The sequence below is a fragment of the Massilia sp. UYP32 genome, assembly GCF_050434365.1.
In the GTDB taxonomy this organism is placed as follows: Bacteria; Pseudomonadota; Gammaproteobacteria; order Burkholderiales; family Burkholderiaceae_D; genus Telluria; species Telluria timonae.
Genome location: NZ_JBNDIK010000001.1, coordinates 1 through 227464 on the forward strand (window position 1 = coordinate 1; position 227464 = coordinate 227464).

201 protein-coding genes, 1 tRNA gene, 1 other RNA gene, 2 pseudogenes and 2 riboswitches (1 of these 207 cut by a window edge) are annotated in these 227464 nt (G+C 66.1%); of the genes and pseudogenes, 132 read left to right on the plus strand and 73 right to left on the minus strand.

Going from position 1 to position 227464, the window contains the following annotated elements:
* Positions 1-46: 46 nt before the first annotated feature.
* From ABIB42_RS00005 to ABIB42_RS00055, 11 genes are all read right to left on the minus strand, one after another.
* Positions 47-286: a PH domain-containing protein gene (locus ABIB42_RS00005; RefSeq protein ID WP_429247695.1), complete on the minus strand. Its 240-nt coding sequence runs from the start codon at positions 284-286 to the stop codon at positions 47-49.
* A gap of 44 nt (positions 287-330) precedes the next feature.
* Complete coding sequence (locus ABIB42_RS00010; RefSeq protein WP_005668900.1) at positions 331-1089, minus strand: GntR family transcriptional regulator; 759 nt, start codon at positions 1087-1089, stop codon at positions 331-333.
* 51 nt (positions 1090-1140) lie between these two features.
* The gene (locus ABIB42_RS00015; protein ID WP_005668902.1) at positions 1141-1500 is read right to left on the minus strand and encodes a DUF2752 domain-containing protein; all 360 of its coding nucleotides are present in this window, start codon (positions 1498-1500) and stop codon (positions 1141-1143) included.
* Positions 1497-1664, minus strand: coding sequence for a hypothetical protein (locus ABIB42_RS00020; RefSeq protein ID WP_005668903.1), 168 nt, complete (start codon positions 1662-1664; stop codon positions 1497-1499). The genes ABIB42_RS00015 and ABIB42_RS00020 overlap by 4 nt, the downstream gene beginning before the upstream one ends.
* Before the next feature lie 108 nt (positions 1665-1772).
* A complete protein-coding gene (locus ABIB42_RS00025; RefSeq protein WP_005668904.1) occupies positions 1773-2846 on the minus strand; it encodes a flavodoxin family protein in 1074 nt (357 codons plus the stop codon).
* A 183-nt stretch (positions 2847-3029) separates the two neighbouring features.
* The gene (locus ABIB42_RS00030; RefSeq protein ID WP_005668906.1) at positions 3030-4301 is read right to left on the minus strand and encodes a tetratricopeptide repeat protein; all 1272 of its coding nucleotides are present in this window, start codon (positions 4299-4301) and stop codon (positions 3030-3032) included.
* Between the two features lie 181 nt (positions 4302-4482).
* Positions 4483-6027 carry a beta-N-acetylhexosaminidase gene (gene nagZ / locus ABIB42_RS00035; protein WP_219863021.1) on the minus strand — a complete coding sequence of 515 codons (1545 nt, stop codon included), beginning with the start codon at positions 6025-6027 and terminating at the stop codon, positions 4483-4485.
* A 10-nt stretch (positions 6028-6037) separates the two neighbouring features.
* Positions 6038-7048 (minus strand): SIS domain-containing protein, encoded by a 1011-nt coding sequence (locus ABIB42_RS00040; RefSeq protein WP_219865177.1) that lies wholly within the window; start codon positions 7046-7048, stop codon positions 6038-6040.
* Between the two features lie 41 nt (positions 7049-7089).
* Positions 7090-8187: an N-acetylglucosamine-6-phosphate deacetylase gene (gene nagA / locus ABIB42_RS00045; RefSeq protein ID WP_184234720.1), complete on the minus strand. Its 1098-nt coding sequence runs from the start codon at positions 8185-8187 to the stop codon at positions 7090-7092.
* Complete coding sequence (locus ABIB42_RS00050; protein WP_219863023.1) at positions 8184-9062, minus strand: BadF/BadG/BcrA/BcrD ATPase family protein; 879 nt, start codon at positions 9060-9062, stop codon at positions 8184-8186. The genes nagA and ABIB42_RS00050 overlap by 4 nt, the downstream gene beginning before the upstream one ends.
* 315 nt (positions 9063-9377) lie before the next feature.
* Positions 9378-10727, minus strand: a complete 1350-nt coding sequence (locus ABIB42_RS00055) for a GIN domain-containing protein (protein ID WP_219863025.1) — start codon at positions 10725-10727, stop codon at positions 9378-9380.
* Between the two features lie 209 nt (positions 10728-10936).
* Between ABIB42_RS00055 and ABIB42_RS00060 the strand changes: the two genes are divergently transcribed.
* Genes ABIB42_RS00060 through ABIB42_RS00080 form a run of 5 tightly spaced genes read left to right on the plus strand, consistent with a single transcriptional unit; the run spans position 10937 to position 14573 of the window.
* Positions 10937-11434, plus strand: coding sequence for a hypothetical protein (locus ABIB42_RS00060; protein ID WP_219863027.1), 498 nt, complete (start codon positions 10937-10939; stop codon positions 11432-11434).
* A gap of 30 nt (positions 11435-11464) precedes the next feature.
* Positions 11465-13093, plus strand: coding sequence for an AAA family ATPase (locus ABIB42_RS00065; RefSeq protein ID WP_219863028.1), 1629 nt, complete (start codon positions 11465-11467; stop codon positions 13091-13093).
* A 1-nt stretch (position 13094) separates the two neighbouring features.
* Positions 13095-13793, plus strand: coding sequence for a general secretion pathway protein GspB (locus ABIB42_RS00070; protein ID WP_219863030.1), 699 nt, complete (start codon positions 13095-13097; stop codon positions 13791-13793).
* Positions 13780-14358: a molybdopterin-guanine dinucleotide biosynthesis protein B gene (gene mobB, locus ABIB42_RS00075; RefSeq protein ID WP_005668923.1), complete on the plus strand. Its 579-nt coding sequence runs from the start codon at positions 13780-13782 to the stop codon at positions 14356-14358. Before ABIB42_RS00070 ends, mobB begins: the two co-directional genes overlap by 14 nt.
* 23 nt (positions 14359-14381) lie before the next feature.
* Complete coding sequence (locus tag ABIB42_RS00080; protein WP_005668925.1) at positions 14382-14573, plus strand: YjfB family protein; 192 nt, start codon at positions 14382-14384, stop codon at positions 14571-14573.
* A 136-nt stretch (positions 14574-14709) separates the two neighbouring features.
* Here ABIB42_RS00080 and ABIB42_RS00085 read toward each other — a convergent pair whose 3' ends face one another.
* The 3 genes from ABIB42_RS00085 to fumC form a co-directional block, all read right to left on the minus strand.
* Positions 14710-14994 (minus strand): DUF883 family protein, encoded by a 285-nt coding sequence (locus ABIB42_RS00085; protein WP_005668927.1) that lies wholly within the window; start codon positions 14992-14994, stop codon positions 14710-14712.
* Between the two features lie 143 nt (positions 14995-15137).
* The gene (locus ABIB42_RS00090; protein ID WP_005668930.1) at positions 15138-15350 is read right to left on the minus strand and encodes an RNA-binding S4 domain-containing protein; all 213 of its coding nucleotides are present in this window, start codon (positions 15348-15350) and stop codon (positions 15138-15140) included.
* Between the two features lie 118 nt (positions 15351-15468).
* On the minus strand, positions 15469-16863 hold the full coding sequence (gene fumC, locus ABIB42_RS00095; protein ID WP_005668932.1) for a class II fumarate hydratase: 1395 nt from the start codon (positions 16861-16863) through the stop codon (positions 15469-15471).
* 89 nt (positions 16864-16952) lie between these two features.
* Here fumC and ABIB42_RS00100 point away from each other — a divergent pair, with 89 nt between their 5' ends.
* The gene (locus ABIB42_RS00100; protein WP_219863033.1) at positions 16953-18053 is read left to right on the plus strand and encodes a hypothetical protein; all 1101 of its coding nucleotides are present in this window, start codon (positions 16953-16955) and stop codon (positions 18051-18053) included.
* 346 nt (positions 18054-18399) lie between these two features.
* On the opposite strand, the gene ABIB42_RS00105 is transcribed toward ABIB42_RS00100, so the two are convergent.
* Positions 18400-18681: a flagellar protein FliT gene (locus tag ABIB42_RS00105; protein WP_005668938.1), complete on the minus strand. Its 282-nt coding sequence runs from the start codon at positions 18679-18681 to the stop codon at positions 18400-18402.
* 167 nt (positions 18682-18848) lie between these two features.
* Between ABIB42_RS00105 and ABIB42_RS00110 the strand changes: the two genes are divergently transcribed.
* Positions 18849-19478: a class I SAM-dependent methyltransferase gene (locus ABIB42_RS00110; RefSeq protein ID WP_184234700.1), complete on the plus strand. Its 630-nt coding sequence runs from the start codon at positions 18849-18851 to the stop codon at positions 19476-19478.
* Between the two features lie 72 nt (positions 19479-19550).
* Positions 19551-19727, plus strand: coding sequence for a CsbD family protein (locus tag ABIB42_RS00115; protein ID WP_005668942.1), 177 nt, complete (start codon positions 19551-19553; stop codon positions 19725-19727).
* A gap of 103 nt (positions 19728-19830) precedes the next feature.
* Here the strand turns inward: ABIB42_RS00115 and ABIB42_RS00120 are convergent, their stop codons facing one another.
* The gene (locus tag ABIB42_RS00120; RefSeq protein ID WP_219863034.1) at positions 19831-20928 is read right to left on the minus strand and encodes an AI-2E family transporter; all 1098 of its coding nucleotides are present in this window, start codon (positions 20926-20928) and stop codon (positions 19831-19833) included.
* 183 nt (positions 20929-21111) lie between these two features.
* On the opposite strand from ABIB42_RS00120, the gene ABIB42_RS00125 reads away from it, so the two are divergent.
* Entirely contained in the window at positions 21112-21318 is a 207-nt protein-coding gene (locus tag ABIB42_RS00125; protein WP_005668944.1) for a CsbD family protein, read from the plus strand.
* 78 nt (positions 21319-21396) lie between these two features.
* On the opposite strand, the gene ABIB42_RS00130 is transcribed toward ABIB42_RS00125, so the two are convergent.
* Positions 21397-23616, minus strand: a complete 2220-nt coding sequence (locus ABIB42_RS00130) for a S9 family peptidase (RefSeq protein WP_429247696.1) — start codon at positions 23614-23616, stop codon at positions 21397-21399.
* An 86-nt stretch (positions 23617-23702) separates the two neighbouring features.
* The gene (locus tag ABIB42_RS00135) at positions 23703-25115 is read right to left on the minus strand and encodes an MATE family efflux transporter (protein WP_071359990.1); all 1413 of its coding nucleotides are present in this window, start codon (positions 25113-25115) and stop codon (positions 23703-23705) included.
* Positions 25116-25289: 174 nt separating this feature from the next.
* On the opposite strand from ABIB42_RS00135, the gene tssF reads away from it, so the two are divergent.
* The 3 genes from tssF (at position 25290) to ABIB42_RS00150 (ending at position 28859) form a co-directional block, all read left to right on the plus strand.
* Positions 25290-27125 carry a type VI secretion system baseplate subunit TssF gene (gene tssF, locus ABIB42_RS00140; protein WP_273161467.1) on the plus strand — a complete coding sequence of 612 codons (1836 nt, stop codon included), beginning with the start codon at positions 25290-25292 and terminating at the stop codon, positions 27123-27125.
* Positions 27122-28111 (plus strand): type VI secretion system baseplate subunit TssG, encoded by a 990-nt coding sequence (tssG, locus tag ABIB42_RS00145; RefSeq protein ID WP_229409859.1) that lies wholly within the window; start codon positions 27122-27124, stop codon positions 28109-28111. Before tssF ends, tssG begins: the two co-directional genes overlap by 4 nt.
* 118 nt (positions 28112-28229) lie before the next feature.
* A complete protein-coding gene (locus ABIB42_RS00150; RefSeq protein ID WP_005668953.1) occupies positions 28230-28859 on the plus strand; it encodes a type 1 glutamine amidotransferase domain-containing protein in 630 nt (209 codons plus the stop codon).
* Between the two features lie 21 nt (positions 28860-28880).
* On the opposite strand, the gene ABIB42_RS00155 is transcribed toward ABIB42_RS00150, so the two are convergent.
* The gene (locus ABIB42_RS00155; protein WP_005668955.1) at positions 28881-29438 is read right to left on the minus strand and encodes a manganese efflux pump MntP family protein; all 558 of its coding nucleotides are present in this window, start codon (positions 29436-29438) and stop codon (positions 28881-28883) included.
* A 3-nt stretch (positions 29439-29441) separates the two neighbouring features.
* Positions 29442-29610, minus strand: a riboswitch (yybP-ykoY riboswitch).
* Positions 29611-29765: 155 nt separating this feature from the next.
* Between ABIB42_RS00155 and ABIB42_RS00160 the strand changes: the two genes are divergently transcribed.
* Both ABIB42_RS00160 and ABIB42_RS00165 read left to right on the plus strand, forming a co-directional pair.
* Positions 29766-30317 (plus strand): hypothetical protein, encoded by a 552-nt coding sequence (locus ABIB42_RS00160; RefSeq protein WP_005668957.1) that lies wholly within the window; start codon positions 29766-29768, stop codon positions 30315-30317.
* 194 nt (positions 30318-30511) lie between these two features.
* A pseudogene (locus tag ABIB42_RS00165) lies at positions 30512-31482 on the plus strand (integrase core domain-containing protein).
* 122 nt (positions 31483-31604) lie between these two features.
* Here the strand turns inward: ABIB42_RS00165 and ABIB42_RS00170 are convergent.
* A complete protein-coding gene (locus ABIB42_RS00170) occupies positions 31605-33752 on the minus strand; it encodes a peptidase domain-containing ABC transporter (RefSeq protein WP_307729061.1) in 2148 nt (715 codons plus the stop codon).
* Positions 33753-33828: 76 nt separating this feature from the next.
* Complete coding sequence (locus ABIB42_RS00175; protein ID WP_429247697.1) at positions 33829-35160, minus strand: HlyD family secretion protein; 1332 nt, start codon at positions 35158-35160, stop codon at positions 33829-33831.
* A 512-nt stretch (positions 35161-35672) separates the two neighbouring features.
* On the opposite strand from ABIB42_RS00175, the gene ABIB42_RS00180 reads away from it, so the two are divergent.
* Both ABIB42_RS00180 and ABIB42_RS00185 read left to right on the plus strand, forming a co-directional pair.
* The gene (locus ABIB42_RS00180) at positions 35673-35816 is read left to right on the plus strand and encodes a hypothetical protein (RefSeq protein WP_157225642.1); all 144 of its coding nucleotides are present in this window, start codon (positions 35673-35675) and stop codon (positions 35814-35816) included.
* 179 nt (positions 35817-35995) lie between these two features.
* Positions 35996-36187, plus strand: a complete 192-nt coding sequence (locus tag ABIB42_RS00185; RefSeq protein ID WP_157225643.1) for a hypothetical protein — start codon at positions 35996-35998, stop codon at positions 36185-36187.
* An 845-nt stretch (positions 36188-37032) separates the two neighbouring features.
* Here the strand turns inward: ABIB42_RS00185 and ssrA are convergent.
* Positions 37033-37391: a transfer-messenger RNA gene (gene ssrA, locus ABIB42_RS00190) on the minus strand.
* A 150-nt stretch (positions 37392-37541) separates the two neighbouring features.
* Between ssrA and ABIB42_RS00195 the strand changes: the two genes are divergently transcribed.
* On the plus strand, positions 37542-38399 hold the full coding sequence (locus ABIB42_RS00195; protein ID WP_429247698.1) for a class I SAM-dependent methyltransferase: 858 nt from the start codon (positions 37542-37544) through the stop codon (positions 38397-38399).
* Between the two features lie 42 nt (positions 38400-38441).
* Here ABIB42_RS00195 and ABIB42_RS00200 read toward each other — a convergent pair whose 3' ends face one another.
* The 4 genes from ABIB42_RS00200 to ompA all read right to left on the minus strand — a co-directional run bounded on the left by ABIB42_RS00200 (position 38442) and on the right by ompA (position 41437).
* Positions 38442-39059: a glycine zipper 2TM domain-containing protein gene (locus ABIB42_RS00200; protein WP_005668969.1), complete on the minus strand. Its 618-nt coding sequence runs from the start codon at positions 39057-39059 to the stop codon at positions 38442-38444.
* A gap of 162 nt (positions 39060-39221) precedes the next feature.
* Positions 39222-39929: an HAD family hydrolase gene (locus tag ABIB42_RS00205; RefSeq protein WP_429247699.1), complete on the minus strand. Its 708-nt coding sequence runs from the start codon at positions 39927-39929 to the stop codon at positions 39222-39224.
* A 5-nt stretch (positions 39930-39934) separates the two neighbouring features.
* Complete coding sequence (gene ubiG, locus ABIB42_RS00210; RefSeq protein WP_184234680.1) at positions 39935-40639, minus strand: bifunctional 2-polyprenyl-6-hydroxyphenol methylase/3-demethylubiquinol 3-O-methyltransferase UbiG; 705 nt, start codon at positions 40637-40639, stop codon at positions 39935-39937.
* Positions 40640-40729: 90 nt separating this feature from the next.
* On the minus strand, positions 40730-41437 hold the full coding sequence (ompA, locus tag ABIB42_RS00215) for an outer membrane protein OmpA (RefSeq protein ID WP_005668975.1): 708 nt from the start codon (positions 41435-41437) through the stop codon (positions 40730-40732).
* A gap of 385 nt (positions 41438-41822) precedes the next feature.
* Here ompA and gyrA point away from each other — a divergent pair, with 385 nt between their 5' ends.
* The 16 genes from gyrA (at position 41823) to cysM (ending at position 59363) form a co-directional block, all read left to right on the plus strand.
* On the plus strand, positions 41823-44438 hold the full coding sequence (gyrA, locus tag ABIB42_RS00220) for a DNA gyrase subunit A (RefSeq protein ID WP_429247700.1): 2616 nt from the start codon (positions 41823-41825) through the stop codon (positions 44436-44438).
* A gap of 91 nt (positions 44439-44529) precedes the next feature.
* Complete coding sequence (locus ABIB42_RS00225) at positions 44530-45081, plus strand: DUF2059 domain-containing protein (RefSeq protein ID WP_273036815.1); 552 nt, start codon at positions 44530-44532, stop codon at positions 45079-45081.
* Positions 45082-45098: 17 nt separating this feature from the next.
* Complete coding sequence (gene serC / locus ABIB42_RS00230) at positions 45099-46184, plus strand: 3-phosphoserine/phosphohydroxythreonine transaminase (RefSeq protein WP_429247701.1); 1086 nt, start codon at positions 45099-45101, stop codon at positions 46182-46184.
* Positions 46185-46259: 75 nt separating this feature from the next.
* Complete coding sequence (gene pheA / locus ABIB42_RS00235; protein WP_005668982.1) at positions 46260-47330, plus strand: prephenate dehydratase; 1071 nt, start codon at positions 46260-46262, stop codon at positions 47328-47330.
* An 18-nt stretch (positions 47331-47348) separates the two neighbouring features.
* Positions 47349-48467 (plus strand): histidinol-phosphate transaminase, encoded by a 1119-nt coding sequence (hisC, locus tag ABIB42_RS00240; protein WP_429247702.1) that lies wholly within the window; start codon positions 47349-47351, stop codon positions 48465-48467.
* Positions 48468-49376 carry a prephenate dehydrogenase gene (locus ABIB42_RS00245; RefSeq protein ID WP_005668987.1) on the plus strand — a complete coding sequence of 303 codons (909 nt, stop codon included), beginning with the start codon at positions 48468-48470 and terminating at the stop codon, positions 49374-49376.
* On the plus strand, positions 49373-50704 hold the full coding sequence (gene aroA / locus ABIB42_RS00250; RefSeq protein WP_005668989.1) for a 3-phosphoshikimate 1-carboxyvinyltransferase: 1332 nt from the start codon (positions 49373-49375) through the stop codon (positions 50702-50704). The genes ABIB42_RS00245 and aroA overlap by 4 nt, the downstream gene beginning before the upstream one ends.
* Before the next feature lie 18 nt (positions 50705-50722).
* Entirely contained in the window at positions 50723-51385 is a 663-nt protein-coding gene (cmk, locus tag ABIB42_RS00255) for a (d)CMP kinase (protein ID WP_005668991.1), read from the plus strand.
* A gap of 335 nt (positions 51386-51720) precedes the next feature.
* Positions 51721-53424, plus strand: a complete 1704-nt coding sequence (gene rpsA, locus ABIB42_RS00260; RefSeq protein WP_081589962.1) for a 30S ribosomal protein S1 — start codon at positions 51721-51723, stop codon at positions 53422-53424.
* 24 nt (positions 53425-53448) lie between these two features.
* Positions 53449-53754, plus strand: a complete 306-nt coding sequence (locus tag ABIB42_RS00265; protein WP_005668997.1) for an integration host factor subunit beta — start codon at positions 53449-53451, stop codon at positions 53752-53754.
* A gap of 155 nt (positions 53755-53909) precedes the next feature.
* Positions 53910-54227 (plus strand): LapA family protein, encoded by a 318-nt coding sequence (locus ABIB42_RS00270; RefSeq protein ID WP_071359980.1) that lies wholly within the window; start codon positions 53910-53912, stop codon positions 54225-54227.
* Positions 54228-54248: 21 nt separating this feature from the next.
* The gene (gene lapB, locus ABIB42_RS00275) at positions 54249-55424 is read left to right on the plus strand and encodes a lipopolysaccharide assembly protein LapB (protein WP_005669000.1); all 1176 of its coding nucleotides are present in this window, start codon (positions 54249-54251) and stop codon (positions 55422-55424) included.
* 5 nt (positions 55425-55429) lie between these two features.
* Entirely contained in the window at positions 55430-56407 is a 978-nt protein-coding gene (gene rfaE1, locus ABIB42_RS00280) for a D-glycero-beta-D-manno-heptose-7-phosphate kinase (RefSeq protein ID WP_429247703.1), read from the plus strand.
* A gap of 109 nt (positions 56408-56516) precedes the next feature.
* On the plus strand, positions 56517-56858 hold the full coding sequence (locus ABIB42_RS00285) for a ComEA family DNA-binding protein (RefSeq protein ID WP_005669003.1): 342 nt from the start codon (positions 56517-56519) through the stop codon (positions 56856-56858).
* Between the two features lie 99 nt (positions 56859-56957).
* Positions 56958-58331 (plus strand): M20/M25/M40 family metallo-hydrolase, encoded by a 1374-nt coding sequence (locus ABIB42_RS00290; protein WP_429247704.1) that lies wholly within the window; start codon positions 56958-56960, stop codon positions 58329-58331.
* A 129-nt stretch (positions 58332-58460) separates the two neighbouring features.
* Positions 58461-59363 (plus strand): cysteine synthase CysM, encoded by a 903-nt coding sequence (gene cysM / locus ABIB42_RS00295; RefSeq protein WP_005669006.1) that lies wholly within the window; start codon positions 58461-58463, stop codon positions 59361-59363.
* 232 nt (positions 59364-59595) lie between these two features.
* On the opposite strand, the gene ABIB42_RS00300 is transcribed toward cysM, so the two are convergent.
* The 5 genes from ABIB42_RS00300 to ABIB42_RS00320 all read right to left on the minus strand — a co-directional run bounded on the left by ABIB42_RS00300 (position 59596) and on the right by ABIB42_RS00320 (position 65411).
* The gene (locus tag ABIB42_RS00300; RefSeq protein ID WP_005669009.1) at positions 59596-59934 is read right to left on the minus strand and encodes a hypothetical protein; all 339 of its coding nucleotides are present in this window, start codon (positions 59932-59934) and stop codon (positions 59596-59598) included.
* A gap of 452 nt (positions 59935-60386) precedes the next feature.
* The gene (gene mltB / locus ABIB42_RS00305) at positions 60387-61472 is read right to left on the minus strand and encodes a lytic murein transglycosylase B (protein WP_219863049.1); all 1086 of its coding nucleotides are present in this window, start codon (positions 61470-61472) and stop codon (positions 60387-60389) included.
* Entirely contained in the window at positions 61469-63463 is a 1995-nt protein-coding gene (locus ABIB42_RS00310) for a transglutaminase TgpA family protein (RefSeq protein WP_429247705.1), read from the minus strand. Before ABIB42_RS00310 ends, mltB begins: the two co-directional genes overlap by 4 nt.
* Entirely contained in the window at positions 63460-64491 is a 1032-nt protein-coding gene (locus tag ABIB42_RS00315; RefSeq protein ID WP_184234650.1) for a DUF58 domain-containing protein, read from the minus strand. The genes ABIB42_RS00310 and ABIB42_RS00315 overlap by 4 nt, the downstream gene beginning before the upstream one ends.
* Complete coding sequence (locus ABIB42_RS00320; protein WP_005669016.1) at positions 64491-65411, minus strand: AAA family ATPase; 921 nt, start codon at positions 65409-65411, stop codon at positions 64491-64493. The genes ABIB42_RS00315 and ABIB42_RS00320 overlap by 1 nt, the downstream gene beginning before the upstream one ends.
* Positions 65412-65612: 201 nt before the next feature.
* On the opposite strand from ABIB42_RS00320, the gene ABIB42_RS00325 reads away from it, so the two are divergent.
* From ABIB42_RS00325 to ylqF, 4 genes are all read left to right on the plus strand, one after another.
* A complete protein-coding gene (locus ABIB42_RS00325) occupies positions 65613-66545 on the plus strand; it encodes a histone deacetylase family protein (protein WP_005669018.1) in 933 nt (310 codons plus the stop codon).
* An 88-nt stretch (positions 66546-66633) separates the two neighbouring features.
* Entirely contained in the window at positions 66634-67506 is an 873-nt protein-coding gene (locus ABIB42_RS00330) for a hypothetical protein (protein WP_429247706.1), read from the plus strand.
* Positions 67507-67515: 9 nt separating this feature from the next.
* A complete protein-coding gene (locus tag ABIB42_RS00335; protein WP_005669021.1) occupies positions 67516-68703 on the plus strand; it encodes a hypothetical protein in 1188 nt (395 codons plus the stop codon).
* 285 nt (positions 68704-68988) lie between these two features.
* Positions 68989-69936 (plus strand): ribosome biogenesis GTPase YlqF, encoded by a 948-nt coding sequence (gene ylqF, locus ABIB42_RS00340; RefSeq protein ID WP_081589963.1) that lies wholly within the window; start codon positions 68989-68991, stop codon positions 69934-69936.
* Here ylqF and ABIB42_RS00345 read toward each other — a convergent pair whose 3' ends face one another.
* The gene (locus ABIB42_RS00345) at positions 69937-70752 is read right to left on the minus strand and encodes a DODA-type extradiol aromatic ring-opening family dioxygenase (protein ID WP_005669027.1); all 816 of its coding nucleotides are present in this window, start codon (positions 70750-70752) and stop codon (positions 69937-69939) included. It lies immediately after the preceding gene.
* Between the two features lie 88 nt (positions 70753-70840).
* Positions 70841-71094: riboswitch (cobalamin riboswitch) on the plus strand.
* Positions 71095-71162: 68 nt separating this feature from the next.
* Between ABIB42_RS00345 and ABIB42_RS00350 the strand changes: the two genes are divergently transcribed.
* From ABIB42_RS00350 to ABIB42_RS00365, 4 genes are all read left to right on the plus strand, one after another.
* Complete coding sequence (locus ABIB42_RS00350) at positions 71163-73124, plus strand: TonB-dependent receptor (protein WP_040777489.1); 1962 nt, start codon at positions 71163-71165, stop codon at positions 73122-73124.
* Positions 73125-73128: 4 nt separating this feature from the next.
* Positions 73129-74004 (plus strand): cobalamin-binding protein, encoded by an 876-nt coding sequence (locus tag ABIB42_RS00355; RefSeq protein WP_184234633.1) that lies wholly within the window; start codon positions 73129-73131, stop codon positions 74002-74004.
* 152 nt (positions 74005-74156) lie between these two features.
* Positions 74157-74819: a thiol:disulfide interchange protein DsbA/DsbL gene (locus ABIB42_RS00360; RefSeq protein WP_005669033.1), complete on the plus strand. Its 663-nt coding sequence runs from the start codon at positions 74157-74159 to the stop codon at positions 74817-74819.
* A complete protein-coding gene (locus ABIB42_RS00365; RefSeq protein WP_071359967.1) occupies positions 74816-75160 on the plus strand; it encodes a hypothetical protein in 345 nt (114 codons plus the stop codon). Before ABIB42_RS00360 ends, ABIB42_RS00365 begins: the two co-directional genes overlap by 4 nt.
* Before the next feature lie 61 nt (positions 75161-75221).
* On the opposite strand, the gene ABIB42_RS00370 is transcribed toward ABIB42_RS00365, so the two are convergent.
* Both ABIB42_RS00370 and ABIB42_RS00375 read right to left on the minus strand, forming a co-directional pair.
* Positions 75222-76433: an MFS transporter gene (locus ABIB42_RS00370; protein ID WP_005669039.1), complete on the minus strand. Its 1212-nt coding sequence runs from the start codon at positions 76431-76433 to the stop codon at positions 75222-75224.
* Entirely contained in the window at positions 76430-77731 is a 1302-nt protein-coding gene (locus ABIB42_RS00375; RefSeq protein WP_273028516.1) for an ATP-binding protein, read from the minus strand. The genes ABIB42_RS00370 and ABIB42_RS00375 overlap by 4 nt, the downstream gene beginning before the upstream one ends.
* Before the next feature lie 505 nt (positions 77732-78236).
* On the opposite strand from ABIB42_RS00375, the gene ABIB42_RS00380 reads away from it, so the two are divergent.
* Together ABIB42_RS00380 and ABIB42_RS00385 are read left to right on the plus strand one after the other, a co-directional pair.
* A complete protein-coding gene (locus tag ABIB42_RS00380; protein WP_005669042.1) occupies positions 78237-79070 on the plus strand; it encodes a MipA/OmpV family protein in 834 nt (277 codons plus the stop codon).
* Positions 79070-79765, plus strand: coding sequence for a hypothetical protein (locus ABIB42_RS00385; RefSeq protein ID WP_005669043.1), 696 nt, complete (start codon positions 79070-79072; stop codon positions 79763-79765). The genes ABIB42_RS00380 and ABIB42_RS00385 overlap by 1 nt, the downstream gene beginning before the upstream one ends.
* A 52-nt stretch (positions 79766-79817) precedes the next feature.
* Here ABIB42_RS00385 and ABIB42_RS00390 read toward each other — a convergent pair whose 3' ends face one another.
* Positions 79818-80504, minus strand: coding sequence for a response regulator transcription factor (locus tag ABIB42_RS00390; protein WP_005669045.1), 687 nt, complete (start codon positions 80502-80504; stop codon positions 79818-79820).
* 229 nt (positions 80505-80733) lie between these two features.
* Between ABIB42_RS00390 and ABIB42_RS00395 the strand changes: the two genes are divergently transcribed.
* The 3 genes from ABIB42_RS00395 to frc (ABIB42_RS00405) all read left to right on the plus strand — a co-directional run bounded on the left by ABIB42_RS00395 (position 80734) and on the right by frc (ABIB42_RS00405) (position 85227).
* A complete protein-coding gene (locus ABIB42_RS00395) occupies positions 80734-81717 on the plus strand; it encodes a phosphatidylserine decarboxylase family protein (protein ID WP_005669046.1) in 984 nt (327 codons plus the stop codon).
* A 672-nt stretch (positions 81718-82389) separates the two neighbouring features.
* Entirely contained in the window at positions 82390-83712 is a 1323-nt protein-coding gene (gene oxlT / locus ABIB42_RS00400; protein WP_005669048.1) for an oxalate/formate MFS antiporter, read from the plus strand.
* 267 nt (positions 83713-83979) lie between these two features.
* A complete protein-coding gene (gene frc, locus ABIB42_RS00405; RefSeq protein WP_005669050.1) occupies positions 83980-85227 on the plus strand; it encodes a formyl-CoA transferase in 1248 nt (415 codons plus the stop codon).
* Here frc (ABIB42_RS00405) and ABIB42_RS00410 read toward each other — a convergent pair.
* Complete coding sequence (locus ABIB42_RS00410; RefSeq protein ID WP_005669051.1) at positions 85224-86147, minus strand: LysR family transcriptional regulator; 924 nt, start codon at positions 86145-86147, stop codon at positions 85224-85226. The two genes, frc (ABIB42_RS00405) and ABIB42_RS00410, sit on opposite strands and share 4 nt — an antisense overlap.
* Positions 86148-86268: 121 nt before the next feature.
* Between ABIB42_RS00410 and gcl the strand changes: the two are divergent.
* The 4 genes and pseudogenes from gcl (at position 86269) to ABIB42_RS00430 (ending at position 90713) form a co-directional block, all read left to right on the plus strand.
* A pseudogene (gcl, locus tag ABIB42_RS00415) lies at positions 86269-88011 on the plus strand (glyoxylate carboligase).
* Between the two features lie 33 nt (positions 88012-88044).
* A complete protein-coding gene (gene hyi / locus ABIB42_RS00420; protein WP_184234621.1) occupies positions 88045-88830 on the plus strand; it encodes a hydroxypyruvate isomerase in 786 nt (261 codons plus the stop codon).
* Between the two features lie 31 nt (positions 88831-88861).
* Positions 88862-89749, plus strand: coding sequence for a 2-hydroxy-3-oxopropionate reductase (locus ABIB42_RS00425; protein WP_005669056.1), 888 nt, complete (start codon positions 88862-88864; stop codon positions 89747-89749).
* 31 nt (positions 89750-89780) lie between these two features.
* Positions 89781-90713, plus strand: a complete 933-nt coding sequence (locus ABIB42_RS00430) for a histone deacetylase family protein (RefSeq protein WP_005669057.1) — start codon at positions 89781-89783, stop codon at positions 90711-90713.
* Between the two features lie 30 nt (positions 90714-90743).
* Here ABIB42_RS00430 and ABIB42_RS00435 read toward each other — a convergent pair whose 3' ends face one another.
* Both ABIB42_RS00435 and ABIB42_RS00440 read right to left on the minus strand, forming a co-directional pair.
* Positions 90744-90899 (minus strand): hypothetical protein, encoded by a 156-nt coding sequence (locus ABIB42_RS00435; protein ID WP_005669059.1) that lies wholly within the window; start codon positions 90897-90899, stop codon positions 90744-90746.
* Between the two features lie 190 nt (positions 90900-91089).
* Positions 91090-92016 carry a LysR family transcriptional regulator gene (locus ABIB42_RS00440; protein WP_005669061.1) on the minus strand — a complete coding sequence of 309 codons (927 nt, stop codon included), beginning with the start codon at positions 92014-92016 and terminating at the stop codon, positions 91090-91092.
* 83 nt (positions 92017-92099) lie between these two features.
* On the opposite strand from ABIB42_RS00440, the gene ABIB42_RS00445 reads away from it, so the two are divergent.
* The 3 genes from ABIB42_RS00445 to ABIB42_RS00455 all read left to right on the plus strand — a co-directional run bounded on the left by ABIB42_RS00445 (position 92100) and on the right by ABIB42_RS00455 (position 94374).
* On the plus strand, positions 92100-92459 hold the full coding sequence (locus tag ABIB42_RS00445; RefSeq protein ID WP_005669062.1) for a hypothetical protein: 360 nt from the start codon (positions 92100-92102) through the stop codon (positions 92457-92459).
* Positions 92460-92569: 110 nt separating this feature from the next.
* Positions 92570-93337, plus strand: a complete 768-nt coding sequence (locus ABIB42_RS00450) for a fumarylacetoacetate hydrolase family protein (RefSeq protein ID WP_005669064.1) — start codon at positions 92570-92572, stop codon at positions 93335-93337.
* A gap of 17 nt (positions 93338-93354) precedes the next feature.
* Positions 93355-94374, plus strand: a complete 1020-nt coding sequence (locus tag ABIB42_RS00455) for a 2-dehydropantoate 2-reductase (protein WP_219863088.1) — start codon at positions 93355-93357, stop codon at positions 94372-94374.
* A gap of 133 nt (positions 94375-94507) precedes the next feature.
* On the opposite strand, the gene ABIB42_RS00460 is transcribed toward ABIB42_RS00455, so the two are convergent.
* Positions 94508-95116, minus strand: a complete 609-nt coding sequence (locus ABIB42_RS00460) for a Crp/Fnr family transcriptional regulator (protein ID WP_005669066.1) — start codon at positions 95114-95116, stop codon at positions 94508-94510.
* 142 nt (positions 95117-95258) lie between these two features.
* Between ABIB42_RS00460 and oxc the strand changes: the two genes are divergently transcribed.
* The 3 genes from oxc to ABIB42_RS00475 all read left to right on the plus strand — a co-directional run bounded on the left by oxc (position 95259) and on the right by ABIB42_RS00475 (position 98815).
* Positions 95259-96965, plus strand: a complete 1707-nt coding sequence (oxc, locus tag ABIB42_RS00465; protein ID WP_429247707.1) for an oxalyl-CoA decarboxylase — start codon at positions 95259-95261, stop codon at positions 96963-96965.
* Positions 96966-97050: 85 nt separating this feature from the next.
* Entirely contained in the window at positions 97051-98301 is a 1251-nt protein-coding gene (gene frc / locus ABIB42_RS00470) for a formyl-CoA transferase (protein WP_005669069.1), read from the plus strand.
* A gap of 85 nt (positions 98302-98386) precedes the next feature.
* Positions 98387-98815 carry a PAS domain-containing protein gene (locus tag ABIB42_RS00475; RefSeq protein ID WP_005669070.1) on the plus strand — a complete coding sequence of 143 codons (429 nt, stop codon included), beginning with the start codon at positions 98387-98389 and terminating at the stop codon, positions 98813-98815.
* A 99-nt stretch (positions 98816-98914) separates the two neighbouring features.
* On the opposite strand, the gene ABIB42_RS00480 is transcribed toward ABIB42_RS00475, so the two are convergent.
* From ABIB42_RS00480 to ABIB42_RS00500, 5 genes are read right to left on the minus strand one after another with little or no spacing between them, the layout of a single operon-like run.
* Positions 98915-99169, minus strand: a complete 255-nt coding sequence (locus ABIB42_RS00480) for a formate dehydrogenase subunit delta (RefSeq protein ID WP_219863092.1) — start codon at positions 99167-99169, stop codon at positions 98915-98917.
* Complete coding sequence (gene fdhD / locus ABIB42_RS00485; RefSeq protein WP_429247708.1) at positions 99166-100023, minus strand: formate dehydrogenase accessory sulfurtransferase FdhD; 858 nt, start codon at positions 100021-100023, stop codon at positions 99166-99168. The genes ABIB42_RS00480 and fdhD overlap by 4 nt, the downstream gene beginning before the upstream one ends.
* Positions 100020-102869 (minus strand): formate dehydrogenase subunit alpha, encoded by a 2850-nt coding sequence (gene fdhF, locus ABIB42_RS00490; protein ID WP_184234603.1) that lies wholly within the window; start codon positions 102867-102869, stop codon positions 100020-100022. The genes fdhD and fdhF overlap by 4 nt, the downstream gene beginning before the upstream one ends.
* 23 nt (positions 102870-102892) lie before the next feature.
* Positions 102893-104452, minus strand: a complete 1560-nt coding sequence (locus ABIB42_RS00495) for a formate dehydrogenase beta subunit (protein ID WP_429247709.1) — start codon at positions 104450-104452, stop codon at positions 102893-102895.
* Positions 104449-104955: a formate dehydrogenase subunit gamma gene (locus ABIB42_RS00500; protein ID WP_083415565.1), complete on the minus strand. Its 507-nt coding sequence runs from the start codon at positions 104953-104955 to the stop codon at positions 104449-104451. The genes ABIB42_RS00495 and ABIB42_RS00500 overlap by 4 nt, the downstream gene beginning before the upstream one ends.
* A gap of 117 nt (positions 104956-105072) precedes the next feature.
* Between ABIB42_RS00500 and ABIB42_RS00505 the strand changes: the two genes are divergently transcribed.
* Positions 105073-106137 carry a substrate-binding domain-containing protein gene (locus tag ABIB42_RS00505; protein ID WP_005669084.1) on the plus strand — a complete coding sequence of 355 codons (1065 nt, stop codon included), beginning with the start codon at positions 105073-105075 and terminating at the stop codon, positions 106135-106137.
* Here ABIB42_RS00505 and ABIB42_RS00510 read toward each other — a convergent pair.
* The 7 genes from ABIB42_RS00510 to ABIB42_RS00540 are packed head-to-tail and all read right to left on the minus strand — an operon-like array spanning position 106134 to position 113424.
* Positions 106134-106730 carry a flavodoxin gene (locus ABIB42_RS00510; RefSeq protein WP_429247710.1) on the minus strand — a complete coding sequence of 199 codons (597 nt, stop codon included), beginning with the start codon at positions 106728-106730 and terminating at the stop codon, positions 106134-106136. The two genes, ABIB42_RS00505 and ABIB42_RS00510, sit on opposite strands and share 4 nt — an antisense overlap.
* 10 nt (positions 106731-106740) lie before the next feature.
* Positions 106741-108933, minus strand: coding sequence for an aldehyde oxidoreductase molybdenum-binding subunit PaoC (gene paoC, locus ABIB42_RS00515; protein ID WP_429247711.1), 2193 nt, complete (start codon positions 108931-108933; stop codon positions 106741-106743).
* Positions 108930-109889 (minus strand): FAD binding domain-containing protein, encoded by a 960-nt coding sequence (locus ABIB42_RS00520; protein ID WP_219863104.1) that lies wholly within the window; start codon positions 109887-109889, stop codon positions 108930-108932. Before ABIB42_RS00520 ends, paoC begins: the two co-directional genes overlap by 4 nt.
* Positions 109886-110515: an aldehyde dehydrogenase iron-sulfur subunit PaoA gene (paoA, locus tag ABIB42_RS00525; protein ID WP_005669092.1), complete on the minus strand. Its 630-nt coding sequence runs from the start codon at positions 110513-110515 to the stop codon at positions 109886-109888. The genes ABIB42_RS00520 and paoA overlap by 4 nt, the downstream gene beginning before the upstream one ends.
* A gap of 36 nt (positions 110516-110551) precedes the next feature.
* Complete coding sequence (locus tag ABIB42_RS00530; protein ID WP_051205148.1) at positions 110552-111709, minus strand: aldo/keto reductase; 1158 nt, start codon at positions 111707-111709, stop codon at positions 110552-110554.
* 47 nt (positions 111710-111756) lie between these two features.
* Positions 111757-112569, minus strand: a complete 813-nt coding sequence (locus ABIB42_RS00535) for a (R)-mandelonitrile lyase (protein WP_005669095.1) — start codon at positions 112567-112569, stop codon at positions 111757-111759.
* A gap of 3 nt (positions 112570-112572) precedes the next feature.
* On the minus strand, positions 112573-113424 hold the full coding sequence (locus ABIB42_RS00540; protein ID WP_005669097.1) for an aldo/keto reductase: 852 nt from the start codon (positions 113422-113424) through the stop codon (positions 112573-112575).
* A 166-nt stretch (positions 113425-113590) separates the two neighbouring features.
* Here ABIB42_RS00540 and ABIB42_RS00545 point away from each other — a divergent pair, with 166 nt between their 5' ends.
* Positions 113591-114502 carry a LysR family transcriptional regulator gene (locus ABIB42_RS00545; RefSeq protein WP_219863106.1) on the plus strand — a complete coding sequence of 304 codons (912 nt, stop codon included), beginning with the start codon at positions 113591-113593 and terminating at the stop codon, positions 114500-114502.
* A gap of 323 nt (positions 114503-114825) precedes the next feature.
* Here the strand turns inward: ABIB42_RS00545 and ABIB42_RS00550 are convergent, their stop codons facing one another.
* Positions 114826-115404, minus strand: a complete 579-nt coding sequence (locus ABIB42_RS00550; RefSeq protein ID WP_071363618.1) for a superoxide dismutase — start codon at positions 115402-115404, stop codon at positions 114826-114828.
* Positions 115405-115520: 116 nt separating this feature from the next.
* On the minus strand, positions 115521-116882 hold the full coding sequence (gene xseA / locus ABIB42_RS00555; protein WP_429247712.1) for an exodeoxyribonuclease VII large subunit: 1362 nt from the start codon (positions 116880-116882) through the stop codon (positions 115521-115523).
* Between the two features lie 1053 nt (positions 116883-117935).
* Here xseA and ABIB42_RS00560 point away from each other — a divergent pair.
* From ABIB42_RS00560 to ABIB42_RS00620, 13 genes are all read left to right on the plus strand, one after another.
* On the plus strand, positions 117936-118544 hold the full coding sequence (locus ABIB42_RS00560; RefSeq protein ID WP_184234583.1) for a MotA/TolQ/ExbB proton channel family protein: 609 nt from the start codon (positions 117936-117938) through the stop codon (positions 118542-118544).
* The gene (locus tag ABIB42_RS00565; RefSeq protein ID WP_040777085.1) at positions 118544-118981 is read left to right on the plus strand and encodes an ExbD/TolR family protein; all 438 of its coding nucleotides are present in this window, start codon (positions 118544-118546) and stop codon (positions 118979-118981) included. Before ABIB42_RS00560 ends, ABIB42_RS00565 begins: the two co-directional genes overlap by 1 nt.
* Before the next feature lie 40 nt (positions 118982-119021).
* Positions 119022-120047: a tetraacyldisaccharide 4'-kinase gene (gene lpxK / locus ABIB42_RS00570; protein ID WP_184234580.1), complete on the plus strand. Its 1026-nt coding sequence runs from the start codon at positions 119022-119024 to the stop codon at positions 120045-120047.
* The gene (locus ABIB42_RS00575; RefSeq protein WP_005669111.1) at positions 120028-120198 is read left to right on the plus strand and encodes a Trm112 family protein; all 171 of its coding nucleotides are present in this window, start codon (positions 120028-120030) and stop codon (positions 120196-120198) included. The genes lpxK and ABIB42_RS00575 overlap by 20 nt, the downstream gene beginning before the upstream one ends.
* Positions 120199-120208: 10 nt before the next feature.
* Complete coding sequence (gene kdsB, locus ABIB42_RS00580; RefSeq protein WP_219863110.1) at positions 120209-120961, plus strand: 3-deoxy-manno-octulosonate cytidylyltransferase; 753 nt, start codon at positions 120209-120211, stop codon at positions 120959-120961.
* Positions 120962-121145: 184 nt separating this feature from the next.
* Positions 121146-121802, plus strand: coding sequence for an adenylate kinase (adk, locus tag ABIB42_RS00585; RefSeq protein ID WP_005669115.1), 657 nt, complete (start codon positions 121146-121148; stop codon positions 121800-121802).
* Positions 121803-122051: 249 nt separating this feature from the next.
* The gene (locus tag ABIB42_RS00590) at positions 122052-122567 is read left to right on the plus strand and encodes a hypothetical protein (RefSeq protein ID WP_005669117.1); all 516 of its coding nucleotides are present in this window, start codon (positions 122052-122054) and stop codon (positions 122565-122567) included.
* 110 nt (positions 122568-122677) lie between these two features.
* Complete coding sequence (locus ABIB42_RS00595; RefSeq protein ID WP_005669119.1) at positions 122678-123436, plus strand: 3-hydroxyacyl-CoA dehydrogenase; 759 nt, start codon at positions 122678-122680, stop codon at positions 123434-123436.
* Positions 123437-123488: 52 nt separating this feature from the next.
* The gene (ggt, locus tag ABIB42_RS00600; RefSeq protein ID WP_184234577.1) at positions 123489-125345 is read left to right on the plus strand and encodes a gamma-glutamyltransferase; all 1857 of its coding nucleotides are present in this window, start codon (positions 123489-123491) and stop codon (positions 125343-125345) included.
* A 176-nt stretch (positions 125346-125521) separates the two neighbouring features.
* A complete protein-coding gene (locus tag ABIB42_RS00605; protein WP_229520372.1) occupies positions 125522-129805 on the plus strand; it encodes a hybrid sensor histidine kinase/response regulator in 4284 nt (1427 codons plus the stop codon).
* Positions 129806-129867: 62 nt separating this feature from the next.
* Entirely contained in the window at positions 129868-130572 is a 705-nt protein-coding gene (locus tag ABIB42_RS00610) for a response regulator (RefSeq protein ID WP_005669126.1), read from the plus strand.
* A 111-nt stretch (positions 130573-130683) separates the two neighbouring features.
* Positions 130684-132312: an AMP-binding protein gene (locus ABIB42_RS00615; RefSeq protein ID WP_229520373.1), complete on the plus strand. Its 1629-nt coding sequence runs from the start codon at positions 130684-130686 to the stop codon at positions 132310-132312.
* Between the two features lie 8 nt (positions 132313-132320).
* Positions 132321-132848 carry a MarR family winged helix-turn-helix transcriptional regulator gene (locus ABIB42_RS00620; protein WP_005669130.1) on the plus strand — a complete coding sequence of 176 codons (528 nt, stop codon included), beginning with the start codon at positions 132321-132323 and terminating at the stop codon, positions 132846-132848.
* A gap of 6 nt (positions 132849-132854) precedes the next feature.
* On the opposite strand, the gene ABIB42_RS00625 is transcribed toward ABIB42_RS00620, so the two are convergent.
* Positions 132855-133121, minus strand: coding sequence for a hypothetical protein (locus ABIB42_RS00625; protein WP_219863112.1), 267 nt, complete (start codon positions 133119-133121; stop codon positions 132855-132857).
* 408 nt (positions 133122-133529) lie between these two features.
* On the opposite strand from ABIB42_RS00625, the gene ABIB42_RS00630 reads away from it, so the two are divergent.
* Genes ABIB42_RS00630 through ABIB42_RS00645 form a run of 4 tightly spaced genes read left to right on the plus strand, consistent with a single transcriptional unit; the run spans position 133530 to position 139823 of the window.
* Positions 133530-136274 carry a type VI secretion system Vgr family protein gene (locus tag ABIB42_RS00630; protein ID WP_219863113.1) on the plus strand — a complete coding sequence of 915 codons (2745 nt, stop codon included), beginning with the start codon at positions 133530-133532 and terminating at the stop codon, positions 136272-136274.
* Between the two features lie 20 nt (positions 136275-136294).
* On the plus strand, positions 136295-138055 hold the full coding sequence (locus ABIB42_RS00635) for an esterase/lipase family protein (RefSeq protein ID WP_219863115.1): 1761 nt from the start codon (positions 136295-136297) through the stop codon (positions 138053-138055).
* Positions 138056-138065: 10 nt separating this feature from the next.
* Positions 138066-139553, plus strand: coding sequence for a T6SS immunity protein Tli4 family protein (locus ABIB42_RS00640; protein ID WP_005669139.1), 1488 nt, complete (start codon positions 138066-138068; stop codon positions 139551-139553).
* 3 nt (positions 139554-139556) lie between these two features.
* Entirely contained in the window at positions 139557-139823 is a 267-nt protein-coding gene (locus tag ABIB42_RS00645) for a PAAR domain-containing protein (protein ID WP_081589964.1), read from the plus strand.
* A gap of 68 nt (positions 139824-139891) precedes the next feature.
* Here the strand turns inward: ABIB42_RS00645 and ABIB42_RS00650 are convergent.
* Positions 139892-139966: transfer RNA gene (locus tag ABIB42_RS00650), tRNA-Arg, on the minus strand.
* 228 nt (positions 139967-140194) lie between these two features.
* On the opposite strand from ABIB42_RS00650, the gene ABIB42_RS00655 reads away from it, so the two are divergent.
* From ABIB42_RS00655 to ABIB42_RS00725, 15 genes are all read left to right on the plus strand, one after another.
* Positions 140195-142117 (plus strand): ATP-binding cassette domain-containing protein, encoded by a 1923-nt coding sequence (locus tag ABIB42_RS00655; protein WP_005669140.1) that lies wholly within the window; start codon positions 140195-140197, stop codon positions 142115-142117.
* 37 nt (positions 142118-142154) lie between these two features.
* The gene (locus tag ABIB42_RS00660) at positions 142155-142880 is read left to right on the plus strand and encodes a CAAX prenyl protease-related protein (RefSeq protein ID WP_005669142.1); all 726 of its coding nucleotides are present in this window, start codon (positions 142155-142157) and stop codon (positions 142878-142880) included.
* Positions 142881-142991: 111 nt separating this feature from the next.
* Positions 142992-144140, plus strand: coding sequence for an XrtB/PEP-CTERM-associated polysaccharide biosynthesis outer membrane protein EpsL (gene epsL, locus ABIB42_RS00665; protein ID WP_229409861.1), 1149 nt, complete (start codon positions 142992-142994; stop codon positions 144138-144140).
* Positions 144141-144158: 18 nt separating this feature from the next.
* Positions 144159-145541 (plus strand): undecaprenyl-phosphate glucose phosphotransferase, encoded by a 1383-nt coding sequence (locus ABIB42_RS00670; protein ID WP_005669148.1) that lies wholly within the window; start codon positions 144159-144161, stop codon positions 145539-145541.
* Positions 145542-145834: 293 nt separating this feature from the next.
* Complete coding sequence (fcl, locus tag ABIB42_RS00675; RefSeq protein WP_219863117.1) at positions 145835-146887, plus strand: GDP-L-fucose synthase; 1053 nt, start codon at positions 145835-145837, stop codon at positions 146885-146887.
* Positions 146888-146989: 102 nt separating this feature from the next.
* Positions 146990-148009, plus strand: coding sequence for an EpsD family peptidyl-prolyl cis-trans isomerase (locus ABIB42_RS00680; RefSeq protein ID WP_229520374.1), 1020 nt, complete (start codon positions 146990-146992; stop codon positions 148007-148009).
* 42 nt (positions 148010-148051) lie between these two features.
* Entirely contained in the window at positions 148052-148840 is a 789-nt protein-coding gene (gene epsE / locus ABIB42_RS00685; RefSeq protein ID WP_005669154.1) for a polysaccharide export protein EpsE, read from the plus strand.
* A 66-nt stretch (positions 148841-148906) separates the two neighbouring features.
* Positions 148907-150325, plus strand: coding sequence for a chain length determinant protein EpsF (epsF, locus tag ABIB42_RS00690; protein WP_313632419.1), 1419 nt, complete (start codon positions 148907-148909; stop codon positions 150323-150325).
* Positions 150326-150354: 29 nt separating this feature from the next.
* Positions 150355-151224 (plus strand): chain length determinant protein tyrosine kinase EpsG, encoded by an 870-nt coding sequence (epsG, locus tag ABIB42_RS00695; protein WP_219863123.1) that lies wholly within the window; start codon positions 150355-150357, stop codon positions 151222-151224.
* Position 151225: 1 nt separating this feature from the next.
* Positions 151226-152242, plus strand: a complete 1017-nt coding sequence (gene xrtB / locus ABIB42_RS00700) for an exosortase B (protein WP_219863124.1) — start codon at positions 151226-151228, stop codon at positions 152240-152242.
* Positions 152239-152979 carry an exosortase-associated protein EpsI, B-type gene (gene epsI, locus ABIB42_RS00705; RefSeq protein WP_005669163.1) on the plus strand — a complete coding sequence of 247 codons (741 nt, stop codon included), beginning with the start codon at positions 152239-152241 and terminating at the stop codon, positions 152977-152979. Before xrtB ends, epsI begins: the two co-directional genes overlap by 4 nt.
* Before the next feature lie 18 nt (positions 152980-152997).
* A complete protein-coding gene (locus tag ABIB42_RS00710) occupies positions 152998-154545 on the plus strand; it encodes an O-antigen ligase family protein (protein WP_219863126.1) in 1548 nt (515 codons plus the stop codon).
* On the plus strand, positions 154431-156068 hold the full coding sequence (locus ABIB42_RS00715; protein ID WP_229409863.1) for an oligosaccharide flippase family protein: 1638 nt from the start codon (positions 154431-154433) through the stop codon (positions 156066-156068). Before ABIB42_RS00710 ends, ABIB42_RS00715 begins: the two co-directional genes overlap by 115 nt.
* A gap of 263 nt (positions 156069-156331) precedes the next feature.
* Positions 156332-157612, plus strand: coding sequence for a glycosyltransferase family 4 protein (locus tag ABIB42_RS00720; RefSeq protein ID WP_184234542.1), 1281 nt, complete (start codon positions 156332-156334; stop codon positions 157610-157612).
* A complete protein-coding gene (locus ABIB42_RS00725) occupies positions 157548-158384 on the plus strand; it encodes a glycosyltransferase family 2 protein (protein WP_219863128.1) in 837 nt (278 codons plus the stop codon). The genes ABIB42_RS00720 and ABIB42_RS00725 overlap by 65 nt, the downstream gene beginning before the upstream one ends.
* Before the next feature lie 479 nt (positions 158385-158863).
* On the opposite strand, the gene ABIB42_RS00730 is transcribed toward ABIB42_RS00725, so the two are convergent.
* On the minus strand, positions 158864-159064 hold the full coding sequence (locus tag ABIB42_RS00730) for a hypothetical protein (RefSeq protein WP_429247758.1): 201 nt from the start codon (positions 159062-159064) through the stop codon (positions 158864-158866).
* On the opposite strand from ABIB42_RS00730, the gene ABIB42_RS00735 reads away from it, so the two are divergent.
* Positions 158973-160907: a heparinase II/III domain-containing protein gene (locus ABIB42_RS00735; protein ID WP_429247713.1), complete on the plus strand. Its 1935-nt coding sequence runs from the start codon at positions 158973-158975 to the stop codon at positions 160905-160907. The genes ABIB42_RS00730 and ABIB42_RS00735 overlap by 92 nt on opposite strands.
* Before the next feature lie 77 nt (positions 160908-160984).
* On the plus strand, positions 160985-161842 hold the full coding sequence (locus ABIB42_RS00740) for a beta-1,6-N-acetylglucosaminyltransferase (RefSeq protein ID WP_005669173.1): 858 nt from the start codon (positions 160985-160987) through the stop codon (positions 161840-161842).
* Positions 161843-161851: 9 nt separating this feature from the next.
* Here ABIB42_RS00740 and ABIB42_RS00745 read toward each other — a convergent pair whose 3' ends face one another.
* A complete protein-coding gene (locus ABIB42_RS00745; protein ID WP_184234530.1) occupies positions 161852-162280 on the minus strand; it encodes a VOC family protein in 429 nt (142 codons plus the stop codon).
* A 158-nt stretch (positions 162281-162438) separates the two neighbouring features.
* Here ABIB42_RS00745 and ABIB42_RS00750 point away from each other — a divergent pair, with 158 nt between their 5' ends.
* From ABIB42_RS00750 to ABIB42_RS00805, 12 genes are all read left to right on the plus strand, one after another.
* Complete coding sequence (locus tag ABIB42_RS00750; protein ID WP_005669177.1) at positions 162439-162951, plus strand: MgtC/SapB family protein; 513 nt, start codon at positions 162439-162441, stop codon at positions 162949-162951.
* A gap of 81 nt (positions 162952-163032) precedes the next feature.
* Entirely contained in the window at positions 163033-164253 is a 1221-nt protein-coding gene (locus ABIB42_RS00755; RefSeq protein WP_005669180.1) for a glycosyltransferase, read from the plus strand.
* Complete coding sequence (locus ABIB42_RS00760; protein WP_005669183.1) at positions 164253-165536, plus strand: phenylacetate--CoA ligase family protein; 1284 nt, start codon at positions 164253-164255, stop codon at positions 165534-165536. The genes ABIB42_RS00755 and ABIB42_RS00760 overlap by 1 nt, the downstream gene beginning before the upstream one ends.
* A gap of 110 nt (positions 165537-165646) precedes the next feature.
* On the plus strand, positions 165647-166744 hold the full coding sequence (locus ABIB42_RS00765; protein WP_429247714.1) for a glycosyltransferase family 4 protein: 1098 nt from the start codon (positions 165647-165649) through the stop codon (positions 166742-166744).
* Positions 166745-166775: 31 nt separating this feature from the next.
* Positions 166776-168782: a heparinase II/III family protein gene (locus ABIB42_RS00770; RefSeq protein ID WP_005669189.1), complete on the plus strand. Its 2007-nt coding sequence runs from the start codon at positions 166776-166778 to the stop codon at positions 168780-168782.
* Positions 168783-168870: 88 nt separating this feature from the next.
* A complete protein-coding gene (locus ABIB42_RS00775; RefSeq protein WP_229409864.1) occupies positions 168871-169569 on the plus strand; it encodes a WecB/TagA/CpsF family glycosyltransferase in 699 nt (232 codons plus the stop codon).
* 103 nt (positions 169570-169672) lie between these two features.
* Positions 169673-170671, plus strand: a complete 999-nt coding sequence (gene galE, locus ABIB42_RS00780) for a UDP-glucose 4-epimerase GalE (protein ID WP_429247715.1) — start codon at positions 169673-169675, stop codon at positions 170669-170671.
* 16 nt (positions 170672-170687) lie between these two features.
* Positions 170688-171860 carry a sugar phosphate nucleotidyltransferase gene (locus tag ABIB42_RS00785; protein WP_071363589.1) on the plus strand — a complete coding sequence of 391 codons (1173 nt, stop codon included), beginning with the start codon at positions 170688-170690 and terminating at the stop codon, positions 171858-171860.
* Positions 171857-173275 carry a mannose-1-phosphate guanylyltransferase/mannose-6-phosphate isomerase gene (locus ABIB42_RS00790; RefSeq protein WP_005669198.1) on the plus strand — a complete coding sequence of 473 codons (1419 nt, stop codon included), beginning with the start codon at positions 171857-171859 and terminating at the stop codon, positions 173273-173275. The genes ABIB42_RS00785 and ABIB42_RS00790 overlap by 4 nt, the downstream gene beginning before the upstream one ends.
* 53 nt (positions 173276-173328) lie before the next feature.
* Positions 173329-174042 (plus strand): PEP_CTERM-anchored TLD domain-containing protein, encoded by a 714-nt coding sequence (locus ABIB42_RS00795; RefSeq protein ID WP_005669199.1) that lies wholly within the window; start codon positions 173329-173331, stop codon positions 174040-174042.
* A gap of 185 nt (positions 174043-174227) precedes the next feature.
* A complete protein-coding gene (locus ABIB42_RS00800) occupies positions 174228-177209 on the plus strand; it encodes an ExeM/NucH family extracellular endonuclease (RefSeq protein ID WP_429247716.1) in 2982 nt (993 codons plus the stop codon).
* Positions 177210-177220: 11 nt separating this feature from the next.
* Positions 177221-177811, plus strand: coding sequence for an NF038129 family PEP-CTERM protein (locus tag ABIB42_RS00805; protein WP_005669203.1), 591 nt, complete (start codon positions 177221-177223; stop codon positions 177809-177811).
* 16 nt (positions 177812-177827) lie between these two features.
* On the opposite strand, the gene ABIB42_RS00810 is transcribed toward ABIB42_RS00805, so the two are convergent.
* Positions 177828-178175, minus strand: a complete 348-nt coding sequence (locus ABIB42_RS00810; RefSeq protein ID WP_429247717.1) for a hypothetical protein — start codon at positions 178173-178175, stop codon at positions 177828-177830.
* Between the two features lie 304 nt (positions 178176-178479).
* On the opposite strand from ABIB42_RS00810, the gene ABIB42_RS00815 reads away from it, so the two are divergent.
* Positions 178480-178893 carry a hypothetical protein gene (locus ABIB42_RS00815; protein WP_429247718.1) on the plus strand — a complete coding sequence of 138 codons (414 nt, stop codon included), beginning with the start codon at positions 178480-178482 and terminating at the stop codon, positions 178891-178893.
* 84 nt (positions 178894-178977) lie between these two features.
* Here ABIB42_RS00815 and ABIB42_RS00820 read toward each other — a convergent pair whose 3' ends face one another.
* Together ABIB42_RS00820 and ABIB42_RS00825 are read right to left on the minus strand one after the other, a co-directional pair.
* The gene (locus ABIB42_RS00820; RefSeq protein WP_429247719.1) at positions 178978-182124 is read right to left on the minus strand and encodes a S8 family peptidase; all 3147 of its coding nucleotides are present in this window, start codon (positions 182122-182124) and stop codon (positions 178978-178980) included.
* A gap of 51 nt (positions 182125-182175) precedes the next feature.
* Complete coding sequence (locus tag ABIB42_RS00825; protein ID WP_005669212.1) at positions 182176-182916, minus strand: NF038120 family PEP-CTERM protein; 741 nt, start codon at positions 182914-182916, stop codon at positions 182176-182178.
* Positions 182917-183311: 395 nt separating this feature from the next.
* Between ABIB42_RS00825 and gspG the strand changes: the two genes are divergently transcribed.
* The 11 genes from gspG to ABIB42_RS00880 are packed head-to-tail and all read left to right on the plus strand — an operon-like array spanning position 183312 to position 192692.
* Positions 183312-183755, plus strand: coding sequence for a type II secretion system major pseudopilin GspG (gene gspG / locus ABIB42_RS00830; protein WP_219863144.1), 444 nt, complete (start codon positions 183312-183314; stop codon positions 183753-183755).
* A 52-nt stretch (positions 183756-183807) separates the two neighbouring features.
* Positions 183808-184995 (plus strand): type II secretion system F family protein, encoded by a 1188-nt coding sequence (locus ABIB42_RS00835; RefSeq protein ID WP_005669215.1) that lies wholly within the window; start codon positions 183808-183810, stop codon positions 184993-184995.
* Positions 184992-186677 (plus strand): GspE/PulE family protein, encoded by a 1686-nt coding sequence (locus ABIB42_RS00840; protein WP_005669217.1) that lies wholly within the window; start codon positions 184992-184994, stop codon positions 186675-186677. The genes ABIB42_RS00835 and ABIB42_RS00840 overlap by 4 nt, the downstream gene beginning before the upstream one ends.
* Positions 186670-187485, plus strand: coding sequence for a hypothetical protein (locus ABIB42_RS00845; RefSeq protein ID WP_040777114.1), 816 nt, complete (start codon positions 186670-186672; stop codon positions 187483-187485). The genes ABIB42_RS00840 and ABIB42_RS00845 overlap by 8 nt, the downstream gene beginning before the upstream one ends.
* On the plus strand, positions 187482-188027 hold the full coding sequence (locus ABIB42_RS00850; protein ID WP_005669222.1) for a PilN domain-containing protein: 546 nt from the start codon (positions 187482-187484) through the stop codon (positions 188025-188027). Before ABIB42_RS00845 ends, ABIB42_RS00850 begins: the two co-directional genes overlap by 4 nt.
* Positions 188024-188584, plus strand: a complete 561-nt coding sequence (locus ABIB42_RS00855; protein WP_005669224.1) for a hypothetical protein — start codon at positions 188024-188026, stop codon at positions 188582-188584. Before ABIB42_RS00850 ends, ABIB42_RS00855 begins: the two co-directional genes overlap by 4 nt.
* The gene (locus ABIB42_RS00860) at positions 188581-189117 is read left to right on the plus strand and encodes a hypothetical protein (RefSeq protein ID WP_005669226.1); all 537 of its coding nucleotides are present in this window, start codon (positions 188581-188583) and stop codon (positions 189115-189117) included. Before ABIB42_RS00855 ends, ABIB42_RS00860 begins: the two co-directional genes overlap by 4 nt.
* On the plus strand, positions 189117-191144 hold the full coding sequence (locus tag ABIB42_RS00865; protein ID WP_184234495.1) for a secretin N-terminal domain-containing protein: 2028 nt from the start codon (positions 189117-189119) through the stop codon (positions 191142-191144). The genes ABIB42_RS00860 and ABIB42_RS00865 overlap by 1 nt, the downstream gene beginning before the upstream one ends.
* Positions 191141-191629: a type II secretion system protein gene (locus ABIB42_RS00870; RefSeq protein ID WP_005669230.1), complete on the plus strand. Its 489-nt coding sequence runs from the start codon at positions 191141-191143 to the stop codon at positions 191627-191629. Before ABIB42_RS00865 ends, ABIB42_RS00870 begins: the two co-directional genes overlap by 4 nt.
* Before the next feature lie 5 nt (positions 191630-191634).
* Positions 191635-192009 carry a type II secretion system protein gene (locus ABIB42_RS00875; protein ID WP_143054623.1) on the plus strand — a complete coding sequence of 125 codons (375 nt, stop codon included), beginning with the start codon at positions 191635-191637 and terminating at the stop codon, positions 192007-192009.
* A complete protein-coding gene (locus tag ABIB42_RS00880; protein ID WP_429247720.1) occupies positions 192009-192692 on the plus strand; it encodes a type II secretion system protein in 684 nt (227 codons plus the stop codon). The genes ABIB42_RS00875 and ABIB42_RS00880 overlap by 1 nt, the downstream gene beginning before the upstream one ends.
* 6 nt (positions 192693-192698) lie before the next feature.
* Here the strand turns inward: ABIB42_RS00880 and ABIB42_RS00885 are convergent, their stop codons facing one another.
* From ABIB42_RS00885 to ABIB42_RS00895, 3 genes are all read right to left on the minus strand, one after another.
* A complete protein-coding gene (locus ABIB42_RS00885) occupies positions 192699-193331 on the minus strand; it encodes a response regulator (RefSeq protein ID WP_071363573.1) in 633 nt (210 codons plus the stop codon).
* On the minus strand, positions 193328-194560 hold the full coding sequence (locus tag ABIB42_RS00890; protein ID WP_051205145.1) for a sensor histidine kinase: 1233 nt from the start codon (positions 194558-194560) through the stop codon (positions 193328-193330). The genes ABIB42_RS00885 and ABIB42_RS00890 overlap by 4 nt, the downstream gene beginning before the upstream one ends.
* A gap of 100 nt (positions 194561-194660) precedes the next feature.
* Positions 194661-195236, minus strand: coding sequence for a porin family protein (locus ABIB42_RS00895; protein WP_005669239.1), 576 nt, complete (start codon positions 195234-195236; stop codon positions 194661-194663).
* Positions 195237-195493: 257 nt separating this feature from the next.
* Here ABIB42_RS00895 and ABIB42_RS00900 point away from each other — a divergent pair, with 257 nt between their 5' ends.
* Both ABIB42_RS00900 and ABIB42_RS00905 read left to right on the plus strand, forming a co-directional pair.
* Positions 195494-197554, plus strand: coding sequence for a protein-disulfide reductase DsbD family protein (locus tag ABIB42_RS00900; protein WP_429247721.1), 2061 nt, complete (start codon positions 195494-195496; stop codon positions 197552-197554).
* Positions 197555-197577: 23 nt separating this feature from the next.
* Positions 197578-198210, plus strand: coding sequence for a redoxin domain-containing protein (locus ABIB42_RS00905; protein WP_273035637.1), 633 nt, complete (start codon positions 197578-197580; stop codon positions 198208-198210).
* On the opposite strand, the gene murJ is transcribed toward ABIB42_RS00905, so the two are convergent.
* Positions 198211-199767 carry a murein biosynthesis integral membrane protein MurJ gene (gene murJ, locus ABIB42_RS00910; protein ID WP_429247722.1) on the minus strand — a complete coding sequence of 519 codons (1557 nt, stop codon included), beginning with the start codon at positions 199765-199767 and terminating at the stop codon, positions 198211-198213.
* A gap of 259 nt (positions 199768-200026) precedes the next feature.
* On the opposite strand from murJ, the gene rpsT reads away from it, so the two are divergent.
* Positions 200027-200293 carry a 30S ribosomal protein S20 gene (gene rpsT, locus ABIB42_RS00915; protein ID WP_005669248.1) on the plus strand — a complete coding sequence of 89 codons (267 nt, stop codon included), beginning with the start codon at positions 200027-200029 and terminating at the stop codon, positions 200291-200293.
* Between the two features lie 388 nt (positions 200294-200681).
* Entirely contained in the window at positions 200682-202913 is a 2232-nt protein-coding gene (locus ABIB42_RS00920) for an NADP-dependent isocitrate dehydrogenase (protein WP_005669250.1), read from the plus strand.
* 51 nt (positions 202914-202964) lie between these two features.
* On the opposite strand, the gene ABIB42_RS00925 is transcribed toward ABIB42_RS00920, so the two are convergent.
* Positions 202965-203510, minus strand: a complete 546-nt coding sequence (locus ABIB42_RS00925; RefSeq protein WP_005669252.1) for a pseudouridine synthase — start codon at positions 203508-203510, stop codon at positions 202965-202967.
* 128 nt (positions 203511-203638) lie between these two features.
* Between ABIB42_RS00925 and icd the strand changes: the two genes are divergently transcribed.
* Both icd and ABIB42_RS00935 read left to right on the plus strand, forming a co-directional pair.
* Entirely contained in the window at positions 203639-204892 is a 1254-nt protein-coding gene (gene icd, locus ABIB42_RS00930; RefSeq protein WP_429247723.1) for an NADP-dependent isocitrate dehydrogenase, read from the plus strand.
* Positions 204893-204921: 29 nt separating this feature from the next.
* Positions 204922-205230: a hypothetical protein gene (locus ABIB42_RS00935; protein WP_005669256.1), complete on the plus strand. Its 309-nt coding sequence runs from the start codon at positions 204922-204924 to the stop codon at positions 205228-205230.
* Positions 205231-205282: 52 nt separating this feature from the next.
* Here the strand turns inward: ABIB42_RS00935 and cspE are convergent, their stop codons facing one another.
* On the minus strand, positions 205283-205486 hold the full coding sequence (gene cspE, locus ABIB42_RS00940; RefSeq protein ID WP_005669258.1) for a transcription antiterminator/RNA stability regulator CspE: 204 nt from the start codon (positions 205484-205486) through the stop codon (positions 205283-205285).
* A 318-nt stretch (positions 205487-205804) separates the two neighbouring features.
* On the opposite strand from cspE, the gene clpS reads away from it, so the two are divergent.
* The 3 genes from clpS to ABIB42_RS00955 all read left to right on the plus strand — a co-directional run bounded on the left by clpS (position 205805) and on the right by ABIB42_RS00955 (position 210253).
* The gene (gene clpS / locus ABIB42_RS00945) at positions 205805-206107 is read left to right on the plus strand and encodes an ATP-dependent Clp protease adapter ClpS (protein ID WP_005669260.1); all 303 of its coding nucleotides are present in this window, start codon (positions 205805-205807) and stop codon (positions 206105-206107) included.
* Positions 206104-208404 (plus strand): ATP-dependent Clp protease ATP-binding subunit ClpA, encoded by a 2301-nt coding sequence (clpA, locus tag ABIB42_RS00950; RefSeq protein WP_071363564.1) that lies wholly within the window; start codon positions 206104-206106, stop codon positions 208402-208404. The genes clpS and clpA overlap by 4 nt, the downstream gene beginning before the upstream one ends.
* Positions 208405-208657: 253 nt before the next feature.
* Positions 208658-210253, plus strand: a complete 1596-nt coding sequence (locus ABIB42_RS00955; protein WP_429247724.1) for a methyl-accepting chemotaxis protein — start codon at positions 208658-208660, stop codon at positions 210251-210253.
* 7 nt (positions 210254-210260) lie between these two features.
* Here the strand turns inward: ABIB42_RS00955 and ABIB42_RS00960 are convergent, their stop codons facing one another.
* The 3 genes from ABIB42_RS00960 to prpR all read right to left on the minus strand — a co-directional run bounded on the left by ABIB42_RS00960 (position 210261) and on the right by prpR (position 214579).
* Positions 210261-211442 carry a trans-sulfuration enzyme family protein gene (locus ABIB42_RS00960; RefSeq protein ID WP_184234456.1) on the minus strand — a complete coding sequence of 394 codons (1182 nt, stop codon included), beginning with the start codon at positions 211440-211442 and terminating at the stop codon, positions 210261-210263.
* Positions 211439-212818: a pyridoxal-phosphate dependent enzyme gene (locus ABIB42_RS00965; RefSeq protein ID WP_429247725.1), complete on the minus strand. Its 1380-nt coding sequence runs from the start codon at positions 212816-212818 to the stop codon at positions 211439-211441. Before ABIB42_RS00965 ends, ABIB42_RS00960 begins: the two co-directional genes overlap by 4 nt.
* Before the next feature lie 156 nt (positions 212819-212974).
* On the minus strand, positions 212975-214579 hold the full coding sequence (gene prpR, locus ABIB42_RS00970; protein ID WP_313631779.1) for a propionate catabolism operon regulatory protein PrpR: 1605 nt from the start codon (positions 214577-214579) through the stop codon (positions 212975-212977).
* Positions 214580-214743: 164 nt separating this feature from the next.
* On the opposite strand from prpR, the gene ABIB42_RS00975 reads away from it, so the two are divergent.
* Positions 214744-215052: a DUF485 domain-containing protein gene (locus tag ABIB42_RS00975; protein WP_005669270.1), complete on the plus strand. Its 309-nt coding sequence runs from the start codon at positions 214744-214746 to the stop codon at positions 215050-215052.
* The gene (locus ABIB42_RS00980; RefSeq protein ID WP_157225678.1) at positions 215052-216710 is read left to right on the plus strand and encodes a cation acetate symporter; all 1659 of its coding nucleotides are present in this window, start codon (positions 215052-215054) and stop codon (positions 216708-216710) included. Before ABIB42_RS00975 ends, ABIB42_RS00980 begins: the two co-directional genes overlap by 1 nt.
* 49 nt (positions 216711-216759) lie before the next feature.
* On the opposite strand, the gene ABIB42_RS00985 is transcribed toward ABIB42_RS00980, so the two are convergent.
* From ABIB42_RS00985 to ABIB42_RS00995, 3 genes are all read right to left on the minus strand, one after another.
* Positions 216760-217086 (minus strand): antibiotic biosynthesis monooxygenase family protein, encoded by a 327-nt coding sequence (locus tag ABIB42_RS00985; protein ID WP_429247726.1) that lies wholly within the window; start codon positions 217084-217086, stop codon positions 216760-216762.
* 20 nt (positions 217087-217106) lie between these two features.
* Positions 217107-218105: a zinc-dependent alcohol dehydrogenase family protein gene (locus tag ABIB42_RS00990; protein ID WP_429247727.1), complete on the minus strand. Its 999-nt coding sequence runs from the start codon at positions 218103-218105 to the stop codon at positions 217107-217109.
* A 62-nt stretch (positions 218106-218167) separates the two neighbouring features.
* A complete protein-coding gene (locus ABIB42_RS00995; protein WP_005669274.1) occupies positions 218168-218470 on the minus strand; it encodes an ArsR/SmtB family transcription factor in 303 nt (100 codons plus the stop codon).
* A 268-nt stretch (positions 218471-218738) separates the two neighbouring features.
* Between ABIB42_RS00995 and prpB the strand changes: the two genes are divergently transcribed.
* The 5 genes from prpB to ABIB42_RS01020 all read left to right on the plus strand — a co-directional run bounded on the left by prpB (position 218739) and on the right by ABIB42_RS01020 (position 227384).
* On the plus strand, positions 218739-219629 hold the full coding sequence (gene prpB, locus ABIB42_RS01000; RefSeq protein WP_312484613.1) for a methylisocitrate lyase: 891 nt from the start codon (positions 218739-218741) through the stop codon (positions 219627-219629).
* 12 nt (positions 219630-219641) lie between these two features.
* Entirely contained in the window at positions 219642-220802 is a 1161-nt protein-coding gene (gene prpC, locus ABIB42_RS01005) for a bifunctional 2-methylcitrate synthase/citrate synthase (RefSeq protein WP_184234438.1), read from the plus strand.
* Positions 220803-220813: 11 nt separating this feature from the next.
* Entirely contained in the window at positions 220814-223420 is a 2607-nt protein-coding gene (gene acnD / locus ABIB42_RS01010; protein ID WP_429247728.1) for a Fe/S-dependent 2-methylisocitrate dehydratase AcnD, read from the plus strand.
* Between the two features lie 14 nt (positions 223421-223434).
* Entirely contained in the window at positions 223435-224625 is a 1191-nt protein-coding gene (gene prpF, locus ABIB42_RS01015) for a 2-methylaconitate cis-trans isomerase PrpF (protein WP_429247729.1), read from the plus strand.
* A 143-nt stretch (positions 224626-224768) separates the two neighbouring features.
* Positions 224769-227384 (plus strand): sensor domain-containing protein, encoded by a 2616-nt coding sequence (locus ABIB42_RS01020; RefSeq protein WP_273028678.1) that lies wholly within the window; start codon positions 224769-224771, stop codon positions 227382-227384.
* A gap of 65 nt (positions 227385-227449) precedes the next feature.
* Here the strand turns inward: ABIB42_RS01020 and xth are convergent, their stop codons facing one another.
* Positions 227450-227464: the 3' end of an exodeoxyribonuclease III gene (gene xth, locus ABIB42_RS01025; protein ID WP_429247730.1), read on the minus strand. It continues 753 nt past the right edge of the window; 15 of the gene's 768 nt are visible here — the last part of the coding sequence; its start codon lies off the right edge, out of view; the stop codon is at positions 227450-227452.

Consider the following 227464-nt stretch of genomic DNA (forward strand, 5'->3'; position numbering starts at 1 on the left):
GCCAACCAGTTCGCCATCATGTTCGGCGAACGCTTCACGAACGCAATTACCTAACTACGAATTCTGGCCCCGCACACAGAATTTCTGACAGGTCCCCGTCGACGTGGATCAGGGCGAGATTGGTGAAGCAGTACTCGTCCTTCTTGCTCTTGATCAGGAAGAAGATCTGCTCACCGTCCTCGGTGAACAGGTAGTCGTCGGCATCGACCTTGCTGTAGTCTGCCGGTCCGACGATGACACCGATGTCGCTCAGCCCCAGTGCTTCCGCCGCCATTCTCTTGAACATGATCGTCCTCGCGTGGTGAAAACGACCAGATTACCACTAGTTCATCAGGCTGCGGTCAGCTCGGCAACAAAGTCATACGTATCTCCGCGAAAATACGAGCGGCAGAACTCCACCGCGCGCCCGTCGCGCAGGAAGCCCAGGCGCTCGACGCACAGGCCGGCGTCGCCCTCGCGCGCATCGAGCAGGCGCGCCTGTTCGACCCCCAGCAGCAGGGCGGACAGGCGCTGTAGCGCGCGCACCGGGCGGTTGCCGGTGGCCTCGAGCGCTTCGTACATCGAGTCGCCCACCGCGTCGAGCGAGGGCAGGGCGAAGGCGGCAATGGTCGCGTATTCCAGGCACATCGGCGCATCGTCGGCATAGCGCAGGCGGTTGAAGCGGTACACCGGCGTGCCCGGTGAGAGCCGCAGGCGCAGCGCTTCCTCGGGCGTGACCAGGCCTTCCGAACGCTTGAGCCAGCTGCTCCGCGGCACCCGTCCGCGCGCCCGCATGTCTTCCGAGAACGAACTCAGCTTGGCAAAATTCTTTTCGATGCGCATGTTGAGAAAATTGCCGGAGCCGGCGCGCCGCACCAGCAAGCCGTCGTCGACCAGGCTGTCGATCGCCTTGCGCACCGTGATGCGCGAGATCCCCAGTTCCAGCGCCAGCTGGCGCTCGGCGGGCAGGGCGCTCGACGGTCCATAGACGCCGTTGTCGATCGCCTGGCGCAGCGCGCGCTGCAGTTGCTGGTAGAGCGGCAGCTTGCCGGCGCCGGTGGCGAGACTGGCCTTGGCGGCGTCGTGCATCAGTTGGACGAGGGGATTCATTCGGCGGGCATGAAGATGGGACCGCCCATCATACCGCAGGCCGCCCGGCGATCAAGGCAAGGGGTGCACGATGTTCACCAGGATGGACAGCCCAACGAACCAGGCCGCGGCCAGGATTTCATGGCGCCGCGTTGCCAGGCGCACCCCGGTCACGGCCCAGGCGATCAAGGCGCAGGCGACCAGCGGCGTCAGGAAATTCGCCGCGAGCGCCGCGCCCAATTCGCCATGCACGAGCTGGTGCATTCCCTCGGTCATTCCGCTGAAGGCATTCTTGATGCCGAGATGGCGTTCGAGGGGGCCGGGCGACAGGCCGAGCAGGGCTTCGGCGCGTACCAGCGGATTGGCCGGCAGCCAGGCCAGGGCGGCGCTCGCCAGCAGCAGGCCCAGGCGCCCGCCGACCGTCCCGATCATGCGATACGCGGCTTGCGGACGATGAGGTAGATCGGTACCGCGACGATGCAGATCAGAAAGGAAAACAGGCCCCAGCCGATACCGCTCATGCCACGCGCCTTTGCATCCTTGCCGATCAGTACGCCGATGATCGCTGCGATGATGAGTCCGCCAACTGCTTCCATCTGAGGATCCCCTGTAGGTTGTTTCCACAATTCTACTGAGAATCACGTGTGTAAAACTCGCCAATAGTCACGGCATCGGCCGGGGCGCCGCGCGGCTCCCGGGCGCCATCATTTCGGGCGCGGATTCTTCAATGGCTGGCTGACCACGGCAACCCGTCCCGCGCGCACCTCGCGCACGGCGGTGGCCACCGCGCGCGCCACGTTGCGCGTCTCTTCCTGCACCGCGACGTCCTTGTCGAGCGTCTCGTGGCTGTCGGCATACGATTCGTAATAGCCGATGTAGCGGTCGAGCTGGCCGAAGCTGCCCGAGTTGATCAGCCCCATCCACTCGAGCCAATCCGACAGCGAGCGCCGCGTGCCCTCGACGCCGGCCACGTCGCCGTGCACCAGCAGGCCAAAGGCGCGGCCGGCCAGGTGTTTCGGATAATCCCAGCCGTCGCGCTCGATCTGCTTGGCCTCCTCGGCCTTCTTTCCGTGGGTGGAGGAGGGGTCGGGATTGCCGCCGTCGGCGCACACCAGGCGGTCGATCATCAGTTTCAGTACCGCCGGGGTCTGGTACCAGTAGACCGGGGTGACGATGATGACGCCATGGGCCAGCACCCAGCGCTCATAGATCTCGTTCATCCAGTCGTTCACCTGGCGCTCGCCGTGGTTCGGGTAGCAGCTGCACGGCCAGTGGCACAGCGGCATCGCGGTCGAGACGCAGCCCTTGCAGGGGTGGATGTGGCGGTCGTAGTCCGAATTGAGCAGGCTGAGGTCGAGCACGTCGGCCTCGAAGCCTTCGTTGATGAGGACCTCTTTCGCCATCTGCGTCAGGCGCCAGCTTTTCGACATCTCGCCGGGACAGGTGCCGTCGTTGCGGGCCGAGGCGTTGATGAGCAGGACGCGGTTGCGCGAGTCGGGATTCTTCTGGTGCCGCTCGGCGCCGATCAGGCGGTCGCGCGCCTCCTTCCACTCGACCGACAGGTCGTAGCCGGGATCATGGAATCCGGGTCCGGCCTTGACCGTGTGCGGGGCCTTGCGGCCGTTCTGGTACGCATCCCAGGCCACGTCCTCGATCGCCGCCAGCTCGCGGTCGAGCGCTTCGTAGCCAGGGTCCTGGAACGCCCTGCGAAAGCGCAGGTGGAATTCGTCGCGTCCCAGCTTGGCGGGCGCCTGGCCCTTGCGTACCGTCGTCGTCATGCTGCCTCCGATGCAAATAAGGCAATTATCGGACGGGCTCGGGCGGCCTTAATGTACGGGCGCGCACCTTGGGCCGGTAAAACCGCCGGCCGGCAGCGGGACAGGATGACCCGCGCATACGAAAAAAGCGGGCCGGGCAGCGAGCCCGGCCCGCTTTCGCGGGTGCAACGTGAAGCGCAGCGATTACTTCTGGTTCAGGTGAACGATCCAGTATTTCGCCAGGTCGCCCGCGCCGCCGCCGCCCTTGACGGTTTCGAAGGTCTGGATGGCTTCGGCTTTCTTGCCGGCCAGCGCCTGCGCCATGCCCAGGCGCAGCTTGGCTTCTTCAGGGTTCTTCAGGCCGCCCTTGGCGATGCCTTGCTGGATGAAACCGACACCCTTGTCGCCCTGGTCCATGGTGGCGTAAGCCCAGCCCAGGTTGACCAGGCCGGCGCCGGTCTTGGCCTTGGCGGCCGAGGCTTCGCCGGCGGCGATGCTCTTGGCGTCGTCGGCCGCGCCCTTGGTCGCCTTGTCGCGCAGGGCGGCGTGGGCCTTGGCGTTCGAGCCCTGGCCCAGCACGCCGGCGGCGTAGCCGGCGTCCATGGCTTTCTTGGCTTCGCTCGGGAAGCCGTCGCGCAGCGCCAGTTCGGCCAGGTCGACGTATTCTTCCGGCGCCATCTTCTTGACGGTGGCCGCTTCCAAGCGGTACACGTTGATCATATTGGTCTGCGCATCGAAGCCGGACTTGCGCGCCACGCCGCGGTTCAGGACGTCGGTCCAGAAGTCGTCGTTCGGGTAGTGGGCGACCAGTTTTTCCAGTGCGGTCAGGTAGCCCGCGTCGTCCTTGACCTTGTTGGCCGACGAGGCCAGCAGGCGCAGGTCTTCCTCGCTCGGCTTCTGGCCGGCTTTCTCGGTCGCTTCGATCGCCGGCAGCAGGGCCGCCTTGGCGCTGGCGAAGTCGCCGCCCAGGTAATGGGCGCGGATCAGGGAAGGCGTGACTTTTTCAGGGGTCGCGCTTTCTTTCTGATAGCGCTTGAACCACTCGATCGCCTTCGTGTAGTCCTTGGCGTTGTAGTGCATATTGCCCAGGGCCAGGATGAAGTCGGCCTGTTCCTGGCCTTGCAGGCGGCCGGAATTGATCACGGCTTCGAGCGCCGGCATGGCGATGGCGTTGTTGTTGGTCGCCGAGCCCAGCGACAGCTTCATGCGGTTGACGACGTAGTCTTCGTACGGGGTGCGGTTCGGGAAGGCTTCGGCCTGCTGCACGCGGTTCTGCACTTCGGCGTAATTCTTTGCGTCCATCAGCGGCTTGATCGCGGCCGGGTCGAGCAGCTTGAACAGCTCTGGACGGACGGTGTCCTTCGGCGCTTCGGCGGCAGGCTTCTCTTGCGCGTGGACGGCGGTGGTCAGGGCCGGGGCCGAGAGGCCGACGGCGGCCAGCATCAGGCAGAGGCGGGCAAGACGGAGTTGGGACATTGTGTATCCTTCTATCTAGACAAAAATTCGACGAAACGCGCTTTCGCTACGCTTTTTCTGCACGCATTTTTACAACTATAGCAAAAATGCCAATCTCGGACAAAACGTGCATTGTCCCATAAATCAGCCATTTTCTGGCCGGCCAATTGTGCCGCAGAGCTTGCGCGCGCGCCCAGCGTCGTTACATCGCGTTACCTCGTCGTTGGCGCCGCCGCTGTCGCTGCGGTCGTCGCCGTCTTGTCATCCGCGCGAAACCCGGCACCGGGCAGATCCCCGGCGCGTCGATCTCGCCGCCCAGCCAGGCCACGGCCGCCTCCAGGGCGGGCGGGGCGAAGCCATAGCTCATCAGGGCCGGGGCCGGGAAGTCCAGCGCCTGGTAAGGATTCCACAGGGCCAGGTGCAGGTCGGGGCGCCAGCCGGCGCGCGCGTTCGGGCCATAGCGGCGGCGCGAGGTCGAGGCCAGGATCGTGAAGCGCCCGTCCTGCGGCAGCGCCGACCAGTCGAAGCGTTCGCTGTCGGCGAAGGTGACGAGTTCGACGTCGTACAGGGTCCCCAGCGCCTCGGCGATGCGGGCCGCCGGCACGCCGGCTTCCGAGATACCATCGCTGACCACATCGGCGCGCGCGACCAGGCGCACGCGGCTGCCGCGCGCGGGCCGTTGCGGCTGGCCGAGTGCGGTCAGGCCGGCGCGCCAGGCGCGCGCCATCAGCGCGCGGTCGTCCTGCTCGCGGGCGTAACTTGCCGGGCCAGCCGGGTGCGTGGCCGCCAGCTTCGCCAGGCGCGCCAGTTTCGCCTCGACCTCAGGCAGCGGCAGCAGGCCGTCGCGGATCGCCTGGGCGATCGCGTGTACGGTCTCCACCTGCGTCTCGCGCGTGCCGATCGCCATCACCATGTCGGCGCCCGCCACCAGCGCGTTGACGGCAGCCTCGCCGGCGCCGTAGCGGTGGGCGATCGCATGCATGTCCATGCCGTCGGTGATGATCACGCCGCCGTAGCCGAATTCCTCGCGCAGCACGCCGGTGAGGATCGCGCGCGACATCGTGGCCGGATTGACCGGGTCCAGGGCGGGGTAGACGATGTGGGCCGTCATCATAGCGGGAGCATGTGGAGCGGCCAGGCGAAACGGCGCGAACTCGAAGCGTTCCAGTTCCGCGCGCGGTTTGTCCACGCGCGGCAGGTCGCGGTGCGAATCGACGTGGGTGTCGCCGTGGCCGGGGAAGTGCTTGACGCAGCAGGCCACGCCTTCGCTCTCGCTGCCTTCCATCCAGGCCAGGGCAATGCGCGTGGCCTGCTCTGGATCGGCGCCGAACGAGCGCTCGGCGATGACGGGGTTGTGCGGGTTGTTGTTCAAGTCCAGCACCGGCGCGAAGTTCCAGTTGAAACCCAGCGCGCGCACCGCGCGCGCCACCGCCGCGCCGACCTCGCGCGCCAGGTGCGGATCGTTGGCGGCGCCCAGCGCCATCGCGCTCGGCGGCGCCGGCACCCAGGTCGAGCGCACCACGGCGCCGCCTTCCTGGTCGAGGGCGACCAGGGCGCGCGGACCCATGGCGTCGACCAGGGCGCCGGTGAAGCGGGTCAGTTGAAAGGCGTCCACCATGTTCTGGCGGAACAGGCACACGCCGCCGATCTTGTGGCTGCGCAGGAAGGCGTCGGTGTCGGCATCGAGCTCGGTGCCGAACAGGCGCACCATCATCAATTGGCCGGCGAGGTCGAGATAATCAGTCATGGCGAGGGCGTCAGTTGGTCTTGGTGACCTTGCTCAGGTGGCGCGGCTGGTCCGGATTCATGCCGCGCGCGGCGGCCAGCTTCGCCGCCATCGTATAAAAGGCCTGCACCGCCGCGATCGGGTCGAGGTCGGGGATGGCGGCGGTGGGCAGGGTCAGGTCGCGGCTGGCGACGTCGGCGGGCGCGGCCAGCAGCACGCGCGCGCCGCGCCCGCGCATCTCGTCGGCCAGGGCCACCAGGCCGGCCTGGGTCGGGCCGCGGGTGGCGTAGACCAGCAGCGGATAGCCTTCCTCGATCAGGGCCATCGGGCCGTGCTTGATCTCGGCGCCCGAGAACGCCTCGGCCTGCAGCGCCGAGGTTTCCTTGAACTTGAGCGAGGATTCGAGGGCCAGCGGGAAGCTGATGCCGCGGCCCACCACCATGATGTTGCGGGCCGGCGCCAGCACCTCGATCGCGGCCGACCAGTCCACTTCGGTGGCGGCGCGCAGCGCCTCGGGCAGGGCGTCGATGCCGTCCTTGAGCTCCTTGCTGTCCTGCCAGTCGGCGACCAGGCGCGCGCCGGCCACCAGGCTGGCGATGAAGCTCTTGGTCGCGGCCACGCTTTTTTCCGGGCCGGCATGCAGCGGCATGGTCCATTCGGCGGCGTCGGCGAGCGGCGACGCGGGGTCGTTGACCAGGGCCACGGTGGTGGCGCCGCCGTCGCGGAAGTAACGGATCGGCTCGACCACGTCCGGGCTCTGGCCCGATTGCGAGATCGCCACCGCCAGCGTGTCGCGCGCGACGATCGGCGATTTGTACAGGGTGATGAGCGACATCGGCAGCGAGGTCACCAGGCGGCCCATGCGCGCCATGATCAGGTAGGCCAGGTAGCTGGACGCGTGGTCCGAACTGCCGCGCGCCACCGTCACCGCGCTGTGCAGCTGCGTGGCGCGCAGCTTCGCCCCCAGCTCCGCGTAGCGCTCCACGTCCTGGGTCAGCTGGTGGGCGATGCAGTCGGCGGCCGACAAGGCCTCCTGCAGCATGAGCGACGGGGGTTGGGCGACTGCGGAAGCGGCGGCGGTGGTCACAGGACTTCTCCTTCGATATGGACGGCTTTGATGTTCAGGTCGCGGTCGAGGACCACGAAGTCGGCATGGCAGCCCGGCGCCAGGCGGCCGCGCAGGGTTTCGCCGAGGTAGTCGGCGGCGTTGAGGGAGACGCGGCGGCTGGCGTCTTCGATCGACAGCCCGATCTTGACCAGGTTGCGCAGCGCCTGGTCCATGGTGAGCGTGCTGCCGGCCAGGGTGCCATCGGCCAGGCGCACGCCGCCCATGCATTTATGGACCACCTGGCGGCCCAGCATGTATTCGCCGTCGGGCATGCCGGCGGCGGCGGTCGAATCGGTCACGCAGAACAGCTTGGGGATGCAGCGCAGCGCGGTCCTGATCGCGCCCGGATGCACGTGCAGCAGGTCGGGGATGATCTCGGCGTACTCGGCATGCGCCAGCGCGGCGCCGACCATGCCGGGATCGCGGTGGTGCAGGCCGGGCATGGCGTTGAACAGGTGGGTGAAGCCCGCCGCGCCGTGTGCGAGGGCGGCCACGCCCACCTCGTAGTCGCCGTTGGTGTGGCCGACCTGGACCCGGATGCCGGCGTCGGCCAGTTGCCGGACGAGGTCCATGTGGCCGTCGATCTCGGGCGCCACCGTGATCAGCTTCATCGGCGCCTGGGCGTCGAAGCGCTTCACTTCATCGAGGCTGGCTTCGCGCGCGAACGGCGGCTGGGCGCCCAGCTTGCCCGAATTGATGTAGGGGCCTTCCAGGTGCACGCCCAGGATGCGCGCTTCTCCCTTGCCGCGCGCGGCGCAGGCGCGGCCGATGGCCGAGAGGGCGCGGTCGATGTCCTCGATCGGCGCGGTCATGGTGGTGGCCAGCAGGCTGGTGGTGCCGTGCTTCGCGTGCAGCGCCGCGATCACGTGCGGGGCGTCGCCGCCTTCCATCATGTCGCGTCCGGCGCCGCCGTGCACGTGCACGTCGATGAAGCCGGGCAGGATGTAGTCGTCGCCGTTGGCGTCCGGGTCGGCCTGGCTGCCGTCGATGGCGTCGACGTGCGCGCCGTAGCGCAGGGTGCCGTGGATCCAGCCGTCTGGAGTGAGGATATTGCCTTTGATGGTAGCGCTCATGCCTGGGAGTCCTTCAGGTGCAGTTCGATCATGCGCAGCGCGCCCAGGGCCGAATCGCCATGGGGCGGACTGCAGCGCGCCAGCATCTCGGCCGGCAGGTACAGGCGCAGGGTGTCTCCCAGGCCCCCGCACAGCGACAGCGGCAGGTCGCCCGAAGGATCGAGCGCATGCGCCATCCTGGCCACTTCGCGGCCTGCCTGCTCCAGAATGGCGCCGGCGACCGGGTCGAGCGCGCCATGGGTCACCACGAAGCGCGCCAGGCTCGCGTAATCGGTCTGGGTGGCCTTGCCGAGCCAGACCTGGATCGCGTCGCGCCCGCCGCCGCAGGCGGCAATGACGTCGCGCGCCAGCGCGCCGCCTTCGGCGCGGCCGTCGAGCACCTGCTGGACGTGGGCGATCGCGCGCAGGCCCATCCAGGCGCCGCCGGCTTCATCGCCGGAAGGAAAGCCCCAGCCGCCGACCTCGACCCGCGCGCCGTCCGCCCGCAGCGCTTCGCCCACGCTGCCGGTGCCGATCGCGACGATGGCGCCGGGGCGGCCTCCATGGGCGCCCATCAGGGTCGAGAAAGCGTCGGTGTCGAGCGTCAGCGCGGCATAGCCCGGATTGGCGGCGCGAAAAGCGGCCGCCCATTCCTTGTTGTGCACGCCCGCCAGGCCCAGGCCGATGGCGCACGACTGGCGCGGAATCGCGTCGATGCCGATCGCGGCAAAGGCCTTGGCGGTGGCATCGTCGACCGCGCGCCAGGCATTGTCGATGCCGTGGACAAGACCGGAAGCGCCACTGCGGCCGGTGGCCAGTTCGGCGCCGTCGCGCCCCGCCAGGCGCACGCGGGTATTGGTGCCGCCGCCGTCGACGCCGATGAGATAGTCGATCATGTGGTAGGTGGGAGAAATAGGGTCAGGGCACTATAGGCAGGCCCTATCTGGATGTCAACAGGTATTTAACTGGTATTCTCCTCTGCAGACCAAAATCCGGGACTGGCTTACGCTCATGCTGCCGAGCAGTCTGGCGACGGAAGTGAAAATTGGTATCGTTATTGGTATTGTCCGGGCGTCGGCGTGGACGGCGGAACCGCGGGAGTGGTCGCGGGCGGGGAAAGGATGGTGGAAGAAAGGATCGCCGAGACCATACCGCAGGTCCCGGCGCAAGGTCGAAACGGCGCGCCGCGGCCGGCGGCCGCGGTGTGTGGCCTACTGCGGCGCGTGGCTGCTGCCGCGCCGGTCGACGACCAGCAGCTGGCCGCTGGCGCCCGCCGGCGCGCCGCCCGCGCGTTCGGCCACCTGGACCCGCGCCGTGCCGGGGCCGCTGACCGCGATGTCGGCGCGGCCGGCCCTGAGGCGATTTCCGTCCAGGCCGCCGGAGCCGCTCAGGCGCGCATGGACCATCTCGACCTGGCCGCTGATCCGGGCGTCGCCCGGACCGCCCGAGGTCAGGAGCAGGCGCTTGCCCTGGATCTCCGACGTCAGGCCGCCCGAGCCGCGCAGTTCGGCCTCCAGCGTGTCCGAGACCCGGGCCAGTTCGATGCCGCCCGGGCCGCGCGCCTTGAGCGTGGCTTTCCCGACCGCGAGGCCGCCGGCGTCGATATTGCCCGAGCCCGACAGCTGCGCCTTGAACTCGCCCACCGTGCCGGCCAGCCGGGCGTCGCCCGGACCGTGCAGGCGCAGGGTGGCCGCCTGCGCCCGCAGGCCGAGCGCGGTCAGGTTGCCCGAGCCGCCGATCTCGGCGTCGAGCTGGGCGATGGCGCCGCCCAGGCAGACGTCGCCGGGACCGCTCTGCGATGTGCTGGCGCGGCCGGCGGCCAGGTCGCAGGCGTCGAACGAGCCCGAGCCGGTCACTTCGGCGCGCACCTCGCCGCTGGCGCCGCGCAGCACCATGTCGCCAGGGCCGGACAGGCGCGCTTCCAGGCGCGCCAGGCGCAGGCCGTCCGCCTCGAGGTCGCCCGAGCCGCTGATGTTGGCGTGCAGGGAGCCGTCGATATTGGCCAGCCGCACGTCGCCCGGACCGGACATCGTCAGCGCCACATTGCTGGCCCGCAGCCGCTGCAGCTGGGCGTCGCCGCTGCCGCTCACGGTCAGCGCCAGGTCGCGCACCGCGCCGGAGACTTCCAGGTCGCCCGGGCCATTGAGGTCGAGCGCGAAACGCTCGCCGCTCACCTGGCCCAGCGTGGTGTCGCCGCTGCCCGACATGGACAGGCTTTTCAAGGCCGGCGCGCCGATGTGGATGACGACGGTCTCGCGCCGCGCGCCGAAGCCGAAGCGGAACGTCCTGCTCTCTTTGGGGCGCACCACCAGGGTGTCGCCGCGCACGAAGGTCTCGATCTCGTCCAGCTGCTGGCGTTCGCCGCGCAGGCTCAGGCCGGCCCGGCCCTGGGTGTCGATGGCGACGTCGTACGGGCCGCTCAACTCGATGGCGCTGAAGGCCGCGACGCTGCGCTGTTCGGAGACCGCCCTGGCTGGTGTATCGGCCTGGCTGTTGTCGATCGATAGGAAGGCGGCGCCGAGGGCGGCGGCCAGCAGGGTGGTCTTCTGTACGAGGTGCATATTGTTCCTGGCCAGGAGTCGATGGGAGCCTGAACGATACGCCGGCGGCGCATGCGGCGCATGCGGGGCATGAGGAAACCGACGGAACGGTGGATTCGGGGGCCCGGCTGCGCCTGCATGCGACGAACCGTGCGCCGTTTGCGACAATCCGCGGCACCCGCCACGGCGTGCGATGTCATAATGTCGAGATCGTCGAAAAAAGGATGTCCATGATTCGCCACCCAGGGCTGCAGGGCAAGACCCGCTCCATGCTGCGCGCCTTGCCGCTGCTGGCAGGGCTCGCTTGCTCCGGCGCCATGGCGGCGCCGTCGACCTTCGGCCCGGTGATCGGCAGCGCGCTGCTGTGCCGCAGCCAGCTGGACAACGCCTACTTCCACGCTTACCTGACCCAGGCCTTCGGCCCGGCCTACAAGCGCGAGGGCGGGGCTTGGTGGTTCAAGACCGAGGCTTCGCTGTGGGGCGCCCAGGTGAGCGAGGTGATGGTCAGCGACGATACCAGCAACCTGGTGTTCGTGGCCGCCGTCGTCGACAGCACGCCCGAGGAGCTCGAGAAATCGGTGCGCGCCGGCGCCGGCGTCGCCTTCAAGCCGGTGGACGCCTCGCGCTACCCTTTGCGCAAGTCCAACCCGGGCAGCACGATCGCCTACGCCAGGGACAAAAGCAAAATATACTGCGCGAAGTTCAAGCCGCAGCCTCCGGGCCGCTAGCCACGCACGCAATATCGTACGGTCCAACGCATGTACAACCATTATTTCCAGCTGAAGCACGCCCCGTTCTCGATCGCGCCCGACCCGCGCTACCTGTTCATGAGCGAGCGGCACCGCGAGGCGCTGGCCCACCTGCTGTACGGCATCGGCAGCGGCGGCGGCTTCGTCCTGCTGACCGGCGAGATCGGCGCCGGCAAGACCACCGTGTGCCGCTGCTTCATCGAGCAGGTTCCCGATAACTGCCGCCTGGCCTATATCTTCAATCCGCGCCTGAACGCCGAAGAGCTGTTGCAGACGATTTGCGACGAGCTGCACATCGCGCTGCCGTCCGGGGTGAGCGGCGTCAAATCCTATGTCGATGCGATCAACCGCTACCTGCTCGAATCGCATGCCCAGGGCTTGAACAATGTGCTCGTGATCGATGAGGCCCAGAACCTGTCGAGCGAGGTGCTCGAGCAGTTGCGCCTGTTGACCAATCTCGAGACCAGCGAGCGCAAGCTGCTGCAGATCATCCTGATCGGCCAGCCCGAGCTGCGCACCATGCTGGCGCGCCCGGAGCTGGAGCAGCTGGCGCAGCGCGTGATCGCGCGCTACCACCTGGGGCCGCTGTCCGAGCAGGAAACCGGGGCCTATATCGCGCACCGGCTGGCGGTGTCCGGGGCGGCCGGGATGCCGTTCCCACCAGGGCTGACGCCTGTGGTGCACCGCCTGACGCATGGCGTGCCGCGCCGGATCAACCTGCTGTGCGACCGCGCGCTGCTGGGCGCCTATGTCGAAAACAGCCCGCACGTCACGCGCGCCATTTTGCTCAAGTCGGCCGAGGAAGTGTTTGCCGGTGAGCCGGCGTCACGCAAGCCGCTGCGCTGGCCACTGCTGGCGGGCGGGGCGCTGGCCGGGGTGGCGATCAGCGCCGCCGCCTGGCAGATGCTGCCGCATCAGCAGCAGGCGCAGCCGGCCAGCGCACAGGCGGCGCCGGCCGTCGTGACACAGGTGGCGGCCAGGCCGTCGCCGGCGTCGATCCAGGCCGCGTCCGTGGCGGGCGCCGATTTTGCGGCCGGCAAGAGCGAGAACGATGCGCTGCGCGCGCTGGCGGCCCTGTGGGGGCCGTCGTTCGCCGGCATTGCCGGATCCAGTCCGAAGGCGACCTGCGAGGCGGCCCAGCGCGCCAACCTGCGCTGTCACCAGGGCCGCGGCGGCCTGTACGAACTGCGCCTGCTGGACCGTCCGGCCGTGGTCACCCTGCACGACGGCCCGCGCACCGGGTATGCGGTGCTGGTTGGGATGGACCAGGACAGCGTGCTGCTCGCGGTGGACGGGCGCCGCCAGCGGGTTACCATTCCCGCCTTCGTCGCGCGCTTCGGCGGCGAGTTCACGACCTTCTGGCGCATGCCGGGCGCGTTTCGCGACGTCGTGGGGCAGGGCGACCGTGGCCCCGACGTCGACTGGATCGCCCAGCGCCTGGCCGGCCTGAACAAGACGACCGCGCCGGCGCTCGACCAGCCTCTGGCGGCGCGTACCCAGGAATGGCTGCGCGCCTTCCAGGCGGGCCAGGACCTGAAGGCGGACGGCGTGGCCGGGCCGCGCACCTATATGCGCCTCAACCAGCTGTCCGGCGTGGCCGAGCCGCGCCTGGTGGCCGGTCCGGTGACGGGAAACTGATATGTCGTACATCCTCGAAGCACTCAAGAAGGCCCAGGCCGAACGCCAGCTGGGCAACGCCCCGACCATCCATGCGCCGCCGCCGATGTACGCGGCCCCGGATCGCGCCCGGGACGGGAACCGGCGCCATCTCATCATCGGCCTCGGCCTGGGCGTGCTGGTGGCGGCGGCCGCCTTGCTGTGGGTGCGTCACACGGGCGAACAGCCGGTGCGGCTGGCGGCGGCGCCGGTGTCTGCGCCGGCCTCCGCACCTGCGCCTGCTCCCGCTCCCGCTCCCGCGGCGGCTGCCGCGCCGCCTGCCGCGCCGGCGCCGGCGCCGCGCGAAGCCGCGCCGGTGGCCGCAAAGCCGGCGCCGGCCAGGGCAGCCGAGCCGGCGCCGCCGCCGGTGCGGGTGGCCGAGGCGCCGCTTTCCGAAACGCCGGCCGCTTTGGCGCCGGCGCCCGTGGCGGCGGCCCAGCCGGCCGGCGAGGATAACCTGCGCACCCTGCAGCAATTGCCCGAGTCGGTCAGGCGCGAGATCCCGCAGGTGAGCTTCGGCGGCTATATCTATTCGCCGACGCCGGGCGAGAGCTTGCTGCTGGTCGATAAGACGCTGCGCCGCGAAGGCGAGGAAGTGGCGCCCGGCCTGGTGCTCGAGCGCCTGATGCCGAAGGCGGCGGTGATGAACTACCGGGGAACCCGCTACCGTGTCGCGTACTGAAGCGCCGCGGTCGGCGCAGGGGCTGGGTCCGGTCCTGGGCGTGGTGGGCTGGTCGGGCAGCGGCAAGACCACCTTGCTGGAAGGGCTGGTCGCGCGCCTGGCGCAGGACGGCTTGCGGGTCAATATCGTCAAGCACAGCCACCATGACATCGAACTCGAGCCGCCGCGCAAGGACAGCGCGCGCCTGCGCCTGGCCGGGGCGGCCGAGGTGATGATCGCCTCGCCTTACCGCATTGCCATCATGCGCGAGCTGCGGGCGGAGCCGGAGCCGGGACTTGTAGAGTTGCTGGCGCGGCTGTCGCCGGCCGACCTGACCCTGGTCGAAGGGTATAAATGGGAATCGTTGCCCAAGCTCGAGGTGCATCGCCCGAGCCTGGGCAAGCCGCCGCTGTTCCAGGACGATGTCACGATCCTGGCCGTGCTCTCGGACGCGGCGCGGCCGGCGGACGCGCGCGCCGGACTCGCCTGGCTCGACTTGAACGACCTGGGGCGGGTGGTGGACTGGGTTTGCGGATGGTTAAAGATGCAGCCTCAAGTTCTGGTCGATGAGGCCGTTAAAGACTGACAAGTCTTTTTCTGGAGAGGTGTATGGACGTCACGAACATTGCCAAGCTTGCAACCAGCATGGCCGAAACCGGTATCCGTCAGGAAGTGGGCGTGTCCATGCTCAAGAAATCCATGGACATCCAGGCGGCGTCGGCCGCCCAGTTGCTCGACGCGCTGCCACAGCCGCAAAACCTGCCGCCCCACCTGGGCAATACGATCAATACGAAAGCTTGAACCCAGGGCTTGAACGACCCGGGATCGTCGCTGCATCCGGCGCGAACTCGAGCGCGAAAGCCGGGTCGAAGATCACATGGGATTGTGTCTTGCCTTTTGAAACCCGGCCTCGATGCCGGGTTTTTGCTGTCGTCGATCAGTGGAAGGCGCGCAGGATGCGTTCTTCGCCCGACCTGTCGTTGTAACGGTCATTGGCGGCGCGGGTGGCGGCCATCATGCGCTCCAGTTGCGCATCCTCGAAGCGGGACAGTTCTTCATTGGCCGCTTCCAGGGCGAGCGACAGCTTGGCGCGCGCGTTCTGGTACAGGGCGCTGGAATAGTGATCGGTATTCTTGAGCAGTTCTTCCGCGTTTTCGATCACGAGACGCAGGTCGCCAATCAATTGCTCCTGCGTTTGTGCGCTGTGTTCCGGGGTTTCCATCGCCTTCACCTCTAAGCCGTATGAGTGACGTCTTAAAATATAAACAAGGAAGCCCCGCTCTGTTTGTTAGTGCGCAAACATAAGGCCGCCGTTCCGGCGCCCCATTTCTTGCACTATCAGCCCGGCTCGCGGGCGCCAACAGCTTACTGCACGGTGATGCGCAGGTCGCCGACCGAGACGGTCTGGCCACTGCGAATTTTCGCCGTTTTGCGGAGTTCCTGTCGTCCATCGACCGACACCACGCCGCTGGCGACCATGTTCTTGCCGGCGCCGCCGCTGTCGACCAGGCCGACCAGCTTCAGCAGCTGGTTGACCTCGACGAATTCTGATGTCAAATCGAAAACTATTTTTTGCATTCTATCCTCGGGTTGGTGAAGGCGGCGTACGATTGATGAGGCCGCCTATTTGAAGCGCATGTAGCAGCGTCCGGTGGCGCCGTGCCGGCACCCGGTACACGCCGTCTCGCCGTCCGGCTTACACCGGATCCGGATGCGTCATGTCGATCGGCACGATCCACTGGTCGAACTGCTGTTCGTCGACGAAGCCGCTCTGCAGGGCGGCCTGGCGCAAGGTCAGGCCGTCCGTCGATGCCTTCTTGGCGATCTGCGCGGCGCGATCATACCCGATGTGCGGCGCCAGCGCAGTCACCAGCATCAGCGATTTTTCCATCAGCTCGCCGATGCGGGCGCGGTTCGGCTCGATGCCCTGGGCGCAATGCGTGTCGAAGGAGCGCATGCCGTCGGCCAGCAGGCGCGCGCTTTGCAGGAAGTTGTGGACGATCATGGGCTTGAACACATTGAGCTCGAAATTGCCTTGGGAGCCGCCGACCGTGATGGCGACGTCGTTGCCGAACACCTGGCAGCACAGCATGGTGAGCGCCTCGCATTGGGTCGGATTGACCTTGCCCGGCATGATCGAGCTGCCCGGCTCGTTCTCGGGGATGGTGATCTCGCCCAGGCCCGAGCGGGGGCCGGACGCCATCCAGCGCACGTCGTTGGCGATCTTCATGAGGGCGGTGGCCAGGGTCTTGAAGGCGCCGTGGGCGGCGACCATGGCGTCGTGGGCGGCCAGGGCCATGAACTTGTTCGGCGCGGTCTTGAACGACAGGCCGGTGCGCGAGCCGAGCTCGGCTGCGATGCGCGGGGCGAACTCGGGGTGGGCATTCAGGCCGGTGCCCACGGCGGTGCCGCCGGCGGCCAGCAGCAGCAGGCCGGGCAGGGCGGACTTGAGCTGCTGCTCGGCATAGTCGAGCTGGGCCACGTAGCCGGAGAATTCCTGGCCCAGGGTCAGCGGCGTCGCATCCTGCAGGTGGGTGCGCCCGATCTTGACGATCGGCTCGAAGTCGCGCGATTTGCGCAGCAGGGTGCCGCGCAGCTGGGCCAGTGCGGGCAATACCTCCTTGGCCAGGGCCCAGGCGGCGGCCACGTGCATGGCGGTCGGGAAGATGTCGTTCGACGACTGGCCCATGTTGACGTGGTCGTTCGGGTGCAGCAGGCGGCCTTCGCCGCGCGCGCCGCCCAGCAGCTCGGAGCCGCGGTTGGCCAGCACTTCGTTCATGTTCATATTGCTCTGCGTGCCCGAGCCCGTCTGCCACACGGCGAGCGGGAATTCGGCCGGATGGCGGCCCTCGAGCACTTCATCGGCAGCCCGGATGATGGCGTCGGCCTTGTCGCTGGAAAGCTTGCCGAGCGAGCGGTTGACCGCCGCCGCCGCGCGCTTGACCTGGGCCAGCGCCGCGACCAGCTCGGGCGCCATGCGCTCGGTGGAGATGTGGAAATGGTGGAGCGAGCGCTGGGTCTGCGCACCCCAAAGACGATCGGCGGGCACGTCGATCGGGCCAAAGCTGTCCTTCTCAATCCTGTTTTCCATAGACATTCCTGTTGTACGAGGGGGCTGGGATTAAAGAGTTTATCGCAATGTCCGTTAATTACGCTTGGGCTTCACTCTCGGTATTTCTAATGGCTAGCCGCCTCCCCTTGATCATCACTTGCGCGCTACTCTCTGGCGCTGCCGGCGCAGCCGAACTGGGCGAAGCGCGGGTCGCGTCGTATATCGGCCAGCAGCTCGTGGCCGACATCGAACTGACCATGCTCAACGCCCCGGCGACGCCGGTGCAGGTGCGCCTGGCCCACCCGAACGTCTACCGCGGCGCCAATATCGGCATGCCGCACGTGCTGTCGACACTCAACATGACTGTGACGCAGCGCGATGGCCGCCAGTTCCTGCACGTGACGTCGCTGGCCCCGGTTGAGTCAAACCGCCTGCATCTGTACCTGGAATTGGCCGATGGCGTTCAGCGCGACGTGCGCCTGGTGACCTTGTCGATGACGCCGAATCCGAATCCGCCGCCGCCGGCGGCGGTCAGGATGCCGGCGCCGGTCGTGGCCGATACGCCGGCGCCCGCGCCAGTCGTGGCCAGGCCGCCGCCACGGCCGCGCCCGGCGCCAACGCCCAAGCCGGTCGTCGCGAAGATCGAGGCGGCGCCAACGCAGGAGCCCAAGCCCGCCCCCGAACCGGAACCGAAACAGGAAGCCCGGCCAGTGCCGGCAGCGGCGCCGAGGCCGGCTCCCAAGGCGCTGCCCTTGCCACTGGCTGCCCCGGCCGCGCCGGCCGCCTGCGCGCCCGCGCCCGACGTCGACCGTTCGACCGTGTGCGCCGCGCTGGACTACAAGAACGCGCAATTGCGCGAACAGATCGGCCAGCTGGAAGACAAGGTGAGGGTATTGCAGGTGGCGCTTGGCGCCAGTCCGGCGGACGTCAGCAGGGCGCGGCCGCTTGATCCGAACAAGCCGCATCCGGCGCGGCGGCGCCCGGCGCCCGAACCGGAGGCGTCGACGCCCTGGGGCTGGATCGCCGGCGGCGTTGGCGTCGTGCTGGCGCTGGCCGGCGCCGCGATGCTGATAGTGCGCCGTCGCAAGCGGGCAGGGCAGATCCAGCCCATGCCTGGCGTGCCCCTGATGACCCGTCTGCGCCAGCGTTTCGCGCGCAAGAAAGCGGGCCAGCAGCCGGTCGAGCCGAAGCTGGACGAGACTGAACAGGAAATGTCTACACAACTTTGATTTTGCGTTATACTGGACTTGTGATCGACGAGGTCACAGACGGCACAGGGTCTGCGCAGCCACCACCGATAGCGTGGCGCGACAACAGACGACCGTTGATGAAACGCCTGTGACCGGAAGCAGTCCACTTGCCTGCAGCGGCGGTGGACGCCGGGAGCAACCGGCAAGAGGCGACGCCAGCAGATAGCTGGGGTTCGCCCTCCACCCGATTCGCGGCCGAGCCACTGGCTCGGCGGCAGCCAAGGCGCCCGATGGGCGCCTTGTCATTTGTGCTTCGACCATCCCCGCTTTGTTCCGGCAACAAAAAAGGCACCCGCAGGTGCCTTGGTTCAGGATTCGCCAGGAATCAGTGCGCCTGCAGCGCGCGGTCCAGCTGGCCATCGAATGGCTCGGTCACGTCGCGAATCGCGCGGTCGTTGGCCATCAGCTGCTTGAGCAGGTCGATCTTGCGCAGGCGCTGGGCGCCTTCCAGGGCCGGCATGCCGGCGGCGGCGCTGCGCGCTTCGACCTTGGCTTCCACGTTCAGGTTGGCAAACTCGTTCCAGTCACCGGCCTTGGCGGCTTCCGACATCTGACGGGTCAGGCCAGCCAGGTTTTCGTACATCGCGAGGACTTCGTTTGCGTTCATGTTGCCACCAAAACAATGAAACTCCGGCCGGATTGCCGGTTGTCTGACTCTATTACGGCAGGGATTGTGGGAACTTTAGGGTAACTTCGAAAAATTTTTGAACTTTTTTTCTGACGTGGCGAGCATGTCCGGCGAAGCCGTTCGCCGCCGGCTGGCATACTGTCGCCATGGATCACGATAACAATCACGACGACATCGCCCGCCGCACGCTGGCGCATTACGAGCGCAATGCCGATGCCTTCTTTGCCGGCACGATCGACCACGACGTCAGCCAGAACATCGCCGCCCTGCTGGAAGCGATCGAGGCCCCAAGCCCGTACACCATCCTCGACCTGGGCTGCGGCCCGGGGCGTGACTTGAAAGCCTTCAGCACGCTCGGCCACCGCGCCATCGGCGTCGACGGCAGTGAGCGTTTCGTCGCCATGGCGCGCGACTACAGCGGCTGCGAGGTCTGGCATCAAGACTTCCTGCACCTTGATTTGCCTCAAGCGACCTTTGATGGCATTTTCGCCAACGCCGTGCTGTTCCATGTGCCCAGCGCTGCCCTGCCGCAGGTGCTCGCGCATCTGCACGCCGCGCTCAAGCCGGGCGGGGTGCTGTTCAGTTCGAATCCGCGCGGCGACAACCAGGAAGGCTGGAACGGCCCGCGCTATGGCAGTTATTACGACTACGCCACCTGGGAACGCTACCTGCGCGCGGCCGGTTTCACGGCGCTGCATCACTATTACCGTCCGCCCGGCTTGCCGCGCGAGCAGCAGCCCTGGCTGGCCAGCGTGTGGCGCAAGCCTGTTTGTTAGGCGTCGAACAGAACCGCTTGGCAGTTATCCTTACCATCAAGGCTCATCCACGTAACAGGCAAGGAGACTGCAATGAACAAGGATCAAGTCAAAGGCAAGGCGAAGGAAGTTGGCGGCAAGGTGCAGCAGAAAGTCGGCGAAGCCGTCGGCAGCCGCCAGCAGCAGAGCGAAGGCCTGTCGAACCAGGCCGAGGGCAAGGTCCAGAAGAAAGTTGGCGACATGAAGGAAATCGCCAAAGGCAACCGCTGATCTGCCTTCCGCCCCACAAACAAAGCCGCGCAATCGCGCGGCTTTGTTTGTGCGCCGACAATCTCTGGAATGCCGCGGCACGGCACTCCAGAAACGAGGCGAGTCAACTCGACCCAACCCCCTTCGCCGGTCTGTCCCCCAGCACGTCTTCTATATAGAGCATCTTGACCAGCACCGACAGCACGGCCGCCAGCGGCGTCGCCAGCGCCACGCCGGCAAAGCCGAACAGGGTGCCGAAGATCAGCTGCATCACGATCACCAGCGCGGGCGGCAATTCGATCGCCTTGGCTTCGATCATCGGCTGCAACACATAACCCTCGAGCATATTGATCGCTGCGAACAACAGCAGCGCATACATGGCCATTTCCGGACTGATCGACAGCGCCAGCAGCACCGCCGGGACGCCGGCCATGATCGGGCCGAGGTAGGGGATGAAGTCGAGCAGGCCGGCGATGACGCCGAGGATCAGCGCCAGCGGCACGCCCAGCAGGGAGAGGCCGATCGCGGTGGTGGTGCCGACGATCAGCATCGAGACCGCCTTGCCGACCAGCCAGCTGGCCAGCGAATCGCCCATCTCGTCGATGACTTCGCGCGCGCGGCCGCGCTTGTGTTGCGGGATCAGGCGGATGAAGCCGCCGGTGTAGACGCCCGGCGTGGCGGCAAAATAGATGCCGACGAAAATGATGATGACGACATTGCCGAGGGCGCCCAGGATGCCTGTGAAGAACAGGCCGGCGTTCGGCACCATCGAACTCATCTGCTTGACGATGTCTTCCGGCGGCGGCAGTTCGTCGACGACGCGCTTGATCAGCGGATGCTGCTCGACTTCGCCCTGCAGGCGCTCGATCGCGGCCGGGATTTCCTTCGCCAGCTGGGTCGACTGTTCGGAAATCTGCGGCGCCATGGCCCAGCCACCCAGACCGATGATGGCGCTGAGCAGCAGCACGACGATGCCGAGCGCGAGCTTGCGCCGCATGTGGAAGCGCCGATGCATGATCTCGCTCAATTTGTAGAGCAGGATGGCGAACAGGATGCAGGCGAACACCAGCAACAGCGCATCGGCTGCCAGCACGACGGCGGCCAGGCCGAGGATGAACAGCACGGCGATGCCATTGACAAGGGTCACGCGGCGCGCCAGGCGGCGTTGGCCCTGTGGGGCTTCCTGGGTGGCGGGGACGGCTTCGGTATTGTTGTTATTCATGGAGGATTCTCTTCTTGAGCGGCGCGCCGCGTTGCAAGAAAAGATTAGCATTTAAGCTATGAAAATGTCGCGCGGCTGGGGTTGATTGACTGTGTGCGTGCGCTAACAGATGAGCAGGCGCGAAAGGACTATTCTGTATCCATCGCATGGCCATTCAGGCATGCACTACTCAAGGAGAACACCATGAACAAGGACCAAGTCGAAGGCAAACTGAAAGACATCGGCGGCAAGATTCAGGAAGGCGCCGGCAAAGTGGTGGGCAGCACCGAACAGCAGGCCAAGGGCCTGGCGAACCAGGCCGAGGGCAAGACCCAGGAAGCCTACGGCGACGCGAAAGAAGTCGTGAAGGATGCCGTGGACCAGACGAACCGCCCAGCGCCACGTCCATAAGCCACACCGCGCTGTAAAGGCGCAATGAAAAACGGCCGCGTCGATCGACGCGGCCGTTTTTGTTTCAAGAAGTCGAACTCAGTTCGGCTGCGTGCCGCCCAGCTGCTTCTTGAAGTAGGACTCGATCAGCCCATACACGTGGCGCTGGTTGGTGCGGCCCGACATGCCGTGCTTGGCGCCCGGATAGGTCATCAGGTCGAACTGCACATTGCGCTTCACGAGTTCGTCGATCAGCAGGGTGGTGTTCGAGAACAGCACATTGTCGTCGGCCATGCCGTGGATCAGCAGCAGGTGCGACTTCATGCCGTCCAGGTGGGCGAACACGCCGCTGCGCTTGTAGGCTTCCGGGTCGCCCTTCGGCGTGCCGCCGACGTAGCGCTCGGTATAGTGGGTGTCGTACAGCGCCCAGTCGGTCACCGGCGCCACCGACACGCCCATCGCGATCTTGTCCGACGCTGCGGACAGCAGGCGCAGGGTCATGAAGCCGCCGTAGCTCCAGCCGAACACGCCCACCCGTTTCGGATCGACGAAGCTCTGCTTGGCCAGCCAGTCGATGCCGGCCACCTGGTCTTCGACTTCGTGCTTGCCCAGGTTGTTGTGCAGCACGTCGGTGAACTGGCGCTCGCGGCGGCCCGAGCCGCGGTTGTCGAGGCGGAAGACCACGAAGCCCTGCTGCGCCATGTACTGGTCAAAATAATTGCCCCAGGCACGGGTCACGCGTTGCGAGTGCGGGCCGCCATAGGTGAACAGGAACACCGGATAGCGCTTATTGGCATCGAAACCGTCCGGCTTGATGATCGAGTAGTGCAGGGTCTGGCCATCGACCGCCTTCAGGGTGCCGTATTCGGTCGGCAAGTGCGCATCGAGGTGGCGCGTGTACGGATGGTTGGCGTTGAGTTCGTTCTTCTCGATCCACTCGACCATGCTGCCGTCGGCGCGGCGGATCGACACCTGCGGCGGGGTGTTCGGGTTCGAATAGGTATCGACGAACAGCTTGCCGTTGCCGGCGAACGAAGCCTCGTGCCAGCCGTCGCCCTGGGTGATGCGGGTCGGCTTGTCGGCGCCGCGGCCATCCAGCGACAGCGCATAGGTCTGCTTGTCGATCACGGCGTCGCGGTTCGACGAGACATAGATCTTGCCGGCGCCTTCATCGACGGCCAGGATATTGTCCACGCCCCAGTCGCCGCGCGAGATCGGATGCAGCAGCTTGCCGTTCAGGTCGTACAAATACAGGTGCTTGCGGCCGCTGCGCTCGGACGCCCAGACGAAGGCCTGGCGGTTCTTGAGGAAGCGCAGGTCGTTATGGACTTCGACCCAGGTAGGGGAGGTTTCCGAGAACAGCGGACGCTGGGCCAGGGTGGCGACGTCGACCGCCACCAGGTCGAGGCGTTTCTGGTCGCGCGTCTGGCGCTGGTAGACGAGGGTCTTGGCGTCGGCGCTGAAGTCGGCGCGCACCAGGTAGATGTCCTTGTCCTGGCCGAGGTCGATCTTGCGCTGTTCACCCGTGGCCGGATTGACGACCATCAGCTCGATCGCCACGTTCGGATCGCCCGCGGCCGGGTAGTGCTGGTCGATCACCTCGGTGCGGTCGGCGAAGATCTCGAAGCGGCGCACCACCGGCACCGGCGCCTCGTCGTAGCGACGGTAGGCGATGTGCGAATCGTCCGGCGCCCAGTAGTAGCCGGTGTGCTGGTCCATCTCTTCCTGGGCGATGAATTCCGCTTCGCCATTGTGCACGGTGCCCTTGCCATCGGTGGTCAGCTGACGCTCGGCGCCGGTGGTCAGATCGATCACCACCAGGTTCTGGTTGCGCACGAAGGACACGTAGCGGCCGCGCGGCGAGATCTTCGGATCGATGACGTTGCCCGAGGCGACCTTGCGCGCGGCTTCCGGTTTGGCGGCATCGACGAGATACAAGTCGCCGCCGATCGGCACCAGCAGCCGCTTGCCGTCGGGCGACCAGTAATAGTTGAGGATGCCCGACAGGCCGGCGGTACGCGCGCGTTCACGGCGCGCTTTTTCTTCGAGCGACAATTCCTCGTTCGGCACCAGTTGCTTGGAGTCGACCAGGCGCTGCGTGGCCTTGCTCCTGGTGTTGTATTCCCACAGGTCGAGACGGTACTGGTCATCGGCGCGCGGGCGCAGGAAGGTCACGCGTTCGCCGTCGGGCGACACGCGCAGGTTGCGCACGCTGGCGCCGGCCAGCGAGGATTCACCGTAGATGCGGTCCAGCGTCAGTTTTTCGGCCATGGCGGGCGTGGCCGCGAGGGCGGCCAGGAGAAGGAGGAGAGGGCGCATGATGTCTCTTGAAGAATATTAATTTACAGCAATCGCGAGACGATACCAGAGTCGGCGGGGCGGCGCTGTAATAACTTGTCCTCTGATTAATGTGCTGTGGCGCGATGCCCACCCTCGCGGATGCGCTGGCGCGCCAGCTTTTCGAACTGCCAGGTCAGCAATACGGCCGCCACCGTCAGCGCCACGACCAGCCCGATCCAGAAGCCGGTGGCTTCCATCGGCGCATCCGGCGACCATGGGAACCAGGCCGGCGCCAGGCCGAGGATGCAGCCGAGCGGCAGCGACAGGCCCCAGAACGACAGCAGCTGGATCACCATCGGCGGGCGCGTCACCTGGTAGCCGCGGATGGCCGAGGCGGTGGCGACCTGGGTCGAGTCCGACAGCTGGAACAGGGCCGCGAACAGCAGCAGGTTGGCGGTCACCTGCTGCACCGCCGGATCGGAGGTATACATGGCCGCGATCTCCCAGCGGAACAGGGCGATGCCGAGCGCCGCCACCACGCCGAAGCTGACCGAGACGCCGACGCCGACCCAGCCGACGAAGCGCGCGCGCACCGGGTCGCCTTCGCCCATCGCCTGGCCGACGCGGGTGAGCATGCCGATCGCGAAGCTGAGCGGCACCATGAACACCAGCGAAGCGAAATTGAGCGCGATCTGGTGCGAGGACACCTGCACCACGCCATAGCGCGCAACCAGCAGGCTGATCAGGCCGAAGGCGCTGACTTCGGCAAAATAGGTGATGCCGATCGGCAGGCCGAGGCGCAACTGGGCGCCAATCTCGCGGGTATCCGGCCCTTCGTAGCGGTCGAAGGGGTAGGTCAGGCGGTAGGCCGGCGCGCGCGTGATCCACCACAGCATGGCGCCCAGCATCAGCCACAGCGCGCTGGCGGTGGAGATTGCGCAGCCGATCGCGCCCAGTTGCGGGAAGCCGAACTTGCCATATACCAGCACCCAGGCGACGATGGTGTTGAAGACGAGACCGAGGATGGCGATCCACATGATCGGCTTGGTCTGGTTGATGCTGGTGGTATAGCCGTACAGCGCGCGATACACGCCGAAGGCCGGCATGCCGACGCTGATCACGTGCAGGAACAGAGAGGCGCGGTCGGCCACGTGGGCGTCCATGCCGATGTGGTCGAACAGCAGCGTGCACAGGTTGGCGAACAGGCAGCCGACCAGGCCGACCAGCAAGCCCTTCCACATGGCCTGGCGCACCGAATGCGGCACCCGGTCGTGGCGCGCGGCGCCGATCTCGTGCGCGACCACGGTATTGATCGCCATCATGGTGCCCATGACGGTTACCAGCACGATCGACCACACCGCCGTGCCCAGCGACACCGCCGCCAGCTCGTCGGCGCTGACGTGGCCGGTGAGGGCGACGTCGACCACACCCATGCCGACCGTCGCCAGCTGGCCGACCAGCACCGGCCACGACAGGCGCCACAGGGTGGCGATCTCGGTGCGGACGGGCGTTTCGGTGGCGGCGGTGGTGGCGGTCATGATGCGGTGATAGGTCGATGGACCCGTGATTTTACTGACTTATTGTCAAGGCCGGTATTGCCAGCCGCGATCCGCTTATCGCAACGAGTTTTATCCCGGCGTTAATGTTGCGCCGTCGCAAGACAACTTGCCGCGATCTGCACCACCGTAGAGCGACAGCCCCAGGAGGTCTTCATGGAAGAACTGTTGCCGTATTTCGAGCGCGAACTGGTCTACCTGAATACCGTCGGGCGCGAGCTCGCCCACCAGTATCCGCGGCTGGCGGCCGAGCTGGGACTGGGGCCGGAGGGCAGCGAAGACCCGCATATCCGGCGCCTGATCCAGGCCTGCGCGCTGCTCAATGCGCGCACCGCGAAAAAGCTCGACGACGACTATCCGGAACTGACCGAAGCCCTGCTGGGAAGCCTGTATCCGCACTTCCTGCATGGCTTGCCGAGCTGTTCGATCGCGCACGTGGACGGTGGCGATCCGCAGGCCCGGGCCGGCAAGATCGAGCACGTGCAGGCGGTGCCGCGCGGCACCGAGATGAGTTCGCTGAGGGCGCGCGGCGCGCCCTGCGTGTTTCGTACCACGGCCGAGCTGGCGCTGGCGCCGGTGAAGGTGGCGCGCGCCTGGTTCGAGCCGGTGGCCCACGTCCCGCCGCGCATCCGGCTGCCGCCGCGCGCGGGCGCGCGCATCGGCATCGCCTTCGACAGCGCGCTGCCGGCGCGCATGCTGCATGGCCGCGGCCTGCCGCATGTGCGCCTGTACGTCGACGGCGACGGCCTGCTGTCGGCGGCGCTGATCGACGCCCTGGGCATGAACGTGGTCGAGACCTGGGTCGAGGCCGAAGGCGTGGAAGGCTGGCGCCGCCTCGACGGCGCGGCGCTGCACCTGGGCGGCCTGGAGCTAGAGGAGGCGCTGGTGCCGCAACAGGACCATGCCCATCCCGCCTACCGGTTGCTGACCGAATACTTCGCCTTCCCCGACAAATTTCACTTCCTGGACGTCGACCTGGCCCGGCTGGCGCCGCTGCTGCCGGCCGGCACGCGCCGCTTCACCCTGCATTTCCTGCTCTCCGGCATGCACGCCGAATCCAGCCCGGCGCGCATCCTGCGCGCGCTGTCGGCCGCCAACCTGCTCACCGGCTGCGTGCCGGTGGTGAACCTGTTCCGCCAGGCGGCGGCGCCGGTGCGCATCACGCACCGTTCGGCGATGTACGACGTGGCGCCGAGCCGGCACGAGGAGGGCGTCGAGGTCTACAGCATCGACGCGGTGCACGTGCTCAGGACCGAGGACGGCAAGACCGCCAGCGTCGCGTACCGTCCCTATTACGGCTTGCGCCATGGCGAAGGGGACGAGCATGGCCAGCGCTATTGGTTCGCGCGCCGCGACGATCGCGGCGACAGCCGCCACCGCATGAAGATCGCCTTCACCGGCGACGACTTTTCGCTGCTGGGCGAGGACGCCAGCGTGGCCTCGATCGACCTGACCTGCAGCAACGGCGCGGCGGCCTGCGGCGTCGGGGTTGGCGCGCCGGGCGGCGACCTGGCCAGCGAGACCGCGACGAGCGGCCTGCCGATCCGCCTGCTGCGCAAGCCCTCCGCGCCGCTGCGTTTCGGCAACCGCGATGGCACCCACTGGCGCCTGGTGACCCAGCTGGCGCTGAACCACCGCTCGCTGGCCGACCTGGACGCCTTCCGCGAGACGCTGGCCTTGTACGACCTGCCGCGCTCTGGCGCCTCGCAGCGCCAGATCGCCGGCGTCAGCGCGATGGCGTCGACCCCGGCCACCGCCTGGCTGCGCAACCGCTACGGCGCGAGCCTGGTGCACGGCATCGAGGTGCGCATGACGGTGGACGAAGAGGCCTTCGCCGGCAGCAGCCTGTTCGTGTTCGCGCAGGTCGTGAGCCGCTTCCTGGGCCTGTATGTGCACCTGAACAGCTTTACCCGGCTGGTGCTGGTGTCGGGGCAGAGCGACAAGGAGTTGTTGCGATGCGAGCCCCGCAACGGCAGCCTGGCGCTGGTGTGAACGCTGTCAGGCGGACGAGCGCCATCGCCGACCTGCTGCGCCAGCCGCAACGCTACGAATTCTTCCAGGCGGTGCGGCTGCTGGTGTGCTGGCTGGCGCACCAGGGCATCGCGCCCGAGCATGCGCTCGGCGGCCTGATCCGCTTTCGCAACAGCCTGGGACTGGGCTTCCCTGCCAGCGAGATCGAGACCATCGTGCCCACCACCGAGGGCGTGCCGGCGGTGAGCGTCACGCCCACGCTGATGGGGTTGCTGGGCGTGATGGGGACCTTGCCGCTGCATTACACCGAGCGCTTCGCCGCCTGGGAGCTCGCAGTGCGCGACGAGGGGCCGCGCGCCTTCCTCGACTTGCTGTCGAGCCGCCAGGTGGCGCTGTTCTACCGCGCCTGGTGCAAGTACCGGGTGCGCCATCCGATGGAGCCCGATGTCGACCGCTTCCTGCCGCTGCTGCTGGCGCTGGCCGGCGTGCCGGCGCGCGAGGACGGCATGTCCGGCGTGGAAGCGGCCAGCCTGGCCTGGTTCGCGGCGCCGCTGCGCAGCCGGGTAGTCAGCGCGGAGTCGATCGCGGGCGTATTGCGCGCCTATTTCCGGGTGCCGGTGCGGGTCGAGCAATTTACCGGACGTTGGGACGTGCTCGAGCCGGCGCAGCGCACGCGGCTCGCATGCGGCAATTGCGTGCTGGGGGAGGGCGCCACCGCGGGAGCGCGCCTGTTGCGGCCCGAGCTGGGCATCCGCATCCGCCTTGGGCCGCTGGATGCGCACGCCTTCGAGCGCTTCCTGCCCGGCGCCGAAGGCGCGCGGGCGCTGGCCGCCTTGCTGGACCGCTTCGCGATCGAGGTGCCGTTTCGCGAGCTGCAGGTGGTGCTGCGGCGCGAGGACGTCGACGGCGCCTGCCTGGATGGCTCGGTGCGCCTGGGGCTGGACGGTTTCCTGTGTACCCGGACCGGGCGGCGCGACCGCGACGATGTGTGTTATCTGCTTGATTGAATCGGGATGACGAACCCGGCCGACTGAGCAATTGAATGCCGGCAGGCATGCGCGCGCCGCAGGCGCGATGGTAGACCTACAATCGATGCGAATGAACCGCATTGAACAAGGAGGCCATATGCAACAAGCAGAAAACATGCAGCCGGCGGATCACGTCGAGCCGGCCGCCACCCAATCCCTGCAAGGCAGGAGCGTCGCGGTGCTGATGACCGATGGCGTCGAGCAGGTCGAATACACGGAGCCGCGCCGCTTCCTCGAGGAGCAGGGCGTGAAGGTGATCCTGGTCTCGCCGAAGAAGGCCGGCGAGGAGATCCAAGGTTTCAACCACCTGACGCCGGACCAGAAATTCAAGGTCGAACTGAGCGTGCAGGACGCCAGGCCGGGCGACTACGACCTGCTGCTGTTGCCGGGCGGCGTCGCCAACCCGGACAACCTGCGCCTGAGCGCGGAGTCCATCGCCTTCATCAAGGCCTTCGGCGACGAGGACAAGCCGATCGCCGCGATCTGCCACGGCCCGTGGCCGCTGATCGACGCCGGCGTGGCCGAGTCGAAGCACCTGACCAGCTGGCCGACCCTGCAGCACGACCTGCGCAACGCCGGCGCCGAATGGACCGATGAAGAAGTCGTCGTCGACGGCAAGCTGATCACCAGCCGCAAGCCGGACGACATCCCGGCTTTCAACGAGGCGATCCAGAAGCAGCTGATGGTGCTGCAGCAGGCGGGGAGCGACCCGGGGCCGACGTCCTGATCTTTCCTTGCCGCGGCGGCGTCACTGCAGGTGTTCGTACAGCGTGACGCTGCCTACCGCGATCAATACCAGGCCGCCGAAGATCTCGGCGCGCTTGCCCACCACGGCGCCGATACGGCGGCCGATCAACAATCCCAGCGTCACCATCGTCAGGGTCGCCAGGCCGATCGCCAGCGCCGGCCACAGGATGCCGGTGTCGGCGAAGGCCAGGCTGACGCCGACCACCATCGCATCGATGCTGGTGGCGAAGCCGGTCAGGGCCAGCAGCCAGAAGGGGCGGGCGGGATCGTCCGCTTCCGTGTCAGGTTCGCCGCAGCCTTCGACGATCATGCGAATACCCAGGCCGCCGAGCAGGACGAAGGCGATCCAGTGGTCCCAGCTTTCGACGTAGGACGCGGCAATGCTGCCCATGGCCCAGCCGACCAGCGGCGTCACACCCTCGATGATTCCGAACAGCAGGCCGACCTTCAGCGCATCCTTGAACAGGACGTGGGCGCGTCGGGAACCCATGGCGATCGCGACGGCGAAGGCGTCGGTGGACATGGCGAGGGCGAGGATGATGATTGCAGCGAGAGTCATGACAGCTTTCCGATCGGGCACGACACAAGGCATGTCGCGCGGCCCGATCGTCGCGTGAACATGCCAATGGTCTTGCCAACCAGAAGGCTTCCGCACCATGACGTGCTGACGTCAAGTATGTTGATGCGGGAACTTCCGTTGCGGAAGTAGGCTACTCCCCAAGGGCGGGGGCATGGTAACGCAAGAATGGCTTGAAGACAAGAAACACACTGGCCGGGGCTTCGCGGTGCCCGGCTTAATTCATATCAGACAGACGGCGTAGATCTTGAACTCGCCCGTATTTTGTCGGTCTTCCAGTCAGTATGAACTGGCTGAAAGGAACCCATCGTGCGAGACACCGACGCGCCGTCGCTTTCCCCATTGAGGCGGGCCGAGATCGAGCGTCTGTTGCCGATCGCGCCGGAATGGATCCTGGTCGAGCGGGTTGTCGAATGCCGGCCGCCCGACTATATCCGCACCTGCCGCCGGATCGAAGCCGGCGACGCTTTCGTGGCCGCGCATGTGCCGGGCGGTGCGCAGGCCTTGCGCGAGTCCTTGCTGATCGAGTTCGCGCAGCAGTCGGCCTACCTGCTCGCGCTGTTGTCGCGCACGGAGCACGATGGCGCATCGCAGCCGCGCCCGCCAGCACGCTGCAGCGCCCAGTTCCTGGCGTCCGCCAGCGTCGGCGAGTTGCTGGTGGCGGAAGTGATGCTGGACGATATGGCCGACGGCGTCGTGCTGCATGACGCGATCCTGACTTGCGACGAGCGGATCGTTTGCAGGGTGAGGATGTTTGCGGCGCCGGATCCGTCGGTGAAGCATCGCGTGAAGTCTCCTGCGTCGCGTGTAACTGCGAGGGAAGGAAGGGCGCGCAGGCGCGACATTCCTGGTGCGGACTGACCCGCCAGTGACGGCGCTCGAAATGAAAAAGCCGCTGACGAATGGCAGTGGCAAGCAGGCTTTAGCTGTTTAGTTTCGTGCGATCATACTTCTCGTCTTGGCTGGCATTTGTTGCGTGCAAAGGCTATGCTGGACGACTTGATTGCTGAGTTCAGCAGTCCCGGCATTCAATCGCACCAGGAGCAGTTCGCAGCATGAGTTTACGCATCCAGCCGCAAGCCTGCACCACGCCGAAAATCCGGCAGGAAGTCAAGGATTCGGTCTGTCTGATCGGCAGGCCGCAAAGGTCGTTGGCGTCTCGCGAGCCACTGCTGCGAAGTGGCTCAAGAGGGACGATGTGCAGGACCGGTCGTACTGTGCCCGCATGCTCCATACGACCTTAAGCGCATCCCAAGAAGCCATCGTCCTGGCACTGCGCCAGTCGCTTTATCCTTCCCAAGATGATCTGTTGTTTGTTATGCAACAATACATTAATCTAGATGTCTCTCGGTCAGGCGTCGCTCGTCAAGCGCGAGGCATGTCGTGTCTCGAAGACGTGATCGCAAATGCCGAAGGCGAAATCACCACGCCAAGAAGACCTTCAAGGACTACGGACCAGGCTTCATTCACATCGAGATCAAGTACTTGCCTCAGATGCCAGGCAAGACCTCGCGTCGCTACGTGTTTGTCGCCATCGACCGCACCATGCGCCGGGTCTTCATGCACATCTATGGCGACATGACCGACAAGAGCAGCGTCGATTTTCTGCGCCGTTTGAAGCTGGCCTCGCCCATCAAGATTAGCAAGATCCTGGCTGACAAGGGCTCGCAATTTATTGACCGTTTCGCCACCAAGATAAAAAGCCTAGCGGCCAGCACTCGGTGACATGGCTTGCGCCGAAATACCTGCCGAGCATCGTCTAGCACCGCCGCGGCACCCCACAAACGAACGGCATGGTCGAGCGCTTCAACGGTCGTATCAACGAACTGCTGCAGCAGACTCGCTTCGACAGCAGGGCCGATCTGCAAGCTACATTGATGAACTACTTGAAGCTGTAAAATCACCACCATTCCGCAGCGTGCACTCGACGCAAAACTCCCATCTTTGCAATCAAGGAGTGTGACAGCAGAAACTGCCGGAATTATTCATTAAGCGCGTTTATGATCAAACGGGACTCGACACGTAACTTCTCAGCGTCCTCGATTAGGAACGCAGTCCTTTGCGCTCGTGAGGAAGGTAAGATCGAGCACGCGATCAATGCAATAACTATTTATATGCGGAGCCGGTGAGCCGAGTTGCGACCAGTCATTATGCGGCCTGCTTATCCTCATGAGTCAGGTTACTAACATCTTGGACTATCTGCCCGTTTTGCAGCACAATTACACGCTCTGCCATTTGGATTGTTTCTGGACGATGAGCAACGATGATTCGGGTAAGCGGGATTGTCTGGATTGCCCGGTTCACGGCCTGCTCATTCCATACGTCCAAATGGCTGGTTGCCTCGTCCATAAATAAAATTTTCGGGTTCTTGTACAATGCGCGTGCGAGTAGAATACGCTGCTTTTGTCCACCCGATAGGCCAGTACCGATATCGCCAATTAACGTATTGAAGTTCATTGGCATGGCCGCGATTTCGGGCGCGATTGCGGCTAGTCCCGCACATTCGTAGACGCGCTGTATGTCGATCACTGGATCAAAGAAACTAATGTTTTCGGAGATCGAGCCGGCGAATAAAGTGTCATCCTGCATTACCGTGCCCAGCAAATTACGGTAATTTGTCAGGCCGAGCGAACCCAATGGCACGCCGCCGACGAGAATTTCGCCACTCGTTGGCGTGAGTAACCCGAGCAATAATTTCATCAGTGTCGTCTTGCCGCAGCCTGATGGCCCAGTGATCGCAATGCATTGCCCAGCGGGGATGCTGAGGTTAAGTTCGCGGATGATATCGGATTCACTGTCGGAGTAGCGAAAACTCAGGTTATTTATTTCGATCGACGGAGTAATATGATTTGCATCAATTTCAGCTGCATGATCATCCTGTTCCACCTCAGCCAGCGTGATGTCCGCCACACGCTCGCCATGCAGACGCATCATCCGCAATTCAAACAGTTTGTCGATTAAGCTAGCCATACGCTGGCTGAACTGGTCTTTGTAGCTGAGGAAGGCAAACACCATCCCAATCGAGAAGTCGTTGCTGAGTACGGCGAGCGCTGCAAGCCAGATTACGATTACGCGCTCCCCGTTGAACAACAAGGTATTAGCTGTCTGGTATGAGACCGAAAGTTTGGCGACACGCAATTGGGCGTTGAATTCGTCGGTTAGCGAGTTCAGCCAACCTGAACGACGCTCTTCGCTGCGTCCGAACAAGCGAATACTCTGTATGCCGCGCACGGTTTCCATGAAATGGCTCTGCTGTTTCGCGGCGTGAATGATCACCTCGGAACTCGCATCTCGGAGGGGGCGGAAGATCGCGCAGCGCAACAGCGTATACAGCAGCACGGCCACGCAGGCGACTGCGGCCAGAGCGCTACTATACAGAAGCATCATTACCAAGGTGCCCAGAGCCAAGACGCCGTCAATAACCCCCTCGACGAATTGGGTTGTTAGACTGGTCTGGATCCGCTGGATTGAGCCGAAGCGCGAAACGATGTCTCCGGTATGGCGCTTTTCGAAGTATGGCAACGGCAACTTCAGGAGGTGGACAAAGGTATTGCCTAACCATTGCAGGTTCAGGCTGGTGGAGAGTACTGTGGTTACCCAAGAACGGACGGCACCGATCGCAGTTTGCAGAAGTACCAGTAATAAGAAGCCACAGCCCAGCACCGTGACCAAGTCACGGTCTGACGCCAATAGGGCTTCATCCACCATCCACTGCATATAGAAAGGTGCAATCAGAGCACAAACTTGCAGGGCCAGTCCGAGCGCGAGTAGCTGAAACAGTCCACGACGCAGGCCGACCACATGCCCAATCAGCGAGAACAGTGAGAATTGCTGACGTTCCTCCTTAGGCCGGAACTGCGCGGTCGGTGTAATCTCAAGCGCGATGCCGGTAAAATGCTTGGAGACGTCCTCCAGTTCCATGCTTCTTTCGCCGACAGCCGGATCATGCAGGACGGCATACTTCGCGGAGATAGACTTAAGCACGACAAAGTGGTTCAGATCCCAGTGCAGAATGCAGGGCAACTTTAACTCTGGCAAATGTTGGAGATCTAGCTTGAGCGGGCGCGTCTGCAATGACAGCCCTCTTGCCATCGCCATCAGACCCTTCAGATTTACTCCCTTCATCGACACCGAGAAGAGGCGGCGCATGCTCGGAATATCGATTCGGTGGCCCCAATAATTTGCGACCATTGCCATGCACGCCAAGCCGCATTCAGCTCCTTCAGTCTGTAGCAGGACGGGTAGCCGCCGGCGGTTCCAGAAAGCTAACTCGGTAAGAACAGGAAATTGCATCATTCACCTGCGATCAGGATAAGCCGGCAGTACGAATATGGCCACTGCTAGCACGATGTTGGTAGTGAACAGTATTCGCTTACAAGCGGCCGGAGATACTAAATAGCGGTTCGAGCACCCATTCATAAAGCTTGCGGCGCTCAAGCATGACGCTGGCGTCGACGAGCATGCCAGAGCGTAGGGGGATCTGTGCGCCGTAGGCGCGGACGGTCTGCTGGTCGAGCTCGAGCCGAATGCGGTAGACCGGCTCCGCCTGGACTGCCCCGGGCATTGCTGCCGCTGAAGTGGGCAACTCCTCGGGACGCACAGAGGTTGTTACCACCTCGCGCACGCGCGCAGGATGCTGGCCGAACTTTTGGTATGGGAAAGCCTGATACCGCACCAGGGCGCTCATTCCCGGCTTGATGAAGCCGACCGCCCGAGATGGCACGTACATTTCCGCTTCAAGCTTGTTCCCTTCTGGCAGGATCGATGCTAGAGAGGTGGCAGCGCCGACGGTTTGGCCAAGATTTGCCGCAATTGCCGTTATTGTGCCGTTCTGACGTGCCCGAACCGGCACTTCGCGCCGCGCTTCATTCTCGGCCAGGTCTTGATCCAGCATTGATACATTTCGACGTAAGGCGTTCTCGTCGCGCAGTGCTTGAAGTGCAATGTCCTGCTCCTCTGCCTGGGTACTAGCCAATTCGCGCTGAATCGTGGATCGAATGCGCTCGATCTCAAGCTGGCGTTGCCGCTGATCGAGCAACTCGGCTTCCCGTTCCTGCAGTTGCGCTGCTGAAATGTAGTTTGTAGCTTTTAATTGTACGAAGCGTGCGAAATTTTGCTCTGACAAGGTAACGCGCTGCTTTTGCATAAAGGCCTGTCTGTCGAGGCCTTTGATTTCACCGCGTAGATCAAACGCACGTTGTCTCAAGGCCGAGCGTCGATACTTGAACTGCGTTCGGGCTTGCAGGAGCTCGGTATGAAAATTGTCGCGGCGGCGCGCCAGCAATTCGGAAATCAGGTCTTCCGTAGAGCGTAGATTGGAGGTGCTGCGTTCACTGGAAACGACGAATAGGATCTCACCTTCGCGCACGAGCTGTCCGTCCTTAACATGAACCTCCTTGATGACGCCGGCTTGGCTGGAAAAAACGCGCGTTACTCCGGCAGTCGGCATTAGCATCCCCTGAATCGGCACCTTACGGATAGTTTCAAACGTGGCGAAAAATATAATGAGCAGCAGCGTCAGGGTCACGAACACGCTGGTGAGGATTATATGACTGATGTGACGGGTTAGGATTACTCTGCCGCACGCGTGAACTGTTACATGTTCAATGGCTTGTTGGCGAAATAATGACTTACGTATGGGATCGGATGACTGCGTAGCCTGTGTTTTTCCTTTTTCATCCGTGGGGAGAACGGTATTGTGCAAAGTAGCTCCTCTCAAGATGCTTCTGGGAAATCCATCAGCAAACTTATTGTATGGAGGAGGGGAATATAGGAATGTATCGGCGTCATCAACAACTGTAGACGCATATCAACAATGTGTGCAGTCACGAGGAAAAGCATACAGATTTATCAATAAAGAAAATATAACGATCTCGTGCCGACGTCATATTCGGGAAGAATGCTTCACGAGGCAGAAGAGGCGCATGTATTGCGCTTACTTAGTAAAGCGGCAACAAAACGAGCTGAAGTCAAAGAAGAGATGTAGATATAGAAATATTTTCTGAAATTTGCTCTTAAGCAAAAAAACTTCTCTTTCGTAAATATTCTGTTGACAGTCACATTTACGTTTTGCAATACTGTCTCTGCCGTCTAAGCTGTTCATAGTAATGTCACATGTACTTATTTTTACTCCAGAGTTTCGGATGCTGATGAGTGCCGACTTACATGAATATGTGTTTCTAACGGCCGTCCTATTAAATTTTAAAGGAAAATATCATGCAAGAAATGAATGTGTTTGAGATTGATGAGGTCAGTGGCGGCCTTCTTATGATTCCTTTGTGGGCTTTTTATGCTGCTGGCGGAACTGCAGGGGTTGCGGCCGGCTGGCAGTTTGGTCGTGCACTTTTCTGTGATCAATGAGTCGATAAATTACGCCACGACTTAGATGGAGAGGGAAATGAAAAAAGAGCTTCCATTTGGTGCAATGGCTGGCCCAGCACTCTTTTTCTTGGCCGTCTACTCGGGTTGGGTATTGGGTAGATTTTACTTCTGTGGCATCGCAATTTAACCGTTTCAATCATTAATTAGGAGGTGGTGTAATGATCGCTATTGATTCGACTAATAAGGGCAGTGTTGCACTGCTAACCGAAGCTGAGATAGATCAAGTTGGCGGCGCGGTTGGCCCCCTCGTCGCCTATGCTCTTTGGACGGCTGGTGGAGCAGTTGTTGGCTTCGCAGGCGCTGCAATCGTTCATTACTTTGGTAACGGTAATCATTCGCACGCGAAATAAGATTTGCCCCCCTTCCCGAAGGGCATTGGGGGGCTTTTTTATATGTTAATTTCCTGCAGATAAAAATATTAATTTTTCGGTCCGAACTATCATCAGTTCTTGATAAAAACCTTCACACGTGCCTTAGAAGCTCTGGAGCTGATAGTCCACTTAGAGATCGTAAACATGTTTATGCGGGGCAGTTATTGACTAAATAGGTGATGATATTGCCGATAGGTTTCCCTGTCTTCCTTTTGCCGGTGATCTTGGTGAGAAGTGCGATCGCGGCTGTGTCGGATCTAACTGGCCTCTCCTTCAGTATGAGAGCTACGAAAGTACTGGCAAGAATCTCTCGATATAAATGGATAGCGATCTAAATCAGTTCAGCCTTGGCGTGTTCGCCCGATAGGCGTGCCGCCGGCGTACTGTCCCGTACTACTTGAATCGCCGACTTCTTCGCCTAAAGCGAATGGCCTGATTCGCATGGCAACTCGGCTCACGTCGGTCGCCCGAATTCATCAAGCTGATCCCGGCGATCAGATCGAGTCTCTTGCTCTGTCGCTAGATCGCTTCTTTATGTAGCAAAGTGGCCCTACAAGCGGGTGGAAGGTATCTTGGCTGAGGGCGATCAACTAAATTGCGTCGGTAGTATTATTTCTGCTCTGTGAACTGAGCAGTTCACTGTGGCTTAACGAAAACGACGGCGCGGGCACGTTCGATCAGAATTTCAAAAGGTACAATATTCCGCAGCGACTATAGTATGAAAGTTGACGAAGAGTGATGTGATATTCGGCTCGAACCCGCGACCGAAACTGTCGCCAGAAAAGGAAAAGCCGCTGACGAATCAGCGGCTTTTGGAAAGAGGTTGGTGGAGGCGGCGGGAATCGAACCCGCGTCCGCAAGCACTCTACAGACAGTTCTACATACTTAGCACTATCATTTGATTTGACCTGCACAACGGGGATGTGCACCCTTTGTACAAGCGAGTTACCTTAAATTTCGGAAGCAACCAAGTAACCCGGTTGATTCCTAGCCTCTGTAAATGACTCTACCAGTCTTGCGACTCACCCCAGAGGCGAGGTGTTGTAGAGCTAGCAGCAATTAAGCTGCTTGTGCGTACGAGTTATCGTTTGCAGTTATTGATTTCTGGATGTATTTACGAGGTAACCAGTCCTCGGTATGCCCTGCGCTGCTTTGCAACCCACGTCGAAACCAGGTCGCCCCCAACGTCAAGAACCTCTATTGTACTCCAAGCGCCGAGGATGTACAGCGCCGTTCCTTAGCGCCTGCTTAAAGTCTGTCACCATAAAAAACCTACAATGCATAGCTTAATTGCAATATGCTAAAGGGATTCGAGATGCTGACGAGGTTCGACATGACGTGTATCGTTTGTGGCAACACCAAGGTGGCTGGCCTGGCCGGATGGCATGCGACCTGCCCGGCTTGCAACTATGAAAGCGCCGCCCTGAGCGTCGTCATCAATGCGCACACCGGCCCTGCCGTGGACGAAGTCGAGCGTGAGGCCGGCCTCAAGGCGCTGCGCCTCGAAAACTTCCGCACCATCGTCGCCTGGGCCCGGCAGCACGTCAGCGTCAGCCGGCCGCGCCTGCTCGACGTAGGCAGCGCCCATGGTTGGTTCCTCGAGACGGCGCGCGAACAGTTCGACGTGCTGGGCGTGGAGCCGGATGCGGTGGTCGGCGCCCGCGCCGCCGCGCGCGGCTTGCCGGTACGCTCCGGCTACTTTCCGGATGTGCTCAAGGACGGCGAACGCTTCGACGTCATCGTGTTCAACGACGTGATCGAACACATTCCCGACATCCGCAGCGCGCTGGCCGCCTGCCACGCGCGCCTGCACGACGGCGGCATCCTGATTCTCAACCTGCCCAATAGCCGCGGCTTCTTCTACCGGCTGTCGAAGCTGATCGCGCGCCTGGGCTGGTGCGGGCCGTTTGAGCGCCTGTGGCAGAAAGACCTGCCGTCGCCGCACGTTCACTACTTCAATCCGCGCAACCTGCAGCAACTGGTCGCGGGGCAGGGCTTCGAACTGGCCGAGGCGGCCGAGCTGCCGGCGCTGCGCGCCAAGGGCTTATTGGAGCGCCTGCGTTGCGCCGGCAATGTGCCGACCGTATCGCTCTACCTGCAATACGTCGCGATCATGTGCGCGATTCCCGTCTTGCGCATGTTCCCGAGCGACATCATCGTCGGCGTGTTCAAAAAAAAGGCCGCAGACTGAAGGTCCGCGGCCAAGGGAGAGAGAGAGTAAGTTAGCGCTTGCTTAGCGGCCGTTGCGGTTGGCGATTTCGTTGCCGATGATGCCGCCGCCGATCACGCCGGCGACAGTCGCCAGCTTCTTGCCGTTGCCGCCGCCGATTTGGTTGCCGATCAGGCCACCGATCACGGCGCCGGTGCCGATGCCGACATAGTTCGGCTGCTGGGCCGGAGCCGGGGCCGGCTGCGAGTAGCGCGGTTCTTCATAGCGCGCCGGCTGCGGCGCGGCGTGCACCACCCGGGTCTTCTCGACCACTTTCACCACCGGCTTTTCCTTGACGATCACGGTCGGCTGCGGTTGCGGTTGGACTGCCGGCTGGGCATACGCCACCTGCTGGGCCGGGACCATCGCGGGCACCATTGCCGGGACCATCTGCTGGCCGGCCGCCGCCACCGGCGCCATCTGGCCAGGCTGGGCGGCATAGCCGTTCACCGGCGCCTGCATGCCCGCCTGCGGCATGGCGTACGGCGAGGCGGCTGCCAGCGGCAGGCTTGGCTCGGGCGCGCTGTTCGAGGTAGGCAGCAGACCGGTGATCGCGGCGGCGCCGGTCAGGCTCACGATGATGACCGACGCGGCGGCAGCGGCCATCAGTGGGTGAATGCGGTTGGTGGTCGTATTTTCCATGATCTGCTCCATAAGGTATGGCGTGTTCGTATGGACGTAGATTACTGGCGAGCCGGACCGAGAGATAGACATGCCCCTGTATCAATCGTAAATAGATGTAAGCACAGGGCAGAAATGAAAAACGGCGCCGCGAAGGGCGCCGTAACGGACGGATGTCAAAGATCAGGCCGCGTGCTCGGCCTGTCGCGCCGCTGCGGAGACTTGCCCCAGCAGCGCCAGCAGCTCGGCCGGCGTGTCGAGCAGGTAGTCCGCGCCCCAGGTCGATGGTTCGATCGCGCCGCAATAGCCCCAGGCGCAGGCGACGGTGACCATGCCGGCCGCGCGCCCGGCCTCGATGTCGCGCAGGTCGTCGCCCACGTACCAGCACTGTTCTGGTGCAAGGCCGAGCCGGCGCGCGCCTTCCAGCAGCGGGGCGGGGTGGGGTTTGGCGAAACCCGTGGTGTCGCCCGAGACGATGCAGCCGGCGTGCGCCAGCGCGATCTGCGGCACCAGCGGATCGGTGAAGCGCGACGGCTTGTTGGTGACGATGCCCCAGGCCATGCCGGCATCCGAAATGCCGTCCAGCAGCTCGGGAATGCCGTCGAACAGCGTCGTATGCAGCGACATCGCCGACTGGTAGCGCTCGAACCAGGCCAGGCGCAATTCCTCGTAGCCGTCGTCGCCCGGCGCCAGGCCGAAGGCGGCGCCGATCATGCCGCGCGCGCCGGCCGAGGCGGTCGGACGCAGCGCCTCGTACGGGGTCGGGTCCAGGCCACGTTCGGTGCGCAGCCAGTTGACGGCCGCGGCGAGGTCGGGCGCCGTGTCGGCCAGCGTGCCGTCGAGGTCGAACAGGATGGCACGCGGTGCCGGCATCACGGTGGGAAAGGTCATGTCGTTCAGAGCGGTTTGCTGCACGCCACCATGTAGTTCACATCGGTGTCGTTGTTCAGCGAGTAGATCTTGGTCAGCGGGTTGTAGGTCAGGCCCTTCAGGCCGTCGACCTGCAGGCCGGCCTGGCGTACGAACTGCGCCAGCTCGGCCGGCGTGATGAACTTGCCGTAGTCGTGGGTGCCGCGCGGCAGCATGCGCAGCACGTACTCGGCGCCGATCACGGCGAACAGGTAAGACTTGGGGTTGCGGTTCAGGGTCGAGAAGAACACGTGGCCGCCCGGTTTCACCAGCTTGGCGGCGGCGCGCACGATCGAGGCCGGGTCAGGCACGTGCTCCAGCATTTCCATGCAGGTGACGACGTCGAACTGGCCGGCTTCCTGCTCGGCCATCTCTTCGGCCGCGATGTGCTTGTAGCGCACCTCGACGCCCGATTCCAGGCTGTGCAGATCGGCCACCTTGAGCGCCTTCTTGGACAGGTCGATGCCCGTCACCTTCGCGCCCTTGCGCGCCATCGATTCGGACAGCACGCCGCCGCCGCAACCGATGTCGATCACGTTCTTGCCGCTAAGTGGCGCGCGCGCATTGATCCACTCGAGGCGCAAGGGATTGATTTCGTGCAGCGGTCGGAATTCCGAGGTCGGGTCCCACCAGCGGTGGGCCAGTTCGCTGAACTTCTGGATTTCTAATGGGTCTGCGTTTGTCGTCGTCATGGCTCGAATAATAGCGGATTTGATGCGGGGGAACGGCTTACCAATGAAAAAACCCCGCCGCAGCGGGGTTTCGATGACGCTTGGCCTGGATTACTTGTTGACGGTACGGGTACCGACGACTTCGATTTCCACGCGACGGTTCTGGGCGCGGCCTTCAGCGGTCTTGTTGTCCGCTTTCGGCTGGCTTTCGCCCTTGCCTTCGGTGTAGATGCGGGTTTCTTCGATGCCTTTGCCTTTCAGGTAGGCCTTGACGGCTTCGGCGCGGCGGATCGACAGCTTCTGGTTGTAGGCATCGGTGCCGATCGAGTCGGTGTGGCCGACGGCGATGATGACTTCCAGGTTCATGTCGCCCAGCTTGGCGCTCAGCTCATCCAGCGAAGCCTTGCCGGCTGGCTTCAGGATCGCCTTGTCGAAGTCGAAGAAGGCGTCGGCCGAGTAGCTGACTTTTTCCGAGGTCGGCACTGGCGCGGCCACGACTGGCGCGGGCGCTGGCGCAGGTGCCGGCGCTGCCGGTGGCGGCGGCGCGACGCACTTGCCGTTTTCGAGTTTCTCTGGCTCGACGCACAGTGGCGCATCGCAGCCCGGAACCGCGTCGGCCGGGGTCCAGTAGCCGGTGCGCCAGCACAGGCCGAAAGGATTGCGCGCGATCACGCCGCGGGAGTCCTGCACGTAGGCGCTGTACGGGGTGCGAGCCTGGATGTCGGTGGTCAGCGGTGCGTAGGGTGGGGCGCTTTGGGCGGAGGCGACGCCCGCAATCGCGGCCGACGCTGCGAGCAGAACAGTGATCAGTTTCTTCATATTCTTTTCCTTTCGGTTAATTCCGTAGCGATTCAGACAGGCTCCATGTGGTCATAAGATTAACACGGCGGCCGCTCCGTCTGTTTCGTATTATGAAACAAGCAATTGACTTCCTGTCCATTTTGCCACATGCACCAAAATCGCACGACTGCACCCAAATCAAACATCAAGCATTAATTGCTTGACGTTGTTTTGCCGCAACATTTCCACAAGCGTACCCGGCCGGGGACGACAATGCTGGAAATTTCGTGGTCATTCCATCGGTCGACCCTTGATTTCTGGCATCCATAGTGGGCCGGTCGGAATTGAGCAACTGCTATCTGTCGCATGGTAGAATCGTCCGTTGCAACTTATAACCATCGCCTGAAAGCAGTCGACCCGCCCAATGGATCAATTCGCAAAAGAAACAGTCCCGATTTCCCTCGAAGAAGAGATGCGCAAGAGCTACCTAGATTACGCCATGAGCGTGATCGTGGGCCGTGCGCTGCCGGACGTACGCGACGGCCTGAAGCCGGTGCACCGCCGTGTGCTCTACGCGATGCACGAGATGAACAACGTGTGGAACCGTCCCTACCTCAAGTGCGCGCGCGTCGTCGGCGACACGATGGGTAAATTCCACCCGCACGGCGACTCGTCGATCTACGACACCCTGGTCCGCATGGCCCAGGACTTCTCGCTGCGCTACACCCTGGTCGACGGCCAGGGCAACTTCGGCTCGATCGACGGCGACAGCGCTGCGGCGATGCGTTACACCGAATGCCGCCTCGACCGCATCTCGGGCGAGATCCTGGCCGACATCGACAAGGACACCGTCGACTTCCAGCCGAACTACGACGGCAAGGAGAAGGAACCGACGGTCTTGCCGACCCGCATTCCGAACCTGCTGATCAACGGTTCGTCCGGCATCGCGGTCGGCATGGCGACCAATATTCCGCCGCACAACCTGTCCGAAGTCATCAACGGCGCGATGCACGTACTGCGCAATCCGGACTGCACCATCGACGAGCTGATCGAGCTGATTCCGGCGCCGGACTTCCCGACCGCCGGCATCATCTACGGCGTCTCGGGCGTGCGCGACGGTTACCGCACCGGCCGTGGCCGCGTGGTGATGCGCGCCAAGACTCACTTCGAGGAAGTGGGCCGCGACGGCAACCGCACCGCGATCATCATCGACGAGCTGCCGTATCAGGTAAATAAAAAATCGCTGCTCGAGCGCATCGCCGAGAACGTGCGCGACAAGAAGCTCGAAGGCATTTCCGACATCCGCGACGAGTCCGACAAATCGGGCATGCGCGTGGTGATCGAACTCAAGCGCGGCGAAGTGCCTGAAGTCGTGCTGAACAATCTGTACAAGCAGACCCAGCTGCAAGACACCTTCGGCATGAATATGGTGGCGCTGGTCAATGGCCAGCCGAAGCTGCTGAACCTCAAGCAGATGCTCGAGTGCTTCCTGTCGCACCGCCGCGAAGTGGTCACCCGCCGCACCGTGTTCGAGCTGCGCAAGGCGCGCGACCGCGGCCACATGCTCGAAGGCCTGGCCGTCGCGCTGGCGAACATCGACGACTTCATCGCCATCATCAAGGCCGCGCCGACCCCGCCGGTCGCCAAGGTCGAGCTGATGGACCGCGCCTGGGATTCGTCCCTGGTGCGCGAGATGCTCAATCGTACCGAACTGGGCGAGTCGGGCGGCATCGCGGCCTTCCGTCCCGAGCACCTGCCGAAGCACTACGGCATGCAGCAGAACGGCCTGTACAAGCTGTCGGACGAGCAGGCGCAAGAGATCCTGCAGATGCGCCTCCAGCGCCTGACCGGCCTGGAACAGGACAAGATCGTCAACGAGTACAAGGAAGTGATGGCCCACATCGCCGACCTGCTCGACATCCTGGCCAAGCCGGAGCGCGTCACCACGATCATCGTCGACGAGATGACCGCCATCAAGGCCGAGTACGCCGACAATGGCAAGGACACCCGCCGTTCGACCATCGAGCACAACGCCAGCGACCTCGAGACCGAAGACCTGATCACCCCGCAGGACATGGTGGTGACCCTGTCGCACGCCGGCTACATGAAGGCGCAGCCGATCTCCGAATACCGCGCCCAGAAGCGCGGCGGCCGCGGCAAGCAGGCGACGGCGACCAAGGACGAAGACTGGATCGACCAGCTGTTCATCGCCAATACCCACGACTACATGCTGTGCTTCAGCAACCGTGGCCGCATGTACTGGCTCAAGGTGTGGGAAGTGCCGCAAGGCTCGCGCAATTCGCGCGGCAAGCCGATCGTCAATATGTTCCCGCTGCAGGACAACGAAAAGATCACCGTCGTGCTGCCGCTGCAGGGCGAGAACCGCACCTTCCCCGAAGATCACTACGTCTTCATGTCGACCTCGCTGGGCACCGTCAAGAAGACGCCGCTGCGCGACTTCAGCAATCCACGCAAGGCCGGCATCATCGCGGTCGACCTCGATGAAGGCGACGTGCTGGTCGGCGCCGCGCTCACCGACGGCAAGCACGACGTGATGCTGTTCTCCGACGGCGGCAAGGCCGTGCGCTTCGACGAGAACGACGTGCGTCCGATGGGCCGCACCGCGCGCGGCGTGCGCGGCATGAACCTCGAGGAAGGCCAGCAGGTCATCGCGCTGCTGGTGGCCGAGAGCGAAGAGCAGACCGTCCTCACCGCCACCGAGAACGGCTTCGGCAAGCGTACCCCGATCACGGAGTACACCCGCCACGGCCGCGGCACCAAGGGCATGATCGCGATCCAGACCAGCGAACGTAACGGCAAAGTGGTGGCCGCGACCCTGGTCGAGCCAAGCGACGAGATCATGCTGATCACGACCGGCGGGGTGCTGATCCGCACTCGCGTGTCCGAGATCCGCGAGATGGGCCGCGCGACCCAGGGCGTGACCCTGATCGCGGTCGAGGATGGCACCAAGCTGTCCGGCCTGCAGCGCATCGTCGAGACCGACCTCGAAGAAGTCGAGCTCGAACCGGCGCCGGAGTAATGGCGTCCCGGGGCAAGCGTTGCGCATCGGTATGCGTGCGCTTGCCCCCTTCGTTCAATGCAATGGGCGCCCGCGCCCGCCTGGAAAGCCAATGAAAAAAATCCTTCTCGCCGTGACCTGCGCCGCCGCCTTTGCCGGCGCTCCTTCGTTTGCCTTTGCGCAAAGCGCCGCCCCGAGCGAGCAGGAGCGCGCCGCCGTCAAGGAATTGATGGACGCGATGGACGTGCGCAAGATGATGGCCGCCTCGTTCACCGAGATGGAAAAGGCGCTGCCGCAGATGATGCGCGCCCAGGTCACGGCGGTGATCAATGCCGATCCAAGCGCTAGCGACGAGAAGAAGAAGGCCGCGCTGGAGAAAGTCGAACAGGTCTTGCCGGGCGCCGCCGATGCGGTCAACCGCATGTTCCGCGATCCGGCGCTGATCGACGAGATGATGGCCGAGATCGGGCCGCTGTACGCCCGCCACTACTCGGTGGCCGAGCTGAAACAGCTGAGCGCCTTCTACCGCACCCCGCTGGGCCAGAAGATGCTGGCCCTGTCGCCGCGCCTGGCCGCCGAGAGCATGGCGATCGGCCAGAAGATCGTCGCGCCGCGCCTGAACGGCCTGATGCTGGAAGTGATGCAGAACGCCCAGGCCAAATAAATCGTAGAAAGGACCGCATGACCCACGTCTTCAATTTCTCGGCCGGCCCCGCCGTCCTTCCGAAAGAAGTGCTGCAGCAGGCAGCGAGCGAGATGCTCGACTGGCATGGCAGCGGCATGTCGGTGATGGAGATGAGCCATCGCGGTCCAGAATTTTCCAGCATCCACCGCCAGGCGCTCGACGACCTGCGCGAGCTGCTGGACGTGCCGGCCAACTATAAAATCCTGTTCCAGCAGGGCGGGGGACTGGGGCAGAACGCCATCGTTCCCCTCAACCTGGCCGGCCGCCGCCAGGACCCGGTGATCGACTTCGTCCACACCGGTTCGTGGTCGGGCAAGTCGATCAAGGAAGCGGCGCGCTATGCGCGCGTGAACGTCGCGGCGTCCAGCGAGGCCGAGGGTTTTGCCCGCGTGCCGGCGCGCGATGCCTGGAAACTGTCGAAGGATGCGGCCTACCTGCACATCTGCACCAACGAGACCATCGACGGCGTCGAATACCCTGACGCGCCGGAGATCGATCCCAGTGTGCCGATCGTGGCCGACATGTCTTCGCATATCCTGTCGCGCAAGGTCGACATCTCCAAGTATGGCGTGATCTTCGCCGGCGCCCAGAAGAATATCGGCCCGGCCGGCCTGACCCTGGTGATCGTGCGCGAAGACCTGCTCGACTACGCGTCGCCGCAGTGCCCGTCGGCCTTCAACTGGAAGACCTGCGCCGAACACGATTCGCTGTACAACACGCCGCCGACCTACTCGATCTATATCGCGGGGCTGGTGTTCGCCTGGCTCAAGGCCAATGGTGGCGTGGCGGCGATGGAGGCGCGCAATATCGAGAAGGCGCGTCTGTTGTACGAGGCGCTCGACCGCGACGATTTCTACGCCAACCGCGTGGCGCCGGAATTCCGTTCGCGCATGAACGTGCCGTTCTACCTGCGCGACGAAGCGCTGAACCAATCATTCCTGGCCGGCGCACAAGCGCGCGGCCTGCTGCAACTGAAGGGCCACAAGTCCGTCGGCGGCATGCGGGCATCGATCTACAACGCGATGCCGATCGAGGGCGTACAGGCCCTCGTCGATTACTTGAACGAGTTCGCCGGTCGTTGAGACCCGCCCCGGCATGCCGGGGCTTTCAGGCGTGCAGCACCGGTCAGGCGAACCAATCGACCATACAGCATAACGATGACAGACAAACTCAAACCCCTGCGCGAACGCATCGATGCGATCGACGCGCAAATCCTCTCGCTGCTCAGCGAGCGCGGCAAGGTCGCGCAAGAGGTCGGCCACGTCAAGGCCGAAACCAACGCCCCGGTGTTCCGTCCCGAGCGCGAAGCCCAGGTGCTGCGCGGCGTCGCCGACCGCAATCCCGGTCCGCTCAAGGACAAGGACGTGCAGACCATCTTCCGCGAGATCATGTCGTCCTGCCGCGCGCTCGAGAAGCGCGTGACGGTCGCCTACCTCGGTCCGAGCGGCACCTTCAGCGAGCAGGCCGTGTTCCAGCAGTTCGGCACCGCCATCGAGACGCTGCCGTGCGTGTCGATCGACGAGGTGTTCCGCGCCACCGAGGCCGGCACCGCCGACTTCGGCGTGGTCCCGGTCGAGAATTCGTCGGAAGGCGCGATCAACCGTTCGCTCGACCTGCTCCTGGGGACCACCACCATCATCAGCGGCGAGGTGTCGATCGCCGTGCACCACAGCCTGATGACGAAGACCGGTTCGATGGACGGCGTCAAGGTCGTCTGCGCGCATTCGCAGGCGCTGGCCCAGTGCCAGGTCTGGCTCAACCTGCACCATCCGCACATCGAGCGCCGCGCCGTGGCCTCGAACGCCGAGGCGGCGGTGCTGGCGAGCCAGGATCCGACGGTGGCCGCGATCGCCAGCGAGATGGCGGGCGAGCAGTATCAGCTGGGCGTGGTGCAGGCCCACATCCAGGACGACCCGCACAACCGCACCCGCTTCGTGGTGATCGGCCAGCTGCAGACCGGGCCGTCGGGCAAGGACCGCACCGGCATCGTGCTGGCCGTGCCGAACAAGGCCGGCGCCGTCTACAACCTGCTGGCGCCGCTCGAAAAGCATGGCGTGTCGATGACCCGTTTCGAATCGCGCCCGGCGCGCATCGGCACCTGGGAGTATTACTTCTACGTCGACATCGAGGGTCATGTGCACGACGCCGCGGTCGCGCGCGCGCTCGAGGAACTCAAGGACAACGCCGCCTTCTTCAAGGTGCTCGGGTCCTACCCGCAAAGCCTTTAACAATCAGAGAGAAATCCCATGTCGAAATTTGGTCCTGCGCAGTTCGGTCCCGATTATGTCCGCGCCATCGCCCCTTACCAGGCCGGCAAACCCATCGCCGAAGTCGCCCGCGAGTTCGGCCTCGACGAAGCGACCATCGTCAAGCTGGCTTCCAACGAGAACCCGTTCGGCCTGCCGGAATCGAGCCGCGCCGCGATGCTCGAAGCCGCCGCCGACCTGGGCCGCTACCCGGACGCCAACGGCTTCGATCTGAAAACCGCGCTGTCGCAGCGCTACGACGTGCCGCTCGAGTGGATCACCCTCGGCAACGGCAGCAACGACATCCTGGAGATCGCCGCCCATGCCTTCGTGCAGAAGGGTGAAGCGGTCGTGTATTCCCAGTACTCGTTCGCCGTGTACGCGCTGGCCACGCAGGGCGTGGGCGGACGCGCCATCGTGGTTCCGAGCGTGAACTACGGCCACGACCTGGATGCGATGGCCGCCGCGATCGACGCGGACACGCGCCTGGTCTACGTCGCCAACCCGAACAATCCGACCGGCACCTTCATCCCGGCCGAGCAGGTCGAAGCCTTCCTGCAGAAGGTCCCAAGCAACGTGATCGTGGTGCTGGACGAAGCGTATAACGAATACCTGGCGCCGCAGCACCAGTTCGAGTCGAGCGCCTGGGTGCGCAAGTATCCGAACCTGATCGTCTCGCGCACCTTCTCCAAGGCCTACGGCCTGGCCGGCCTGCGCGTGGGCTTCGCCATCGCCCAGCCGGAAGTGACGGACCTGATGAACCGCATCCGCCAGCCGTTCAACGTCAACTCGCTGGCGCAGGCCGCCGCGGTCGCCGCGCTGAACGACAAGGTCTTCCTGGAAAAGGGTGCGAAGAACAACGCCGAAGGCTACCGGCAGATGGTCGCCGCCTTCGAAGAGCTGAAGCTCGAGTATGTGCCGTCGTTCGGCAACTTCGTGCTGGTGAAGGTCGGCGACGACGAAGGCGCCGGCGCGCGCGTGAACCTGGCGCTCCTGAAGCAGGGCGTGATCGTGCGTCCGGTCGGCGCCTACGGCCTGCCGCAGTGGCTGCGCATCTCGATCGGCCTGCCGGAAGAGAATGCCGCCTTCATCGAAGCCCTCAAGAAATCCCTCAGCTGAATGCTCGCTAAAGTCGTTATCGTCGGCGTCGGCCTGATCGGCGGCTCGTTCGCGCTGGCGCTCAAGCGCGCCGGACAGGTGGGCGAGGTGGTCGGCATCGGCCGTCACCCGGAAGCGCTGGCGCGTGCGCTGGAACTGGGCATCGTCGACCGCGTATGCGACGACCATGCCGATGCGCTGCGCGGCGCCGACCTGGTGCTGCTGGCCGCGCCGGTGGCGCAAACGGGTCCTATCCTGGCGGCGCTGCTGCCGCACCTCGGGCCGCAGACGGTCGTGACCGACGCCGGCAGCACGAAGTGCGACGTGGTCGCGGCCGCGCGCGCGGTGCTGGGGGATCGCGTGCGCCAGTTCGTGCCGGGCCACCCGATCGCGGGCAGCGAGTCGAACGGTCCCGACGCCGCGCTCGCCGGACTCTATCAAGGCAAGAAGTGCGTGCTGACGCCGCTGCCGGAGAACGCTGAGCAGGACGTCGAAAAAGTCGCTGGCGCCTGGCGCGCCTGCGGCGCCGTGATCCATACGCTCAGCCCGGAAGACCATGACCGCGTGTTCGCCGCCGTCAGCCATCTGCCGCACCTGCTGGCCTATGCGCTGGTGGACGACATCGCCGCCAAGCCGCATGCGGATTTGCTGTTCCAGTACGCCGCCAGCGGTTTCCGCGACTTCACGCGCATCGCCGGATCGTCGCCCGAGATGTGGCGCGACATCAGCCTGGCCAACCGCGCCGCGCTGCTTACCGAGCTGGATGCATATCTGGCACAATTGACGTCGATGCGGGCCATGCTCGCGGCCGCGGACGGCGTCGGCTTGCAAGGAATCTACGCGACCGCCCAGCGCGCCCGCCGCGAATGGCAAGAGGCCATCGAAGCCGGCGCGCTGGAACGGCGTTCGCCCAATCAGGAAAACACATGACGCAGCAAAAACACTACCCGCAGCATATCGACCTCGAGCCCGTGCTTCATGCGCAGGGAACGGTGCGGCTGCCGGGTTCGAAGTCCATCTCGAACCGCACGCTGCTGCTGGCGGCGCTATCCGAGGGCACGACCACGATCCACGACCTGCTGGCTTCGGACGACACCATGGTGATGCTGGGCGCGCTGCGCTCGCTCGGCATCCAGTGGGATGAAGTCGACGAGCGTACCGTGGTCGTGCACGGCAATGGCGGCGAGCTGCCGAACCATGAAGCCGACCTGTTCATGGGCAATGCCGGCACCGCGATCCGTCCGCTGACGGCCGCCCTGGCCGTGATCGGCGGCGACTACACGCTGCATGGCGTGTCGCGCATGCACGAGCGTCCGATCGGCGACCTGGTCGACGCGCTGAACGAGGTCGGCGCCCAGATCGAGTACACGGGAGAGCAGGGCTTTCCGCCGCTGCGCATCCGCCGCGGCCGCGTCAACCCGCAGCGCATCGCCGTGCGCGGCAATGTGTCGAGCCAGTTCCTGACCGCGCTCCTGATGGCGGCGCCACTGATGGCCAAGACCCATCCGGTGGCGATCGACGTCGTCGGCGAGCTGATCTCGAAGCCGTATATCGAGATCACCCTGAACCTGATGCGCCGCTTCGGCGTCGAGGTCGAGCAGAACGGCTGGGCCTCGTTCACCGTGCATCCCGGCCAGCGCTACCAGAGTCCCGGCACGATCCACGTCGAGGGCGACGCGTCGTCGGCATCCTATTTCCTGGCGGCCGGCGCGATCGCCGGCGGCCCGGTGCGGGTGGAGGGTGTGGGCGAACAGAGCATCCAGGGCGATGTGCGCTTCGCCGACGCGCTCGAGAGGATGGGCGCCATCGTCACCCGTGGCGACAACTGGATCGAAGCGCGCTCGAACGGCGTGCTGAAAGCCATCGACGCCGACTTCAATCACATTCCGGACGCGGCGATGACGATCGCGGTGGCGGCGCTGTATGCCGACGGCCCGAGCACCCTGCGCAATATCGCCAGCTGGCGCGTGAAGGAAACCGACCGCCTGGCCGCCATGGCCACCGAGCTGCGCAAGGTCGGCGCCGAGGTGGAGGAGGGGCCGGACTACATCCGCATCACCCCGCCGGAAGAGCTGAAGCCGGCCACGATCGACACCTACGACGACCACCGCATGGCGATGTGCTTCTCGCTCGCTTCGCTGGATGGCAAGGCGCGCCGCGGCAACGCGATGCGCATCAACGATCCGAAGTGCGTCGCCAAGACCTTCCCCGATTATTTCGAAGCGTTCGCGGGCATCGCGCGCGACGAGCTGTTCTAACCGATTGCCAGGATCCGCATGCCGAATTCGAACGTTCCAGTCATCACCATCGACGGCCCCACCGCATCCGGCAAGGGGACGGTCGCCAGCCGGGTCGCCGAGCGCCTCAGCTTCCACCTGCTCGATTCGGGCGCCCTGTACCGCCTGACGGCGCTGCAGGCGCTGCGGCGCGAGGTCGAGCTGCGCGACGAGCACGCGATCGCCAAGCTGGCCGAGCACCTGCCGGCGCGCTTCCAGGGAGAGCATATCTACCTGGCGCAAGAGGAAGTGACGCACGCGATCCGGGCCGAGGAGGTGGGCAATATGGCGTCGAAGATCGCGGCGCTGCCGACCGTGCGCCAGGCGCTGTTCGGGCTGCAACTGGGCTTTCGCCAGACGCCGGGCCTGGTGGCCGACGGGCGCGATATGGGGACCGTGATCTTCCCGACCGCCAAGCTGAAGGTGTTCTTGACCGCAAGTGTTGAGGCCCGTGCGCAACGCCGGTATAAGCAATTGATTGACAAAGGGTTTTCTGCTAATATGAACGACCTCCTGGCAGATTTGCAGGCAAGAGACGAGCGCGACACCAATCGCGCGGTCGCTCCCCTGGCCCCGGCAAGCGATGCGCATCTGCTGGACACGTCCGAAATGGGCGTGGATCAGGCAGTGGACCAGGTCTTGGCTTGGTACGCGCAAAAGTAATCAAGAAGAGTTTTTTAAAGACTTTGAATGGCGTTTCGATGCTTTCGGCGTAAGCTGTTGGCGTCAAAACGTCATTCCCGCGCAGGCGGGAATCACAGTTCGATGCATACCGTTGGCTCGAGTCATCGCCGTGGTAGGCAAGCAAACTTTGGTCCCCGCCTTCGCGGGGACGACGGTCTTTGGGCTGGTGGCGCCGTTCAGCGGTGTCGTCGGCGGAAGGCCGCCGTCCTTTGGTGTCTGCAACGCGCTTTTATGTTGCAGGCGTGTTTTAACCCTAACCCAGTTCAGTCCGCATATTGCCGGCCTGCTGGCTAACATGAAATAACACTCCTTTTATGTCTACTGCAACCCAAGATACCGGTATGGAAAGCTTCGCAGCCCTCTTCGAGGAATCGCTGTCGCGTCAAGACATGCGTTCGGGCGAAGTCATTTCGGCTGAAGTCGTGCGCCTGGATCACAACTTCGTGATCGTCAACGCCGGCCTGAAGTCGGAAGCGTTCATCCCAGTTGAAGAATTCAAGAACGACCAGGGCGAACTGGAAGTTCAGATCGGCGATTTCGTTTCCGTGGCTATCGAGTCGCTGGAAAACGGCTTCGGCGACACCATCCTGTCGCGCGACAAGGCCAAGCGCCTGGCATCGTGGCTGGCACTGGAAAAAGCGATGGAATCGGGCGAAATCGTCACCGGTACCGTCAACGGTAAAGTCAAAGGCGGCCTGACCGTCCTGACCAACGGCATCCGCGCCTTCCTGCCGGGTTCGCTGGTTGACACCCGTCCAGTCAAGGACACCACCCCATTCGAAGGCAAGACCCTCGAATTCAAGGTCATCAAGCTGGACCGCAAGCGTAACAACGTCGTGCTGTCGCGTCGCGCCGTCATCGAAGCATCGATGGGCGAAGAGCGCGCGAAGCTGATGGAAACCCTGAAAGAAGGCACCGTGGTTACCGGCGTCGTCAAGAACATCACCGACTACGGTGCGTTCGTCGACCTGGGCGGCATCGACGGCCTGCTGCACATCACCGACCTGGCATGGCGTCGCGTGCGTCACCCGTCGGAAGTTCTGTCGGTTGGCCAAGAGATCACCGCTAAGGTCCTCAAGTACGATCAAGAGAAGAACCGCGTTTCGCTGGGCGTCAAGCAACTGGGCGACGATCCATGGACCGGTCTGTCGCGTCGTTACCCACAAGGCACCCGCCTGTTCGGTAAAGTCACCAACCTGACCGACTACGGCGCGTTCGTCGAAGTGGAACAAGGCATCGAAGGCCTGGTCCACGTGTCGGAAATGGACTGGACCAACAAGAACGTGGCTCCAAACAAGGTTGTCCAGCTGGGCGACGAAGTGGAAGTCATGGTCCTGGAAATCGACGAAGAGCGTCGCCGTATCTCGCTGGGCATGAAGCAGTGCAAGGCGAACCCATGGGACGACTTCGGCATGACCCACAAGAAGGGCGACAAGGTCAAGGGTTCGATCAAGTCGATCACCGACTTCGGCGTCTTCATCGGCCTGCCAGGCAACATCGATGGCCTGGTCCACCTGTCGGACCTGTCGTGGACCGAAGCCGGCGAAGAAGCCGTGCGTCGCTTCAAGAAGGGTGACGAGCTGGAAGCCGTCGTCCTGGCAATCGACGTCGAGCGCGAGCGTGTTTCGCTGGGCGTGAAGCAGCTGGAAGGCGACCCGTTCAACACCTACTCGTCGCTGAACGACAAGGGTTCGCTGGTCACCGGCACCGTGAAATCGGTTGAGCCAAAAGGCGCCGTGATCTCGCTGAGCGATGAAGTCGAAGGCTACCTGCGCGCTTCGGAAATCTCGCGTGACCGCGTGGAAGACGCCGGCACCCACCTGAAAGTGGGCGACAAGGTCGAAGCCCTGGTCATCAACATCGATCGCAAGGCTCGCAGCATCCAGCTGTCGATCAAGGCGAAAGACAGCGCCGACACCCAGGAAGCGATGAGCAAACTGGCGAACGACAACAGCGCAGCTTCGGGCACCACTAGCCTGGGCGCACTGCTGAAGGCCAAGTTCGACAATAAGAACTAATCAGGAATTTCCTGAGGAGCTGCGATGACCAAATCCGAGCTGATCAACCGTCTGGCTGAGCGTTATTCCCAGCTGGTGGCGAAGGATGCGGAATTCGCTGTCAAGACCATCCTCGATGCGATGACCAACGCCCTGGCGACCGGGCAGCGCATCGAGATCCGTGGTTTCGGCAGCTTTTCGCTGAACAGCCGTCCCCCGCGCATCGGACGCAATCCGAAGTCCGGCGACAAGGTGATGGTGCCCGAAAAACGGGTGCCGCACTTCAAGCCGGGCAAGCAGTTGCGCGAGCGGGTGGATGCGATGGTCGGGCAACCGATCATCAACGATTGAGTCGCCCTGCAGTCCCGAAAAACGGCATCCGCGAGGATGCCGTTTTTTTTCGCCGGTCTGCGATTGGCTTCCAGCCCACGCCCGGTGTCATTTTGAAATATCATGGCGAATATGCGACACTTCGCCCTCACACCATTCTCCAGCGGAACCTGCTGATGAAATTCGTCTCGACCATCGTCGGAATCGTCCTGTTCATCCTCTTCTTCGGCTTCGCCCTGAAGAACACCCAGGAAGTCGACCTGCATTTCTTCCTGCAATATGAATTGCGCGGCCCGCTGGTGCTGATGCTGCTGGCCTTCTTCGTGGCCGGCGCCGCCTTCGGCATCCTGGCGCTGGCTCCGACCGTGTTCCGCCAGCGCCGCGAGAAATGGCTGAACAAGATCACCATCCAGTCCCTGCAAAGCGCCGCCGGCACCGGTAACGCAGCGCCGACGCCGGACAGCGTGACTCCGCCCCCTGCACCGCGGCCCTGAACAATAACAACACTAGAATCCATGGAATTTGAACTCTGGATGCTGCTTGGCATCCCATTCTTTTTTGGCCTCGGCTGGCTTGCCGCCCGGGTCGACATCAACGAACTGGTCTCCGAATCGCGTACCTTGCCACGCGGCTACTTCAAGGGCCTCAACCACCTGCTGAACGACCAGCCCGACAAAGCCATCGATTCCTTCATCGAGATCGTCAAGCTCGACCCCGAATCGGCCGACATGCACTTTGCCCTCGGCAACCTGTTCCGCCGCCGCGGCGAGACCGAGCGCGCGATCCGGGTGCACCAGAACCTGCTGGCGCGGCCCGACCTGCCGGCTGAGGACAAGGCGCACGCCCAGTACGAGCTCGGCATCGACTACCTGAAGGCCGGCCTGCTGGACCGCGCCGAGGAAACCTTCAACCAGCTGGTCGACACCTCGTATGCGGTCAAGGCGCGCCGCTCGCTGCTCGAGATCTACCAGCGCGAGAAGGAATGGAAGCGCGCCATCGCCGCCGCCGAAGGCCTGCAGGATTCGGGCGCCGGATCGCGCCAGAAGGAAATCGCCCAGTTCTATTGCGAACTGGCCCAGGACGCGCTGGTGCACACGGCGCCGAGCGACGCCATGCAATTGCTCGACAAGGCACTGGAAGCCGACCGCCACAGCGTGCGCGCCACCATCCTGCGCGGCGACGCGCTGCTGGCCCAGGGCGACGTCGAAGAGGCGCTCAAGACCTGGCGCCGCGTCGAGCAGCAGAGCGTGCCGCACGTGGCCCTGGTGGCTGCCCGCCTGATGGATGGCTACCGCAAGGTGGGCCGCCCGCAGGAAGGCGTCAACCTGCTCAAATCGTATTTGGCCGAGGCCTCGTCGATCGACCTGATCGAAGTCGTGTTCAAGGCCGTCATCGAGCTCGATGGCGTGCAGGCCGCCAAGGAACTAGTGGTCGAAGAGCTGCGCCGCAATCCGACCCTGCTGGGGCTGGATAAACTGCTGGAAGCGCGCCTGATGGATGCGCCGGCGAATATCTGGGAAGAGCTGTCGATGGTCAAGAACCTGGTGCAGCGCTATACCCAGAAGCTGGCGCGCTACCAGTGCAGCCACTGCGGCTTCAAGGCGCGCCAGTTCTACTGGCATTGCCCGGGGTGCAACCGCTGGGATTCCTACCCGCCGCGCCGCACCGAAGAACTGAACGTCATGAATTGAGCACCATGAACAAGCCGACCCCGAGCCGCCTGCTGGCGGCCGACGATTTCCGCCAGCAGGCGGCCCCGCAACTGTCTTCCGTGCGCCTGCTGGTGGTGGGCGACGTCATGCTCGACCGCTACTGGTTCGGCGACGTCTCGCGCATCTCGCCCGAGGCCCCGGTGCCGGTGGTGCGCATCGAGAAGCGCGAAGAGCGCCTGGGCGGCGCCGCCAACGTGGCGCGCAACGCCGCCGCGCTCGGCGCCCACACGGGCCTGCTGGGCGTGGCCGGCGCCGACGAGGCGGGCGACCAGATGGAACAATTGCTGCAGGATGGCGGCATCCACAGCTACCTGAAGCGCGACGAGGCGATCTCGACCATCATCAAGCTGCGCGTGATCGGCCGCCAGCAACAGATGGTGCGCATCGACTTCGAGGATGCGCCGACCGAGAACGTCCTGCGCGACAAGCTCACCCAATTCAAGGCGCTGCTGCCCGACTACGACGTGATCGTCCTGTCCGACTACAACAAGGGCTCCCTGGTCAACGTGGCCGAGATGATCGCGCTGGCGCGCGCCGCCGGCAAGATCGTACTGGTCGATCCGAAGGGCGACGATTTCACGCCGTACCGGGGCGCGAGCATCCTGACCCCGAACCGCTCCGAGCTGCAGCGCGTGGTGGGGGGCTGGAAGACCGAAGAGCAATTGCTCGAGAAGGCGCAGAAGCTGCGCGAAGAGCTCAGCCTGGACGCGCTGCTGCTGACCCGCTCCGAAGAAGGCATGAGCCTGTTCACGAAGGACGAGGTGCTGCACGTGCATGCCGATGCGCGCGAAGTGTTCGATGTCTCGGGCGCCGGCGACACCGTGATCGCCACGCTAGCCACCATGCTCGGCACCGGCGCGCCGCTGGCCGAGGCCCTGGTCACCGCCAACCGCGCCGGCGGCATCGTGGTCGGCAAGCTGGGCACCGCTACCGTGACGCGCGAGGAGTTGTTTCCCGCCTGACGCTTGATCGCGCTCAGTCCCCGGGCCCCAACAATAGCCGGGGTCATCCGTCTAAGTGAACACCGGCGGCGCCCCGCCGTCGGGAGCATTCACTTACGGAGAACATGCAATGATCAAGAATCTGATGCTGGCGGTCGCCGCGCTGGTCGCCTCGGCTGGGTTTGCTTTCGCCCAGGTCGACGTCAACAAGGCCGATGCCGTGGCGCTCGACGGCGTGAAGGGTGTGGGACCGAGCATGTCCAAGGCCATCCTGGACGAACGCGCCAAGGGCGAGTTCAAGGACTGGGCCGACCTGCAGGGACGGGTCAAGGGCCTGGGTGACAAGAAGGCGGCCAAGCTGTCCGAGGCCGGCCTGGTGGTCAACGGCAAGGGCAAGGAAGGCGCCGCGGCCAAGCCGGTCGCGAAGGACGCCAAGCCGAGCCAGACGGCCGACGCCAAGGCAGCCCTGTGATCGCCAGATGACATGTATTGACTGACATTCCCGCGGCTGCGTGGCAAGATGTGCAAGCTCATCTGTTACAGCTTGCACATCAATACCAGAAAGGTCATCATGCCTCACGCCCGTGTTTCCACCGCCTTGCTGGCGGCCCTGCTGGCCGCGTCCGCGACGGCTTCTGCCGCCACCCCGGCCCAGCCGAACATCACCGCCCAGCAAGCCCAAATCAATAAGATCCTGGGCGAAATTTCGCAGCAGCGTATCGAAAGCCATATCCGCAAGCTGGTCAGCTTCGGCACCCGCCACACGATGTCGGAAACCGAATCGAATACGCGCGGCATCGGCGCCGCGCGCCGCTGGATCAAGGCCGAGCTGGAGCGCTGCGGCGCCGGCACGCCGCTGCAGGTGGCCTTCGACAGCCATGTGGCGCCGGTCTCGGCGCGCATCTCGAAGCCGACCGAGATCGTCAACGTGGTCGCGACCCTGCCGGGCACGCAGGCGGCCTCGAAGGACCGCATGTACGTCGTGAGCGGCCACTACGACTCGCGCGCCTCGGACGTGATGGACTTCACCTCGGATGCGCCGGGCGCCAATGACGACGCCTCGGGCACCGCCGCCATCATGGAGCTGGCGTGCGTGATGGCCAAGTACAAGTTCGACGCCACGCTCGTGTTCATGGCCGTCGCGGCCGAGGAGCAGGGCCTGATCGGCGCCCGCCACTGGGCGACCCAGGCGCGCGAGAAGGGCTGGAACGTGGCCGGCATGTTCACCAACGACATCATCGGCAGCTCGCGCGGCGACGACGGCAAGGTCGACGACAAATCGGTGCGCCTGTTCGCCCAGAGCATCCCGGCGACCAAGGAAATGAGCGAGGCCGTGCGCCAGCTGGTGGCCACCGGCGGCGAGAACGATTCGATCTCGCGCCAGCTCGCGCGCCACACCAAGGAGCAGGGCGAGCGCTACGTGAAGGGCTTCAAGGTGTCCGTCATCCAGCGCCACGACCGCTACCTGCGCGGCGGTGACCACATGCCGTTCCTGGAGCAGGGCTATGCCGCGCTGCGCTTCACCGAGCCGGCCGAGAACTTCGACCACCAGCACCAGGACCTGCGCACCGAAAACGGCAAGGTGTATGGCGACACGCTCGACCACGTCGACTTCCGCTATGTGGCCAACGTGACCAAGGTGAATGGCGCCGCCATGGCGTCGCTGGCGCTGGCGCCATCCGCGCCGCAGGAAGTCAAACTGCGCACCGCCGGGCTGACCAACGATTCGACCCTGGTGTGGAAGGCCAATCTTGAACCCGACCTGGCCGGCTACCGCCTCGTGTGGCGCGACACGACCAGCGCCAACTGGGAAGGCTCGAAGTGGGTCGGCAATGTGACGGAAGCAACCGTGGACCTGTCGAAGGACAATGTGTTCTTCGGCGTGCAGGCGGTCGACAAGGACGGCAACGTCAGCCCGGCGACCTATCCGCTGCCGCTGCGCTGAACCGGCGTACGCCACGCTTCCTCGCCCTGTCGGAAGATGTCCGGCAGGGTATGTTGGAACCATGCGCAAACGCCGTATTGCTTCTCGGATTAAAATGGCGCTTTGGTATCGCAAGGAATAGAGAAAGCAATGGCTTACAAGACCATCGAAGCCACGATCGGCAATACGCCGCTCGTGCAGCTGCAGCGCCTGCCCGGCGCCGACATCGCGGCCCGCAACAACATCATCCTGGGCAAGCTGGAAGGCAATAACCCGGCCGGCTCGGTGAAGGACCGCGCCGCCATGTCGATGCTGCGCGGCGCCGAGCTGCGCGGCCAGATCAAGCCGGGCGACACGCTGATCGAAGCCACCAGCGGCAATACTGGCATCGCGCTGGCGATGGCGGCCGCGATCCTCGGCTACAAGATGATCCTCCTGATGCCCGACAACCTGTCGGTCGAGCGCCGCCAGAGCATGGCCGCGTATGGCGCGCAAATCATTCTGACGCCGAAATCGGGCGGCATGGAATACGCGCGCGACATGGCCGAGCAGATGCAGAAGGATGGCCAGGGCATCATCCTCGACCAGTTCGCCAACTTCGACAATCCACGCGCGCACTACGAGAGCACCGGTCCCGAAATCTGGCGCGACACCGAAGGCCGCATCACGCACTTCGTCAGCGCCATGGGCACCACCGGCACCATCATGGGCGTGTCGCGCTACCTGAAGGAACAGAACGAAGCCATCCGCATCATCGGCGCCCAGCCCGAGGAAGGCTCGTCGATCCCGGGCATCCGCAAATGGCCCGAAGCCTACCTGCCGAAGATCTACGAGGCGGCGCGCGTCGACCAGGTCGAGAGCGTGAGCCAGGCCTCCGCCGAACAGATGGCGCGCCGGCTGGCCGCCGAAGAGGGCATCTTCTGCGGCATCTCCGCCGCCGGCGCCTGCGAAGTGGCGCTGCGCATCGCCCAGACGGTGGAAAACGCGACCATCGTGTTCGTGGTGTGCGACCGCGGCGACCGCTATCTGTCGACCGGCGTCTTCCCGGCCTGAACGGCGCCGCGCAATGAAAAAGGCCGCCTGGGTGACAGGCGGCCTTGTTGTATCAGTCGCTGGGACTGCATAGACCGTTCAGTTGGCATGTCGCCGACGATATCCGGTCGTCCGCCAATGCGGCGGCTCGTACGCCCGCGCGGGCGTACGCACTACTCATCCGGCGGCGCGCAAGGCGCCGCCCATCCCGTCGGAGAGAAGCCCGGGCGCCAACTGCCGCGCCCGCGACGACTCAGTCCTTGGCTGCCGGGACCGCGCCTTCCTTCGGCTTGAACTGCTTGTCGCTGATGCGGAACTTCGCACGGCGATCGCCCATCAGGTAGCGCAGGTCGCGGATCGACAGGTCGCTGACTTCGTGCATGCGGATCAGCAGCGAAGCGCCGACCGGCAGGCGATGGTGGCGGATCTTCGAGATCACCGGCGGCGCGACTTCGAGGGCGCGCGACAGGGCCGCGTCGTTTTTCAGGCGCAGGTTCTCGATCAGGGTGTCGAGCAGGCGGTTCGGGTTGTACTGAAGCAGTTCATCGCCTTCCGAATCGCTGTTCATATCAATGCCGACTTGGTTAGTCATGATTCAAATTCCTATCTGGGGTTGAAACGGAGTCGCTGGCGGCGTTCGATTCCGGAAGTTTAATTTCGTAATTTTCTATTCAATTGTACAACTATTTTTATTCCGATACTCATGAGCAAGTCGGAATCATTTTTCTCACCTCGGATTTTGTTGTCTCATTGCAACAATAGCCGCAATGCAATTCTCTCACAAAGTCACTGGGGAAATATATTGTTTTTTATTTAATGACCAGTGTACGGGCATCCAGCATTTGATGCCGCACGGTACGATATTTGCTGACGAAATGGAAAGAAACTGGGGGGTATGTTGCCATCAGTGCTATTTTTGTCACGGACACAACAATGTTGTCGGCGGATACCCCAGGGGGTATGTAGGAGAATGCCTACGAACAACGGAAGAGGAAGGCGGGAAATCTGTTACAAAAGATTACAAAATTTCCCGCCTGGAAAGACTCAGCCGGGCCGTGCCGCCCGCACTGCACGCCCCAGGTCGACGACCGACATGGCATAGAAGTAACTGCGATTGTATTTGGTGATGGCATAGAAGTTATCGTTAGCCACCCAGTATTCCGTCGCCTCGGCGCCGTTTTGCAGGTCGATCAGGCCGTACAGGCGGTCGCCCGGCAGCGTCGTCCCGGTGGTCACGCCCGCTTCGCGCAGCTCTTCCGGGCGCAGGGTGGCTTCCAGGCCGCGCCCGAGCAAGCCTTCCCAGGCGCGTGCCGGCGAAACGTCGGCTGCGAACGCGGTCGGGCCGCGGTGCTCGGCATTCCAGCCATGCTGGACCAGGAAATTGGCCACACTGCCGATCGCATCGGTGGCCGAACCGCGCAGGTCGACCCGGCCGTCGCTGTCGAAGTCGACGCCGTACTTGAGAATATTGCTCGGCATGAACTGCGGCATCCCGACCGCGCCGGCGAACGAGCCCAGCAGCGAGAACGGATCGTAGCCGCGTTCGCGCGCCAGCACCAGGGTATTGGCCAGCTCCTCGCGGAAGAACGCCTTGCGGGCGGCCTGGTTCGGCGCTTCCGGATAGGCGAAGGCGAGCGTGGTCAGGCTGTCCAGCACGCGGAACTTGCCGGTATCGCGGCCATAGATGGTCTCGATGCCGATGATGCCGACGATGATCTCGGCCGGCACGCCATAGGCCGCCTCGGCGCGCGCCAGCGCGTCGGCGTTCTCGTTCCAGAAACGCACGCCGGCGCGGATGCGGATCGGCTCGATGAAGCGCGCGCTATAGGCTTGCCAGTTCTTCGGCTTGCCCGGCGGCGCCGGCTTGACCAGCTGCACGGCGCGGTCGATGAAACGGACCTGGCCGAACAGGGTATGCAGCGCCTCGCGCTCGAAGCCGTGCTGCGTGACCATCTCTTCGATGAACTCGCGCACCGGCAGCCATTCGACGAAGTTCACGTGTTCCGGGTCCTGGTCGGCCGCCAGCGTCATGGCGGCCTGGGTCGAGGTGGTCTGGGGAGCGGCGAGGGCATCGCCATGCGCGCCGGCGGCAAGCGCGAGCGCGGAAAACAGGATTGCGATCGATTTCATCTGACTTGCGACAATAAGCTTTTCAAGGTGGCGGTAAGCCGGGGATCGGTTGTCGGGGGCGCGTAGCGCCAGGCGCTGTAACGACGCAGGAATTCCTGCGCCGCCGCGCGCGTTTGAGGCGCCAGCTCGCTGGCGCCGGCGACCCGCGCCGCGTAGGCGCTCGGTCCTTCGTCCTGCGCGCGCGCCAGGCCCAGTTGGCCGAGACGCTTGCACAGGGTCGAGTATAGAGCATCGACCGGGTGGATTTCCCGGCGGCGGCGCAAAAAGACCAGCAGGGCGAGGCCCAGGGCAACAGACGTTAACAGAGCGATAAAAGGCCAGCCGGACAGTTTGCGCCGCAAGTCGCGCACGACGTCGCGCTGGCGCTCCGGCGTATAGTTGAGCACCCACTGGTTCCAGCCGTTGTTGACGGCGCCGACGGCGTTGCGCAGCTGGGCCAGCCAGGCGTTGGCACCGCCCTGGAACGGATTCATGCCGCGCAGCGCCTCGATGCCGAACGGCGCCGGGCGCGGCACCGAGGCGTCCAGGCCGCGCCGCACGCGCTCGGGCGCTACCGCCGCGGTCGGGTCGACCCGCTGCCAGCCGATGCCCGCGATCCAGACTTCGGCCCAGGCGTGGGCATCGGACTGGCGCACGGTCATGAAGCCGTCGAGCGGATTGATCTCGCCGCCCTGGTAGCCGGTGACCACGCGCGCCGGCACGCCGGCCGCGCGCAGCAGGAACACGAAGGCGCCCGAATAGTGTTCGCAAAAGCCCGAGCGGGTGCCGTACAGGAATTCGTCGACCGTGTGCCGGCCCAGCAGCGGCGGCGCCAGCGTGTATTCGAAGGGCTGCTCGCGGAACTGCGCCAGCACGGCCTCGACCCGCTGCGCCGGATCGGGCAGCCGGCGCAGCGCGCGCCCGGCGGCCAGCGCGCGCGGGTTGAAGCCATACGGCAGCAGCAGCCAGCGGCGCGCGTCGTCCAGGGCCGGCCCGCCCTGGAAGGCGAACTGCAGGTGCGAGCTGGCGCGATAGCGCACCCGGCTGGAGAGCGCCTCGTTCGCGGTCAGCTCGAACTGCGGCGAGAGGCGCAGTTCGTGGCCCGCCACCTGCGGCAGCTCGCCCGGCATCTCCAGCGTCAACACCCAGCGCGACTGCGAGGGTTCCAGCGTGACCTCGTAGTCGACCGGGTCGCCATGCACCGCCAGGTGCAGGTCGCGGCCGGAGGCCTGGCTGGCGCCGCGCGACCAGGTCAGGCCGTCGAAGAAGTCGAGCACCGGGCCGCGCCAGTAGAGCTGGGTCTGCACCGGGGGCGGCGTCAGGAAGCGCACGCGGAAGGCCGGCTCCTCGGACAAGGCCAGGTTCGACATCTGGCCCGGTGCCATCGTATCGGACAGGCCCGAGCGCGAACCGCCGCCTGAATCGCCCGGCATGGTCCACAGCGGGCCGTGGATGCGCGGGAAGACCACGAACAGCACGATCGCGATCGGCAGGGCGAAGGCCAGCATGCGGCCGGCCATCGCCAGGCGGGTGCGCAGCGGCGGCACCCTGCCTGCGAACTGGAACGAAAGTTGAGTCGCAAGCAATAGCAGCACCGAGGCGATCGTCAACAGGGCGGTGCCGATCCCCTGGGAATAGAAGAAGTTGGTCAGCACCAGGAAGAAGCACAGGAAGATCACGACGAACAGGTCGCGCCGCGCATGCATCTCGAGCATCTTGAAGGCGACCAGCAGCACCAGCATCGCCACCCCGGCATCCTTGCCCAGCAGGGTCTCGTAGCTGAACTGCACGCCGGCCATCGCGGCCACCGCCACCGGCAGCAGCACCAGGGCCGGCGGCATGCGCTTGCCGCGCAGGGTGATCGCGGCGCGCCAGGCCAGGGTGGCGCCGCACAGCAGCGAGACCCACAGCGGCAGGTGCAGGGTATGCGGCGCCAGCACCAGCACCGCGCTGGCCAGCAGCAGCAGGGTGTCGGCCTTGTCGCGGGTGAGGGGCGTGGCCGGGAGTTTCATGCCGCGTCCCCCATGTCGTTCTCCAGCCCATGCAGCGCCAGCGCGCGCAGGCAGGCCGCCTGGTGGGCCGCGCCCAGGGCGGCGGGCAAGCGCAGCGCGCCGAGGCGGAAGGCATAGGGCAGGGCGCGGCTTTCCGCCTCCAGCACCCAGCGCGTCAGGCGCGACAGGCGCAGCTCGAGGTCGAGCGTGGCGGGCAAGGCATCGAAGTCGAGCACCAGCTGGTCGCCTCCGCCACCCTCGAAATGCTTCGACACCAGGGCGCCGCCGATGCTGGGGTCGAGCCGGGCGATCTGGCGCCAGGCCAGCTGGCGCGGCGAATCGCCGGCCTGGTAGTTGCGCACGCCGGCGAAGTCGTCGTGGCCGGCGGCGCGCAGGCTGGCCCCGCTGCCCCCGCCCAGCGGCAGGCTCGGCGCGCCTTCCTCGGGGCGCGGATAGACAAGGGCGCGCGCGGCCGGGCGCCAGTAGCTCCAGGCGGTGAACAGGCCGAGCGGAAAGCGCGTCGACAGCTTGACCCGGGCCGGCGCCAGCCAGCCGCGCTGCAGGGTCGGCGCCGACAAGGTCAGGATCGCGTGGTTGCCGGGCGCGATGTCTGCCACGTGGCGCATATCGTCGACATTGGCGACGTCGGCGAAATCGGCCCGGATGGCGTAGCGCGCCAGCCGCGTGCGGTTGAAGACCTGCAGTTCGAACTGGACTTCCTGGCCGGCGAACACGGGCGCGACCCGGCCCTGCTGCAGGGCCAGGTGCGCCAGGTTGCGGTAGGTGGCGACCATGTCGACCAGCGCGCATGACAGCGCAAGAAAGGTCAGGCCGAAGCCCAGGCCGAGCGCATAATTGACCGAGCCGATCAACAGCACCGCCAGCAGCAGGGCAAAGCCCAGGCCGGCCCGGCTGGGCAGGATGAACACGCGGCGCTGCCTGAGCACCACCTCGCCGGCGTCGAGCGTGCCGGCGCGCGGCAGCCAGGCGCCGGTCGCGCGGCGCAGCCGCCCGCGCAGCCCCCAGACCTTCTGCGCCGTCTGCCCCATCAGACCGGGACCGCCTTCTGCAGCTGCAGCACCAGGTCGCGGCTCGCCAGCGCGGTGCCGTGGGCGGCGCGCAGGGGCCGCAGGCGGTGCGCGCAGACCGGCACCAGCACGGCCTGGATGTCTTCCGGGATCACGTGGTCGCGGCCTTCCAGCGCGGCCCAGGCGCGGCCGGCCTGCAGCAGGGCGATCGCGGCGCGCGGCGACAGGCCTTCGGCGAACAGGCCGTTCTGGCGCGACGCCTGGGCCAGCGCCTGCACATAGGTGACCAGGTTGCCTGACGCGTGGATCTCGCGCAGCTGGCGCTGGGCCTGGGCCAGTTCCTCGGGCAGCATGGCCGGCTGGAGGGTCTTGAGCATGCTGCGCCGGTCTTCGCCCATCAGGAGCGCGCGCTCGGCGGCGGCGTCCGGATAACCCAGGCTCAGGCACATCAGGAAGCGGTCGAGCTGCGATTCGGGCAGCGGGAACACGCCGACCTGGTTGGCCGGGTTCTGGGTCGCGATCACGAAGAACGGCTCGGGCAGCGGCCGCGTGACGCCGTCGGCCGACACCTGGCGTTCTTCCATCGCCTCGAGCAGGCCCGACTGGGTCTTGGGCGTGGCGCGGTTGATCTCGTCGGCCAGCAGCACCTGGGTGAAGATGGGTCCGGGATGGAACACGAACTCGTTCTTGTCGCGCTCGTAGACCGAGATGCCGGCCACGTCCGCCGGCAGCAGGTCGCTGGTGAACTGGACCCGGTTGAAGCGCAGGCCGAGCGAGATCGCCAGCGCATGCGCCAGCGTGGTCTTGCCCACGCCCGGCAGGTCGTCCAGCAGCAGGTGGCCGCCGGCCAGCAGGCAGGTCAGGGCCAGGCGCACCTGCTGGTCCTTGCCGACCACGACTTCGTTGACCTGGCGTGCGACGGCGTGCAATTTGTTGAACATGGATTTTCCGTGAATTGATCGATGCGTCGTTCGGCGTGCGCTTGCCATGGCAGCGGACGAGCGGGGCCGCGGCCTGCCGTGGTAGATTAGCGCCATTGGCAAGCTTCATGCCCTGGCCACTGCCAGCCGTTCCAGAAGATTCTATGCGAGAACGGCGGCGCAGGGTGTGAATGGATGAGCATAGTCGGAGACGAGAGCACCATGAGCACAGCGATTTACAGCCACCCGGACTGCCTGCGGCACGAAATGGGCAGCTGGCACCCCGAATCCCCGGCCCGCCTGCAGGCGATCGACGACCAGCTGATCCTGGCCCGGCTGGACGGGCTGATCGAGCAGCGCAGCGCGCCGCTGGCCGAGGTCGAGCAGGTCTTGCGCAACCATACGCAAGGGGCGCTGGCGCTGGTGCGCGACCACGTGCCGGCCACGCCCGGCGACTATTACCCGCTCGACGGCGACACCTCGCTCTGTCATTACAGCTACCAGGCGGCGCTGCGCGCGGCCGGCGCCGCGGTGGCCGCCACCGACGACGTCATCAAGGGCAGCGTCTCCAACGCCTTCTGCTCGGTGCGCCCGCCCGGCCACCATGCCACGCCGACCGAACCGATGGGGTTCTGCTTCTTCAACAACGTCGCGATCGCGGCGCGCCATGCGCTCGAGGCCCACGGACTCGAGCGGGTCGCCATCGTCGATTTCGACGTCCACCACGGCAACGGCACCGCCGACGCCTTCCGCGACGATCCGCGCGTGCTGATGGCCAGCTTCTTCCAGCATCCGTTCTATCCCTACAGCGAGGTCGAACCGGTCACGGCCAACCGCGTCAACCTGCCGGTGCCCGAGCGCAGCGACGGCGAGGCGGTGCGCGCCCTGGTGCGCGAACACTGGCTGCCGGCCCTGCACGCCTTCAAGCCGCAGATGATCTTCATCTCGGCCGGCTTCGACGGCCACCGCGACGACGACATGGGCGGCATGGGCCTGGTGGAGGCCGACTATGCCTGGATCACGCGCCAGATCATGGCGGTGGCGAAAGAGCACGCCGGCGGGCGCGTGGTGAGCTGCCTGGAGGGCGGCTACGACCTGTCGGCGCTGGGCCGCAGCGTGGTGGCGCACCTGAAGGTGATGGCCGACCTCGAGTAGGCAACGGCGCCGGTCGCGGAACTCAGCGGCTCCTCGCGCGCACTAACGCATGACCGGCCTTTGTCCGGCTTGCGTAGAGGAGACGAAGATGAACAAGAAACACACCCTGTGTGCGCTCTGCTTGCTATCAGCCGCCGGCATCGCTGAGGCTGCCAACTACACCCTCTGGATCAACGGCCGCAACAGCGGTGGCAGTCCCGGCAACTACGCCGATTTCCGCTACTGGGGGCCGGACACCACGCCCGCCGGCGTCAACAAGAAGGCCGTCAACTGGGACGGCTACAGCAGCATCTCGTCGCAGAGCCTGCGCGTGCGCGACGCGCTCGACTGCTTCTGCACCGGCCAGAACTGGTGCTATATCGCGGCCTACAGCGCGGGCGAGCTGCTGCTGGGGTACACGCTGGCCAACTTCGGCGGCACCACGCGCGCGGTCAAGAACGCCACGGCCAATGCGGCCGGCGTCTGCGGCGACGCGGGCGGCGTGCAGGGCGGCTGGAACATCAAGTGGGTCAGGACGGCCTCGGGCGCCGCGGGCGGCTCCGAACTGGCCAATGCCGGCGCCTGGACCACCTCCGAGCCGCTGGTGCAAGACCTGCGCACCGGCACCGCGCGCGCCATGTACAACCACAACGACACCCGCAATATCTGGTTCTACCGCTACGCCGGCGCGCGCGGCACCTTGTACTCCTTCCTGCTGCCGGGCCAGGATGACAAGGTGGTGGCCTATCACAGCAGCGGCGGCGCGGCCGGCAACTCCGGCCGTTCGCTCTGCAATCCGGGCGACTGGTTCTGCGACGACCTGCGCTATGGCACCGAACCGAACCAGGGCGGCAGCGTCAAGTGGAGCTGGCACTCGGTCGCCTTCCGCGACGACGGCGAAGACTTCGACCACTACGCCGACGGCAACTGGGAGGGCATCATCGGGGTCGTGCGCCAGGCGATGGTCGACACCGCCAACTAGGGGCACAGGATGGCTTGGCGTCGGCGTTGGCGCTGGCCGGCCGCGGCGGGCGTGGGGGGCTGCATCGGCCTGGGGCTGATCGTCCTGGCGGACAAGGGCGAGGCGGTGCCCGACGCGGCGCCGGCGCCGCAGTCCGCGCCTCCCATTGCCGAGGCGCGGCCCGTCGCGCCTCGGCGTGAAGACCGCGCCGCGCGCCGGCGCCAGCTGGTCGAACAGGTGCGCCTGACCGATCACACCTATTGCAGCTACCTGGCGCATTCGCGCTATCCGCACGATTCGCGGCCGGCCGGCCACCATTCCGACCAGCTGTACCCGAACCAGCCGCTGCTCGAGACCAACCCGATGCGGGCCGAGGGCGGCGACAGCCATCCCGAGGTCCAGCTGCAGACCGCGCAGTCGCGGGTCTACCTGGCGGCCGGCGAAGAGGCCCGCTTCTCGCTGCGCGCGGTGGATGGGGGCGGCCAGCCGCTGCCGCTGGTCGTCACGCGCGCGCTGGCCCAGGGCATGACCTATGGGCCGAGCCGCCCGGCGCCGCAGGTCGCCGTGCCGTTCGCTGAACAAGGCGGCGCCTGGCAGGGGACACTCGCGCCGGCGCAAACGGCGCTGGCGGGTTTTCACGGCACCATCCGGCTCGAGGTGCGCTACCAGGCCGGCGGCCGCGAAGGTTTCGTCCTGTTCGACGTCATTTACTCGCCGCAGTCGCCGGCCACCTGGAGCGGGGCGCCGCGCGAGGCGGTCGACGGCGGCGCGCTGCAGTTCGCGCTGCCGCTGGAGGTGCGCCTGCCCGGACGCTACGTGGTCACGGGCCGCGTCGACGATGCGGACGGCCGCCCGTTCGCGCTGGCCACCTTCAACGAGGTGCTGGGGCAGGGCGCGCAGCAGGTGCGGCTCAGGGTGCACGGCAAGCTGCTGCACGACGGCGCGCCGCGCCTGCCGCTGCTGCTGCGCGACGTCGAGGGCTATCTGCTGCGCGAAAATGTCGATCCCGACCGCCTGCTGTTGCCGCGCCTGGAGGGCAAGGTGTTTGCCAGCCGCACCCGTTCGCTGGCCGGCGTGCCGGATGCCGAGTGGCAGAGCGAGGAACGCAGCCGCTACCTGGCCGAGTACGCGAAAGACCGCGCCGCGGCGCGGACGCGGCTGGCGCGCTTCGATCCGCAGGCGCCGCTGCCGCCGGCCGACTGCGGGAAGGCTCAGTAGGGAAGCAGGGGCAATTGCTCGACCATCGCCGACACCGCGATGGCGCAGCACAGCATCAGCACGCCATACCAGCGCGCCAGCGACCGTTTCAGTTTTTCCCGTACGCGCATTCCCATCTCCGTCTTGTGCAGGCAAGAGAGCAGTGTGCGCGCGGAATATGTCATCAGTGTTGCAATAGCTCAACGGTGTGCGCGATGGAAAGAGGCCTTGTGGCTGCGCCGCTACGTTTGTGTCGACGCTCAGCGTAAAATAGCGCCTTGGACGAAAGATTAAGAGAGCAATAGTATGTCGATTCAATGGTTCCCTGGCCACATGAACGCGGCCAAGCGGGAAGCGGCCGAGCAGATGGAAAACATCGATCTGGTGATCGAGGTCCTCGATGCGCGCCTGCCCGAGGCGAGCTGCAACCCGCTGGTGGAAGAGCTGCGCAAGTTCCGCCAGCGCCCTTGCCTGAAGGTCTTGAACAAGATCGACCTGGCCGACCCGAACGCGACCGCCGCCTGGAAAGCCTATTACGACGCCCAGGACGGCGTGACCGCCTATCCGATGACGACCAAGAAGCCGGCCGACGTCGCCCGCATTCCGGACCTGGCCCTGTCGCTGGCGCCGCATCGCGGCGTGCCGACCAAGCCGCTGCGGATCATGATCATGGGCATCCCAAATGTAGGAAAATCAACACTGATGAACGCGCTTTTAAAGAAGCGCGTGGCCAAGGTGGGCGACGAGCCGGCCGTGACCAAGACCCAGCAGCGCCTGTACCTGAACAAGAACGTGGTGCTGGTCGACACTCCGGGCATGCTGTGGCCGAAGATCGCCATGGCCAGCGACGGCCTGATGCTGGCCGCCAGCCACGCGATCGGCACCAATGCGCTGGTCGAGGAAGAAGTGGCCGAATACCTGGGCGAGCTGCTGCTGCAGCGCTATCCGCAGCTCTTGAGCGCGCGCTACGGTTTCAAGACCGAAGGGATGGACGGCGTGGCTGTGATCGAGGGCGTGGCCCAGCGCCGGGGTTTTCGCGTGCGCGGCGGCGATTTCGATTACGAAAAGGCGGCGCACACGCTGCTGCAGGATTACCGCCAGGGCGCGCTCGGCCGCATCAGCCTCGAGACGCCGGAATCGCGCGCGGCCAGCCTGGCGCAGCACGAGGCCGAGATGGCCGAAAAAGCACGTATCGCGGCCGAGAAGGCAGCCGCCAAGGCCGAAGAAGCGGCGCGCGGCAAGCGCGGGACGTGATCACGCCGCTGGCGTCGCCCCGAACCTGAAACTCGACACCGCCAGATTCCCCATGAACGCGTCTTCATGATAGACGCAGGCGGCCGCCTCCTGTTCGGCCGCCCCCAATGCCACCATCAGTGGAATCAGGTGCTCCTCGCGCGGATGCGCCGCCCGCGCCATCGGCGCCGCATCCCAGCGCAGCAAGGCCTGCTCACGTTGCGCCGGATCGAGTTCGAGCAGCGCGTGCTGCAGCCAGCCGTCGAAAGCGCGTGACGCCTCCCGCCCGTTCGGCCCGAACTGGCGCAGGTTATGGTACGACAACCCGCTGCCGATGATCAGGATGCCCTCGTCGCGGAGCAGCGCCAGCGCACGGCCCGCCGCCAGGTGGGTGGCCGGATCCAGGTCGCGCCGGATCGACAGCTGCACCACCGGCATGCGCGCTTCCGGATAGACCGGGTACAGCATCGAGAACGTGCCATGATCGAAACCGCGTTCGGCGTCCAGCGCGGCCGGGTGGCCCGCGGCCTCGAGCAGGTCGGCCACGCGCCGCGCCAGCGCCGGCTCGCCGGGGGCCGGGTACTTGACCTGGTAGGTATGCGGCGGAAAGCCGCCGTAGTCGTAGATCATGCCGGGCGCCGTGCCGGACGACACCATGAACTGCGGCGTCTCCCAGTGGGCAGTCACGACCAGCACCGCACGCACCGCGTCGCCGGCCTCGGTCCGTAGCGCGGCAAGCGAAGCGGCCAGCTGGTCGTAGGCAGTGCCGTACTGCTCGCGCATCCAAGGCCACGGGCCGCCGCCGTGCGAGACGAAATAGGTGGGTAGACGTGCCATCGAGCGCTCCTGCTGTTGGATTGAAGCGACCATGTTAGCCCAAGCGACGGCGGCTTGCCGGCGGCCGGGCAGCCAGCACCTTGTCAAGGTATAATCGCCCCGTTTTGGTGCTCTCGCGCACGTCCAGGTGCGCGAAGTTAAACGGGAAACACGACATGGCCGCGCCACGCGCCGCCATGGAGGTGTGCTGCCCCCGCAACGGTCAACAAGCGCCGCGCTTCTCATCAAGAGCGTGGCGGACGGTCTCGACAACCACTGCGCCGCTGTACATTCTTTTCTGCGCAGGAAGGTGAGGCCGTCATGCTTGCCAGCCCGGATACCGGCCAAAGCAGGTGGAAGCGCCAGGCGCTTCCGTTGACTCCGGGCTGCGGGGAAGCAGGCCGGTGCCTTTTATCGAGAACACATTCATCATGATTTTTGCAGTTGCACCGCGCCGCGCGCCACTCGCACTGGCTTGCGCCTTCGCCATGTTCGCCCCTCACGCCATCGCCCAGGACAGCGCGCAGTCCTCCTTGCCATCGGTCCTCATCACCGGCCCGCGCTTCCCGGCCCAGGCCACGCCGATCGGCGCCACCGTCATCACCGCGGAGCAGATCCGCAGCGCCGGCGCCCTTGATGTCAATGCGGCGATCCGCAAGATCGGCGGCGTGTTCGGCCGCCAGAGCCTGGACGGCTCGCCCGACTTCGGCCTCGACCTGCGGGGCTTCGGCACCAACAGCGCCCAGAACACGGTGGTGCTGGTCGACGGCGTGCGCCTGAACGAGAACGAACTGGCGCACACGGTGCTGTCGACCATTCCCGTGGACACGGTCGAGCGCATCGAGATCACGCGCGGCGGCAGCAGCGTGCTGTACGGCGACGGCGCCACCGGCGGCGTGATCAACATCGTTACCCGCCGCGGCGCCGGCGCGGGAACGCACGGCTCGTTGTTCGCCGAAGCCGGCCGCTTCGACCACCGCGACCTGCGCGCCTCGATCACGCACGGCGCCGGCCCGTGGTCGTTCGACGCCGCAGTAAGCGACCGCAGCACGGATAACTACCGCGACAACAACAAGTACGAGCAGACCAGCTTCAGTGGCGGCGTGGGGTATGCCTACGCGCCGAACGGCCGCGCCGGCCTGCGTTTCGAGAGTTCGCGCGCCGATTCGCGCCTGCCGGGTTCGCTGAGCGAAGAGCAGTTCCTGACCATCCCGACCCAGAGCAACACGCCGAAGAATTACGGCTCGCTCGATACCGACCGCGTGACCGCGTTCGTCGAGCACCGTGTCGGCGCCTTCGAGCTGGCGGCCGATCTATCGCACCGCGAGCGCGAGGTTTCGTCCACCTACGACTTCGGCGCGCCGTCGACGTCGATCTACGAGGCCGAGCAGACCCAGTTCTCGCCGCGCCTGCGCCACACCCTCGACCTCGGCGACAAGCGCAACGAATTCGTCACCGGCATCGACCTGATCCGCTGGGAGCGCGAGGTTACCTCCAATTTCTCGGCCGGCGACGCGCGCCAGGACTCGAAAGCCTTCTACCTGCGCGACGAACTGCGTTGGAATGCCCCGCACAACGCCCGCCTGGCGGTGGGTGGCCGTCACGAACGCTTCGAGAAGGACTACAGCGACCCGCTGGCCTTCCCGCCGGTCGTGAACGAGCAGCGCAAGCAGTCGCTCAACGCCTGGACCGTGGAAGGCAGCATCGACGTGATGCCGCTCGTGACCGTGTTCGCCAAGGCCGGCCGCAGCTACCGCATCGCCAATATCGACGAAAACAGCTACCGTTCGACCCTGGACGTGCTGGAGCCGCAAACCTCGCGCGACCTGGAACTGGGCGTCAGCGCCGGCCTCGATGCGCGCAAGGTGACCGCGCGCGTGTTCCGCCACCGCCTGACGAACGAGATCTTCTACGACCCGACCATCGGCTATGGCGCCAACACCAACCTCGATCCGACCCGCCGCCAGGGCGTGGAGCTGGAAGGGCAAGCCGTCTTCGCCGACGCCTGGCGCCTGCTTGGCTCGTGGCAGTACGTGCAGGCCGAGTTCCGCGACGGCCCGAACGCCGGCCGCGAGATGGTGCTGGTGCCGAAACACGTGGTCACCGCGCGCCTGGCGTGGACGCCGGGCATTGGTCAGACCGCCGACATCGGCGCCCAGTGGGTCGACAGCCAGCGCTATGGCGACGACTTCACCAACAGCTGCAGCACCCGCATGCCGTCGTTCACCACGATCGACGCCCGCTATGCGCGCCGCTTCGGCCCGTGGGAAGTGGCGCTGTCGGGCCTGAACCTGGCCGACCGCCAGTACTACAGCCAGGCCTACAACTGCCGCGCCGGCATCTATCCAAGCGACGGGCGCCAGCTCAAGTTGTCGCTGCGCTTCGACTTCTGATGCCATGAAGTCCGCGCTGGCGGCCGTGCTGGCCGCAACCTCGGTCAATGTGTTCGCGGCGATCACGGTCGTCGACGACGCCGGGCGCACGGTCACGCTGGCGCGGCCGGCGCAGCGGGTGATCTCGATGGCGCCGCACGTCACCGAGCTGCTGTTCGCGGCCGGCGGCGGGGCGCGCATGGTCGGCGCAGTGGACTACAGCGACTATCCCGAGGCGGCGAAAAAGCTGCCCCAGGTCGGCAGCTTCAACAAGATCGATGTCGAGCGCGTGCTGGCGCTGAAGCCCGACCTGCTGGTGGTCTGGCAGAGCGGCAACCCGACGCGCCAGGTCGAGCAGCTGGCGCGGCTGGGCATCCCCGTCTATTACAGCGAGCCGAGCCGGCTGGAGCAGGTCGGCGACAGCCTGCTGCGCCTGGGCCGGCTGCTCGGCACCGAGCCCGTGGCCCGGCGGGCGGCGCACGACTACGGGGCGCGCATCGCGGCGCTCAGGACGCGCTACGCCGGGCGGCCGCAGGTCGGCGTGTTCTACCAGGTCTGGGACCGCCCGCTGTACACCCTCAACGACGACCATGTCGCCAGCGACATCCTGCGCCTGTGCGGCGGCCGCAACCTGTTCGGGGCCCTGAAGACGATCGCGCCCGAGGTCGGCATCGAGGCGGTGATCGAAGCCGATCCCGAAGTGATCCTGGTCGGCAAGCGCGACGATCCCAAGGACCCCGGCTGGAAGATCTGGCAACCGTACAAGGGCATGACGGCGGTAAGACGCGGCAACCTGTTCGAGATCGATGGCGACCTGACCAGCCGGGCGGGGCCGCGCACGGCCGACGGCGCCGCCCGCATCTGCGCGCTGCTCGAGGACGCGCGCGGGCGCCGGCCTTGACGACTTGACTATTCGCGTTGCCGGCGTAGATTGAAAGTCACCACGCCCCTGTTTCAGCCGTAAGCAAATGCAAAAAAATGCGCTCCCGGGACAGGGGACAGACAAAAAGTGGTAATCTCGCGGTCGTTCGTTCATTCTTTTGGAAGGATTTTATGCGCACCCTGCGTTTCGCCCTCGTTGCCGCTGCCCTGGTCGCCGGTTTCGCCAATGCTTCGCCAACCGATCCGCGCGTCGGCGCCGAATACACCGTGCTCGCGACCCCGCAGCCGACCCAGACCGTGGGCAAGAAGGTCGAAGTGGTCGAGTTCTTCGCCTATCACTGCGGCGCCTGCAATGCGTTCGAGCCGACCCTGGTGAACTGGGTCAAGAAGCAGGGTGACAATATCGTGATGCGCCGCATCCCGCTGCCGTTCCAGGGCGCCAGCGATCCGGAAGCCCGCCTGTTCCTGACGCTCGACGCCATGGGCAAACTGGAGCAGTACCATCACCGCGTGTTCCGCGCCGTGCACGTCGAGCGCAAACGCCTGATGAAGGACGACGACATCATCGCCTGGGCGACCGCGAACGGCCTGGACAAGGCGAAATTCATGGAAGCGTGGAACTCGTTCGGCGTGCAGACCAAGCTCAAGCGCCTGCCGCAGATCGCCGAAGCGTATAAAGCCAGCAGCACCCCGACCGTCGTCATCGACGGCAAATACGTCGTGTCGCCGGCAACGGTGGCGCAATCCAACAAGATCCAGGACATGGGCCAGCTGATGACGGCGACCGGCCAGGTCCTCGACGCACTGGTGGCGAAGGCAGCCAAGGAAAAATGACCGATAAAGTCGAAGGCGAGATCCTCAAGATTTACGAAGGGTCCCGGCCCAAAGAGGAAAACTTGTTCGAGACCAGTAACGTGAATCACGTCGCGTGGACGCTTGCGCTGATCTTCGTCCTGACCACCGTCTGGTTCGGCATCGCGCTCGTCCATGCCGAAAACCAGCGCCACGCGATGGCGTCGAACCTCTGTCCCGATCAAGTGTTCAAGGAGGGGTTCGACCAGAAGTGCCTGCTGACCGTGCGTTCGCGCGATCACTGGTGGGAGCATCTCTGGTACGGCGTGACCCATGTGCGTTCCCATCCCGATCACGATGGTCGCATCGATACCAGGAAGTAATACTATACGGTAAGACAACACGGCGTCCCCTGCGGACGCCGTTTTTCTGTCTGGATGCGGGTCAGGTGCTTTCCAGGTGCGGACGGGGACTGCGGGCGCTCCAGCGCCGCAGGGCCACCGAGGCCCAGGCAGTCAACAGGCCGCCAACGATCAGCACCAGCCGGGTATCGATCAGCGTGAGCACGGCGCCGATCAGCGCCATCAGGATATTCGCCAGGCAAAAGATCGTGGACAGCAGAGCCATGACCGAACCCTGGCCGTGCAGCGCGAACTCGTCGGCCGACCAGGTCTGCAGGGCGGTGTTGTAGAAGGCGTGCGGTGCGCCGAACAGGACGATGCCGGCGATGCCGACCCACAGGTTGCCGAAGCCCACGCACAGCACCGCGGCGGCGGCCATGCTCGCATACCAGCCGGCGCGCAGGCGGCCCTCGACCCGGCTGGCATGGCCGGCGAACAGCGCGGCCGTGGTCATCAGCGCGCACATGCCCATGTTGACGACGGCGATCTGGCGCGCATCGTAGCCGCCCACGTCCACCAGCCACAGCGGAAAGAATTCATATAGCGCGGCGACGCCGCAGCAATACGCCAGGTGCACCGTGAACAGGGTGCGCAGCGGCGCATGGCGCAGCAGGGTCAGCGCATGGCGGTCGCGCGCCACCGCCCACCAGCGGTGCGCATGCGGCGGCGCCGGCGTGGACGGGATCGACACCAGCACGCCCAGCGTCCCCAGCAGCAGGGCGCCGGCGGCGATGTAGAACGGCAGCTCCGGGCCGAACGACATGGTGAAGCCGGCCAGCAGCGGGCCGACCAGCCAGCCCAGGTTGAAGGAGCCGTTGAGCCACGACAGCGCGTGGTTGCGCAGCGGCCCCTTGATGCGCTCGATGACCAGTGCCCGCATTACCGCGCCATTGCCCTCCAGCAGACCGGTGAAGAAACGCGCGGCCAGGAACAGCAGATACGATTCCATCACCATCGCCACGGCCGTGAGCAGGTGGCCCACTGCCGCCCCGACGGTGGTCAGGAGCAGGGCGCGGCGCCGGCCGAAGCCGTCCGACAGCGGCCCCAGGACCGCGCTGCCGATCAGCAGGCCGACCGGATTGATCATCAGCGCGATCCCCAGCAGCAGCTTGGGCGGCAGGCCGAGAAAACTGTTCAGGCCGTTGACCCCGCCGTCCGCGAACAGCGGCGCCAGCATCGGATAGGGGAGGGAGGCGCCGACGGTGGACAGCAGTCCCAGCCCGCACAGTGTGGCGATCAGCAGGCGTTCGTTCATGCCGGCAGCCTGAGCACGAAGCGGGCGCCGCCCAACGGTGAGCTTTCCACGCGCAGCGTCCCGCCGTGCAGGGCCACCGCCTTGTGCGCGATCGACAGGCCGAGCCCGAAGCCGCCGGTGGCGCGGTCGCGGCTGCGGTCGAGGCGGTAGAACGGGTCGAAGATCCGCTCGCGCTCGTCAAGGGGGATGCCGGGGCCGTCGTCGTCGACGGCGATCTCGACGCCATCCGGCGTGCGCCGCGCCGACAGCACGATGCGCCCCTGCGCATACTTCTGGGCATTGCGCAGCAGATTGCCGACCGCGCGCGCCAGCAGGCGCGCGTCAGCCTCGACCGTGCCGAGCCCGGACGCCAGTTCGCAGGCCACCTGTTGCGGCGAAGGCGGCAGGGTGGCGCAGCAATCGCGCAGCAGCGCTTCCAGCTCGACCGGCGCGCCCTGCAGCGTGCGCGTACTGTCGAGCTTACTCATATCGAGCAATTCCTTGACCAGGTTGTTCAGCTCGGACAGGTCGCCCTCCATGGCGGCGATGCGGCGGCTCAGCTCGGGATCCCTGGCCTTGGCGTCGAGCAGCTCGAGCGCGAATTCCAGGCGCGCGATCGGCGTGCGCAGTTCGTGCGACACCGAGTGCAGCAGGTTGCGCTGCGCTTCCATCAAGTCCTCGATGCGGCCGGCCATGTGGTTGATCCGTTCGGCCAGCGGATAGACGGCGTCCGACGGTTTCAGCCGGGCGCGCACCGACAGCTTGCCAGCGCCGAACTCGTCCGCCATGCGCGACAGCGACTGCAGGGCGCGCCAATGCGAGCGCGACCACAGCGCGATCGGCACCAGCAGGGCGATGGCGACGATCACGTAGCGCAGCAGCTCCATCTTGAGCGCCTGTCCTGTATCGATCGGCAAGTTCCGGGCGTGCAAGACTTCGTCCTGGCTGCCGATATAGCGTTCGCCGTCCAGGTCGACCCGCCGGTAGAACGATTTGCCGGCCACGTCGATCACGATGTTGCCCCGCTCGAGCTCGGCGCGCTGGCCGGCGCCGAGGGCATCCAGCGCCTGGGCCAGGGGCATCAGGTCGTAGCGCACCTCGGACACTTCGCGCACATTGTTCAGGCGGGTCAGCCATTCGTCGCCGGGCGCCTGGTCGACGTATTGTTCGAGCAGGAAGATCTGGGCCGCGGCCTGGCGCCGCGCGATGTCGTCCAGCGGGTCGCCGAACAGGCGCGCGAAGGCGAAATAGATGACGAAGGTGGCAGCCGTGATCGACAGCATGACGAGCACGAAGAAGCGGAAGAAGATCCGGTTCACGGGCGGGTCCTGGGTAACTGTCGGTCTGGCAGTGGTGCCGGCTGCATGGTGTCTCCTCGGGCACGAATTGTACAGGCGCAACGATTACTTTGGTGAGCCATGAGAGCGGGAGGCAGCGCGGCTTACAAATTGATGACAATTGGCCGACATCTGGAGGGTGCATGACAGGAGGCCGGGCGATTACCATCTTTCCCATCATCAGGTTTTCCGTTTGCCCACCTGATGCGAAAGTATCGGTGGGTTTTTTTATTCATAGGAATCGACCCGCACGGGCCGCGCCGCGACCATAAGGAAGCGCTTATGAGTATGGTGCGCGCGAGCAACATCGTCGAACCCGGCGCCGCGCCGGTCGGTTCCGAAGCGCCCGCGCGGCGCATAGCGCGGTTCCATGCGCTGACCGTGAACGCAGCCCGAACGGGAATGCGACGCTTGTCATAATGGGATGGGAGAGCGAAGCTTGCTCGACGTAAAATATCGACCAACGAACTCTCCGAGTACTTTCACGATGAAACCATTTTTCGCCCTGGCCCTGGCGGCTGCGAGCACCGCAGCGAGTGCGCAGACGCCGGCCACCAACCCGATGCCCGACGGCAGCCGCGACATGTACGCAGGGCTGGGCGCCGTCTCGCGGCCGCGTTACGAAGGGGCGGACAGCCAGAAGGTTTCAGCCTTGCCGGTGCTCCAGGTTCAATGGAGCAACGGCCTTTTTATTTCCGGCATGAGCGCAGGGATGCATCTGTCCAACCGCCCGACGGTCGAATACGGTCCGCTGCTGTCGGTCCACCCCAACCGTGACGAGTCCGGCACGGGGCATGTCGTCGACGGCGTCGGCGTGACCAGCTCGCCCATGCAGTTCGCACGCACCGGCAACCGCCTGGACGGCATGAAGGACGTCAGCACCCGCCTCGAAGGCGGGTTCTTCTTCAACTACTACCTGGCGCCGGAATGGCGGCTGACCAGCAGCGTGCTGCTCGGCGCGGGCAATGACCGCGACGGCGCGCGCATGCAGCTGGGCATCCAGCGCCTGGCGGTGCAGGTCGCGCCGCGGCATACGCTGTCGTTCAACGCCGGCGCCACCATCGTGAATGCCGACTACAGCCGCGCCTATTTCGGCGTCACTGGCCAGGAGTCCTGGCAAAGCGGCAATCCTCCGTATCGCCCGGGCGGCGGCCTCAAGGATGTCCGCGCCGGCGTGCGCTGGAACTGGGCGTTGAGCCCGTCCTGGATGCTGGTCACCAATGTCCAGGCCGCGCGACTGGTCGGCAGCGTCCGCAATAGCCCGCTCGTCGAGCGGCCCACCAACGTGACGGTTTCGGCCGCCTTCGCCTACCGGTTTTGATGATGCGACGCGCACACCTCACCGCCTGCGTGACCTTGCTGCTGACGGCCGGAACGGCCGTGGCGCAATCGCGCGCCGGGGAATGGGTGAACTATCGCGACGCCTACCGCGCGATGGTGCTGTTTGACAAATACGGTGGCCCCAAGAATCTGCTGAACAATCACTTGCAGGTGTTGCCGCGCGACAAGGGCGTGCTGGGGCCGGGCGCGCAACTGCTCATGCAGGGCAAGACCGTCCAGACCAGCCTGGCGCTGGATCCGCTCGGCCGCGCCGTGCTGCCGCTGCTGAAGGCGGCCTATGACGAAAACGCGGTGTTGACGCCAAACCGGCCGCTGGGCGGCTTCACCGTGAAGCCGCGGGTCTCGCTGGCGCTGCGCGCCGACGGTTCGTACGACGTGGCCGACCTGCGCGCGGCCTGCGAGCAGGCGCTCGGCTTCGCTCGCTATGCCGACAACTCGGCGCGCGGCCGCCAATGCGTCGGCGTGCGCCTGGTGTTCCCGAAAGAGGGCGCGGCGGCGGGCGTGCGGGTGCGTACGGGCGGCGCCGAACAGGCGTTGCCGGCGGCGCGCGGGGCCGCCTTCGCGGGCGACCTTGATGCCGACTTCCCGGTCGTCACCTACCGTTTCGGCGCGCAGCCGGCGGGCCAGGTCGTCACTTACAACGCTCCGCTGGCGATCGTGCCGCTGTTCGAGTAACCGGCGCGCGACGAAAAAAAACCTGCACGGCGCAGGTTTCATGGGGAGGTCGTCAATTCCAGGCCGACGGCGAGAACAGGTAACCTTCGCCCCACACCGTCTTGATCTTTTCCGATTCGGCATCGTCGAACTTGCGGCGCAGCTTCGAGATGCAGTTGTCGATGCTGCGATCCAGGCCGTCGAATTCGATGCCGCGCATCTTCTTGAGCAGGGCGTCGCGCGACAGCACGCGTCCGGCCGCCTCGGCCAGCACCAGCAGCAGCTTGTATTCGGTATTCGACAGCACGCAGGGCTGGCCGCGCCAGACCACGCTGCGGTCGGAGGTGGCGATGCGCAGGGCGCCGAACTGCAGCACGCGCGCATCGACGCCCGACTTGGCCTGGGTGCGGCGCATCAGCGCGCGCAGGCGCGCCAGCAGCACGCGCGGCTGGACCGGCTTGTTGACGAAGTCGTCGGCGCCTTGCTCGAGGCCGGAGACTTCGTCGTAGGAGTCCTCGCGCGCGGTGAGGATGAGGATGGGCACGTCGGACTGGTCGCGAATCTGGCGGCAGACGACCATGCCGTCCAGGCCCGGCAGCATCAGGTCGAGGATCACGACGTCGGGCGCCAGTTCCTTGAAGCGGCCGAGCGCCGCATCGCCGCGCGTGACCAGTTCGACCGCGAATTCATAGCCGGACAGGTATTCGGTGACGAGCTCGGCCAGGCGCGCATCGTCTTCCACCAACATCACTCGGTACATACATTTTCTCCTTGGTCTGCCATTGTATAAGACCAAGTGTCGAATTAACACATCCTCCAGAAATAGAAGACAGTTCATTACAGTTTGACGACAATTGGGCGGGCTTGCACCTTGTCGAGATGCCTCCGGGATGGCAGGAGAGCGGACTGATCCATATCAAACAGGCGTGATCGGGCGGCAGTTAAAAAGGTGATCGTTCCATGTTGATCACCATGCCAAAGGAGACGCCGTGACGATCGCCCTGCATGACGCGCAATTCGACATCGATCCCGGCGCCGTCGATCCGCACGGCGGCTGGCTGCGCCTGGCCGACGCTGCCTGCGCCGCCAACCTGGCCACCATCGACCGGCATGCGCCGCAGGCCGGGAGCATGGCGGGCGCGCGCATCGGGGACGTGGGCGCCCTGCTGCACGGCCTGAACACGGTCCTTACCCATGCGCCGGGCTTCGTCGACGGCGAGCTGATCGGCCTGCCGTTTTCCGCCTTCCTGGCGGAGTTCGGCAGCACCGCGCGCGGCGCCGCCTTGTTCAGGCAGCCCACCGTCAGCCTCCTGATGTCGAACATCCTGACCGACTGGCACGCCTTCCTCGACAGCCCGGCCTCGAATGCGGGTTTTCGCATCGAAGGCGAACAGTGGCTGGCGCCAGACGTGAAGGAGCGCTACCGGTTCGCTCTATGGAAAAAGGATGCCGGCAAGCCGCCTTACTGGAAAAGCTGGAATGCCTTCCTGGCCCGCACCTTCGAGCATCCCGGGCCGGCGCGCGCGCCGGCGCCCGGGGACGCACGCCGGTCCGGGGACAGGCATCGCTCGCCGGCCGATCTCCTCGCATCCAGCGTGCCGCGGCAGCAGGCGCTGATCGACGATTACCGGCTGCTGGACCTGTTCGAAGGTGGCCAGGTCTTCCAGACCGACCTGGGTCCATATGACTTCCACCGCTGGTGGGCGCCGGCCGATGGCGAAGTGCTGTTCGATCCGTTCACCATTCCCGGCTGCTTCATCGGCCAGGACCGCGCGCGCGGGGTGATCGTGATCAGGACCGAGGACCATGGTCACGTGTGCTGCATCGCGCTGGGCATGAGCGAAGTCGCCAGCATCGCGTTCGATCCTGGCATGCGGCGCGGCGCGCGGGTGCGCAAGGGCCAGGAGATGGGGATGTTCAAGGGCGGCGGGTCGTCCTTCGCGCTCGTTGTCGAAAAGCCGCCCGCCGACTAGACCAACGTCCGCCCCCCCCACACAAAACAGGACGGCGGGCAGTGCGCCACGATGATTTTTCAACGACAGGCTCGCGTTGAAGGCATTGAGCGACTACAGTGTATTGATGAGCATGACGCAGTCGCACCTTCCCTGAGGCCAGGCCGCCACGCGGCGGCCAAATCAAGCCCGCCTGGCGGCGGCCCGCTAAAAACTCAAAACATAACCGCGGTCAATGATTCTCAAAATCGGCTCCAGCAACATCATCTCACTTTCACCGTTTTCCAGATCACGATGCGGCGCCGTCCGTTTCGGGCGCCGATGGTGAAAGCAGGGGAACGCAATACCTTTGCGGTCGTCCAGGGTAGCAATCTTGCTAGATGAGGAGAGCGGCAATAGCGCACATCAAAATCTGGAGAGCACTGTAGCAAGCGGCTGTCTCGCCTGGCGGGCAGGTTGGCCGCCAGGAGCATGCCGACGTCCTTTTTGCTGGCAGGGTGCTTTAACAATTTTAACTAGAAAAGGCGTAGGGGTTGGCGCGCGAGTCCATGACTCGACGTGGAGCATGCACATCACACCATAAAAATGGAGACATGAAAATGCTGGAAACCATAACCAGGCAGGCGCCCCGGGCGCCCGCATATCCGTCTGCACGTTGGGAAGAACAACACCACACCGATCGAGGAGCGCCAAATGCATAATTCATCGGCAGCCGCGCTTCAGCCACAGCAACCGGCCTCCGGCAATACGCGCTGGTTCCAGCTCGCCGTCGGCGTCGTCTGCATGATCGCCACCGCGAACATCCAGTATGCATGGACCCTGTTCGTTCCCGAAATCCAGGGTGAGTTCGGCTGGTCGCGGGCCAGCATCCAGGTCGCCTTCACGCTGTTCGTCATCGTCCAGACCTGGCTCGCACCGCTCGAAGGCTACTTCATCGATAAATTCGGTCCGCGCATGATGGTCGCCTTCGGGGCCATCTTCATCGGCCTGGCCTGGATCATCAACTCGCAAGCCACCAGCCTGGCCGGCTTCTACGCTGGCGCGGCCGTCGGCGGCATCGGCGTGGGCTCGATCTATGCCACCTGCATCAATAACGCGATCAAGTGGTTCCCGGATCGCCGCGGCCTGGCCGTCGGCCTCACGGCGGGTGGCTACGGCGCCGGTTCGGCCGCCACGATCCTGCCGATCGCGGCCATGATCGAGTCGTCGGGCTTCCAGCAGACCTTCCTGTTCTTCGGGATCCTGCAAGGCACCCTGGCCTTCGTCGCCGCCTGGTTCCTGCGCTCGCCAAAAGCGACCGAGGTCAGGAAGTCGGGCAAGCTGGTGCAATCGACGCACGACTACACGCTCAAGGAAGCGCTGAACACCAAGTTGTTCTGGCTGATGCTGGTGATGTTCGTGCTGGTGGTCACCGGCGGCATGATGGCGGTGGCGCAGCTGGGCGTGATCGCGCAAGACCTGGGCGTGAAGGAATTCCAGGTCGACCTGCACTTCTTCGTGATGGCCGCCTTGCCGCTGGCGCTGATGCTCGACCGGATCATGAACGGCATCTCGCGGCCGCTGTTCGGCTGGATCTCGGACCACATCGGCCGCGAGAAGACCATGGTCATCGCGTTCACGCTCGAAGGCTGCGGCATCATCGCGCTCGGCTACTTCGGCAGCAACCCGTACGCTTTCCTGATCCTGTCCGGCGTCGTGTTCCTGGCCTGGGGCGAGGTGTACTCGCTGTTCTCGGCCCTGGCCGGCGATGCCTTCGGCACCAAGCACATCGGCAAGATCTACGGCGTCCTGTACACCGCGAAGGGCATCGGCGCGCTGTTCGTCCCGGTCGGCAACCTGATGATGGAGGCGACCGGCACCTGGTCGACCGTCCTGTACACGGTCGCCATCATGGACTTGACCGCGGCGCTGCTGGCGATCACGGTGCTGCGACCGGTGCTGCGCAACCACGTCAGCTACTCCAGGAGTCGCTATGCCGAGGAGAACGCGGTCGGGAAAGGGCCTTTGCCTGCATGATGGCCTTGCCGCAAGCGTAGCGTGACAGGGAAAGGGGCTTCTTCGGAAGCCCTTTTTCTTGCCGATGAAACGGTATTTCAATGTCAAATCGCTATTTCATGAATCTTGACGGCGGTCATTGAGCTCGGCCGGTGCGTTTCGCTACCATCAATTGGCGTTTTGCTCTCACGCGCTGAGGCAAGCGGCGAAGTGTGCACCGCAGCGTGCATTAAGGCGTTGGCGGGAGCAGAATGCAATGGCTGAGTTAAATCTTCGGAGGAAACTGGTATGGGCAAGGCATTGGAAGGCGTTCGCATCCTCGATTTCACCCATGTCCAGTCCGGACCGACCTGCACCCAGCTGCTGGCCTGGTTCGGGGCCGACGTCATCAAGGTCGAGCGCGCCGGCGAGGGCGATGCGACCCGCGGCCAGTTGCGCGACATCGCGGGCGTGGACAGCCTGTACTTCACCATGCTCAACCATAACAAGCGCTCCATGACGCTGGATACCAAGCGGCCCGACGGCAAGAAGGTGCTCGAAACGCTGATCAGGCAATGCGACGTGCTGGTCGAAAACTTCGCGCCGGGCGCGCTGGATCGGATGGGCTTCAGCTGGGAACGTATCCAGGAACTCAATCCGCGCATGATCGTGGCCTCGGTCAAGGGTTTCGGCCCCGGCCCCTACGAGCACTGCAAGGTCTACGAAAACGTCGCCCAGTGCACCGGCGGCGCGGCGGCCACCACCGGCTTCGACGATGGCCCGCCGATGGTCAGCGGCGCCCAGATCGGCGACAGCGGCAGCGGCCTGCACCTGGCGCTGGGCATCGTGACCGCGCTCTACCAGCGTAACACCACGGGACGCGGCCAACGGGTCCTCACCGCGATGCAGGACGCCGTGCTGAACCTGTGCCGGGTCAAGTTGCGCGACCAGCAGCGTCTCGAGCGCAACGGCGTCATGGAAGAGTATCCGCAGTTCGCGGAGGGCCGCTTCGGCGAGTCCGTCCCACGCGCGGGCAATGCCTCGGGCGGTGGCCAACCCGGCTGGATCCTCAAGTGCAAGGGCTGGGAGAGCGATCCCAATGCGTACATCTATTTCATTGCGCAGGCCCAGGTCTGGCCTTCGGTCTGCAAGCTGATCGGGCGCGAGGAGTGGATCCTTGATCCCGATTACGCGACGCCGAAGGCGCGCCTGCCGCGCCTGATGGCGATCTTTGCCGCCGTCGAGGAGTGGAGCACCACGCTGACCAAGTTCGAGGCGATGGATATCCTCAACAAATACGATATCCCATGCGGGCCGATCCTCTCGATGAAGGAAATCGCCGAAGATCCGTCATTGCGCGCCACCGGCACGATCGTCGAGGTCGATCATCCCGAGCGTGGCTCCTATCTCACGGTGGGCAACCCGATCAAGCTGTCCGACAGCCCGACCGAGGTGCGCCGCTCGCCGCTGCTGGGCGAGCATACCGACGAATTGCTGTCCGAGCTCGGCTACTCTCCCGAGCAGATCGCCATGCTGCGCGAAGAGCGGGTGATCTAGGGCCGCGCCGCCGCCGGCCGGGTCCAGTACCCGGGCTGGGCGTAGACCGTTTTGAGGGTGTCGATGAAGCTGCGCACCCGCGCCGGCAGGTGGCGCTGCTGCATGTAGACCGCCATGATGTCGTAGTCGGGCAGGGCGAACTCGTCGAGCACCGTGACCAGCTCGCCGGCCGCCAGCTGCGCCTGGATTTCCCAGGTCGAGCGCCAGGCCAGGCCCAGTCCTTCGCTGGCCCAGCGGTGCAGCAATTCGCCGTCGTTGCAATCGAGGTTGCCGTTGACCTTGATGGTCACCGGCTTGCCCTCCTTCTGGAAGTACCAGCCGCGCTGCTGCCCGCCCTGCAGGTTGAAGGCCAGGCAGTTGTGCTGCGCCAGTTCCTCGAGCGTGCGCGGGACGCCGCAGCGCGCGAAATAGTCCGGGGTGCCGCACACCACGCGCCGGTTGGTTGCCAGCCGCACCGCCACGAAACTCGGATCGAGCACGCCGCCGATCCTGATCCCCAGTTCATAGCCTTCGCGCACCAGGTCGACCACGTGGTCGGTGAGGTTGAACGAGATCTGCACGTTCGGATTGGCGGCCAGGTAGGCCGGGGCGTGCGGCGCCACGTGCAGCCGCCCGAACGCAGCCGGCGCCGAGACGATCAGGTGCCCGCTGGCCTGGTCGCGGCCTTCGGACACGATGGTCTCGGCCATGTCGATGTCGGCCAGCAGCCTGCGGCAATGCTCGAGGAATACCGACCCCGATTCGGTCAGCGTCAGGTGGCGCGTGGTCCGGTGCAGCAGCTTGACGCCCAGGCGGCGTTCGAGCGCGTCGATGCGCCGCCCCAGCATGACCGGGGTGATGTTCTGCCCCAGCGCGGCGCGCGCCAGGCTGCCCTTGTCGACCGCGTCGACGAAGGCCCACATCTGTTTGACCTTGTCCATCCCTGCAGTATTCCATACTCCAGGGATCGAATACACCTACTTTTTGTGTTCTTATCAGCAGCGCCGCGACGCTCTAGCATACGCTCATCGCAATCGTGCGGTGATGAACCTGGAGAGCGCAATGGCAAAGATGACAGCCGCGGAGGCAGCGGTCCTGGTGATGGAAAAAGAGGGCATCGAGGTCGCCTTCGGCGTGCCCGGCGCCGCGATCAATCCCTTCTACGCCGCGCTGCGCAAGCGCGACAGCATCCGCCACTACCTGGCGCGCCACGTCGAAGGCGCCTCGCACATGGCCGAGGGCTATACCCGGGCGAAGGCCGGCAACCTGGGCGTGTGCATCGGCACTTCCGGGCCGGCCGGCACCGACATGATCACGGGCCTCTATTCGGCGCAAGCCGATTCGATACCTATTCTTTGCATTACCGGCCAGGCGCCGCGCGCCCGCCTGTACAAGGAAGACTTCCAGGCGGTCGACATCGAGTCGATCGCCAGGCCGGTGACCAAGTGGGCGGTCACGGTGCGCGAGCCGGCCCTGGTGCCGCGCGTCTTCCAGCAAGCCTTCCACCTGATGCGCTCCGGCCGGCCGGGCCCGGTGCTGATCGACCTGCCGATCGACGTGCAGATGGCGCAGATCGAGTTCGACGGCGACACCTATGCGCCGCTGGCGCTGCACAAGCCGCAGGCCACCCGCGCCCAGGTCGAGAAGGCGCTCGACATGCTGAACGCGGCGCGGCGCCCCCTGATCACCGCCGGCGGAGGCATCATCAATGCCGACGCGTCGGCGCTGCTGGTGGAGTTCGCGGAGATCACCGGCGTGCCGGTCATCCCGACCCTGATGGGATGGGGCGCGATTCCCGACGACCATCCGCAGATGGCGGGCATGGCCGGCCTGCAGACCAGCCACCGCTACGGCAATGCGACCTTGCTGGCCTCCGACTTCGTGATGGGCATCGGCAACCGCTGGGCCAACCGCCATACCGGCGGCATCGAGGTGTTCACCAAGGACCGCACGTTCGTGCACATCGATATCGAACCGACCCAGATCGGGCGCGTGTTCGGGCCGGATCTCGGCATCGTGTCCGACGCCAGGGCCGCGCTCGAACTGCTGGTGGAGGTGGCGCGCGAGTGGCGCGCGAGCGGCCGCCTGCAAGACCGCACCGCATGGCTCGAGGAATGCCAGGAGCGCAAGCGCACCATGCTGCGCAAGAGCGACTTCGACACCGTGCCGGTCAACCCCTTGCGCGTCTACCACGAGATGAACGCCTACTTCGGACGCGAGGTGCGCTACGTGGCCAGCATCGGCCTGTCGCAGATCGCCGCCGCCCAGTTCCTGCACGTGCACCACCCGCGCCACTGGATCAACTGCGGCCAGGCCGGCCCGCTGGGCTGGACCATCCCGGCGGCGCTCGGCGTGCGCGTGGCCGACCCCGACGCCGACATCGTCGCCATCTCGGGCGACTACGATTTCCAGTTCCTGATCGAGGAACTGGCGGTGGCCGCACAGTTCAAGCTGCCCTACATCCACGTACTGGTGAACAACGCCTACCTCGGCCTGATCCGCCAGGCCCAGCGCGGCTTCGAGATGGATTACTGCGTCCAGCTGGCGTTCGAGAACGTCAACGCGCCCGAACTGGAAGGGTATGGCGTCGATCACGTCGCCGTGGTCGAGGGCCTGGGCTGAAAGGCGCTCAGGGTGTTCCGGCCGGACGACATCATCCCCGCCTTCGAACGTGCGCGCGCGCTGATGCAGCAGTACAGTGTGCCGGTGGTGGTCGAGATCATCCTCGAGCGCGTCACCAATATCGCGATGGGCACCGAGATCGATGCGCTCAACGAGTTCAATGAAGTCCTGGACGTCAAATAAGCCAGCACGGGAGACCGAGATGAGGAGACTGCCATGACCAGACTTGCCGCCAACCTGACCATGCTGTTCAACGAAGTCGACTTCCTCGACCGCTTCGAGCACGCCGCCAGGGCGGGCTTTCGCGGCGTCGAATTCCTGTTCCCGTACGCCTACCGGGTCGAAGACATCGCCGCCCGGCTCGACGCACACCGCCTCGAACTGGTGCTGCACAACCTGCCGGCCGGGGACTGGGCCGCGGGCGAGCGCGGCATCGCCTGCCATCCGGGACGCGTGACGGAATTCCAGGACGGCGTGGGCGCGGCGATCGACTATGCCAAGGCGCTGGGCGTCAGGCAGCTCAACTGCCTGGCGGGCATCGTGCCGCCCGGCGTCGCGCTCGAAGAAGCCTATCTCGCGCTGGTGTCGAACCTCGAATTTGCCGCCGGCCAGCTGAAACGCGAGGGGATCCGCCTGCTGGTCGAACCGATCAACACCTTCGACATCCCGGGATTCTTCCTGCACGGCACGCGCCAGGCGCTGGAGCTCATCGGCGCGACCGGCTCCGACAATCTGTTCCTGCAGTACGACATCTATCACATGCAGCGCATGGAGGGCGAGCTGGCGGCGACGATCAAGGCCAACCTCGGCCTGATCCGCCACATCCAGCTGGCCGACAATCCGGGCCGCTTCGAGCCGGGCACGGGCGAGATCAATTACCGCTACCTGCTCGGCATGCTCGACGAGATCGGGTATGACGGCTGGGTCGGCTGCGAGTACAAGCCCCGGGCCGGCACCGCCCAGGGCCTGCGCTGGATCGGCGAGCACGGCCTGCAGGCATAGGGTATCGCACACCATCACACTGGAGACCATCATGACGAAAGTAGGATTCATCGGCCTGGGCATCATGGGCGGGCCCATGGCCGCCAAGCTGCAGGAGGGCGGCTGCAAGCTGTACCTGCACGACCTGAAAAATCCGCCGCTGGCCCTGATCGAGGGCGGCGCCACCGTCTGCACCAACGCCACCGAGGTGGCCAAGCGCGCCGACATCATCATCGTGATGGTGCCCGACACCCCGCACGTCGAGGAAGTGCTGTTCGGCGCCGACGGCGTGGCCGCGGGCCTCACGCCGGGCAAGATCGTGATCGACATGAGTTCGATCTCGCCGATGGCCACCAAGGAGTTCGCCAAGAAGATCAACAAGCGCCAGTGCGACTACCTCGACGCGCCCGTGTCGGGCGGCGAGGTGGGGGCGCGCGCCGCGACGCTCACCATCATGGTGGGCGGCGCGCAAGAGGCGTTCGACCGCGCCCGGCCGCTGTTCGAGCTGATGGGGAAGAACATCACGCTGGTGGGCGGCAATGGCGATGGCCAGACCACCAAGGTGGCGAACCAGATCATCGTCGCGCTGAACATCCAGGCGGTGGCGGAGGCGCTGCTGTTCGCCTCGAAGGCGGGCGCCGACCCGGCCCGGGTGAGGCAGGCGCTGATGGGCGGCTTCGCCGCCTCGCGCATCCTGGAAGTGCACGGCGAGCGCATGGTCAAGCGCACCTTCGCGCCGGGTTTTCGCATCGAGCTGCACCAGAAGGACCTCAACCTGGCGCTGCAGGGTGCCAAGAGCCTCGGTCTCGCGCTGCCGAATACCGCCAGCGCGCAGGAGCTGATGAATTCCTGCGCCGCCCACGGCATGGCCCAGCTCGACCATTCGGCGCTGTGCCAGGCGATCGAGCGGATGTCGAACCACGCCATCGCCGCGGCCTGAGGCAGCGGCGTGGCGCCAATGGAGGCAGCATATGGATACCTGGGTGTTTCATCATCCGGCCTGCCTGGCGCACGAGCCCGGGCCAGGCCATCCTGAAGCGCCGCAGCGCCTGCATGCGGTCATGCAGGCGCTGCGCCAGCCGGAATTCTCGCGGTTGGCCTGGCGCGAGGCGCCGCTCGGCACGCGCGACCAGGTCTTGCTGGTGCATGGCGAAGAGTATGTGGACGCGATCGCCGCCGCGGCGCCGCGCAGCGGCCTGGTGGCGCTGGACGGCGGCGACACATTGATGTCGCCCGGCAGCTGGGAGGCGGTGATGCGCTGCGTCGGCGCCGCTTGCGCCGGGGTCGATGCGGTGGTGGCGGGCGAAGCCGCCAACGTGTTTTGCGCGACCCGGCCGTGCGGCCATCACGCCGAGCCGGAACGGGCGATGGGCTTCTGCATCTTCAACCAGGCCGCCATCGCCGCCGTCCACGCGCTCGAGACGCATGGCCTGCAGCGCGTCGCCGTGGTCGATTTCGACGTCCACCACGGCAATGGAACGCAGGCCGCATTCTTTCACCGCCCACAACTATTCTTCGGCTCGAGCCACCAGTCGCCGCTGTATCCGGGAACCGGCGCGGCGGGCGAGACGGGAGCCAGCGGCAATATCGTCAACCTGCCGCTGCCGCCGGGCTGCGGCTCGGCGCTGTTCCGGTCCACGGTGGCGAGCGGGCTGCTGCCCGCCTTGCGGCGCTTCGCGCCACAATTGATCGTGATGTCGGCCGGGTTCGACGCGCACCGCAGCGATCCCCTGGCCAGTATGGCCCTGGAAGACGAGGATTTCGCGTGGATTACGCGTGAAGTGATGGCGATCGCAGCAGAGGTGTGCGAGGGCCGGATCGTGTCGATCCTGGAAGGAGGCTACAGCGTCGAGGGGCTGCAGGGCGGCAGCGCGGCGCACGTGCGTGCGCTGCTGCAGCGCTGAAGGGTGTTGCGCGGGGCTGGCCCCGGGAAATTACAGGCCGCAACCGTAGTAGGCCGGGTCCGAATCCTGGCCGGTGTAGCCTGGCTCGAGCTTTTCGCGCAGGTTGAGCGTGAGGAAAGCGACGATGAGCGACAGCAGCGAGTGCGACGGGGCTGCGAACGTGGTTTCGGCTGGTGCGTTGATCATGACTGGCTCCTGAAAGTTGGTTTGTGCAATGCAGTAAATATAGGGACTACTTACCGGCGCTTCCAATTTCGAGTGCTGATACCAGTTATGCTGCTCGTGAATGTTGCTCTATAAAAACCGGCATTTATGCGTGATCTCTACCGCGGCCCGCGTGGTCGTCGGATGTGGCTGCGTCGCCACAGGCTGCCGGTCAGGATGAGGGGATCAGCGCATCGATGCGTGCCTTTCCTTCGTCCAGCAGGAACTGGCGAAACGCCCGCGCCACCGGCGGCAGGCGCTTCTCGCGACGATGCACGACATACCAGTTGAGCATCAGTGGAAACCCCTCGACCTCCAGCACCACCAGGCTGCGCGCGGCGAGTTCGCGGCCGATCGTGTGAAACGACAGGAAGCCCAGTCCGATGCCGGCGATCACCGCCTGCTTGATCGTCTCGGTGCTCTTGATCTCCATGGCGACGCTCAGCTCGGCCAGGTGCGGGCCGAAGGCGTCCTGCATCGAGAACCAGGTGTCGGAGCCCGGTTCGCGGATCACGAACGGGTGGCGGATCAGGTCGCTCATCGGGATGCGCCCATGCCTGGCCGCGGCCAGCGGATGGTCGGGCGCCGCCACGATCACGTACGGATGAGGGGCGAACGCATCGTTCTGCGTGTCGAGTTCGGCGGGTGGGCGCACCATCACGGCCAGGTCGGTGCGATTGGCCGCCAGCTTGTCCAGCAACTCCTCGCGGTTGTGCACCGTCAGGTTCAGCTGCACACCAGGATGCTGGCGCGCGAAGGCGACCATCAGCTGCGGAAAGAAATAGTCGCCGGCACTGATCACCGCCACGTTCAGCTTGCCGCCGGCGATTCCCTTGAGTTGCGCCATCGCATCTTCCGCCTCATCGAACTGCTGGATGATGGCGCGGCAGAAGTGCAGCAGCTCCTCGCCCGCCTGGGTCAGGTAGATCTTCTTTCCCAGCTGTTCGAACAAGGGCATGCCGACGTGGCCCTCGAGCGTGCGGACCTGGGTCGACACGGCCGGCTGGGTGAGGTGCAGCTCCTCGGCGGCGCGCGAAAAACTGAGCCGGCGCGCGACGGTTTCGAAGACCTTCAGTTGACGCAGTGTCGCGTTCTTCATCGGCGCTTCTGTCCATGTATAAGCAGTCGTTAATGATTATCCCTAAAAACTTTCACTATTGCTCATCATTTTGTTGGACTACGATGATGTTCAGACAGCTCGACCGCAACCACCACCACCTGGAGAGTGCCATGACGACGATCTGCAATGCCGATGCCGAGTGCAACGCCTATAACGCGGCCTTTCATGAACTGGGACTGAGCTGGGTCTGGGACACCGGACTGTACGCGAGCGCGGTCGCCGGCGCCGACGACCGCACCGGCCTGCGCAACTATCTGGCGCGGCATCAATCCCACCTGTTGAGCGCGCACGACGCCGACTTCCTGGTCGAGGCGATCCTGGCCGCCAAGGAGCGCTGCCACGCGCAGCTGAGCGCCGCCGGTTGCAATCCGGGCGCCTTTATCGACTGGTCCGCGCTCCAGCAGCGGCAGATCGGCGTGTAGACACCAACGGCTGGGCAGAGATTTTCGAATCTTAACCGTGGTCAAGGATATACGGAAATCGTTCTTCCACAATCAGCCCATCCACCGACCCGACGTACGAGAGACATCATATGATCCGACACTGGATACGCTTCCAACACCTCGACACCGTACGTTTCGGCACGATCGAGGGCGACAAGATCCGGATCTTCAAGGGCGATATGTTCGACAGCCCGCGCCGCACCGACCTGGCGGTGAACCTGGACGAGGTCGAGGTGCTCACCCCGTGCGTGCCCGGCAAGGTGCTGGCGATGTGGAACAATTTTCACGCGCTCGGCCAGAAGCTGGGCCTGGCGCCCCCGGGCGAGCCGCTCTACCTGATGAAGCCATCGACCTCTTACCTGGCGCCGGGCGGCACGATCCGCAAGCCGCTGTGCGAGGGCAAGGTGGCGTTCGAAGGCGAGCTGGCGATCGTGATCGGCCGCCGCTGCAGCGCCGTCCCGGTCGAGGAGGCGCCCGACTACGTGTTCGGCTATACCTGCGCCAACGACGTCACCGTGGGCGAGATCATCGGGCGCGACCCGACCTTTCCCCAGTGGGTGCGCGCCAAGGGCTTCGACACCTTCTGCCCGTTCGGTCCGGTGATTGCCACCGGGCTCAACCCGGCAATGCTGGTCGTGCGCACCACCCTGAACGGCGAGGTGCGCCAGGATTATCCGATCAACGACATGGTGTTTCCGGTGGCCGAGCTGGTCAGCCGGATTTCCCAGGACATGACATTGGAGCCGGGCGACCTCCTGCTGTGCGGGACGTCGGTCGGCGTCGGCTCGATGCGGCCGGGCAGCACGATCGAGGTAGAGATCGACGGCATCGGAAAGCTCATCAATCGGTTCGAGTAAACGACAAGGGGTGGGTCATGAAGATCGCAGTTATCGGAGCGGGAGCAATCGGCGGCCTGGTCGGCGCCAGGCTGGCGCTGGCGGGCGAGGAGGTGACGTTCATCGTGCGGGGCGCCAATCTGGCGGCGATCCGCGCGAACGGCATCAAGCTCATCGAGATGGACGGGGAAGAGAAGATCGCCTCGCAAGTGCGCGCGACGGACGACTATGACGCGGCCGGCGAGCAGGACCTGGTGATCCTGGCCCTCAAGGCGCACCAGGTCGACGGCGTGTCGGCCCAGATCGGCAAGCTGTTCGGGCCGCGCACCGTGGTGGTGACGATGCAGAACGGCATACCGTTCTGGTATTTCCACCGCCATGGCGGCGAGTTCGACGGGCGCACCGTGCGCAGCGTCGATGCCGGCGGCGAACTGGCGCGCCGGATTCCACCCGAGCGGGTGCTCGGCTGCGTGGTCTATCCGGCCGCCGAACTGGTGGCGCCGGGCGTCATCCGGCACATCGAAGGTGCGCGCTTCCCGCTGGGAGAACTGGACGGCACGGCGAGCGAGCGGGTCAATGAAGTCTCGGCCTGCTTCCAGAACGCCGGCTTCAAGTCGCCGGTGCTCGACAATATCCGGGCCGAGATCTGGCTCAAGCTATGGGGCAACGTCTGCTTCAACCCGATCAGCGCGCTGGCGCATTCGACCCTGGTCGACATCTGCCAATACCCGCTCACACGCGAGCTGGCGGCGGAGATGATGCGCGAGGCCGAAGCGGTGGCAACCAAGCTGGGCATCACCTTCCGCGTGCCCCTGGACCGGCGCATCGAGGGCGCCGCCCAGATCGGCAAGCACAAGACCTCGATGCTGCAGGACGTCGAGGCGGGCCGGGGGCCGGAAATCGATGCCCTGGTCGGGTCGGTGATCGAACTGGCGCGCATGACCGGCACCCCGACGCCGCATATCGATTCGGCGTATGCGCTCGTCAAGCTGCTGGAGCAGACCATGACCGAGGAGGGTGGTGGGGTCAAGCTGCAGAGGGCGGTAACGACCGCTTAGATGCAATCAGCACGTCGCCCCCGCGAAGGCGGGGGCCTAAGATTACAAGCGTCTCGGTAACGCTGAACTTGGGCCCCCGCCTTCGCGGGGGCGACGTTTTCGAGCAGACGAAGGAACTGATTTCGCCTGATCTTCAGATCTTCCCCCGATTCTTCAGGCGGCTCAGCGTCTCAGGCGACAGGTTCAGGTACGCCGCCAGTTCCTTCTTGGGCAGACGTTCGAACAGGTCGGGGTGCTTGCGCATGAAACGGTGGACCCGGCCCGGCGCATCGAGCAGATGCAGCGTGATGGTGTGCGCCATGATGGCGCTCATCAGGTTCATGACCTCGTACTCGAAGGCCTGCTTGACGATGCTGTGACTGCGCATGAAGTCGACCCATTGCGGCAGCGGCATGCGCGCTACCCGCACCTTGGTGACGCAGGCGATGGAAAATGGCGTCGGCGTCTTGAGGCACCAGGCGGCGTAGCTGGTTTCGATGTCCCGCTCCGCCGAGAAGCGCAGGATCATCTCCTTGGCTTCCTGGTTCGAGACCTGGCGCTTGAGGATGCCGTCCAGGATGAAGTACTGCGACATCTCGTGCACCCCCTGGTTCAGCAGCAAGTCGCCCTTCTGGTGGTTCTCGATCGTCAGGTACGGCTCGAGCGCCGCCATTTCGCTGTCGCGCAGTTCCTTGAGGACCACGTTTTGTTTTAACTGCAGACGAATGATGTTTCGTTCGGAGTGATTTGCAATAGTCGTCATGACGCGGCCGTTTACCGAGATTCTCGCATCATGCGGCCAAAATTGACCATGGTCAATGAGACAAATCAGGCGCGCTGGCTATGATGGTTTGCGGGCGATACACACCGCGTTCTGCCCGGATCGACAATAACTGGAGACAGCAATGACTAACCTCGTATCGGTAGACGTGACCGACGGCTTCCACCTGGTAATCGATGCGCTAAAACACAACGACATCGATACGATCTTCGGCCTGGTCGGCATTCCGATTACCGACCTGGCGCGCCTGGCGCAGGCCGAAGGAATGCGTTTCATCGGCTTTCGTCATGAACAGAACGCCGGCAACGCCGCGGCAATCGCCGGCTACATGACGCAAAAGCCAGGCATCTGCCTGACGGTCTCGGCGCCGGGCTTCCTCAACGGCCTGACGGCGCTGGCCAACGCGACCACCAACTGCTTCCCGATGATCCTGATTTCAGGGTCGAGCGAACGCGAGATCGTCGACCTGCAGCAGGGCGACTATGAAGAAATGGACCAGCTGAACGCGGCCAAGCCCTACGCCAAGGCGTCCTACCGCATCAACAAGGCCGAGGACATCGGCATCGGCGTCGCGCGGGCGATCCGCGCCGCCGTCTCGGGCCGCCCGGGCGGCGTCTATCTCGACCTGCCGGCCCAGCTGCTGGCGCAGACGATCGAGGCCGGCCACGCCAAGCGCTCCCTGGTCAAGGTGGTCGACCCGGTGCCGCGCCAGATCCCGGCCCCGGACTCGGTGCAGCGCGCGCTCGCGCTGCTCAAGGGCGCGAAGAAGCCGCTGATCCTGCTCGGCAAGGGCGCCGCCTACGCCCAAGCCGACGCCGACATCCGCGCCCTGGTCGAGCGCACCGGCATTCCTTACCTGCCGATGTCGATGGCCAAGGGCCTGCTGCCGGATACCCATGCCCAGTCGGCCTCGGCGGCCCGCTCCTATGTGCTGGCCGAGGCCGACGTGGTGGTGCTGATCGGCGCCCGGCTCAACTGGCTGCTGGCGCACGGCAAGGGCAAGACCTGGGGCAAGCCCAAGCAGTTCATCCAGATCGATATCTCGCCGACCGAGATCGATAGCAACGTGGCGATCGCCGCGCCCCTGATCGGCGACATCGGCTCCTGCGTGGCGGCCCTGCTCGATGGGCTCGACGGCGCCGGCATCGCGAAGCCGGACGCGGAATGGCTCGGTCCGATCGCCGAGCGCAAGGAGCAGAACATGGCCAAGATGACGGCCCTGCTCAATCGCGATGCGGCGCCGATGAACTTCCACACCGCCCTGCGCGCCATCCGCGACGTGCTCAAGCAGCATCCGGACATCAACCTGGTGAACGAGGGCGCCAATACCCTGGACTATGCGCGCAGCATCGTCGACCAGTACCAGCCGCGCAAGCGTTTCGACTCCGGCACCTGGGGCATCATGGGCATCGGCATGGGCTACGCGATCGGCGCGGCCGTCGTCAGCGGCAAGCCGGTGGTCGCGATCGAAGGCGACAGCGCCTTCGGCTTCAGTGGCATGGAGCTCGAGACGATCTGCCGCTACGAGCTGCCGGTGACGACCATCATCTTCAACAACAACGGCGTCTACCGCGGCACCGACGTCAACCCGACCGGCGGCAAGGACGTCGCGCCGACCGTGTTCGTCAAGAACGCCCGCTACGACAAGATGATCGAGGCCTTCGGCGGCATCGGCTACCACGCCACCACCCCGGAAGAGCTGACCCGGGCGTTAGCCGAGGCAATCGCGGCCGGCAAGCCCGCCCTGATCAATGCCGTGATCGACGAGACCGCCGGCACCGAGAGCGGCCGCCTGACCAATCTGAATCCGCAAAGCAACGCAAAGAAGTGAACAGCCAGCGACACGCACGACCGCCGGCGCCCACGAGGCCGCCGGCGGGGCCCGCAATATCGACTGAACAAAGGAGACTGACATCATGAGCAAACCACTCGAAGGCATCAAGATCATCGACTTCACCCACGTCCAGGCCGGTCCTGCCTGCACCCAGTTGCTGGCCTGGTTCGGCGCCGACGTGATCAAGGTCGAGCGTCCCGGCGCGGGCGACGTCACGCGTTCGCAGTTGCGCGACATCCCCGGCGTCGACGCCCTGTATTTCACCATGCTCAACAGTAACAAACGCTCGCTGACGCTCGACACCAAGACGCCCGAAGGCAAGGAAATCCTGACCAAGCTGATCAAGGAGTCGGACGTGCTGGTCGAGAACTTCGGTCCGGGCGCGCTCGACCGCATGGGCTTCACCTGGGAGCACATCAAGGAACTGAACCCGGGCATGATCGTGGCCTCGGTGAAGGGCTTCAGCGACGGTCACCACTATGAAGACCTGAAGGTCTATGAAAACGTGGCGCAGTGCGCCGGCGGTGCAGCGTCCACCACCGGTTTCGACGACGGCCCACCGACCGTCAGCGCCGCCGCCCTGGGCGACAGCAATACCGGCATGCACCTGGCGATCGGCATCCTGACCGCCCTGCGTGCGCGCGACACCACGGGCAAGGGCCAGAAAGTGGCGGTGTCGATGCAGGACAGCGTGCTGAATCTCTGCCGCGTCAAGCTGCGCGACCAGCAGCGCCTGGACCGGGTCGGCTACCTGGAAGAGTATCCGCAGTACCCGCACGGCAAGTTCTCCGACGTCGTGCCGCGCGGCGGCAACGCCGGCGGCGGCGGCCAGCCGGGCTGGGTGCTCAAGTGCAAGGGCTGGGAAACCGACCCCAACGCCTATATCTACTTCACCATCCAGGGCCATGCCTGGGCGCCGATCTGCAGGGCGATCGGCAAGGAAGAGTGGATCGACGACCCGGCCTACACGACCGCGATCGCGCGCCAGGACAAGATCTTCGACATCTTCGGCACGATCGAGGAATGGCTGAAGGACAAGACCAAGTTCGAGGCGGTCGACATCCTGCGCAAGTTCGACATTCCCTGCTCGCCAGTGCTGTCGATGAAGGAAATCGCCGCCGACCCATCGCTGCGCGCCAGCGGCACGATCGCCGAGGTCGAGCACAAGGAACGGGGCACGTACCTGACCGTGGGCAGCCCCATCAAGTTCTCGGACATGAAGGTCGAGATCAAGGGTTCGCCGCTGCTGGGCGAACACACCGACGAGGTGCTGGAAGGCCTGGGCTACAGCAGCAAGGAGATCGCGGCGCTGCACGAGAAGCGGGTGGTGTGATCACGGGCCTGGCTGGATAAAACGAGCGTCTGGTGCGCGTCGGCGGTGTGCGACGCGCACCTGTTTTTTTATGGGGGAGACAAGCATGCAAGCCGACATCGATTTTCAACAACTGCTGCAGGCGCTGGGCGACGGCGTCATCGTCTGCGACGCGAAAGGCGACATCACGTTCTGGAACGCCGCCGCCACGCGCATCTTCGGCTTCACCGAAAGCGAGGCGATCGGACAGTCGCTCGACCTGATCATCCCCCAGCGCCAACGCCAGCGGCACTGGGACGGCTATCACAAGACCATGGCCACGGGCGAGACGCGCTATGGCGCCGACGTATTGCGGGTGCCGGCTGTGCACAAGGAAGACAAGCCACTGTCGATCGCCTTCACGGTGGCGCTATTGCACGGGCCGGGCGGGGAAGTGTCGGCGATCGTCGCCCTGGTGCGCGACGAGACCGAACGCTGGGGAGAAGAACGCAAGCTGCGCGCGCGGCTGGCGCAGCTCGAGACGGCGCAGGCTTGATCCTGTTCATCCAGTCTCGCTCCACGCTAGTCCCGTAATGCAAGAACGTCATTCCCGCCTACGCGGGAATGACGCGCCTGGGCCGCGGGACGTGGGACATCAGCCGGCGTCGCCACCCGGCGGCGGCGGCGGCATGTGCTCGCGCCGGTGTTCCAGCAAGGCCTCGATCACCATCGGGCTGAGTCCCTCACCCTGGGTGTCGTCGATGTGCGAAAACAGCCGGCTGCGCATGCGCGGCGCCCAGAAGCGCTGCAGGTGGTTGGCGATCTCGGTGCGCCCTTCCCGGGGATCCGGGTAGGACGCGAAGAAGGTGCCGATCTGGTTGGCCATGGTGACCAGGTTGTCGATGTTCATGCGGACTCCATAGCGATGTTGGCGCCGTGGGCGTAGGCGACGAAGTCGTCGCCGCGGGCGAAGGCGACCAGGGTCAGGCCGCAGCCGAGCGCGGTGCGCACGGCGAGGGCGGTGGGGGCGGAAATGGCGACCAGGGCGCCGATGCCGACGGTGGCCGCCTTCTGCACCATCTCGACGCTGGCGCGGCTGGTGATCACGCAAAAACCGTCGGCGAGGTCGGCGCCATTCATGTGCAGCCCCCCGATCAGCTTGTCGAGCGCATTGTGGCGGCCGACGTCCTCGAACGCCGCGCGTGGCATGCCGTCACGGCCGCACCAGATGGCCGCATGGGTGGCGCCGGTGATGCGATTGAGCGGTTGCTGGGCCCTGGCATGGAGCAGGGCGCGCCGGATCGCCGCGCCGGACAGCGCCCGCGTCGGCGCCAGCCAGGGCAGGGGACGCACCACCTGGGCCAGGCTGTCGACCCCGCACAGGCCGCAGCCGGTGCGGCCCGCCAGGCTGCGCCGCCGTTCCTTGAGGCGCATGAAAGCGCCGGCGGCGAGGTCGATGTGGGCGGTGATGCCGCTTGCAGCGTGTTCGATCTCGACGCCATAGCATTCGGCGGGCGAGGCGATGATGCCTTCGCTCAGTGAAAAGCCGAGCGCAAACTCTTCCAGGTCGGCGGGCGTGGCCAGCATCACCGCGTGCGAGACGCCGTTGTACTCGAGCGCGACCGGCACTTCCTCGGCCAGCTCGTCCTGGGCGCTGCGCAAGGCGCCGCCGTGCATGCGCGTCACCGTCATGCAGGCGCTCGGGAAGCGCTGGACCGGCGCCTGCACGCCGGTATCCGCATCCATATCGAGCGCGCACGTCATGCGACCGGCTCCGCCAGGCCCAGCTGCATCTGGTTGAAGCGGGCGTATTCCAGCTGCCAGTCCGACTGCTGCTGGACCGGCATCACCTGCACCGCCGTGACCTTGTATTCGGGGCAGTTGGTCGCCCAGTCGGAGTTCTCGGTCGTGATGACGTTGGCGCCCGATTCGGGGAAGTGGAAGGTGGTGTAGACCACGCCCGGCTGCATGCGCTCGGTGACCATCGCCCGCAGCACGGTCTCGCCCGCGCGGCTGTGGATGCCGACCCACTGGCCATCCTCGATGCCGCGCTCCTGGGCGTCGTGCGGGTGGATCTCGAGCCGGTCCTCGGCGTGCCAGCGCACGTTCTCGGTGCGGCGCGTCTGGGCGCCGACGTTGTACTGCGACAGGATGCGGCCGGTGGTCAGGATCAGCGGATACTTGCGCGTCACCTTCTCGTCGGTGGCGACGTACTGGGTGATGATGAAACGCCCCTTGCCGCGCACGAAGCCGTCGACGTGCATGGTCGGCGTGCCTTCCGGCGCCTCGTCGTTGCACGGCCACTGGATGCTGCCCAGTTCATCGAGGCGGCGGTAGCTCACGCCGCTGAAGGTCGGCGTCAGGCGCGCGATCTCGTCCATGATCTCGGACGGGTGGCGGTAGTTCATCGGATAGCCCAGCCGGTTCGACAGCGCCACCGTGACTTCCCAGTCGGCATAGCCGGCCCGCGGCGGCATCACCTTGCGCACGCGCGAAATGCGGCGTTCGGCATTGGTGAACGTGCCGTCCTTTTCCAGGAACGAGGAACCCGGCAGCAGCACGTGGGCATACTTGGCGGTCTCGTTCAAAAAGATGTCCTGCACCACGATGCACTCCATCGCCTCGAGCGCCGCGGTGACGTGCTGGGTGTTCGGGTCGGACTGCACGATATCCTCGCCCTGGCAATACAGGCCCATGAAGCTGCCGTCGAGGGCCGCTTCGAACATGTTCGGGATGCGCAGCCCCGGTTCGGCCTGCAGCGGCACGCCCCAGGCTTGCTCGAACAGGGTGCGCACGGTGGTGTCCGAGACGTGGCGGTAGCCCGGCAGCTCGTGCGGGAAGGAGCCGATGTCGCACGAACCCTGCACATTGTTCTGCCCGCGCAGCGGATTGACGCCCACCCCGGCGCGGCCGACGTTGCCGGTGACCATGGCCAGGTTGGCGATGCCCATGACGGCGGTCGAGCCCTGCGCGTGCTCGGTCACGCCCAGGCCATAGAAGATCGCGCCGTTGCCGCCGAGCGCATACAGGCGGGCGGCGTCGCGCACCTGCTGCGCCGGCACGCCGGTGATCGCTTCCATCGCTTCCGGCGAGTTCTCGGGCTGGGCGACGAAGGCGCGCCACTGCGCGAAAGCGCGCAGGTCGCAGCGCTCGGTGATGAAATCGTTCGCCATCAGGCCTTCGGTGACGATCACGTGGGCCAGCGCGCTGATCATCGCGACGTTGGTGCCGGGCCGCAGCTGCAAGTGGTAGTCGGCGCGGATGTGCGGCGACTTGACCAGGTCGATGCGGCGCGGATCGATGACGATCAGGCGCGCGCCCTGGCGCAGGCGCTTCTTCATGCGCGAGGCGAACACCGGGTGGCCGTCGGTCGGGTTGGCGCCGATGACCAGGATCACGTCGGCCTTTTCGACCGACTTGAAGGTCTGGGTGCCGGCCGATTCGCCGAGCGTCGTCTTGAGGCCGTAGCCGGTCGGCGAGTGGCATACGCGGGCGCAGGTGTCGACGTTGTTGTTGCCAAACGCCGCGCGCACCAGCTTCTGCACCAGATAGCCTTCTTCATTGGTGCAACGCGACGAGACGATGCCGCCAATTGAATCCCGGCCGTGCTTGGCCTGGATGCGCTTGAATTCGGACGCCGCATAGTCGAGCGCCTCGTCCCACGACACTTCCTTCCACGGGTCGGTGATCTTCGCGCGGATCATGGGTTTCAGGATGCGGTCCTTGTGGGTGGCGTAGCCCCAGGCGAAGCGGCCCTTGACGCAGGCATGGCCCTCGTTGGCCTTGCCGTCCCGGGCCGGCACCATGCGTACCACCTCGTTGCCCTTCATCTCGGCCTTGAGCGAGCAACCGACGCCGCAATAGGCGCACGTGGTGGTGATGCTGTGCTCGGCCTGGCCGAGCCAGATCACCGATTTCTCGGTGAGGGTGGCGGTCGGGCAGGCTTCGACGCAGGCGCCGCACGAAACGCATTCGGACTGCATGAACGGTTCGCTCTGGCCGGCCGACACGCGCGCATCGAAGCCACGGCCCGAGATGGTCAGCGCGAAGGTGCCTTGCGTCTCTTCGCAGGCGCGCACGCAGCGGTTGCACACGATGCACTTCGATGAATCGAAGGTGAAATAGGGATTGCTCTCGTCCTTCTTGAGCTTGAGGTGGTTGGCGCCCTCGTAGCCGTAGCGCACCTCGCGCAGGCCGGTGACGCCGGCCATGTCCTGCAGCTCGCAGTTGCCGTTGGCGGGGCAGGTGAGGCAGTCGAGCGGGTGGTCGGAAATGTACAGCTCCATCACGCCCTTGCGCACTTCTTGCAGCTTGGGGCTCTGGGTGCGCACCACCATGCCCGCTTCGGCCGGGGTGGTGCACGACGCCGGATAGCCGCGGCGGCCTTCGATCTCCACCAGGCACAGGCGGCAGGAGCCGAACGGCTCCAGGCTGTCGGTGGCGCACAGCTTGGGGATGTTGATGCTGTTCTCGGCCGCCGCGCGCATCAGCGAGGTGCCGGCCGGGACGGTGACCTGGACGCCGTCGATGGTCAAGGTGATCATTTCGGTGGCGACGTTAATTTCTTTCGCCGGGGTGCCAAAGTCGCGGGTGAGGATGGTTTCGATCATTGCCTTCTCTCCTGGGCAGCCATTCAGGCGGCCATTTCGTCGCCGGCCACCTGGCCGAAGTCTTGCGGGAAGTGGTTCAGCGCCGACAGCACCGGGTAGGGCGTCATGCCGCCCATCGCGCACAGCGAACCGTTGAGCATGGTGTCGCACAGGCTGCGCAGCAGGATCACCTGCTGCGGGCGCTCGGCGCCGGCGCGGATCTTGTCGATCACCTCGACGCCGCGGGTGGAACCGATGCGGCAGGGCGTGCATTTGCCGCACGATTCGACGGCGCAGAATTCCATCGCGTAGCGCGCAAGATGCGCCATGTCGGCGCTGTCGTCGTGGACCACGATGCCGCCATGGCCCAGCACCGCCCACAGGGCGGCGAAGGCTTCGTAGTCGAGCGGGGTGTCCCACTGCGACGGCGGCAGGTAGGCGCCCAGCGGGCCGCCCACCTGCACCGCCTTGATCGGACGGCCGCTGGCGCTGCCGCCGCCGTAGTCGTACAAGATCTCGCGCAGCGTGGCGCCGAACGCCAGTTCGATCAGGCCGCCGTTCTTGATATTGCCGGCCAGTTGCACCGGCAAGGTGCCGCGCGAGCGGCCCATGCCGAAGTCCTGGTAGAACTGCGGCCCCTTGTCGAGGATGACCGGCACCGAGGCCAGCGACAGCACATTGTTGATCACGGTCGGCTGGCCGAACAGGCCGGCGAGCGCGGGCAGGGGCGGCTTGGCGCGCACCACGCCGCGCTTGCCCTCGATGCTCTCCAGCAGGGCGGTCTCTTCGCCGCAGATGTAGGCGCCGGCGCCCTTGCGCACCTCGAGCTCGAAGGCGCGGCCCCTGCCGGCGACGTTGGGGCCGAGGAGGCCCGCGCGCGTGGCCGTTTGAATCGCGTGATTCAGCGCGGCGATCGCATGCGGATACTCGCTGCGCACGTAGATGAAGCCGCGCGTGGCGCCGACCGCGAGGCCGGCGATCGTCATGCCCTCGATCAGGACGAAGGGGTCGCTTTCCATGATGATGCGGTCGGCGAAGGTGCCGGAATCGCCCTCGTCGGCATTGCAGACGATGTATTTCTGGTGGCCAGGCGCGCGCAGCACCGTGTTCCACTTGATCCCGGTGGGGAAGGCGGCGCCGCCGCGTCCGCGCAGGCCGGAGGCGGTGACCGCGGCGACGATGTCGGCGCCGCTCATGGTCACGGCCTGGCGCAGGCCACGGTAGCCGCCATGCGCCTCGTAGTCGCGCAGCGACAGCGGGTCGGTGACGCCGCAGCGGGCGAAGGTCAGGCGGGTCTGCCAGGCCAGGTAGGGAATCTGCTCGACGAGGCCGAGCGCCAGGCGGTGCGTGGATTGGCCGTCGTGGAAACCGGCGTCGAACAGGGCGGCCACGTCGCTTTCATCGACGTTGCCGAAGCCGATGCGCCCGCCTGGCGTCTCGACTTCGACCAGCGGTTCGAGGTACAGCAGGCCGCGCGTGCCGTTGCGCACCAGGTCGATCGCGATGCCGCGCCGCTCGGCCTCGCATTGAATCGTGGCGGCGACGTCGTCGGCGCCCAGGGCCAGCGCCGCCGAATCGGCCGGGACGTAGATGCGTACGCTCATGCTGCCTCCTTGGCCTTGGCGGCCACTTTCGCGACCAGCTTGTCGAAACGCGCCGGCGTCACGCGGGCATGGACGGCGTCGTTGATCATGATGGCGGGCGCGGTGGCGCACTGGCCGAGGCAGTACACCGGCTCCAGGGCGAAGCCGCCGTCGGCGGTATGCGCGTGCAGGTCGCAACCGAGGGCTTGCTGGACATGCGACAGCAGGGCGTCGCCGCCCATGCTCTGGCACGCCTCGGCGCGGCAGACCTGCACCGTGCAGCGCGCCGGCGGCGTGGTCTTGTAGTAGTGGTAGAAGGTGATCACGCCATGCACCTCGGCGCGCGAGAGATTGAAGCTTTGCGCGAGTCCTTCGACCGAATCGGGCGGGATGAAGCCGAGCCGGTCCTGGATGGCGTGCAGCACCGGCAGCAGCATGTCCTGGCCGAGCAGGCCATTGTGCGCATGGAGTGCGAGGATGTCGCCGATGACGCGACGCGGGTCAAGGGTATCTGGTGCATTCATGGGTGTCTCCATCTCTGCCTTGCATATGTTTATGGGAACATATATAACGGCTTTTATGTACTGCTCCGTCCAGAGTAGCACCCGTTCTGCAGGTGTTCAATATGAAGGATTTTGCATATGATCAGAGTGGAGATACGGCCGGACTGGATCGTGCGCGACGCCGCCGGCCAGCCGACCGCGCTGCCGGCGCTGCTCGGGCTGTTGCTCGCGGTGAGCGAGCTCGGTTCGATCAGCAAGGCCGCCACGGCGCGCGGCATGTCCTACCGCCATGCCTGGGGATTGCTGCAGCAGTTCTCGCGACAGTTCGGTGTGGAGCTCGTTCACAAAGTGCGCGGACAGGGCACGGTGCTGTCGCCGCTCGCCGAAAAGCTGATGTGGGCCGACCGCCGCATCCACGCCCGCCTGACCCCCATGCTCGACAGCCTGGCCTCCGAACTGCAGCAGGAACTGGCGCGCGTATTGGTCGGCGACGCCCAGGTGCTGCGCCTGACCGCCTCGCACGGGTTCGCGGTGGCCGCCCTGGTGACGCAGCTGAACGAGCATGGCGTGACGGTCGACATCAATTACCGCAGCAGTAGCGACGCGGTGGCGGCGCTGGCGCGCGGGGAGTGCGACCTGGCGGGCTTTCATTTGCCGGTGGGAGAACTGGAGGGAGCGGCGGCGGCCAAGTACCGGCTTTGGCTCGATCCCGAGCGCCACGCGTTGCTGCACCTGGCGTATCGCATGCAGGGGCTGTTCGTGGCCAAGGGCAATCCGAAAGGCGTGACAAGCCTGGCCGACCTGGCGCGGTCGGACCTGCGCTTCGTCAACCGCCAGAAGGGGTCGGGGACGCGGGTGCTGCTCGAACTGTTATTGGCCGACCTTGGCGTCGACCCGGCGGTGATCAACCGCTCCGGCACCGCCGAATTCACGCACGCGGCGGTGGCGGCCTACGTTGCGAGCGGCATGGCCGACGTGGGCTTCGGCGTCGAGACGGCGGCGCGCCGCTTCGATCTCGACTTCATCCCGGTGATTCGCGAACGGTATTTCCTGGCTTGCGACGCCGGCGCCCTGGAGACGCCGCTCCTGACGTCGGCGCAGGCCGCGATGGCGGGCGGCTCGTTCAGGGAGGTGCTGTCGACGCTGCCGGGCTACGATGGCGCGCTGAGCGGTGAGCGGCTCGACCTGCATTTCCTGTTCTAAGTGCTGCCGAGACCGCCCAGCCATTGATTGACCCGCTCCATCGTGCGGCGTTCCTGGTCGGCTTCCATGACCAGGCCCTGGTCATGGACGCGCGCACCACGGGCATGGGCGGCGACCACCGCCAGGCTGTTGCCGGGGCCATAGCCGCCATGTGTGATGAATGGAATGATCGTCTTGCCCTTGACATCATGCGCCGCAAGGAAGGCGCGGATCACCGGGGGCGCGGTTTCGCCCCAGATCGGAAAACCGAGGTAGATGGTCCGGTAACGGGCCAGGTCGGGCACGGTCGCCATCAATGCCGTACGCACGTCGCCGTCGCGCTCGCGGCGGGCCTGCTCGACCGTCTCGAGATAGTCCTCGGGGTAGGGCCGGGCCGGCTGGATCTCGAACAGCGTCGCCGCCTGTGCGCGCTGGATCTGGCCGGCGATCACGCGGGTGTTGCCGCTGCGTGAAAAGTAGGCGACCAGGACGTCGCCGCCCTGGCGCCGCATGCTGCCTGGGGCGGCGCCGGCAGTGGGCGCCGCCACCGCGAGGCCGGACAGGACGGACGTCGCGATGAACTGGCGGCGCCGGGTCGAAGCGGGTTGACTCATGGCGTTCTCCTCATGCCATCCTGGGCAGCTTCGGCAGCAGCTTGTCGAGCGTGATCGGATACTCCCGCACGCGGATGCCGGTGGCGTTGTAGACCGCGTTCGCAACGGCTGCCGGCGTCCCGCAGATACCGAGTTCGCCCACACCTTTCGCTTTCAACGGCCCCACCGTGGGATCGACCTCGTCCAGGAAGATCACTTCCTGCTCCGGGATGTCGGCATGCACCGGCACTTCGTAGCCGGCCAGGTCGTGGTTGACGAAGAAGCCGACCTGCTTGTCGACCACCAGGTCTTCCATCAGCGCCGCGCCGACGCCCATCGTCATGCCGCCAATGATCTGGCTGCGCGCAGCGAGCGGATTGATGATGCGGCCGGCGGCGCACACGGCCAGCATGCGGCGCACCCGGATTTCTCCGGTGCCCGCATGCACGCCCACCTCGACGAAGTGGGCCGCGAACGTCTGCTGGGCATACTGCTTGCCGAGTTCCCCGATTTCCATCACGTCTTCGGCCTGCAACTCTCCCGCATCGACGGCGTCTGCCAGCGGCCTGCTCGTGCCGCCGGCCCGTACGCGGCCGCCGCTGAACTCGATGTCGGTAGTGCCCAGTCCCAACCGCTCTGCAACCAGGCCGCGCAGCTTGACGCAGGCCGCGTACACGCCGGCCGTGCACGAGGCCGCGCCAAACTGGCCGGCGGAGCCCGCGCCTTCCGGGTACGCCGAGTCGCCCAGCAGCACCGTCACCTTGTCGATCCCGACACCCATCATTTCGGCCGCCGTTTGTGCAATGATCGTGTAGCTGCCGGTGCCGATGTCGGTCATGTCCGTCTCTACCGTGATCCGGCCCTGGCGGTCCAGCCGCACGCTAGCCGCCGACTTCATGGCGCGCCCGCCGCGGATGCCCGCGGCCATGCCGATCCCGATGAGCCAGTGGCCCTCGCGCCGGGCGCCCGGCCTGGCGTTGCGCCGGTCCCAGCCGAATCGATCTGCTCCCGTCTGCATGCACCGCACCAGCTGGCGCGTCGAGAACGGCCTGGCGGGCACCTCGGGGTCGACCTGGGTGTCGTTGAGGATGCGGAAGGTGACCGGGTCCAGGCCCAGCTTCTCGGCCATCTCGTCCATCGCGACTTCGAGCGCCATCAGGCCTGGCGTTTCGCCTGGCGCGCGCATCGCATTGCCCTCGGCCAGGTCGAGATGGGACACGCGCAGCCGCGTGATGCGGTCGGCGCTCGCGTACAGCAGGCGGGTCGGCAGCGTCGCCCGTTCGGGCAGCGAGCCGAGATTGCCGGACCAGCTTTCGTGGCCGATCGCGGTCAGCTTGCCGTCGCGCCCCGCGCCGAGCCGGATGCGTTGGATGGTGGCGGGGCGGTGGGAGGTGTTGTTGAACATCAGGTGGCGCTGCAGGGTGACCTTGACCGGCCGTCCCACCAGCCGCGCGGCAACGGCGGCCAGCACGGCGTCGGCCAGGACCGAGGCCTTGCCGCCGAAACCACCGCCGATGTAGGGAGACACGATGCGGATGTTCTCGCGCGGGATGCCGAGCGTGCGCGACAGGTCTCGCATGCCCCAGCTCACCAGCTGGATCGCATTCCAGAGCGTCAGTTTGTCCCCCTTCCAGGACGCGATTGCCGCATGCGGCTCCATCATCGCGTGCGAATGGTCGGGCGTCGTGTAGTGCTGGTCGAGCGTGACCGGGGCGCTGGCGAAGGCGGAATCGAAATCGCCTGCCGCCGTGTCCATGCCCGGCCCGGGCGGCAGCGGTGTGCTTTTCGCTTGCGCCAGGCTGAATTTGCCGTCGGTCCGTGCGTACCGCACGCGCACCAGCTGGGCCGCCGCGCGCGCCTGTTCGAAGGTTTCGGCGACCACGATCGCCACCGCCTGGTGGTAGTGCTGCACCTCGGGGCCGGCCAGGACCCGCGCCACGTAGAACTGGCCGACGCCGAGCTTGCCGGCGTTGTCCGCCGTGACGATGCCGAGCACGCCCGGCGCGGACTTCGCCTGGGCCAGGTCGATCGCCACGATGCGTCCCTTGGCGATGCCGGTGCCGACGATGTAGCCATGGGCCGCATCCGGCACGGCGGCATGGTGTTCATAGGTGTAGGTCGCGGTTCCGGTGGTCTTGAGGCGTCCCTCGATGCGCGCGGTCGGCTTGCCGACCACGTTCAGGCGGTCGATCGGGTTGCGGGTGGCGGGAGTCAGGAATTTCATCGTGGGCTGGTCCTCGCGTCGGTCAATATGGTGGCCAGCGTGCGCTCGACCAGTTGCAGCTTGAAGGCGTTCTGTTCCGTGGTGGCCGCATCGGCCAGCAAGCGGGCGGTCAGCGCCGCGGCGCCGCGCGGCATCTCGGCCTCTGCCGCCTCGATCCGCCACGGCATGTGGGCGACGCCGCCCACGGCGACGCGCCCGCTGCCGTCGGGCTGGACGATGGCGGCGACCGACACCAGCGCGAAGGCGTAGGACGCGCGGTCGCGCACCTTGTGGTAAGTGTGCATGCCGCCTGCGGGACGGGGCAGCGTCACGGCCGTGATCAGTTCGTTCGGCGCGAGGTTGGTGTCCCGTTGAGGCGTCATGCCGGGGAGACGGTAGAAATCCGCGATCGGAATGGTGCGCGTGGCACCGTCCGGGCGTACCGTCTCCACCGCCGCATCGAGCACGCGCATGGCCACCGCCATGTCGCTCGGATGGGTGGCGATGCATGCCTGGCTGGCGCCGACGATGGCGTGGGGACGATTGAAGCCGCGCAGGGCGCCGCAGCCGCTGCCGGGCTGGCGCTTGTTGCACTGCTGGGCGGTATCGTAGAAGTAGGGACAGCGGGTGCGCTGCAGCAGGTTGCCGGCGGTGGTCGCCTTGTTGCGCAACTGGCCCGAGGCGCCTGCCAGCAGCGCGCGCGACAGCACCGCGTAGTCGCGCCGCACCCGCGGCTCGCTGGCCAGGGCGGTGTTGCGCACCAGCGCGCCGATGCGCAAGCCGCCATCGGCAGCGGACTCGATCCGGTCCAGTCCGATGTGGTTGACGTCGATGAGGTGTTGCGGCGTCTCGATCTGCAGTTTCATCAGGTCGAGCAGGTTGGTGCCGCCGGCGATGAAACGGGCGCCGGGCGTGCGCCGCATGGCCTGCGCCGCCTCTGCCGGACTGTGGACGCGTTCATAGGTGAATGACTTCATGCGGCGTCTCCCGCGACCTCGGTCATCGCATCGATGATGTTGGGATAGGCGCCGCAGCGGCAGATATTGCCGCTCATGCGTTCGCGCAGCTCGGCCTTCGACAGCAGCGGCCGCGCGTTCAGGTCGGCGCTGGCGTGGCTCGGGATGCCGGCCGCGATTTCAGACAGCACCGCCACCGCCGAACAGATCTGGCCGGGGGTGCAGTAGCCGCACTGGTAGCCGTCGTGCTTGATGAAGGCGGCCTGCATCGGGTGCAGCTTCGAAGGGGTGCCGAGTCCTTCGACCGTGGTGATGCGGTCGCCATCGTGCATGACGGCCAGGCTCAGGCACGAATTGATGCGCTCGCCGTTGACCAGCACGGTGCAGGCGCCGCACTGGCCCTGGTCGCAGCCTTTCTTGGTGCCGGTGAGATGCAGGTGTTCACGCAGCGCATCGAGCAGGGTGGTGCGGGTGTCGAGTTGGAGGCGGAGTGGCTTGCCGTTGACCTCGAAGCTGACGGCCGATGGAGGCGCACCGGAAGGCGCTTGCGCGGCTTCGGCCAGCGGCGCCGCCAGCGCGGCGGTGGCGCCGGCGCTGGCGGCCATGAAGGCGCGGCGAGTGAATGACGGGTTGTCGTTGCTGTTCATTGTCTGTCCTCGTGTTCGTTGGCGACCATGCGTCGATCAAGACCTGGCGGGCGCCTCGACGTCCGAATAGACCTGCACCGCATCCGGCAGCCTGGCGCCGCGCACCTGGATCTCCCTGACGGCGCGATCGAGTTCGGCCAGTTCGGCGCTCGTGAAGCGCACGGCGTCGGCGCCCAGGTTCTCGACCATATGCGCCATTTGGGTGGTGCCGGGGATGGGCACGATCCACGGCTGCTGCGCCATCAGCCATGCCAGCGCCAGCTGGGCCGGCGTCGCGCCCTTGCGCTGAGCCCAGTGCCCGAGCAGGTCGAGCAGGGCCAGGTTGTGGGACAGGTTGCTGGGGGCGAACCTGGACTCGATGCGGCGAATGTCGCCCTCGGCAAAACGGGTGTTGGCATCGATGGCGCCGGTGAGAAAGCCCACGCCCAGCGGGCTCCATGGAACGAAACCGATGCCCAGTTCGCGGCAGGTCGGGATCACATTCTGCTCGGGTCCGCGCCACAGCATCGAATACTCGCTCTGCACGGCGCTGACGGGCAGCGCGGCATGCGCGCGGCGCAGGGTCTGCAAGCCCATTTCCGACAGTCCCCAGTGCAGCACCTTCCCCTGTTTCATCAAATCCTGCACCGCGCCGGCCACGTCCTCGATCGGCACCTGCGGATCGACGCGGTGCTGGTATAGCAGGTCGATGCGGTCGGTGCGCAGGCGTTTGAGCATGCCCTCGACTGCCTGCCTGATATGCGCGGGCCGGCTGTTCAGGCCGGGCAGGCGCTTGCCGGTCTCGAGGTCGATATTCCATCCGAACTTGGTCGCGATGACGATCTCGTTTCGAAACGGCGCCACGCCTTCGCCGAGGATGCGCTCGACTTCATGCGGCCCATAGGCTTCGGCGGCGTCGTAGAAAGTCAGGCCGCGCTCGTGGGCGGCGCGGATGATGTTCAGCATCTCCGGACGGCTGGGAACCGTGGTCTGGTAGGTGCGGCTCATGTTCTGCACCCCCAGGCCGATGCTGGACACTTCCAGCGTACCCAGCTTGCGGCGCATGCCGGCCGCGGCGCGCGCCGGTGCGCCGCTGCTGGCGCCTGCCTGGGCCAGGGCATCGCCCGCGAGCGGCGCCGCGGCCAGGCTGCCCGCCGCCAGCAGGAAATTCCGGCGGCCTGGAGCCGATGCGTGCTTCGTGGTGTGTGTCGACATATCCAACCTTTCATCGGGATTGCTGTAGAAGGACTTGAGCAGGGCAATCATTGCGCGCCCGTGGGCTTGGCAAACACCTCCCTGGCGACGGCGATTGCCGTGACCGCGTTCGGCCATCCGGCATAGAACGCCAGGTGCGTGATGGATTCCACCAGTTCGGTTTCGGTGACGCCGTTCTCGCGTGCGATGCGCAAGTGCGAGCGCAGTTGATCGGGGCGGTTCATGGCGACCAACGCGCTGACGGTGGCCAGGCTGCGGTCGCGTTTCGACAGCCCGGGCCGTTCCCAGACGTCGGCGTAGAGCACCCTGTCGGTGAGATCGGCCAGTTTCGGCGCGATGTCCCCATACATGCGTTGTGCCGGCGTGGCTAACGGGCCGGGGGCGCTTGCGTCGGGAGCGGCGTCGCCGACTTTTTCCATCCATACCGTCGATGTGCCGTCCAGCGATTCCGTGATCGCCACATGGCGCATCGCCTGGGTCGGGCTCGCACCATGCCAGTGCTTCACGCCGGCGGGAATCCAGATGACGTCGCCCGGCCGGATTTCCTCGACCGGACCCTGCCATTGCTGCACCCGTCCGGCGCCTTCGGTGACGATCAGCGTCTGCCCCAGTGGATGCACGTGCCATGCGGTGCGCGCGCCCGGCGCGAAGGAGACCACGCCACCGCTCGAACGGCCGGGCGCCGGGGCACGGAACGCGGAATCGACGCGGACCGCGCCCGTGAAGTTCTGCTCCGGCCCCGCGACGGCCGGCCGCGAGCCGTTGCGAATGATCGTCACGTCCGGCGATGGGTTCTCGGCGGCGCTCGCGACGCCGATGCAGAAGAGGAGGGCGCACGGCGCCAGCAGTCGCTCGATCATCGCCTAGATCCCGAGCCGGCGTTCGCTCATCCACTTCACGATCGCCGGGTCGCGATGCGAGAAGAAGCTGCTGGCGCCGGTTTCCAGCGCCGCGATGGCGGCCATGTCGTCGCCGTCCAGCGCGAAATCGAACACGTCCAGGTTTTCCCGCATCCGCTCGCGGCGCACGGTCTTGGCCAGTGACGCGATATTGCGCTGGACAAGCCAGCGCAGCACGACCTGGCCGATGGACTTGCCGTGCCTGGCCGCGATCTCCGCCAGGTCCGGGTGCTCGAACAAGCCGTTCCTGCCTTCCGCAAACGGCGCCCAGGCCTGGGCCTGTATGCCGTTCTCGGCCATGAAGGCGGCGCTCTCTTCCTGCTGATGGAAGGGATGCACCTCGATCTGGTTCAGCGCCGGCTTGATCTCGTTGAAGGCGATGATGTCCATCAGGCGGTCGGGCTGGAAGTTGCTCACGCCGATGGCGCGCAGTTTGCCGGCGCGCTGCGCTTCCTCCATCGCGCGCCAGGCACCGTGGACGTCGCCGAATGGCTGGTGGATCAGGTACAGGTCGAGGTAGTCCAGGCGCAAGCGTTGCAGGGATTGGTCGATGGCCTCGCGGGTACGTTCGTAGCCCGCGTGCTGAACCCACAGTTTGCTGGTGACGAACAGCTCGTCGCGGGCGACGCCGCCATTCCTGATGCCGTTGCCGACCGCGGCTTCGTTCAGGTACGACGCCGCGGTGTCGATCAGGCGGTAGCCGGACGCGATCGCGTCGATGACCGCGCGTTCGCATTCCGCCGGGTCGGGAATCTGGAAAACGCCGAAGCCGAGGATGGGCATTCTGAGCCCGTTATTGAGTGTCACATGGTCCATGGTCGAATCCTTGTCAGTAAGCTGCAATCTGCCGGTGTACTGTACCGGGCACGATTGCCCCTTGATTAGCCGCTTAATTGTGCATGGCGTTATTAGCTCAACTTATCAATGTCTTTTGGGCATCTCGCTATAATCGACGTGTCCTTATTAGCTTCCCTTATGAGTAATGCGAGAGAATCTGAATGACCTGACGGCCTTCGTCATGGTGGCGCGCGAAGGCAGCTTTACGCGCGCAGCGGCGCAACTGCGGGTCTCGCAATCGGCGCTGAGCCAGACCATCCGCGCGCTGGAAGAGCGACTGGGTGTGCGCCTGCTGACCCGGACGACGCGGCGGGTCGCGCCGACCGACGCTGGCGAGCGCCTGCTGGCATCGGTCGGCCCGCGACTCGACGGCATCGCGGACGATCTCGCCGCCTTGAGCGAGCTGCGCGACAAGCCTGCGGGCAATGTCAGGATCACTGCATCCGAGCACGCGGCAAGCTGGATTCTGCTGCCGCGGCTGGCAACGCTCCTGCCGAACTACCCTGACATCAAGGTGGAGATCAATACCGACTACCGCATGATCGATATCGTCGAGCAGCGCTTCGATGCCGGCGTGCGCCTGGGAGAGCATTTGCAGAAGGATATGATCGCGGTGCCTGTCGGCCCCGAAGTGCGGATGGCGGTGGTGGGGTCTCCGGCCTATTTCGCCACCCGCCCCCGGCCCGTGAAGCCACAGGATTTGACGAGCCACGACTGCATCAACGTGCGTCTGCCCACGCATGGCGGGCTGCTGCCGTGGGATTTCAAGCAAGGTACGCGCGAGCTGGTCGTTCGGGTGGAAGGGCAGATGACCCTGAATGGTTTCCCGCAGGTGGTCGACGCGGCGCTGGCCGGGATGGGGCTGGCGTTCGTGCTGGAAGACGTGGTGCAGCGCCAGCTCGCGACGGGCGCTCTGCAGCGGGTGCTGGAAGACTGGTGCGAGCCTTTCCCCGGTTACCATCTTTATTATCCAAGCCGGCGGCAGGCCTCGCCCGCCTTCGCATTGGTGCTCGATGCCTTGCGTTACCGCAGCGAGCCTGGCGCGTTCGATGGGTGAATGACGACCTGCTCTTCCTATTCCAGGGAATAGAAGTGGGCGCGGTTTGATGTCGCGCTGCCGGCGTTGTTCGGTGCGGGCCTGGTCAGTGAAATGACTTACCTGGCGCTGTTGAAGAACCCAGGACCGGAAGCGCAAACAGGCGATGGCGGCATTGCCGTTTTCGATTCCGCTGGCGGCAGCGACGGTTGCGGCGATGGTGGGGGCGATGGGTGCGGCGGCGGCGGCGGTGACTAGCTTTGGGGTCCGATAAAAAAAGGCCCGCGCGAGCGGGCCTTGATCGTCGGCGCATCACGCCGTCGCCGGCGTGACCATCAGCGCATTCAGACGAAATTCTTGTTCACGAATTCCCAGTTCACGACATTCCAGAACGCGTCCAGGAACTTGGCGCGCGCATTGCGGTAGTCGATGTAGTAGGCGTGTTCCCAGACGTCGGCAGTCAGCAGCGGCACGTCGGCGGTGGTCAGCGGGGTGCCGGCGCCCGAGGTGTTGACGATGTCGACGCTGCCGTCGGCCTTTTGCACCAGCCAGGTCCAGCCCGAGCCGAAGTTGCCCAGTGCCGACTTGTTGAACTCTTCCTTGAACTTGTCGAACGAACCCCACTTGGCGTTGATCGCGTCCAGCGCCTTGCCGGTCGGCGCGCCGCCGCCGTTCGGGCTCATGCAGTTCCAGAAGAAGGTGTGGTTCCAGACCTGGGCCGAGTTGTTGAACACGCCGCCGGTCGACTTCTTGATGATCTCTTCCAGGGACAGGTTCTCGAACTCGGTGCCCTTGATCATGTTGTTCAGGTTGGTCACATAGGTCTGGTGGTGCTTGCCGTGGTGGTATTCCAGGGTCTCGGCCGAGATGTGCGGTTGCAGGGCGTCCTTGGCATACGGCAGCGGCGGCAGGGTGTGTTCCATTGTGCGATTCCTTAGTGGTTGGGAAAGGTTGCTGTTCTTATAGCGCCGTTATTCTACGCAATATGGAGCAACGTTGCAGGCTTGCATTTCTTGCAGGCCCGGCAACCGATCCGGATTCACTCGAGGACGCTCTGGACCTGGGCCACGCCCACCTCGGCGCTGCCATTGGCCAGCTTCACCGTCAGCGTGTCGCGCGCATGGATCTGGGCCGGGTCGCGCACGATCTGGCCCTTGGCGTCGCGCACGATGGCATAGCCGCGCTCCAGCGTGCGCTGCGGGTTGAGCAGCTCGAGCTGGGCGGCAAGGGCGTTCAGCGCTTCGCGCCGCGCCCTGACCTGGCTGCACAGGCTGGCGTTCAGGTGACGGCTGTCCGACGCCAAGCGTGCGCGCAGGGCGCGCATGTCGGGACGGTGGCGCGACCAGCGTTGCTGCAGCTGGGCGAGCAGCAGGCCGTGGCGGTTCACCGGGAGCTTGACGGCGTGCGTCATGGCGGTGGCCAGCGACAGCAGTTTCAGGCGCTGGTGGCCGATCTGGGCCGAGGGGCTGAGCAGCCGCCGGCTCAGGTTGTCGAGGCCCTGGCTGGCGTCGTGCAGGCGGCGCTCCATCGCGCGCTGCAGGTCGAGGGCGTCGCCTTCGAGCGAGGCCAGCCAGTCGGCGCGCGGCGTGGCGGCCAGTTCGGCGGCGGCCGTCGGCGTGGCGGCGCGCACGTCGGCGGCGAAGTCGGCGATGGTGACGTCGGTTTCGTGGCCGACGCCCGAGATCACGGGGATCGCGCAGGCGTCGATGGCGCGCGCCACGCATTCCTCGTTGAAGCTCCATAAATCCTCGATCGAGCCGCCGCCGCGGCAGACCAGCAGCACGTCCACCTCGGCGCGGCGCGAGGCGGTCATGATGGCTTCGGCGATCTCGTCGGCCGCGAACTGGCCCTGGACCGGGGCAGGGTAGAGCACGATCCGCACGTGCGGGGCGCGCCGGCGCAGGGCGGTCAGCACGTCGCGCAGCGCGGCGGCCTGCGGGCTGGTGACGATGCCGATGCTGCGCGCGAACAGCGGCAGCGCGCGCTTGCGGTCGGCGTCGAACAGGCCTTGCGCGGCCAGCTTTTCCTTCAGGCGCAGGAAGGCTTCGTAGAGCTGGCCCACGCCGGCGCGGCGGATCGCCTCGACGTTGATCTGGTAGTCGCCGCGCGCGCCGTACAGGGTGACCAAGGCGCGCACCTCGACCTTGTCGCCTTCGCGCGGGGTAAAGCCGGCCATCTGCGCGCGGCTGCGGAACATCACGGCGCGCACCTGGGCCGCGTCGTCCTTCAGCGTGAAATACCAGTGGCCGGAGGCGGCCCGGGTAAAGTTGGAGATCTCGCCGCCTATCCACACCAGCGGGAACGAGCGCTCCAGCAGGCGCGCCACCTGCTGGTTCAGGGCGGTGACGCTCAGGACGGCGGGGGCGGTGAAGGCTGGATCGGCGTCGTTCGGTGCTTGCATGGCGGGTTGGCGAAAATGGCGAAAGCGATCATTATCCCCTATCGGCGGATGGCAAGTGGTTTCCACGCCGCGGCCCGGATCCGATCAATGTTGCTGCTTTTCAATGCAATCTATTGAAAACCCTTTTAAATCAATGGCTTGGATGTTGGGTAATGTCGTTTGAGAGCGGTTTATCCACAAAAACTGTGGGGAACTCAGCCGCGCGAAGAGGGAGTGCGCAGCGATTGGGCAGGATAAGTAGAATTGTTACGAATCAATGACTTAACCCCCTAGCCGGAAGCTTGATCACAAAGTTGTCCACAGAATCTGTGCAAACATTTGGCGTCGTGTCCAGGTCAGCGGCGTGGACTACCGTGCCCTTTGTCGAGCTGAACATGTTGCGTTCTCCGCTGCCTGTTCTTGAGGCAGTCTGATCTAATGTCAATCAAATCAAGCACTTAAGTAGTAAAGTTTGACCTTCCTCACATTCTTATCCACAAAAATTGTGCAGATAACGAATAATGTGTGCACCGGTGCCCCGGAGGCCAAACAAACGAGGCAGAAAGCGCCACTCAGGCACCTTTTGTTGGCAAAAAGTGCTGTATGCCAATATTTTAAGCAGCGGTGTTTTATTGAGGTAAATCAAAGGCTTACGGTCATAAAGTGCCCATTGCTCACACTTTTGTCCACAAAAAGTGTGCGGAACCTCACCTGATCGCAGCCAAAGTACAGCCGGGTTCGGCTGCCCGGAATTTAGGCTCAACAATAAAATCGTCTGGAATCAGTTACTTAGTCGAGTCCGGCTACCCTTGCGCACAATTTTGTCCACAGAATTTGTTCGCAACTACACGATGCCAGTGAGTAACTGGTTGAGCCCGGGCCCGGTTGAGCCAAGTCATGAGACTGCCATTTTCTTGCGCAGGCGCAGAAAGCCCTTACAAATCAAGGTACTTGTTCCACCTCGCGGCCATTGCGCACAATTTTATCCACAGAAGATGTGAAGAACTCTACTTGCCGCTTCGCTGCCAACTTGCTACATTGCCGAATTGATCTTTTTCCTCTCAGGAGTATCTCTTGCTCGCCATTTTTCAAGCCGCAGGCTGGCCCATCTGGTTCCTGCTGATCGCGTCGATCGTCGCCGTCGCCCTCATCGTCGAACGTCTGATCACCCTGCGCCGCGAGAAGATCCTGCCCCGCAACCTGCTCGATGAAGTCATCCGCGTCTACCGCAGCGGCAAGGTGACGCCCGACGTGGTGGACAAGCTGGAACAGAACTCGCCCCTGGGCACCGTGCTGGCCGCGGCGCTGCGCAACGTCGACGCCCCGCGCGACGTGATGAAGGAGTCGATCGAGGAGGCCGGCCGCGGCGTGGCCCAGAACCTGGAACGCTTCCTCACCACGCTCGGCACCATCGCCTCGCTGGCGCCGCTGATGGGCCTGTTCGGCACGGTGGTCGGCATGATCGAGATCTTCGGCGCCTCGACCCCGACCGGCGGCAACAATCCGGCGCAACTGGCGCACGGCATCTCGGTGGCGCTGTACAACACCGGCTTCGGCCTGGCGATCGCGATGCCGGCCCTGGTGTTCTACCGCCACTTCCGCAACCTGGTCGACACCTATATCGTCGAGATGGAACTGCAGGCGGTGAAACTGGTCGACGTCGTCCACGGTGCCCGCAAATGATGGACTTTCGCCGCGGCCGCAAGCGCGAAGAGCCGGAGATCAACCTGATCCCGTTCATCGACGTGCTGCTGGTGGTCCTGATCTTCCTGATGGTCTCGACCACCTACAGCAAGTTCACCGAGCTGCAGATCACCCTGCCGACCGCCGAGGCCGAGAAGCAGGCGGAGAAGCCGTTCGAGATCAACGTGACGGTCGACGCCAAGGGCAACTACACGGTCAACAATACGCCGGTGACCTTCCACAGCGTGGCCGGCCTGGCCCAGGACATGAAGAACGCCGCGCGCACGCCCGACGGCCAGGTGGTGGCCAGCCCGGTGATCATCGTCAACGCCGACCAGTTCGCGATGCACCAGATGGTCATCAACGTGCTGGAAGCGGCGCGCGTGGCCGGCTACGACAAGCTGACCTTCGCGGCCCAGACCGGCGCCGCCAAATAATCCCCAAGGCGCGCACGCTGCGCGCCGTTTTTCTTTCCGCATGGCTTCCCGACTCGAATCGACCCTGACCCGCGCCTGGCTCCGGCGCGGGCCCCTGGCCTTGCTGCTCCTGCCGCTGGCGCTGCTGTTTCGCCTGCTGGCCGGCCTGCGCCGCCTGCTGTTTCGCACCGGCCTGAAGCGCGCCGAACGCCTGCCGGTGCCGGTGATCGTGGTCGGCAATATCTTCATCGGCGGCACCGGCAAGACGCCGCTGACGATCTGGCTGGCCGAGAGCCTGCGCGCGGCCGGCCTGAATCCCGGCGTGATCTCGCGCGGCCATGGCGGCCAGGAAGGCGCGGCCCTGGAGGTCGCCCCGCAGTCCGATCCGCGCGCCGTCGGCGACGAGCCGCTCCTGATCGCGGCCCGCGCCGGGTGCCCGGTCGTGGTCGGTCGCCGCCGCGTCGAGGCGGGCAGGGCGTTGCTGGCGGCGCATCCCGGGGTCGACGTGCTGATCGCCGACGACGGCCTGCAGCACTACGCGCTGGCGCGCGACGTCGAGATCGTGCTGTTCGACGGCCGCGGCGTCGGCAATGGCTGGCTGCTGCCGGCCGGTCCCCTGCGCGAACCGCCGTCGCGCCGGCGCGACTTCACGGTCGTCAATGCGCCCGAGATCACGCCCGGCCTGGCCCGGGCGGTCGGCGGACAACCGTGGCGCATGCGCCTGGCCGGCGACCATGCCGAGCCGCTGCAGGGCGGCCAGTCGGTGCCGCTCGCCCGATTAACGGATAAACGCATCGTGGCCGCCGCCGGCATCGGCAATCCGGGACGCTTCTTCGCCATGCTGCGCGCGGCCGGCCTGGCGGTCGGCGAGCTGCCTTTGCCCGACCATCACGACTTCATGGACGACCCGTTTGCCGGGGTCGATGCCGATGTCATCCTGATCACCGAGAAGGATGCAGTAAAATGTCGGCAAATTGATCATCTGAAGAACGATCCACGCCTGTGGGTCGTGCCGGTCACGGCGCAGCTCGACCCTGCACTGGCCGAACAAATCGTGGAGAAATGTCGTGGACGCTCGCTTGCTTGATATCCTGGTCTGCCCGTTGTGCAAGGGACCGCTTGAACTCGACAAAAAGGCGCAGGAACTGACCTGCCGCGCCGACCGCCTGGCGTACCCGATCCGCGACGGCATCCCGATCATGTGGGCCGACCAGGCGCGCAAGATCGAACCGGCATGACGGGTTACAGATGAACTTCACTGTCATCATCCCGGCGCGCCTGGCCTCGACCCGCCTGCCGAACAAGCCGCTGGCCGACCTGGGCGGTAAACCCATGGTGGTGCGCGTGGCCGAACGCGCGCGCGCATCCGGCGCGGCGCGCATCATCGTCGCCACCGACCATGAAGACATCGCCGCCGCCTGCGCCGCCCATGGCGTCTCCGCGGTGCTCACGCGCGCCGATCACCCGTCCGGCACCGACCGCATCGCCGAAGTGGCGCAGGTGCTGGGCCTGGGCCAGGATGAAGTCGTGGTCAACCTGCAGGGCGACGAGCCGTTGATCGATCCGGCGCTGCTGGCGGCCTGCGCCGCCCGCATCGACGCCCACACGCCGATGGCGACCTGCGCGCATCCGATCCTCGACACCTCCGAGGTCTTCAACCCGAACATCGTCAAGGTGGTGCTCGACAAGCTCGGCCGCGCGCTTTACTTCTCGCGCGCCACCATTCCCTGGCACCGCGACGCCTTCGCGGCCACCCAGGATTCCCTGCCTGCCGGCTACGCGCCGCTGCGCCACATCGGCCTCTACGCCTACAGCAACGCCTTCCTGCAAGCCTATCCGAAGCTGGACGTCTCGCCGCTCGAAGGCATCGAGGCGCTCGAACAGCTGCGCGTGCTGTGGCACGGCTACCCGATCGCCGTGCACGTCACACAAGATGCGCCACCCGGCGGCGTCGACACGCCGGACGACCTGGCGCGAGTACGCCTGCATTATCCGTCTTGACGTAAACCACAGGTCTGTGATGGGGCTGTCTGCGCAGGATCAATAATCCTGGCCGCAGGGCCCCAAAACTGGCTTGAAAGCCAACTTTTGTGGTAACTTCCGTGTCAAGAAGGCTTGGCAACATCAAACATAATTTATACAATCCACAGCAATTTTCATTATTTTCTAGAATCTCAGGAAACTCATGCGTCTCATTCTGTTAGGAGCACCCGGCGCCGGGAAGGGCACCCAGGCAAATTTCATCAAGGAAAAGTTCAATATCCCGCAAATCTCGACCGGCGACATGCTGCGCGCCGCGATCAAGGCGGGCACCGAACTGGGCCTGGCTGCGAAAAAGGTGATGGATGCCGGCCAACTGGTGTCGGACGACATCATCATCGGCCTGGTCAAGGAGCGCCTGAAGGATGCGGACTGCGCCAACGGCTATCTGTTCGACGGCTTCCCGCGCACCATCGCCCAGGCCGAGGCGATGAAGGACAGCGGCGTCACCATCGACTACGTGCTCGAAATCGACGTTCCTGACGAAATGATCCTCGAACGCATGACCGGCCGCCGCTCGCACCCGGCCTCGGGCCGCGTGTACCACGTCAAGTTCAACCCGCCGAAGGTCGAAGGCGTCGACGACGTCAGTGGCGAGCCGCTGATCCAGCGCGACGACGACAAGGCCGAGACCGTCTCGAAGCGCCTGGAGGTCTATCACAACCAGACCGAAGTGTTGCTGGGCTACTACGGCAAGTGGGCCGAGTCGGGCCTGCCGGGCGCGCCGAAATACCGCAAGATCTCGGGCGTCGGCCCGGTCGAGCAGGTGCGCGACAACGCGTTCGCGGCGCTGTCCGAATAAGCGCAGCCACCCAGGGCAAGTTAGCAGCAACCCTCGTTCCCGCGCAGGCGGGAACCCAAGTTTCCACGTGTCGCGATGACGCAAGCAACTTGAGTTCCCGCCTCCGCGGGAACGACGTTTTTGGGCGCGGCGCATTCTCTGCTTGACCTGCATGTCTCCTCGATTATGTGAGAAATTGTTTCTCGTGCGCCGTGCGCACGTTGACAAGACGATAATAGGTCATCGATCAAGCCAAGAGAGAGGTCTGCCATGAATACGCCGAAAACCATCCTTGCCGTCCTGCTCGCCGCCACCGCCATCGGCGCCGGCGCCCAGACCACCGGCGTCACTCAGGGTCAGCCGGCGACTGGCGCGACCTACCGCCCATCGCTCGACGGCCAGCAGACCACGGCGCCGGCCCCGACGATCGACATGCGTCCCATGACCCAGGAAGAAAAGGCGACCGGACGCCAGGAACCGTCGCGCCTGAAGGACATCGATCCCGCCACCCATCCGGCGCCGCAGAACGTGCGTCCGCAGCCGGTCCCGATGCCGCGTCCGCAGGACACCCAGGCGGTGCCGGCGAGTACGCGCATCACGCCCACGCCGACGCCGACCACCGCGCCAGCCCCGGTCGGCCCGACTTCGCGCCCGGTCAGCGCCTGCACCGGCGCCACCTGCACCGACGCCAGCGGCGCCACCACGGCCGGCCAGGTCGGCAACGCCAGCGTCAACAGCGAAGGCCGCCTGTGCAACCGCACCGGCAACACGATGCAGTGCTTCTGAACGCCTGAGCGCCGACATGGTGGTTCCCTATAAAAGTTCGCTACAATGCCAGTTGACGTTAACGTAAACGTTAAACATGTGGCACATAGAACTTTTATAAGGGACACACCATGCAAATCCAGAACAACGTCTTCATCGTCACCGGCGGCGCCTCGGGCCTGGGCGCGGCCACCGCGCGCATGCTGGCGGACGGCGGCGCGAAAGTCGTGATCGCCGACGTCCAGGAAGAGGCCGGCCGCGCGCTGGCGCAGGAACTGAACGGCCAGTTCGTCCGCTGCGACGTCACCCAGGAAGCGGACGGCAAGGCGGTGGTCGAGGCGGCCGTCGCGCTGGGCGTCCTGCGTGGCCTGGTCAATTGCGCCGGCGTGGCGCCGGCCGCCAAGACCGTCGGCAAGGACGGCCCGCATCCGCTCGAGGTGTTCCAGCGCGCCGTCAACATCAACCTGGTCGGCACCTTCAATATGGCGCGCCTGGCGGCCGACGCCATGGCGAAGACCGACGAGGCCGAATACGGCGAACGCGGCGTCATCATCAACACCGCCTCGGTCGCGGCCTACGACGGCCAGATGGGGCAAGCCGCTTATGGGTCATCCAAAGCGGCCGTGGCCGGCCTGACCCTGCCGATGGCGCGCGACCTGGCGCGCAGCGGCATCCGCGTGATGACCATCGCCCCCGGCATCTTCGAAACCCCGATGCTGATGAACATGCCGCAGGAAGTGCGCGATTCGCTGGGCAAGATGGTGCCGTTCCCGCCGCGCCTGGGACTGCCGAAGGAGTATGCCCACCTGGCCAAGGCCATTATCGAGAACGTGATGCTCAACGGAGAGACGATCCGCCTCGACGGCGCGATCCGCATGCAGCCGAAGTAAACGGTCAGCTCAGGCATTGTCCTTAAAGCAAGCTCGCGCGACATGAGGTAGCATGTCTGCGATCTCGGGCGCGTCGCCGCTGTCGTGCGGCGGCGCGCCCGTCTGCTTTTGGGAGAATCATTTGAAACAGTTCAGCACCTTTGCGCGTGCAGTCATACCTGCACTTTCCCTGGCCGCCGCCTTCCACCTGCCCGCCGGCGCCCAGGATTCCCTGCAGGCCGCGCCGGAAGCGGCCACCGGCTATGCCGACAAGGCCGGCTGGCCGGCCCAGAAATACATGGTGGCTGCGGCCAACCCGCTGGCGGTGGACGCCGGCTACCAGATCCTGCGCCGCGGCGGCAGCGCGATCGACGCGGCGATCGCCACCCAGCTGGTGCTGACCCTGGTCGAGCCGCAATCGTCGGGCATCGGCGGCGGCGCCTTCATGGTCCACTACGACGGCAAACAGACCCAGGCTTTCGACGGCCGCGAGACCGCGCCCGCCAGGGCCGACGAGCACCTGTTCGAACGCCCGGACGGCACGCCGCTGTCGCGCACCGAAGGCGTGGTCGGCGGCCGCTCGGTCGGCGCCCCGGGCGTGCTGCGCATGCTTGAACTTGCCCACCGCCAGCACGGCAAGCTGCCCTGGAAGACGCTGTTCGAGCCGGCGATCCGGCTGTCGGAGCAGGGCTTCGCGGTCAGCCCGCGCATGCACAAGATGCTGGCCGGCGAGACCCACCTGCGCAAGGACCCGGTGGCCGCCGCTTATTTCTACGACCAGCATGGCCAGGCGTGGCCGGTCGGCCATGTGCTGAAGAACCCGGCGCTGGCCAGGACGCTGCGCGAGATCGCCGAGGGCGGCGCCGACGTGTTCTATACCGGTCGCATCGCGCGCGATATCGCGGCCAAGGTCGCCAGCCATCCGACCAACCCCGGCCTGCTCACGGCGAAGGACATCGCCGACTACCGGCCCAAGGTGCGCGCGCCGGTCTGCAGCGACTATCGGCAATACACCGTGTGCGGCATGCCGCCGCCGTCGTCCGGCGGGATCGCCGTGGCCCAGATGCTGGGCATGTTCGAGACCTTCGACATGAAGGCGCTGGCCCCGAAGGACGGCGTGCCGGGCGCGCAAGCCGTGCACGTGTTCTCGGAAGTGGGGCGCCTGGCCTACGCCGACCGCAACCGCTATGCGGCCGACGCCGACTTCGTGCCGCTGCCGGGTCGCGGCATCCCGAGCCTGATCGACAAGGGCTACCTGAAGGGGCGCGCCGCCCTGGTCGGCGCCCGCTCGATGGGCGAGGCCAAGGCCGGCACGCCGCCGGGCATGGAAGTCGCGTGGGGCACCGACAATGCGATCGAGACGCCGTCGACCTCGCACCTGTCGGTGGTCGACGCCGACGGCCGCGGCCTGGCGATGACGACCACCATCGAGGACGCCTTCGGTTCGCGCCAGATGGTCGACGGTTTCATGCTCAACAACCAGCTGACCGATTTTTCGTTCAGCGCGCGTGACGCCGACGGCCCGGTGGCGAACCGGGTCGAGGCCAATAAACGGCCGCGCAGCGCCATGTCGCCCACCATCGTGTTCGAGAAGGACAGCGGCAAGCTGGTGCTCACCGTCGGCTCGCCGGGCGGCCCGGCCATCATCAACTACGTGGCCAAGGTGCTGGTCGGAACCCTGGACTGGGGCCTGAACGTGCAGCAGGCGATCGCGCTGCCCAATTTCGGCAGCCGCAACGGCCCCACCGAGCTGGAACGCGGGCGCTTCCCGCAGGCCACGCAAGACCTGCTGCGCGCGCGCGGCCATGCGATCCGCGTCAGCGAACAGACCTCGGGCCTGCACGGCATCGAGCGGATCCAGGTGCACGGGGTGCCGATGTGGTTCGGCGGCGCCGATCCGCGCCGCGAGGGCATTGCCAAGGGCGATTGAAAATGGGCGGGGAAGCGACAAATGCAGACAATTTGTTGCGTTCCCCACCCCATATTTGCCTCAAGACAATCAGAGTTTGCTAACCTGTCGCCCGTGGATAGCAAACAGAAAACCGGATCGATCCCGATGGGAGCGGGAGCGCGTGTCGCCGATGCGCGCGCCCGCTTTCGCGCCCCATGACCATGCTGCGCCGGTGCTTCTCCATCTTCCTGTCGATCTTCCTGCTGCCGCTCGTGCTGGCGGCATCGGCGCCGTCGCGCGCGGCGGCGCCCGAACCGACCCTGCGCTTCGAACACCTGTCGGTGCAGCAGGGCCTGGCCCAGGAATCGGTCCTGTCCATCGTCCAGGACCGCGACGGCTTCATGTGGTTCGGCACCCAGTCCGGCCTGTCGCGCTATGACGGCTACCGGTTCGTGCACTACCGCAGCGAGATCGGCAACCCGCGCAGCCTGTCCAGCAACTGGGTGCGGGTGCTGCACCTGGACCGCCACGGCCGCATGTGGCTGGGCACCGACGGCGGCCTGAACCGCTACGATCCGGCCACCCGCAGCTTTACCCTGTACGCGCCGCACGAGCCGACCCGGCGCGGCACCGGCAACCGCCAGATCAAGGCCATGATCGGCGACGGCAAGGACGGGCTGTGGATCGGCACCGCCGACGGCCTGCAGCACTTCGACACCGAGACCGGCAAGTTCACGGTCTGGCACCACGTGCCGAACGACGAGCGCACCCTGCGCGACGACGGCATCCAGGCGCTGGCGCTCGACGCCGACGGGCGCCTCTGGATCGGCACCGCGGCGGGCCTGGACAGCCTGGCCCCCAACCGCCGGACGGTCGAGCACCATCCTTCGCAACTGGACGTTCGTTCACGGCCGGTGCACGCGCTGCTGGTCGACGCCGGGCAGCGGCTCTGGGTCGGGCGCTTCGGCGGGCTGGAACGGCGCGAACTGCGTGGCCCGGATGCGGGCAGGCTGCGCCGCTTCGGGCCGGCCGACGGCGTCAAGGAATCCTGGATCACCACGCTGTACCAGGATCCCGACGGCACGGTGTGGGCCGGCACCCACGAAGACGGCCTGCTGCGCTGGCGCGCCGGGGGCGAGCGCTTCGACGCCTTCCGCAACGTCGTGACCGACCGCCACAGCCTGGTCGACAACTACGTCTCGGCCCTGTACCGCGACCGGGTCGGCACCTTCTGGGCCGGCACCTGGTATGGCGGCGTCTCGCGCGTCGACCTGGGCAGCGGCGGCTTCGCGCGCCTCAATGCGCGCCCCGGCATGCCCGACTCGCTGGCGGACAACAAGGTGCGCGCATTGCTCGAAGACGGACAGCGGCTGTGGGTCGGCTCGGCCACCGCCTTGCACCACCTCGATCCGCGCACCGGCAAGGCCGAGGTGTTCCGCCACCGCAAGGACGACCCGAACAGCCTGATCGACGTGCCGGCGGCGGCCATCGTGCGCGACGGCGCCGGCCTGCTGTGGATCGGCAGCCGCTCCGGCATCACCTCCTTCGACCCCGCGGCGCGCCGGTTCCGGCGCCAGGTGCTGCCGGGCGACGCCGACGCCAACAACGTGCGCTCGATGCTGCTCGACCGCGCCGGCATGGTCTGGATCACGACCCGCGGCGGTATGCACCGGCTCGACCCGGTCACGCGCGCGGTGACCAGCTACCGCCACGATCCGTCGAAGTTCACCAGCCTGTCGGACGACATCGCGCGGCCGATGCTCGAAGACCGGCGCGGCCGCTTCTGGGTCGGCACCTTCGCCGGCCTCGACCTGTTGGACCGCGCCAGCGGCAGGTTCCGCCACTTCCGCCACGATCCCTACGACCCGAACAGCATCAGCCACGACGAGGTGCACCACCTGATGGAAGACAGCCGCGGCGACATCTGGATCGGCACCGCGGTAGGCCTGAACCGCATGGTGACGGGGCGCGACGGCGCGCTCAGCTTCACCCGCTACACCACGCGCGACGGCCTGGTCGACGATTCGGTGGCGGCGATCGTGGAAGACCAGGACGGCCGCATCTGGGCCAGCACCTCGAGCGGCATCTCGAGCTTCGACCCGGCCAACGGGCGCTGGCGCAGCTACACGGCGGCCGACGGCATCACCGAAGGCGCCTTCTTCGACGCCTCGGTGTTGCGCGCGAGCGACGGGACCCTGTATTTCGGCGGCTTCAACGGCATCACCGCCTTCGATCCGCGCGCGATCCGCGACAACCGCATCGCGCCGCGTCCCGTGATCACCGGCCTGCAGGTCTTCAACCGGCCGCTCGAGCAAGCCTTCCCGGGCCTGCTGCCGGGGCCGATCGAGAACGCCAGCGCCGTGACCCTGCCGGCCGACGCCGCCGTGCTCACCCTCGAATTCGCGGCGCTGCACTTCGCCGCGCCCGAACGCAACAAGTTCGCCTACCGGCTGGACGGCTTCGACAAGGGCTGGGTGAACGCCGGCGCCGACCAGCGCTTCGCCACCTATACCAACCTCGATCCCGGGACCTATGTGTTCCGGGTGCGCGCGGCCAACAAGGACGACGTCTGGAGCGAGGACGTGGCGGCGCTGGCGCTGACCATCGAGCCGCCGCCGTGGGGCACGCCGTGGGCCCGGATCGCCATGATCCTGCTGGTGTGCAGCGCCGTCTACGGGGGGCTGCGCATGCGCCTGTCCAGCCTGCGCCGCCACAAGGAGCGGCTGGAACACCAGGTGAGCGCGCGCACCGAGCAGGTGGAGCAGCAGAACCGCATGCTCGAGCAGCAGACGCAGGAACTGCGCGAGCAGGAGCGGCGCGGACGCCACCAGAGCAACGAGCTGGCGCGCGCCTACCGCACGCTGCAGGAGAACGAGGAAGTCCTGCGCCAGGCCAAGGAGCGCGCCGAGGATGCGACGCGCCAGAAGTCCGAGTTCCTGGCCAATATGAGCCACGAGATGCGCACCCCGCTGGCCGGCGTGATCGGCATGCTGGGCTTCGCGCTGCGCGACGCGGCGCTCAGGGACAACACGCGCGAGCAGATCCTGCGCGGCCAGGCCAATGCCGAAGCGCTGCTGGCGATCATCAACGACCTGCTCGACTTCTCGAAGATCGAGGCCGGCAAGCTGACCGTCGAGCGCATCGACTTCGACCTGCACGAGAAGATGCGCAACGTGGCCAGCCTCTTCCAGGAGCAGGCCGCCGGCCACAGCCTGGACTTCTCGGTCCAGGTCGACGACAACGTGCCGCGCTTCCTGGTGGGCGACCCGACCCGCGTGCGCCAGGTGCTGGTGAACCTGATCGGGAATGCCTTCAAGTTCACCAGGTCGGGCAGCGTGACGGTGCAGGTCGAGTGTCGGCCGGACGACCAGGACCGCCCGCCGGGCATGCACATGATCCGCTTCACGGTGCGCGACACCGGCATCGGCATCCCGTCCGATGCGCTGCCGCGGCTGTTCCAGAAGTTCGAGCAGGCCGATACCACCACCACGCGCCGCTACGGCGGCACCGGCCTCGGCCTGGCGATCTGCCGCCAGCTGGTGGAGCTGATGGGAGGCACCATCGGCGTCAACAGCCAGGAAGGCAAGGGCAGCGTGTTCAGCGTGCTGCTGCCGCTGCCGGACGGCGCCCCGCCGGTGCGCGTGGAGCATGCGCCGCGCGCGCCGCACAGCCATCGCCTCAGTATCCTGTGCGCAGAGGACTTCCCCACCAACCAGATCATCGCGCGCCTGATGGTCGAGGAGCTGGGCCATGCGATCGACATCGTCGACAACGGCCTGGAGGCGGTGGCCGCCTGCGCGCGCAAGCGCTACGACCTGGTCCTGATGGACGGCCGCATGCCCGAGATGGACGGCGCCAGCGCCACCCGCCTGATCCGCGCCGGCGGCCCGCAGGATGCGCCAGTGATCGATCCGCACCTGATGATCGTGGCGCTCACCGCCAACGCCAGCGACGAGGACCGCACGCGCTACCTGGCCTGCGGGATGGATGCCTTCCTGACCAAGCCGATCGACGAGGCGGCGCTGCACACCCAGCTGGCGCGCGCGATCGAGCGCCAGCTGCAGCGCGGCGTGCCGCTCGAGCCGATGCCGGCGCAAGGCGCGCCCGACAGCCGTGCGCAGGCGATGGCGGCGCTCGACGCGATGTTCGAGGTCACCTTCGACGCGCCGGCGGCGGGGCGCGGCGCGGATCCGGGGCCAGCGGCCACCGCGGCCACCGCCGCGCCTGGCGAGGCCCTGGCGCTGCGCCTGCGCGCCGCCTTCGTCGCCGACCTGCCGCGCCGGCGCCGGGAGCTGGCGGCGGCGGTCGCGTCCGATGACCTGGACGCCGCCGGCCGCATCCTGCACGGCCTGCGCGGCAGCGCCGTCCACCTGGCGGAGCCAGGCCTGGCAACGCTGTGCGGCGAACTGGAAGCGGCGGCCGACGCCGGCGAGCACGAGCGCCTGCGCGCCGGGCTGCCGCGGCTGCATACGCTGCTCGACGCCTTCGATGCGCGCTAATCTCCGGCCTGTCCCGAATGCTTGCCTATAATGCAGGTCTTGACCGAACTGGCGGAGAGCGAATGAAGGTGCTGGTAGTGGACGACGACATCGTGGCGCGCATGATGCTGATGCATCTGGTCGACAGCTGCGGCAATCATGCGATCCTGGAAGCGGAAGACGGCGCCGATGCCTGGCGCCAGCTGGAATCGGGCCTGCGGCCCGACATCGTGTTCTGCGACCTGCGCATGCCGCACCTGTCCGGCCTGCAACTGCTGCAGCGGGTGCGCGCCGGCGCCGACACGGCGGCGCTGCCCTTCGTGCTGGTTTCGGCCGCGTCCGACGGCGCGACGCTGGACGAAGCGGCGGCCCTGGGCGCCAGCGGCTACATCGTCAAGCCGTTCCGCCAGGAAGACGTGCGCGCGCAGTTCGCGCGCCTGTTTCCGGCGCTGGCCGGCGCCCAACCCGCAGACGAAGCGCCGGACGAAGCACCGGACGAGGTGGCGCGCCGGCTCGGCATCGATCATGCGCGCCTGCGCCTCTACCTGGACGGCCTGGCGCGCCAGCTGCAGGTGGCCATGCACGAGCCGCCGGCCGGCGACGAGGGAACGCAGGCGCGCCTGAACCGCCTGCGCGAAGGCTGCAAGACGCTCGGCCTGTACGGCGCCGCCGCGGCGCTGGCCACGGTGGCCGAGGCCCGCTCCCCGGCGCCGCACGATGTGGCGGCGGCGCTGGCGACGGCCGGCGCGGCGGTCGCGCGCCAGGCCGGGCGCGCCGCGCATGGCTGAACGCAAGAAGGGGTGGCGAATCCGCTTGCCGGGCAGGTGCTTTAGATTTAAAGTATTCCTGGCTTGTTGCTTGAGTTCTTGTCGCCTCGTTTTACCCAGCCGGGACCATCCATGAACGACGCCACCATCGCAACGCTGTTCCCGTCCGGCCACACGGACAGTTTCGCCCGCGCCAACCTGCCGCCGGCGCACACCTGGCCCGAGTTCCTGTTCGACCTGCCCGAACTGCATTACCCGCCGCGCCTGAACTGCGTCGCCGACCTGCTCGACGGCGCCGTCAAGCGCGGCTGGGGCGGGCGCACGGCGCTGATCGGCGCGCGCGAGCGGCTGACCTACGCCGCATTGTTGGAGCGGGTCGACCGCATCGCCCACGTGCTGCGCCACGACCTGGGCCTGGCCACCGGCAACCGGGTGCTGGTGCGCGGCGCCAACTGCCCGACGATGGCGGCCTGCATCCTGGGCGTGATCAAGGCCGGCTGCATCGCGGTGCCGACCATGCCGCTGCTGCGCGCGCGCGAACTCGGCGCCATCGCCGGCAAGGCGCGCGTGAACGCGATGCTGTGCGCCGGCACCCTGGTGGACGAGGTCGCCGCGCTCGGCCTGTCCGTGCCGGTGCTGGTGTTCGACGCCCCGGTCCCCGATTGCCTCGAACAACGCATGGCGCGCCATGGCGAGCCGTTCGTCGCCGCCGACACGGCGCAGGACGACGTCTGCCTGATCAGCTTCACGTCCGGCACCACCGGCGTGCCGAAAGGGACCATGCACTTCCACCGCGACGTGCTGGCGATCTGCGACTGCTTCCCGCGCCACGCCCTGCGTGCGCAGGCGGACGACGTCTTCGTCGGCACGCCGCCGCTGGCCTTCACCTTCGGGCTGGGCGGGCTGCTGCTGTTCCCGCTGCGGGTGGGGGCGGCCGGGGTGCTGGTCGAGAAGCTCACGCCCGAAGCCCTGCTGGGCGCGATCGCCGAGCACCGCGCCACCGTGTGCTTCACGGCGCCGACCTTCTACCGCCAGATGGCGGCGCAGGCTGGCCGCTTCGACTTGTCGAGCCTGCGCGCCAGCGTGTCGGCCGGCGAAGCGCTGCCGGTGGCCACGCGCGAGGCCTGGCAGGCGGCGACCGGGCTGGCCATGATCGACGGCATCGGCGCGACCGAGCTGCTGCACATCTTCATCGCGAGCGCGGGCGACGACGTCCGGCCAGGGGCCACCGGCAAGCCGGTGCCGGGCTACCAGGCCTGCATCCTCGACGCCCAGGGGAGGCAGCTGGGGCCGGGCGTGATCGGCCGGCTGGCGGTGAAGGGGCCGACCGGCTGCCGCTACCTGGCCGACGAGCGCCAGCGCGACTACGTCCAGGATGGCTGGAACCTGACCGGCGACGCCTACGAAATGGATGACGACGGCTATTTTTATTACCGCTCGCGCACCGACGACATGATCATCTCGGCCGGCTACAACATCGCCGGCGCCGAAGTCGAAGAAGCGCTGCTGCACCATCCGGCGGTGGCCGAATGCGCCGTGGTGGGACGGAGCGACCCCGAACGCGGGCAGGTGGTCGAAGCCCATGTCGTGTTGCGCAACAGTCACGTGGGAACCGAGCGACTGGCCCACGAGCTGCAAGAATTCGTGAAGGGCCAGATCGCGCCGTATAAGTACCCGCGCGCGATTCTGTTCAAGGAACAACTGCCTCGGACCGAAACCGGTAAACTGCAACGGTTTAAATTACGCACTGAAGCGGTTTGAGGACTTGCATGGATGACGACAGGCGCATACGGGCTGCCGACGCCGAGGGGGGAGAGGCGGCCGACCTGGACCTGGAAAGCCGCCTGACGGACGAACACCACCAGTCGCTGCGGCTGTGGCTGCGCATGCTGTCGTGCACGACGCGGATCGAGAACGAGATCCGCAGCCGCCTGCGCACCACCTTCGGCATCACCTTGCCGCGCTTCGACCTGATGGCGCAGCTCGAGCGCCATCCGGACGGGCTGCGCATGGGCGAGCTGTCCCGGCGAATGATGGTGACCGGGGGCAATATCACCGGGATCACCGACCAGCTCGAGCGCGAGGAACTCGTGGTGCGGGTGCAGGATGCACGCGACCGGCGCGCGTCGGCGGTCAAGCTGACCGAGGCGGGAAGAAAGGCCTTCGCCGAGATGGCGGCGGTGCATGAGCGCTGGATCGAGGAGATGCTGGTGGATGTGCCGGGCGAGGACAAGGCGGAGATGATTGCCTTGTTGTCGACCATGAAGCGCAAGCTGCGGGTGGATGATGAAGTCTAGGGGCTGCTAGTCACGGTCCGGCTGCTCGCGGATCCGGGTTGGCGGCAGCAGCGAGAATGCCGACTTCACGTCGCACGCCTCCTGGCGCGGACTGCGGCCGAAAAAACGCTTGAATGCGCGGTTGAAGTGAAAGGAGCTCTCACAGCCCACCCGGGCCGACGCCGCCGAGCTGCGCGAGATCGCCGAGATCACCGCCTTCCTGGCGTCGGACAAGGCCAGCTTCTTCGTTGGCGCGGTGGTGATGGCGGATGGGGAAATGAGCGTGGCGATCAAGTGATGTGCGTGGTGGTGTGCGCCGCGGGCACGTCGTCAACGTTGCCCGCGCACAGCGACTATCACCGGATGGATTCCTGCTTCGCCATGGAATAGAAGAGCCTCTGCAATCCCGCATGAGCGCGTCAATAGGCTGAGCATTGCCAGTCGAATACCACAAAAGTACCAACAACTGCGGCCGCTGGTGAAGTTACCGCAGTCGGATGTGTTGCATTGTCCGTCGGTATATCCGCGCGTCCACACTAAAAGCATGAACGAGCGAGGGCTTATCTGATGTCAAAGATATTGTCGTTCCAAGTACATACCATTGATTCTTGGAATGTATTGCGAAGACACGTATAGCGGAGGACGCATGCTCACTGTCGCCATATTTCGTCATCGGGTTAGAGCAGCCTCGACGGCGGATAAATGAACCTCAAGGACCTGATTGAAGGATTTACCAGCCTGACCGAGTCGCATCGCCCCATACGTTTGCGGTTTTCGCGAGGACAGCAAGCGTCTGGCGACGTCCTGCTGGTCCAGCGTGTCAGCGGAACCGAAACACTGTGTGGCGGACTGGAATACCGGCTCCTGTGCGTGTCGACACGCGCCGATCTCCCTCTGAAGGACTTCATCGCACTGCCGGTCGAGCTGCAGTTCGTGACGGACCGCGGCAACATGCGCGCGGTGCGCGGCATCGTCGCGCAAGCGGCTGCCGGCCAGAGCGATGGTGGCCTGGCGACCTATGAACTGGTGCTGCGCGATGCGCTGGCGCTGATGGAGCAGCGCACCAGTACCCGGGTCTTCCGCAACATGAACGAACTGGACATCACTCAGGTCATTGTGGGCGAGTGGCGTCGGAACAATCCGGTGCTGGCCAGGGCATTCGACGTGGAGTGGTCGCATGTGAAAGGCATGTTCCCGGCCCGCGAGTTCACCATGCAGCACAACGAGTCCGATGCCGACTTCTTGCGCCGCTTGTGGAAACGGCGCGGCATCGCGTGGTTCATGCGTCCAGGGCTCGCTAGCGAATCCCAGGGCGAGGACATGCCGGCGCACACGCTGGTGTTGTTCGACGATGGGTTCACGCTGCCGCAAAATGCCGCGGGCGTGGTGCGCTACCACCGGGACGACGGTACCGAGCAAAGCGATACCATCTTCGCGTGGAGCCCGGTACGCAAGCTCGTCCCGGGCAATCTCAACCGTCTCAGCTGGGACTACCTGCAGGGCCGGCCGATGACCGCCAATACGCCGTCATGTATAGACCAGGGGGCGACTGGTAACCGCTTCGCGCTCGGTCTCGATGACTACCTGATCGACGTGCCGCATGCTGGGGCGGACGGCGACGACTACCGCGAGCTTGGCGAACTACGCATGAAGCGCCATGAGTACGAGTCCAAATGCTTTTATGGCGAAGGAAGTGTGCGCGCTCTTTGTATCGGAGAATGGATCGCCTTGAGCGGCCATCCGGATATCGACACCCACTCGCCGCAGGAACGGGAATTTGTCATCACGCGCCTGGAGGTCGATGCGCAGAACAACCTGCCGAAGACACTCGATGAGCGGATACAGCGGCTGTTTGCGCTCAACCGGTGGGATGAAACCTATTTCGACAGCGGTCTGCACCAGGCCAGCGCCGAGCGCGGCATGCGCTACATGAACCGCTTTGCCTGCGTTCGCCGCAGCATTCCGATCGTGCCGGCATTCGATCCGCGTACGGATCTGCCGCGTCCACAGCTGCAAAGTGCGATCGTCGTCGGCCCGCCCGGCGAAGAAGTGCATTGCGATGAACACGGGCGGGTCAAGGTACGCTTTCCCGGCGCCAGGGTTGAAGACCACGAGCATGCGCAAGGCGCGGGTGCCAGCGGCAGCGACCGGGACTCCGCCTGGATACGGGTCGCCAGCACCTGGGCCAGCAATCAGTGGGGGACGATCACGCTGCCGCGCGTCGGCGATGAGGTCCTGGTTGGCTTCCTCGGTGGCGATCCGGATAAGCCGATCATCGTTGGCCAGGTCTACGGGCGCATGGCGCCGCCGCCCGCGTTCAGTCATGCCGGGGCGCTGCCTGGAAACCGATACGTTGCCGGCATCAAGAGCAAGGAGGTCGGCGGCGACCGCTACAACCAGTTGCGGTTGGATGACACGTCGGGCCAGATCAATGCACAGCTGTCGTCCCAGCACGGTCATAGCGAGTTGAACCTGGGGTGGCTGACCCACCCGCGCAAGGACGGCAAGGGCGAGGCGCGCGGCGAAGGCGCGGAGCTGCGCAGCGACCTTGCCGTCGCGCTCCGGGGCGCGCAAGGGGTCTTGATCAGCGCCGCCGCGCGCCAGCATGCCGGCGGAAAACAACTGGATCGCAGCGAGCTTCTCGGCCTTGCCGAGGCCTTGCAGGGACTGCAGAGGCAACTGGCTGAACTGGCGTCGACGCATCACGCGGACAGTACCGACGATGGGGAGCTCGAACAACTGATCGGCTACCTGAAGCAGTGGGAAGCCGGCAGCAATACCGAAAAGGACGGCGCCGGCGGCCAGCCCGTGGTGGCGCTATCCGCGCCGGCCGGCGTCGCCATGACCAGCCAGGACAATATTGCGATCGGCGCGCAGACGCATATCGATGTGCTCAGCATCGGCAATACCCAGCTATCGGTCGGCAGGAAACTGCTGGCGCGTGTTTCGGAAAGCATCAGCCTGTTCGCACACCGGCTCGGTATCAAGCTGATTGCCGCCAGCGGCAAGCTGGAATTGCAGACACACGGCGACGATATCGAGGTCACTTCCTCCAAACGCATCGTGCTGACTGCCACCGACGAGATCGTGCTGCAGGCGCCCAAGGTCCGCATCGTGGCGCAGGGCGCCCAGGTGGATATCGGCGCCGGGGTCATCACTCAGCAGAGCAGCGGCGAACACACGATCAAATCGTCGAAGTTCGCGCATATCGGACCGGGAGGCGGCAACCCGGCCGCCGTGACGCCGCCGAAGAGCGAGGCGCAGCACGACCAGCAGACCGTGCTGCGCTGGATCGGGACCGATGAGCCGATGCAGAACCAGCGCTATCGCATCACCACCGAAGACGGCCGCAGCTTCGAGGGGCGGACAGATGCGAACGGGCTGACCGAGCGTTTTAGCAGCGCCATTTCGTTTGGGCGCTACAGCATCGAGGCATTGGACGACTGATACACCATGGGGAGCATGCGATGACGACTGCCGAACATCCTTTGCCTGCGCAACATCATGCCCACGCGGCTCGCAAAGCTGAAGGGTTTGCGACACCGAAGCAGGACAAGAAGCCGCAGTGCGCGCGGATGTTGCCGAAGCGGGTGCTGCCGGTAATTTTTCTTCCGGGCATCATGGGGTCGAATTTGCGGTTGAGCGCCGAGCGGCAGAGAGAGTTGAAGCAGAGCGACAATATTGCGTGGCGGCCAGATGCGCTTGGGGTATCGAACATCAGCAAGAATGCGAATAGCCCGCCGCGTGAGCGGCAACTGCGACTGGATCCGCTGCAAACCACGGTCGATATCTACGATCCTTCCGGGCCGTCTGACGTCACGGGCGATGGACGGCATGGTAATGTGGCCTTGGCCGAGAACTTTAATTCTCCCTTGCTGACGAGCGACCCGCCGACTATGCCGAACGGACGTACCGCGGTCCAAAAGGCACGGGCACGCGGCTGGGGCGAAGTATTTTTCAAGAGTTATGGCGAGTTGCTGCAACACCTCGAATCTCGCCTGAACAACACGTTCGCCAATGGAAAAATACGGTCCGAGTGGCGCGATGTCGTTGGCGTTGATCCAAAGGTATGGAGGTCCGACCCCAGTCTGCCGCAGCAAGTATTGACTGAGGACGAACTTAAAAAGGCGGTCACCGGCTGCTGGTTTGCCGTTTACTCGTTCGGCTACAACTGGCTGCAGTCGAATGGCGAAAGCGCGAAGATTATCGCCGCACGCATTAACAAGGTCATCGGTGAGCTGACCGCGTCCGGCTACGAATGCGAAAAGGTGATCGTTGTAACCCATTCGATGGGCGGGCTTGTCGGGCGGGCGCTGGTGCATCCGGCCTATGGCAATTTGCAGGACAAAGTGCTCGGCATTGTGCACGGCGTGATGCCGGCAATCGGTGCGCCGGCCGCCTATAAGCGCATGCGGGCAGGATTCGAGGACCCGGGCCTGATGAGCATTAGCCCAAGCATCATTGAAGCAAGTATTGGCGCAAAGGTAGCCGGCAATTATGGCGACGAAGTCACGGCGGTGCTGGCGAATGCCACGGGCGCACTGCAGCTGCTGCCTAGCGATTCCTACGGCAACGGCTGGCTGCGCGTGAGACACAATGGGCGGGATCTGGAAGCCTGGCCGAAGCAGGGCGATCCCTATAGCGAAATCTACAAGCTGCGCGGCAAATGGTATGCGTTGTTCCGGGAGGACTGGATCAATCCGTCCAACGTTCCCCCAAAGAAAGACGGCGGAACGTTTGCACGAACATGTAGATTTCTCGATCAGGCAAGGCAATTTCATCAGACGATTGCAAACACCTATCACCCGAACAGTTATGCGCATTACGGCGCCGACGGCGGACGGCAAAGCTTCGGCGAGGTGGTTTGGGAAATCAGGAATTGTGCCGACCCTAGCGGCTGGCAGAACTGGTCTGTCGTCCGCGACAGCCGGCAGGGCAGGCTTGAATTCACTTCGTGGGACCCAGATGGAGCGAATAATATCGGGGCACTGCCGTTCAATGACAGTAGGCCTGTACCGATGCACGCAACGATACTCGCGCCGTCGGCGCCAGGCGACCAGACCGTGCCCGCCAAATCCGCCGACCACCAGTTGAACAGCGGCACGTTCAAGGGCGTGTTCCGCCAGACCGGTTACGAACACCAGTCCAGTTACAAGGACCCGCAGGCCATTGCGTCGACCTTGTATAGCATCGTGCGCATCGTCCAGCACGCAAGCTGGGAATGCTGAGAGGGATACCATGTGCCCGACCGCCATCAGACGCCTGTTCCTTTTTCCGCTTGCTGCCGCGAGCCTGTTGCTCGCAGCATGCGACCACCACCCGAAAGAATGGAAGACGCCGAACATGACCTCCTTTACGTCCCGCCTGCAACCTGTGTTTGACAAAACGAAAACCGTCTGCTTTGGCCGCTTCATGGTCGATGTACCCGCATCGGCTACCGTCGCATGGGGCGGTACCGATGTTCCGCTGGGCGTGACCATTTACCGTGACGGCGTGGATGAGGTAAAGGCCTTGATGCAGAAGTTCGTCGACGAGCTGAAAAGCGAAAAGGCCATTTACCTCAACAACGTCCCCTTGCTGATTTCGGTGGACGACATGCGCCAGCCCGAAGGAAAAATCGTAACTGGCTACGATGGTTTTGAAGCGATTGGTATGCTGAAAATAAACGGCTACTTCAGGATGAACAACGACAGCGTTATCATTGATGCGCGTCCGTTAGAAGAACAGAAAGACGAGACTATCACAGACATAAAAAGCATTGCACGCCGTATGCGCCAGCGTCCAGAAGATGAAATCCCCATCGAGCCCGGCAACTGCATCGAACACTTTTTTTTGCCAGATAAGCAAAATCCAACACACGATGATCTTATGGAACACATCCGTATTGGCTTTCGTTTAAAAGAGTTCCCCGATACGCATTTTTCAATTTATGTCGCACCATCGAATCCCCCCAACCCTGAGGGCGACTCGCTCCGGGCCCAGTGGAAGCGTATCAAGGAAAGCCCAACCACGCCCGAAGAGAAAGCGGCGCTTGCCAAGATTGATTTTTTCCGCGAGAGCCCGCGCCAGATACATGAATGGAAGACCGGCTACGAGGTCCTCTTGCGTAATCCCGACGAAGAACACGTCCATTCTTATCACGACTTTCAGGCCAAATTCACGGGCGTTCCCCACGACCCGTTCAGACCGTACGCCGATATCCAGCTCCAAACCGGCGTCGGCGATAACGCAGCCGGCTCCACGAAGGCCAGTCTGACCGACGAAGAAGCCATCGCAGTCTGGGACAAGATCATCAGCACCATCCGCGTGCGCCCGACCCGCGCCGTGCCCGCCAAATCCGCCGACACCGGTCCACGCCTGCCGCTGGGCGAACTCGCGGCAACCGGGCGCACCTGCCCGCAGACCGGATTGTGGGAGCACGATAGGCCGGGGCCGACGGGGGATAGCCGGCGTCAACACATCCGGGCCGGCGACCGTATGCCGCATGTGGCTGTGATTGGCGAGCCGTCGATCTGGCAAAAACTCAAGGGGCAACGGCCCTCTTACCGAGCGGCGACAGTCTGGAAACTGGTCAGCTACGATGATGCGCCTACTCTTGCACACACGGCGGGGCAGCCAACCTCAATCGTGGAAATCTCTCCCCCTGATGACCTTCCGAAAGACGCTACCGATCCCAGGCCACACGGTGGCCGTGGCGAAGGAACCCCACCCAATGAGAAAGGCTGAGCGATGCCCAATGTGATTCGATTAGGTGACGCAACGTCTCATGGTGGCAAGGTCGAAAGTGTGAGCGCCACGTACTTCACGGTTGACGGGGTCCCGGTCGCCTGCGTCGGTGATGCGTGCAGTTGTCCCATCAAGGGACATGACAAATGCACGATTGCTGAAGGCGATCCGAGCCACGTCATCAACGGCATTGCCGTTGCCTACGACGGGCATAAGACGACGTGTGGAGCAAGCCTGATTGCTTCTATCGGAAACTTCAGTGGGCAATAAAGAACCCGACCCTCTGATACTTCAGGCGCATATGGTGAGATGCGGTGAAACATTCCGATTTAAAGGGGTGGTCCCCCCGACTGGAATCGAACCAGTATCCCACGCTTAGGAGGCATGTGCACTATCCATTGTGCTACGGGGAGGAGGCAGGTTCCGCCATCACTGACGACGCCTCGCAAGACAAGCTTGCAATCCGGTGGCCACGCCTGCAAGACAGACCGCGACCATGGACCGACTGCAATTATAGCCGAGGATAGCAAGAGTTTTGCAAGTTCAGGCCCGCCAGTCGGTACAATGTGCGCCTCAATCAATTAACGCACATTTTTCCGATCCCGCGCCGGCAACACCGCGCGACGGAACGCTTACCGAACATGGCAGTCATCTCCCTCACTTCCGCGCAACTGGCCTTCGGCCACGTCCCGCTGCTCGACCACGCCGACTTTTCGCTGGAAACCGGCGAGCGCGTCGGTCTCATCGGCCGTAACGGCACCGGCAAATCCTCGCTCCTGAAGATCATCTCGGGCCGCTCGAAACTCGACGACGGCCTGCTGGTCATGCAGCAGGGCGTGAGCATCGCCTACGTTGAGCAGGAACCAGTGTTCGACCCGCAAATGACCGTGTTCGACGTGGTCGCGCTCGGCATGGGCGACCAGCAGGCGATGCTGACTGAATATGAAGAACTCACCGGCAAGTTCGGCCAGGGCGACGACGATGCGCTGATGGAACGCATGCACGTGCTGCAGACCAGGCTGGACGCCACCGACGGCTGGAACCTGGCGAACAAGGTCGAGACCACGCTGGGCCGCCTGAACCTGGCGGGCGACGCGAAAATGGGCACCTTGTCCGGCGGTATGCAAAAGCGGGTGGCGCTGGCCGTGGCCCTGGTGTCGGCGCCGGACGTGCTGCTGCTCGACGAACCGACCAACCACCTGGACTTTACCTCGATCAAGTGGCTGGAGAGCCTGTTGCGTGAGTTCCGCGGCTCGATCCTGTTCATCACCCACGACCGCAGCTTCCTGGACAATGTCGCCACCCGCATCATCGAGCTCGACCGCGGCAAGCTGCTCTCGTTCCCGGGCAATTTCTCGACGTATCAGGAGCGCAAGCGCGAATTGCTGGCCAACGAGGAAGTCGAGAACGCCAAGTTCGATAAATTCCTGGCGCAAGAAGAAGTGTGGATCCGCAAGGGCGTGCAGGCGCGCCGTACCCGCGACGAAGGCCGCGTGCGCCGCCTGGAAGCGCTGCGCCTGCAGCGCGCCGCGCGCCGCGACCAGCAGGGCCAGATCAAGCTCGACGTCGCCACCGGCGAGCGCTCGGGCAAGATCGTCGCCGACCTGGAAGGCGTGTCGAAGCGTTATGGCGACAAGGTGATCGTCGACGGTTTCACCGGCACCATCATGCGCGGCGACAAGGTCGGCCTGATCGGGCCGAACGGCGCCGGCAAGACGACCTTGCTCAAGATCATCCTGGGTGAGGAAACGGCCGACAGCGGCGCCGTGCGCCTCGGCACCAAATTGAACGTGGCGTATTTCGACCAGATGCGCACCCAGCTCAACGAAGAGGCGAGCCTGGCCGACACCATCGCTCCCGGCAGCGACTGGGTCGAGATCAATGGCCAGCGCAAGCATGTGATGACCTACCTGAACGACTTCCTGTTCTCGCCGGAACGGGCGCGTTCGCCCGTCAAGTCGCTCTCGGGCGGCGAGCGCAACCGCCTGCTGCTGGCGCGCCTGTTCGCCAAGCCGGCCAACTGCCTGGTGCTGGACGAACCGACCAACGACCTCGACATCGACACCCTCGAACTGCTGGAAGAATTGCTGGAGGAATACACCGGCACCGTCTTCCTTGTCAGCCACGACCGTACCTTCCTGGACAATGTCGTGACCCAGGTCATCGTGGCCGAGGGCGGCGGCAAGTGGCGCGAATATGTCGGCGGCTATACTGACTGGGAGCGCGTCAGGGCGGCGGCCCCGGCGGCGTCTGCGCCGGCGCCTGCGCCGAACGCGGCCAAGGCCAGCGCCGCCAAGGTGGACGAGGCGCCGGCCCAGGGCGCGGGCAAGAAGGTCAAGCTGAGCTACAAGGAACAGCGCGAGCTCGAAGAGTTGCCGCAGTTGATCGCGTCGCTCGAAGACGAGCAGTCCGCGATCACGCAGCAGTTGAACGCGCCTGATTTCTACAAGACGAATCCGGCCGACGCCAAGCGCATCAATGCGCGGTATGCCGAGATCGACGACTTGCTGCTCGACGCGCTCGAGCGCTGGGAGCGCATCGAGGCGCGCGCCAGGGGCGAATAAGCACGACGTTCAATGAGGCAATGAAGGGACGGCATCGATGACCGAACGCGATGAACCACATGCTGTCCCGCCACCGGCCGCGTTCGCGGCCGACGAACCCCTTCTCAACCGCGCCGCCTGGATGCGGATCCTGCCTTTCGGCACCTATATTTTCTTCATTATCCTTGCCGACATGCTCGAGCGGATCGGTGTCGGCCGCGCCGAGCTGCGCTGGCTGTATCCGGTGCAGGTCGGCGCCGTGCTGGCGCTGCTGGCCGCGTTCTGGCGCGGCTATGACGAGCTGCACCGTTTCGCGCTGTCGCTGAGGCAGGCGCTGGCCGCCAGCGCCGCCGGCGTCGTGGTGCTGGTCTTGTGGGTGCATCTCGACGCCCCCTGGATGACGCTTGGCAGCGCGCCCGGCTACGACCCGCGCACACAAGGCGAGATCGACTGGTTGTTGGTGACGATCCGCATTGCCGGCGCCGCCCTGATCGTGCCGGTGATGGAAGAGCTGTTCTGGCGCTCTTTCTTGATGCGGTGGGTCGAGCGATCCGACTTCATGTCGCTTGATCCGGCGCGTATCGGCTTCAAGGCTTTCGTGATTCCATGCCTGTTGTTCGGATTCGAACACCATCTTTGGCTGGCCGGCGTCATGGCCGGCGTCGCCTATGGTTTGTTGTATATGCGGCACCGCAAGCTGTGGTCGCCGATACTGGCTCACGCTATCACCAATGGATTGCTGGGAGTCTGGGTGGTGCATACCGGAGGCTGGCAGTTCTGGTAATTCCTTCGGCGCAGCATCCACCGGGAAATGTAGAACATGCCTTTCAACCCTGCAGCGCATCGGCTTCGAACCGTGGCGGCCCTGGCGACGGTGTTATGTTCCTTCCCAGCAGTGTCTGCGCCGAACGACGCGCGACAAGAAGACGGCATACGGCTGCTTGGCGGCATCGGCTGGGCCTACGACGACAATATTTTTCGTGTGGCCGACGACGAGCAACCGTTCGAAGGCCAGCGCAGCGATTCCTATCGCACGCTCGACGCCGGCGTCGTGCTCGACAAGACCATCAGCCGCCAGCGCATCGCGGCGACCGCCAAGGTGTCGAAGGTCAAGTTCGACCACTTCGACCAGCTCGACTACGACGGACGTGACCTGCAGGCGAGCTGGTTGTGGCAAGCCGGCAAGCAGTTCGAGGGCCGTGTCGAAGCGTTGTACATCAAGACGCTGGCGCCATACACCGACTTCGACAGCGACGAACGCAACCTGCGCCGGCAGCGGCGCCAGTTGCTCGATGCCGGCTGGAAGCTGCATCCAAGCTGGAAGCTGCGCGTCGGCGCCGCGCGCGACAAGTACACCTACGAGTTGCTGGCCCAGCGCTACAACGACCGCACCGAAAAAGCCTATGAGGTCGAGCTCCAGTACCGGCCAAAAAGCGGCAGCACGGTGGGCCTCGTCGCGCGCCGCCTGAAGGGCAACTATCCGTACCGGCGACCTTACAACAGCAGCGTGCTCACCGACGATTTCACCCAGGACGAGCTCAAGGCGCGGGTCGACTGGCTGGCGAGCGGCTCGACGACGGTGCAGGCGCTGGTCGGCTATGCGCGGCGCGACCAGCCCTCGTACGACGACGGCCGCACCAGCGGCGTCAACGGCCGTGTCACCTGGCTGTACAAGCCGCAGGGCAAGATCAGCTATGGCGCGTCGCTGTGGCGCGAATTCGCGCCGATCGAAAGCTCGCGGGTCAGCACGACCCTGAACAAGGGAGCGAGCCTGCAAGCCACCTGGCTTGCCACCGACCGCATCCGGCTGGACGCCCGCGCCGCCTACGAGAAGCGCGACTATACGGCGCGCGACGTGTTTGCCGGATTGGACGACCTGACCGACGCGATCCGCAGCGCCACCGTACGGGCGTCATGGCAGGTCCGGCCCAAGGTACAAGTGATCGCCGGCTACGCCTACGAGTCGCGCACCGGTTCGCAGGCACTCGGCACCGGCAAGTTCGACGCCAATATGGTGCAACTGAGCGCCAATGTGCTGTTCTGATGATGGATGTGGCGGCGCATGACGGTCAATGACATTCCCATTATTTCGTTCTTCCAGCGCGTGCTCGATCCGCTGATCGTGATGGGCAGCCTGTACCTGGCGACATTGGCCTTTGGCGAACCGTTCTCCGGCTATTGCCTGGTGCTGATGATCCTGGCCTTCTTCATCTCGTCGGCCGTCTACCAGCAGATCGATCCCTACCGCACCTGGCGCAGCGGCCGCATGCTGGCCTATGCGCGCGATACGGTATTCGGCTGGTGCCTGACGCTCGCCGTGCTGTATTTCCTCGGCTCGGCCAGCGGCATGAGGTACTACTACGACGAGCGGGTGCTGCTGGCCTGGGCGCTGGCGACGCCGCTGACGATCCTGGCCAGCCATATCGCGGTGCGCTTCGCCACCGGCAACCGCAAGCACGCCGGTGAGCTGCGCTCGATCGTGGTGGTCGGCGCCAACGATGCCGGCATCAAGTTCGCCGGCGTGTGCGAGCGCTATCCGAACCTGTTCATGCAGGTGCAGGGCTTTTTCGACGACCGTACCGACGGTCGCAAGCCGCCCGGCCTGCGCTATCCGATGCTGGGCAAGATGGCAGACGTCGCCGCTTATGTGCGGCGCAAGAACATCAAGATGATCTTCATCAGTCAGCCGGTCTCGGCCCAGCCGCGCATCCGCCAGCTGGTCGACGAATTGAAGGACACCACCGCCTCGGTCTATTTCTTGCCCGACGTGTACGTGTTCGACCTGATGCAGGCGCGTTTCGATACCGTGGGCGGGATGCCGGTGATCGCGATCAGCGAGTCGCCGTTCATGGGCTTTAACAGCGTGCTCAAGCGCGGCACCGACGTCGTGGTCAGCGCGCTGGCCCTGGTGCTGCTGGGGCCGCTGATGCTGGTGATCGCACTTGCCGTGAAGCTCGGTTCGCCTGGCCCTGTGCTGTTCAAGCAGCGCCGCTACGGGCTGTATGGCGAAGAGATCTATATCTATAAATTCCGCTCCATGACGGTACTGGACGACGGGCCGACCATCGTCCAGGCCAGGGCCGACGATCGCCGCATCACCCGCCTCGGCCACTTCCTGCGCCGCACTTCGCTCGACGAATTGCCGCAGTTTATCAATGCGCTGCAAGGACGCATGAGCGTGGTCGGACCGCGTCCGCATGCGGTCGCGCACAACGAGGAATACCGCAAGCTCATCAAGGGTTACATGTTGCGCCACAAGGTCAAGCCGGGCATTACCGGCTGGGCCCAGGTGCATGGCTTGCGCGGCGAGACGGCCACCCTCGACAAGATGGAAGCGCGCATCCAGTACGACCTCGATTACCTGCGCAACTGGTCGCTGTGGCTCGATCTGTGGATCATCCTCAAGACCGTCAAGGTCGTCCTCACGCGCGAGAACGCGCACTGATGCCTATCCCGGCGCGCCGCCGGCGAAGCGCGGCGCGAGAAAAATGAACCGTCGGGCTTCGCGCGCATCGAATGGCAGGGTGGCGGGGATTCCAGCCGAGCTTTCGAGCCAATCTATTTTGTCCTAGAAACGGATGAGCGCTAATCGACGCGCTCTTTGATCTGGACGATTCCCGACAAGCTTGCGCGGCCATCCGGGCTGGGTAGAATCGTTAACCACAATGCAAGAACAATGGCCGATTTCGCTGCTGCAATAGGGGCGGCGACACATCGACATTGATCACGGGAGGCAATGTGCACAACAAGCCACGCATTTATGTTGCGGGCCACCGCGGCCTCGTCGGCTCGGCCATCGTGCGCGCGCTGGGCGCCGCAGACAAGGCCGAGATCGTCACCCGCAGCCACGACGAACTCGAGCTGACCGACCAGGCGCAGGTGCGCGAGTTCTTCCGCAGCGAAGGCATCGACCAGATCTACCTGGCGGCGGCCAGGGTCGGCGGCATCCACGCCAACCATACCTATCCGGCCGAGTTCATCTACGACAACCTGATGGTGCAGGCGAATGTCGTGCACGAGGCCTGGCGCGCGGGCGTGCGCAAGCTGCTGTTCCTCGGTTCGTCCTGCATCTATCCGCGCCTGGCGGCGCAGCCGATCCGCGAGGAATACCTGATGAATGGCATGCTCGAGCCGACCAACGAGCCCTATGCCATGGCCAAGATTGCCGGCATCAAGCTGTGCGAAAGCTATAACCGCCAGTACGGCACCGACTATCGCAGCGTGATGCCCACCAACCTGTACGGTCCCGGCGACAACTACCACCCCGAGAACAGCCACGTCATTCCCGCCTTGCTGCGCCGCTTCCATGAGGCCAGGACGAGCGCCGCGCCCGAGGTCGTGATCTGGGGCAGCGGCAAGCCGATGCGCGAATTCCTCTACGTCGACGACATGGCGGCCGCCAGCGTCCACGTGATGGCGCTGGCGCCCGAGGCGTATGCGGCGGCTACCGACCCCATGCATTCGCATATCAATGTCGGCACCGGCCAGGACGTCACCATCGCCGAGCTGGCGCGCCTGGTGGGCCAGACCGTGGGCTACCGGGGCGAGATCGTCTTCGACGCCAGCAAGCCCGACGGCACGCCGCGCAAGCTGCTCGACGTCTCCAAGCTGGCGGCGCTGGGATGGCGCGCCAGCACGCCGCTGGCCGAGGGGCTGGAGCGTGCTTATCGCGCGTATCTGGCGCACCTCTGCGCAGGTGGCGATCCCGACGCACGATGTGAGATGCACAACAGAACAGATGGCGCAAGCGGTCCAGAATGGCGGATTTCACACCGGACTGCGCATGCCTGAGGGCCAATGCCGTCCACGCCGGAGAACACCATGCAGAGCTCGTACCATAATGTCACAGACTTGCCGCATCCATTCGCACCGAGGTTCAGCCCGAGGCGGGCCGTGTGCGCGGTCCTGGTGCTGGCCAGCGTCGCGCTGGCCGGTTGCAACCGCGACAAGCCGGTGCCCGAGACCAAGCCCGGCCAGGCCCTGGCCAGCGTCAACGGCGAAGAGATCACGGTTTTGCAGCTGAATGAAGAAATGCAGCGTGCCGGCGTCCCGGCTGCCCAGCAGCAAACCGCCAGCAAGCAGTTGCTGCAAGCCCTGATCGACCGCGAACTGCTCGAAAGCGCGGCGGCCAAGGAAAAGATCGACCGCGATCCCAAGGTCATGCAGGCGATCGAGCGAGCGCGCTCCCTGATCATCGCCCAGGCCTATATGCAGAAGCGGGTGGGCGACGTCGGTCGGCCGACCGAGGCCGAGATCGAGGATTATTTCAACAAGCATCCCCAGTTCTTCGCCAACCGCCGCCAGTTCGCGATGAACCAGCTCGTGCTGCCGGCGTCCAGCGTGACGCCCGAGCTGCGCGCCGCCGCCGACAAGGCCCGCTCGCTCGAGGACGTGGCCGCCTATCTCGACACCAGGCAGGTCGCCTACGGCCGCGCCCAGGTCACGCGCAGCACTGCCGACCTCAAGCCCGAGCTGGCCGCGAAGCTGCTGTCGATGCCGAAGGGCCAGCTGTTCCTGGTGCAGGAAGGGGAGCGCGCGCTCCTGACCTCGATCGACGAGGTGCGCGACGCGCCGGTCTCGCTGGCGATCGCCGCGCCGCAGATCGCGCAATACCTGGCCAACCGCAAGAACAAGGAACTGGCCCAGGCCGAAATCCAGCGCCTGCGCGCCACCGCGAAGATCGACTACCTGAACAAGGACCTGGCGCCCGACGCCGCCACGCCCGGCGCGCTCCCGGCCGCGGCGCCGGCGGCGCTGGCGGGCATGCCCGCCACGCCGGCGCACGCCGGACCGGGTGCGGGTGCGGGCGACGGCGACGGCAACGGCGACATCGGCCCGGTGGCCGACACCGTGCACGAGGACGCGCGCGCCGACAAGGCGGCGCTCGACCGCGGCGTGGCCGGCCTCAAGTAGGGCTTGCGAAGGACTTCCCAACGACGTGCCTGGAGACTGACGATGAAACGCTGGATCAAGTGGATGACGGGGGCCGCCTTCATGCTGGGCATGAGCGTGGCCGGTGCGACCGAGGTGCTGCTGGGCGCCGGCGACGTGGTCAAGCTGTCCGTGTATGGCAGCCCCGACCTGTCGATCGAGACCCGCGTCAGCGAGAGTGGCCACATCACGTTCCCGCTGCTGGGCCAGGTGGCTGTCGGCGGCCTGTCGGTGGCCGCCGCCGAAAAGAAGATCGCAGGCCAGCTCGAGAAGGGGGGCTACATCAAGCGGGCTCAGGTGAACATGCTGGTGACCACGCTGGCCAGCCAGCAGGTTTCGGTGCTGGGCCAGGTGAACCGGCCGGGCCGCTATCCGGTCGAAGGCAGGCGCAAGGTGCTCGACATGCTGGCGCTGGCCGGCGGCATCCATGGCGATGGCGGCGACATGATCAGCCTGGTGCGCACGCGCGACGGCAAGACGACGCGCGAGACCATCGATGTGGTCGACATGGTGCGCAAGGGCGAGCTCGACAAGGACTACGAGGTCGCCGGCGGCGACATCATCTTCGTGGAGCGGGCGCCGCGCGCTTACGTCACCGGCGAGGTCAGCCGTCCCGGGCCGTTCCGCCTGGAGCGCGGCATGACGGTCCAGCAGGCGATCTCGGCCGGTGGCGGCCTGAGTCCGCGCGGCAGCGACAACGGCATCAAGGTCACGCGCCGCGACCCCAGCGGCAAGCCGGTCACGCTGGACGTCCAGGCCAGTGATACGGTCCAGGTCGACGACGTGATCGTGGTGCGCGAAAGCTGGTTCTGACGGCAGCGTGTCCGGCATCGGCTTCTCGCCGGGCTTGGACGCGGTCCCCGCATGCAAAGGTGAGTCATGAGCGTGCATCAATTTCTGCTGATTTTGCTGGCCCGTAAGAAAATCGTCCTGGGCACGCTCCTGGTCACGGTGCTGCTCGCCCTCGGCTGGAGCGTGGTGCAGCAAAAGACCTACGAGGCCACGGCATCGGTGCTGCTCAACTACAAGGGCGTCGATCCGCTCACCGGCCTGACCATGCCAGGGCAACTGATGCCGGGATATATGGCAACGCAAATGGACATCATCGGCAGCAAGAACGTGGCGCTGCGCGTCGTCGACACGCTGCGGCTGGCGTCGAGCCCGGCCGTCGTCCAGCAATTCCAGGAAGCCAACGAGGGCAGGGGGACGGTGCGCGACTGGCTGGCCGACCTGCTGCTCCAGAAGCTCGAGATCATGCCGTCGCGCGAGTCGAGCGTGGTCGAGATCAGCTTCAGCGGCGCCGATCCCGTGTTCGCGGCCGCGGTCGCGAACGCCTTCGCCGAGGAATACCGGCGGGTCGGCGTGCAGCTCAAGACCGAGCCGGCCAAGAACGCCTCGCTGTACTTCAACGAACAGACCAGGCAGTTGCGCGACAACCTCGAGGCGGCCCAGGCCCGCCTGTCGAAGTACCAGCAAGAAAAAGGCATCGTCAGCCTCGACAACAACCGGGTCGATGTCGAGCTGTCGCGCCTGAACGACCTGGCTGCCCAGCTGGTGGTGGCCCAGGCCGCGGCCATGGAAGCGGGTTCGCGCGAAAGGGCGGCCGGGACCGCCGGCGCGGCCGTCGATTCGCCCGACGTCGCCAACAATACCCTGATCCAGAACCTGCGCATGAATCTGGCCAGCGCCGAGGCCAAGCTGGCCGAGGCCGGCGCGCGCTTCGGGCGCAACCACCCGCAATACCAGGCCGCGGCCGCCGAAGCCGGCAAGCTGCGCGCCGAGCTCGGCAGTGCGCTGGGCAGCGTCAGCCGCAGCGTCGGCGCCAACGCCGATGTCTACCGCCAGCGCGAAGCCGAGCTGCGCAGCGAGCTGGCGGCGCAGAAGGAGCGCGTGCTCGAGCTCAACCGCACCCGCGACGAGCTCGGTCCCTTGCTGAAAGACCTCGAAGGCGCGCAGCGCGCCTTCGATGCGGCCAGCCAGCGCTATTCGCAGACGCGGATCGAGGCCCAGTCCGAGCAGTCCGACGTCTCGGTGCTCAACCCGGCCGTGGCCCCCACGACGCCGAGTGGCCCGCGCATCCTGCTCAATACATTGGCTGCGATCGTGCTCGGCACCGTGCTCGGCGTCGGCCTGGCGCTGCTGCTGGAATTGCTGGCGCGGCCGGTGCGCTCCAGCAGCGACCTGCAAGACATGCTGGGCATTCCGGTACTGGGCGCCATCGCCTGGCAGGCGCCGCCCGCGCGGACGGGCCGTCTTCGCCGGCTGATGGCGCCCGGCCGGCAACCGCGCCTCAATTGAACAGCGCTGAGCTGAGCCGAGGACTCGCCATGAACTCATCCGTGCTATCCGCCCTGCACAGCGGCCCCGGCCGCGACGCCAGCATGGGCGCGCTGCTGGTCGATGCTGGCAAGCTCAGCGCCGATGACGCCGAGCGCGTGCTGCGCACCCACGAAGACCTGGGCATCCGTTTCGGTGAGGCGGCGCTGCGCCTCGGCCTGGTGAGCGAGGACGACATCCAGCAGGCGCTGGCCCGGCAGTTCGCCTATCCCTATCTGCAGAAAGGGCAGGCCAGGCTCTCGCCCAGGCTGGTCGCCGCCTACGAACCGTTTGCGCCCCAGGTCGAGGCCTTGCGCGCGATCCGCAGCCAGCTGACGCTGCGCTGGTTCGCGCGCGGGCGGCGCGCGCTGGCGATCGCCGGCGCCGATCCGGACGATGGCGCCAGCCTGTTCGCCGCCAATCTGGCGCTGGTGTTTTCCCAGCTCGGCGAGCAGACCCTGCTGGTGGACGCCAACCTGCGCGCGCCGCGCCAGCATGAACTGTTCGGACTCCGGCCGCGCCAGGGTCTGTCCGATATGCTGGCGGGGCGGGCCGACCTGGACGCCATCCTGCGCGTGCCGTCCTTTGCCGACCTGTCGGTGTTGCCGGCCGGGACCTTGCCGCCGAATCCGCAAGAACTGCTGGCGCGGCCAGGCTTTCGCACCCTGGCGGCGCAGCTGGAGAGCCGCCACGACGTCGTGCTGCTCGACTTGCCGCCGTTTACGGCCGGCGCCGATGCCCTGGCGGTGGCGGGCCGGGCCGGCGGCGTGCTGCTGGTGGCCTGCAAGCACCGCACCCGCATCGCCGACATGGCGCGCATGGCCGGGCAGATGGTCGATGCCGGCGCCGAAGTGGTCGGTTCGGTGGTGATGGAGTTCTAGCATGGACCCGCGGCACGGCGTGCATCCCGGCCCCGGTCCTGGCCCCGGTCCTGGCCCCGACCCTGGCCGCGACCCTGGCCTGGGCGCCGGCCTGCGCCAGGCCTTGCCCGAATGGTGGCCGGTCATGCTGGGCCTGGCCCTGCTGTTCGGGCCGACGTTCCGCGACCTGTTCAGCGGCGCCTGGATCGGCGAAGAGCAGGGCCATGGACCGATCATTTTCGCCCTGTCCCTGTGGCTGATCTGGCGCAAGTGGCCCGAGGTGCGGGCGGCCAGCGCGCCGCCGCGGCCGCACTGGATCGGCTGGGCGGTGCTGGTGTTCGGCCTGGGCATCCACCTGCTGGGCCGTTCGCAAAAGATCCTGATGTTCGAGGTCGCCTCGATCCTCGCGGTGCTGGCGGCAACCGTCCTGCTCAAGCTGGGCGCGCGCGCCCTGCGCCTGCTGTGGTTCCCGTTCTTCTTCATGCTGTTCATGGTGCCCCTGCCGAGCGAGCTGGTGGCGGCGGTGACGATGCCGATGAAGATGGCCGTGTCCTGGGCCACCGAACACCTGCTGTTCGCGGCCGGCTATCCGATTTCGCGCTCCGGCGTGGTGCTGCAGATCGGCCAGTACCAGCTGCTGGTGGCCGATGCCTGCGCCGGCCTGCAGACCCTCCTGACCCTCGAGGCGCTGGGCCTGTTCTACCTGAACCTGATGCGCCATCCGTCGGCCTTTCGCAATCTGGCGCTGGCGATCCTGATCGTCCCGGTCTCGTTTACCGCGAACGTGATCCGCGTGATCGCGCTGACCCTGATCACCTATTATTTCGGTGACGCGGCCGGGCAGGGCTTCCTGCACGGCTTTGCCGGCATGGTGCTGTTCGTGACGGCGCTCCTGATGATCCTGGCGCTCGACGCGGCCCTGCAGTGGTTCATCAAGCGCCGCGAGCAGCCGCGCCATCCCGGCCACGGTTGGCCAAACCCGCCGAACTCGCCGAACTCGCCGAACTCGCCGAGTCCACTGCGCGGGGGCGCCCGATGAAACCGGCGCGCCGCCACCTGGCCGTCAGCATCGTGCTGGGCCTGGCCATGGCCGCCACCTCGGCGCTGACCGGGGCCTTGACGCCGGCGCCGCGCGCGCCGCTGCCGCACGAGCGCTTCAGCCTCGAGCAGATGATTCCGCAACGCTTCGGCGCCTGGACGGTCGACCCGGGCGTCGTGCCCCTGCAGCCCGACCCGGAGCAGCAGGGCGTGCTCGCGAAGATCTACGACCAGACCCTGTCGCGCACCTATATCGACGCCCACGGCCAGCGGGTGATGTTGTCGATCGCCTATGGCGGCGACCAGAGCAGGGCATTGCAGCTGCACCTGCCCGAGGTCTGCTACGTGGCCCAGGGCTTCGAGCTGGTCGAGGACAGCGAAGACCTGCTGCCCACCCGCCATGGCCGCTTGCCGGTCAAGCGCCTGGTGGCGCGCCTGAGCGAGCGTAACGAGCCGATCACCTACTGGATCACCATCGGCGACAAGGCGACCAAGGCCGGCATCCAGCAAAAGCTGCGCCGCCTCGCCTACGGCCTGTCGGGCGAGATCCCGGACGGCATGCTGGTGCGGGTATCGACCATCGGTTCCGACGAGCATGCCGCCTGGCGGGTGCAAGACCGTTTCGTGCTCGACCTGCTCGCGGTGCTGGCGCCGGGAGACCGCGCCCACCTGATCGGCGCCGACACCGTGCGCGCCACGGCCGACGCGTCGCGCGCCGTCGGCAGCGCGCGCCACTGACCCGGCGACGGCGCGGCGATGAACGACATCCTGCCCTATATCTATTATTCGTTGCCGTGGCTGTTCGTCATCGGACTGTCGCTCGCGGCCGTGCTGGGGATCGGTGTCGGGATGGTCTGGCCGCGTTTCCTGGTCTATCCCTATCTGCTGGTCTTTTTCTGGGTCAATTCCACCAGCTATGGCAACCTGGCCGTGTTCGCGTCACGCAGCATCTACAGCCGGGGCTCGGGCATGCTGTTCTTCGGCGTGGTGCTGTGGTATGTGCTCGGCGCCTGGCTGTGCGCCCGCATGTCCGCCAGTTTCATGAATCACTGCGTGAACGGCAGCGCAAACAACTTCGCGCCCGGCCGGCCGCGCCAGGCCGCGCCGGCCTGCAATCTGCGGCCCTGGTTCCTGGCCTGGGCCGTCCTGCTGGCCGCCCACGTCGGCGTCGGGCTGGCCACCGGGGTGCCGCTGGCCGAGTCGCTGGCGCCGTCGGGCTTCTCGAATATCGTCTGGATGGCGCCGCTCGTCTCGCTGATGCTGCTGGCCTTCCGCACCCGTGAGCAGGCGCTCGAGCTGGCGCGCTTCATCATGCTGGCGGGTCTGGCGCGCGCGCTGTTCGGCCTCGGCCGCTGGGCGGTATCGGGCGGCGACCCGAACAATGTGTATGCCAATATGAATGCGATCCAGATCCGCCTGACCTTCTTCGACATCAACGACAGCCTGCTGTGCACGCTGGCGTTCGCGATCGCCGCCGTCGCGCTGTTCCAGGCGCCATCCGGCGCGCCGACGCCGGCGCAAGGCCGGCCGTGGCGCGCGCTGGCGTGGGCCACCTTGCTTGCCACCACGCTGTGCGTCGTGCTGTCCTATCGCCGCACCGCCTGGATCGGCTTCCTGCTGGCGTTCGCAGTCGTGCTGTGGCGCTTTCCGCCCGCGCGCCGCCTGCAGCTGGGCCTGGCCGCCATGCCGCTGGCCGGCGCGGCCATGGCCTTCGTGGCGGCGCGGCGCCTGGCGCAGACGCGCGCCGCAGGCGAGGCGGGCGGGGGCGGCGGCGGGGTCGGTGGGCTGTTGTACGACATGCAGTCGCGCCGCTTCGGTCCGGAAAGCGAACGGGTGCTGGAACTCAAGCTGGCGTTCGCCGATTTCCTGGCGCACCCGCTGGCCGGCATCGGCGCCTGGGGCCGCTACCATGGCTACCAGGCCATTTCATGGCAAGGCAACCCGGACGGCGGGCTGTTCCTGCACAGCGGGGTGCTGCACATCGCGCTCAAGAGCGGCCTGCTCGGCACGGTGCTGCTGGCCGGCACCATCGTCGCCTTCGTCGTGGGCGCGCGGCGGGCGCTGCGCAGCCTGCCGCCCGAGCTGCTGGGCCTGGGCGCGGCCGGGGCGGCGGGGCTGGCGTTCATGATTCCCGACCTGCTGATCGGCACGCCGTTCCCGCAGGTGCGCACCACCCAGATGCTGGCTCTATGCCTGAGCCTGCCCTACCTGGCGCTGGCGGCCGCGCAAGAAGCGGCGCAGCGGCCGTCCTGGCAGCGGCCGGCCTGGCAGCGCGCGCCGCGGCGCCCAATGGCGCCGGCGTGATGAAGCTGCGCCTGGCCCTCAACGCCTGGTCCAACCTGCTCGGGGCGGCGGTCCCCGCGCTGGTGATGCTGGGCACGGTGCCGCTGGTGGTGCGAGGCCTGGGCGAGGCCGGCTATGGCGTGTACTCCCTGGTGACGGCCATCGTCGGCTATTTCGCGGTGATCGACATCAACCTCACGGCCGGTTCGGTCAAGTACATCGCCCAGCACCGGGCCAACGGCGACGCGCGGCAGGTCGCCGAGACCCTGTCCTTCGGCCTCGCCACCTATGTCGCCATCGGCCTGCTCGGCGCGCTGGGCATCTGGCTGAGCGCGGCCTGGCTGATCGAGGCCGTGTTCGCGGTGCCGGCGGCCTTGCGCCTCGAGGCGAGCGCGACCCTGCAACTGGCCGCGCTGGCGTTCTTGTGCGGCCAGTTGCAGATCTACCTGAACAGCGTGCCGCAGTCGCTCATGCGCTACGATATTTCGGGCCGGCTCGAGATGGCGTTCGGGACGCTGGTGCCGCTGGCCACGGTCGGCGTGCTGGCCCTGGGCGGCGGCCTGTTCGAGGTGGTCCTGCTGCGCGTGGTCGCGAGCGCCATCCACGCTCTGGTGCTGTGGCGCGCCGTCCGGCGCCTGCTGCCCGACTGGCGCTGGCGCTGGCCGGGCGCCGGCGTGCGCGCGGCCCTGCTGCGCTTCTCGGGCTGGACTTTCCTGTCGCGCTTCGCCGCGCTGTCGTACGCCCACGCCGACAAGCTGGTGATCGGGGCCCTGGTCGGCGTCGCCGGCCTCGCGTATTTCACGGTCGCCGCCACCCTGGCCAACCGCGTGCTGGGACTGAGCTTTCGCCTGTCGGCCGTGGCCTTCCCGGCCGCCAGCGCGCTCGCGGCCAGGGGCGAGCTGGCGCGCCTGGACGCGGTCTACCTCAAGGCGACGCGCTACGTGGTCTACCTGAACGCGGCGATCCTGGTGCTGCTGACCGTGTTCGCCCATCGCATCCTGGGCTACTGGATGGACGCCGCCTTCGCGCGCCACGGCGCCACCATCCTGGCGCTGATGGCCTTGTCGCAATTCGTCGATTCCCTGACCAGCCTGCCGTCTCTGGTCAACGACGGCATGGGCCACCCGCGCGTCTCGGGGCTGTTCGCCGTGGTGCGCGCGCTGGCCGGGCTGGGCATGGTCTACGCCGGCGTGGCCGGGTGGGGGATCCTTGGGGCCGCCTGGGGTCACCTGGCCACCTCGCTGCTGTTCGCCACGGCATTCCTGGTCTACGTCCATGGCCGCACCGTCCCGACCCCGCTGCGGCGCCTGCTGGTCCATGGCTATGTGCCGGGGCTGGCCGGGATCGCGCCCGTCGCCATCGCCGCCGGCGCGGCCGAGGCCCTGCTCGACGATAGCCTGGGCGCCTTCCTCGCGATCCTGGCCGCCACCGTGCTCCTGCTGGCCCTGCATGGAGCGCTGTTCGTGATCGAGCGCGGCGACCGCGACCTGGCCTGGGCCCGCCTCAAGACGCGCTGCCAGCCGGCGCGCGCCAGGGCCGGTTGAGGATGGCCGGGGCGCTGAACTCAAGTAGCGCCATGGATGTCCAACCATATGCGGTGGCGGACAGTCGACATCACCGATTCGGCACCTTCGGCGGCAGCGTGACGGTCGGGCCATGCACCGCGCCAGCGCACGGGCGTATCTCCCGCGTTTCAAGCGAAAGGGCGCTGTCAGGACGCCTTCCATGTCGCCACGATACATTCCGCCTCGAGGGCATGGCGGTCGTCCTGCCCGAGAGCTCACGTCTTTGATAGCGGGGGTGAGGCATGCGCATCCTGATGGTGTCCGAGGATCTGCCAGGCGAACAAGTGGGCGGCCTGGGCAAGCACGTGGTGACCCTGGCCAACCGCCTGCTGCAAGAGGGCCATGCGGTCGAGATCCTGGGCCGCGCCGACCGGCCCTCGGCCGACCCCGCGCGCCAGATCGGCTTCGCCGGACGCTTCCGGCCCGGTTTCGCCATCGTGCGCCCCGGCTGGAAAGAGGCGCAGCTGGGCGTCTTCAATCCGCTCAAGCGGCCCTGGTTTGCGCGCCGCATCGCGCGCGCCATCGATGCCCATGCCGCCGGCTTCGACGTGGTCCACTACCACGGCCACCTGCCGATGACGGGCCTGTACGTCCGGGACGGCATCAACTTCGTGCAGACCCGCCACGACCAGGGCAGCGAATGCCTGACCCACCTGCGCTTCGTCGACGACGCCGTGTGCGAGCGGCTGGCGCCGGGCGCGTGCACGGCGTGCAGCGCGCGCCACGCCGCCCCGAGTCCCGGCCCGGTGCGCACGGCGCTGACGGCGCTCGCCGTCAGCGGCTACCGCAGCCAGGCCGCGCGCGCCTTCGCCCGCCACAAGACAGTGTTCGTGTCCCACTTCCTGCGTCGCCGTTTCCTGCGCGCGGTGCCCGATGCCGACCTGGCGCGCAGCCGCGTGATCCACAACCTGGTCGACTATTCCTCGCTGCGCGCGCTGGCCCTGGCCGCCCCGGCGCCGCAGGCAGGAGAGGTGGTGCTGGCCGGCAGGATCGACACCGGCAAGGGGTTCGCGGAATTTCTCGACGCCGCCGCCGGCCACCTGCCGGCCCATACCCACTTGACCGTCGTCGGCGACGGTCCGCAGCGCGCGGCGCTGGAGCGGCGCCATGCCGGTCCGCAGGTGCGCTTCCTCGGCTGGCAAGACCATGCCGCCACCCTGGCCCTGGCCGCGCGCGCCCACCTGTGCGTGGTGCCGTCGTTGTGCGAGGAAGCCTGCAGCACCACGGTGCTCGAAGCGCTGGCGCTGGGCCGCGGTTGCCTGGCGCTGGCGCGCGGCGGCACGCCCGAGCTGGCCCAGTACGCCCAGTATCCGGGCCAGCTGGCGCTGGCCCGCACCATGCCGGCGCTGGTCGCACGGCTGGCGCGCCTGCTCGCGGCGGCGCCGCCGCCACGCATTGCGCCGCCGGCCGACTTCGGAACCGACGCCGCCCGCCTGCTGCCCACCTTACTGGAGCTGTATGCCGAACCAGCCGACCTTCTCGATCGTCACCTGCACCTGGAACAGCGCGGCTACGCTGGCTGACACGCTGGCTTCGGTCCAGGCCCAGACCTGCCGCGATCTCGAGCACATCTTCGTCGATGCCGGCTCGAGCGACGCCACCCTGGACATGATCGCCGCCTATCCCGGCGCCAAGCGCGTGCTGCGCGACGTGCGGGGCGGCATCGGCCACGCCATGAACCAGGGCATCGCCGCGGCGGGCGGCCGCTACGTCGCCCACCTGCACTCCGACGACTATTACGCCGGTCCGGCGGTGCTGGCCACGGTCGGGCGGCGCATCGAAGAGCTTGGCGGCATACTCGGCGACGGCGACGGCGACGGCGACGGCGACGCAGGCGGCGGCTGCCCGCCGGCCTGGGTGGTCGGCAACATCCAGGTGCTCAGGGAGGGCCGCCTGCTGCCGCCGAACGCGATGCCGCCGTTCTCCTACCGCTCCTACGCCGCCGGCCGCGCCTGGGTGCCGCACCCGGCCGTGTTCGTGCGGCGCGACGTGTTCGCCCTGGTCGGCGGCTTCGACGAGCGCCTGCGCTATGCGATGGACGTCGACCTGTGGCTGCGGCTGGGGGCGCTCAGCCGGCCGGAGCTGGTCGATGCGGTGCTGGCCGTATTTCGCGACCATGCCGGCAGCGTCTCGTCGCGCAACCGGATCGCGGCGCGGCGCGAGGAGTTCGCCGTGCGCCGGCGCCATGCGGACAAGGCGCCGCTGTCGTTCGGCATCTATTGCCTGCGCTACCTGAAGCGCATGCATGCCTTGCGCCGTCTGCAACGCAGCGCGGATGGCCAGGCGCAAAGCTAGCGCATGCTCCCAGTTATCGCACAGTCTTTCCACATCGAGCACGACAGTTACTGGACAGAACATCCTGTTCACCAAATGTTAAATCTGTCGTGTTGGATTCGTGCGAATGCAGGGCGCGAAAGCAAATAAACCTCTTGTTTCCTTGGGGAAGTTGATTTTGTTCAAAAAAACCTGCGGTAACATTGTTCCCGTCAAGCAAGCGTCGCCCGACGCCTGCAGCAGGTATCGATCCAGCGCCCGATCGCGGCGCGATCCCTGAACAATTCTCGTTCTCTCGGAGCTTCAGCATGAATTTTCACCGGAAAGGTCTGGTCCACGCGTTGGCGCTGGCGTCGCTCTTCGTATGCATGAGCGCGCGCGCGGACTGGGCCCAGTCCCCCGATCCCCTGGTCGTCCAACCCAGCCCGGACCTGAACCAGGTCCAGGCCCAGAATCCGCCCGGATTCACCTGGGGCTCGCCACGCCAACGGCCCCGCCGCCTACGAGCTCGAGATCACGCCGAGCGGCGGTGCGCCGAGCAAGGTCGTCACCGAGCGCAACTGGTACCTGCCGCCGAAGGCCCTGGCCCTGGGCAAGTACACCTGGCGCGTGCGTCCGGTCGGCAGCGACGACTGGTCGACGCCGCGCGCCTTCTCGATCACCAGCAGGTCGAACCTGTTCGAGGTGCCGGACAATGCCACGCTGCGCGCGCGCATCACGGCCAAGGCGCGTCCGCGCGCGCTGCCGTCGTCGTTTACACCGTATGCCAGCTGGAACAGCGCCAAGCGCGCCGAACTCGACCCCTACGTCAGCCGCATGATGAACGAGATCAAGCTGCAGATCAACGCGGTGCCGGCGCTGAGCGATGCGCGCTGGCCGATCGTGATCAGCTCGCCGCTGACGGCCGCCATGGCCAGCCAGCAGACCGACATCCGCCAGCGCATCAACGAAGCCAGCCGCCAGCTCGAGGCCGCGGCCGTGATGTGGCGCATGAAGGGCGACCGCCTGTTCCTCGACGAAGCGCTGCGCCGCGGCGACCAGATGGCCGCCCTCGACCCGAAAGGGCCGACCAGCTACGCCAACCAGGACCAGGCCACGCGCCAGATCTCGGTTTCGCTGATCAAGGCGGTCGACATCCTGGCCGCCGACCTGGACGCGCCGCGCCGCGCGCGCTGGCTGAACACGGTCAGGATCCGCGCCGAGGAAATCTACGGCAACCTGGCCGGCGACAATGGCCGCCTCGACCAGTATCCCTTCGATTCGCACGGCAACACGAGCCTGATCTTCCTGTCGCTGATCTCGACGCTGGCGCTGGGCGACATTCCCGAGGCGCAGAAGTGGTTCGACTTCTCGTTCCGCGCCTATGCCAACTCGCCGTCGCCCTGGAGCGGCGAGGAGGGCGGCTACGCCAACGGCACCGCCTATGCCGAATATGCGGCTGGCTACCTGGTCGCGCTGTGGGATCCGATGTCGCAGGCGTCCGGCGTGAATTTCTATGCCAAGCCCTGGGCCCAGGGCCTGCTCGACTTCGCCACCCAGTTCACGCCGCCGGGCTCGCGCGTGCACGCCTTCGGCGACGGCTCCGAGACCAAGCCCGACACCCGTGTCTGGCATGCCTTCGGCTCGCGCATGGTGTCGCCGCGCGCGGCCTGGTACGTGGCCAGCCTGGGCGGCACCGAGGATACGCTGAGCCTGCTGCAAGCGCCGTACCCGATGCCGATCAAGGGCACCGTGACCAAGACGCCGCCGACCAACTCGGCCTATTATCCGAGCATCGGCTGGGCCTCGATGCACACCGACATCGGCTCCAGCAGCCGCACCTCGCTGTACTTCAAGTCCAGCCCCTACGGTTCGTTCAACCACAGCCATGGCGACCAGAACGGCATCCTGCTGTCCAGCGCGGGCCAGCCGCTGCTGGTCAAGGCCGGCTGGTATGACTGGTACGGTTCGCCTTACTGGAGCGACTGGTATCACCAGACCCGCTCGCAGAATGCGATCACCTTCGACGGCGGCAAGGGCCAGCTGGTGACGGGCTACCGCGAACAGCTGCAGCGCAACGGCAAGATCACCGGCTTCGCCGCCCAGCCCGCCTATGATTTCGTCGAGGGCGACGCCACCGCCTCTTATGGCGGCCAGCTGACCATGGCCAAGCGCCAGGTCTGGCACCTGCGCAATGCCGGCAATGCGATCCTGGTGCGCGACCGCCTGGCCAGCACGATCGCCCGCACCTACGAGTGGAATATCCACACTCCGGTCATCATGACGGTGGAGAATGCGCAGAACGTCAAGGTGTCGGCCGGCGGCCAGTCGCTGTGCCTGCGCTCGCTCAACGCGGACGCCAGCTTCGCCAAGTGGATCGGGCCGGGCGCCAAGGTTAACGTGATCGAGGACCATGGCGCCTTCTACCTCAAGAACGACGGCAAGTCGACCGCCGAGTTCCTGGTGCTGCTCGACGTCGGCTGCAAGAAGCCGCCGGTCAGCATCGCCACCTCGGGCACGGTGCGCACCGTGACCGTCGCCGGCCAGAGCGTGACCTTGAATTAATAGCCTGGCGCCTAGGTGGCGCGCTCGATTCATGCGCGATGCTAGTCTGGCGCGCATGAGTGGAGCCGCGCTCGCCGATGAAACAGGTGTTCCTGATCTGTGCGCACAAAGACATGGACCAGCTCAACAGGCTGATCGGGCAATTGTGCGATCCCGATTTCCTGGTCTATGTGCACCTGGACGGCAAGAGCGCGCTCGACCCGGCGCGACTGCATCCGCATGCCCGCCTCGTGCGCGAGCGGGTCGCCGTGCGCTGGGGCGACGTGTCCCAGGTCGAGTCCACGCTGGCATCGATGCGCCAGATCCTGCCTGAAGCCCCGGATTTCGACAAGCTCATCCTCATGTCGGCCCAGGACTTCCCGCTGTTGCCGAATCCATTGTTGAAAGCCGAGCTGGCAAGGATGCGCGGTTACGAGCTGATTGAGACCGCGCCGATTGCGGCCCATGGCTGGCGCGTGATGCACCGTTACGCCTATTTCCATCGCGACGGCGGCATGCTGGCCGAACGACTGGCCTGCGCCGCCGCCAACCGCGGCCTGCGCCTGCTGCGGCGCACCCGGCATTTGCCAGACGGATTGGTCCCCTACGGCGGCTCGTGCTGGTGGACCCTGTCACGCGACTGTGCGCGCGCGCTGCTGCGCCTTGCCGACGCACATCCTCGCCTGCTGCGTTTTTGCCGCAGCGTGCAGTCGCCCGACGAGCTGTTCTTCCAGACGCTGGTGATGCGTTCGGAGTTCGCCGATCGTGTGTTGCCGCATAATTTTCGCTACATCGCGTGGCCGGAAGGCGGCGCCTGCCATCCGAAGGTGCTCGACGAAGGCGACTTCGAGCGCGTCAAGGCTTCCGGCGCCCACTTCTGCCGCAAACTGGACAGTCACGCCAGCGCCGCCTTGCTCCCACGCCTGCTGGCATGGAAGCAAGACCGGCTGGCGTGACGCTGTTGGTCAGAAAGTGATCTTGATCTCGCGCGCGCTGAAGGTCGCTTCGCCGTGGTACACGGCTTCGATATTGTTACCGTCGGGATCGATCACGAAGGCGCCGTAATAGCCCGGATGATAGGGCCGTTCGCCCGGCGCGCCATTGTCCTTGCCGCCGGCCGCCAGCGCCGCACGGTAGAAGGCGTCGACCATGGCGCGGTCGCGCGCCTGGAAAGCCAGGTGATGGCGGCCGGTCAACTGGCCCTGGGCCGCTTCGCTGTCCGCCGTCGAGACGAACAACTCGTCGGCCCAGAAATAATCAATGCCCGAGCCGGCCAGCGGGATGCCCAGCACATCGAACACGGCCGTATAGAACGTGCGTGAAGCGGGCAGGTCGCGCACCACCAGCTGGATGTGGTCGATCAGGCGTCCGCGATAGATCTCCATCGTTTCCATCAGGTTCTCCTCGTGAAGGTTGGCTGCGCTGCCGATTATACGAAAAGCGCAACGGCATGCCGCGTCTTTACGCAGGCGCCAACGGCCGAGCGTGGCGACACGGATCTTGCATGGATGGCATGATTTACCGGAAATCGAACCGGACAAAGGATGGAGGAATGCAAGTGTGGTGGACACAAAGCTGGCTGACAATACAGCGTGAATTTTCCGACCTGGGCAATGCCGAAGACGTGACCGTCATCGTGGTGCGCCTGCTGGTGGCCGCCCTGGTGGGCGGAATGCTGGGTTACGAGCGCGAAACGGTCGGCGCCTCGGCCGGCCTGCGCACGCATATGCTGGTCTCGGTCGGCTCGGCCTTGTTCGTGCTGATCCCGCTGCAGGCCGGGATGGAGGTGTCGGACCTGTCGCGCGTGCTGCAGGGCGTCACCGCCGGCATCGGCTTCCTGGGCGCCGGCGCCATCCTCAAGCAGAAGGAACAGAACGACATCCGCGGCCTGACCACCGCCGCCAGCGTCTGGATGACGGCCGCCATCGGCGTGGCCGCCGGCATGGGCCGCGAAGCCACGGCCATCCTCAGCGCGCTGTTCGGCCTGGTGATCCTGTCCATCCTGCGCGCGCCGGCCAAGAAGGCGGGCGAATACGGCAAGGACGACCGCGACGCCGGACGCTAGCGCGCAAGTCTGCGATAGCTGAAACGTTTGCGTCGGGCGCCGGTCTAGTATCGTAGGTCCCACCCATCGATACGAGGCGCCATGCGCAAGCCGTGTTCCATCGCTTTCATCGTGCGCGACCCCTTGCCGCCGGTGCGCGCCGACCTGCTGACCCTGTTCGGCGCCGAGATGCCGCGCCATGGCGTCGATAGCGAGCTGGTCGGCCAGTCCGGCGGCGCCGGCCCGCCGGAGTGGGGCGGCGGCGGCATGCACGCCGTGGGCAGCCTGGGCAGCCGCTACGCCAGCGTGCTGGCGCCCGCCTGGGACCTGCTGGGCCTGGCGCGCGCCTGGCGCCGCCGCCGGCCGGACGGCATCCAGGTGCGCGACAAGATCGCGTCCGGCCTGCTGGGCCGCCTGGCCGCCGCCGCGCTCGGCGTGCCCTTCCTGTACTGGATGTCGTTCCCGATCGTCGAAGGCTTCGAGGCGCGGCGCGACGAGATCGCACGCCGCGGCCGCGGGCCGCGCTGGCTGGCGCATGCGGCGCGCGCCGCGGCCTCGCGCTGGCTGCTGTATCGGCTGGTGCTGCCGGGCGCGCGCCATGTGTTCGTGCAGAGCGACGCCATGGCCGACTGGCTGGCAGGCAAGGGATTCGCGCGCACGCGCATGACTGCGGTGCCGATGGGCGTCGATCTCACGCTGTGTGCGCGCGCGCGGGTCGCGCCCAGCCTCGATCCGCGCCTGGACGGGCGGCGGGTGCTGCTCTACCTGGGCCGGGTCGCGCAGGCGCGCGGCTCCGGCTTCCTGCTCGACGTCGTCGAGCAGCTCGCCCTTGATGTGCCCGATATCCTGCTGGTGATCGCCGGCGACGCCCCCTCGGGCGACGAAATGGCCTGGATGCGCGCCGAGATCGCGCGCCGCAAGCTGGAACGGCTCGTGCTGCTGACCGGCTGGCTGCCGCGCCAAGCGGCGCTCGGCTATGCGGTGCGGGCCGAGGTCGGCCTGTCGCCGATCCCGCGCGGCGTCCTGTACGACGTTTCTTCGCCGACCAAGCTGGTCGAGTACCTGGCGCTGGGCATCCCCGGCGTGGCCAACGACATCCCGGACCAGGCCCGGGTGCTGGCCGAGAGCGGGGCCGGGCTGTGCGTGCCGATGGAGGCGCCGGCCTTCGCCGGCGCCGTGCGCCGCTTGCTGCACGAACCCGGCCTGGCCGCCGCCTGTCGCGCGCGCGGACCAGGCTGGGTCAGGGCACACCGCAGCTACGCGATCCTGGGGCGGGTGGTGGCCGAGGCCTATGCCGGCATCCTGGCCGGGCGGGGCGCCTGATGGATGCGCGCACGCTCGCGCTGGCGTTCAGGTCGCTCGGCCGCCTGCTGGCGCGCGGCCTGCCGGCGCGGCTGCTGGTGCTGCCTTCTCTCATGCGCAACGAGCGGTCCGGGGCCATTCTCAACGCCTACGTGGCGCGGCGCGCGCGCCGCCTCGGCGTGGAAGTGCCGCCGGACGCGACCCGGCTGCACGCGGTGCCGCCCGGCGCCTTCCTGCTCGCCAAGCCGGCCCTGCGCCAGGACCCCGCGCGCCACCTGCGGCCGCGCCGCTTCGGCTCGCTGCTGCGCAACACGATCCGCACCAGCGGCACTTCCGGTTCACCGCTCACCCTGGTACAGTCGCTCGGCGCCGTGATCCGCGAAGAAGCCTTCATCCAGCGCCAGCTGCGCTGGATCGGCTGGCGCCCGGGGCAGCGGCGCGCCTGGATCCGCGGCGACCTCGTGTGCGACGAGCATCCCCATGACGGGCGCTACTGGCGGCGCGACCCGGTCGGCAGGCTGCTCGTGATGTCGTCCTATCACTTGTCCAACGCGACCATCGGCGCCTATGTGGCGGCGCTGGAAGCCTACGATCCGGTGGTGATCCACGCCTATCCATCGTCGGTCGAGGCCATCGCCCACTGGCTGGAGGCGGCCGGGCGCCGCTATGCGGGCCGGGCCCTGCGCGGCGTGATGACCTCGTCCGAGACCCTGGAGCCGGACGTGCGCGCGGCCGTCATGCGCGCCTTCGGCGTCGTCGTGTACGACTGGTATGGGCAGGCCGAGCGGGTCGCCGCCATCGGCACCTGCGAGCACGGTCGCTACCACCTGCTGAGCGACTACGGCGGCGTGGAACTGCTGGCGCTGCCCGACGGCAGCAGCGAACTCGTCGGCACCAGCCTGAACAACGCCGCGATGCCGCTCGCGCGCTACCGTACCGGCGATACCGTGCGCGTGGGCAAGGCGGATCCTTGCCCCTGCGGGCGTGTGTTTCCGACGCTCGATGCCGTGATCGGACGCCAGGAGCGCATCCTCACCTTGCCCGACGGCCGCATGGTGGCGCGCCTCGACCGCGTGTTCCAGGGCAGCGGCCTGCGCCTGCTCGAGGGCCAGGTGCGCTACCACGGCCAGGCCCGCTTCACCCTGCGGGTCGTCGCGGCCGACGGTTTCGGCAGCGGCGACGAAGCCGCCCTGCGCGAACAATTCCTGCAGCGAGTGCCCGGCGTGCAGGTGGCGGTGGAGCGGGTCGAGGCGATTCCACGCGGCGCCAACGGCAAGTTCGAGTTCATCGCCGTCGACGGTTGAATCGTGCGCGAGATTCGACAAGTTGCCATGTATGATCGTAAATATTGTCCCTTTCATAAGTGCATGAACCTCATGATCAGGATTGCGACACATTTCTCAAAGGCGCCTGCATGAACGTGGCGTCCCCACGCGTGTTGATGGTTGGAACCGCGCTGGGGGGCAGGGGAGGCATCGCAAGCATGGTCGAGGTGCTGCGCATCGACGGCCTGTTCGAGCGCGAGGGCATCGCCTACGTCGCGACCCACGCCGAGGGCCGCCGCCTGCATAAGCTCGGCAGCGCGCTGCGCGGCCTGTGGCGCACCGGGCAGGCCTGCCTCGGCGCCGGGCGCAAGCCGGCCATCGTCCATGTGCACGCCGGATCGCATGCCAGTTTCCTGCGCAAGTCGCTGGTGCTGCTCATGGCGCGCAGGGGCGGTGCGCGCACCGTGTTCCACCTGCATGGCGGCGGCTTTCGGCGCTACGCGCTGGTGGAGGCCGGACCGTTGCTGCGGCGCTGGATCCGGCACACCCTGGAAGCAAGCTCGCGCGTGATCGCGCTGTCGCCCGCCTGGGCCGCCTGCGTGCGCGAATGCGCGCCGCGCGCGCGGGTCGAGGTGCTTGCCAATCCGGTGCGCCTGACGGCGCCGGCGGCGCCTGGACAGGCCGAAGCCGGCCGTATCCTGTTCCTGGGCCGCCTCGACCCGGCCAAGGGCGTGGACGAACTGCTGCAAGCCTGCGCCGCCCTGGCCGCGCGCCACCCGGGGCTGCATCTGGTGCTGGGCGGCAGCGGCGACCTGGACTGGGTGCGGCGCCGCGCCGCCGAACTCGGCGTCGCCAACCGGGTCGAGACGCCGGGCTGGCTGGACGCCGCTGCGCGCGATGCGCAGCTGGCGCGCGCCTGGCTGTTCTGCCTGCCGTCCCATGCCGAAGGCTTGCCGATGTCGGTGCTCGAGGCGATGGCGGCGGGGGCGCCGGTGGTGGCCACCCGGGTCGGCGGCATCCCCGAAGCGCTGGCCGACGGCGCGCGCGGCCTGCTGGTCGCGCCGCGCGACGCGGCGGCGCTGGCCTGCGCCATCGGACGCCTGCTGGACGACGCGCGATTGCGCGCGCGGCTGGCGTGCGCGGCGCGCGCCGCCGTCGAGCGACACTACGCGGCCGGCGTGGTGTGCGCCAGACTGTCCGCGCTGTACGCGCAATTGCTGGAAGAGAACGCGATAAGCGCGCAATGAGGCGCGATGAAAGAACGGTGAGGGAAAATCGATGAACGCAACAGTACGCATGGCGTGGCTGGTCAACCGGCTGCGCTGCATGTCGGTGCCGGAACTGGCTTACCGGCTGCGCCAGGCGGCGACGATCCGCCTGGCGCGCCGCTCGGTCGGCCGCGCCGCGCCGCCGCCGCTGCCGCGCACCCTGAGCCTGGGCGTGCGCGGCGCGCCGGCGCTCGAGCGGGCCGAGGTCGAGGCGCTGCTGCTCGACGCCGAGCGCATCGAGGCGGGCCACGTGGTGCTGTTCGCAGAACGCCGCTTCGACGTCGGCGTGCCGACCGCCTGGAACCGCGATCCAGAGACCGGCGTCGTCGCGCCGTCGCTGTACCGCGGCGACATCGCCATCGGCGACCGCGAACTGGTGGGCGACATCAAGCACGTGTGGGAACTGAACCGCCACCTGCACCTGGTGACGCTGGCCCAGGCCTGGGCCCTGACGGGCGAGGCGCGCTGGCTGGACGCGCTGGCGCACAACCTGCGCAGCTGGTTCGAAGCCTGTCCGCCGCTCACGGGACCCAACTGGACCAGCTCGATGGAGCTCGGCATCCGCCTCGTCAACTGGAGCCTGATCTGGCAACTGGTGGGCGGCGAACACAGCGCCCTGTTCGAAGGCGATGGCGGGCAGCGCCTGCGTGCCGACTGGCTGGACAGCATCCACGCCCACTGCCGCACCATTGCGCGCCACCCGTCGCGCCATTCCTCGGCCAACAACCACCTGATCGCCGAAATGGCCGGCCTGTATGCCGGCGCCGTCACCTGGCCGTGCTGGAAGGAATCGAAGGACTGGGAAGCCCAGGCGCATCGCGAACTGGAGCACGAGGCCCAGGCCCAGTTCTCGCGCGACGGCGTCAACCGCGAGCAGGCGTTTGCCTATCATATGTTTTCCTGTGAATGCCTGTTCGTGGCCGGACTGCTGGGTCAGGCGCACGGCCAGGCGCGCGGCCAAGCGCGCAGCCGCCCTTTCTCGCGCGCCTACTGGACCGTGCTGCAGCGCGCGCTGCGCTTCCTGCGCTCGGTGCGCGACGTCGACGGCGGCCTGCCGATGGTCGGCGATGCCGACGACGGCTGCGTGTTCCGCCTGCACGCCGGCACCGGGCGGCCGGGCCCGGACCGCGCCGCGCAACTGCTGGCGCTGGGCGACACCGTGTTCGGCGGCCAGCCCGACCACCACCCGGGCGTGCGCTGGCTGCTGCACGCGCTGCCGGGCGGGCGGCCCGACTGCGATCCGCACGAAGTCGAGTCCGGATGGTCCTTCCCCGACGGCGGCTACCTGCTGTTCGGCAACCACTTCGGCGAGGTGAACGAGATCAAAGGCGTGCTCGACTGCGGCCCGCTGGGCTATCTCGGCATCGCCGCCCATGGGCACGCCGATGCGCTGGCCCTGAGCCTGTCGGTGGCGGGCGAAGCCTGCCTGGTCGATTCCGGCACCTACTCGTACTGGCAAGACCAGAAATGGCGCGATTACTTCCGCGGCACCTCGAGCCACAACACCGTGCGCGTCGACGGCCTCGACCAGTCGGCATCGGGCGGGCGCTTCATGTGGCTGCGCAAGGCGCGCGCCAGCATCGAGCGCATGCCGGCCTCGCCCCAGGAATTCGACTTCCGCGGTTCGCACGACGGCTATGCGCGCCTGCCGGACCCGGTGCTGCACCTGCGCAGCGTGCGCTTCGACGGCGCCAGCAATACCCTGACCGTGCGCGACGAGGTTGCCGCCAGGAAGCACCACAAGGTCGAGGCCTTCTGGCACTTCGCACCCGGCCTGGACGTGCGCCTGACCAGCCACGGCCTGTCGGTGCGCGGCAAGCGTTTCGTGCTGCAGATGCAGGCCAGCGGCGAAGACCTGCACCTCGAGCTGGTGCGCGGCGCCGAGAATCCGCCGCTGGGCTGGTATTCGGCCGCCTATGAATCGAAAACGCCGTGCGAAGTGCTGCGCATCACGACCGTATCGTCCGCCGTTCCCATCGAATGCAGGTTTACAATCACCTTTGTCGATGATAAATAATTAATGTCAAGAAACGTCACGCACCGGACCGGAGGCACGCATGAACGAGCGCGTCACGCTGTTTGGTTGTAATATAGATAACGTTTCAATGGAAGAGACCCTGGAGCGGGTCGAGGGTTTCGTGCGCAGCGGGCGGCCACACCAGCATGTGGTGGTCAATGTCGACAAGCTGGTCAAGGCCAGCCGCGACGAGGACCTGCGCCGCATCATCAATGAATGCGACCTGGTCAATGTGGACGGCATGCCGGTGGTGTGGGCCTCGCGCCTGCTGGGCAAGCCGCTCAAGGAAAGGGTCGCCGGCATCGACCTCTTCGAGGCCCTGATGCGGCGCGCGGCGCAGAGAGGCTGGCGGGTGTTCCTGCTGGGTGCGCGCGCCGACGTGGTGCGCGAGGTGGCCGCGACCTATGCCCGCCGCTATCCTGGCCTGGTGCTGGCCGGCGTGCATGACGGCTACTGGCAGGGCGAGGGCGCCGAAGCGCAGGTGGTGCGCCAGGTGCGCGAGAGCCGGGCCGACCTGCTGTTCGTGGCGATTTCCTCGCCCAAGAAAGAACAATTTCTCGGTCTGTACCAGGCCGAGATGCGGATACCGTTCGCGATGGGGGTAGGCGGGAGCTTCGACGTGGCGATCGGCCGGGTCAAGCGGGCGCCGGCCTGGATGCAGATGGCCGGGCTCGAGTGGTTCTTCCGATTCCTGCAGGAACCGCGCCGGATGTTTCGGCGTTACTTTATCGACGACATGGCGTTTCTCTGGCTCCTGATCAAGGAAGCGGCCAGAACAAACAACTAAAACTGGGATCACGGCGCAGCAGCACTTCGTTGCGCCGACAAGAACAAAGGGCCGCAACCGGTCCATGGGTCATCAAATTATTTATTAACAGAGAGCGAAAGACATGAAGATTCTGGTTACTGGCGGTGTGGGCTATATCGGGTCGCATACCGTCGTCGAACTGCAGAACGCCGGGCACGACGTGGTCGTGGTCGACAACCTGTCGAACGCCCAGCAGTCGGTCTGCGAGCGCGTCCGGCGCATCACCGGCAAGCCGTTCGCCTTTGTCCAGGCCGACATCCGCGACCGCTCGGCCATGGAAGCCGCGTTCGCCGAGCACAAGCCCGATGCGGTGATCCACTTCGCCGGCCTGAAGGCGGTCGGTGAATCGGTGGCGCAGCCGCTGCGCTATTACGACAACAACGTCAACGGCAGCGTGGTGCTGTTCGAGACCATGGCCAAGTTCGGCTGTAAATCGCTGGTGTTCTCGTCCTCGGCCACCGTGTACGGCGATCCGGCCTCGGTGCCGATCCGCGAGGATTTCCCGCTGTCGGCCACCAACCCCTATGGCCGCAGCAAACTGATGATCGAAGACATCCTGCGCGACCTGGCAAAGGCCGAGCCCGACTGGCGCATCGCGCTGCTGCGCTACTTCAATCCGGTCGGCGCCCATGAAAGCGGCCTGATCGGCGAAGAGCCGAGCGGCATCCCGAACAACCTCGTCCCCTACATCGCCCAGGTCGCCAACGGCCAGCGCGACAAGCTGTCGGTGTTCGGCGGCGACTACGATACCCCGGACGGCACCGGCCTGCGCGACTACATCCACGTGGTGGATCTCGCCATCGGCCACGTCAAGACCCTGGATCGCCTGAACAAGGGCGCGGGCATCGTCACCTACAACCTCGGCACTGGCCGGGGCAATAGTGTCTTGGAAATGGTGCGCGCCTTCGAAGCGGCCAGCGGGCGTCCGGTCGCCTACCAGATCGTCGACCGCCGTCCCGGCGACGTGGCCAAGTGCTACGCCGATCCGGCCCTGGCCCGCGAGGAGCTGGGCTGGAGTGCCGAACGTGATGTCGCTCAAATGTGCGCTGACGTATGGCGCTACCAAACCACAGCCAAATAATGCAAAGGATAGTCTAATGAAAGCCATGATTCTCGCCGCAGGCAAAGGCACTCGCGTCCGTCCGCTCACCTACGACCTGCCAAAACCCATGATCCCGATTCTGGGCAAACCCGTGATGGCTTACCTGATCGAACACCTCAAGAAAAATGGCGTGTCCGAAATCATGGTCAACGTCAGCTGGCTGCACGAAAAAATCGAAGAGTATTTCGGCGAAGGCGAGCAGTTCGGCGTCCAGATCGGCTACTCCTTCGAAGGCTATACGAAGGATGACGGCGAAGTCGTCCCCGAACCGATCGGCTCGGCCGGCGGCATGAAGAAAATCCAGGAATTCGGCGGCTTCTTCGACGACACCACCGTGGTGCTGTGCGGCGACGCCCTGATCGACCTCGATCTCAAGGCCGCGCTGCTGGAGCACCGCCGCAAGGGCGCGATGGCCACCGTCATCACCAAAGAAGTGCCATGGGACAAAGTTTCGTCGTATGGCGTGGTGGTCTCGGACGAGCAGGGCCGCATCCTGGAATTCCAGGAAAAGCCGAGCCAGCAAGAGGCGAAGTCCAACTTCATTTCCACCGGCATCTATATCTTCGAGCCGGAAGTCATCGACCTGATCCCGTCGGGCGTGCCGTTCGACATCGGTTCCGAGCTGTTCCCGCTGCTGGCCGAGCGCGGCCTGCCGTTCTATGCCCAGGGCCGCCCGTTCAACTGGCTCGACATCGGCACCATGGGCGACTACTGGGAAGTGCTGCAGTCGGTGATCACCGGCGAAGTCAACAATATGGACGTGCCCGGCATCCAGATCAAGCCGGGCGTCTGGGTGGGCCTGAACACCAGCATCGACTGGGAAGGCACGACCATCGAGGGCCCCGTCTACATCGGCTCCGGGGTAAAAGTGGAAGCCGGCGCCCGCATCGTGGGCCCGACCTGGATCGGCCACGGCAGCCATATCTGCGAAGGCGCCGAGATCGTGCGCAGCGTGCTGTTCGAGTACACCCGCGTGTTGCATGATGTAACATTGAATGAAATGATTGTCTTTAAGGAATATAGTGTCGACCGAAAAGGCGAAATGAAACACGCTTCCGAGTATTCTTCGGAGGAATGGCTCAATGCACGCGACCGTCGCCGCTCCCGGCGCAAGGAAGTCGCGGACCACGACACCAACGAGTTAGAGAAAGAGAAAGTCAGCGCATGAAGATCTATCCAGTCATCCTTTCCGGCGGCGCCGGCACCCGCCTGTGGCCTCTGTCGCGCAAGGTTTTGCCGAAGCAGTTGCTGCCGCTGGTTGCCGACAAGACCATGCTGCAGGAAACCGCCTTGCGCGTGGCCGGTTGGCCGGAGATGATGGCGCCGCTCGTTGTGTGCGGCAATGACCACCGCTTCATGGTGGCCGAGCAATTGCGCGAAGTGGGCATCACGCCGCTGGGCATCCTGCTCGAGCCGGTCGGCCGCAACACGGCGCCGGCCGTGGCCGCCGCCGCCCACCACCTGCAGGCGATCGACCCCGAGGCCGTCATGCTGGTGCTGCCGGCCGACCACGTGATCCAGAACGGCGAAGCCTTCCGTGAAGCGGTCGACCGCGCCACCCGCCTGGTGGCCAAGGGCGCGCTGGCAACCTTCGGCATCGTGCCCAATGCGCCGGAAACCGGTTACGGCTACATCCGCCGCGGCGAACAGGTGGACGAGTGCGGCGAATGCTACAAGGTGGCGCGCTTCGTCGAGAAGCCCGACGCCGCCACGGCCGAAGGCTTCCTGGCCGAGGGCAGCTACTACTGGAACAGCGGCATGTTCATGTTCGCCGCCGCGCGCTACCTGCAAGAGCTGGAGCAGCACGCGCCGGCCATCGCCAGCGCCGCCAGCCAGGCCATGCACGCGGCCTACCGCGACCTCGATTTCTGCCGCCTCGACGAGAGCGCGTTCTCGGCTTGCCCGTCCGATTCGATCGACTACGCGGTGATGGAACACACCCGCGACGCCGCCGTGGTGCCGGCCGATATCGGCTGGAACGACGTCGGTTCGTGGTCGGCGCTGTGGGAAACCCAGGCCAAGGATGCCAACGGCAACGCCCAGCGCGGCGACGTCTACCTGGACGGCGTCAAGAATTCGCTGGTGCGCGCCGAAAGCCGCATCGTTGCGGTGGTGGGCCTGGAAGACGTGGTCGTGGTCGAGACCCAGGACGCGGTGCTGGTCACCTGCAAGAGCAAGGTGCAGCGCGTCAAGCAGGTGGTCGAACACCTGGCGTCCAAGGAGCGCACCGAGCACCTGCACCACACCCGCGTCTATCGTCCATGGGGCCACTACGAGGGCATCGATGCGGGCGACCGTTTCCAGGTCAAGCGCATCACCGTCAAGCCGGGCGAGAAGCTCTCGCTGCAGATGCACCACCACCGCGCCGAGCACTGGGTCGTGGTGTCGGGCACCGCCCGCGTTACCTGCGGCGATACCGTCAGCCTGCTGTCCGAGAACGAATCGACCTATATCCCGATCGGCATGAACCACCGTCTGGAAAACCCGGGCAAACTGCCGCTGCACATCATCGAGGTGCAGTCGGGCAGCTACCTGGGCGAGGACGACATCGTCCGCTTCGAGGACATCTACAAGCGCGCCTGAGTCCTCCGGCCACGCGCCTGGAACTTGTCCGGCAACGTGCAGTCTGACGTTGCATGAACAAGATCCTGGCACGGGGCGGTGCGGCCGCCATCCTGGTTGCGGCCACTGGCATCGCGGCATCGCCGGCTGTGGCACAAGACGAACCTCCCTTGCTCGACCCCAGCCTGCAGGGCCAGCTCGAACGCTGGCTCGGCGCCGGCCCCCTTTATCTCGACAACATCTACACGCGGCAGCCGGGCGACGACTCGCTCGACTTCCATGCCGCTGCAGATGGGCGCGGCAGCAACTTCACCTTGATGCGCGTCGCCAACGACGCCGGCGACAGCTGGGTGGTGGGCGGCTACAACCCGCGCAGCTGGTCTTCCACGGCCGGCTGGCACGTCTCCGAGCGCGACTGGCAACGCACCGCCTTCCTGTTCAACTACACCGACCCGGCCGTGTACCGCCAGCTGCTGCTCGATAACGTCCTGCCCAGCCAGGGCTCGCGCCAGACCTACAACTGGCCCGATCACGGCCCCACCTTCGGCGCCGGGCCCGATCTCTTCGTCGACGACCGGCTGACCACTTCCATTTCCTGGCAACTGAGCTATGGCGACCCCGCCTTCGAAGGCCGCAGCATCATCGACGGCACCTACGGCGGGCAATTCAGGCGGGTCGAAGCGCTCGAAACCTACGCCATCTCGCTCGTGCCCGAGCCACCCGCCTATGCGCTGCTGGTCGGCGGCCTCGGGGTAGCCGCCTGGGCCGCACGACGCCGTCGCCGCTGACACCCGCGCCAAGCTCTCTACCGATTCCCTGCGGAAACTCGACCCTCGTGTGTTGATTTGCCGCTAAGCTAGAAATTATCCACCGTGGCTAATTTCTGGTCATCATGTTGTCAATCTCCGCATTTACTATCATTCTGCTAATGAACGTAGCAGGCACATCTTGTGCGATAACCAATGGGGAACCCATGACGACTTTTGCATCCTTCGCACCGCGGCGCACGCTGCTGGCGACCTTGCTGGCAGGCCTTGCCGCCAGCGCCCATGCCGCCCCCGGCGACGTGGTAATCAGCCAGCTGTACGGCGCATCGAACAACGCCGGCGGCCAGTGGAGCCACGACTTCGTGGAGCTGTTCAACCGCAGCGATGCCCCGGTGCGGCTCGACGGCCTGAGCCTGCAATACCAGTCGGCGACCGGCAGTAACTGGGGTTCGGTCACGGTCTTGCCGGATGTGACCCTGGCGCCGGGCCAGTATTTCCTGGTGCTGGGCCGCAATGGCGGTGGCACGAATGCGGTGGGCGAGGGCGATCTCTTCAATAACGGCCTCGATATGGCGGGCGCTGCCGGCAAGGTGGCGTTGGTCAATGGACGCACTCAAATGTCCGCGCCGGAAGGCGCCAACCTGGTCGACCTGGTCGGTTTCGGCACCGCCAACCGCTACGAAGGCGCGGCCGCGCCGGCGCCGTCGACCGTCAACGCGATCGCGCGCCTGGCCCAGGGCTGCCAGGATACCGACAATAACCGCGACGACTTCGTCGCCGGCCCGGTCGACGGTCCGCGCAGCACCCGTTCCCCGCTGGCGCCCTGCGACGGCAGCGGCGGCCCGGTCGTCAAGCCGATCGTCCCGAGCTGCCCGGCGGCGGTCCAGGTCGCCCAGGGCAGCGCGTCCTCGGCGCAGCTGTCGGCGGTCGACGCCGACAGCATGGTGACGCGGGCCGCCATCGTGGCCGGGGCCGTGCCCGGCGTCAGCCTCGCCGACTTCGCGCCTGCGAACGCCATCGGCGGCACGGCGACGGCGCGCCTGCTCATCGGCGACACGCTGGCCGGCGGCCGGTATCCGGTCCAGGTCGAGTTCGCCAACACCGAGGGCGACACCGAGCGCTGCACCGTCACCGTCGACGTCGCGGGCCAGTTGAGCATCCCGGCGATCCAGGGTTCGGGCCCGACCAGCGCCTATGTCGGCACCGTGCAAACCACGCAAGGCGTGATCACCGCCAAGGTCGGCGCCGGCTTCTTCATCCAGGACCCGCAGGGCGACGGCGATCCGTCGACGTCGGACGGCCTGTACATCTACGGCAAGACCACGGACTTGCCGGTCGGCACCCTGGTGCGCGTGACCGGCACGGTCGAGGAATACCGGCCGAGCGGCGCGACCCGCAGCTACACCGAGTTCAAGGATGTCAGCGGCATCGTGTCGCTGGGCGCCGGCCCGGCCATCGTGCCGACCAATATCGCGCTGCCGAACGCCAACCTGGCCGACGTGGAAGGCATGCTGGTGCGTTTCACCACGCCGCTGACCGTCAACGGTAACCGCAACCTCGGCGACCGCGGCGAACTGATCCTCGCCAACGGCCGCCGCGAGAACCCGACCAACCGTTATCCGCTCGGCTCGCCCGAGGCGCTCGCGCTCGCCCGCGAACATGCGAGCAACCAGATCGTGCTGGATGACGGCATCTTCGTGGCCCCGGCCACCATCCCCTACCTGGCGGAGGACGGCACCGTGCGCGTGGGCGACACCGTGCACGACCTGACCGGCGTGGTCGACTATGGCGCGCTGGGCGGCGGCGGGGCCGGCTTCAAGCTGCAGCCGACCGTCACGCCGACCTTCGCGCGCACCAACGAGCGCACCCCGGCCCCGGCCTTGCCCGGCGCGATCAAGGTGGCCAGCGCCAACGTGCTCAATTTCTTTACCACCTTCACCGATGGCCGCGACGCCTGGGGCCGCAGCGGCCAGGGCTGCACCATCGGCAACCGCACCTCGGCGGGCGAGTGCCGCGGCGCCGACAACACGGCCGAGTTCGTGCGCCAGCGCGACAAGATCGTCGCCTCGCTGGCCGAACTCGATGCCGACGTGGTGGGCTTGATGGAAATCCAGAACAATGGCGACGTCGCGGTCGGCTACCTGGTCGAGCAATTGAATGCCGCCACCGCGGCCGGCACCTATGCGGTGGTGCCGAAGCCGGCGGCGCTGGGCACCGACGCGATCCGGGTGGCGATGATCTACAAGCCCGCCAAGCTGAGCCTGGCCGGCAGCGCGCTGTCGGATGGCCACGAGATCAACAACCGTCCGCCGATGGCCCAGGCCTTCAAGGCGAAGCAGGGCGGCGGCACGTTCTCGGTGATCGTGAACCACCTGAAATCGAAGGGCGGTTGCAGTGGCGCCGGTCCTGGTGACACCGACCCGGGCAATGGCGAAGGCTGCTGGGACCGCACCCGTACCGAGCAGGCCCGGCGCCTGAGCGACTATTTCATCCCGCAGGTGGTCAAGGCGGCCGGGGATCCGGACGTGCTGGTGATCGGCGACCTGAACGCGTATGCCTTCGAGACCCCGATCAATCACCTGACCCAGCAGGCCGGCATGGTCAACCTGCTCGAGCGCTTCGTGCGTCCGCACGGCATGCCGTATTCGTATGTGTTCGACGGCCTGTCCGGCTACCTCGACCATGCGCTGGCAAGCGGCTCGCTGGCGCCGCAGGTGGCGGGCGCGGCCGAATGGCACAGCAACGCCGACGAGCCGGAAACCATCGACTACAACCTTGGCGATACGGCGCAAGACCCGTACCGCAAGAACGCCTGGCGCGCCTCGGACCACGATCCGCTGGTGGTCAGCCTGAACCTGGCCGGCTCGCATGCCGACGTCACGGCGTCCAGCAAGATCGTCATCGGCGGCTTCAGCATCAATCGGGCGACGGGCAAGACCACCGGCAACGTCACCATCACCAATACCAGCGGCCAGACCCTGAACGGTCCGCTGCACCTGGTGCTGCGGAGCCTGCCGTCCGGCGTCACGCTCGACAATCCGGCCGGCGTCCACGAGGGCTCGCCCTACATCACGCTGCCGCAGGCCGGCATCGCGCCGGGCGCCACGGTCACCATCGCCACCGCGTTCAGCAATGGCGCCAAGCGTAACTTCACCTATACCCCGCAGCTGGTCTCCGGCGCGTTCTAAAGGAAAACACCATGTCGAACCTCGTATCCCTGTTGTTCCGTGTCTTGCTGGCGCTGTCGATCGCGGCCGGCGCCCCGGCGGCCCTGGCTGGCCCGCTGTACCGGGTCTCGCTCGATACCTCGGCCCTGGCCGGCACCGTCGGCTACCTCGACCTGGGCCTGAACGGTCCGCTGGACGCGGCGCCGACGGTGGCCCGCCTCGGCAACTTCAGCGGCGCCTTCCTGGAAGGCGGCATGACGTCGGGCGACGTCAGCGGCGACGTCGTGAATGGCGTCGTGTTGCGCAATGGTCCGGAGTGGAATTTCTTCGACCAGCTGGTCACGTTCGGCGGCCTGTTCAGCTTTGACGTCGAGTTCGACCTGGGCGAGGGCGCCAATGGCAGCCTGTTCAGCGTCGCCTTCGTCGACGACGCCCTCAATTACCTGGGCGCCGCCGGCAATGTGCTCGAGATGAACGTGGTCGCGGGCCAGAGTGTCGAGCTGCAACTGGTGGATGCGGCCTTCGCCAGCGTGGCCGAGGTGCCGGAGCCGGCCGCCTGGCTGCTGGTTGCGAGCGGCCTGTTGTTGCTGGCCGCGACGCGCCGTCTGCGCCAGCAGCGCTGACGCGGGCGTCCCGCGCTCAGGATCGGGGCAGGCTGGCCTCGAGCGCGGCGCGGCGCTGGGCATCGATGCGCCAGGCTTCGGCATTGCCGTCGATGATGCGCAGGCTGGCGCAGCCTTCGGCGGCGCAGTCGGGCGCCGGCATTGTCGCAGAGGCGATGGTGGCGATGGTGGCGATAACAGGGGCGCCCGGCGCCGGGGCCGGGACCGCGTTCGGGCCGGTTTCCGGCGTTCCCGCGAGGATGGGCGCACTGGCGGTCGTGCTGGCCGACGCGGTCTGGACGGTCGTGTCGAGGTCGTACTGGCCGCCGCAGGCAGCCAGGGCGGACGTCAGGGAGAGGGCGAGGATGGTGCGCAGGAAGGTCATGTGTGAACTCGAACAAGCTCGTCTTTAACGAATCTATTGTAGCCAGTAAATTTTTCCTGCACACATTTTTTACATTTGCGAACACCCAAGTTCGGATTTGATGAAAACAGGATGCGCGACGTTCATGTCTTTTGCCTGAAAATGAGAAATATATCCATACGGAAACTTAAAGTGTTCTGAGGTAAGCTTTTGGGCCTTGTGCTGTTCCGTAAGGTCCACGCAACAAATTTGGATGACACATTTGGTAACAGTCGGTCAAGGTGATCCGCTTGACCAGCTGTATCGTGCGCGCGAAGATGGCGGCATGAAAAAACTCATCCTCATCCTCCTGTTCGGCGCCAGCGCCGCCTGCACCACCCAGGCCCACGATCCGGTCCAGCCGCCGGCGAAGGACGGCGCGCTCCCGGTCGTCGCGCTCCAGCCTGGCGCCACCGTGTCCGAGATCAAGCGCCTGATCGGTACGCCCACCTGCAGCGACAGCGCGCAATGCCGCTCGCTCCCGGTCGGCGCGCTGGCTTGCGGCGGCCCGCAGGAATACCTGCCGTATTCGACCGCGAAGACCGACGAAAAGGCGCTGCTGGCCCTGGCCGGGCGTTCGAAGACCGAGCGCCAGGCCGAGATCCAGCGCACCGGCGAAATGTCGATCTGCATCCATCGCCCCGACCCGGGCGCCGTCTGCGTCGCCGGCGCCTGCCAGCTGGGTTCGCCCGCAGCCTGAGTCTTTCCGTTCCTTCAAAAAGACAAAGCGCGCCGTGGCGCGCTTTGTCTTTTCAACCGGGGCCAGGGGCCCCGGACCTGTCGATTACACGCCGACGTCCTTCGCCTTGACGCGTTGCGGACGCTCGGCCTTCGGCACCGGCTGGTTGGTCTCGACCTGCAGCACGGTGGTCGAGCCGACCGCGCCGCTGGCGTCGAGCAGGCGCACGCCGCCCAGGAAGCGCTTGCCGGTCGGCAGGCCGGACCAGCTCACCGCCACCGTCGCCTTGCCGCCGGCATAGACGTTGGCCGGCACCAGGGCGCGCAGGTTGCCGCCCTTGTCGCTGGTGTTCACGACCGCCGCATGCAGGCCGTACGAGGTGGTGCCGCCGGACGCGGTGTTGTAGCCCAGCGTGCAGACGCGGTAGTTGCCTGCCGGCGGGGCCGCCAGCGCGATCGTCTCGTCCGAACCGTAGGTGGCGGAGTAGGCGACCAACTGGCCGGCCGCGTTCACCATCACCAGGTCGAGGTCGTCGCCACCCTGGCCGCTGGTATCGCGGTCGAACAGTTCGAACTGCGCCGCCACCGTGTCGGCGGTGAAGGTCACCGGCAGCACGCGGGCGCCGTACAGGCCGCGGTGGCAGGCGTCGGCCATCTGGGCCAGCGTGTCGAGGCTGCCTTCCGGCGCCGGCGCGATCGTGTTTGCCGTGCGCACGATTTCCTTCAGGCCGCCGACGCTCGAGCCCATCTTGCCGGCGAAGCCGGTGGTGACGGCCAGGGCCTTGCTGCCGCTGGCGCGGTCGCTGGAGAAGAATACCGGTGCGATGATCGGCTTGCCGGAGCGGGCCACGACCGGGCTGCGCACGGTATGGCCGCCGCCGGTCCAGGTCAGGGTGCCGTACTGCCAGGTGTTCTCGGGCGCGCTGGTGCGGGTCAGCGTGACGGTGAACGACCGGGTCTGGCCGGGCTCGATCGCCAGCGTGGCCGGGGTCACCACGGCCTCGTAGCCCGGCACCGAGATCTGCCCGCTGAAGCTCGAGGTGCTGGCGCTGACGTTGGTCACCGAGCGGTTGATGGTCACCGAGCCGAGCACGTTGCCGACGGCGATCGACGGCAGGTTCAGGTCATAGCCGGGGATCTGGCCGCCCGCGCACTGGGTGGTGACGCCGGCGCCGCACAGGTATTTGCGGTAGTCGGCTTCGCCGATGTCGTACACCAGGCCCGGGTCGAGCGCGGCGGTCGGGTTGACGTGGCCCGCGCCCTGGGCGAACGGCAGCTGGCCGCGGATGTCGCCGGTCAGCGTGTCCGGGAAGGTGTCGGTCGCGGTGGTCATCAGCGCCGACTTGATCATCGCCGGCGACCAGGTCGGATGCTTCTGGCGCAGCAGGGCGCTCACGCCGGCCACGTGCGGCGCCGACATCGAGGTGCCCTGCATCGACACGAACTCGACCGGCGGCACCATGGTGCCGTTGACGATGTCGGCATGGTCCTCCTCGCTCAGGCCCGGCGTGCCGCCGGCGATGATGTCCACGCCCGGCGCGGTGACGTCCGGCTTGAGCACGTTGGCATCGGCGCGGTTCGGGCCGCGCGACGAGAAGTTGGCCATGATCGGGGCGTTCAGCTTCGACACGCCGACCACGAACTTGCTGATCGCGGCGGTGGCGCTGGCCGCGCCCGCGGCCGCGTAGCTGCGGATCGCCTGGCCGTCGGCCTGGGTGACGTGGACCGAGGGCACCGAGTGCATGTCGGCGACCAGGCCGCTGCCGTTGTCGACCTGGATCATGCCGACGCCGCCGGCTTCGCGCACCGCGCGGCTCTTGTCGACGCGGTCGTTCTCGCCGCGGTTGCAGATCACGACCTTGCCGGCCACCTTGGCCGGATCGAGCACGGGCTGGCCGCCGTTGAACGAGGCGCTGTAGCACAGGGCGAGGCGGGAGGCGTTGGCGCCCGGCAGGCCGACAGTGGAGGCGTCGACCACCGGCTCGGCCGGCAGCGGTTCGGTATTCATCGAGGCGCCGGTGTATTTCTGGCCGTTGCCCAGGGTGACAGTGGCCTGGAACTCGCGGTTATGGGTCGAGGCGCCGACCGTGGTGTGCCACGGGCTGATGTGGGCCACCTGGTTGCCCGGGCCGTCGTTGCCGGCCGAAGCCACTGCAATGACGCCAGCATTGGCGGCGCCGAAGAAGGCTTGCTCGACCGGATCGGTGAGGGTGGTGCCGCCGCTGATCGAGAAGTTGATCACGTGGACGCCGTCGGCGACGGCCTTCTCGATTGCCGCCACGCTGTCGCCGACGTAGCAGCTGTTGCGCCGGCCGATGGTCACGCTGGGGTCGACATAGGTCCAGCACACCTTGTAGGAAGCGAGGCGTGCGCGCGGGGCGACGCCCGACATCTCGCCGATGTTGACGCCGGCCATGGTCACGTCCACGCCGTAGTTGCCGCCGGCGGTGGTCGAGGTGTGGGTGCCGTGGCTGCCTTCGCCGACGTCGCCGCCCAGCGAATCGCGCGGCGAGGAGCGGAATTCGCTCCAGTGGCTGACGCGGCCGGTGCTCCGGTAGATGTCGTCGAAATACTGCGCGCCGATCAGTTTGTTGTTGCAGTGGGCCGTGGTGAAGCCTTCGCCGGTCTGGCAATCGCCCTGCCAGCGCGATGGCGGCGCCGAATAGGCCAGGCTGCCGCTGGTGTCGTGGGTCGGCTTGCCGTTGGCGTCCACGCGATCGGCGTAGGATGTGTGCTCTGGCCAGACGCCGCCGTCGACGATGCCGATGATGATGTCTTCGCCGGCCTCAGCCAGGCCGCCGAGCTTGGACCAGGCGCCGTTCGGACCGGTCAGCTTGAGGAAGTCGCGGGTCGAGACGGTGGTCAGTTCGCGCGGCACGTCGGGCGTGACCGCCAGCACGTCGCCGCGGCCGACCAGGGCGCGCACTTCGGCGTCGGTCAGCATGGCGGAGAAGCCGTTGAGCACCACCTTGTAGTCGTGCACGACGGGAGCGTTGCCGATGGCGGCGCGCACGGCGGCTTTCTTCTGGGCCAGGTAGCCGCTGTAGAGCTGGACGCTGGCGCTGTTCAGGTCGAGGCGCTGGCCGGCGCGCGGCTGGGTGGCGGCCAGGCCGTTGACGCTGCCGTCATAGGAGGCGATCGGCTTGTCGGCCAGTTGCACGACATAGGGGCGGCGCGCGTCGTCGGCCTGGGCAGACAGCGACAGGCTGGTCAGTGCGAACAGGATGGCTGCGGAAATTGGGCGGAGTTTCATGGATGCGTGTCCTTGGATTCTGCGGGGTTCGGCTGTGATGTGACGGCGTGCTCAGGCATTGCGGCGGCGGGCCCGGGCGGCGAAGCCGAGCAGGCCGAGGCCGAACAGCGCGAGACTGGCCGGCTCCGGCACCTCGGCCAGGGCGTCTTCGAGCACCAGGTTGTCGATGGCGAACTGGCCGCGGTTGTTCTCGAAGGCCAGGCAACTGCCCGAGTTGTCGCAGGTAAAGCCGAATAGGGCGACGCTCACGAAGGCGGTGTTGGCGAACGTCTCGAACGGCGAGTAACGGCCGAACAGGAAGCCCTGATCGCTGGGACCGTCGAGCAGCAGGTCTTGCAGCATATAGCTGCCGTCGGCCAGGAAGCCCTGCATTCGCAGCAGGCCGGAATAGATCGGATAACCACCCAGGGCCGCATCCAGGCCGATGAAGCTGGCGTCGATCGATTTCACCATGAAGGAAGCGGCAGTCTCGGACTCGACCCACACGATGCTGTCGTTGAAGGCGCCGTAATAGCCGCCTTCGCCGTTGACCGGGCACGCCATGCCGATGCAATAACTCGGATCGCTGGTGTCGACGATGGCGCCGACCAGGCTGCCCACATCCGCCGGATTGTAGGCTTCGAAGCTCAGCTTGTACCCTTGCTCCTGCCAGCTGTCGCCACTGCCGAACACCATGCCTGCGCCGGCATCGAAATTGATGGTCGCGCCTTGGGCCGGAGCGGCGATGGCCGCGGCGCCAAGGGCCGCGGCGGCGAACTTGGCGAGCGGGCTGGTCAGGGAGGGTAATGCCATATGCGATTTCCGAGTCATGATTTGCCTTTGTGGTTGGGATTTCTCTCGCCTGGATACGGCGGGGCACTGCGTTTCGCACCTGAGGTTCAGGTTGCCAAGAAATATATCAATTGAATTAAGAAAAGTGTAAAAAAGTTTAACGAGCAATATTTTGACTTTCCACAACTTGCACTGATTAAATTTGGTTTCTCCTATGGGCAATCATTATTTCCACCTGTCTGTCACCTGTCTGAAATATGCATCGTTGCAATCGAGAAAGCTTTATTGAAAGGAATCAAGCGCCGTGCGCCTTGCATCAGGATGGTGTTTTTTTGAAAAGAACAGTTGTCGTCGCGCTCGGCAGCGTGTTACCTTTCACGGGCAGGATTTCAAAGAAGCAATCTAGGAGTCGCTTGATGGTTTTTGCTATGAAACAGGGCGCCGACGTCCGTCACGGACGCAGCGCGGGCTTCACGCTGCTGGAGCTGCTGGTGGTGATCGTCATCATCGGCCTGCTTGCCGCCTATGTCGGACCCAAGTACTTCTCACAGCTCGGCAAATCCGAAGTCACCGCCGCCCGCGCCCAGATCGACGCCTTCGACAAGACCCTCGACACCTATCGGCTCGACGTCGGCCGCTATCCAACCACCGAAGAGGGCCTGGCCGCCCTCATGACGGCGCCGCCGAGCGCCGGCGCCAAGTGGAACGGCCCCTATCTGAAGAAGGCGATTCCGCTCGATCCCTGGGGCAATCCCTACCAGTACCGGGCGCCGGGCGCCCGCGGCGAGTACGAGGTGCTGTCCCTCGGCAAGGATGGGCAACCTGGCGGCGCCGGCGACAACGCCGACATCACCAACTGAGCACGAACTGAACGTTCCTATTTCGCTTCACCGCAACCTCGCCGGGCATCCCATGCAGTTCGCCGTTCGCACCCTCGCGCCCGACATGTCGATCTCGAACATCGTCGTCGACGCGCCCGACGCCCAGGACGCGCGCCGCCAGGTCGAGGCGCGCGGCCTGTTCGTCAGCGCCGTCGAGCCGGCGCGCGGCGCGGCGCTGGCGCGCCCGCGCGGGGGAAAGCTTTCTCTCGTGCTGTTCAGCCAGGAGCTGCTGGCGCTGCTCAATGCCGGCCTGGGCATCGTCGAAAGCCTGGAGGCGCTGCTCGAGAAGGAAGCCGCGCCCTCCACGCGCGCCGTGCTCGAGCGCCTGCTGGCCGGCCTGCGCGAGGGCAAGCGCTTTTCCAGCGTGCTGGCGGCGCAGCCGGCGCTGTTCCCCCCGCTGTACGTCGGCATCGTGCGCGCCGCCGAAGGCACCAGCGACCTGCCGCGCGCGCTGGCGCGCTACATCGACTACCAGCAGCGCATCGACACCGTGCGTTCCAAGATCGTCAGCGCCTCGATCTATCCGGTGATCCTGTTGATGGTCGGCGGCGGCGTCAGCGCCTTCCTGATCGGCTACGTGGTGCCGAAATTCGCCGAGGTCTACCACGGCGCCGGGCGCGACCTGCCGTGGATGTCGCAACTGCTGCTGGACTGGGGCCAGTTCGCGGCCGGCCACGGCGGCGCGATCCTGGTCGTCGCGGCGCTGCTGGTGGCCGGCCTGGCCGCCGCCGTGCGCCACTTGCTGCGCAGCGGCGGCATGGCGCGCCTGCTGGCGCGCCTGCCCGGCATCGGCGAGCGGGCCCGCGTCTACGAGCTGTCGCGCCTGTACCTGACCCTGGGCATGCTGACCGAGGGCGGGATCACCATCGTCGGCGCGATCGAGACGGTGCAGCCGATGGTGTCAGGCCACCTGGCGCGCAACCTGGCCGCGGCGCGCGCCGCGATCGAGGCCGGCCAGCCGCTGTCGAACGCCTTCGAGGCCCACGGCCTGACCACGCCAATCTCGCTGCGCATGCTGCGCGTGGGCGAGCGCACCGGCGACATGGGGCCGATGCTGACCCAATCCGCCGCCTTCTACGATGGCGAGATCGGACGCTGGATCGACCGCTTCACGCGGACCTTCGAGCCGCTGCTGATGGCGGCCATCGGCCTGGTGGTGGGCGCCATCGTGGTGCTGCTGTACATGCCGATCTTCGACCTGGCGGGAGACATGTCGTGAACGCGGAACCCTTCGACACGGCGCTGCTGGCGCGCGCCCGCGCCGCCGCCGCGGTCTCGCGGCGCGGCCTGGTGCTCGAGCTCGAAGCCCTGACCGGGCGCGATCCGCGCGAGCTGGTGCGCGAACTGGCCGCGCCGTTCGGCCTCGCGGTGATGGAGACCGGCGCCATGCTGGCGCTGGCCCCGGCCTTCGAACTCTTGCCGCTGGCCCAGGCGCTGTCGCGCCACTGCGCGCTGCTGCGCCACCCGGACGGGCGCCTGACCGGGGTGCTGGCCGATCCCTTCGACCTCGACCTGCAGACCTGGCTCGGGGCCCAGGCGCGCGCCAGCGCCAGGAACCCACTGGATGTATGCCTGGCGCTGCAGTCCGACATCCAGGCCTATCTGTCGAAGCAGGAAGAGTCGGCGCGCGCCGTCGACTCGCTGGTGGGCGGCGCCCAGGACGCGCGGCGCGACGGCAAGTCCGGCACCGTGCTGTCGTTCGCCTCGGTGTCGGAAGCGGGCAGCCCGGCCGTCAAGCTGGTCAACTCCACCCTGTACGACGCATTGAAGGCCGGCGCTTCGGACATCCACCTGGAGAGCACCGCCGGCGGGCTGGCCGTCAAGTACCGGGTCGACGGCGTGCTCGATCACGCCGCCACCGTGGGCGGCATCGAGCTGGCCGAGCACATCATCTCGCGCCTGAAGGTGCTGGCCGAACTCGACATCGCCGAGCGCCGCGTGCCGCAGGACGGCAGCTTCCGGGTCGAGGCGGGCGGGCGCGACATCGACCTGCGGGTCTCGATCATGCCCAGCATCCACGGCGAGGACGCGGTGATCCGTATCCTCGACAAGCGCGCCATGATCGAGGCCTATGGCGCGCTCACGCTCGAGGCGCTGGGCTTCGACGCGCCGTCCCTGGTGAGCTTGCGCCAGCTGGCCCAGGAGGCGTACGGGATGCTGCTGGTGACCGGCCCCACCGGTTCGGGCAAGACCACCACCCTGTACGCGGCGCTGACCGAGATCCACAACGGGCGCGAGAAAATCATCACCATCGAGGACCCGGTCGAATACCAGCTGCCGGGCATCCTGCAGATTCCGGTCAACGAAAAGAAGGGCCTGACCTTCGCCAAGGGACTGCGTTCGATCCTGCGCCACGACCCCGACAAGATCATGGTGGGCGAGATCCGCGACCGCGAGACCGCCGAGATCGCGGTGCAGTCGGCCCTGACCGGCCACCTGGTGCTCACCACCGTCCACGCCAACAATGTGTTCGACGTGTTCGGCCGCTTCACCCACATGGGCATCGATCCGTATGCCTTCGTCTCGGCCCTGAACGGCATCTGGGCCCAGCGCCTGATCCGCATGTGCTGCCCGCGCTGCGCCGAGCGCTACGAGCCGGACGCGCACGAGCTGGCCTCGGTGCACCTGGCGCGCGAAGAAGTGGCGGACTATGTCTTCATGCGCGGCAAGGGCTGCGGCGACTGCCGTGGCACCGGCTACAAGGGCCGCCGTTCGATCGCCGAAATCCTGACCCTGAACGACGAGATCCGCGAACTGATCGTCGACAAGCAGCCGATCCGCCGCATCAAGGCCGCGGCCCACGCCAACGGCACCCGCAGCCTGCGCCTGGCGGCGCTCGACCTGGTGCGGCGCGGCGCCACCACGATCGACGAGATCAAGCGGGTGACCCTGCATGCGTAGACTGCATTTTCCTCCCATCGGACAAGCCTTGCGCCTGGGCGTGGCCGCGGGCGGCCTGGCCCTGGTCAAGACCAGCCGCCTGTTCGGCGGCGCGCCGCTGGCCTTGTCGGAACAGCCGCTCGACCTGTTCGCGCCCGACGCGCTGGCGCGTGGCCTCCCGATGCTGTTTGCCGACCTGCCGGTCAAGGGCTGGCCGGTGAGCGTGGTGCTGGCCGACGAGCTGGTGCGCCTGTGGCAAGTGCCGCCGCCGCCGGGCGCCACCCGCATGGGCGACCTGGAGGCGGCCGCCGCGCTGCGCTTCCAGCACCTGTTCGGGGCGTCCGGCGCCGACTGGAAGATCAGCGCCGACTGGGATGCGGTCGATCCCTTCCTGGCCGCTGCGGCGCCCGTGGCGCTGCTCGACGCGCTGGCGGCGGCCGCCCGGGAGCACGGTTTCCACCTGGTCGAGGTGAGCCCGCAATTCGTCGCCGCCATGAACGCCTGGCGTCGCGAACGCCGGCCCGGCGCCTGGTTCGGCCTGGTCCATGGCGGCGTGCTGTCGCTCGCGGCCTACGAGGGCCGCAAGCTGGCGGCGGTGAGAAGCGCCCCGATCCCGGCGGGGGCCGACCGCGACTGGCTCGAATCCCATATTGCGCGCGAAGCGCTGCGGGTCGGAATCGCGCGGCCCGAGCGTCTGCAGCTTTCCGGCGCGGCGCCCGCCGCCTGGGCCAGCAGTCCGGGACGGCTGAAATTCGCCTGCAGCCTGCTCGAGCAGCTTGATGACTGGTCGGAACTGGCGCGCCTGGCCCGCACCGGGGTGCCGGCATGAAGCGCACCCGCATCGATTTCGCGCCGCCCAGCCTGCGCCGCACGCTGTTTCGCGCGCCGCCGACCCTGGCCTATACGCTGCCGGGCGTGCTGGCGCTGTGCATCCCGGCGCTGTTCATGACCCAGCGCTATTTTGAACAGCAGGAAGAAGTGCGCGATCTGCAGGCGGCGCTGGCCGCGCGCAGCGCGCCGGCGCTAGTTGCCGCGCCGCCGGCCGCGCCGATCGCCGTGTCTCCGACCCAGGCCGGGGCCGTCAATGCCGCCATCCTGCAACTGAACCTGCCGTGGCGCGACCTGGCGGCGGCGCTGGGCGAAGCCACGCCGAACACGATCGCACTGCTGGCGCTGGAACCGGACGCGAAGCGGCGCACGGTGCGCATCAGCGCCGAGGCGCGCTCGAGCGACGAGATGCTGGCCTATATCACGCGCCTGCAGGCCGAGGAATGGTTCAGCAGCGTGGTGCTGCTGCGCCACGAGGTGATGGAGCAGGACCCGAACCGCCCGTTGCGGTTCCAGGTCAGCGTGCAGTGGGAGAGCGCGTGAAGACGGGCGCACTGCTGCTGCGCGCGCGCCTGCTGCTGGCGCGCGTCGATCCGCTGGTGGCCCTGGTGCTGGCGCTGATGCTGGCTGGCGCCGCGGTCCAGGCGGCGCTGGTGCCGGCGCGCGCGCGACTGGACGCGGAATACGAGGCGGCGCGCCGGGCGGCGCGCACGCCGCTGCCGCCGCAGCCTGTCCCGGCGGCGGCGCCGCCCAGCAGCGACCAGAATCTGCGGCACTTCTATGCGACCCTGGGCGAGCGCCGCGGCGTGGAGCGTCAGTTGAAGGAAGTGTTCGCGCTGGCCGAGCGCCACGGCCTGGCGCTGCGCCAGGGCGAATACCGGGCCACCAACGACCGCAATGCGAAGCTGGTGGCCTACCAGGTCAACCTGCCGGTGAAGGGCAGTTATGGCGCGATCTGGGAATTCGCGATGGACGTGCTGCGCGCGATTCCGCATGCCTCGCTGGACGACGTGGCTTTTCGCCGCGACAGCGTGGGCGAGGCCGGGGTCGAGGCGCGCCTGCGCCTGACCTTCTATCTCACGGAAGGAAGCAAGTCGTGAAGCCGCGCCACATTGCCATGGGCGTGGCGCTGGCGCTGGCCGCCGGCCTGGTCGTCTTTGGCGACAACGCGCCGGAGACGGAACTGGCCGAGCCGGTCGAGCGCGCGGCTGCCACGGCCCCCTTGCGCAGCGCCGCGCCGGCCATCAGGAAAACCGGCGACGACGTGGCCATCGCGCGCCTGATCCCGCGCGAGACCTTGATCGGCGCCAGCGGCGACCGCTTCGGGGAAGGGGAGAATAGCCTGTTCGCGCGCCATGACTGGACGCCGCCGCCGCCGCCGCCATCGAACGAGCCACCGCCCCCGCCACCGCCGCCGAGCGCGCCGCCGCTGCCGTTCACCTATCTCGGCAAGTCGCTGCAGGACGGCGTGTGGCAAATCTACCTGGCGCGCGGCGAACGCACCTATCTCGTCCAGGATGGCGAAACCATCGATGGCACCTACCGCGTGGACGCGATCCGTCCACCGGTGCTGACCCTGACTTACCTGCCGCTGGAACAACGACAGCAGCTCAATATTGGAGTATTCGACTGATGGTGCGAACCCGGATTCAAGGTCTTGGCCTGCTGCTGCTTCCATTGCTGCTGGCAGGCTGCGCGGCCCAGCGCGCCTACCAGGAAGGCAACGAGCTGGTGGCCCGGGACCAGGTGGGCGCCGGCCTGGCCAAGTACCAGGAAGCGCTGGCGTCCGAGCCGGACAACCCGGTCTACCGGGCGGCCTTCCTGCGCGCGCGCGACAACGCCACCGCGCGCCTGGTGGACCAGGCCGAGCGCGCGCTGGCGGCCGGCCAGGTCGACCTGGCAACCCAGGATTTCCGCCGCGTGCTGGCGATCGACCCCGTCAACGACCGCGCCCGCGCCGGGCTGCGCCAGGTCGAGGCCGAGCGCCGCCACGCGGCCGCCATCGTCGAAGCGCGCGCCGCCCTCGACAAGGACGAACCCGAGACCGCGCGGCAAATACTGGCGGCGGTGCTCACCGAACGCCCCGCGCACGAGGCGGCGCGCCAGCTGATGCAGGAAGTCGACGCCAAGGCCGCCGCCGCGCCGAAGGGCCAGGCGGCGCTGGCGGCCAGCTACCGCAAACCCATCAGCCTGGAGTTCCGCGAGGCGCCGCTCAAGCAGGTGTTCGAGGTCATCGCGCGCCATTCGGGCCTGAACTTCATCTTCGACAAGGACGTCAAGGCCGATACCCGCACCTCGATCTTCCTCAAGAACAGCACGGTCGAGGCGGCGGTGTATTACCTGTTGATGACCAACCAGCTCGAGCGCCAGGTCATGGACGGCAACACGGTCCTGATCTACCCGAACGTGGCGGCCAAGGTCCGCGAATACCAGGAGATGACGGTCAAGACCTTCTTCCTGGCCAATGCCGAAGCCAAGAGCATCGCCAACACGTTCAAGACCATCCTCAAGGCGCGCGACGTGGTGGTGGACGAGAAGCTGAACCTGGTGATCCTGCGCGACAACCCGGAAGCGATCCGCATCGCCACCCAGCTGGTGGCCCTGCAGGACGTGCCCGAGCCCGAGGTCATGCTCGACGTCGAGGTGCTCGAGATCCGCCGCAGCAGCGTGATGGACCTCGGCATCGCCTGGCCGGCGGGGCTCTCGTTCACGCCGCTGCAGACGCTGAACGGCGCCCCGCTGACGATCGACGACCTGCGCAACTTCAACAGCAGCAATATCGAAGTGAGCGGCATCGGCGCGTCGCTCAACGCCAACAAGACCGACGGCGACACCAATACCCTGGCCAATCCGCGCATCCGCGTGCGCAACAAAGAGAAGGCCAAGGTCGTCATCGGCGACAAGATCCCGAACATCTCGGCCACGGTGTCGTCCGGCATCGGCGGCTTCGCATCCGAAAACATCAACTACATCGACGTCGGCCTGACGCTGAACGTGGAGCCGACCATCTACCTCAACAACGAGGTGGCGATCCGCATCGGGCTCGAGGTCAGCAGCCTGGGCGAATCGGTGCGCACCACCAGCGGCACCGTGGCCTACCGCATCGGCACCCGTTCGGCCAACACCTTGCTGCAACTGAAGGATGGCGAGAACCAGGTGCTGGCGGGCCTGATCAGCAATGAAGACCGCAGCAGCGGCAGCAAGGTGCCGGGCATCGGCGACCTGCCGGTGGTCGGCCGCCTGTTCGGCAGCCAGCGCGACCAGCGCGACCGCACCGAGATCGTGCTGTCGATCACGCCGCGCATCGTGCGCGCCGTGCAGCGCCCGCCGGCGTCGGCGTCGGAATTCGGCGCCGGCACCGAGGCCAGCTTCCGGCGCCGGCCCGACAACGTGGTGCGGGTGCAGGTCACGGGATCGCCCATCCGCGCGCCAGCCCCGGCGCCGGCGGTCGAAACGACCCCGGTCGCGCCGCCGCCGGACGCTACCCCGAGCTTCTCGGTGCCGCCATCCGCCTTGCCGGCCACGCCGCAACTGGGCTCGCCGCCTTCGGCGCCGCCGGGCGCGCCGGCGCCGCCGCCTGAACCGGCGCCGGCGCCTGAACCCGAGGTCGTCCCGGCCGCCTATCCGCCGGGCGTCAATCCGCCGATTCCGCAGCGATGAAGGTTCAGGCGCGGCGCGCAGCCACTGGATTCACGCTGATCGAACTGCTGGTCACGCTGGCCATCCTCGCGTTGCTGGGCACCCTGGTGCTGCCGGTGGCCGAGGTCACGGTGCAGCGCCGCGACGAACAGGAACTGCGGCGCGCGCTGCGCGAGATCCGCGCCGGCCTGGACGCCTACAAGAAGGCCGGCGACGAAGGCCGCGTGAGCAAGGCGGCGGACGCCAGCGGCTACCCGGAACGCCTGGAGCTGCTGGTCGAAGGCGTGCCCGACCTGCGCAGCCCGAAGCAGGCCAACATCTACTTTTTGCGGCGCCTGCCGCGCGACCCCTTCAATCCCGATGCCGAGCTGTCGGACGCCGCCACCTGGGGCAAGCGCAGCTACGCCAGCGAGCCCGACGAGCCGAAGGAGGGCGACGACGTCTACGACGTGTATTCGACCTCGCAGCGCATTGGCCTGAACGGCATCCCCTACAACAAATGGTGAACCCGATGAGACCACGCCGCGGCTTCACGCTGATCGAACTGCTGGTGGTGCTGGGCATCGTGGCCCTGCTGCTGACGCTGGCCGTGCCGCGCTTCTTCCCCAGCATCGACGGCGCGAAAGAGACCATCCTGGCCGACAACCTGCGCAATACGCGCGCCGTGGTCGACCAGTACCGCTCCGACACCGGGCGCTATCCGGAATCGCTCGAGCAGCTGGTCGACGAAAAATACCTGCGCGAGATCCCGCTCGACCCGGTCACCGAAAGCCGCGAGACCTGGATACTCGAGGCGCCGCAGGACGGCGAGCAGGGGGGCTTTTCCAACCTGCGCAGCGGCGCGCCCGGCAACGACCGGCGCGGGCGTCCCTACCTGGAGTGGTAGTGAAAGCGCGGCGCCAGGCCGGCTTCACCTATCTCGGCCTGATCATCTTCGTGGCCATCATCGGCCTGGTGGGGGCGGCCACGCTCAAGATCGGTTCGCTCCTGCAGCGCGCCGCCGCCGAGGAAGAACTGCTGGAGATCGGCGCCGCCTTCAGCGCCGCGCTCGACAGCTACGCCGCCGCCACCCCGCGCGGCGGCTCGCCGTATCCGCCGTCGCTGGCCGAACTGCTGAAAGACCCGCGCTCGCCCGCCGTGCGGCGCCACCTGCGCAAGGTCTATGTCGATCCGCTGACCGGCAAGGCCGAGTGGGGCATCGTCTACCTGGGCGGCGGCGAGACCGGCGTGGTCGCCATCCACAGCCTGTCGACCGCCAGGCCGCTGAAGATCGCGAACTTCGACAGCCGCTTCAAGGGCCTGGATAACAAGGAGATGATCTCGGAGTGGCGCTTCAGCGCGGGCGAGCGCAGCCTGGCGCCGGCCGTCCCGACGACCCAGTCGGGCGGGCCGGGCGCGCCGCCGGCGCCACCCGTCCAGGAACCGGCGCCGGCCGTGGCGCCGCCGCCGCCCGCACCCGCACCGGAAGCCGAGCCGGAACCCAAACCCGTGCCCGAACCCGAGCCCGAGCCCGAACCCGAACCCGAGCCCGAGTCCGAGCCGGCGGAACAAGCCGCGTCGCCAGCCTAGCCGGCGTCAGACGAGTTCGAGCTCGATGCCGCGCAGGACCGCGCGCACGCGGTCGCGTACGCCGAGCTTGGACAGGATGCTCGACACATGGTTCTTGACCGTGCCCTCGCTCACGCCGAGGGCGGCGCCGATCTCGGCGTTACTGAGTCCGCCGGCCATCAGGGCGAGGATCTCGATTTCGCGGCGCGTCAGTCCGGCCGCGCCGGCGGCTGCTGTTGCGCCATGCGTGCGCTGGTAGGATGCCCGCACGCGTTCCGTCATGCCGGGCCGGAACAGGGTGGCGCCGCCGGCCACGGCGCGCAGGCCCTCCGCGAGCCGTTCCAGCGAAATGTCCTTCAGCAGGAAGCCGCGCGCACCAAGGCGCATCGCCTCGAACAGGACCGCGTCGTCGTCGAACGTCGTCAACATGATCGTCGGCGGCAGCGCGGCGCTCTGGCGGCGCAACAGGTCGACCCCGTCGCAGCCCGGCATGCGCACGTCGAGCAGGAGCACGTCCAGCGCGTGCGTGGCCAGCATCGCGCGCGCCGCGTCGACGTCGGCCGCTTCCGCGACCACGCGGATGTCGTCGGTCAGGTCCAGCAGCCCGCGGATGCCGCTGCGCACCAGGGTCTGGTCGTCGACCAGGCCGACGCGGATCATGCCGCGCTCCCGGCCTGCGGCACGCGCATCTCGAGACTGAATCCCTTGCCCTCATCGGGCCCGCAGCTCAGCGTGCCGCCCAGTTCGGCCAGGCGCTCGCGCATGCCGCGCAGGCCGTTGCCTTCGGCGGCGCCGGGCTTGCCGCAGCCGTCGTCGGCGACGCGGGCAACCGTCATGCCGTCGCGGTTCTCGAGGACGATGTCCAGACGCCTTGCCTGCGCGTGGCGCAGCGTGTTCGTGATGGCTTCCTGGATGCAGCAAAACAGCGCGTGCGCCACCGGCGTCGGCTGGCATGCGGCTGCGGCGTCGACGCGCAGGTCGACCTTCAAGGCCGGAAGCCCCGCGCACAGCATCCGCAAGGCCTGCGCCAGGTCGATCGGGCGGTCATCGCGCGTGCTGGTGACGACGCCGCGCACCTGGGCCAGCAGATCCTGGCTGACGGCGCGCGCCGTCGGCAGGGCAGGCGGGGCGGCGCTGCCGGCCTGGCGCAGCGCCAGGTCGAGATGCAGGTTCAGGGCCGTCAGGTGATGGCCGACCGTGTCGTGCAGGTCGCGTGCGATGCGCAGGCGCTCGCTGCCGCGCACGGTGTCGGCCAGCAGCGACTGGGTGGCCAGCACCTGGGCATGGGCGGCAGCCAGCGCCTGGCGCGTGCGGCGTTCGTACAGGACCAGGCGGCCGACGGCGGCGAAGCCGGCGACGACGACGGCGCGCTCGGCGCACAGGTAACCCAGCAGCGACCACTGCGCCGGCTGCGCCTGGCGCTGCGCAAGGTCGAGCACCAGCAGCAGATCGACGCCGGCGCCCAGCAGGTACTGGATGGCCAGCCACGCCAGCGCCGTGCGCAGCGGCAGCAGCATGCCGATCTGGACGGCCACCAGCAGGTGGAAGGGCGTGGAATCGAGCGCCAGCGCGCACGCCATCTGCAGCGCCAGCAGCGCCGCACGCCGCCGTGGCAGGCGGGCCGCGCAGGCGGCGGCGGCCGCCGCCACGGCAAGCACGGCCACCGCCGTCTTGGCGATCGCATAGCACTGGAACACGGCCGGCCGCTGCGCGCCGCCAGTCCAGGCCAGCCAGTCCTGTGTCCCGACGACAGCCGCCAGCGCGGCCAGGCCGATCGGGTTGTGCAGCGGCGCCCGCTCCACGCCGGCGGCCAGGACGGCGGCGATGTCCAGCACCGCGAACAGCAGCGCGGCGACGCCGGCGAACGCCCAGGGTGGAATATGCGGCATGCTGGGGGCGGTGGGCGCGGGCATCATTGTTCGCATGGGGAAAGGGAGCAGTATTTTCGCAGATGCACTGAGGAAAGTCTGCTCGTTCTTGCCGGCGCCATCAGAAGCCGAACTGGACGCCGAGCTGCGCGCGGTTCTGGACGAAGCGGCGGTTCCCTTCGCGCACGCGGCCGTAGTGTTCCAGCTCGGCCGTCAGCGCCACCTGGTCGGACACGCGCCAGGCGACGCCGGCCCCCACCATCGGCTTGACGGCGGTCACGTGGAAGTCTTGCGCGCCGGCGCCGGTGAGCTCGAACCGGTTGCGCGCCACGCCAAGCCTGGCGAACAGGTCGACCGATGCCCCGACGGCGACCTTGCCGCGCAGCGCCGCATAGAAGGCGCTCATCCCGGCGCGCGGATCGGTGGCCACGCCGAAGCGCGCGCCGTCGAAGCGGAGCTTGCCCGTCGTGCCAGCGTAACCGCCCTCGATGGCGAGGTGCCGGTTCAAGTCGTAGCCGGCATAGCCCTTGAACGCGACGACGTCGTTGTCACGGTCGACACGCTGGCCATCGCCGTTGGTGACGCTGGCTTTCGAAGGCCCGACGGCGAGGCCGATGTAGCCGCGCTCCTGCGCGCGTGCGGCGCCGGCGACGGCGAGAATGGCGATGAGGACGGCGGCATGGACGAATTTTTGCATGGTTGTTTTTCCGGTTCTGGTTGAATCGCGGCGCCCCCGAGGCGCTGCGAGTGGGGCGATTATCCGAAGCCGCGCGAAGGTCCGCATGTGCCGAAAGTCAGGATGCGAATCGGTGTCTTTACAGTATCGGGATGATTGCCGGGCGACGCGGGAACGTGTTAGCTTTGTCACCGACCGTCGAACCCATTGATTGACCCACGCATTAGCAACTGATGCCCGGATCTTTTCTAACCGCCGCCCGGTCTTCCTGGCGCACCTTGATCGCTGCACTGTCTCTCGTATTGACGCCGGCGCTGGCCGTGGCGGCAGAGAGCAATGTGCAGCAAAGCCCGCGCGCCACGGTGTCGCTGGTGAGCGAATACGCCGCCGTGAGTCCGGGCCAGGCGTTGCGCATCGGCCTGCGCCAGCGCCTGGCGCCGCACTGGCACACTTACTGGAAGAATCCCGGCGACGCCGGTTCGCCGCCGAGCATCGCATTCAATGCGCCGCCAGGAGCCACGGTCGGCGAGATCGCCTGGCCGGGCCCCGACCGCTTCATCATCGGTCCGGTCGCCAGCTACGGCTACGAGAACGAGATCGTGTTTCCGATGACCCTGACGGTGCCGCGGGATGCGCGGCCCGGCAGCCAGCTGGTTCTCGAGGCCGATGCCGACTGGGTGGTGTGCGAGAAGGAGTGCATTCCCGAGGAAGGCAAGTTCCGCCTGGCCTTGCCGGTCGAGGCGAGCGCACGTCCGGCCAGCGCCGGGATCCTGGCCGCCTTCAAGAGCGCCGACGCGCGCCAGCCGCAGCCGCAGCCTGCCGACTGGCGCGCCTCGGTGAGCGCCGGCGAATCGACCTTGCAACTGGCGGTCGAGGGCGAAGGCATTTCGCCGGCATCCGTGCGATCGGCGCTGTACTTCCCGGACAGCTGGGGCGTCGTCGACCACGTGGCCGACCAGGCCCTGACAGTGGAAGAGGGCAGGCTCACGCTGGCGACGACCAAGGGCCAGGGCTACACGCCGGGGCCATCCGCCGGCCTGCTGGCGATCACGGACGGCGGCGGACAGAAACGCTGGTTCGCGCTCGAGCTCACGCCGGCCGCTCCCGCGCCTGCCGCCGAAGCGCCGGCCGCGTTGCCGCTGTGGCAGATGGCCTTGTTCGCCTTCCTGGGCGGCCTGATCCTGAACCTGATGCCCTGCGTGTTCCCGGTGCTGGCGATCAAGGCCACGGCGGTGGCCGGCATGTCGGGCGGCGACCGGCGCGCGGTCCGCCTGTCCGGCCTGTTCTATACGCTTGGCGTGCTGGCCGCCTTCATGGCGCTGGCCCTGGCCCTGCTGGCCGTGCGTCTGGGGGGCAGCGCGGTCGGCTGGGGCTTCCAGTTCCAGTCGCCGCTGTTCGTGGCGGCGATGTCCTGGCTGATACTGGCGATCGGCCTGAACCTGTCCGGGGTGTTCGACATCGGCGGCGCGCTTTCCGGCGCGGGCCAGGGGCTTACCGAGCGCAAGGGCCATGCCGGCAGCTTCTTCACCGGCCTGCTGGCGGTGGTGGTGGCCACGCCCTGCACCGCGCCGTTCATGGGCGCCGCGATCGGCTCGGCGCTGGTGGCGCCGGCCTACGTCAGCCTGGTGGTGTTCGCGACGATGGGCCTCGGCCTGGCCCTGCCGTTCCTGCTGCTCGGGATGTTCCCGGCGCTCGCCCGGCGCCTGCCGCGGCCCGGCGCGTGGATGGTGACGCTGCGCCAGGCGATGGCCTTCCCGATGTATGCGACCGCCGCCTGGCTGCTGTGGGTGCTGGCCCAGCAGGCGGGCGAGGCAGGCCTGCGCATGGCGCTCGCCGGGCTGGTGCTGGTGGGCCTGGTGGCCTGGCTGGTCGGCCTCGGCCAGCATGGGACCAGGAAGCGCTGGTGGCCGCGCGGGGCGGCAGTGGCCGGCGTTGCCGGCATCGTGGGCCTGATGGCCGCGCTGCATGGCGCCGGGCCGGTGGCCGCGGCCCCTGCGCAATCCATGCAGGCCGAACCCTACAGCGCCGAGCGCCTGGCCTTTCTCCGCGCCGAAGGTAAACCGGTATTCGTCAACATGACCGCGGCCTGGTGCATCACCTGCCTGGTGAACGAGCGCACGACCTTGTCGACGGCCGCCGTCCAGCAGGCGATGCGCGAGCGCGGCGTGGTCTACATGAAGGGCGACTGGACCAACCGCGATCCCGCCATCACGGCGTTTTTACAATCGTTCCAGCGCGACGGCCTGCCGTTTTATGCCTTCTACCCGGCCAGGAAAGAGCCGGTGGTCCTGCCGCCGGTGCTGACCCAGTCCATCGTCACCGAGTCGTTCGAGCAGTAATCATTTACTCACAAGGAGAGATCATGAAAGCTTCCCCACGTCGCGCCATGCTGCGCACCACGGTATCGATGGCCGCCCTGCTGCTGGGCGCCGCTGCGGCGCCGGCGTTCGCCGCGCCCGCCATCGGCCAGCCGGCCCCCGCCTTCACGGCCGTCGACAGCAAGGGCAAGCAGCACAGCCTGGCCGACTACAAGGGCAAGGTCGTGGTGCTGGAATGGACCAACCACGATTGCCCTTACGTGAAGAAGCACTACCAGGCGAACATGCCGGCCCTGCAGAAGCAGGCGCAGGATGCGGGCGTGGTGTGGCTGAGCGTGATTTCGTCGGCGCCGGGCGAGCAGGGCCATGTGGACGGCAAGAAGGCCGACGAGCTGACCGCCAGCCGCAATGCCGCGCCGACGGCGGTGCTGCTCGACCCGCAAGGCACGGTCGGCAAGGCGTATGACGCGCGCACCACGCCGCACATGTACGTGATCGATGCGAAAGGCGTGCTGCGCTACGCGGGCGGCATCGACAGCATCGCGTCGGCCAAGCTGGAAGACATCGAGAAGGCCAGTCCGCTGTTCAAGACCGCGATGGAAGCGGTCGTGAAGGGCGGGAACGTGGCCCAGGCCACCACCCGTCCTTACGGCTGCAACGTCAAGTACAAGTCCTGATCAATTGGCGCGGCGCCGGAAGTCGCGCGGCCGGAAGCCCAGCACGGCCAGCACGGCGAAATAGGCGAAGGCGCAGGCGCCGATGATGGCGAGCAGGGCGCCGATGCGCAGGGCCGGCGTCGCCTTCATCGCCGCCCAGTCGAACTGCGCCTGGCCGAACCAGGCGAGAAGCCCCATCACGCCGACCGCGACGGCCAGCTTGATGAAGAACGTCAGCCAGCCCGGCTGCGGCGCATAGATGCCGCGCCGGCGCAGTCCCACGTACAGGCAGGTGGCGTTGATGCAGGCGCCCAGGCCGATCGACAGGGCCAGGCCCGCCACGCCCAGGTCGAGCAGGTACACGAACAGCAGGTTCATCAGCTGGGTCGCGAACAGCACCATGATCGCGATGCGCACCGGCGTCTTGACGTCCTGGCGCGCATAGAAGGCCGGCGCCAGGATCTTCACGAGAATGATGCCGAGCAGGCCGGCGCTGTAGGCCATCAGGGGCATGGCCGAGTTGGCCAGCGCGGCATCGTCGAATTTGCCGTAGTGGAAGAGGGTGGCGATCATCGGCTCGGCCAGCGTCGCCAGGCCCACCGCCGCCGGCAGCGCCAGCAGGAAGGTCAGGCGCAGGCCCCAGTTGAGCAGGGCCGCATACTCTTCGGTATTGCCTTCGCTATTGGCTTTCGACAGCGACGGCAGCAGGATGGTGCCCAGGGCCACGCCCAGCATCGCGGTCGGAAATTCCATCAGGCGGTCGGCATACTGCAGGGCCGAGACGGCGCCGGCCGCCAGGCTGGCGGCGATGCCGGTATTGATCAGCAGGCTGATCTGGGCCGCCGACACCGCGAACACGGCCGGGCCCATCTTTCTGAGCATGCGCCGCACGCCTGCGTCGCGCAGGCCGTGCATCGGGTTGAGCGAGATGCGCGGCAACATGCCGATCTTGACCAGCGAAGGAATCTGGATCGCCACCTGCAACAGGCCGCCGACGCAGACCGCGATCGCCATCGCATAGATCGGCTGCTCCAGGTAGTTGACCAGCACCAGCGAGGCGAAGATGAAGGACAGGTTCAGCAACACAGGGGTAAAAGCAGGCACCTTGAACTGGCGCCAGGTATTCAGGATGCCGCCGGCCAGGGCCACGAAGGACATGCAGGCGATGTACGGAAACATCATCTGCGTCATGATCACCGAGGCGTCGTAGGCGCCGGGTGTCTCGCGCAGGTCGCCGGCGAGCAGCGTGATCAGGAGCGGGGCGCCGACGATGCCGACGATGCTGGTCAGCACCGTGGCCCAGATCAGGGCGGTGGCGACGTGGTCGACCAGGGTCTTGGTGGCCCCTTCGCCATGCTGGGTTTTATATTCCGACAAGATCGGCACGAAGGCCTGCGAGAACGCGCCTTCGGCGAACAGGCGGCGCAGCAGGTTCGGCAGGCGGAAGGCGATGATGAAGGCATCGGTATAGGCCGAGGCGCCGAAGGCGCGCGCGAACAGGCTTTCGCGCAGCAGGCCGGTGACGCGCGACAGCATGGTCATGCTGGAGATGGCGGCGAGGGTTCTGAGCAGGTTCATGGCGCAAGATTATACTTGGGCAACTCGTCCGTACGGACACGAATGACAGGTATCGGACGGTGCTCCGAAAGGCACAGTAAACCGACAATCTTTGAATTATGAATTGCTCCGAATTGAAACCTTCGCTATAATCGTGGGCTGTACTGAATTCTGTTAGCAGACACTAATCGTTGGGCAGGCACCGCATAGCCAACCCCGGCGCCAGTTTGACAGTCGCTAATGTTTGCAAACGCAACTTGACCCCGATTTAGGAAATTCCATGGCAAATACCGCACAAGCGCGCAAACGCGCTCGTCAAGCAGTTAAGCAAAACGCACACAACTCGTCGCAGCGTTCGACCCTGCGCACCGCAATCAAGGCCGTCCGCAAAGCCATCCAGGCTGGCGACAAGGCTGCCGCGACCACCATCTTCCAGCAATCCGTGTCGAAGATCGACAGCATCGCTGACAAGAAGATCATCCACAAGAACAAGGCAGCGCGTCACAAGAGCCGCCTGGCTGCAGCCCTGAAAGCACTGTCGGCTTAATAGCCCGTTTGCGACGCGGCCCGATGGGCCGCGACGGCAAAGTTCTGTGCAGTTGGAAAGACCCGCCCGACTTCGGTCCTGGCGGGTTTTTTTGCTTGGTGCTTCATTTTTCACGTCCTGGGTTGTCGAACGCTTAAAAACTGGTAAGCCGCGCAAAGCTCGGGCATAATATGGCGCGTCTTATGTCTTATAGAAGACTTGCGGCGCCGACCGCGACGCCGCAGGGTGGATGTGATCACTCCTTTGCGATCTGCCATCCCGGAGTCCGGAGGGGTAGAATGTCCGGCATCAGCGCGGAGCGCCAAGGCGGAGCGCCAAGGTCTTGGCCTGTGGCCAATTGTCAGTTTTATACTCGCGACAGCGTTCGCGACTACCGAGGAAAATGTGCATGAGCAGTGATCAGACCATCATCTACACCCTGACCGACGAGGCGCCGCTGCTGGCGACCCACGCCTTCCTGCCTGTGGTCAGCACCTTCACCAAGCCGGCCGGCATCACGGTCGAGGCCAGCGATATCTCGGTCGCGGCCCGCATCCTGGCTGCCTTCCCGGAGAACCTGACTCCGGAACAGCGCGTGCCCGACGCGCTGGCCGAGCTGGGCAAGAAGACGCTCACGCCGGAAGCCAACATCATCAAGCTGCCGAACATCAGCGCCTCGGTCACCCAGCTGACGGTCGCGATCAAGGAACTGCAAGAGAAGGGCTACAACATCCCCGACTATCCGGCCGATCCAAAGACCGACGAAGAAAAAACCATCAAGGCCAAGTACGGCAAGTGCATCGGCTCGGCGGTGAACCCGGTCCTGCGCGAAGGTAACTCGGACCGCCGCGCACCGCGCGCCGTCAAGGAATACGCGCGCAAGAATCCGCATTCGATGGCCCCATGGTCGCAGGCGTCGCGCACCCACGTCTCGCACATGACCCATGGCGACTTCTACCACGGCGAAAAGTCGATGACCCTCGACGCGGCGCGCGAAGTCAAGATGGAACTGGTCACCAAGAGCGGCCAGACCATCGTCCTGAAACCGAAGGTCGCCCTGCAGGCCGGCGAGATCATCGATTCGATGTTCATGAGCCGCAAGGCCCTGCTGGACTTCTACGAAGCCCAGATCGAAGACGCGCACCAGACCGGCATGCTGTTCTCGCTGCACGTCAAGGCGACCATGATGAAGGTCTCGCACCCGATCGTGTTCGGCCACTGCGTGCGCATGTTCTACAAGGAAGCCTTCGAAAAGCACGGCGCCCTGTTCGACAGCCTCGGCATCAACGTCAACAACGGCATGGCCGACCTGTACAACAAGATCGCCGACCTGCCGTCGTCGCAGCGCGAGGAAATCATCCGCGACCTGCACGCCTGCCAGGAACACCGTCCCGAGCTGGCCATGGTCGACTCGGCCAAGGGCATCACCAACTTCCATTCGCCGAACGACGTGATCGTCGACGCGTCGATGCCGGCGATGATCCGCGCCGGCGGCAAGATGTACGGCGCCGATGGCCGCCTGAAGGAAGTCAAGGCCGTCATCCCGGAAAGCACCTTCGCCCGCATCTACCAGGAGATCATCAACTTCTGCAAATGGCATGGCGCCTTCGATCCGAAGACCATGGGCACCGTGCCGAACGTCGGCCTGATGGCCCAGCAAGCCGAAGAGTACGGCTCGCACGACAAGACCTTCGAGATTCCCGAGGCCGGCGTGGCCAACATCACCGACCTCGCCACCGGCGAAGTCCTGATGAGCCAAAACGTCGAGCAGGGCGACATCTGGCGCATGTGCCAGGTCAAGGACGCGCCGATCCGCGACTGGGTCAAGCTGGCCGTGACCCGCGCCCGCAACTCGGGCATGCCGGCCGTGTTCTGGCTCGATCCGTACCGTCCGCACGAAAATGAGCTGATCAAGAAGGTCAAGGTCTACCTGAAGGAGCACGATACCAGCGGCCTGGACATCCAGATCATGTCGCAGGTGCGCGCGATGCGCTACACGCTCGAGCGCGTCAAGCGCGGCCTGGACACCATCTCGGTGACCGGCAACATCCTGCGCGACTACCTGACCGACCTGTTCCCGATCATGGAACTGGGCACGTCCGCCAAGATGCTGTCGATCGTGCCGCTGATGGCCGGTGGCGGCATGTACGAAACCGGCGCCGGCGGTTCGGCGCCGAAGCACGTGCAGCAGCTGGTCGAAGAAAACCACCTGCGCTGGGATTCGCTGGGCGAGTTCCTGGCCCTGGCCGTCTCGCTGGAAGACCTCGGCATCAAGACCGGCAACAACAAGGCCAAAGTGCTGGCCAAGACCCTCGATTCGGCCACCGGCAAGCTGCTGGACAACCGCAAGTCGCCATCGCCGAAGACCGGCGAGCTCGACAACCGTGGCAGCCAGTTCTACCTGTCGATGTACTGGGCGCAGGAGCTGGCCGCGCAGACCGAGGATGCCGAACTGGCCGCCAAGTTCGCGCCGCTGGCCAAGCAGCTGGGCGAGAGCGAAGCCAAGATCGTTGCCGAACTGCTGGAAGTGCAGGGTAAACCTGCCGACATCGGCGGCTACTACAAGCTGGACGAAGCCAAGGTGGGCGCGGTGATGCGTCCGAGCGTGACCTTCAACGCTGCGCTGCAATCGCTGGCGTAATCCGAAGCGCCAATGAAGAAACCCGCCGTACCGTGAGGTCGGCGGGTTTTTTTACATCGTTACCTCGGTATATTCACCCGGCATCAATGGATGCGTCGCCAGCGAAAACGGCCCGATACTGCTGCGCACCAGGCGCAGGGTAGGGAAGCCCACCGCCGCCGTCATCCGCCGCACCTGCCGGTTCTTGCCTTCTTCGAGCGTGATCGCGATCCACGCGGTCGGCTTGTCCTGGCGCGCGCGGATCGGCGGATTGCGCGGCCACAGCCATTCCGGTTCGGCGATGCGCACCGCGCGGCAGGGTTGGGTGACGAAGTCGCCCAGGTCGAGCGGCGCCTGCAGGCGCGCCAGCGCGGCGGCGTCCGGCACGCCATCCACCTGCACCAGATAGGTCTTGGCTTCCTTGTGGTCGGGGTGGGCGATCTTGTGCTGCAGCTTGCCGTCGTCGGTCAGCAGCATCAGGCCTTCGCTGTCGGCGTCCAGCCGGCCGGCCGGATAAATGCCTGGAATATCGAGATAATCGGCCAGCGATTCGCGGCCCTCCTGCGGCGAGAATTGGCACAGGACCTGGAATGGCTTGTTAAAGAGAATCAGGGGCATGGGAAAGCGTGTGAACGGATGAGGATAGCTGAGGCATAATGCAGGGCACGCCGATGTCTCGTGGCGGCATGCCGGGCGTCATTGTAAGCGAGTTCGCGCCGCCGGCCGCCGCCTTAAAGGAGGAATGGATGGTCCAGCATATCACCGTCCCGGCCGCTGGCCGGAAGATCACCGTCAACGCCGACTTCACCCTGAACGTCCCGGACAATCCGGTCATTCCCTATATCGAGGGCGACGGCACCGGCGTGGACATCACGCCGGTCATGATCAAGGTGGTCGACGCAGCGGTGGACAAGGCCTACGGCGGCGCGCGCAAGATCAGCTGGATGGAAATCTTTGCCGGAGAGAAGGCGACGCAGCGCTACGGCGCGGACACCTGGCTGCCGGACGAGACGCTCGCCGTGCTGAAGGAGTACGTGGTCTCGATCAAGGGCCCGCTGACGACGCCGGTGGGCGGCGGCATCCGCTCGCTCAACGTTGCGCTGCGCCAGGAACTCGACCTGTATGTCTGCCTGCGTCCGGTGCGTTACTTCGCCGGCGTGCCATCGCCGCTCAAGCAGCCGGAAAAGACCGATATGGTCATCTTCCGCGAGAACTCCGAAGACATCTACGCCGGCATCGAATGGGAAGCCGGCTCCGAAGGCGCGCGGAAACTGATCGCTTACCTGGCCGAAGAAATGGGCGTCAACAAGATCCGCTTCCCGGACACCTCGGGGCTGGGCATCAAGCCGGTCTCGCGCGAAGGTGCCGAGCGCCTGGTGCGCAAGGCGATCCAGTACGCCATCGACCATGACAAGCCTTCGGTGACCCTGGTCCACAAGGGCAATATCATGAAGTACACCGAAGGCGCGTTCCGCGACTGGGGTTACGCGCTGGCGCAGAAGGAATTCGGCGCCGAGCTGTTCGACGGCGGTCCGTGGTGCAAGGTGAAAAACCCGAAGACCGGGCGCGACATCATGATCAAGGATTCGATCGCCGACGCCTTCCTGCAGCAGATCCTGCTGCGTCCGGCGGAATACAGCGTGATCGCCACGCTGAACCTGAATGGCGACTATATCTCGGACGCGCTGGCGGCCCAGGTGGGCGGCATCGGCATCGCGCCGGGCGCGAATATGTCCGATTCGGTGGCGATGTTCGAAGCGACCCACGGCACGGCGCCGAAATACGCGGGCAAGGACTACGTGAATCCCGGTTCGCTGATCCTGTCGGCCGAGATGATGTTGCGCCACATGGGCTGGAGCGAGGCGGCCGACCTGATTATCGGGGCGATGGGCCGGGCGATCGTGTCGAAAAAGGTGACCTACGATTTCGCGCGCCTGATGGAAGGGGCGACCCAGGTGTCGTGTTCCGGCTTCGGCGAGGTCATGATCGAAAACATGTAGGCGTCATTTAATTCGCATGAGGAGAGGCCGTGAGCGAAGCATCGATCACCCAAGCCAAATACGAGAGAATCGGACGTTTTATGTATGCGTTTCAGAGGCATGCCGATCCGGAGCGCTTGCGCGCGGCGTCCGCGACCGGTGTGCTCCCGCCCGACCTGGCCGAGCGTGCGGCGGCGCTGGTGCGCCGCTACGACGAGGCGCTGGAGGCGATCCAGCGCAACAGCCTCGCGGGCACGCTCGATGCGGTGAGCGACGAGCAATTGCAGGCGATTCTCGCCGACGCGCAGGCCTTCGTGCGCGAGAGCGGCTGGACGCATGAACAAGGGCACGACCGGTAGGCGAAAAAAAACCCCGCATGCGCGGGGTTCCTTGCTTCCGGGAGGGGAGAGATTACAGACCCTGGATGTTGGAAGCTTGCTTGCCTTTAGGGCCTTGCGTGACTTCGAATTGGACTTTTTGACCTTCTTTGAGGGTCTTAAAACCGTTCATGTTGATCGCGGAGAAGTGAGCAAACAGATCCTCGCCGCCGTCATCAGGAGTGATGAAGCCAAAGCCTTTGGAATCATTGAACCACTTAACAGTACCAGTTGCCATAAAAGAACTTTCAAATTTAACAAATCACACGAGCCATAAAAGCAAGAAGCTTCTTGCCCCCTCCTCAGCCTGCTCACTTCTTATCAACAAGTACATAAGTACAATGTCAATAACTGCATTGTTGGTGGAATAATCAATGAAGTCAAGCGCTTTTGCGTGCCCATTGCCAAATATTTCCGGACCAACCCATCCACGGTCTTGATTTCCGCAATCGGAACGCCATCTGCGCAAATATCCGAAAACGCGTAAGATGGAAGCACCAGAAAACGAGCTGATGTTTACGCTTGGCACCAACCTCGGAAGTATTAGAATAACCCCATGGCAACGAAGCACGATACTGAACAACTGCTTGAGCGGCAGACCATCAAACCGCCTCCGCTGTACCAGGTGGCGCTACTGAACGATGACTACACGCCGATGGAGTTCGTGGTGGCCGTGATCCAGGAGTATTTCAACAAGGATCGCGAAACCGCAACCCAGATCATGCTCTCTGTTCACCGTCATGGTAAGGGTGTGTGTGGGGTGTTTTCCAAAGATATAGCGTGTACCAAAGTGGAGTTTGTCTTAACGCATGCGCGCAAGGCCGGGCACCCCCTGCAGTGCGTGATGGAGGAAGTATGATTGCGCAGGAACTTGAAGTATCCCTACACATGGCCTTTGTCGAGGCACGACAGGCACGCCACGAGTTCATCACCGTGGAACACCTGCTGCTCGCGCTACTCGATAATCCATCGGCCGCCGAAGTCCTGCGTGCGTGCGCGGTCAATATCGAAGACCTGCGCAAGACCTTGACTAATTTTATCGGTGACAACACCCCGACCGTGCCAGGCACGGGCGAGGTCGACACCCAGCCGACGCTCGGCTTCCAGCGCGTGATCCAGCGCGCGATCATGCACGTGCAGTCGGCTTCGAACGGCAAGAAAGAAGTGACCGGCGCCAATGTGCTGGTCGCGATCTTCGGCGAGAAGGATTCGCACGCCGTCTACTACCTGCACCAGCAGGGCGTGACCCGTCTCGACGTCGTCAACTTCATCTCGCACGGCGTGCGCAAGGACCAGCAGATGGACACCCAGAAGGCGTCCGAAGGCGTGGAAGAAGCGCAGGTCGAAGGCCAGGCCAAAGAGTCGCCGCTGGACCAGTTCACCCAGAACCTGAACAAGGCGGCTGCCGACGGCAAGATCGATCCGCTGATCGGACGCGAGGAAGAAGTCGACCGCGTGATCCAGATCCTGTGCCGCCGCCGCAAGAACAACCCGCTGCTGGTGGGCGAGGCCGGCGTGGGCAAGACCGCGATCGCCGAAGGCCTGGCCTGGCGCATTGTGCAGGAGGACGTGCCCGAGATCCTGCAGAACGCCGTCGTGTTCTCGCTCGACATGGGCGCGCTGCTGGCCGGCACCAAGTACCGCGGCGATTTCGAGCAGCGCCTGAAGGCCGTGCTCAAGCAGATCAAGGACACCCCGAACGGCATCCTGTTCATCGACGAGATCCACACGATCATCGGCGCCGGCTCGGCCTCGGGCGGCACGCTCGACGCATCGAACCTGCTCAAACCGGCACTGGCCAATGGCCAGCTCAAGTGCATCGGCGCGACCACGTTCACCGAATTCCGCGGCGTGTTCGAGAAAGACCATGCGCTGTCGCGCCGGTTCCAAAAAGTCGACGTCAATGAACCGTCGGTCGAGCAGACCGTGGCGATCCTGCGCGGCCTCAAGTCGCGCTTCGAAGAGCACCATGGCGTGAAATACTCGGCGTCGGCGCTGTCGACCGCGGCCGAACTGGCGGCGCGCTTCATCAACGACCGTCATTTGCCGGACAAGGCGATCGACGTGATCGACGAAGCCGGCGCGGCCCAGCGCATCCTGCCGAAGTCGAAGCAGAAGAAAACCATCGGCAAGACCGAGATCGAGGACATCATCGCGAAGATCGCGCGGATTCCCCCGCAAACGGTCAACCAGGACGACCGCAGCAAGCTGCAGACGATCGACCGCGACCTGCGCAACGTCGTGTTCGGCCAAGACCCGGCGATCGAGGCGCTGTCGGCCGCGATCAAGATGGCGCGCGCGGGCCTGGGCAAGACCGACAAGCCGATCGGCTCTTTCCTGTTCTCCGGTCCGACCGGCGTCGGCAAGACCGAGGTGGCGAAACAGCTGGCCTTCATCCTGGGCATCGAGCTGGTGCGCTTCGACATGTCCGAGTACATGGAGCGTCATGCCGTGTCGCGCCTGATCGGCGCGCCGCCGGGCTACGTCGGCTTCGACCAGGGCGGCCTGCTGACCGAGGCGATCACCAAGAAGCCGCACACCGTGCTGCTGCTGGACGAGATCGAGAAGGCCCATCCCGACATCTTCAACATCCTGTTGCAGGTGATGGACCATGGCACCCTGACCGACAACAACGGCCGCAAGGCGGACTTCCGCAACGTGATCATCATCATGACCACCAATGCGGGCGCCGAAAGCCTGACCAAGCGTTCGCTGGGCTTCGTGGATTCGCGTGCGACCGGCGACGAGATGGCCGACATCAAGCGCATGTTCACGCCGGAGTTCCGTAACCGCCTGGACGCGATCATCAGCTTCCGCGCGCTGGACGAGGACATCATCCTGCGCGTCGTCGACAAGTTCCTGATGCAGCTCGAAGAGCAGCTGCACGAGAAGAAGGTCGAAGCGGTGTTCACCGAGAAGCTGCGCAAGTTCCTCGGCCAGAAAGGCTTCGATCCGGCGATGGGCGCGCGTCCGATGTCACGCCTGATCCAGGACATGATCCGCAAGGCGCTGGCCGACGAGCTGCTGTTCGGCCGCCTGGTCAACGGCGGCCGCGTGACGGTCGACCTGAACGAGAAGGACGACGTGGTCCTCGAGTTCCCGGAAGGCGACGCACTGCCGCCACCGGCGCCGGCAGAGACGGTCGAGATCGAGTAAGGAGGGCGCCGCAAGGCGCTTCCGGCAAGAAGCCCGCGCACCAAGTGTCGCGGGCTTTTTTTTATTCGCGGATCGACGCGAGATGGCCTGCAGCGCTCGCTCTAGAAGACGTATCTTTTATCTAAGTTAATTGCTTTTATTTCAAAAGGCTTTGCAAAGAACCATGGTAATTCTGGAAATGTGAGTTCATGACAATGTCATATAACATTTCTATACTCCTCGCATCGTTGTCCCACCTTCTCACGGACCACCAATGCGACTTGCACAGCTCAACACCTCCGCCAAGCTCATCGGCGCCTTCGGCATTCTCTCCCTCGTCATCGTGATCATCGCCGCCGTCGCGGTATGGCGCATGCATGCGGCGGATGTCATCACTTCCAATCTGGTCGACGACAAGCTGGCCAAGCAGCAGCTGGTGTCCGACCTGCTCGGCATCGAACGCCTGAACGGTTCGCGCACCGTTTCGATCGCGCGCAGCGACAGCCTGGAACTGGCCGACTACTTCCAGGCCCAGCTGGCCGAAGGCCGCAAGAACATCGCCGCCATCGAGGAGAAACTGGCCAAGCTGCCGGTGTCGGAACGCGAACGCGCGCTGCTGCAGGATGCGGCCCGTCACAAGGCCGCGCTGGGCACGGTGCAGGAAGCGCTGTTCAAGGCCAAGGACCTGGGGCAGACCGGCCTGGTCGAGGAAATCCTGACCAGGCAATGGGAGTCGGGCTACAAGGCCAAGGTCGGCGCGTTCGAAGCCTTGCTCGCCTACGAGAGCAGCGAGGCGCACCGCCTGGCCGACGAAACGAGCGCCGCGTCGAGCTTCAGCAAGATCCTGCTGCTGGGGCTGGGCGGCGCGGCGCTGCTGGTCGGCGTCGGCCTGGCCTGGGCCTTGAGCCGCAACCTGGTGGCGCCGCTGCGGCGGGCCGCCATGCTGGCCGAGCAGGTGGCGAAAGGCGACCTGCGTCCAACCATCCAGCACGGGCGCAGCGACGAGATCGGCCGCCTGTTCGACGCCCTCAATGGCATGACCCATGGCGTCTCGAACACCGTGTCGCAGGTGCTGGTCGGCGCCCAGGCGATCGATTCGGCCTCGAGCGAGATCGCCGAAGGCAACCAGGACCTGTCGACCCGCACCGAGCGCCAGGCCGACGCGCTGCGCCAGACCGTGAGCGCGATGGACGAGTTGAGCGAGGCGATCGCCAGCAACAACGCCAATGCGCGCCAGGCCAATGCCCTGGCCCAGACCGCGTCCGGCGTGGCCACCGAAGGCGCGAGGGCGGTCGAGCAACTGGTGGCGCGCATGGGAGCGATCAAGGCATCGGCCGCGCGCATCGTGGACATCACGGGCATGATCGACAGCATCGCCTTCCAGACCAATATCCTGGCGCTGAACGCGGCGGTGGAAGCGGCGCGCGCCGGCAGCGAAGGCCGCGGCTTCGCGGTGGTGGCGAGCGAGGTGCGCAACCTGGCCCAGCACTCGGCCGGCGCGGCCAAGGAAATCAAGAAGCTGATAGGCGAGTCGTCGAGCGAGATCGAGGCCGGCACCGGCATGGCCGAATCGGCCGGCTCGACCATGCGCGCCATGCTCCAGCACGTGCACGAGGTGGCCGGCATCCTCGGCCAGATCCACACCGCCAGCGCGGGCCAGGCCATGGGTGTCACCCAGGTCAGCAAGTCGATCGCGGAGATCGACATGTCGACCCAGCAGAACGCGGCGATGGTGGAAGAAGCCGCCGCAGCGGCGGCCTCGATGCGCCAGCAGGCGGCGGAGTTGTCGGCGCTGGTGGCGACGTTCAAGTTGCGCAGCGCGCGGGCCGCGTCGGAGCAGCCGCATCAGCGCCTGCTCGAAGCGGCTTGATCGACGTTCAGATCGCGGCCAATGCGCGGCGCAGATCCTCGCGCTGGTCGTCGATGTGCTCGATGCCCACCGACAGGCGAATCAGCCCGTCGCCGATGCCGAGTTCGGCGCGCTGCTCCGGCGGAATGGTGGCGTGGGTCATCAGGGCAGGATGCTCGATCAGGCTTTCCACGCCGCCCAGGCTCTCGGCCAGGGTAAACACTTCGCAGGCCTCCAGGAAGCGCCGCGCGCCGGCGATGTCGGTGTCGAGGTCGATCGACACGATGCCGCCGTAGCCGTGCATCTGGTGGCGCGCCAGCGCGTGCTGGGGATGCGATTCCAGCCCCGGGTAATACACCTTGCGAACTTTCGGTTGCTGCTCGAGCCAGCTGGCCAGCAGCAGGGCGTTGGCGTTGCTGCGCTCGACGCGCAGGGCCAGCGTCTTGATCCCGCGTAGCACCAGGAAGCTGTCGAACGGGCCCTGGATCGCGCCCACGGCGTTCTGGATGAAGCCGAGCTTCTCGGCCAGCCCGGTCTGGGCGTCGCCGGCGCCGACCACGGCCACGCCGCCGATCACGTCCGAGTGCCCGTTCATGTACTTGGTGGTCGAGTGCACCACGATGTCGAAGCCGTGTTCCAGTGGACGCTGGTTGATCGGACTGGCGAAGGTGTTGTCGCACACGCTGATGATGCCGCGCGCATGGCAGACGCCGGCGATCGCCGTCAGGTCGGCCAGCTTGAGCATCGGGTTGGTCGGGGTCTCGACCCACACCATGCGCGTCTCGGGCTTGATGGCGGCGGCCAGCGCGTCGGGGTCGGACAGGTCGACGTAGCTGAACGACAGGCCGGCGCTGTCGCGGCGCACGCGCTCGAACAGGCGGTAGGTGCCGCCATACATATCGTCGCCGGCCACGATGTGCGAGCCGGCCGGGAGCAGCTCGAGCACCGCCGCGATCGCGGCCAGGCCCGAGGCGAAGGCGAAGGCGGCGCGCCCGCCCTCGATGTCGGCCACGCAGCGCTCGAGCGCCCAGCGCGTCGGGTTGTGCGAGCGGCCGTAGTCGAGGCCCTTGTGCACGCCGGGGCTTTCTTGCCGGAAGGTCGAGGTGGCGAAGATGGGCGGCATCACGGCGCCGGTGGCCGGTTCGGGCGCCTGGCCGCCGTGGATGACGCGGGTGGCCAGATGGCGCTTGAATTCGATTGGATTGGTCAAGACAGGGTCCTTCGCAGATGGTTGAGCAGGTCGTAGCGCGTGATCAGACCGTAGAAGGTCGGCCCGTCGGCGATGACGGCGGTCAGGCCGCGATCGAGGATCTCGCGCAGCTGGCCCATGCTCGCCGCCGGATGCAGGGTTTGCAGTTCGGTCGTCATGGTGCCGGACACCGGCGCATTGAAGCGCGCGGTATCTTGCGTCACCTGGTGCAGCAGGTCGGATTCGTCGATCAGGCCCAGCAGCCGGCCGCCGGCGTCGACCACCGGCAGCTGCTGCAGGTCGCTCGAGCGCATGCGGTTGAAGGCGGTAAGCAGGGTGTCGTCGGGCGCCAGCGTGATGACTTCGCCGGCGTCGTGGCGGCGGCCGATCAGGTCGCGCAGGTCGCCCGTTTTCGGCCGCGTGATCAGGCCCTGGTCGACCATCCAGCCGTCGCTGTACACCTTGGAGAGGTAGCGGGTGCCGGTGTCGCACACGAAGGTGACCACGCGCTTGGGGCGGGTCTGGGCGCGGCAATAGCGCAGCGCGGCCGCCAGCAGGGTGCCGGTGGAAGAACCCGCCAGGATGCCTTCTTGTTGCAGCAGCAGGCGCGCGGTCGAGAAACTCTCTTCGTCGCTGATGGTGTAGGCGGTCTTGACGCGCGACAGGTCGGCGATGCCGGGGATGAAATCCTCGCCGATGCCCTCGACCGCCCACGAGCCCGCGTGCTGCGAGACGTGGCCGGTCTCGACGTACTCGGCCAGGATCGAGCCCTTGGGGTCGGCCAGGACGAATTCGAGCAGGGGCTGGGTCTTTTTAAAATAGCGCGACAGGCCGGTGAGGGTGCCGGATGAGCCGACGCCGACCACGATGGCGTCGAGCTTGTGGTTGGTCTGGTCCCAGATCTCGGGGCCGGTGGTGGTTTCGTGGGCGCGCGGATTGGCCGGATTGTTGAACTGGTCGGCGAACCAGGCGCCGGGAATCTCCTTGGCCAGGCGCGCCGCGTAGTCCTGGTAGTACTCGGCATGGCCCTTGCCGACGTCGGAGCGGGTCAGGTGGATTTCGGCGCCGAGCGCCTTCAGGTGCAGGACTTTTTCGGCCGCCATTTTGTCGGGCACGACCAGCACCACGCGGTAGCCCTTGATGCGCGCCACCAGCGCCAGGCCCAGGCCGGTATTGCCGGCCGTGGCCTCGATCACGGTGCCGCCGGGCTGCAGCAGGCCGTCGTGCTCGGCCTGCTCGATCATGGTCTTGCCGATGCGGTCCTTGATGGAGCCGCCCGGGTTCTGCGATTCGAGCTTGAGGAACAGCTGGCAGGGGCCGGTGTCGATCCGGGTGACTTCCACCAGCGGGGTATCGCCGATCAGCGAAAACAGTGCAGCTTGCGACGCATGTTGCATATTGCCTCCGTTAAGCCGACCAGCCGGCGCGGGTAGCGCAAGAGACCGCGGCAGGCCGGCGTGCTACGACGAACTGGCGCGGGTAGGCGCCAGCGCTTGAAAGATTCATGATACGAGTTTTTGTCGAGCGCTGCTTTGGATCAGCTTAAAGTTTTGTTAAGAGCCCTCGGCCTTGAGACGGCGCCACAGGGTGGTGCGGCTGATGCCTAGGTGCTGCGCGGCAAGATCGCGCTGTCCGCCGAAGCGGGCCAGCACGGCCGCCGTCGATTCGCGCGCCGCACCGGGCGCGGGCAATGCGTCGACGGCCGGCGCCGCTTGCCGCCCCAGTTCCGGCGCCACCGACAGCATGAAGGCCGGCGTGAGCGCCTGCAGCGGCTCGGCCGCCAGGAACAATGCGACCCTTTCCATCAGGTTGCGCAGCTCGCGCACATTGCCCGGCCAGGCATAGGAGGAGAGCAGGGGCGCGCACGCCTTGACCTCGGCCGCCAGGTTCGGATGCGGGCGCGCATCGAGCGCGGCCAGCGCCTGCTTCAATGACCATTCGGCCAGCGGCGCGATGTCCTGCGCCCGTGCGCGCAGCGGCGGCAGGGCCAGGCGCAGCACCGCCAGCCGATAGAACAGGTCGGCCCGAAAACGTCCCTCGCGCACCCGCGCTTCGAGGTCGCAGTGGGTGGCGCTGATCACGCGCACGTCGATCGGCACCGGGCGCGTGCCGCCGACCCGCATCACCTCGCGTTCTTCCAGCACGCGCAGCAGGCGGGTCTGCAGGGCCAGCGGCATTTCGCCGATCTCGTCCAGGAACAGGGTGCCGCCGTTGGCGGCCTCGAACAGGCCGGCGTGGCCGCCGCGGCGCGCGCCGGTGAACGCGCCTTCCTCGTGGCCGAACAGTTCCGACTCCAGCAAGGACTCGGCGATCGCCCCGCAGTTGACCGCCACGAAGGGGCGGTTGGCGCCGCGGCGCGGGCTTTCGCGGTGGATCGCCTGGGCCACCAGTTCCTTGCCGCTGCCGGTCTCGCCCTCGATCAGGACGGTGCTGGGCGAGCGCGCGTACAGCACCACGGTCTGGCGCAGGCGCTCCATCGCGGGCGAGTCGCCGCGCAAGTCGTTCATGCCGCGCCGCGCGCGTTGTTCGGCTCCCTTGCGCCGTCCGCGGCCGGCCTCGAGCCGGGTCAGGCGCGCCAGCTCGAGCGCGTCGTCGAAGGCCTGGCGAATCGAGGCCGCCGAATACAGGAACACGCCGGTCAGCCCGGCTTCCTCGGACAGGTCGGTGATCAAGCCGGCGCCGACGATTACGGCGATGCCCTCGGCCTTGAGCTCGTGCACCGCGGCGCGCGCATCCTCGCGCGTGACGTAGGTGCGCTGGGCCAGGTCGAGGCCGAAGGTGGCGGCGAAGTCGGCCAGTTCCGGCAGCGGCGCCTGGTAGCTGATGACGCCGATCCGGTGCGACACGCGGCGCGCGCGCGCCAGCGCCTTCAGCACGTCGAAGCCGCTGGCCTTGGCCGCCACCACCGGCACCGACACGCGGCCCTTGAGCCAGGCGGCATTCGAGCCGGCCGCGATGACCACGTCACAGTGTTCAAGAGCCAGGCGCTCGCGGATATGTTTCGCAGCCTCGTCAAAACCAAGATGCAGCGGTTCGATCAAAGCTAAGTGGTCGTATTCGACGGTGATGTCGCGGAACAGGTCGGACAGGCGCGAGACGGAGACGGTCCAGATGACCGGCTTGTCGCCAGCCTCCAGCGGGGAGCGGGGTGCATTCATGTTTCAAGTCTAGTGCATTTTTCAGCGCCAAGTTTCAATTTGAAACGCCATGACCTAAGCGAACGAGCGGTCAATTACTTCCATGCCGTAAGAATCCGGTAAGGGGCCGGCCGTAGGATGGGTCTCAGCCGCAAAGGCAATACCAGAAAAATCAGGAGACAAAATTGGATCAAGACGTCGTACAAAGGGTCAAGAGCGACCCGAATTACCTCAAGCTCAAAGAGACCCGTTCCCGGTTCGGCTGGACGCTGACCTGGGCCATGATGATCGTGTACTACGGCTTCACGCTGCTGGTCGCCTTCAACAAGGAGTTCATGGGTTCCCGCATCGGTGAAGGCGTCATGACCTGGGGTATTCCCCTGGGCCTGTTCGTCATCGTGTTCACCGTGGTCATCACCGGCATCTACGTGCGCCGCGCCAACCGCGACTACGACGAACTGAGCGACGCCATCAAAGCGAAAGTGGGGGCATGATGAAGCGCTTCCACACCGCAGCCGCAATTGCCCTGCTGGCCGCCGCGGGCATCGCCCAGGCCGCCCCCGACCTCGGCCAGGGCGTCAAGCAAGCCACCAACTGGACCGCCATCATCATGTTCGGCGTGTTCGTGCTGGGCACCCTGTACATCACCAAATGGGCTGCCGCCAAGACCCGTTCGGCATCCGACTTCTATACCGCCGGCGGCGGCATCACCGGCTTCCAGAACGGCCTCGCGATCGCGGGCGACTTCATGTCGGCCGCGTCCTTCCTGGGCATTTCCGCCGCCGTGTTCCTGGACGGCTTCGACGGCCTGATCTATGCGATCGGCTTCCTGGTCGGCTGGCCCGTCATCACCTTCCTGATGGCCGAGCGCCTGCGCAACCTGGGCCGCTTCACCTTCGCCGACGTGGCCTCCTACCGCTTCGCCCAGAAGCCGATCCGCGTGTTCGCGGCTTCCGGCACCCTGGTCGTGGTGGCCTTCTACCTGATCGCGCAGATGGTCGGCGCCGGCCAGCTGATCAAGCTGCTGTTCGGCCTGGACTACTGGATCGCGGTGGTGCTGGTCGGCATCCTGATGATGGTCTACGTGCTGTTCGGCGGCATGACCGCCACCACCTGGGTGCAGATCATCAAGGCCGTGCTGCTGCTGTCGGGCGCCTCGTTCATGGCGTTCTCGGTGCTGGCGCAATATAACTTCAGCCCGACCCAACTGTTCCAGAGCGCCACCGAGCTGCACGCCAAGGGCGAAGCGATCATGGGCCCGGGCAGCTTCATCAAGGATCCGATTTCCGCGATTTCCTTCGGCATGGCGCTGATGTTCGGCACCGCCGGCCTGCCGCACATCCTGATGCGCTTCTTCACCGTCCCGAGCGCCAAGGAAGCGCGCAAGTCGGTGCTGTGGGCGACCACCTGGATCGGCTACTTCTACATCCTGACCTTCATCATCGGCTTCGGCGCGATCGTGCTGGTCGGCACCAACCCGGCCTTCAAGGATGCTGCCGGCGCACTGCTGGGCGGTAACAATATGGCGGCGGTCCACCTGGCGCAAGCCGTGGGCGGCGACGTCTTCCTGGGCTTCATCTCTGCCGTGGCCTTCGCGACCATCCTGGCGGTGGTGGCCGGCCTGACCCTGTCGGGCGCCTCGGCGGTCTCGCATGACCTGTACGCCACCGTGTTCAAGAAGGGCCAGGCCAACAGCGCCGACGAGCTGAAGGTGTCGAAGATCACCACCATCTGCCTCGGCATCATCGCCGTGCTGCTGGGTATCGCCTTCGAAAAGCAGAACGTCGCCTTCATGGTGTCGCTGGCCTTCGCGATCGCCGCTTCGGCCAACTTCCCGGTGCTGTTCATGTCGGTGCTGTGGAAAGACTGCACCACCCGCGGCGCCACCGTGGGCGGCTTCCTGGGCCTGGCGACCGCGGTCGTGCTGACCCTGCTGTCGAAATCGGTCTGGGTCGACGTGCTGGGCAACAGCGCCGCGATCTTCCCATATGCCTCGCCGGCGATCTTCTCGATGGCGGTCGGCTTCTTCGGCATCTGGATCTTCTCGATCACCGACAAGGGCCCGCGCGCCCGCATCGACCGCGCCGGCTTCGAGGCGCAGGAAGTGCGCGCCGAGACCGGTATCGGTGCGGCGGGTGCGTCGGCGCACTGAACCGTAGTTGAGTATCCAAAAGGGGCGGCCTGTGAGGGGCGCCCCTTTTTTATTTCCCCGACCTGGCGTCCCACGGCCCGATGCTGAAGGCCGCACCTTCGATGTGGCGGACGGCGGGTTCGCCCGCGAGAAAATCCTGCAAGCCCGCCATGAACATCCGGTGGTCGTCGCTCGTTTCGAAGCGCGGGGTGTGATCTTCCAGAGTCTGCCAGCGCACGATGAGCGTGAACTGTTGCGGCAGCTCGACCCCGGGCGCCAGCAAATGGCCCTGGTAACCCTTCGCGCGGGTGAGCAGGTGAGCGACGTCGGCAAATGCATGTCTGAACGCCTCGGTGCATTCGGGCCGGACGAGCAGGGTGGCGATTTCATACACCATGATGTTCCTTTTGCAGTGAATCAACCGACTCGGGCTTGCGCACTCGTGCGATCGGCCAACGGCCCCACCGCAATCGCGATCTTTCCCCTGAGCCCGTTGTCACGACTTTCCAGCCGAGCATGGGCAAGCGGAATGTCGGCCAGCGAATAGACGGCGCCAACGTGCGGCTTCAGCAGGCCGCGCTCGATCAGGGCGCTCAGTTCGTCGAGCTTGCCGCGGTTCTGCCGGGTGAAGACGAAGTGGTAGCTCGCATTCTTGCCCCAGGCCTGGATCAGGTTCTGCGGTATCGCGATGTCCACGATCGAGACGACGCGACCGAGTTGCGCCAGCACGTCCGGACTGCGCGTCAGGGTATCGCCGCCGATGGTGTCGAACACCACGTCGACGCCGTGGCCGCCGGTTTCGCGCAGGATGGCGTCGACATAATCTTCTTGCGTGTAATCGATGACCACGTCGGCCCCCAGGCCACGGACGAACTCGAAATTATCTTCACGCACCGTGGTGAACACGCGGGCGCCCATGGCCTTGGCAATCTGGATCACGACGTGGCCAACGCCACCCGCGCCGCCATGGACCAGGATGCTTTCCCCGGCCTTCAACTGCGCGCGCACGGCGAGGGCTTCCCAGGCGGTGCCTCCCACGAGGGTCAGGCTGGCGGCCTCGAGATGGGTCAGCGAGGCGGGCTTCCTGCCGACGATGTTTTCCGAGGCGACGTGGTATTCGGCATAGCTTCCGGGGCCATCGAAGATCTGCGGGGTGTACCAGACTTCGTCGCCCGGCGCGAACGCGGTCACGCCCGGTCCGACTTCCTCGACCACGCCCGAGACGTCGTGCCCGGTGATGCCCGGCAGCGGCACCAGGTCGGCATAGTCGCCGCGGCGCACCTGGTAATCCAGCGGATTGATGGAGGTGGCCTGCACCCGCACCAGCACCTGGCCGGCTTGCGGTATCGGTTTCGGCACGTCGCGCAGTTCAAACGATTCCGGGCCGCCAAATGAACTGAGTAGTTGTGCTTTCATGATTGTTCCTCGTTTCGTTAAAAAGGGATATCGGGAATAATCGATATACATGCCTAAAAAATTTACAGCTCTTTGCCGATGATCTCGGCGAGGGCGCTGATGTTTGCCTCGTTCCTCTTGTAGTACGTCCACTGGCCGATACGGCGCACCTCGACCAGGCCAGCCCGCTGCAGCGTTGCAAGGTAGTCGGACACGGTCGACTGCGACAGGCCGACGCCTTCCTGAATACTGCTCACGCAAACGCCGACCGTGTGCACGTCGCCCTCGTCTTGCGGAGGGAAATGCTTCTCCGGGTCCTTCAAGCCTTTCAGGATATCGAGGCGGGTGCGGTTGGAGAGGGCTTTGAAGATGTCGAGCAGTTCCATACGTTCGAGTATATCGGGAAATCCCGATATGTCAAGACACCCGCTACGCTGTCAAGCTCGGCCTGATCGTTTCAAGTGTTGCATCTCATCGTTTCAATGTGAAACGAGATCGAGGGCGGTGGCAAACAGAGATGCCGGGATCGTATGTGCAGCTCGCGCTAAGTAACTGAATATAAAGGGAACTGTCAGCGCGCCAGGGACTGGCATCGACCTGGCACGCGCTTTGCAATATCAGCATCGACATCCACCGCATCTGAAAGGACACCGCATGACCAAGCTCTCCGCCGGCGCCGCATTCCGCAAGGCAATGCAGGAAGAATCCCCATTGCAAGTGGTCGGCGCAATCAACGCCAACCACGCCCTGCTGGCCAAGCGCGCCGGTTTCAAGGCGATCTACCTGTCGGGCGGCGGCGTGGCGGCGGGTTCGCTGGGCTTGCCCGATCTCGGCATCTCGAACCTGGACGACGTCCTGATCGACGTGCGCCGCATCACCGACGTGTGCGACCTGCCGCTGCTGGTCGACGTCGACACCGGTTTCGGCGCCTCGGCCTTCAACGTCGCGCGCACCGTGCGCACGCTGGCCAAGGCCGGCGCCGCCGCCTGCCACATCGAAGACCAGGTCGGCGCCAAGCGCTGCGGCCACCGTCCGGGCAAGGAAATCGTCAGCAAGGACGAGATGGTCGACCGCATCAAGGCCGCCGCCGATGCTCGTCCGTACGACGAGTTCGTGATCATGGCGCGCACTGACGCGCTGGCGGTGGAAGGGCTGGACGCCGCCATCGAACGCGCCGTGGCTTGCGTGGAAGCCGGCGCCGACATGATCTTCCCCGAGGCGATGACGAGCCTCCAGATGTATAAACAGTTCGCCGATGCGGTCAAGGTGCCGGTGCTGGCCAATATCACCGAGTTCGGCGCGACCCCGCTGTTCAGCGTCGATGAGCTCAAAAGTGCCGGCGTCGGCCTGGTGCTGTATCCGCTGTCGGCCTTCCGCGCGATGAACAAGGCTGCCGAAAACGTGTATACCGCGATCCGCCGCGACGGCACCCAGCAGAACGTGCTCGACACCATGCAGACGCGCGCCGAACTGTACGACCGCATCGACTACCATAGCTATGAACAGAAGCTCGACGCGCTGTTCGCCCAGAACAAAGCGAAATAAGGAGAACCGAGGATGACGACCCAGAACAACGAAACCCCGACCTTCAAGCCGAAGAAATCCGTGGCCCTGTCCGGCGTCGCCGCCGGCAATACCGCGCTGTGCTCGGTCGGCAAATCGGGCAACGACCTGCACTACCGCGGCTACGACATCCTGGACGTGGCCGATGCCTGCGAGTTCGAGGAAATCGCCTACCTGCTGGTGCACGGCAAGCTGCCGAACGAGGCCGAGTTGCGCGGTTATAAAGCCAAGCTGAAGTCGCTGCGCGGCCTGCCGCAGGCGGTGAAAAGCGCGCTGGAAGCGCTGCCGGCCGGCGCCCACCCGATGGACGTGATGCGCACCGGCGTGTCGGTGCTGGGCTGCGTGCTGCCCGAGAAGGACGACCATAACATCGCCGGCGCGCGCGACATCGCCGACCGCCTGATGGCCTCGTTCGGCTCGATGCTGCTGTACTGGTATCACTACAGCCACAATGGCAAGCGCATCGAAGTGGAAACCGACGACGATTCGATCGGCGGCCACTTCCTGCACCTGCTGCACGGCGTCAAGCCGAGCCAGTCCTGGGTGCAGGCGATGCACACCTCGCTGATCCTGTATGCCGAGCATGAATTCAATGCATCGACCTTCACCGCGCGCGTGGTCGCCGGCACCGGTTCCGACATGCACTCGGCCATCACCGGCGCCATCGGCGCGCTGCGCGGTCCGAAGCATGGCGGCGCCAACGAAGTGGCGCTCGACATCCAGAAGCGTTATGAAAACGCCGACGAAGCCGAAGCCGACATCCGCAACCGCGTGGCCAACAAGGAAGTCGTGATCGGCTTCGGCCACCCGGTGTACACGATCTCGGACCCGCGCAACAAGGTGATCAAGGAAGTGGCGCGCTCGCTGTCTCTTGATGCAGGCTCGATGAAGATGTTCGACATCGCCGAACGCCTGGAATCCGTGATGTGGGACGTGAAGAAGATGTTCCCGAACCTGGACTGGTTCTCGGCCGTGTCGTACCACATGATGGGCGTGCCGACCGCCATGTTCACGCCGCTGTTCGTCATCTCGCGCACCTCGGGCTGGGCCGCCCACGTCATCGAGCAGCGCATCGACAACAAGATCATCCGCCCGAGCGCGAACTACGTCGGTCCGGAAGACCTGGCGTTCGTGCCGCTGGCCGAGCGCAAATAAAGAGCATCGCCATGAATTCGAATCACCTGAAACCCCTGCCGGGCACCGACCTGGAGTATTTCGACACGCGCGCCGCGGTCGACGCCATCCAGCCCGGCGCCTACGACACCTTGCCGTACACCTCGCGCGTGCTGGCCGAGAACCTCGTGCGCCGCTGCGAGCCGGCCTGCATGAACGACGCGCTCAAGCAGATCATCGAACGCAAGCGCGAACGCGACTTCCCCTGGTTTCCGGCGCGCGTGGTCTGCCACGACATCCTGGGCCAGACCGCCCTGGTCGACCTGGCCGGCCTGCGCGACGCCATCGCGGCGCAAGGCGGCGACCCGGCCCTGGTCAATCCGGTGGTGCCGACCCAGCTGGTGGTCGACCACTCGCTGGCCGTCGAATGCGGCGGCTTCGACCCGGACGCGTTCAGCAAGAACCGCGCGATCGAGGATCGCCGCAACGAAGACCGCTTCCATTTCATCGACTGGACCAAGAAGGCCTTCCAGAACGTCGACGTGATCCCGCCCGGCAACGGCATCCTGCACCAGATCAACCTGGAGCGCATGTCGCCCGTGATCCAGGTGGAAAACGGCGTGGCGTATCCGGACACCCTGGTCGGCACCGATTCGCACACGCCGATGGTCGATGCGCTGGGCGTGATCGCGATCGGCGTCGGCGGGCTGGAAGCCGAAAGCGTGATGCTGGGCCGCGCTTCGTACATGCGCCTGCCCGACATCGTCGGCGTCGAACTGACCGGCAAGCCCGGCCCCGGCATCACCGCCACCGACACCGTGCTGGCGCTGACCGAGTTCCTGCGCAAGTCGAAGGTCGTATCGAGCTACCTCGAGTTCTACGGAGAGGGCGCAGCCGCGCTGACCCTGGGCGACCGCGCCACGATCTCGAACATGGCGCCCGAATTCGGCGCCACCGCCGCGATGTTCTACATCGACGAGCAGACCATCAAGTACCTGCGCCTGACCGGGCGCGAGGACGAGACCGTGCACCTCGTCGAGACCTATGCGAAGCAGGCCGGCCTGTGGGCCGACAGCCTCAAAAACGCCGAGTACGAACGCACCTTGTCGTTCGACCTGTCGAGCGTGGTGCGCAATATCGCCGGGCCGTCGAATCCGCACAAGCGCGTGCCGACCTCGGAACTGGCGGCGCGCGGCATCGCGGGCAAAGTAGAAGACGAACCGGGCCTGATGCCCGACGGCGCCGTGATCATCGCGGCGATTACCAGCTGCACCAACACCAACAACCCGCGCAATATGATCGCCGCCGGCCTGCTGGCGCGCAACGCCAACCGCGCGGGCCTGCTGCGCAAACCCTGGGTGAAAAGTTCGCTGGCGCCAGGCTCGAAGGCTGTCGCCCTCTATCTGGACGAAGCCGGCCTCACGCCCGAACTGGACAAGCTGGGCTTCGGCGTCGTGGCGTTCGCCTGCACCACCTGCAACGGCATGAGCGGCGCGCTCGACCCGACCATCCAGCAAGAGATCATCGAGCGCGACCTGTATGCGACCGCCGTCCTGTCGGGCAACCGCAACTTCGACGGCCGCATCCACCCTTATGCCAAGCAGGCCTTCCTGGCCTCGCCGGCGCTGGTGGTCGCGTATGCGATCGCCGGCACCATCCGCTTCGACATCGAGAAGGACGTGCTGGGACTGGACGCCGCGGGCAGGGAGATCCGCCTGGCCGACCTGTGGCCGTCGGACGAAGAGATCGACGCCGTGGTCGCCGCCAGCGTCAAGCCCGAGCAGTTCCGCAAGGTATATACGCCGATGTTCGCGCGCGTCGTCGACGATGGCGCCAGGGTCAGCCCGCTGTACGACTGGCGGCCACAGAGCACGTACATCCGCCGCCCGCCGTACTGGGAAGGCGCGCTGGCGGGCGAACGCCTACTTTCCGGCATGCGCCCGCTGGCGGTCCTGGGCGACAACATCACCACCGACCACCTGTCGCCGTCGAACGCCATCCTGCTCGACTCGGCCGCCGGCGAGTACCTGGCGAAGATGGGCTTGCCGGAAGAAGACTTCAATTCCTACGCCACCCACCGCGGCGACCACCTGACGGCGCAGCGCGCCACCTTCGCCAATCCGACGCTCAGGAACGAGATGGTGAAGGATGGCCTGGGCAATGTGGTTGCCGGTTCGCTGGCGCGCATCGAGCCGACGGGCGAGGTGACCCGCATGTGGGAAGCGATCGAGCACTACATGGAACGCAAGCAGCCGCTGATCGTGGTGGCGGGCGCCGATTATGGCCAGGGCTCGTCGCGCGACTGGGCGGCCAAGGGCGTGCGCCTGGCGGGCGTGGAGGCGATCGTGGCCGAAGGCTTCGAGCGCATCCACCGCACCAACCTGGTGGGCATGGGCGTGCTGCCGCTGGAGTTCAAGCCCGGCGTGAATCGCATCACGCTCGGCATCGACGGCACCGAGACCTTCGACGTGGTGGGCGAGCGCACGCCGCGCGCCGACCTGACGCTGGTCATCCACCGCAAGACCGGAGAACAGCTCGCGGTGGCGGTGACCTGCCGCCTCGATACGGCCGAGGAAGTCGCCATCTATGAAGCGGGCGGGGTGCTGCAGCGCTTTGCCCAGGACTTCCTTGAATCGTCGGCGCCGAAGGCGGCGGCTTGATGGAGAAGCGCACGATGTCCCACGTTCCCCAGATCAGGATTCCCGCGACCTATATGCGCGGCGGCACCAGCAAAGGCGTGTTCTTCACGCTGCAAGACCTGCCCGAAGCGGCGCGCGAGCCCGGCGCCGCGCGCGACGCCTTGCTGCAGCGCGTGATCGGCAGCCCCGACCCCTACGGCAAGCAGATCGACGGCATGGGTGGCGCCACGTCCAGCACCAGCAAGGCCGTGATCGTCGCGCGCAGCGCCCGTCCCGACCACGACGTCGACTACCTGTTCGGCCAGGTGGCGATCGACAAGCCCTTCGTCGACTGGAGCGGCAACTGCGGCAACCTGTCGGCCGCGGTCGGGCCGTTCGCGATCGCGAACGGCCTGGTCGACCCGGCGCGCGTGCCGCGCGACGGCGTCGCGGTCGTGCGCATCTGGCAGGCCAATATCGGCAAGTCCATCATCGCCCATGTGCCGATGACGGATGGTCAGGTCCAGGAAACGGGCGACTTCGAACTCGATGGCGTGACCTTCCCGGCGGCCGAGGTGCAGCTCGAGTTCATGGATCCGGCGGCCGAGGAAGAGGGCAGTGCCGGTGCGATGTTCCCGACCGGGAACCTGGTCGATGAACTGGACGTGCCCGGCGTCGGCGTCCTGCGCGCGACTATGATCAATGCCGGCATCCCGACCATCTTCATCGAAGCGGGTGCGGTCGGCTACGACGGCACCGAGCTGCAGGACGCGATCAATGGCGACGCGCGCGCGCTGGCCATGTTCGAGACCATCCGCGCGCACGGCGCGCTGCGCATGGGGCTGATCGCCAGCATCGAGGACGCCGGCAAGCGCCAGCATACCCCGAAGATCGCTTTCGTCGCGAAACCGGCGGGCTACCTGTCGTCCAGCGGCAGGCAGGTGGCGCAGGGCGACGTCGATCTGCTGGTGCGCGCGCTCTCGATGGGCAAGCTGCACCATGCAATGATGGGCACGGCGGCGGTGGCGATCGGCACCGCGGCGGCGATTCCCGGCACCCTGGTCAACCTCGCGGCCGGCGGCGGCGAGCGCAGCGCGGTGCGCTTCGGCCATCCGTCCGGCACCCTGCGCGTGGGCGCCGAAGCGGTTCACGAGGGCGGCGCCTGGCGCGTCGGCAAGGCCATCATGAGCCGCAGCGCGCGGGTCTTGATGGAAGGGCGGGTATGCGTGCCGGGTGACGCGTTCTGAAGCCCCGGGGCGGCATCGACGCGGTGTCGCTTTCTTGCCGCAAGCAGTTCAGTTGCAGGCCCATTTCGCGGTATGATGATCGCCCTTGTTGCCGCTCGGCAACCCAAGGCAACCATGAGCTTTAGCCGCGACAGCAACCACCGATGGATGGATTTTCGAACCTGCAATTAGCTGACGTTGCGCAGCCCCGTGGCTACGATGCGGACCCGGCGCAGCTGGCGGACCTGGCCGCCTTGCGGCGCATGGTGCGCGAGCAGCGCGCCGTGTTCGAGAACGCGCCGGTCGGCATCGCCGTCACCCAGCCCGACCAGATCCGCTCCTTCAACCCGCGCGCGGGCGAGATGTTCGGCTTCGCGCCGGAAGAAGTCGGCCGGATTTCGCCGATGGACGTGTGCATCTCGCCCGACGATTACCAGGACCTGATCCGCGAAGCGTTCGCGGTGCTGGCCCGGGGCGGCCTGTTCGAGAGAACCGAGCAGCAGTTCCGGCGCCGCGACGGCAGCACCTTCTGGGCGCGGCTGCGCGGCTGCGCGGTCGAACCGGGCAACCGCAGCGCCGGCACCATCTGGATCGTCGAGGACGTGACCGAGGCGCGCCAGGCGACGGGCGAGGTGCAGGCGATCATGACCAACGCCTCGATCGGCATCATGTTCACGCGCAACCGCGTGATCCGGCGCGCCAATCCCGCCTTCTGCCAGATGTTCGGCTACGGCGAGGGCGAGCCGATCGGGGTGTCCACGCGCGTGATCTACCCGGACGAAGCCGCCTATCGCCAGCTCGGCGCCGAGGCCTATCCGCAGCTGGCCCAGGGCCGGCCGTTCACCACCTCGCGCACCCTGGTGCGCAAGGACGGCACGCCGGCCTGGGTCCAGATGATCGGCTACCAGGTCAACGCGAAAGACCCCGACAAGGGCACGATCTGGATGCTCGAGGACCGCACCCGCGAGCGCAGCGACGAGCAATCGCTGCGCGAGGCGCTGATGGAAAACCGCGCCATCCTCGACAACGCGGTGCTGGGCATCGCCGTGGTCGAGGCGGGGCGCACCCTGCACTGCAACCGCAAGATGGAAGAGCTGTTCGGCGCGCCGCCGGGCGGCATGGACGGCATCGCGGTGCGCGCGCTGTATCCCGACCACGCCAGCTGGAAGGAGGCGCGCGAGCTGTCCGGACGCCAGTTCGCCCAGGGCCAGGCCCACATGGCCGAGCACGAGATGGTGCGGCGCGACGGCAGCCGCTTCTGGGCGCGCCTGTCGGGCCGCCTGTTCGACCTGGCGCAGGCGGGCGGCAGGAGCGTGTGGCTGGTGGACGACGTCACCGCCCAGCGCGAGGCGGCCGACGCCATCCTGCGCGCGCGCGACGAACTCGAGGTGCGGGTGGCCGAGCGCACCGCCGAACTGGCCGGCGCCAACGCCCTGCTGCAGGAAGAGATCAACGAGCGGCGCCAGGCCGAGGCGCGCGTGCACCACATGGCCTACCACGACAGCCTGACCGGGCTGCCCAACCGGGCCATGCTGTCCGAGCGGCTCGAGGCGGCGATGCGCGCCGTGGCCGCGGGCGACGCGCCGCACGCGGGCGCGAAGCTCGCCCTGATGTTCATCGACCTCGACCGCTTCAAGAACATCAACGACACCCTTGGCCACATGGTCGGCGACCAGCTGCTGCGCGACGTCGCCCTGCGCCTGGTGACGGCGGTGCGGCCCAGCGACCTGGTGGCGCGTCTCGGCGGCGACGAGTTCGTGGTGCTGATGCCGGGGATCGCCGGCGGCGACGATGCCGCCGAGGTGGCGGGGCGGATCATCGCCGCGCTGTCGATGGCTTGCCAGATCGACGGCCACTGCCTGCACATCTCGCCCTCGATCGGGATCGGCCTGTATCCGGACGACGGGGTCGACGTCGAGACCCTGATGCGCCACGCCGACGCCGCGATGTACCAGGCCAAGGCGGCCGGCCGCAACAATTACCAGTTCTTCACCGAACGCATGAACCTGGCGGCGGCGCGCCATTTCGAGCTCGAATCGAGCCTGCGCGGCGCGCTGGCGCGCGAGGAGTTCGCGCTGTATTTCCAGCCGATCATGTGCACCGAAACGCGCCGTCCGAGCGCGCTGGAAGTGCTGCTGCGCTGGCGCCGCGGCGGCGCGCTGGTGGGGCCGGACGAGTTCATCCCGATCCTGGAAGAGAGCGGCATGATCATGGAAGTCGGCGAGTGGGTGATCCGCAGCGCCTGCGCCCAGGCCGTGCAGTGGCAGCGCGAGGGGCTGGACGTGGTGCCGCTGGCGATCAACCTGTCGGCGCGCCAGTTCATGCACCAGGGCCTGGTCGACTCGATCCGCGCCATCGTCGCCGACACCGGGATCGCGCCGAGCCTGGTGGAATTCGAGATCACCGAGACCGCGCTGATGCAACACGGCGGCCAGACGCTGGAGATCCTGCGCCAGATCAACGCGATGGGGATGCGCCTGTCGATCGACGATTTCGGCACCGGGTATTCGAGCCTGGCCTACCTGAAGCGCTTCCCGGTACGCAAGATCAAGATCGACCGCGCCTTCGTGCGCGAGCTGGAGGCCAGCACCGAGGACCGCGCCATCGTGGCGGCGGTGATGGCGCTGGCGGGCAGCCTGCAATTGTCGGTGGTGGCCGAAGGGGTGGAGACCGAAGGGCAGTATGCCTTGCTGCGCTCCTTCGGCTGCCAGTATGCGCAGGGCTATCTGTTTGCGCGGCCGTTGCCGGCGGAGCAGGTGGCCAGGTTGCTGGCGGGGTGATTCCAGCGCACGCCGGGCGCGTCGGCGGGGAGCCCGCCAACCCTGCGCGCTACCGGGATAGGCACTTAATCCGTGAGTGT

What these genes read in the sequence shown, in the direction of transcription:
- ABIB42_RS00660 (WP_005669142.1), top strand. Translation starts at nt 142,155, where the DNA reads ATGACCGAACGCGATGAACCACATGCTGTCCCGCCACCGGCCGCGTTC.
- ABIB42_RS00345 (WP_005669027.1), bottom strand. Translation starts at nt 70,752, where the DNA reads ATGGCACGTCTACCCACCTATTTCGTCTCGCACGGCGGCGGCCCGTGG.
- ABIB42_RS01020 (WP_273028678.1), top strand. Translation starts at nt 224,769, where the DNA reads ATGGATGGATTTTCGAACCTGCAATTAGCTGACGTTGCGCAGCCCCGT.
- ABIB42_RS00750 (WP_005669177.1), top strand. Translation starts at nt 162,439, where the DNA reads ATGCAAGTGTGGTGGACACAAAGCTGGCTGACAATACAGCGTGAATTT.
- ABIB42_RS00385 (WP_005669043.1), top strand. Translation starts at nt 79,070, where the DNA reads ATGATGCGACGCGCACACCTCACCGCCTGCGTGACCTTGCTGCTGACG.
- ABIB42_RS00815 (WP_429247718.1), top strand. Translation starts at nt 178,480, where the DNA reads ATGAAAAAACTCATCCTCATCCTCCTGTTCGGCGCCAGCGCCGCCTGC.
- ABIB42_RS00030 (WP_005668906.1), bottom strand. Translation starts at nt 4,301, where the DNA reads ATGTCCCAACTCCGTCTTGCCCGCCTCTGCCTGATGCTGGCCGCCGTC.
- ABIB42_RS00455 (WP_219863088.1), top strand. Translation starts at nt 93,355, where the DNA reads ATGAAGATCGCAGTTATCGGAGCGGGAGCAATCGGCGGCCTGGTCGGC.
- ABIB42_RS00285 (WP_005669003.1), top strand. Translation starts at nt 56,517, where the DNA reads ATGATCAAGAATCTGATGCTGGCGGTCGCCGCGCTGGTCGCCTCGGCT.
- ylqF (WP_081589963.1), top strand. Translation starts at nt 68,989, where the DNA reads ATGTCGATTCAATGGTTCCCTGGCCACATGAACGCGGCCAAGCGGGAA.
- fdhD (WP_429247708.1), bottom strand. Translation starts at nt 100,023, where the DNA reads ATGACGTGCGCGCTCGATATGGATGCGGATACCGGCGTGCAGGCGCCG.
- epsF (WP_313632419.1), top strand. Translation starts at nt 148,907, where the DNA reads ATGAGCGTGCATCAATTTCTGCTGATTTTGCTGGCCCGTAAGAAAATC.
- ABIB42_RS00360 (WP_005669033.1), top strand. Translation starts at nt 74,157, where the DNA reads ATGCGCACCCTGCGTTTCGCCCTCGTTGCCGCTGCCCTGGTCGCCGGT.
- ABIB42_RS00335 (WP_005669021.1), top strand. Translation starts at nt 67,516, where the DNA reads ATGGCTTGGCGTCGGCGTTGGCGCTGGCCGGCCGCGGCGGGCGTGGGG.
- ABIB42_RS00920 (WP_005669250.1), top strand. Translation starts at nt 200,682, where the DNA reads ATGAGCAGTGATCAGACCATCATCTACACCCTGACCGACGAGGCGCCG.
- ABIB42_RS00125 (WP_005668944.1), top strand. Translation starts at nt 21,112, where the DNA reads ATGAACAAGGACCAAGTCGAAGGCAAACTGAAAGACATCGGCGGCAAG.
- ABIB42_RS00630 (WP_219863113.1), top strand. Translation starts at nt 133,530, where the DNA reads ATGAACCTCAAGGACCTGATTGAAGGATTTACCAGCCTGACCGAGTCG.
- ABIB42_RS00110 (WP_184234700.1), top strand. Translation starts at nt 18,849, where the DNA reads ATGGATCACGATAACAATCACGACGACATCGCCCGCCGCACGCTGGCG.
- ABIB42_RS00330 (WP_429247706.1), top strand. Translation starts at nt 66,634, where the DNA reads ATGAACAAGAAACACACCCTGTGTGCGCTCTGCTTGCTATCAGCCGCC.
- ABIB42_RS00770 (WP_005669189.1), top strand. Translation starts at nt 166,776, where the DNA reads ATGAACGCAACAGTACGCATGGCGTGGCTGGTCAACCGGCTGCGCTGC.
- ABIB42_RS00980 (WP_157225678.1), top strand. Translation starts at nt 215,052, where the DNA reads ATGAAGCGCTTCCACACCGCAGCCGCAATTGCCCTGCTGGCCGCCGCG.
- tssF (WP_273161467.1), top strand. Translation starts at nt 25,290, where the DNA reads ATGGAAGAACTGTTGCCGTATTTCGAGCGCGAACTGGTCTACCTGAAT.
- aroA (WP_005668989.1), top strand. Translation starts at nt 49,373, where the DNA reads ATGACGCAGCAAAAACACTACCCGCAGCATATCGACCTCGAGCCCGTG.
- serC (WP_429247701.1), top strand. Translation starts at nt 45,099, where the DNA reads ATGACCCACGTCTTCAATTTCTCGGCCGGCCCCGCCGTCCTTCCGAAA.
- ABIB42_RS00550 (WP_071363618.1), bottom strand. Translation starts at nt 115,404, where the DNA reads ATGGAACACACCCTGCCGCCGCTGCCGTATGCCAAGGACGCCCTGCAA.
- ABIB42_RS00885 (WP_071363573.1), bottom strand. Translation starts at nt 193,331, where the DNA reads ATGATCCGCGTCGGCCTGGTCGACGACCAGACCCTGGTGCGCAGCGGC.
- ABIB42_RS00805 (WP_005669203.1), top strand. Translation starts at nt 177,221, where the DNA reads ATGTCGAACCTCGTATCCCTGTTGTTCCGTGTCTTGCTGGCGCTGTCG.
- ABIB42_RS00105 (WP_005668938.1), bottom strand. Translation starts at nt 18,681, where the DNA reads ATGAACGCAAACGAAGTCCTCGCGATGTACGAAAACCTGGCTGGCCTG.
- ABIB42_RS00060 (WP_219863027.1), top strand. Translation starts at nt 10,937, where the DNA reads ATGATTCGCCACCCAGGGCTGCAGGGCAAGACCCGCTCCATGCTGCGC.
- ABIB42_RS00590 (WP_005669117.1), top strand. Translation starts at nt 122,052, where the DNA reads ATGAATACGCCGAAAACCATCCTTGCCGTCCTGCTCGCCGCCACCGCC.
- prpR (WP_313631779.1), bottom strand. Translation starts at nt 214,579, where the DNA reads ATGAATGCACCCCGCTCCCCGCTGGAGGCTGGCGACAAGCCGGTCATC.
- ABIB42_RS00710 (WP_219863126.1), top strand. Translation starts at nt 152,998, where the DNA reads ATGAACGACATCCTGCCCTATATCTATTATTCGTTGCCGTGGCTGTTC.
- adk (WP_005669115.1), top strand. Translation starts at nt 121,146, where the DNA reads ATGCGTCTCATTCTGTTAGGAGCACCCGGCGCCGGGAAGGGCACCCAG.
- ABIB42_RS00155 (WP_005668955.1), bottom strand. Translation starts at nt 29,438, where the DNA reads ATGACTCTCGCTGCAATCATCATCCTCGCCCTCGCCATGTCCACCGAC.
- ABIB42_RS00130 (WP_429247696.1), bottom strand. Translation starts at nt 23,616, where the DNA reads ATGCGCCCTCTCCTCCTTCTCCTGGCCGCCCTCGCGGCCACGCCCGCC.
- ABIB42_RS00070 (WP_219863030.1), top strand. Translation starts at nt 13,095, where the DNA reads ATGTCGTACATCCTCGAAGCACTCAAGAAGGCCCAGGCCGAACGCCAG.
- clpS (WP_005669260.1), top strand. Translation starts at nt 205,805, where the DNA reads ATGGCAACGAAGCACGATACTGAACAACTGCTTGAGCGGCAGACCATC.
- hyi (WP_184234621.1), top strand. Translation starts at nt 88,045, where the DNA reads ATGACCAGACTTGCCGCCAACCTGACCATGCTGTTCAACGAAGTCGAC.
- ABIB42_RS00050 (WP_219863023.1), bottom strand. Translation starts at nt 9,062, where the DNA reads ATGATCGACTATCTCATCGGCGTCGACGGCGGCGGCACCAATACCCGC.
- nagA (WP_184234720.1), bottom strand. Translation starts at nt 8,187, where the DNA reads ATGAGCGCTACCATCAAAGGCAATATCCTCACTCCAGACGGCTGGATC.
- xseA (WP_429247712.1), bottom strand. Translation starts at nt 116,882, where the DNA reads ATGCAAGCACCGAACGACGCCGATCCAGCCTTCACCGCCCCCGCCGTC.
- ABIB42_RS00310 (WP_429247705.1), bottom strand. Translation starts at nt 63,463, where the DNA reads ATGAAACTCCCGGCCACGCCCCTCACCCGCGACAAGGCCGACACCCTG.
- ABIB42_RS00615 (WP_229520373.1), top strand. Translation starts at nt 130,684, where the DNA reads ATGAACGACGCCACCATCGCAACGCTGTTCCCGTCCGGCCACACGGAC.
- ABIB42_RS00005 (WP_429247695.1), bottom strand. Translation starts at nt 286, where the DNA reads ATGTTCAAGAGAATGGCGGCGGAAGCACTGGGGCTGAGCGACATCGGT.
- mltB (WP_219863049.1), bottom strand. Translation starts at nt 61,472, where the DNA reads ATGAAATCGATCGCAATCCTGTTTTCCGCGCTCGCGCTTGCCGCCGGC.
- ABIB42_RS00895 (WP_005669239.1), bottom strand. Translation starts at nt 195,236, where the DNA reads ATGCAAAAATTCGTCCATGCCGCCGTCCTCATCGCCATTCTCGCCGTC.
- rpsA (WP_081589962.1), top strand. Translation starts at nt 51,721, where the DNA reads ATGTCTACTGCAACCCAAGATACCGGTATGGAAAGCTTCGCAGCCCTC.
- ABIB42_RS00800 (WP_429247716.1), top strand. Translation starts at nt 174,228, where the DNA reads ATGACGACTTTTGCATCCTTCGCACCGCGGCGCACGCTGCTGGCGACC.
- ABIB42_RS00775 (WP_229409864.1), top strand. Translation starts at nt 168,871, where the DNA reads ATGGAAGAGACCCTGGAGCGGGTCGAGGGTTTCGTGCGCAGCGGGCGG.
- icd (WP_429247723.1), top strand. Translation starts at nt 203,639, where the DNA reads ATGGTCCAGCATATCACCGTCCCGGCCGCTGGCCGGAAGATCACCGTC.
- prpF (WP_429247729.1), top strand. Translation starts at nt 223,435, where the DNA reads ATGTCCCACGTTCCCCAGATCAGGATTCCCGCGACCTATATGCGCGGC.
- lapB (WP_005669000.1), top strand. Translation starts at nt 54,249, where the DNA reads ATGGAATTTGAACTCTGGATGCTGCTTGGCATCCCATTCTTTTTTGGC.
- lpxK (WP_184234580.1), top strand. Translation starts at nt 119,022, where the DNA reads ATGGCTTCCCGACTCGAATCGACCCTGACCCGCGCCTGGCTCCGGCGC.
- ABIB42_RS00505 (WP_005669084.1), top strand. Translation starts at nt 105,073, where the DNA reads ATGATCAGAGTGGAGATACGGCCGGACTGGATCGTGCGCGACGCCGCC.
- ABIB42_RS00390 (WP_005669045.1), bottom strand. Translation starts at nt 80,504, where the DNA reads ATGTACCGAGTGATGTTGGTGGAAGACGATGCGCGCCTGGCCGAGCTC.
- ABIB42_RS00015 (WP_005668902.1), bottom strand. Translation starts at nt 1,500, where the DNA reads ATGATCGGGACGGTCGGCGGGCGCCTGGGCCTGCTGCTGGCGAGCGCC.
- ABIB42_RS00300 (WP_005669009.1), bottom strand. Translation starts at nt 59,934, where the DNA reads ATGACTAACCAAGTCGGCATTGATATGAACAGCGATTCGGAAGGCGAT.
- prpC (WP_184234438.1), top strand. Translation starts at nt 219,642, where the DNA reads ATGACGACCCAGAACAACGAAACCCCGACCTTCAAGCCGAAGAAATCC.
- ABIB42_RS00445 (WP_005669062.1), top strand. Translation starts at nt 92,100, where the DNA reads ATGATGTTCAGACAGCTCGACCGCAACCACCACCACCTGGAGAGTGCC.
- ABIB42_RS00795 (WP_005669199.1), top strand. Translation starts at nt 173,329, where the DNA reads ATGAACAAGATCCTGGCACGGGGCGGTGCGGCCGCCATCCTGGTTGCG.
- ABIB42_RS00565 (WP_040777085.1), top strand. Translation starts at nt 118,544, where the DNA reads ATGGACTTTCGCCGCGGCCGCAAGCGCGAAGAGCCGGAGATCAACCTG.
- murJ (WP_429247722.1), bottom strand. Translation starts at nt 199,767, where the DNA reads ATGAACCTGCTCAGAACCCTCGCCGCCATCTCCAGCATGACCATGCTG.
- ABIB42_RS00610 (WP_005669126.1), top strand. Translation starts at nt 129,868, where the DNA reads ATGAAGGTGCTGGTAGTGGACGACGACATCGTGGCGCGCATGATGCTG.
- ABIB42_RS00040 (WP_219865177.1), bottom strand. Translation starts at nt 7,048, where the DNA reads ATGCTGCAGGAGGCCTTGTCGGCCGCCGACTGCATCGCCCACCAGCTG.
- ABIB42_RS00715 (WP_229409863.1), top strand. Translation starts at nt 154,431, where the DNA reads ATGCCTGAGCCTGCCCTACCTGGCGCTGGCGGCCGCGCAAGAAGCGGC.
- ABIB42_RS00315 (WP_184234650.1), bottom strand. Translation starts at nt 64,491, where the DNA reads ATGGGGCAGACGGCGCAGAAGGTCTGGGGGCTGCGCGGGCGGCTGCGC.
- ABIB42_RS00055 (WP_219863025.1), bottom strand. Translation starts at nt 10,727, where the DNA reads ATGCACCTCGTACAGAAGACCACCCTGCTGGCCGCCGCCCTCGGCGCC.
- ABIB42_RS00745 (WP_184234530.1), bottom strand. Translation starts at nt 162,280, where the DNA reads ATGGAAACGATGGAGATCTATCGCGGACGCCTGATCGACCACATCCAG.
- ABIB42_RS00595 (WP_005669119.1), top strand. Translation starts at nt 122,678, where the DNA reads ATGCAAATCCAGAACAACGTCTTCATCGTCACCGGCGGCGCCTCGGGC.
- ABIB42_RS00760 (WP_005669183.1), top strand. Translation starts at nt 164,253, where the DNA reads ATGGATGCGCGCACGCTCGCGCTGGCGTTCAGGTCGCTCGGCCGCCTG.
- ABIB42_RS00270 (WP_071359980.1), top strand. Translation starts at nt 53,910, where the DNA reads ATGAAATTCGTCTCGACCATCGTCGGAATCGTCCTGTTCATCCTCTTC.
- ABIB42_RS00740 (WP_005669173.1), top strand. Translation starts at nt 160,985, where the DNA reads ATGAAACAGGTGTTCCTGATCTGTGCGCACAAAGACATGGACCAGCTC.
- ABIB42_RS00430 (WP_005669057.1), top strand. Translation starts at nt 89,781, where the DNA reads ATGGATACCTGGGTGTTTCATCATCCGGCCTGCCTGGCGCACGAGCCC.
- ABIB42_RS00200 (WP_005668969.1), bottom strand. Translation starts at nt 39,059, where the DNA reads ATGGAAAATACGACCACCAACCGCATTCACCCACTGATGGCCGCTGCC.
- ABIB42_RS00605 (WP_229520372.1), top strand. Translation starts at nt 125,522, where the DNA reads ATGACCATGCTGCGCCGGTGCTTCTCCATCTTCCTGTCGATCTTCCTG.
- ompA (WP_005668975.1), bottom strand. Translation starts at nt 41,437, where the DNA reads ATGAAGAAACTGATCACTGTTCTGCTCGCAGCGTCGGCCGCGATTGCG.
- prpB (WP_312484613.1), top strand. Translation starts at nt 218,739, where the DNA reads ATGACCAAGCTCTCCGCCGGCGCCGCATTCCGCAAGGCAATGCAGGAA.
- ABIB42_RS00955 (WP_429247724.1), top strand. Translation starts at nt 208,658, where the DNA reads ATGCGACTTGCACAGCTCAACACCTCCGCCAAGCTCATCGGCGCCTTC.
- pheA (WP_005668982.1), top strand. Translation starts at nt 46,260, where the DNA reads ATGACAGACAAACTCAAACCCCTGCGCGAACGCATCGATGCGATCGAC.
- ABIB42_RS00655 (WP_005669140.1), top strand. Translation starts at nt 140,195, where the DNA reads ATGGCAGTCATCTCCCTCACTTCCGCGCAACTGGCCTTCGGCCACGTC.
- ABIB42_RS00090 (WP_005668930.1), bottom strand. Translation starts at nt 15,350, where the DNA reads ATGCAAAAAATAGTTTTCGATTTGACATCAGAATTCGTCGAGGTCAAC.
- ABIB42_RS00185 (WP_157225643.1), top strand. Translation starts at nt 35,996, where the DNA reads ATGATCGCTATTGATTCGACTAATAAGGGCAGTGTTGCACTGCTAACC.
- ABIB42_RS00870 (WP_005669230.1), top strand. Translation starts at nt 191,141, where the DNA reads ATGAAGGTTCAGGCGCGGCGCGCAGCCACTGGATTCACGCTGATCGAA.
- ABIB42_RS00325 (WP_005669018.1), top strand. Translation starts at nt 65,613, where the DNA reads ATGAGCACAGCGATTTACAGCCACCCGGACTGCCTGCGGCACGAAATG.
- ABIB42_RS00065 (WP_219863028.1), top strand. Translation starts at nt 11,465, where the DNA reads ATGTACAACCATTATTTCCAGCTGAAGCACGCCCCGTTCTCGATCGCG.
- ABIB42_RS00890 (WP_051205145.1), bottom strand. Translation starts at nt 194,560, where the DNA reads ATGCCGCATATTCCACCCTGGGCGTTCGCCGGCGTCGCCGCGCTGCTG.
- fumC (WP_005668932.1), bottom strand. Translation starts at nt 16,863, where the DNA reads ATGGAAAACAGGATTGAGAAGGACAGCTTTGGCCCGATCGACGTGCCC.
- ABIB42_RS00875 (WP_143054623.1), top strand. Translation starts at nt 191,635, where the DNA reads ATGAGACCACGCCGCGGCTTCACGCTGATCGAACTGCTGGTGGTGCTG.
- ABIB42_RS00670 (WP_005669148.1), top strand. Translation starts at nt 144,159, where the DNA reads ATGACGGTCAATGACATTCCCATTATTTCGTTCTTCCAGCGCGTGCTC.
- ABIB42_RS00115 (WP_005668942.1), top strand. Translation starts at nt 19,551, where the DNA reads ATGAACAAGGATCAAGTCAAAGGCAAGGCGAAGGAAGTTGGCGGCAAG.
- ABIB42_RS00225 (WP_273036815.1), top strand. Translation starts at nt 44,530, where the DNA reads ATGAAAAAAATCCTTCTCGCCGTGACCTGCGCCGCCGCCTTTGCCGGC.
- ABIB42_RS00195 (WP_429247698.1), top strand. Translation starts at nt 37,542, where the DNA reads ATGACGTGTATCGTTTGTGGCAACACCAAGGTGGCTGGCCTGGCCGGA.
- ABIB42_RS00170 (WP_307729061.1), bottom strand. Translation starts at nt 33,752, where the DNA reads ATGATGCAATTTCCTGTTCTTACCGAGTTAGCTTTCTGGAACCGCCGG.
- hisC (WP_429247702.1), top strand. Translation starts at nt 47,349, where the DNA reads ATGTCGAAATTTGGTCCTGCGCAGTTCGGTCCCGATTATGTCCGCGCC.
- kdsB (WP_219863110.1), top strand. Translation starts at nt 120,209, where the DNA reads ATGAACTTCACTGTCATCATCCCGGCGCGCCTGGCCTCGACCCGCCTG.
- ABIB42_RS00535 (WP_005669095.1), bottom strand. Translation starts at nt 112,569, where the DNA reads ATGATCGAGCGACTGCTGGCGCCGTGCGCCCTCCTCTTCTGCATCGGC.
- ABIB42_RS00520 (WP_219863104.1), bottom strand. Translation starts at nt 109,889, where the DNA reads ATGAAGTCATTCACCTATGAACGCGTCCACAGTCCGGCAGAGGCGGCG.
- ABIB42_RS00790 (WP_005669198.1), top strand. Translation starts at nt 171,857, where the DNA reads ATGAAGATCTATCCAGTCATCCTTTCCGGCGGCGCCGGCACCCGCCTG.
- ABIB42_RS00410 (WP_005669051.1), bottom strand. Translation starts at nt 86,147, where the DNA reads ATGGACAAGGTCAAACAGATGTGGGCCTTCGTCGACGCGGTCGACAAG.
- frc (WP_005669050.1), top strand. Translation starts at nt 83,980, where the DNA reads ATGGGCAAGGCATTGGAAGGCGTTCGCATCCTCGATTTCACCCATGTC.
- epsG (WP_219863123.1), top strand. Translation starts at nt 150,355, where the DNA reads ATGAACTCATCCGTGCTATCCGCCCTGCACAGCGGCCCCGGCCGCGAC.
- xrtB (WP_219863124.1), top strand. Translation starts at nt 151,226, where the DNA reads ATGGACCCGCGGCACGGCGTGCATCCCGGCCCCGGTCCTGGCCCCGGT.
- nagZ (WP_219863021.1), bottom strand. Translation starts at nt 6,027, where the DNA reads ATGACTGATTATCTCGACCTCGCCGGCCAATTGATGATGGTGCGCCTG.
- ABIB42_RS00720 (WP_184234542.1), top strand. Translation starts at nt 156,332, where the DNA reads ATGCGCATCCTGATGGTGTCCGAGGATCTGCCAGGCGAACAAGTGGGC.
- ggt (WP_184234577.1), top strand. Translation starts at nt 123,489, where the DNA reads ATGTCTGCGATCTCGGGCGCGTCGCCGCTGTCGTGCGGCGGCGCGCCC.
- ABIB42_RS00100 (WP_219863033.1), top strand. Translation starts at nt 16,953, where the DNA reads ATGGCTAGCCGCCTCCCCTTGATCATCACTTGCGCGCTACTCTCTGGC.
- paoC (WP_429247711.1), bottom strand. Translation starts at nt 108,933, where the DNA reads ATGAAATTCCTGACTCCCGCCACCCGCAACCCGATCGACCGCCTGAAC.
- ABIB42_RS00370 (WP_005669039.1), bottom strand. Translation starts at nt 76,433, where the DNA reads ATGAACGAACGCCTGCTGATCGCCACACTGTGCGGGCTGGGACTGCTG.
- ABIB42_RS00755 (WP_005669180.1), top strand. Translation starts at nt 163,033, where the DNA reads ATGCGCAAGCCGTGTTCCATCGCTTTCATCGTGCGCGACCCCTTGCCG.
- ABIB42_RS00990 (WP_429247727.1), bottom strand. Translation starts at nt 218,105, where the DNA reads ATGAAAGCACAACTACTCAGTTCATTTGGCGGCCCGGAATCGTTTGAA.
- ABIB42_RS00905 (WP_273035637.1), top strand. Translation starts at nt 197,578, where the DNA reads ATGAAAGCTTCCCCACGTCGCGCCATGCTGCGCACCACGGTATCGATG.
- ABIB42_RS00475 (WP_005669070.1), top strand. Translation starts at nt 98,387, where the DNA reads ATGCAAGCCGACATCGATTTTCAACAACTGCTGCAGGCGCTGGGCGAC.
- ABIB42_RS00080 (WP_005668925.1), top strand. Translation starts at nt 14,382, where the DNA reads ATGGACGTCACGAACATTGCCAAGCTTGCAACCAGCATGGCCGAAACC.
- ABIB42_RS00645 (WP_081589964.1), top strand. Translation starts at nt 139,557, where the DNA reads ATGCCCAATGTGATTCGATTAGGTGACGCAACGTCTCATGGTGGCAAG.
- ABIB42_RS00020 (WP_005668903.1), bottom strand. Translation starts at nt 1,664, where the DNA reads ATGGAAGCAGTTGGCGGACTCATCATCGCAGCGATCATCGGCGTACTG.
- cmk (WP_005668991.1), top strand. Translation starts at nt 50,723, where the DNA reads ATGCCGAATTCGAACGTTCCAGTCATCACCATCGACGGCCCCACCGCA.
- ABIB42_RS00765 (WP_429247714.1), top strand. Translation starts at nt 165,647, where the DNA reads ATGAACGTGGCGTCCCCACGCGTGTTGATGGTTGGAACCGCGCTGGGG.
- ABIB42_RS00460 (WP_005669066.1), bottom strand. Translation starts at nt 95,116, where the DNA reads ATGACGACTATTGCAAATCACTCCGAACGAAACATCATTCGTCTGCAG.
- ABIB42_RS00440 (WP_005669061.1), bottom strand. Translation starts at nt 92,016, where the DNA reads ATGAAGAACGCGACACTGCGTCAACTGAAGGTCTTCGAAACCGTCGCG.
- rpsT (WP_005669248.1), top strand. Translation starts at nt 200,027, where the DNA reads ATGGCAAATACCGCACAAGCGCGCAAACGCGCTCGTCAAGCAGTTAAG.
- ABIB42_RS00965 (WP_429247725.1), bottom strand. Translation starts at nt 212,818, where the DNA reads ATGCAACATGCGTCGCAAGCTGCACTGTTTTCGCTGATCGGCGATACC.
- ABIB42_RS00995 (WP_005669274.1), bottom strand. Translation starts at nt 218,470, where the DNA reads ATGGAACTGCTCGACATCTTCAAAGCCCTCTCCAACCGCACCCGCCTC.
- ABIB42_RS00205 (WP_429247699.1), bottom strand. Translation starts at nt 39,929, where the DNA reads ATGACCTTTCCCACCGTGATGCCGGCACCGCGTGCCATCCTGTTCGAC.
- ABIB42_RS00845 (WP_040777114.1), top strand. Translation starts at nt 186,670, where the DNA reads ATGCGTAGACTGCATTTTCCTCCCATCGGACAAGCCTTGCGCCTGGGC.
- ABIB42_RS00435 (WP_005669059.1), bottom strand. Translation starts at nt 90,899, where the DNA reads ATGATCAACGCACCAGCCGAAACCACGTTCGCAGCCCCGTCGCACTCG.
- ABIB42_RS00820 (WP_429247719.1), bottom strand. Translation starts at nt 182,124, where the DNA reads ATGAAACTCCGCCCAATTTCCGCAGCCATCCTGTTCGCACTGACCAGC.
- ABIB42_RS00925 (WP_005669252.1), bottom strand. Translation starts at nt 203,510, where the DNA reads ATGCCCCTGATTCTCTTTAACAAGCCATTCCAGGTCCTGTGCCAATTC.
- ABIB42_RS00265 (WP_005668997.1), top strand. Translation starts at nt 53,449, where the DNA reads ATGACCAAATCCGAGCTGATCAACCGTCTGGCTGAGCGTTATTCCCAG.
- ABIB42_RS00540 (WP_005669097.1), bottom strand. Translation starts at nt 113,424, where the DNA reads ATGGACCATGTGACACTCAATAACGGGCTCAGAATGCCCATCCTCGGC.
- oxc (WP_429247707.1), top strand. Translation starts at nt 95,259, where the DNA reads ATGACTAACCTCGTATCGGTAGACGTGACCGACGGCTTCCACCTGGTA.
- rfaE1 (WP_429247703.1), top strand. Translation starts at nt 55,430, where the DNA reads ATGAACAAGCCGACCCCGAGCCGCCTGCTGGCGGCCGACGATTTCCGC.
- ABIB42_RS00835 (WP_005669215.1), top strand. Translation starts at nt 183,808, where the DNA reads ATGCAGTTCGCCGTTCGCACCCTCGCGCCCGACATGTCGATCTCGAAC.
- ABIB42_RS00620 (WP_005669130.1), top strand. Translation starts at nt 132,321, where the DNA reads ATGGATGACGACAGGCGCATACGGGCTGCCGACGCCGAGGGGGGAGAG.
- epsE (WP_005669154.1), top strand. Translation starts at nt 148,052, where the DNA reads ATGAAACGCTGGATCAAGTGGATGACGGGGGCCGCCTTCATGCTGGGC.
- ABIB42_RS00500 (WP_083415565.1), bottom strand. Translation starts at nt 104,955, where the DNA reads ATGAATGCACCAGATACCCTTGACCCGCGTCGCGTCATCGGCGACATC.
- paoA (WP_005669092.1), bottom strand. Translation starts at nt 110,515, where the DNA reads ATGAACAGCAACGACAACCCGTCATTCACTCGCCGCGCCTTCATGGCC.
- cspE (WP_005669258.1), bottom strand. Translation starts at nt 205,486, where the DNA reads ATGGCAACTGGTACTGTTAAGTGGTTCAATGATTCCAAAGGCTTTGGC.
- gyrA (WP_429247700.1), top strand. Translation starts at nt 41,823, where the DNA reads ATGGATCAATTCGCAAAAGAAACAGTCCCGATTTCCCTCGAAGAAGAG.
- acnD (WP_429247728.1), top strand. Translation starts at nt 220,814, where the DNA reads ATGAATTCGAATCACCTGAAACCCCTGCCGGGCACCGACCTGGAGTAT.
- ABIB42_RS00320 (WP_005669016.1), bottom strand. Translation starts at nt 65,411, where the DNA reads ATGTTCAACAAATTGCACGCCGTCGCACGCCAGGTCAACGAAGTCGTG.
- ABIB42_RS00150 (WP_005668953.1), top strand. Translation starts at nt 28,230, where the DNA reads ATGCAACAAGCAGAAAACATGCAGCCGGCGGATCACGTCGAGCCGGCC.
- ubiG (WP_184234680.1), bottom strand. Translation starts at nt 40,639, where the DNA reads ATGACGACGACAAACGCAGACCCATTAGAAATCCAGAAGTTCAGCGAA.
- ABIB42_RS00010 (WP_005668900.1), bottom strand. Translation starts at nt 1,089, where the DNA reads ATGAATCCCCTCGTCCAACTGATGCACGACGCCGCCAAGGCCAGTCTC.
- ABIB42_RS00135 (WP_071359990.1), bottom strand. Translation starts at nt 25,115, where the DNA reads ATGACCGCCACCACCGCCGCCACCGAAACGCCCGTCCGCACCGAGATC.
- ABIB42_RS00635 (WP_219863115.1), top strand. Translation starts at nt 136,295, where the DNA reads ATGACGACTGCCGAACATCCTTTGCCTGCGCAACATCATGCCCACGCG.
- ABIB42_RS00425 (WP_005669056.1), top strand. Translation starts at nt 88,862, where the DNA reads ATGACGAAAGTAGGATTCATCGGCCTGGGCATCATGGGCGGGCCCATG.
- galE (WP_429247715.1), top strand. Translation starts at nt 169,673, where the DNA reads ATGAAGATTCTGGTTACTGGCGGTGTGGGCTATATCGGGTCGCATACC.
- gspG (WP_219863144.1), top strand. Translation starts at nt 183,312, where the DNA reads ATGGTTTTTGCTATGAAACAGGGCGCCGACGTCCGTCACGGACGCAGC.
- ABIB42_RS00810 (WP_429247717.1), bottom strand. Translation starts at nt 178,175, where the DNA reads ATGACCTTCCTGCGCACCATCCTCGCCCTCTCCCTGACGTCCGCCCTG.
- ABIB42_RS00530 (WP_051205148.1), bottom strand. Translation starts at nt 111,709, where the DNA reads ATGTCGACACACACCACGAAGCACGCATCGGCTCCAGGCCGCCGGAAT.
- ABIB42_RS00495 (WP_429247709.1), bottom strand. Translation starts at nt 104,452, where the DNA reads ATGAGCGTACGCATCTACGTCCCGGCCGATTCGGCGGCGCTGGCCCTG.
- ABIB42_RS00085 (WP_005668927.1), bottom strand. Translation starts at nt 14,994, where the DNA reads ATGGAAACCCCGGAACACAGCGCACAAACGCAGGAGCAATTGATTGGC.
- ABIB42_RS00450 (WP_005669064.1), top strand. Translation starts at nt 92,570, where the DNA reads ATGATCCGACACTGGATACGCTTCCAACACCTCGACACCGTACGTTTC.
- ABIB42_RS00850 (WP_005669222.1), top strand. Translation starts at nt 187,482, where the DNA reads ATGAAGCGCACCCGCATCGATTTCGCGCCGCCCAGCCTGCGCCGCACG.
- fdhF (WP_184234603.1), bottom strand. Translation starts at nt 102,869, where the DNA reads ATGATCGAAACCATCCTCACCCGCGACTTTGGCACCCCGGCGAAAGAA.
- ABIB42_RS00025 (WP_005668904.1), bottom strand. Translation starts at nt 2,846, where the DNA reads ATGACGACGACGGTACGCAAGGGCCAGGCGCCCGCCAAGCTGGGACGC.
- ABIB42_RS00510 (WP_429247710.1), bottom strand. Translation starts at nt 106,730, where the DNA reads ATGAGTCAACCCGCTTCGACCCGGCGCCGCCAGTTCATCGCGACGTCC.
- oxlT (WP_005669048.1), top strand. Translation starts at nt 82,390, where the DNA reads ATGCATAATTCATCGGCAGCCGCGCTTCAGCCACAGCAACCGGCCTCC.
- ABIB42_RS00785 (WP_071363589.1), top strand. Translation starts at nt 170,688, where the DNA reads ATGAAAGCCATGATTCTCGCCGCAGGCAAAGGCACTCGCGTCCGTCCG.
- ABIB42_RS00640 (WP_005669139.1), top strand. Translation starts at nt 138,066, where the DNA reads ATGTGCCCGACCGCCATCAGACGCCTGTTCCTTTTTCCGCTTGCTGCC.
- ABIB42_RS00480 (WP_219863092.1), bottom strand. Translation starts at nt 99,169, where the DNA reads ATGAACATCGACAACCTGGTCACCATGGCCAACCAGATCGGCACCTTC.
- ABIB42_RS00245 (WP_005668987.1), top strand. Translation starts at nt 48,468, where the DNA reads ATGCTCGCTAAAGTCGTTATCGTCGGCGTCGGCCTGATCGGCGGCTCG.
- ABIB42_RS00120 (WP_219863034.1), bottom strand. Translation starts at nt 20,928, where the DNA reads ATGAATAACAACAATACCGAAGCCGTCCCCGCCACCCAGGAAGCCCCA.
- ABIB42_RS00180 (WP_157225642.1), top strand. Translation starts at nt 35,673, where the DNA reads ATGCAAGAAATGAATGTGTTTGAGATTGATGAGGTCAGTGGCGGCCTT.
- ABIB42_RS00545 (WP_219863106.1), top strand. Translation starts at nt 113,591, where the DNA reads ATGCGAGAGAATCTGAATGACCTGACGGCCTTCGTCATGGTGGCGCGC.
- ABIB42_RS00290 (WP_429247704.1), top strand. Translation starts at nt 56,958, where the DNA reads ATGCCTCACGCCCGTGTTTCCACCGCCTTGCTGGCGGCCCTGCTGGCC.
- ABIB42_RS00380 (WP_005669042.1), top strand. Translation starts at nt 78,237, where the DNA reads ATGAAACCATTTTTCGCCCTGGCCCTGGCGGCTGCGAGCACCGCAGCG.
- epsI (WP_005669163.1), top strand. Translation starts at nt 152,239, where the DNA reads ATGAAACCGGCGCGCCGCCACCTGGCCGTCAGCATCGTGCTGGGCCTG.
- ABIB42_RS00985 (WP_429247726.1), bottom strand. Translation starts at nt 217,086, where the DNA reads ATGGTGTATGAAATCGCCACCCTGCTCGTCCGGCCCGAATGCACCGAG.
- ABIB42_RS00865 (WP_184234495.1), top strand. Translation starts at nt 189,117, where the DNA reads ATGGTGCGAACCCGGATTCAAGGTCTTGGCCTGCTGCTGCTTCCATTG.
- clpA (WP_071363564.1), top strand. Translation starts at nt 206,104, where the DNA reads ATGATTGCGCAGGAACTTGAAGTATCCCTACACATGGCCTTTGTCGAG.
- ABIB42_RS00365 (WP_071359967.1), top strand. Translation starts at nt 74,816, where the DNA reads ATGACCGATAAAGTCGAAGGCGAGATCCTCAAGATTTACGAAGGGTCC.
- frc (WP_005669069.1), top strand. Translation starts at nt 97,051, where the DNA reads ATGAGCAAACCACTCGAAGGCATCAAGATCATCGACTTCACCCACGTC.
- ABIB42_RS00355 (WP_184234633.1), top strand. Translation starts at nt 73,129, where the DNA reads ATGAAGTCCGCGCTGGCGGCCGTGCTGGCCGCAACCTCGGTCAATGTG.
- ABIB42_RS00350 (WP_040777489.1), top strand. Translation starts at nt 71,163, where the DNA reads ATGATTTTTGCAGTTGCACCGCGCCGCGCGCCACTCGCACTGGCTTGC.
- ABIB42_RS00825 (WP_005669212.1), bottom strand. Translation starts at nt 182,916, where the DNA reads ATGGCATTACCCTCCCTGACCAGCCCGCTCGCCAAGTTCGCCGCCGCG.
- cysM (WP_005669006.1), top strand. Translation starts at nt 58,461, where the DNA reads ATGGCTTACAAGACCATCGAAGCCACGATCGGCAATACGCCGCTCGTG.
- ABIB42_RS00725 (WP_219863128.1), top strand. Translation starts at nt 157,548, where the DNA reads ATGCCGAACCAGCCGACCTTCTCGATCGTCACCTGCACCTGGAACAGC.